181 protein-coding genes, 1 tRNA gene, 1 pseudogene and 2 riboswitches are annotated in these 230,032 nt (G+C 71.8%); of the genes and pseudogenes, 113 read left to right on the plus strand and 70 right to left on the minus strand.

All coding sequences use genetic code 11. The features are described 5' to 3' along the window. Nucleotides 1-186: 186 nt before the first annotated feature. The 4 genes from ACFQSB_RS20280 to ACFQSB_RS20295 all read right to left on the minus strand — a co-directional run bounded on the left by ACFQSB_RS20280 (nucleotide 187) and on the right by ACFQSB_RS20295 (nucleotide 4,272). Entirely contained in the window at nucleotides 187-1,785 is a 1,599-nt protein-coding gene (locus ACFQSB_RS20280) for a SulP family inorganic anion transporter (RefSeq protein WP_380828371.1), read from the minus strand. Next, the gene (locus ACFQSB_RS20285; protein ID WP_354840900.1) at nucleotides 1,782-2,468 is read right to left on the minus strand and encodes a cysteine hydrolase family protein; all 687 of its coding nucleotides are present in this window, start codon (nucleotides 2,466-2,468) and stop codon (nucleotides 1,782-1,784) included. The genes ACFQSB_RS20280 and ACFQSB_RS20285 overlap by 4 nt, the downstream gene beginning before the upstream one ends. Before the next feature lie 309 nt (nucleotides 2,469-2,777). Continuing rightward, entirely contained in the window at nucleotides 2,778-3,425 is a 648-nt protein-coding gene (locus ACFQSB_RS20290) for a GntR family transcriptional regulator (protein WP_354840903.1), read from the minus strand. Between the two features lie 34 nt (nucleotides 3,426-3,459). After that, the gene (locus ACFQSB_RS20295) at nucleotides 3,460-4,272 is read right to left on the minus strand and encodes a D-alanyl-D-alanine carboxypeptidase family protein (protein ID WP_380828373.1); all 813 of its coding nucleotides are present in this window, start codon (nucleotides 4,270-4,272) and stop codon (nucleotides 3,460-3,462) included. A 359-nt stretch (nucleotides 4,273-4,631) separates the two neighbouring features. Between ACFQSB_RS20295 and ACFQSB_RS20300 the strand changes: the two genes are divergently transcribed. Then, nucleotides 4,632-5,180, plus strand: coding sequence for a hypothetical protein (locus ACFQSB_RS20300; protein ID WP_380828375.1), 549 nt, complete (start codon nucleotides 4,632-4,634; stop codon nucleotides 5,178-5,180). A gap of 240 nt (nucleotides 5,181-5,420) precedes the next feature. On the opposite strand, the gene ACFQSB_RS20305 is transcribed toward ACFQSB_RS20300, so the two are convergent. The 3 genes from ACFQSB_RS20305 to ACFQSB_RS20315 all read right to left on the minus strand — a co-directional run bounded on the left by ACFQSB_RS20305 (nucleotide 5,421) and on the right by ACFQSB_RS20315 (nucleotide 11,041). Continuing rightward, nucleotides 5,421-8,795 carry a BTAD domain-containing putative transcriptional regulator gene (locus ACFQSB_RS20305; RefSeq protein WP_380828377.1) on the minus strand — a complete coding sequence of 1,125 codons (3,375 nt, stop codon included), beginning with the start codon at nucleotides 8,793-8,795 and terminating at the stop codon, nucleotides 5,421-5,423. Between the two features lie 208 nt (nucleotides 8,796-9,003). Continuing rightward, a complete protein-coding gene (locus tag ACFQSB_RS20310; protein ID WP_380828378.1) occupies nucleotides 9,004-10,065 on the minus strand; it encodes a lysylphosphatidylglycerol synthase transmembrane domain-containing protein in 1,062 nt (353 codons plus the stop codon). A 112-nt stretch (nucleotides 10,066-10,177) separates the two neighbouring features. Beyond that, a complete protein-coding gene (locus ACFQSB_RS20315) occupies nucleotides 10,178-11,041 on the minus strand; it encodes a PIG-L deacetylase family protein (protein ID WP_380828380.1) in 864 nt (287 codons plus the stop codon). A gap of 172 nt (nucleotides 11,042-11,213) precedes the next feature. On the opposite strand from ACFQSB_RS20315, the gene ACFQSB_RS20320 reads away from it, so the two are divergent. After that, nucleotides 11,214-12,341, plus strand: a complete 1,128-nt coding sequence (locus ACFQSB_RS20320) for a glycosyltransferase family 4 protein (RefSeq protein WP_380828381.1) — start codon at nucleotides 11,214-11,216, stop codon at nucleotides 12,339-12,341. A gap of 629 nt (nucleotides 12,342-12,970) precedes the next feature. On the opposite strand, the gene ACFQSB_RS20325 is transcribed toward ACFQSB_RS20320, so the two are convergent. The 4 genes from ACFQSB_RS20325 to ACFQSB_RS20340 form a co-directional block, all read right to left on the minus strand. After that, nucleotides 12,971-13,102 carry a hypothetical protein gene (locus ACFQSB_RS20325; RefSeq protein WP_354840924.1) on the minus strand — a complete coding sequence of 44 codons (132 nt, stop codon included), beginning with the start codon at nucleotides 13,100-13,102 and terminating at the stop codon, nucleotides 12,971-12,973. Between the two features lie 351 nt (nucleotides 13,103-13,453). Further along, the gene (locus tag ACFQSB_RS20330; protein WP_380828383.1) at nucleotides 13,454-14,695 is read right to left on the minus strand and encodes a hypothetical protein; all 1,242 of its coding nucleotides are present in this window, start codon (nucleotides 14,693-14,695) and stop codon (nucleotides 13,454-13,456) included. A gap of 139 nt (nucleotides 14,696-14,834) precedes the next feature. Continuing rightward, nucleotides 14,835-15,776, minus strand: a complete 942-nt coding sequence (locus ACFQSB_RS20335; RefSeq protein WP_380828384.1) for a nucleoside hydrolase — start codon at nucleotides 15,774-15,776, stop codon at nucleotides 14,835-14,837. Between the two features lie 147 nt (nucleotides 15,777-15,923). After that, on the minus strand, nucleotides 15,924-16,223 hold the full coding sequence (locus ACFQSB_RS20340; RefSeq protein ID WP_354840933.1) for a hypothetical protein: 300 nt from the start codon (nucleotides 16,221-16,223) through the stop codon (nucleotides 15,924-15,926). Between the two features lie 243 nt (nucleotides 16,224-16,466). On the opposite strand from ACFQSB_RS20340, the gene ACFQSB_RS20345 reads away from it, so the two are divergent. From ACFQSB_RS20345 to ACFQSB_RS20365, 5 genes are all read left to right on the plus strand, one after another. Beyond that, entirely contained in the window at nucleotides 16,467-17,963 is a 1,497-nt protein-coding gene (locus tag ACFQSB_RS20345; protein WP_380828386.1) for a helix-turn-helix domain-containing protein, read from the plus strand. Continuing rightward, nucleotides 17,960-18,856: a phosphotransferase enzyme family protein gene (locus ACFQSB_RS20350; protein ID WP_380828387.1), complete on the plus strand. Its 897-nt coding sequence runs from the start codon at nucleotides 17,960-17,962 to the stop codon at nucleotides 18,854-18,856. The genes ACFQSB_RS20345 and ACFQSB_RS20350 overlap by 4 nt, the downstream gene beginning before the upstream one ends. A gap of 262 nt (nucleotides 18,857-19,118) precedes the next feature. Continuing rightward, nucleotides 19,119-19,322, plus strand: coding sequence for a cold-shock protein (locus tag ACFQSB_RS20355; protein WP_248959313.1), 204 nt, complete (start codon nucleotides 19,119-19,121; stop codon nucleotides 19,320-19,322). Nucleotides 19,323-19,441: 119 nt separating this feature from the next. Then, entirely contained in the window at nucleotides 19,442-21,244 is a 1,803-nt protein-coding gene (locus ACFQSB_RS20360) for an alpha-amylase family protein (RefSeq protein WP_380828388.1), read from the plus strand. Nucleotides 21,245-21,434: 190 nt separating this feature from the next. Next, nucleotides 21,435-22,103 carry a DUF998 domain-containing protein gene (locus ACFQSB_RS20365; protein WP_380828390.1) on the plus strand — a complete coding sequence of 223 codons (669 nt, stop codon included), beginning with the start codon at nucleotides 21,435-21,437 and terminating at the stop codon, nucleotides 22,101-22,103. Between the two features lie 25 nt (nucleotides 22,104-22,128). Here the strand turns inward: ACFQSB_RS20365 and ACFQSB_RS20370 are convergent, their stop codons facing one another. After that, nucleotides 22,129-23,115, minus strand: a complete 987-nt coding sequence (locus tag ACFQSB_RS20370) for a malate dehydrogenase (RefSeq protein ID WP_354840949.1) — start codon at nucleotides 23,113-23,115, stop codon at nucleotides 22,129-22,131. Nucleotides 23,116-23,311: 196 nt separating this feature from the next. On the opposite strand from ACFQSB_RS20370, the gene ACFQSB_RS20375 reads away from it, so the two are divergent. Further along, a complete protein-coding gene (locus ACFQSB_RS20375; RefSeq protein ID WP_380828392.1) occupies nucleotides 23,312-24,286 on the plus strand; it encodes a phosphotriesterase family protein in 975 nt (324 codons plus the stop codon). Nucleotides 24,287-24,370: 84 nt separating this feature from the next. Here ACFQSB_RS20375 and ACFQSB_RS20380 read toward each other — a convergent pair whose 3' ends face one another. Then, nucleotides 24,371-26,785, minus strand: a complete 2,415-nt coding sequence (locus ACFQSB_RS20380) for a Tex family protein (RefSeq protein WP_380828393.1) — start codon at nucleotides 26,783-26,785, stop codon at nucleotides 24,371-24,373. Nucleotides 26,786-27,053: 268 nt separating this feature from the next. On the opposite strand from ACFQSB_RS20380, the gene ACFQSB_RS20385 reads away from it, so the two are divergent. Beyond that, complete coding sequence (locus ACFQSB_RS20385; RefSeq protein WP_354840957.1) at nucleotides 27,054-27,257, plus strand: SHOCT domain-containing protein; 204 nt, start codon at nucleotides 27,054-27,056, stop codon at nucleotides 27,255-27,257. On the opposite strand, the gene ACFQSB_RS20390 is transcribed toward ACFQSB_RS20385, so the two are convergent. The 3 genes from ACFQSB_RS20390 to ACFQSB_RS20400 form a co-directional block, all read right to left on the minus strand. Then, a complete protein-coding gene (locus ACFQSB_RS20390; RefSeq protein WP_380828395.1) occupies nucleotides 27,178-32,967 on the minus strand; it encodes a non-ribosomal peptide synthetase/MFS transporter in 5,790 nt (1,929 codons plus the stop codon). The genes ACFQSB_RS20385 and ACFQSB_RS20390 overlap by 80 nt on opposite strands. Nucleotides 32,968-33,150: 183 nt before the next feature. After that, complete coding sequence (locus tag ACFQSB_RS20395; protein WP_380828396.1) at nucleotides 33,151-36,630, minus strand: amino acid adenylation domain-containing protein; 3,480 nt, start codon at nucleotides 36,628-36,630, stop codon at nucleotides 33,151-33,153. Further along, the gene (locus tag ACFQSB_RS20400; protein WP_380828397.1) at nucleotides 36,631-40,089 is read right to left on the minus strand and encodes an amino acid adenylation domain-containing protein; all 3,459 of its coding nucleotides are present in this window, start codon (nucleotides 40,087-40,089) and stop codon (nucleotides 36,631-36,633) included. Between the two features lie 810 nt (nucleotides 40,090-40,899). On the opposite strand from ACFQSB_RS20400, the gene ACFQSB_RS20405 reads away from it, so the two are divergent. From ACFQSB_RS20405 to ACFQSB_RS20420, 4 genes are read left to right on the plus strand one after another with little or no spacing between them, the layout of a single operon-like run. Continuing rightward, on the plus strand, nucleotides 40,900-42,591 hold the full coding sequence (locus ACFQSB_RS20405) for a class I adenylate-forming enzyme family protein (protein ID WP_380828398.1): 1,692 nt from the start codon (nucleotides 40,900-40,902) through the stop codon (nucleotides 42,589-42,591). Further along, the gene (locus tag ACFQSB_RS20410) at nucleotides 42,572-46,018 is read left to right on the plus strand and encodes a non-ribosomal peptide synthetase (protein WP_380828399.1); all 3,447 of its coding nucleotides are present in this window, start codon (nucleotides 42,572-42,574) and stop codon (nucleotides 46,016-46,018) included. Before ACFQSB_RS20405 ends, ACFQSB_RS20410 begins: the two co-directional genes overlap by 20 nt. Beyond that, nucleotides 46,015-46,314, plus strand: a complete 300-nt coding sequence (locus ACFQSB_RS20415; protein ID WP_380828401.1) for an acyl carrier protein — start codon at nucleotides 46,015-46,017, stop codon at nucleotides 46,312-46,314. Before ACFQSB_RS20410 ends, ACFQSB_RS20415 begins: the two co-directional genes overlap by 4 nt. Before the next feature lie 7 nt (nucleotides 46,315-46,321). After that, nucleotides 46,322-47,689, plus strand: a complete 1,368-nt coding sequence (locus ACFQSB_RS20420) for a condensation domain-containing protein (RefSeq protein ID WP_380828403.1) — start codon at nucleotides 46,322-46,324, stop codon at nucleotides 47,687-47,689. 120 nt (nucleotides 47,690-47,809) lie between these two features. Here the strand turns inward: ACFQSB_RS20420 and ACFQSB_RS20425 are convergent, their stop codons facing one another. Then, nucleotides 47,810-49,774 carry a glycosyl hydrolase family 18 protein gene (locus ACFQSB_RS20425; RefSeq protein WP_380828405.1) on the minus strand — a complete coding sequence of 655 codons (1,965 nt, stop codon included), beginning with the start codon at nucleotides 49,772-49,774 and terminating at the stop codon, nucleotides 47,810-47,812. A gap of 746 nt (nucleotides 49,775-50,520) precedes the next feature. Between ACFQSB_RS20425 and ACFQSB_RS20430 the strand changes: the two genes are divergently transcribed. From ACFQSB_RS20430 to fxsT, 5 genes are all read left to right on the plus strand, one after another. Beyond that, nucleotides 50,521-50,685: a hypothetical protein gene (locus ACFQSB_RS20430; protein ID WP_354840980.1), complete on the plus strand. Its 165-nt coding sequence runs from the start codon at nucleotides 50,521-50,523 to the stop codon at nucleotides 50,683-50,685. Between the two features lie 29 nt (nucleotides 50,686-50,714). Next, entirely contained in the window at nucleotides 50,715-53,054 is a 2,340-nt protein-coding gene (locus tag ACFQSB_RS20435; RefSeq protein ID WP_380828406.1) for an FxsB family cyclophane-forming radical SAM/SPASM peptide maturase, read from the plus strand. A gap of 168 nt (nucleotides 53,055-53,222) precedes the next feature. Further along, nucleotides 53,223-53,852, plus strand: a complete 630-nt coding sequence (locus ACFQSB_RS20440) for a TIR-like protein FxsC (RefSeq protein WP_354840985.1) — start codon at nucleotides 53,223-53,225, stop codon at nucleotides 53,850-53,852. Between the two features lie 59 nt (nucleotides 53,853-53,911). Next, nucleotides 53,912-55,177, plus strand: coding sequence for a TIR-like protein FxsC (locus tag ACFQSB_RS20445; RefSeq protein WP_380828408.1), 1,266 nt, complete (start codon nucleotides 53,912-53,914; stop codon nucleotides 55,175-55,177). Beyond that, nucleotides 55,170-59,156 (plus strand): FxSxx-COOH system tetratricopeptide repeat protein, encoded by a 3,987-nt coding sequence (gene fxsT, locus ACFQSB_RS20450; protein ID WP_380828409.1) that lies wholly within the window; start codon nucleotides 55,170-55,172, stop codon nucleotides 59,154-59,156. The genes ACFQSB_RS20445 and fxsT overlap by 8 nt, the downstream gene beginning before the upstream one ends. A gap of 87 nt (nucleotides 59,157-59,243) precedes the next feature. Here fxsT and ACFQSB_RS20455 read toward each other — a convergent pair whose 3' ends face one another. Further along, complete coding sequence (locus ACFQSB_RS20455) at nucleotides 59,244-60,212, minus strand: alpha/beta fold hydrolase (protein WP_380828410.1); 969 nt, start codon at nucleotides 60,210-60,212, stop codon at nucleotides 59,244-59,246. A gap of 504 nt (nucleotides 60,213-60,716) precedes the next feature. Between ACFQSB_RS20455 and ACFQSB_RS20460 the strand changes: the two genes are divergently transcribed. Together ACFQSB_RS20460 and ACFQSB_RS20465 are read left to right on the plus strand one after the other, a co-directional pair. Next, nucleotides 60,717-61,493 (plus strand): maleylpyruvate isomerase family mycothiol-dependent enzyme, encoded by a 777-nt coding sequence (locus ACFQSB_RS20460; protein ID WP_380828411.1) that lies wholly within the window; start codon nucleotides 60,717-60,719, stop codon nucleotides 61,491-61,493. A gap of 186 nt (nucleotides 61,494-61,679) precedes the next feature. Continuing rightward, nucleotides 61,680-62,534 (plus strand): alpha/beta fold hydrolase, encoded by an 855-nt coding sequence (locus ACFQSB_RS20465; RefSeq protein ID WP_380828412.1) that lies wholly within the window; start codon nucleotides 61,680-61,682, stop codon nucleotides 62,532-62,534. Nucleotides 62,535-62,666: 132 nt separating this feature from the next. On the opposite strand, the gene rbsD is transcribed toward ACFQSB_RS20465, so the two are convergent. The 6 genes from rbsD to ACFQSB_RS20495 form a co-directional block, all read right to left on the minus strand. Beyond that, entirely contained in the window at nucleotides 62,667-63,056 is a 390-nt protein-coding gene (rbsD, locus tag ACFQSB_RS20470) for a D-ribose pyranase (RefSeq protein ID WP_354840999.1), read from the minus strand. Beyond that, entirely contained in the window at nucleotides 63,053-64,105 is a 1,053-nt protein-coding gene (locus ACFQSB_RS20475) for a ribokinase (protein WP_380828413.1), read from the minus strand. Before ACFQSB_RS20475 ends, rbsD begins: the two co-directional genes overlap by 4 nt. Before the next feature lie 5 nt (nucleotides 64,106-64,110). Further along, nucleotides 64,111-65,070 (minus strand): D-ribose ABC transporter substrate-binding protein, encoded by a 960-nt coding sequence (locus ACFQSB_RS20480; RefSeq protein WP_380828415.1) that lies wholly within the window; start codon nucleotides 65,068-65,070, stop codon nucleotides 64,111-64,113. 165 nt (nucleotides 65,071-65,235) lie between these two features. After that, on the minus strand, nucleotides 65,236-66,204 hold the full coding sequence (locus ACFQSB_RS20485; RefSeq protein WP_380828417.1) for an ABC transporter permease: 969 nt from the start codon (nucleotides 66,202-66,204) through the stop codon (nucleotides 65,236-65,238). Beyond that, nucleotides 66,188-67,717, minus strand: coding sequence for a sugar ABC transporter ATP-binding protein (locus ACFQSB_RS20490; RefSeq protein ID WP_380828418.1), 1,530 nt, complete (start codon nucleotides 67,715-67,717; stop codon nucleotides 66,188-66,190). The genes ACFQSB_RS20485 and ACFQSB_RS20490 overlap by 17 nt, the downstream gene beginning before the upstream one ends. Continuing rightward, nucleotides 67,714-68,796: a LacI family DNA-binding transcriptional regulator gene (locus ACFQSB_RS20495; protein ID WP_380828420.1), complete on the minus strand. Its 1,083-nt coding sequence runs from the start codon at nucleotides 68,794-68,796 to the stop codon at nucleotides 67,714-67,716. Before ACFQSB_RS20495 ends, ACFQSB_RS20490 begins: the two co-directional genes overlap by 4 nt. A 171-nt stretch (nucleotides 68,797-68,967) precedes the next feature. On the opposite strand from ACFQSB_RS20495, the gene ACFQSB_RS20500 reads away from it, so the two are divergent. Beyond that, entirely contained in the window at nucleotides 68,968-69,165 is a 198-nt protein-coding gene (locus tag ACFQSB_RS20500; protein WP_354919846.1) for a hypothetical protein, read from the plus strand. Nucleotides 69,166-69,188: 23 nt separating this feature from the next. On the opposite strand, the gene ACFQSB_RS20505 is transcribed toward ACFQSB_RS20500, so the two are convergent. From ACFQSB_RS20505 to ACFQSB_RS20555, 11 genes are all read right to left on the minus strand, one after another. Beyond that, on the minus strand, nucleotides 69,189-70,082 hold the full coding sequence (locus ACFQSB_RS20505; RefSeq protein ID WP_380828422.1) for a hypothetical protein: 894 nt from the start codon (nucleotides 70,080-70,082) through the stop codon (nucleotides 69,189-69,191). A 52-nt stretch (nucleotides 70,083-70,134) separates the two neighbouring features. Next, nucleotides 70,135-70,722, minus strand: coding sequence for a hypothetical protein (locus tag ACFQSB_RS20510; protein ID WP_354841022.1), 588 nt, complete (start codon nucleotides 70,720-70,722; stop codon nucleotides 70,135-70,137). Between the two features lie 95 nt (nucleotides 70,723-70,817). Further along, on the minus strand, nucleotides 70,818-72,026 hold the full coding sequence (locus ACFQSB_RS20515) for a hypothetical protein (RefSeq protein WP_380828424.1): 1,209 nt from the start codon (nucleotides 72,024-72,026) through the stop codon (nucleotides 70,818-70,820). After that, on the minus strand, nucleotides 72,016-72,435 hold the full coding sequence (locus tag ACFQSB_RS20520; RefSeq protein WP_380828425.1) for a hypothetical protein: 420 nt from the start codon (nucleotides 72,433-72,435) through the stop codon (nucleotides 72,016-72,018). Before ACFQSB_RS20520 ends, ACFQSB_RS20515 begins: the two co-directional genes overlap by 11 nt. Nucleotides 72,436-72,688: 253 nt before the next feature. Next, nucleotides 72,689-73,900 carry a pectinesterase family protein gene (locus tag ACFQSB_RS20525; protein ID WP_380828426.1) on the minus strand — a complete coding sequence of 404 codons (1,212 nt, stop codon included), beginning with the start codon at nucleotides 73,898-73,900 and terminating at the stop codon, nucleotides 72,689-72,691. 237 nt (nucleotides 73,901-74,137) lie between these two features. Continuing rightward, nucleotides 74,138-74,782, minus strand: coding sequence for a restriction endonuclease (locus ACFQSB_RS20530; RefSeq protein ID WP_380828427.1), 645 nt, complete (start codon nucleotides 74,780-74,782; stop codon nucleotides 74,138-74,140). A 92-nt stretch (nucleotides 74,783-74,874) separates the two neighbouring features. After that, complete coding sequence (locus ACFQSB_RS20535) at nucleotides 74,875-75,627, minus strand: maleylpyruvate isomerase N-terminal domain-containing protein (RefSeq protein WP_380828428.1); 753 nt, start codon at nucleotides 75,625-75,627, stop codon at nucleotides 74,875-74,877. Between the two features lie 194 nt (nucleotides 75,628-75,821). Next, nucleotides 75,822-76,196: an MmcQ/YjbR family DNA-binding protein gene (locus tag ACFQSB_RS20540; RefSeq protein ID WP_380828430.1), complete on the minus strand. Its 375-nt coding sequence runs from the start codon at nucleotides 76,194-76,196 to the stop codon at nucleotides 75,822-75,824. Between the two features lie 169 nt (nucleotides 76,197-76,365). Continuing rightward, the gene (locus ACFQSB_RS20545) at nucleotides 76,366-77,733 is read right to left on the minus strand and encodes a lectin (protein WP_380828431.1); all 1,368 of its coding nucleotides are present in this window, start codon (nucleotides 77,731-77,733) and stop codon (nucleotides 76,366-76,368) included. 551 nt (nucleotides 77,734-78,284) lie between these two features. Beyond that, nucleotides 78,285-78,749 (minus strand): PPOX class F420-dependent oxidoreductase, encoded by a 465-nt coding sequence (locus ACFQSB_RS20550; RefSeq protein WP_380828433.1) that lies wholly within the window; start codon nucleotides 78,747-78,749, stop codon nucleotides 78,285-78,287. Beyond that, on the minus strand, nucleotides 78,746-79,339 hold the full coding sequence (locus tag ACFQSB_RS20555; RefSeq protein WP_380828434.1) for a dihydrofolate reductase family protein: 594 nt from the start codon (nucleotides 79,337-79,339) through the stop codon (nucleotides 78,746-78,748). The genes ACFQSB_RS20550 and ACFQSB_RS20555 overlap by 4 nt, the downstream gene beginning before the upstream one ends. Nucleotides 79,340-79,430: 91 nt before the next feature. Here ACFQSB_RS20555 and ACFQSB_RS20560 point away from each other — a divergent pair, with 91 nt between their 5' ends. The 4 genes from ACFQSB_RS20560 (at nucleotide 79,431) to ACFQSB_RS20575 (ending at nucleotide 83,342) form a co-directional block, all read left to right on the plus strand. Next, the gene (locus tag ACFQSB_RS20560; protein ID WP_380828435.1) at nucleotides 79,431-79,883 is read left to right on the plus strand and encodes a winged helix-turn-helix transcriptional regulator; all 453 of its coding nucleotides are present in this window, start codon (nucleotides 79,431-79,433) and stop codon (nucleotides 79,881-79,883) included. Nucleotides 79,884-80,080: 197 nt separating this feature from the next. After that, nucleotides 80,081-80,674 carry an acyl-CoA-like ligand-binding transcription factor gene (locus ACFQSB_RS20565; protein WP_380828436.1) on the plus strand — a complete coding sequence of 198 codons (594 nt, stop codon included), beginning with the start codon at nucleotides 80,081-80,083 and terminating at the stop codon, nucleotides 80,672-80,674. Then, nucleotides 80,671-81,852: an amidohydrolase family protein gene (locus tag ACFQSB_RS20570; protein ID WP_380828437.1), complete on the plus strand. Its 1,182-nt coding sequence runs from the start codon at nucleotides 80,671-80,673 to the stop codon at nucleotides 81,850-81,852. The genes ACFQSB_RS20565 and ACFQSB_RS20570 overlap by 4 nt, the downstream gene beginning before the upstream one ends. 431 nt (nucleotides 81,853-82,283) lie before the next feature. After that, nucleotides 82,284-83,342, plus strand: coding sequence for a hypothetical protein (locus tag ACFQSB_RS20575; protein WP_380828438.1), 1,059 nt, complete (start codon nucleotides 82,284-82,286; stop codon nucleotides 83,340-83,342). A gap of 671 nt (nucleotides 83,343-84,013) precedes the next feature. Here ACFQSB_RS20575 and ACFQSB_RS20580 read toward each other — a convergent pair. Next, the gene (locus ACFQSB_RS20580) at nucleotides 84,014-85,717 is read right to left on the minus strand and encodes a SpoIIE family protein phosphatase (protein ID WP_380828439.1); all 1,704 of its coding nucleotides are present in this window, start codon (nucleotides 85,715-85,717) and stop codon (nucleotides 84,014-84,016) included. A 501-nt stretch (nucleotides 85,718-86,218) separates the two neighbouring features. On the opposite strand from ACFQSB_RS20580, the gene ACFQSB_RS20585 reads away from it, so the two are divergent. From ACFQSB_RS20585 to ACFQSB_RS20595, 3 genes are all read left to right on the plus strand, one after another. Next, nucleotides 86,219-87,232, plus strand: a complete 1,014-nt coding sequence (locus tag ACFQSB_RS20585) for a methionine ABC transporter ATP-binding protein (RefSeq protein ID WP_380828440.1) — start codon at nucleotides 86,219-86,221, stop codon at nucleotides 87,230-87,232. A gap of 53 nt (nucleotides 87,233-87,285) precedes the next feature. Further along, complete coding sequence (locus tag ACFQSB_RS20590) at nucleotides 87,286-87,885, plus strand: methionine ABC transporter permease (protein ID WP_380828568.1); 600 nt, start codon at nucleotides 87,286-87,288, stop codon at nucleotides 87,883-87,885. Nucleotides 87,886-87,967: 82 nt separating this feature from the next. After that, the gene (locus tag ACFQSB_RS20595) at nucleotides 87,968-88,807 is read left to right on the plus strand and encodes a MetQ/NlpA family ABC transporter substrate-binding protein (protein ID WP_380828441.1); all 840 of its coding nucleotides are present in this window, start codon (nucleotides 87,968-87,970) and stop codon (nucleotides 88,805-88,807) included. 25 nt (nucleotides 88,808-88,832) lie between these two features. Here the strand turns inward: ACFQSB_RS20595 and ACFQSB_RS20600 are convergent, their stop codons facing one another. Further along, nucleotides 88,833-89,477 (minus strand): TetR/AcrR family transcriptional regulator, encoded by a 645-nt coding sequence (locus ACFQSB_RS20600; protein ID WP_380828442.1) that lies wholly within the window; start codon nucleotides 89,475-89,477, stop codon nucleotides 88,833-88,835. 302 nt (nucleotides 89,478-89,779) lie between these two features. Here ACFQSB_RS20600 and paaZ point away from each other — a divergent pair, with 302 nt between their 5' ends. From paaZ to paaE, 6 genes are all read left to right on the plus strand, one after another. Then, on the plus strand, nucleotides 89,780-91,813 hold the full coding sequence (gene paaZ / locus ACFQSB_RS20605; RefSeq protein ID WP_380828443.1) for a phenylacetic acid degradation bifunctional protein PaaZ: 2,034 nt from the start codon (nucleotides 89,780-89,782) through the stop codon (nucleotides 91,811-91,813). 107 nt (nucleotides 91,814-91,920) lie between these two features. Further along, nucleotides 91,921-92,973 carry a 1,2-phenylacetyl-CoA epoxidase subunit PaaA gene (paaA, locus tag ACFQSB_RS20610; RefSeq protein ID WP_380828444.1) on the plus strand — a complete coding sequence of 351 codons (1,053 nt, stop codon included), beginning with the start codon at nucleotides 91,921-91,923 and terminating at the stop codon, nucleotides 92,971-92,973. Beyond that, nucleotides 92,970-93,251 carry a 1,2-phenylacetyl-CoA epoxidase subunit PaaB gene (paaB, locus tag ACFQSB_RS20615; protein ID WP_354841075.1) on the plus strand — a complete coding sequence of 94 codons (282 nt, stop codon included), beginning with the start codon at nucleotides 92,970-92,972 and terminating at the stop codon, nucleotides 93,249-93,251. Before paaA ends, paaB begins: the two co-directional genes overlap by 4 nt. Nucleotides 93,252-93,495: 244 nt before the next feature. Next, on the plus strand, nucleotides 93,496-94,362 hold the full coding sequence (gene paaC / locus ACFQSB_RS20620) for a 1,2-phenylacetyl-CoA epoxidase subunit PaaC (RefSeq protein WP_380828570.1): 867 nt from the start codon (nucleotides 93,496-93,498) through the stop codon (nucleotides 94,360-94,362). Beyond that, nucleotides 94,356-94,892, plus strand: a complete 537-nt coding sequence (gene paaD, locus ACFQSB_RS20625; RefSeq protein ID WP_380828446.1) for a 1,2-phenylacetyl-CoA epoxidase subunit PaaD — start codon at nucleotides 94,356-94,358, stop codon at nucleotides 94,890-94,892. Before paaC ends, paaD begins: the two co-directional genes overlap by 7 nt. 1 nt (nucleotide 94,893) lies before the next feature. Then, on the plus strand, nucleotides 94,894-95,991 hold the full coding sequence (paaE, locus tag ACFQSB_RS20630; RefSeq protein WP_380828448.1) for a 1,2-phenylacetyl-CoA epoxidase subunit PaaE: 1,098 nt from the start codon (nucleotides 94,894-94,896) through the stop codon (nucleotides 95,989-95,991). A 78-nt stretch (nucleotides 95,992-96,069) separates the two neighbouring features. Here the strand turns inward: paaE and ACFQSB_RS20635 are convergent, their stop codons facing one another. Next, the gene (locus tag ACFQSB_RS20635) at nucleotides 96,070-96,804 is read right to left on the minus strand and encodes a histidine phosphatase family protein (RefSeq protein ID WP_380828450.1); all 735 of its coding nucleotides are present in this window, start codon (nucleotides 96,802-96,804) and stop codon (nucleotides 96,070-96,072) included. 77 nt (nucleotides 96,805-96,881) lie between these two features. Beyond that, nucleotides 96,882-96,994, plus strand: a riboswitch (cobalamin riboswitch). A gap of 34 nt (nucleotides 96,995-97,028) precedes the next feature. On the opposite strand from ACFQSB_RS20635, the gene ACFQSB_RS20640 reads away from it, so the two are divergent. The 9 genes and pseudogenes from ACFQSB_RS20640 (at nucleotide 97,029) to ACFQSB_RS20680 (ending at nucleotide 107,300) form a co-directional block, all read left to right on the plus strand. Next, nucleotides 97,029-97,250 carry a CbtB domain-containing protein gene (locus tag ACFQSB_RS20640; protein WP_354841087.1) on the plus strand — a complete coding sequence of 74 codons (222 nt, stop codon included), beginning with the start codon at nucleotides 97,029-97,031 and terminating at the stop codon, nucleotides 97,248-97,250. Nucleotides 97,251-97,269: 19 nt separating this feature from the next. Continuing rightward, on the plus strand, nucleotides 97,270-98,073 hold the full coding sequence (locus tag ACFQSB_RS20645) for a CbtA family protein (protein ID WP_380828452.1): 804 nt from the start codon (nucleotides 97,270-97,272) through the stop codon (nucleotides 98,071-98,073). 71 nt (nucleotides 98,074-98,144) lie between these two features. Continuing rightward, the gene (locus tag ACFQSB_RS20650; protein WP_380828454.1) at nucleotides 98,145-100,553 is read left to right on the plus strand and encodes a VWA domain-containing protein; all 2,409 of its coding nucleotides are present in this window, start codon (nucleotides 98,145-98,147) and stop codon (nucleotides 100,551-100,553) included. 107 nt (nucleotides 100,554-100,660) lie between these two features. Beyond that, a complete protein-coding gene (gene cobO / locus ACFQSB_RS20655) occupies nucleotides 100,661-101,263 on the plus strand; it encodes a cob(I)yrinic acid a,c-diamide adenosyltransferase (RefSeq protein WP_354841096.1) in 603 nt (200 codons plus the stop codon). Next, nucleotides 101,257-102,795 (plus strand): cobyrinate a,c-diamide synthase, encoded by a 1,539-nt coding sequence (locus ACFQSB_RS20660; RefSeq protein WP_380828456.1) that lies wholly within the window; start codon nucleotides 101,257-101,259, stop codon nucleotides 102,793-102,795. Before cobO ends, ACFQSB_RS20660 begins: the two co-directional genes overlap by 7 nt. Continuing rightward, a complete protein-coding gene (gene cbiE, locus ACFQSB_RS20665) occupies nucleotides 102,782-104,026 on the plus strand; it encodes a precorrin-6y C5,15-methyltransferase (decarboxylating) subunit CbiE (RefSeq protein ID WP_380828458.1) in 1,245 nt (414 codons plus the stop codon). The genes ACFQSB_RS20660 and cbiE overlap by 14 nt, the downstream gene beginning before the upstream one ends. 121 nt (nucleotides 104,027-104,147) lie before the next feature. Then, a pseudogene (gene cobM / locus ACFQSB_RS20670) lies at nucleotides 104,148-104,885 on the plus strand (precorrin-4 C(11)-methyltransferase); the annotation flags it as partial. 170 nt (nucleotides 104,886-105,055) lie between these two features. Next, nucleotides 105,056-105,682, plus strand: coding sequence for a precorrin-8X methylmutase (locus tag ACFQSB_RS20675; protein WP_380828460.1), 627 nt, complete (start codon nucleotides 105,056-105,058; stop codon nucleotides 105,680-105,682). Nucleotides 105,683-105,689: 7 nt separating this feature from the next. Next, nucleotides 105,690-107,300 (plus strand): precorrin-2 C(20)-methyltransferase, encoded by a 1,611-nt coding sequence (locus ACFQSB_RS20680; RefSeq protein WP_380828461.1) that lies wholly within the window; start codon nucleotides 105,690-105,692, stop codon nucleotides 107,298-107,300. Nucleotides 107,301-107,430: 130 nt separating this feature from the next. On the opposite strand, the gene ACFQSB_RS20685 is transcribed toward ACFQSB_RS20680, so the two are convergent. Both ACFQSB_RS20685 and ACFQSB_RS20690 read right to left on the minus strand, forming a co-directional pair. After that, a complete protein-coding gene (locus ACFQSB_RS20685; RefSeq protein WP_380828462.1) occupies nucleotides 107,431-108,231 on the minus strand; it encodes a cobalt-precorrin-6A reductase in 801 nt (266 codons plus the stop codon). Nucleotides 108,232-108,288: 57 nt separating this feature from the next. Then, a complete protein-coding gene (locus ACFQSB_RS20690; RefSeq protein WP_380828463.1) occupies nucleotides 108,289-109,122 on the minus strand; it encodes a GNAT family N-acetyltransferase in 834 nt (277 codons plus the stop codon). A 404-nt stretch (nucleotides 109,123-109,526) separates the two neighbouring features. On the opposite strand from ACFQSB_RS20690, the gene ACFQSB_RS20695 reads away from it, so the two are divergent. The 12 genes from ACFQSB_RS20695 to ACFQSB_RS20750 all read left to right on the plus strand — a co-directional run bounded on the left by ACFQSB_RS20695 (nucleotide 109,527) and on the right by ACFQSB_RS20750 (nucleotide 124,649). After that, nucleotides 109,527-112,787, plus strand: a complete 3,261-nt coding sequence (locus ACFQSB_RS20695; protein WP_380828572.1) for a type 2 lanthipeptide synthetase LanM family protein — start codon at nucleotides 109,527-109,529, stop codon at nucleotides 112,785-112,787. Further along, nucleotides 112,777-113,022 (plus strand): hypothetical protein, encoded by a 246-nt coding sequence (locus ACFQSB_RS20700; protein ID WP_380828464.1) that lies wholly within the window; start codon nucleotides 112,777-112,779, stop codon nucleotides 113,020-113,022. The genes ACFQSB_RS20695 and ACFQSB_RS20700 overlap by 11 nt, the downstream gene beginning before the upstream one ends. A gap of 41 nt (nucleotides 113,023-113,063) precedes the next feature. Then, nucleotides 113,064-116,027: a helix-turn-helix transcriptional regulator gene (locus ACFQSB_RS20705; RefSeq protein ID WP_380828465.1), complete on the plus strand. Its 2,964-nt coding sequence runs from the start codon at nucleotides 113,064-113,066 to the stop codon at nucleotides 116,025-116,027. Nucleotides 116,028-116,113: 86 nt separating this feature from the next. Then, nucleotides 116,114-119,434: a type 2 lanthipeptide synthetase LanM family protein gene (locus tag ACFQSB_RS20710; protein WP_380828466.1), complete on the plus strand. Its 3,321-nt coding sequence runs from the start codon at nucleotides 116,114-116,116 to the stop codon at nucleotides 119,432-119,434. Nucleotides 119,435-119,609: 175 nt separating this feature from the next. Then, nucleotides 119,610-121,775, plus strand: a complete 2,166-nt coding sequence (locus ACFQSB_RS20715) for a peptidase domain-containing ABC transporter (RefSeq protein WP_380828467.1) — start codon at nucleotides 119,610-119,612, stop codon at nucleotides 121,773-121,775. 58 nt (nucleotides 121,776-121,833) lie between these two features. Then, on the plus strand, nucleotides 121,834-122,016 hold the full coding sequence (locus tag ACFQSB_RS20720; RefSeq protein WP_380828469.1) for a hypothetical protein: 183 nt from the start codon (nucleotides 121,834-121,836) through the stop codon (nucleotides 122,014-122,016). Nucleotides 122,017-122,110: 94 nt separating this feature from the next. Then, nucleotides 122,111-122,296 carry a hypothetical protein gene (locus ACFQSB_RS20725; RefSeq protein ID WP_354841132.1) on the plus strand — a complete coding sequence of 62 codons (186 nt, stop codon included), beginning with the start codon at nucleotides 122,111-122,113 and terminating at the stop codon, nucleotides 122,294-122,296. A 30-nt stretch (nucleotides 122,297-122,326) separates the two neighbouring features. Then, nucleotides 122,327-122,497, plus strand: a complete 171-nt coding sequence (locus tag ACFQSB_RS20730; RefSeq protein ID WP_354919954.1) for a hypothetical protein — start codon at nucleotides 122,327-122,329, stop codon at nucleotides 122,495-122,497. 24 nt (nucleotides 122,498-122,521) lie between these two features. Beyond that, on the plus strand, nucleotides 122,522-122,704 hold the full coding sequence (locus tag ACFQSB_RS20735) for a hypothetical protein (RefSeq protein ID WP_380828470.1): 183 nt from the start codon (nucleotides 122,522-122,524) through the stop codon (nucleotides 122,702-122,704). A gap of 51 nt (nucleotides 122,705-122,755) precedes the next feature. Continuing rightward, entirely contained in the window at nucleotides 122,756-122,935 is a 180-nt protein-coding gene (locus ACFQSB_RS20740; RefSeq protein ID WP_354919960.1) for a hypothetical protein, read from the plus strand. Between the two features lie 41 nt (nucleotides 122,936-122,976). Continuing rightward, nucleotides 122,977-123,153, plus strand: a complete 177-nt coding sequence (locus ACFQSB_RS20745; protein ID WP_354841143.1) for a hypothetical protein — start codon at nucleotides 122,977-122,979, stop codon at nucleotides 123,151-123,153. Nucleotides 123,154-123,284: 131 nt separating this feature from the next. Then, nucleotides 123,285-124,649 carry a cobalt-precorrin-5B (C(1))-methyltransferase gene (locus ACFQSB_RS20750; RefSeq protein ID WP_380828471.1) on the plus strand — a complete coding sequence of 455 codons (1,365 nt, stop codon included), beginning with the start codon at nucleotides 123,285-123,287 and terminating at the stop codon, nucleotides 124,647-124,649. A gap of 19 nt (nucleotides 124,650-124,668) precedes the next feature. Here ACFQSB_RS20750 and cobG read toward each other — a convergent pair whose 3' ends face one another. Then, the gene (gene cobG / locus ACFQSB_RS20755; protein ID WP_380828472.1) at nucleotides 124,669-126,234 is read right to left on the minus strand and encodes a precorrin-3B synthase; all 1,566 of its coding nucleotides are present in this window, start codon (nucleotides 126,232-126,234) and stop codon (nucleotides 124,669-124,671) included. 86 nt (nucleotides 126,235-126,320) lie between these two features. Beyond that, nucleotides 126,321-126,446: riboswitch (cobalamin riboswitch) on the plus strand. Nucleotides 126,447-126,501: 55 nt separating this feature from the next. Between cobG and cobN the strand changes: the two genes are divergently transcribed. The 3 genes from cobN (at nucleotide 126,502) to ACFQSB_RS20770 (ending at nucleotide 133,012) form a co-directional block, all read left to right on the plus strand. Then, nucleotides 126,502-130,389 carry a cobaltochelatase subunit CobN gene (gene cobN, locus ACFQSB_RS20760; protein ID WP_380828473.1) on the plus strand — a complete coding sequence of 1,296 codons (3,888 nt, stop codon included), beginning with the start codon at nucleotides 126,502-126,504 and terminating at the stop codon, nucleotides 130,387-130,389. A 97-nt stretch (nucleotides 130,390-130,486) separates the two neighbouring features. Next, a complete protein-coding gene (locus ACFQSB_RS20765) occupies nucleotides 130,487-132,319 on the plus strand; it encodes a glycoside hydrolase family 15 protein (RefSeq protein ID WP_380828474.1) in 1,833 nt (610 codons plus the stop codon). A gap of 117 nt (nucleotides 132,320-132,436) precedes the next feature. Beyond that, nucleotides 132,437-133,012 (plus strand): nucleotidyltransferase domain-containing protein, encoded by a 576-nt coding sequence (locus tag ACFQSB_RS20770; protein ID WP_354841159.1) that lies wholly within the window; start codon nucleotides 132,437-132,439, stop codon nucleotides 133,010-133,012. Nucleotides 133,013-133,144: 132 nt separating this feature from the next. Here the strand turns inward: ACFQSB_RS20770 and ACFQSB_RS20775 are convergent, their stop codons facing one another. The 4 genes from ACFQSB_RS20775 to ACFQSB_RS20790 form a co-directional block, all read right to left on the minus strand. Further along, a complete protein-coding gene (locus ACFQSB_RS20775) occupies nucleotides 133,145-134,131 on the minus strand; it encodes a cation diffusion facilitator family transporter (protein ID WP_380828476.1) in 987 nt (328 codons plus the stop codon). Beyond that, a complete protein-coding gene (locus ACFQSB_RS20780) occupies nucleotides 134,124-134,528 on the minus strand; it encodes an ArsR/SmtB family transcription factor (RefSeq protein WP_380828477.1) in 405 nt (134 codons plus the stop codon). Before ACFQSB_RS20780 ends, ACFQSB_RS20775 begins: the two co-directional genes overlap by 8 nt. Before the next feature lie 154 nt (nucleotides 134,529-134,682). Continuing rightward, entirely contained in the window at nucleotides 134,683-135,267 is a 585-nt protein-coding gene (locus tag ACFQSB_RS20785; protein WP_380828478.1) for a carbonic anhydrase, read from the minus strand. Nucleotides 135,268-135,348: 81 nt separating this feature from the next. Then, nucleotides 135,349-135,756, minus strand: coding sequence for a hypothetical protein (locus ACFQSB_RS20790; RefSeq protein ID WP_380828480.1), 408 nt, complete (start codon nucleotides 135,754-135,756; stop codon nucleotides 135,349-135,351). A 238-nt stretch (nucleotides 135,757-135,994) separates the two neighbouring features. Here ACFQSB_RS20790 and ACFQSB_RS20795 point away from each other — a divergent pair, with 238 nt between their 5' ends. Further along, entirely contained in the window at nucleotides 135,995-137,221 is a 1,227-nt protein-coding gene (locus tag ACFQSB_RS20795; RefSeq protein ID WP_380828481.1) for an esterase-like activity of phytase family protein, read from the plus strand. A gap of 156 nt (nucleotides 137,222-137,377) precedes the next feature. Here the strand turns inward: ACFQSB_RS20795 and ACFQSB_RS20800 are convergent, their stop codons facing one another. After that, nucleotides 137,378-137,950, minus strand: coding sequence for a TetR/AcrR family transcriptional regulator (locus ACFQSB_RS20800; protein ID WP_380828482.1), 573 nt, complete (start codon nucleotides 137,948-137,950; stop codon nucleotides 137,378-137,380). Between the two features lie 122 nt (nucleotides 137,951-138,072). Between ACFQSB_RS20800 and ACFQSB_RS20805 the strand changes: the two genes are divergently transcribed. Further along, entirely contained in the window at nucleotides 138,073-138,663 is a 591-nt protein-coding gene (locus tag ACFQSB_RS20805) for a hypothetical protein (RefSeq protein ID WP_380828483.1), read from the plus strand. A 118-nt stretch (nucleotides 138,664-138,781) separates the two neighbouring features. On the opposite strand, the gene ACFQSB_RS20810 is transcribed toward ACFQSB_RS20805, so the two are convergent. Together ACFQSB_RS20810 and ACFQSB_RS20815 are read right to left on the minus strand one after the other, a co-directional pair. After that, nucleotides 138,782-141,079, minus strand: coding sequence for a sialidase family protein (locus ACFQSB_RS20810; protein ID WP_380828485.1), 2,298 nt, complete (start codon nucleotides 141,077-141,079; stop codon nucleotides 138,782-138,784). Nucleotides 141,080-141,306: 227 nt separating this feature from the next. Then, on the minus strand, nucleotides 141,307-142,434 hold the full coding sequence (locus ACFQSB_RS20815) for a lytic polysaccharide monooxygenase (RefSeq protein ID WP_380828487.1): 1,128 nt from the start codon (nucleotides 142,432-142,434) through the stop codon (nucleotides 141,307-141,309). A gap of 428 nt (nucleotides 142,435-142,862) precedes the next feature. Here ACFQSB_RS20815 and ACFQSB_RS20820 point away from each other — a divergent pair, with 428 nt between their 5' ends. Both ACFQSB_RS20820 and asnB read left to right on the plus strand, forming a co-directional pair. Next, a complete protein-coding gene (locus ACFQSB_RS20820; RefSeq protein ID WP_380828488.1) occupies nucleotides 142,863-143,498 on the plus strand; it encodes a nucleoside/nucleotide kinase family protein in 636 nt (211 codons plus the stop codon). A 258-nt stretch (nucleotides 143,499-143,756) separates the two neighbouring features. Further along, nucleotides 143,757-145,613 (plus strand): asparagine synthase (glutamine-hydrolyzing), encoded by a 1,857-nt coding sequence (gene asnB, locus ACFQSB_RS20825; protein ID WP_380828574.1) that lies wholly within the window; start codon nucleotides 143,757-143,759, stop codon nucleotides 145,611-145,613. Between the two features lie 4 nt (nucleotides 145,614-145,617). Here asnB and ACFQSB_RS20830 read toward each other — a convergent pair whose 3' ends face one another. Continuing rightward, the gene (locus ACFQSB_RS20830; protein WP_354920000.1) at nucleotides 145,618-146,070 is read right to left on the minus strand and encodes a Fur family transcriptional regulator; all 453 of its coding nucleotides are present in this window, start codon (nucleotides 146,068-146,070) and stop codon (nucleotides 145,618-145,620) included. A gap of 331 nt (nucleotides 146,071-146,401) precedes the next feature. Here ACFQSB_RS20830 and ACFQSB_RS20835 point away from each other — a divergent pair, with 331 nt between their 5' ends. Next, entirely contained in the window at nucleotides 146,402-146,881 is a 480-nt protein-coding gene (locus tag ACFQSB_RS20835) for a hypothetical protein (protein ID WP_354920003.1), read from the plus strand. Between the two features lie 54 nt (nucleotides 146,882-146,935). Here the strand turns inward: ACFQSB_RS20835 and ACFQSB_RS20840 are convergent, their stop codons facing one another. Continuing rightward, nucleotides 146,936-147,514 (minus strand): DUF6461 domain-containing protein, encoded by a 579-nt coding sequence (locus ACFQSB_RS20840; protein WP_380828489.1) that lies wholly within the window; start codon nucleotides 147,512-147,514, stop codon nucleotides 146,936-146,938. Between the two features lie 196 nt (nucleotides 147,515-147,710). On the opposite strand from ACFQSB_RS20840, the gene lysS reads away from it, so the two are divergent. The 12 genes from lysS (at nucleotide 147,711) to ACFQSB_RS20900 (ending at nucleotide 163,533) form a co-directional block, all read left to right on the plus strand. Further along, a complete protein-coding gene (gene lysS / locus ACFQSB_RS20845; protein WP_380828490.1) occupies nucleotides 147,711-149,429 on the plus strand; it encodes a lysine--tRNA ligase in 1,719 nt (572 codons plus the stop codon). 190 nt (nucleotides 149,430-149,619) lie between these two features. Further along, nucleotides 149,620-150,426, plus strand: coding sequence for an SAM-dependent methyltransferase (locus tag ACFQSB_RS20850; RefSeq protein ID WP_380828492.1), 807 nt, complete (start codon nucleotides 149,620-149,622; stop codon nucleotides 150,424-150,426). A gap of 323 nt (nucleotides 150,427-150,749) precedes the next feature. After that, a complete protein-coding gene (locus tag ACFQSB_RS20855; protein ID WP_380828494.1) occupies nucleotides 150,750-152,534 on the plus strand; it encodes an ABC transporter substrate-binding protein in 1,785 nt (594 codons plus the stop codon). Nucleotides 152,535-152,537: 3 nt separating this feature from the next. Next, on the plus strand, nucleotides 152,538-153,575 hold the full coding sequence (locus ACFQSB_RS20860; RefSeq protein ID WP_354841205.1) for an ABC transporter permease: 1,038 nt from the start codon (nucleotides 152,538-152,540) through the stop codon (nucleotides 153,573-153,575). Next, complete coding sequence (locus ACFQSB_RS20865) at nucleotides 153,572-154,480, plus strand: ABC transporter permease (RefSeq protein WP_380828495.1); 909 nt, start codon at nucleotides 153,572-153,574, stop codon at nucleotides 154,478-154,480. The genes ACFQSB_RS20860 and ACFQSB_RS20865 overlap by 4 nt, the downstream gene beginning before the upstream one ends. A 3-nt stretch (nucleotides 154,481-154,483) precedes the next feature. Continuing rightward, nucleotides 154,484-155,569, plus strand: coding sequence for an ABC transporter ATP-binding protein (locus tag ACFQSB_RS20870; RefSeq protein WP_380828497.1), 1,086 nt, complete (start codon nucleotides 154,484-154,486; stop codon nucleotides 155,567-155,569). Next, nucleotides 155,566-156,573: an ABC transporter ATP-binding protein gene (locus ACFQSB_RS20875; RefSeq protein WP_354920018.1), complete on the plus strand. Its 1,008-nt coding sequence runs from the start codon at nucleotides 155,566-155,568 to the stop codon at nucleotides 156,571-156,573. Before ACFQSB_RS20870 ends, ACFQSB_RS20875 begins: the two co-directional genes overlap by 4 nt. Beyond that, complete coding sequence (locus ACFQSB_RS20880) at nucleotides 156,570-157,601, plus strand: GNAT family N-acetyltransferase (protein ID WP_380828500.1); 1,032 nt, start codon at nucleotides 156,570-156,572, stop codon at nucleotides 157,599-157,601. Before ACFQSB_RS20875 ends, ACFQSB_RS20880 begins: the two co-directional genes overlap by 4 nt. Nucleotides 157,602-157,668: 67 nt before the next feature. Then, entirely contained in the window at nucleotides 157,669-158,577 is a 909-nt protein-coding gene (gene murQ, locus ACFQSB_RS20885; RefSeq protein WP_380828502.1) for an N-acetylmuramic acid 6-phosphate etherase, read from the plus strand. Nucleotides 158,578-158,753: 176 nt separating this feature from the next. Continuing rightward, the gene (locus ACFQSB_RS20890; RefSeq protein ID WP_380828575.1) at nucleotides 158,754-162,317 is read left to right on the plus strand and encodes a protein kinase domain-containing protein; all 3,564 of its coding nucleotides are present in this window, start codon (nucleotides 158,754-158,756) and stop codon (nucleotides 162,315-162,317) included. A gap of 130 nt (nucleotides 162,318-162,447) precedes the next feature. Beyond that, nucleotides 162,448-163,092, plus strand: coding sequence for a GNAT family N-acetyltransferase (locus tag ACFQSB_RS20895; RefSeq protein WP_380828503.1), 645 nt, complete (start codon nucleotides 162,448-162,450; stop codon nucleotides 163,090-163,092). Nucleotides 163,093-163,155: 63 nt separating this feature from the next. Beyond that, complete coding sequence (locus ACFQSB_RS20900; RefSeq protein WP_380828505.1) at nucleotides 163,156-163,533, plus strand: DUF488 domain-containing protein; 378 nt, start codon at nucleotides 163,156-163,158, stop codon at nucleotides 163,531-163,533. A gap of 92 nt (nucleotides 163,534-163,625) precedes the next feature. Here the strand turns inward: ACFQSB_RS20900 and ACFQSB_RS20905 are convergent, their stop codons facing one another. After that, on the minus strand, nucleotides 163,626-164,807 hold the full coding sequence (locus ACFQSB_RS20905) for a zinc-dependent alcohol dehydrogenase (protein WP_380828506.1): 1,182 nt from the start codon (nucleotides 164,805-164,807) through the stop codon (nucleotides 163,626-163,628). A gap of 118 nt (nucleotides 164,808-164,925) precedes the next feature. Next, on the minus strand, nucleotides 164,926-165,375 hold the full coding sequence (locus tag ACFQSB_RS20910) for a DUF4383 domain-containing protein (protein WP_354841228.1): 450 nt from the start codon (nucleotides 165,373-165,375) through the stop codon (nucleotides 164,926-164,928). A gap of 295 nt (nucleotides 165,376-165,670) precedes the next feature. On the opposite strand from ACFQSB_RS20910, the gene ACFQSB_RS20915 reads away from it, so the two are divergent. The 3 genes from ACFQSB_RS20915 to ACFQSB_RS20925 all read left to right on the plus strand — a co-directional run bounded on the left by ACFQSB_RS20915 (nucleotide 165,671) and on the right by ACFQSB_RS20925 (nucleotide 167,934). Then, nucleotides 165,671-166,093, plus strand: a complete 423-nt coding sequence (locus ACFQSB_RS20915) for a DUF2795 domain-containing protein (RefSeq protein ID WP_354841231.1) — start codon at nucleotides 165,671-165,673, stop codon at nucleotides 166,091-166,093. 109 nt (nucleotides 166,094-166,202) lie between these two features. After that, a complete protein-coding gene (locus ACFQSB_RS20920) occupies nucleotides 166,203-166,781 on the plus strand; it encodes a hemerythrin domain-containing protein (RefSeq protein WP_380828508.1) in 579 nt (192 codons plus the stop codon). 88 nt (nucleotides 166,782-166,869) lie between these two features. Continuing rightward, complete coding sequence (locus ACFQSB_RS20925) at nucleotides 166,870-167,934, plus strand: NAD-dependent epimerase/dehydratase family protein (protein WP_354920036.1); 1,065 nt, start codon at nucleotides 166,870-166,872, stop codon at nucleotides 167,932-167,934. A gap of 118 nt (nucleotides 167,935-168,052) precedes the next feature. On the opposite strand, the gene ACFQSB_RS20930 is transcribed toward ACFQSB_RS20925, so the two are convergent. After that, nucleotides 168,053-169,027 carry a YbgA family protein gene (locus ACFQSB_RS20930; protein WP_380828510.1) on the minus strand — a complete coding sequence of 325 codons (975 nt, stop codon included), beginning with the start codon at nucleotides 169,025-169,027 and terminating at the stop codon, nucleotides 168,053-168,055. A gap of 160 nt (nucleotides 169,028-169,187) precedes the next feature. On the opposite strand from ACFQSB_RS20930, the gene ACFQSB_RS20935 reads away from it, so the two are divergent. Further along, complete coding sequence (locus tag ACFQSB_RS20935; protein ID WP_380828511.1) at nucleotides 169,188-169,832, plus strand: FMN-dependent NADH-azoreductase; 645 nt, start codon at nucleotides 169,188-169,190, stop codon at nucleotides 169,830-169,832. Between the two features lie 108 nt (nucleotides 169,833-169,940). Here ACFQSB_RS20935 and ACFQSB_RS20940 read toward each other — a convergent pair whose 3' ends face one another. After that, nucleotides 169,941-170,972 carry an aldo/keto reductase gene (locus ACFQSB_RS20940; protein ID WP_354920046.1) on the minus strand — a complete coding sequence of 344 codons (1,032 nt, stop codon included), beginning with the start codon at nucleotides 170,970-170,972 and terminating at the stop codon, nucleotides 169,941-169,943. 182 nt (nucleotides 170,973-171,154) lie between these two features. Here ACFQSB_RS20940 and ACFQSB_RS20945 point away from each other — a divergent pair, with 182 nt between their 5' ends. The 3 genes from ACFQSB_RS20945 to ACFQSB_RS20955 all read left to right on the plus strand — a co-directional run bounded on the left by ACFQSB_RS20945 (nucleotide 171,155) and on the right by ACFQSB_RS20955 (nucleotide 174,252). Beyond that, nucleotides 171,155-172,018, plus strand: coding sequence for a helix-turn-helix transcriptional regulator (locus tag ACFQSB_RS20945; RefSeq protein WP_380828513.1), 864 nt, complete (start codon nucleotides 171,155-171,157; stop codon nucleotides 172,016-172,018). 43 nt (nucleotides 172,019-172,061) lie between these two features. Beyond that, nucleotides 172,062-172,952, plus strand: a complete 891-nt coding sequence (locus ACFQSB_RS20950) for a hypothetical protein (protein ID WP_380828514.1) — start codon at nucleotides 172,062-172,064, stop codon at nucleotides 172,950-172,952. A gap of 394 nt (nucleotides 172,953-173,346) precedes the next feature. Continuing rightward, nucleotides 173,347-174,252, plus strand: coding sequence for a M23 family metallopeptidase (locus ACFQSB_RS20955; RefSeq protein WP_380828515.1), 906 nt, complete (start codon nucleotides 173,347-173,349; stop codon nucleotides 174,250-174,252). A 156-nt stretch (nucleotides 174,253-174,408) separates the two neighbouring features. Here ACFQSB_RS20955 and ACFQSB_RS20960 read toward each other — a convergent pair whose 3' ends face one another. The 4 genes from ACFQSB_RS20960 to ACFQSB_RS20975 all read right to left on the minus strand — a co-directional run bounded on the left by ACFQSB_RS20960 (nucleotide 174,409) and on the right by ACFQSB_RS20975 (nucleotide 180,189). Beyond that, complete coding sequence (locus ACFQSB_RS20960) at nucleotides 174,409-175,761, minus strand: glycosyltransferase (RefSeq protein WP_380828516.1); 1,353 nt, start codon at nucleotides 175,759-175,761, stop codon at nucleotides 174,409-174,411. Between the two features lie 252 nt (nucleotides 175,762-176,013). Next, on the minus strand, nucleotides 176,014-178,245 hold the full coding sequence (locus tag ACFQSB_RS20965) for a glycoside hydrolase domain-containing protein (RefSeq protein WP_380828576.1): 2,232 nt from the start codon (nucleotides 178,243-178,245) through the stop codon (nucleotides 176,014-176,016). A gap of 91 nt (nucleotides 178,246-178,336) precedes the next feature. Continuing rightward, on the minus strand, nucleotides 178,337-178,636 hold the full coding sequence (locus ACFQSB_RS20970) for an antibiotic biosynthesis monooxygenase (protein WP_380828517.1): 300 nt from the start codon (nucleotides 178,634-178,636) through the stop codon (nucleotides 178,337-178,339). Between the two features lie 74 nt (nucleotides 178,637-178,710). Next, nucleotides 178,711-180,189 (minus strand): MFS transporter, encoded by a 1,479-nt coding sequence (locus tag ACFQSB_RS20975; RefSeq protein WP_380828519.1) that lies wholly within the window; start codon nucleotides 180,187-180,189, stop codon nucleotides 178,711-178,713. 376 nt (nucleotides 180,190-180,565) lie between these two features. Here ACFQSB_RS20975 and ACFQSB_RS20980 point away from each other — a divergent pair, with 376 nt between their 5' ends. Beyond that, on the plus strand, nucleotides 180,566-181,666 hold the full coding sequence (locus ACFQSB_RS20980; protein ID WP_380828578.1) for a sigma-70 family RNA polymerase sigma factor: 1,101 nt from the start codon (nucleotides 180,566-180,568) through the stop codon (nucleotides 181,664-181,666). Here the strand turns inward: ACFQSB_RS20980 and ACFQSB_RS20985 are convergent. Next, nucleotides 181,638-182,579 carry a hypothetical protein gene (locus ACFQSB_RS20985; RefSeq protein WP_380828520.1) on the minus strand — a complete coding sequence of 314 codons (942 nt, stop codon included), beginning with the start codon at nucleotides 182,577-182,579 and terminating at the stop codon, nucleotides 181,638-181,640. The genes ACFQSB_RS20980 and ACFQSB_RS20985 overlap by 29 nt on opposite strands. A 359-nt stretch (nucleotides 182,580-182,938) precedes the next feature. Here ACFQSB_RS20985 and ACFQSB_RS20990 point away from each other — a divergent pair, with 359 nt between their 5' ends. The 3 genes from ACFQSB_RS20990 (at nucleotide 182,939) to ACFQSB_RS21000 (ending at nucleotide 184,400) form a co-directional block, all read left to right on the plus strand. Next, on the plus strand, nucleotides 182,939-183,460 hold the full coding sequence (locus ACFQSB_RS20990; protein WP_354841281.1) for a TrmH family RNA methyltransferase: 522 nt from the start codon (nucleotides 182,939-182,941) through the stop codon (nucleotides 183,458-183,460). A 176-nt stretch (nucleotides 183,461-183,636) separates the two neighbouring features. Next, entirely contained in the window at nucleotides 183,637-184,077 is a 441-nt protein-coding gene (locus ACFQSB_RS20995) for a cupin domain-containing protein (RefSeq protein WP_380828522.1), read from the plus strand. Then, a complete protein-coding gene (locus ACFQSB_RS21000) occupies nucleotides 184,074-184,400 on the plus strand; it encodes a cupin domain-containing protein (protein WP_380828523.1) in 327 nt (108 codons plus the stop codon). Before ACFQSB_RS20995 ends, ACFQSB_RS21000 begins: the two co-directional genes overlap by 4 nt. Before the next feature lie 94 nt (nucleotides 184,401-184,494). Here ACFQSB_RS21000 and ACFQSB_RS21005 read toward each other — a convergent pair whose 3' ends face one another. Further along, nucleotides 184,495-185,229, minus strand: coding sequence for an SDR family oxidoreductase (locus ACFQSB_RS21005; protein WP_380828524.1), 735 nt, complete (start codon nucleotides 185,227-185,229; stop codon nucleotides 184,495-184,497). 420 nt (nucleotides 185,230-185,649) lie between these two features. Between ACFQSB_RS21005 and ACFQSB_RS21010 the strand changes: the two genes are divergently transcribed. The 3 genes from ACFQSB_RS21010 to ACFQSB_RS21020 all read left to right on the plus strand — a co-directional run bounded on the left by ACFQSB_RS21010 (nucleotide 185,650) and on the right by ACFQSB_RS21020 (nucleotide 190,733). After that, entirely contained in the window at nucleotides 185,650-186,135 is a 486-nt protein-coding gene (locus ACFQSB_RS21010; RefSeq protein WP_380828525.1) for a MarR family winged helix-turn-helix transcriptional regulator, read from the plus strand. Nucleotides 186,136-186,213: 78 nt separating this feature from the next. Continuing rightward, nucleotides 186,214-187,542 carry an SWIM zinc finger family protein gene (locus ACFQSB_RS21015; protein WP_380828527.1) on the plus strand — a complete coding sequence of 443 codons (1,329 nt, stop codon included), beginning with the start codon at nucleotides 186,214-186,216 and terminating at the stop codon, nucleotides 187,540-187,542. Then, nucleotides 187,539-190,733 carry a DUF7824 domain-containing protein gene (locus ACFQSB_RS21020; protein WP_380828528.1) on the plus strand — a complete coding sequence of 1,065 codons (3,195 nt, stop codon included), beginning with the start codon at nucleotides 187,539-187,541 and terminating at the stop codon, nucleotides 190,731-190,733. Before ACFQSB_RS21015 ends, ACFQSB_RS21020 begins: the two co-directional genes overlap by 4 nt. Before the next feature lie 75 nt (nucleotides 190,734-190,808). Here ACFQSB_RS21020 and ACFQSB_RS21025 read toward each other — a convergent pair whose 3' ends face one another. Then, entirely contained in the window at nucleotides 190,809-191,234 is a 426-nt protein-coding gene (locus tag ACFQSB_RS21025; RefSeq protein ID WP_380828529.1) for a methyltransferase family protein, read from the minus strand. A gap of 658 nt (nucleotides 191,235-191,892) precedes the next feature. Between ACFQSB_RS21025 and ACFQSB_RS21030 the strand changes: the two genes are divergently transcribed. The 6 genes from ACFQSB_RS21030 (at nucleotide 191,893) to ACFQSB_RS21055 (ending at nucleotide 195,962) form a co-directional block, all read left to right on the plus strand. Beyond that, the gene (locus tag ACFQSB_RS21030; protein WP_380828530.1) at nucleotides 191,893-192,402 is read left to right on the plus strand and encodes a hypothetical protein; all 510 of its coding nucleotides are present in this window, start codon (nucleotides 191,893-191,895) and stop codon (nucleotides 192,400-192,402) included. After that, entirely contained in the window at nucleotides 192,402-193,304 is a 903-nt protein-coding gene (locus ACFQSB_RS21035; RefSeq protein ID WP_380828531.1) for a DUF4097 family beta strand repeat-containing protein, read from the plus strand. The genes ACFQSB_RS21030 and ACFQSB_RS21035 overlap by 1 nt, the downstream gene beginning before the upstream one ends. Before the next feature lie 11 nt (nucleotides 193,305-193,315). Further along, nucleotides 193,316-194,281, plus strand: coding sequence for an ATP-binding cassette domain-containing protein (locus tag ACFQSB_RS21040; RefSeq protein ID WP_380828532.1), 966 nt, complete (start codon nucleotides 193,316-193,318; stop codon nucleotides 194,279-194,281). Nucleotides 194,282-194,286: 5 nt separating this feature from the next. Then, nucleotides 194,287-195,081: an ABC transporter permease gene (locus ACFQSB_RS21045; protein ID WP_380828580.1), complete on the plus strand. Its 795-nt coding sequence runs from the start codon at nucleotides 194,287-194,289 to the stop codon at nucleotides 195,079-195,081. Beyond that, the gene (locus tag ACFQSB_RS21050) at nucleotides 195,078-195,575 is read left to right on the plus strand and encodes a DUF1707 SHOCT-like domain-containing protein (protein WP_380828533.1); all 498 of its coding nucleotides are present in this window, start codon (nucleotides 195,078-195,080) and stop codon (nucleotides 195,573-195,575) included. Before ACFQSB_RS21045 ends, ACFQSB_RS21050 begins: the two co-directional genes overlap by 4 nt. A 249-nt stretch (nucleotides 195,576-195,824) precedes the next feature. Then, nucleotides 195,825-195,962 carry a hypothetical protein gene (locus ACFQSB_RS21055; RefSeq protein WP_380828534.1) on the plus strand — a complete coding sequence of 46 codons (138 nt, stop codon included), beginning with the start codon at nucleotides 195,825-195,827 and terminating at the stop codon, nucleotides 195,960-195,962. Between the two features lie 253 nt (nucleotides 195,963-196,215). Here the strand turns inward: ACFQSB_RS21055 and ACFQSB_RS21060 are convergent, their stop codons facing one another. Then, nucleotides 196,216-199,023, minus strand: coding sequence for an ATP-binding protein (locus ACFQSB_RS21060; protein WP_380828536.1), 2,808 nt, complete (start codon nucleotides 199,021-199,023; stop codon nucleotides 196,216-196,218). Between the two features lie 190 nt (nucleotides 199,024-199,213). Here ACFQSB_RS21060 and ACFQSB_RS21065 point away from each other — a divergent pair, with 190 nt between their 5' ends. Together ACFQSB_RS21065 and ACFQSB_RS21070 are read left to right on the plus strand one after the other, a co-directional pair. Further along, entirely contained in the window at nucleotides 199,214-199,570 is a 357-nt protein-coding gene (locus ACFQSB_RS21065; protein ID WP_380828537.1) for a VOC family protein, read from the plus strand. A gap of 106 nt (nucleotides 199,571-199,676) precedes the next feature. After that, nucleotides 199,677-200,312, plus strand: coding sequence for a VOC family protein (locus ACFQSB_RS21070; protein ID WP_380828539.1), 636 nt, complete (start codon nucleotides 199,677-199,679; stop codon nucleotides 200,310-200,312). Nucleotides 200,313-200,535: 223 nt separating this feature from the next. On the opposite strand, the gene ACFQSB_RS21075 is transcribed toward ACFQSB_RS21070, so the two are convergent. From ACFQSB_RS21075 to ACFQSB_RS21085, 3 genes are all read right to left on the minus strand, one after another. After that, nucleotides 200,536-201,270, minus strand: a complete 735-nt coding sequence (locus ACFQSB_RS21075; RefSeq protein WP_380828540.1) for a ricin-type beta-trefoil lectin domain protein — start codon at nucleotides 201,268-201,270, stop codon at nucleotides 200,536-200,538. Between the two features lie 250 nt (nucleotides 201,271-201,520). Continuing rightward, nucleotides 201,521-202,075, minus strand: coding sequence for a hypothetical protein (locus ACFQSB_RS21080; RefSeq protein WP_380828541.1), 555 nt, complete (start codon nucleotides 202,073-202,075; stop codon nucleotides 201,521-201,523). Between the two features lie 196 nt (nucleotides 202,076-202,271). After that, on the minus strand, nucleotides 202,272-202,649 hold the full coding sequence (locus tag ACFQSB_RS21085; protein WP_380828543.1) for a hypothetical protein: 378 nt from the start codon (nucleotides 202,647-202,649) through the stop codon (nucleotides 202,272-202,274). Nucleotides 202,650-202,757: 108 nt separating this feature from the next. Here ACFQSB_RS21085 and ACFQSB_RS21090 point away from each other — a divergent pair, with 108 nt between their 5' ends. Further along, nucleotides 202,758-205,793 carry an AfsR/SARP family transcriptional regulator gene (locus tag ACFQSB_RS21090; RefSeq protein WP_380828544.1) on the plus strand — a complete coding sequence of 1,012 codons (3,036 nt, stop codon included), beginning with the start codon at nucleotides 202,758-202,760 and terminating at the stop codon, nucleotides 205,791-205,793. A 458-nt stretch (nucleotides 205,794-206,251) separates the two neighbouring features. Here the strand turns inward: ACFQSB_RS21090 and ACFQSB_RS21095 are convergent, their stop codons facing one another. Beyond that, nucleotides 206,252-206,932 (minus strand): DUF4145 domain-containing protein, encoded by a 681-nt coding sequence (locus tag ACFQSB_RS21095; protein ID WP_380828545.1) that lies wholly within the window; start codon nucleotides 206,930-206,932, stop codon nucleotides 206,252-206,254. Between the two features lie 633 nt (nucleotides 206,933-207,565). Between ACFQSB_RS21095 and ACFQSB_RS21100 the strand changes: the two genes are divergently transcribed. Next, on the plus strand, nucleotides 207,566-210,823 hold the full coding sequence (locus ACFQSB_RS21100; protein WP_380828546.1) for a helicase-related protein: 3,258 nt from the start codon (nucleotides 207,566-207,568) through the stop codon (nucleotides 210,821-210,823). Beyond that, nucleotides 210,820-213,579 (plus strand): DNA methyltransferase, encoded by a 2,760-nt coding sequence (locus tag ACFQSB_RS21105; protein WP_380828548.1) that lies wholly within the window; start codon nucleotides 210,820-210,822, stop codon nucleotides 213,577-213,579. Before ACFQSB_RS21100 ends, ACFQSB_RS21105 begins: the two co-directional genes overlap by 4 nt. A gap of 1,215 nt (nucleotides 213,580-214,794) precedes the next feature. Here ACFQSB_RS21105 and ACFQSB_RS21110 read toward each other — a convergent pair. Beyond that, complete coding sequence (locus ACFQSB_RS21110) at nucleotides 214,795-215,736, minus strand: hypothetical protein (RefSeq protein ID WP_380828549.1); 942 nt, start codon at nucleotides 215,734-215,736, stop codon at nucleotides 214,795-214,797. A 124-nt stretch (nucleotides 215,737-215,860) separates the two neighbouring features. Between ACFQSB_RS21110 and ACFQSB_RS21115 the strand changes: the two genes are divergently transcribed. After that, a complete protein-coding gene (locus tag ACFQSB_RS21115; protein ID WP_380828550.1) occupies nucleotides 215,861-218,104 on the plus strand; it encodes an nSTAND3 domain-containing NTPase in 2,244 nt (747 codons plus the stop codon). 158 nt (nucleotides 218,105-218,262) lie between these two features. After that, nucleotides 218,263-218,622 carry a hypothetical protein gene (locus tag ACFQSB_RS21120; protein ID WP_380828551.1) on the plus strand — a complete coding sequence of 120 codons (360 nt, stop codon included), beginning with the start codon at nucleotides 218,263-218,265 and terminating at the stop codon, nucleotides 218,620-218,622. A 154-nt stretch (nucleotides 218,623-218,776) separates the two neighbouring features. On the opposite strand, the gene ACFQSB_RS21125 is transcribed toward ACFQSB_RS21120, so the two are convergent. Continuing rightward, a complete protein-coding gene (locus tag ACFQSB_RS21125) occupies nucleotides 218,777-219,460 on the minus strand; it encodes a hypothetical protein (RefSeq protein ID WP_380828552.1) in 684 nt (227 codons plus the stop codon). A 346-nt stretch (nucleotides 219,461-219,806) separates the two neighbouring features. Here ACFQSB_RS21125 and ACFQSB_RS21130 point away from each other — a divergent pair, with 346 nt between their 5' ends. From ACFQSB_RS21130 to ACFQSB_RS21175, 10 genes are all read left to right on the plus strand, one after another. Then, a complete protein-coding gene (locus ACFQSB_RS21130; RefSeq protein ID WP_380828554.1) occupies nucleotides 219,807-220,103 on the plus strand; it encodes a hypothetical protein in 297 nt (98 codons plus the stop codon). Between the two features lie 262 nt (nucleotides 220,104-220,365). After that, the gene (locus ACFQSB_RS21135) at nucleotides 220,366-221,097 is read left to right on the plus strand and encodes a GntR family transcriptional regulator (RefSeq protein ID WP_380828556.1); all 732 of its coding nucleotides are present in this window, start codon (nucleotides 220,366-220,368) and stop codon (nucleotides 221,095-221,097) included. 112 nt (nucleotides 221,098-221,209) lie between these two features. Continuing rightward, nucleotides 221,210-221,674, plus strand: coding sequence for a plasmid replication, integration and excision activator (locus ACFQSB_RS21140; RefSeq protein WP_380828557.1), 465 nt, complete (start codon nucleotides 221,210-221,212; stop codon nucleotides 221,672-221,674). Then, nucleotides 221,674-221,946: a hypothetical protein gene (locus tag ACFQSB_RS21145; RefSeq protein ID WP_380828559.1), complete on the plus strand. Its 273-nt coding sequence runs from the start codon at nucleotides 221,674-221,676 to the stop codon at nucleotides 221,944-221,946. The genes ACFQSB_RS21140 and ACFQSB_RS21145 overlap by 1 nt, the downstream gene beginning before the upstream one ends. Beyond that, entirely contained in the window at nucleotides 221,943-222,260 is a 318-nt protein-coding gene (locus ACFQSB_RS21150; RefSeq protein WP_380828561.1) for a hypothetical protein, read from the plus strand. The genes ACFQSB_RS21145 and ACFQSB_RS21150 overlap by 4 nt, the downstream gene beginning before the upstream one ends. Before the next feature lie 82 nt (nucleotides 222,261-222,342). Then, nucleotides 222,343-223,770, plus strand: a complete 1,428-nt coding sequence (locus ACFQSB_RS21155; RefSeq protein WP_380828563.1) for an FtsK/SpoIIIE domain-containing protein — start codon at nucleotides 222,343-222,345, stop codon at nucleotides 223,768-223,770. Further along, a complete protein-coding gene (locus ACFQSB_RS21160; RefSeq protein WP_380828564.1) occupies nucleotides 223,767-223,922 on the plus strand; it encodes a hypothetical protein in 156 nt (51 codons plus the stop codon). Before ACFQSB_RS21155 ends, ACFQSB_RS21160 begins: the two co-directional genes overlap by 4 nt. Then, complete coding sequence (locus tag ACFQSB_RS21165) at nucleotides 223,919-225,535, plus strand: replication initiator (protein WP_380828565.1); 1,617 nt, start codon at nucleotides 223,919-223,921, stop codon at nucleotides 225,533-225,535. Before ACFQSB_RS21160 ends, ACFQSB_RS21165 begins: the two co-directional genes overlap by 4 nt. Beyond that, the gene (locus ACFQSB_RS21170) at nucleotides 225,532-225,723 is read left to right on the plus strand and encodes a helix-turn-helix transcriptional regulator (protein WP_347628742.1); all 192 of its coding nucleotides are present in this window, start codon (nucleotides 225,532-225,534) and stop codon (nucleotides 225,721-225,723) included. The genes ACFQSB_RS21165 and ACFQSB_RS21170 overlap by 4 nt, the downstream gene beginning before the upstream one ends. Further along, nucleotides 225,720-227,081 (plus strand): tyrosine-type recombinase/integrase, encoded by a 1,362-nt coding sequence (locus ACFQSB_RS21175; protein WP_380828566.1) that lies wholly within the window; start codon nucleotides 225,720-225,722, stop codon nucleotides 227,079-227,081. Before ACFQSB_RS21170 ends, ACFQSB_RS21175 begins: the two co-directional genes overlap by 4 nt. 207 nt (nucleotides 227,082-227,288) lie before the next feature. Here the strand turns inward: ACFQSB_RS21175 and ACFQSB_RS21180 are convergent. Continuing rightward, nucleotides 227,289-227,362, minus strand: a tRNA-Arg gene (locus ACFQSB_RS21180). Nucleotides 227,363-227,788: 426 nt separating this feature from the next. Between ACFQSB_RS21180 and ACFQSB_RS21185 the strand changes: the two genes are divergently transcribed. Beyond that, complete coding sequence (locus tag ACFQSB_RS21185; protein WP_354841463.1) at nucleotides 227,789-228,007, plus strand: hypothetical protein; 219 nt, start codon at nucleotides 227,789-227,791, stop codon at nucleotides 228,005-228,007. 475 nt (nucleotides 228,008-228,482) lie between these two features. Here ACFQSB_RS21185 and ACFQSB_RS21190 read toward each other — a convergent pair. Then, the coding region (locus ACFQSB_RS21190) for a ricin-type beta-trefoil lectin domain protein (RefSeq protein ID WP_380828567.1) at nucleotides 228,483-230,032 on the minus strand (1,550 nt) is incomplete at its 5' end.

A 230,032-nucleotide genomic window follows, 5' to 3' on the forward strand; every position in this document is an offset into this window, starting at 1 on the left:
TTGCCGTGTCTGCCTGTGGAGGTGACGTCAGACACTCCGGGTCCTCCCGGGTGCAGTCGCCGGTGAAGCAGGAACTCCAGCCCGCGAGGGCCGGAATCCCCGTCCTTCAGGGCGGGGAGTAGTCAACGGATCCCTCTGTCGTGGCACCGCCGCCGGCCGGGTGCCGGCCGGCGGGTCGGCCGGGGGTCATGAGGCCGCGGGCACCTCGGCGGCCACGGGCTCGGCGGCGGGCGAAGCGGTCGCGGCGTCCTCGGCCCCGGCCGGGCGGAGGAAGGCGAAGGCCAGCAGCACCAGCCCGGCGAACAGGTAGCCCAGGGCGATCTGGCCGCCCGCGTTCCACGCGACCCGCTCGCCGTGGATCAGGCCGACGAACGACAGCGCCGCCCCGATGCCCGCGTACGCGGCGGCCCACAGGAACGAGCGGTCGATGATGAACGCAGCGATCGAGCCCAGCACCAGCCCGGCGAGCACCGCCCCGCCGCCGAGCAGGGCCGTGCCCTCGTAGACCGTGCCGCTCTGCGCGATGGCCGCGTACCCGACCTTCTGGGCGCTGGTGCCCGCCGCCGCCAGCGCGTTGTCCATGTAGCCCTGCGCCCAAGCGGCGACGTTCGGGATGATCGCCAGCACGACGGCGACGGCGTGCGCCCGCGGCACGGCCTGGAACGCCTGGGCGCCGATGAGCAGCCCGATGTACAGCAGGATGGGCACGATCGCCGGCGTCGGGAACACCGCGCCGAGCAGCGAGAACATGCCGAGGAAGCAGAAGGCCGCGATCACGACGCCGCTGGCCATGGAGTAGCCGCCGCGGCCGCCGGCCGACTTCCATCCCGGGTGGCCGATGTAGACCGCGGGCGGGAACGGCGAGCCGAGCACCGAGCCGACCACCGCGCCCGCGCCGTCGGCGAGCAGGACCGACCGCAGGTTGTAGGAGTCGCCCGCGGCGGCGGCGCTCTCGACGTTGCTCATGCCCTCGGTGAAGTTGTAGATGCCGAGCGGGATCGCGGTGGCCAGCAGCGGCGACACCTCGCGCAGCCCGTCGAGCAGCCGGCCGAGGTTGAAGGAGGGCAGGCTGACCGCGATGTCGCCGGCGGCCCGGCCGACGTCGGCCGGGTTCATGTACCCGCCGATCCAGGCGATGGCGGTGCCCGCGAGCAGCGCGGCCAGGCCGACCGGGATGCCGCCCGGCAGGCGCAGGTCGGTGAAGAAGCCGACCAGGATGATCACCAGCACGGGGAGCGCGATCCAGGCGGCCTCCCACATCTGCGCGGCGGGACGCATGGCGATGAAGGCGATCGAGATGCCCGCGAGCGTGCCGAGCATGGCCGCCCTGGGCGTGAACCGGCGGATGTAGGGGCCGACGAACGCGCCGATCACCACGATGAGGCCGATGATGAAGCACCACGCCAGCCCGGCGGCCCACGCCGTGAGGGGGTTCTTCGTCGTCAGGTACGTGGGCAGCATGATCACGAAGACGACGATGAACATGTGCGGCACGCTCGGCCCGTACGGCATCGCGCAGACGTCGTCGCGGCCCTCGCGGCGGGCCAGCCGCCGGGCCAGGTAGGTGTAGTAGAGGTTGCCGATCAGGAGCTGGATGCCCATCGCCGGCAGGATGACCCCGAAGACCTGCGCGCCGGGCAGGTGCACGACGCCGAGGCACAGGCCGCTCAGCACCAGCACGTTCACCATGACGTTGAAGCCGAGACCGAAGAAGGCGTTGGTGTCCCCGCCGACCCACCAGGGCAGGCGAGGCGGGGCTGACAGGGGGGTGGTGGTCGTGGTCATCGTGCGCTCCGCGCTTCTAGTGCCTTGAGGTAGTGGCCGGAGGGGGCGACCCACCCGAAGATGCCGCCCTGTGCCGCGATCATGTCGAGTCCGTGGCGCTGGAACTCCGGGAAGTAGGAGCCCACGCAGTCCGACAGCACCAGGCACTCGTAGCCCCGGTCGTTGGCCTCCCTGACCGTGGTGTGCACGCACACCTCGGTCGTGACGCCGGTGACGACCAGGCTGCGGACGTCCATGTCGCGCAGGATCTCGTCCAGCCCGGTGGCGTAGAAGGCGCCTTTCCCGGGCTTGTCGATGACCAGCTCCCCCGCGATCGGGGCGAGCTCGTCGATGATGTCGTGGCCGCGTTCGCCGCGGACCAGGATGCGCCCGTACGGGCCGGGGTCGCCGATGCGCATCGAGGGCGCGCCGCGGCGCAGCTTGGCGGGCGGGCAGTCGGACAGGTCGGGCAGGTGCCCCTCGCGGGTGTGCACCACGGGCACGCCGGCGGACCGGGTGGCGGCGAGTACCTCGCGCAGCGGGGGGATGACGTCCTGGAGCAGGGTCACGTCGTTGCCCAGGCTCTCCCCGAAGCCGCCGGGCTCGACGAAGTCGCGCTGCATGTCGATGACCAGCAGGGCGGTGTGCGCGGGGTCGAAGCCGTAGGGATACGGCTGGGCCTCGACGAGAAGCGGATCGGACACGTTGGCCTCCGTTCCTCCGATTCCTCCCTTGTCGATTGTCGACAGGATTGTGTCGGGGGTTCTTCGGCCCGGTTACGCTTCTGTTAGCCGCTCTGCCCGGGTACGGGTCGCGGCCTTCTCGGGCCGGGGTTCGCCGGCCTTCTGCCGGGGTCTCCTCGAACGCCGGGTCTTCCGAGCGCCGGAGCCCCCTCGAACGCCAGAGTCCCTTCGACGCCTGGACCCCTCGAACGCCCGGACCCCCGAACGCCGGTGACGGGAGCAGCGCCGGGTGGCTGGCCCGGAGTGGGTGGATCTCCGCCGCTTTCCAGGTCAGCCGATGTAGGTTCGGGCTCCGTGCGCGGCGAGGGCCGCGACGACCGTCGCGGGGTCGCCCGAGGCGACCGCCTCGTACAGGCGCCGGTGGCGCACCACCCCCTCCGACGGCGTGCGCTGCTCGGCCTCCCTGCGCAGGTTGGCCGCCATGTACAGCTGCAGCTTGGACACCACCGGCTCGTAGGCCAGCAGCAACTGGCGGTGGCCCGCCAGCGCCACCAGCGCGATGTGGAACCGCCGGTGCGCCTCGTTCTCGGCCAGGGCGTCCCCCGCCTCGACCGCCCCGCGCATGCCTTCGAGCGCCTCGGCCAGCCCCGACAGGTCGTGCGCCCCCGACGGGGGCAGCGCCGTCCACACCGCGTAGCGCTCCAGCACGTCGCGCAGCCCGAACAGCTCGTCGACGTCCTTGCTGGACAGCTCGGCCACCCGGACCCCGCGCCGGGGCAGGTGCTCGACCAGGCCCTGCTGCGCGAGCGAGCGCAGCGCCTCGCGCAGCGGCGCCCTGCTGGTGCCGAAGCGCTGGGTGAGCTGCTCCTCGATCAGTCGCTCGCCCGGGGCCAGCGCCCCGCTGAGTATCTCGTGACGCAGCCGCCGCATCGACAGCTCGACGAGGCTGGGGGAGTCGAGGACCCCGTCAGATTCCACCCGCACACCTCCCGGGGCCCATTGTCCGCGAGCCTCAGACGCCGTTCGCGCTCGCCCCGTCGAGAAGGACCCGGGCGCTGCCGTAGCGGGCGGCGTCGCTCCTGTCGCCGAGGACCGCCCCGACCAGCGTGTGGCCGCCGCGCACCGAGGTGAACAGCAGGCAGTAGCCGGCCGGGCGCGTGTAGCCGGTCTTCAGCCCCTGCGCCTCGTCGGGCAGCAGGCGGTTGGTGTTGCGCCAGACGTGGGCACGGTGCACGGCCGTCTTCCCGGTCGCGTACCGCGCGGTGCGGGCGATGGTGGCGATGACCGGGTCGGCCAGGACGGCGTTGGCCAGCCTCACCTGGTCCTGCGCGGTGGAGCGGTCGCCGCCGGGCTTGGGCAGCCCGTCGGCGTTCTTGTACACGGTGTCGCGCATGCCGAGCGTCTTGGCCGCGCGGTTCATCTTCGCCACGAAGCCTTTCACGCCCGGTCCGTAGCGCCGGGCGAGGGCGTTGGCGGCGTCCGCCCCGGACGGCAGCATCAGCGCGTACAGCAGGTCGCGCACGGTCAGCCGCTCGCCGGCCCGCAGCCCGGCGTGGGTGGCGCCGTTCGCGGCGGCGTGCCTGACGTCGTCCTTGGACACCGTGACGAGGTCGTCCAGCGACGCCGAGCGGCGCACCACGTACGCGGTCATGACCTTGGTCAGGCTGGCCACGGGAACCCGGCGGGTCTGGCGCCTGGCGTATTCGACCGTCCCGGCGGTGACGTCGACCAGGTAGGCCTCCTTCGCCGTGACCGCCGCCGCGCCGGCCCGGCCGCTCGCGGGCAGCGCGGCGCGGGTCGCGCTCGTGGAGGGAGCGGCGGTCATGGCGCTCACGGTTCCTGCGGCCGGGGCGGTCGTGGACATCGTCGCCCCAGCGGCCCTCGCGGGCGCCGTGAGGGCGGCCGGGGGGCGCGGCGCCGGGCCCGCGAGGGCCGGGCCGGCCGGGCCGGCCGTGATCAGGGCCGCTACCAGGATAGGGAGAACCGCCATGCGCATCCCGTTATGATCCCATGCCCACCAATCTGGGCATGCGCATTGACGCGAGATGCCCGGGCGGCGATCGTGGTACTTTCCGCCCGCGCGATCCCGGCCCCCGCACCGGCCCCCGTCGCGACTGCAAGCGGACGGCAAGTAGGAGACAACCAGCCCCGCGTACACCTGAGGGTGAACGAAAGGGGCGGGGCATGAGAGCGGGGCGCAGCATGGAGCCGGTACGCCGTCTGGCGCCGATCATGGCAAGCGGCGTGGCGAGCGTCTTCAAGCTGCTGATCGCGACGCTGGCCTTCTGCGGCGCCTACTTCGGCGTGGCGGCCACCGGCGGGCCCGCCGTCCCGGCGCGGGCCGGCGAAACGGCCGTCGGCGAGCAGGTCAGGACCGTCACCCTGTCCGCCCAGGCCATGCCGGTCGAGATGGGCCGCGCGCCGAGGCCCGGCCTGGTGACGGTCGGCGCCGCGGAGCCCGGCGCGCCCTGCCCGCGCGCCTACCACGCGCAGAGCTTCCTGGCCGCCGGCGCCGGCCGTGCCGCCGCCTACGAGTGGAGCCTGCGGCGCTGGAACCCCGGACGCCACGCGTGGAAGACCGTCAAGGTCTCCGCCGCCGGCCGGGTTCTGGGCGGGCCGCGTACCGTCGAGTGGCGTCCCCGCGTCGCCGGCGCCCCGGGCTGGTACCGCGTCGAGCTCGCGGTGACCGGCGGCCGGACGATCGCCGGCGAGAGGTTCAAGGTCACCTGCTGAGGGCAGGACCCCGGAGCCACGTGCCGGCCGGACCGGCGCGGCCCGGCCGGCACGCGGCAAAGATCGGTATGACCGCTCTGAGAAGCACAACGCCGCGGCCCCCCACGCCGAGAACACGCGGCGTCCCGTGGCGCCGGTGCCGCGGCACCCGCACGCCACGCCCAGAGCACCGCCCGGTGCCCGGGCCGCGCCCGGATCACCGGCCCCGCCCCCTGCCTTCACCGGTGAAGGCAGGGCGGGTCAGACGGTTCCCAGGCCCTTTCGCGCCGCCGTGACCCAGCGGGGGACGCCGACCCGTTCGGCCACCGCCAGCGCCTTCTCATAATGCCTGCGCGCGTCCTCCGGCTGCCCGAGGTGCATGGCGAGGTCGCCGAGCGTCTGCGCGACCGGCCACAGCGCCACGACGCCGGTGCCGGCGCCCGCGATGCGGTCCGACAGCGGGCCGAGGGTCGAGTAGGCGTCCTGCATGCGGTCGCGGTCGCCGAGCAGCATCCCGGCCAGCGCCCGCCACGTCGTCGCCAGCTCGTACAGGAAGTCGGCGCGGACGGGGGGCCGGATGGCCGCGATCGCCCGCGCGTCCTTGGTGTGGCCCGCCGAGGCCAGCGCGACGGCGTAGGCGTCCAGCGTCCACTTTGCGCCGCGCCGGTGCGCCTCCTCCAGGGCCTCGACCATGTCGGCGGCCCTGCCGTCCACCAGGTGCAGGCAGAACGTCGTGATCAGCGGCAGGTCCTGGCGGCCCTCCAGCATGCCGGCGCGCGCCGTGAGCCGGGCGGCGTCGCGGTAGGCGCGCTCGGCGCCGGCGTAGTCGCCGGTGATCATCATGCGCATGCCGGCGTACCAGGCGCCCACCGCCGACGGCGCCGGCAGGTCGTACCGCCTGGCCAGCCGCTCGGCCGAGCTCATCTGCGCGTCGGCCTCGGCGAAGTCGCCGCGCGCCGCCGCGCACTCCATCAGCACCAGGTGGGCCAGCGCCCGCACCGCGATCTGCCCGGACGCGGCGCCGACCTCCAGCAGCTCGCGGCCGATGGCCTCGCGCTCGTCGACCACCGTGATCACGTACGACTGGCGCAGCCGGCCGCTCAGCGCGACGGCGAGCAGCGCCGGGTCGCCGCTCTGCCGGGCCAGCTCCTCGGCCTCCAGCGACGCCTCGTACCCGCGGCCGGTGGCCGAGCCCTCCAGCTCCAGCGCCAGGGTGGCCAGCAGGCTCGCGCGCAGCGACTGCTCGCTCGGCGGCAGCTCGATCAGCGCCCGCTCGGTGACGTCGACGATCTCCCACGCGGTGCGGGTGAGGTCGCGGGCGATGCCCTTGTAGGGGACGGCCACCGACGCGGCGATGCGCGCGGTCAGCTCCAGGTCGCCGAGCGGCAGGGCGGCGTCCATCGCCTCGCGGCGGCGGGCCCGCGCCGCCGTCATGTCGCCGCACAGCGCCAGCGCCTTGATCAGCCGGAGCTGGAGCATCAGCCGCTCCTTGGGCGGCCCGCCCGTGGGGTGGGCGCGGTCGAACGCCGCGATGGCCCGCTCCCACAGCGTCGCGGCCTCCCGGTGGGCGAAGCGCCGCTCGGCCTGCTCGGCGGCCAGGCCCGCGTAGTGGACGGCCTTGGCCGCGGTCTCCACCGTGCCGGCGGCGTCGTAGTGGTGGGCGAGCGCCGCCACGTCCGACCGCGACCGGCTCTCGATGACCGAGGCGACGGCCGCGTGCAGGCGGGACCTGCGCAGCCGCGAGGCGTCGGAGTACAGCGTGTCGCGGACCAGGTCGTGGTCGAACCGCAGCATGCCCGGCCCCGGCTCGGTGACCAGGCCGGCCAGCAGCCCGGCCTCGACGGCGTCGACGACGGCGTCCTCGTCCCCGGAGATGTCGACCAGCACGTCGATGTCCACGTCACGGCCGATCACCGCGGCCTGCAGCAGGATCTGCTGGGCCGTCGCCGGAAGGCGGGCGATGCGGCGGCGCAGCACGTCGCGCACGCCGGAGGGCACCTCGGAGATGACCTCGGCGGCGGTGGCGCGGCCCCCGGTGGACTCGGAGTCCAGCAGCCGGACGGTCTCGCGGACGAAGAACGGGTTGCCGCCGGTGCGTTCGACGATCGTGCCCAGGGCCTCCTCGTCGACCTCGCGGACGCAGGTGGCGCGCACCAGCTCGGCCACGGCCTGCTGGTCGAGCCCTTCCAGGCCGACCCGCACCGGCCCGAGCCGGGCCAGGGCCGCCAGCACGTCGGACTGCTGGTCGTTGAGCTCGCCGTCGCGGCAGGTCACCACGAGCAGCACCCGGCCGGTGGCCAGCAGGCTGGGCAGCGCGCGCAGCATGGCGAGCGTCTGGTCGTCGGCCCAGTGCAGGTCTTCCAGGGTGAGCAGCACGGGCGCCTCGCGGGCGATGCCGGCGATGTAGCCGCCGACCGCGCGGTGCAGCCGGAAGCCGCCGGAGGCCTGGTCGTCCTCGTCGGCGGGGGCGGCGTCGTCCAGCAGCGGCGCGAGCAGCGGGCCGTACTCGCCGGCGCCGCGCACCGCGACCAGCGCGCGCAGGACCTCCACCCACGCCCAGCCCGGCGGGGTGGCGCTGCTGTCGGGGCAGCCTCCCGAGGCGGTGATCCAGCCCTGGCGGGCGAGTTCCTGGCCGAGCTGGCGCACCAGCGTGGTCTTGCCCGCGCCGGGGTCGCCGCCGACCACAGCGGCGGTGAAGCGCCCGGACAGGGCGTGCGGCGCGGCGCCGGTCAGCCGGGCCAGCTCGGCGTCCCGGCCGACGAACGGCTCGGCGGGCAGCGGCGGGACGTCCGCGGCGGGGCTCTCGGCGCGCGGCGGCCAGGTGCCGCCGGGCTCGGCGAAACGCTGCTGCCGCTGCGGGACCGTCAGCTCCAGCCCTGGATCCTGGGACAGGATGTCGGACTCCATCTTGCGCAGCGCGGGGCCCGGGTCGATGCCGAGCTCGTCGGCCAGCATCGTGCGGGCCCGCCGCAGCGCGGCCAGGGCGTCGCCCTGCCTGCCGCAGCGGTACAGGCCCAGGGCCAGCAGCCGCCAGCCCTCCTCGCGCAGCGGATGCTCGCCGGTCAGGGCCTCCAGGTCGGGCACGGTCTCGGCGTGCAGGCCCAGGCGCAGGCCCGCGTCGGCGTGGCGCTCGCGGGCCACCAGCCGCAGCTCGGCCAGCCGGTTGACCTCCGCCTCGGCCCACTGCTGCTCGGCGAAGTCGGAGTAAGGGGTGCCGCGCCACAGGCCGAGCGAGGTCTCAAGGCCCGAGCGCGCCGGCTCGGGATCGTCGTTGTCCAGGTACTTGCCGGCCGAGCGCACCATCGACTCGAAGCGAAGCGCGTCGACCTGGTCGGGCGCGGTGCGAAGCGCGTACCCGGAGGCGACGGTGACCAGCAGGCGGTTGGGGCCGCCGCGCGGGCGGCCGGGCTCAAGGACGCGGCGCAGCCGCGAGATGTAGACCTGCAGCCCCGACTGGGCGCCCTTGGCGGCCTCGTCGCTCCACAGGTCGAACAGCAGTGTGTCGACCGGCACCACCTGGCCGCGCGCGACCAGTAATCGCGCCAGCACGGCGCGTTGCCGAAGCCCGCCGAGGTCGACCTCACCGTCGCCGTCGTCGTACGCCTCGACCGGCCCAAGAACGCGGAACGTCACCATGTCAGCCGCCACGCTATGCGGGCCCGTCGAGCGCGCACAAGCTATTCGTCAAGGCCCGCCTTCCTTCTCTCGCCGCGCCGTCGCGGATGCCTCGGGCGGCCCACGGGTGTGACGAGGCTACAGGACGGGGAACGCACGGCGACAACGACGTGGCAGGGGGTATCGGCCCGCACTTCGGCCCGGTGGCGCCGCGCGTCCGCGCCCGGGTTCAGGCGTGGGACGCGGGCTCGGGCGAGCGGTCGTTACCGGCCGGTCTGCGCCGCAGCAGCGACCACGCGCCGAGCGCGAGGCCGCCCCAGGGGATCTCGATGGTGTAGGTCCAGAAGCCGAACAGGATCGCCGCCGCGGTCGCCGGGCCGGGCTGCTGGCCGAAGGCGATCAGCAGCGCCGCCGTGCCGCCCTCCATGATGCCCGCGCCGCTCGGCGTGACCAGGGCGCTGGTGAGCACCCGGCTGACCGCGAAGACCGCGACGGTCTCGGCCGGTCCGGGGTAGGCGCCGGTGGCCACCGCGCAGGCCGCCATCATCAGGCACTGCATCACCAGGAAGCCCACCATGCCGAGGGAGAGCCCGGGCCAGCGCCGGTGCACGATGCCGGCCGTGTCGGCGCGCAGGCGGTGGACGGCGTCCGCGGCGTAGTGCTCGGCCGGGCGCAGCCTGCGGGGCAGGACGCGCAGCGCGCCGTCGGCGGCGCGGCCGAGCAGGTCGGCGGCCCGCTCCCAGTAGAGGGCGGCGGCCACCACGGCGACCAGCACGAGGATCGACACCGCGCCGCCCCAGGCCGCGCTGGTGACCCGGGGGTCGGGGATGCGTCCGGCGACGAGCAGGGCGATGATGCCGGCGGCCGGCAGGATGAACCGGAACAGGGTGTTCCAGATGCCGGTGACCAGCGTGTAGACCACGACGGGACGGGTGGCGAAGCCCCAGCCCTTGGTCATCCCGAAGGTCAGCGCCACGCCGGCCGCCCCGCCGAACGGCAGCAGGTTGCTGACCGCGCTGCCCGCGGCGTTCAGCGTGAGCGCCTGCAGGTGGGTGAGGCCGGGCAGGCCCGAGGTCATCACGAAGGTGTAGGCGTACAGGCTGAGCAGCCACAGCACGGTCATCAGCAGGATCATCGGCCAGCTCAGGGCGGCGAAGCGCGCCCCGATCTCGCTCCAGCTCACCTGCGCGCCGGTGAGCGCGTGCACGATCTGCGGCAGGAACACCACGAGCAGGACCGCCAGGGCCAGGGAGGCCACCGAGAGGCCGGCCTGCACCCATCTGTTCCTCATCAGTGCTCTCCATGTCCGTTCACGGGCCGCCCGTCGCGGCCCCCGCCGATGCGCGATCCCAGTCTGCCGGGCCGTCGCGGCGCCCATCTCCTCCGCAAGGACGAGATGGCCCCTAGCCCGCCTCCCCGGCGGCCTCCTCCACGGCCCGCGCCGCCGCCCCGGCCTCCGGCAGGTCGTCGAAGGGATGCGTGCGCCGGGTGCCCGGCGGCAGGTCGCGGCGGACGTACCACTCGGTGCCGAAGATCAGGCGGTACAGCGGGCCGGGGATCCGCAGCATGACCGCCAGCGTGCGGTCGCTCCCGCCCCCGCTCGCCTGGCTGGCGTGGGCCGCCATGCTGGCCCGTTTGACCCTGGCGAACCTGCGCACGTTGACCCGGTGGGTGATCACCTCGCCGGGGGAGTAGGCCCGTTCGAAGGAGCGCACGTCGAACTCCGGCGGGAAGCGGTAGAAGCGCTGGGCGAGCCGCAGGCCCCGCAGCAGCGGGTCGCGGTTGACGGTGGCCTCGAGCAGGATCGGGGTGCCGGCGATGCCCGCCGCGCGCTGCCCCACCCGGTACACCTGCACGTGGTCGGGGTGGCCGTACCCGCCGGCCGGGTCGTAGATGGTCAGCAGGTCGGCGCCCTCCTCCCGCAGGACGGCCGCGAGCCGCTGGGCGGCCTCCTCGATGTCGGCGTCGATGAAGGCGTTCTCCGGCCGGTCGTCGCCGACGCCGCCGCCCTCGCCGAGGCCGGAGTCGCCGTAGCCGAGCAGCACCACGCGGGCCACCCCGAGCACGGCGGCCGAGGCGTACAGCTCGGCGGTGCGCGCCTCGGCCAGCTCGTCGCCGTGGGGCAGGTCGGCCAGGCCGCGCTCGCCTGCGGTCGCCACGACGAGGACGACCCGATGGCCCTCGGCCGCCAGCATCGCCATGGTCCCGGCGGTCAGCAGCGCCTCGTCATCGGGATGGGCGTGGAAGAACACCGCGGTACGTGCCACGCCGCCATGATTCCACGGCGCCGCCGCCGCGCTCTCCGCCGCCTCCCACGCGGTGCCTCCAGAAGCCCTCCGCAACGCTTCAAGAACCAGCCGCCCCCGGCTCGCGCCCCCGGCTCGCGCGTTTGATGCCGGTGGCGGCCTCTGCCAGTCTGGCGGGGTGCGGATCCTTCACGTGAGTGACTGCTACCTGCCCCGGCTCGGCGGCATCGAGGTACAGGTGGCCGACCTGGTGCGGTCGCAGGCCGAGGCCGGACACGACGTCGAGGTCGCCACGGCGACCCCGGGCGAGCGCCTGCCCGGCGTCCACCGCATCGTGGCGCCGATGCCCTTCGACCTGCCCGTCCATCCCCGCGGCGGGGTGCACCTGCTGCGCCTGATGGCCGCCCGCCGCCCCGAGGTCGTGCACGTCCACACCGGCGCGGCCTCGCCGTTCGCGTGGATGGGGGTGCGCGCGGCCGTCCGCGCCGGGCTGCCGGTCGTGGTCACCGTGCACAGCATGTGGGACCCGGTGACGCGCACGATGTACCGCGGCCTGGACTCGCTGTTCGGCTGGACGTCGTGGAGCATCGTGGGCACCACGGTCAGCCACGCCGCCGCCCGCCCGATCCGCGCCGTCACCGCCGGGCGGGTCCCGGTCGACGTGGTCTCCAACGGCCTTGACGTCTCCACCTGGCGGCCGGAGGGGGAGGCGCCGCCGAGGGAGGGCGACGAGGTGCACGTCGTGGCGGTGGGCCGGCTGGCTCCGCGCAAGCAGCCGGTGCGCCTGCTCAAGCTGCTGCTGGAGGCCAGGCGGCGGGTGCCGGCGGAGATCCCGATGCGGGCGACCCTCGTGGGCGACGGCCCCGCGCGCGGGTCGATGGAGCGGTTCCTGCGGTCCCACGGCATGCAGGGCTGGGTGTCGCTGCCGGGCCGTTACTCGCGCGAGCGCATTCGCGAGCTGCTGGCCTCGGCGGACGTCTTCGTGGCGCCGGCGCCACGGGAGTCGTTCGGCATCGCGGCCCTGGAGGCGCGGGCGGCCGGCGTGCCGGTGGTCGCGCGGGCGCAGAGCGGCGTGGCCGACTTCGTGCGTCCCGGCAAGGAAGGCCTGCTCGGACGGTCCTTCGACGAGCTGGTCCGCGCGGTGGCGCGCCTCGCACGCGACCGCGAACTGCGCGAGCAGATCGCCCGGCACAACAGAGAGACCGAACTCACGCGCTGCACATGGCCGGCGGTCCTCGAAGGCTTCGAACACTGCTATGCCTCGGCGAAGTCCGCCGTGGAAATGCGCGGGCCGGAAGAATCCGGCGGGAAAAGGTTTTAGCGGGCGTTAGAAGGGAAGAGTGCGGCCGGTAGGGCTGCGGAGGTTTAGAAGGGAAGGACGCGGCCGGAAGGGCTGCGGAGGTCCAGAGGGCTCGGACGGCGCGTGGGCCTCGGCCGGGGTGTGATGAGAATCCGTTTCATGTCCTTCTCCTTCGGTACGGGCTCACACTTCCCTCGTCACTCGTCGGCGGGCAGGTCCGTTGCCTCAGTGGTGACTCCGCGGTCGGGGCGAGGTGCGTGGGACCCGACCTCACCTCCTGTTTACCCGCTATTGGGCTGCCGCAGACGCTTTCGACCCCAGTTTCTCCGATCTTGATGTGCCGCGTAACCCCTAGCTCTCCCCAGCAGGGCCGATTACGGCCCTTTCGCAGGCTCCTGCGAAGACGCATGTTCATGTGGACGTATTCAAATCCTAAAAACGCGATGTTTCCAGCGATTATCGAACGTGTTGCGGGTGCCCGCCCCGCGATGGCCGGTGCGGGCCCGCGTATTCGCCGCCGTGAGCCCTCCGGGACCGTCCGTGAAGGGCGCGGCGTCGGTGAACGGCCGGGGTGATCCGCCCGCGATGGATTCCCCGAAGGCGCCGGTACGGGCGCGACCGCGCGCGGCGGCCGCCGCGGGCTCGGCGGCTCAGTGGACGGCGTTCCACACGGTGATGGCGGTGCGCCATGCGAGCAGGGTCATCTCGAGTCCGAGGCGCAGCCACTCGCGGCGTTCGCGGCCGGCCCACCGGGTGCGGTGCTTCTTTCGCCTGTCGGCCATCTGGCCCCCCTTTCCATGCCGGTCTCCGGGGGCGGGGAGCGGGGCGCGCGCCCTCGTCGCCCGCCGTGTCCGGGCGTCCGCGCGGGTGCCGTGAACTTCTGCCCGGGGACCGGGGGGCTGGTCGGCGGGCCGTTCCGGATGCAACCTGGCCGGGCGCGTCAATAGGCGTTCCGCGTGCGCCCGCAGTGCCGGACGGCGCGAGGCGCTCACCCGGGTGAAGCTGTTCTCCCACGTCAGGCGCACGCGCGGTTATTGACATGATCGTACCCGTCGGTAACGACCTTGAACCTCCCGGCGGGCCCGCCGTTTCCGGGCGTGTCGCGGCGGGGCCGTGCCGCCCCGGGGCCGGGGTCAGCGGTGGCGCAGGATGAAGTCATCCTCCTCGTCGCCGGCGCCGACGCTGCCGACCGCCCACAGGCCGCCGGCGCCCGGGACGCGGGCGATGCCGGTCCTGCGGACGTCGTCGGACTCCTCGTACTGCTGGCCCTCCCGGTGCTCGCGCACCAGCGGGCCGTACGACCGCGACCACCCAGTCCCGTCGAAGTGGAGGAACAGCGCCTGGCCCGAGTGGTCGGCGTCGACGCCGCTGATCCACACATCGCCGGGACCGGAGCCCGTGACGCCGTCGAGCGCGCCGCCCGGCACCGGCACCTCGACGCTCCGCCAGGCGAGGCCGTCCCAGTGCAGGACCAGCGGGGTCCGCGGCGTCCGCGGGCCGCCGCCGGGGGCCGTCACGGCGCCCACCGCCCACACGTCGTCCGGACCGGCCGTCCATACCCCGCGCAGCACCCCGCCGGGGATCGCCGGGGTGCGGGCCCGCTGCCACGACTGGATCGCCGTGCCCGAGACGGCGCTGCCGTGCCAGATCATCGGACCGCCCTGCGCGTCCGGCGCCGCGGCGTCGTTGCCGACCGCCCACACGTGGCCGGTCGTGGCGGTCACGGCCGTGAAGTACCCGTCGGCGCGCAGGGCGTTGCGGAAGCCCCGCCCGGTCCACTCGGTGATCACGCCCTGTGTGGTGTTGCGGCCGGCCAGCCACGCGTGGCCGCCGTGCGCGGCGACGTCGGACAGGACGTACTCCTCGGCCACCCCATAGGGATGCCGCGGCGTCCAGCGCGTGCCGTCCCAATGTGCCGCGTACGGGCTGTCACCGGCGCCGACGACCCACACGTCGCGGGCGCCCGCCGCGCTCACCCCGAGCAGGCGCCCGGCGTCACCGGCCCCCTCCGGCGTCTCGGTCCAGCGCGTGCCGTCCCAGTGCTGCAGGGCGGGGCGGCCCTCGCTGTCCTCGGCGCCGTCCTTGTACCCGACGGCCCAGGCGTCGCGCGGGCCGCTCGCCGCGACGTCGAGCAGCGCGGCGGCGCCGCCGAGGCGGGCGCCGGCGAAGAGCTTCCAGTGCGGAGAAGCGGCCGTCCTGCCCGTGGCGGCGGGGCTCGGGCCGGTCGTCGCGGCCCCGCCGGGGGAGCCGGCGCCCGTGGCGGTGGAGGTGGCCGCGCGCGCGGGCGGCGCGCCGTCCTGGTCGCCGGCGCAGGCGGGCGCGAGTGCCAGGGCCAGGCAGGCCACCGCGAGCGGCCATCGGAGCGTTGTCCCCATGGGACGGCATGCTCGCAGGAAGCCCCCTGGCCACGCCACCGTCGCCACGCGTGCCGCCCGGCGTGGCGTGCCGCTCGGTGCGGCGGCTCCCGCGTGACGGCTCGCGGGGTGGCCGCCCCAGGCCGGGGAACGCGGGCGGTCAGAGGGTGGGGTCGAGCCGGCGGGCGACGTCCTGGTACACCCCGAGCAGCAGATCCCAGAACCGGGGGACGTCCAGGCCGGTGCCCACCAGCGCGTTGGGCACGCGGTCGCCGAGGTCGAAGTGCGTGACGGTCATCCCCGAGGTATACCGGCCGGCCGTCTCCACCTGCACCAGCGCCGGCACCACCTCGACCAGCGTGGGGTCGATCAGGTAGGCGATCGCGCACGCGTCGTGGATGGCCGGCCCTTCCTCGGCGGTGACCATCCCGTAGAACTCCACGCACGGCACCAGCAGGTCGGCGCCGAGCCGGCCCATCGCGCGCATGCGGTCGACGACCTCGCCGACGGCGAGCGCCCGCCGGCTCACGTCCAGCCCGATCATGGTGACCGTCCAGCCGGCGTCGAACACGATGGCCGCGGCCTCGGGGTCGGCGGCGATGTTGAACTCGGCGGCGGGGGAGAAGTTGCCCCGGGTGGAGGAGCCGCCGAGGATGGCGAACTCGCGGGCCCATTCGACGATCCTCGGCTCGCGCAGCAGGGCCAGCGCCACGTTGGTCAGCGGGCCGATCGCGACCAGCGTGACCTCGCCTGGCGCGGCCCGCAGGGTGTCGATGATGAAGTCGGCGGCGTGCCCGTCGTCGGCGGGGAGCATCGCCTCGGGCAGGACGGCTCCGCCGAGTCCGTGCTCGCCGTGGACGGACGCCGCGTTCACCGGGGTGCGCAGCAGGGCGCCGGCGCTGCCGGGGACGACCGGGACGCCGGGGAAGCCGAGGAACTCGCGCAGCCGCAGCGCGTTGCCGGTCGTGTGCCCCAGGTCGACGTTGCCCCCGACCGTGGTGATCCCCAGGATCGAGAGCGCGGGGCTGCCGTGCGCGAGCGTGATCGCCAGGGCGTCGTCGATCCCCGGGTCGCAGTCGATGATGATCTTCTTGGGCGCCACATCTGTAGCTTGGACGACGCACGACAATTCCGGCAAATCTCCGTAGCTCGGCCGGTGGCCGGTCGCCGTCTCCGGGTCCGCGTGCGGACCCGCCGGAACGTGTACGGCTCGCGCGGGGCGTGGTCGCGCGAGCCGTACGGTCTGGGGTCAGCGCCGGATGACGTGAAGGACGCTGGCGATGCGCTCCGCCGCCGTGACGATGTCGGAGGCGTGGCCGATGCGGCCGGCCCACGACAGCCAGAACCACCACTCGCCGTCGGCCGCGTTGGCGGCCAGGACGTCCTCGGTGACGGCCGGGGCCATGGGGTTGATCACGCGCAGGCGCGGATACAGGCCGGTGCGGGCCGTCAGGCGCACCTGGAACGCGTGCGCTTCGAGCTGCGCGGCGAGTCGCTCCAGGTGGTCGAGTGCCTCAGCCGAATGAACGCTCGGTTCTGCGGTTCTCATCTTTGGTCTCCAGCGGGGACATCGGTGACCGGATGGGGACCAGACTGAACCCGGCCGCTCCTACCGGCAATCGGAGCAAATCCACTGATAAGTGGAATACCGTCGATCGGACCGGAGGTTTACGTGGAAACCACGCGGATGCCCAGGCATCAGTCCCATAACGCTGTGGGCTAATAGGTGCCGGCTGGTTAACATCGGGGAAACATCCGTAAGGCCGAACACTCCAGTGGCGGAGGGCGAGAGATGGCCCGTGGAGAACACTCCCCGGCGTGTGCGCGACGCTGGCGCGAGCAGGCCGTGTCCCGCCAGTGGACCCTGTGGCAGACCGCCCAGGCCATCAACGGCTGCTGCGGGGTCAGCCTGCTCAAGGCCCACCGCCTCGCGCGCGGCTGGTCGGCCCGGCAGGCCATCGAAGAGCTCGAACGGCTCTGCGAGGCCCACTCCCTCGGGCTGCCGCGCGCCAGCATCGACCTGCTGAACGCCTGGGAGAACAACCGCGCCCGCCCCCGGCCGCAGACCATCGACCAGATCGCGCGCCTGTACTCCGCCAACGCCGTGCGCCTCGGCCTGGCCGCCGACTACTGCGACGACGGCGAGGGGCCGAACGTCGTGGTCGTCGCCGCCGGCCACACCATCCCGGCCCCCGCGCTCCCCGTCGAGGACGCCGCCCAGCCCCGGCCGCGCCCGGCGGCCGACGACTCAGGCGACGAGGCCGAACGCCGCGCCCTGTTCCACCACGCGCTGCTCAGCTCCGGTCTGCCGCTCAACGGCCGCCTGCTCGCCGAGGTCGAGCGCACCCGCCAGGACGTCGACCGCACGCTCGCCGCCGCCACCGTCAGCGAGGACCAGCTCGACCGGCTCGACGAGCAGGTCCTGCGCTACCGCCGCGAGTACATCAAGAGCGCGCCGCTGCCGATGCTGTACCGCCTGATGCTGGAGATCGCCGACGTCCGCAGGCTGGTCTCGGCCCGGCAGCCCGCCGCCACCCAGCGCCGCCTGCTGAACGCCACCACGATGCTCGCGCTGCTGTCGGCCGACGCGCTCATGAAGCTCGGCGACACCCGTCAGGCCCACGCCTGGTACGGCACCGCGCGGGCCGCCTCCGACGACATGGGCGAGGTCCGGCTGCGCGCGCTCGTGCGCGCCCAGGAGGCCATGCTGCCCTACTACTACGGCGACCTCACCGAGACCGTGCGGCTGGCCCGCGAGGCGCGGATGCTGGCCGGGAGCGCTCCAAGCTCGCCCGCGGCCCTGGGCGCCGCCGCCGAGGCGCGGGCGCTGGCCCGCATGGGCGAGCACCAGGCCGCCCGCGTCGCGCTGGCCGAGGCCGAGCGCATCTTCTCGCGGATGCCCCGCGAGGGCGCCGACCACCTGGCCTTCCGCTTCTCCGAGCGGCGGCTGCAGTTCTACCGCATGGGCACGTTGATCGAGCTCGGCGAGGCCGAGCAGGTGCAAGAGTGGATCTCCCGGTCCGCGAGCCCGTACACCATCGACCCCGCGCTCGTGCTGCTCGACCAGGCGGGCCACGTGGCGCGCGAGGGGGACTACGACCAGGCGTGCCGGCTGGCCGAGCAGGCCCTGACCCAGGTGCCGCCCGAGCACCGCACCTCCATCGTGGTCACCCGGGCCCGCGCCCTGCTGGCGATCATCCCGAGGACCCAGCGCCGCACCCCCGCCGCGCGACATCTCCACGACCTGCTCGCGGAAGCGGGTCCGCAGCTCGCGCTGGAGCGGCCATGAACATGCTGGCGGACGAGGCCGCGGCGATCCTGGGGGAGGTGTGCGAGAGCGTCGGCCTCGACGCCAGGGACGCGCAGCTGCTCCGGGTGCGCAGCAACGCCGTGTTCAAGCTCCGCGACGAGATCGTGGTGCGCATCGCCACCGCGCCGGACGCCATGACACGGCTGCCCGTCGTGCTCGCCGTCGCCCGGTGGCTGGCCGACCAGGGCTTCCCCACGGTGCGCCCGGCCGACGAGCTGTGCGACCAGCCGCTGGTGTACGACGGGCGGGTGGTCACCTTCTGGCATTACGTGCCGGCGAGCGGGCGGCCGACGACCACCCAGCTCGGCGACATCCTGCGCAGCCTCCACCTGCTGCCGGTGCCGCCGTTCCCGCTGAAGCGGCTCGCCGACCCGCTGGCGGAGGTGCGCGAGTCCGTCGAGCACCGCAAGGAGGTGCTGACCCCCTGCCAGCGCGCCTGGCTGCGCGACCGGGTGGCCGAGCTCACCTCGCGCTGGGCCGACCTCGGCACCGAGGGGCCTCCCGTGCTGCTGCACGGCGACGCCTGGATCGACAACCTGCTGCGCTGCCAGGACGGCCACGCCGTTCTGTGCGACTGGGACGGGGTCGCCGTCGGCCCCCGCGAGTGGGACCTCGTGCACACCTACCACGGGCAGCGCCGCTTCGGCCTGACGGCCGCGCAGGTCGACGACTTCGCCGGCGCTTACGGCTTCGACCTGCGCGCCTGGCACGGCTACCCGACCCTCATGGAGGTCAGGGACATGTACGCGGTGGGCATCCACATCCGCAACGCCACCCGCGATCCGTTCTCCCGCAAGGAGCTGCCGCGCCGGCTCGACTCGCTCACCCGCGGTGACGGACAGGCCCGCTGGTACCTCGCCGAGCCGGCGTGAGCCACCTCACGCGGAGTTCATGATTTCTTTGCCCTGGACACGAGTGATGCGTTTGTGATTCCGGGGGCGGGCGGGTACTGTCGGCGATGTTGCAGTCGTAGTTTCCTCGCACGTCTTTTTTGAAAGCGCCCGCGGGAAGTTCCTGGCAGCGGTCGTTCTTGCTTCTTCAGCGGTTTCGTGGATGCAGCAGGGTATGGTCCGCTACGCAGCCCCGTGCCGCCGACCCGGCGGACCGGTGAAGCCCTAACAGGGAGAAGCAGAGTTGTCTGAAGGTACCGTCAAGTGGTTCAACGCCGAAAAGGGCTTTGGCTTCATCGCCCCGGACGACGGTAGTGCCGACGTGTTCGTGCACTACTCGGCGATCACCTCCGGGGGCTACCGCAGCCTGGACGAGAACCAGCGCGTCACCTACGTGACCGTCCAGGGGGCGAAGGGTCCCCAGGCGGAGCAGGTCACCGTCATCTGACGCGACGTCTCCTCCGGGCCCGTACCGCCTCGCGGTGCGGGCCCTCAGATTTCTCCGGGTAAGGCCACCCCGTCTCCGCCGCCCGATACTTTGCCCCTTCTTGGGGTAGAGGCGGCCGGGTGAGACTGACTTATACCTCAGACCTGTGGTGGAAGAACGCGGTCGTCTATTGCCTGGACGTCGAGACCTTCGCCGACGGCAACGGCGACGGCGTCGGCGACTTCCGGGGCGCCGCGCAGCACATCGACCACCTCGAACGGCTCGGTGTGACCTGTATCTGGCTGATGCCGTTCTTCCCGACCCCCGACCGCGACGACGGGTACGACATCACCGACTTCTACAGCGTGGATCCGCGGCTGGGCACGCTGGGGGAGTTCGTCGAGTTCATGCGGGTGGCGCGCGACCGCGGCATCCGGGTGATCGCCGACCTGGTCGTCAACCACACCTCCGACGAGCATCCCTGGTTCAAGGACGCGAGGTCCAGCCGGGACTCCCCCCACCGCGACTGGTACATCTGGTCCGACACCCCCGAGCCGGACGACCCCAAGGGCGTGGTGTTCCCCGACGCCGAGGACTCCCTGTGGCAGTACGACGAGGGCAGCGGCCAGTACTACTACCACCGCTTCTACCGGTTCCAGCCCGACCTCAACGTCGCCAACCCCGAGGTGCGCGACGAGATCGCCCGCATCCTGGGCTTCTGGATGGAGCTCGGCCTGTCGGGGTTCCGCGTCGACGCCGTGCCCTTCCTCGTCGAGGACGTCGGCAAGAAGGAGGAGGCCGACGAGGAGCCCTCCGGCGAGAAGGGCGCCAAGGCGGGCCAGGACGGCGGTGAGACGGGCAAGGCGGTGGACCACAAGGCCAAGGACGCCGGGCTGCCCGACGTGCACGAGTTCCTGCGCGACATGCGGGCGTTCATGAACCGCAGGGACGGCAGCGCCATGCTCCTCGGCGAGGTCAACCTCGAGTATCCCGACCTGCGCAAGTTCTTCGGCAACGACCTCGGCAACGAGGTCACGATGTGCTTCGACTTCATCGGCATGCAGCGCATGTACCTCTCGCTCGCGCGCGGCGACTCCCGCCCGCTCGCCGACGCGCTGCGGCAGCGCCCCGCCCCGCCCAAGGACTGCCAGTGGGCCTCGTTCGTCCGCAACCACGACGAGCTGACGCTGGACAAGCTGAGCGAGGCCGAGCGCAAGGAGGTCTTCGAGGCCTTCGGCCCGGACAAGGACATGCAGCTGTTCGGCCGCGGCCTGCGCCGCCGCCTGCCCTCCATGCTCGGCGGCGACCTGCGCAAGATCAAGATGGTGTACAGCCTGCTGTTCTCGATGCCGGGCACCCCCGTGCTGTTCTACGGCGAGGAGATCGGCATGGCCGAGAACCTCGCGGTCAAGGGCCGCGAGGCGGTGCGGACGCCGATGCAGTGGACGCCGCACGAGAACGGCGGGTTCTCCACCGCCGACCCCGAGAACTTCCGCAACCCGATGGTGCAGGGCGAGTTCGGGCCCGAGCACGTCAACGTGAGCGCCCAGCGGCGCGACCCCGACTCGCTGCTGATGTGGATCACCAAGCTCATCGAGCAGTACCGGGGCTGCCCCGAGCTGGCCTGGGGACGGTACGAGGTGCTGGAGACCGGCGCGCCGGCCGTGCTGGCCCACCGTTCCGACATCGACGGCGAGACGGTCCTCGCCGTGCACAACTTCGCCGACGAGACGGTCTCCTGCGAGCTCACCCTCGACGGCCTCGACGAGGGCAAGGTGCTGACGGACCTGCTCATCGACGGCACCGTCGAGATCGGCCCGGGCGGGCGGGTGTCGCTGGAGCTGGAGCCCTACGGCACCCGCTGGATGCGCGCGTCCGAGCCCGAGCTGGCCCCCGCCGACGCGGGCGACATCGCCGATTCCGAGGCCCGTCAGAAGGCCTGACGCGAGACCCGGGGCCGGGGGACGGGTCAGGGACGCCGCCGCTGGTGGCGGGCGCGAACCCTGAAGCCCGGCCCCGGCCCCGGGCCCGTCCCGCCCCTGGTGGAGTAGGGGTCGGCTCGGGGATGCCCCAGGGCTCGCTCCGGCCGATCTCCGATGCCCGCGCGGCGCGCCGGAGGCGACAGTCAAGGGCATGACGACCTCTCCCTTGACCGCCGGCGGGTTCGCGGCCCTCGCCAACGGCGCCGTCGCGATGACGGCGCTGCACCTGACCGCCGGCCTCGACCCGCTGCACGGCATGATCAGCGAGTACGCCTTCCACCCCCACGGGTGGCTGCTGGGGACCTCGCTGACCTTCTTCGCCCTCGGGGCGGCGATGCTGGCCGTGGAGATGTCCCGGCGCGGGACCGGCCGGGCGACGGTGGCGCTGCTGGGCGTGTGGAGCACGTGCATGCTGATGATCGCCGCGTTCCCCACGGACCGGCCGGGGATGTCGCTGTCGATGTCCGGGGGCATCCACCGCTATGCCGCGTTCACCGCGTTCGTCAGCATGCCCGTGGCGGGCCTGGCCGTCGCGGCGCGCGGCGGCCGGCACGCGGCGGCGTTACGCGGCCTGAGCCTGGCCGCCGCGGGCTTCCTCATCCTGGTCCTGGTGCCGTACGTGGTGCGCATGTTCGGCATGGACCCCGGGGCCGTCCCGGCCGGGCTGACCCAGCGGCTCGTCGTGGTGACCGAGGTCGTCGTCCTGGTGCTGATCGGACTGTCGGCCGCGGTCGGCCGCGACGGCGCCCGGGCCCGCGCCCGGGTGGCGGCGCGCCTCGACGGAGCCGGGCCGCGCGTCCGCCCCGCCGCGGCGGCCTGAACGCCCCGTGAGAGCGCGGACGGGATCAGATGAGGCCGAGCTCCCGCACGGCGTCGCGCTCCTCGCCGAGCTCGCGCACCGAGGCGTCGATGCGCTCGCGGGAGAACGGGTTGACGGGCAGACCCTGGACGATCTCCCAGCGGCCGCCGCGGGAGACGGCGGGGAAGGAGGAGATGAGGCCCTCAGGGACGCCGTAGGAGCCGTCGGAGGGCAGGGCCGCGGAGGTCCAGTCGCCCTCGGCGGTGCCGTTCACCCAGTCGTGCACGTGGTCGATCGCCGCGTTCGCCGCCGAGGCCGCCGAGGACGCGCCCCGCGCCTCGATGATGGCCGCGCCGCGCTTGGCGACCGTGGGGATGAAGGTGTCGCGCAGCCAGCCCTCGTCCACCTGCTCGGCGGCGATCTTGCCGTTGACCTCGGCGTTGTAGAGGTCGGGGTACTGGGTGGCGGAGTGGTTGCCCCAGATCGTCATCTTGGTGATGGCCGTCACCGGGACGTCGAGCTTGGCGGCGAGCTGCGACAGCGCCCGGTTGTGGTCCAGGCGGGTCATCGCGGTGAACCGCTCGGCGGGGACGTCCGGCGCGTGCGAGCGGGCGATCAGCGCGTTGGTGTTGGCCGGGTTGCCGACGACCAGGACGCGGATGTCGTCGGCCGCGTGGTCGTTGATGGCCTTGCCCTGCGGGCCGAAGATGCCGCCGTTGGCCTGGAGCAGGTCGCCGCGCTCCATGCCCGCGGTGCGGGGGCGGGCGCCCACCAGCAGCGCGACGTTGGTCCCCTCGAAGGCGCGGCCGGCGTCGTCGCTGATGTCGATGCCCTGGAGCAGCGGGAAGGCGCAGTCGTCGAGCTCCATGGCGGTGCCCTCGGCGGCCTTGACGGCCTGCGGGATCTCCAGCAGGCTCAGCCGCACCGGCACATCAGGGCCGAGCAGATGACCCGAGGCGATGCGGAACAGCAGCGCATAGCCGATCTGGCCTGCGGCGCCGGTGACGGTGACCTTGACTGGAGCCTGCGTCATGACGTTCCCCTAGGTGGGCTGTTGACGTTTTCCGAACAGCCGAAAGATTATCCGTTCGAACAGGCCCCTCAGGAACGCAGGTCCCCTCCCGGCGCGCGTCCGCGTCCCCGGCGTCCCCGGCGTGTCCGTTGACGCCGGAGGCGCGGCGTCCTACGGTACGGGCACCTCTGCCGCCGGTGTCACCCCTGGAGGTCCCATGCCGGTCGTCGAAACCGTACGCGGTCCGGTGGACGTGGGCGTCCTCGGCCAGACGCTGATGCACGAGCACGTCTTCGTCGTCGACCCCGGCCACCTCGCCGACCAGGGCGAGGACGGCTGGTGGGACGAGGAGTACCGCGTCGCCGACGCCGTGGAGAAGCTGCGGGCCCTGGTCGCCAGGGGCGTCACCACCATCGTGGACCCGACGGTGTGGGGGATCGGCCGGTACATCCCGCGCATCCAGCGGGTCGCCGCCGAGGTGCCCGAGCTGAACATCATCGTGGCCACCGGCCTCTACAGCTACATGGACGTCCCCTTCCACTACGCCCACCGCGGCCCCGGGACGGTGGTCGACATCCCCGAGCCGATGGTCGACGACTTCGTCAAGGACATCACCGAGGGCATCGCCGGCACCGGGGTGAAGGCCGCGTTCCTCAAGTGCGCGATCGACCATTACGGCATGACCGCGGGCGTCGAGCGCATCTGCCGCGCGGTGGCCCGGACCCACGTGCGCACAGGGGTGCCGGTCACCGTCCACACCAACCCCTCCACCCGGTCGGGCCTGGCCGTGGTGGACCTGTTCACCAAGGAGGGCGTCGACCTCACCAAGGTCGTGCTCGGCCACTCCGGCGACAGCAACGACCTGGACCACCTCATGGCCCTGGCCGACACGGGCGCGACGCTGGGAATGGACCGCTTCGGGCTCGACCTGTACAACCCCACCGAGGCGCGGGTGGACACCATCGTGAGCCTGTGCGCCCGCGGTTACGCCGACCGCATGGTGCTCAGCCACGACGCCGCCTGCTTCTACGACTACTTCGGCCACATGTGGGACGCCGTGCCGCAGATCGCGCCGAACTGGAACTACGGCCACATCCACCAGGACGTCCTCCCGGCGCTGCGCGAGAAGGGCGTCACCGACGCCCAGATCGAGCAGATGCTGGTGGACAACCCCCGGCGGTACTTCTCCTGAAGCGGTGACGCTCCCTCGGGAGGCATCTCCTGAGGCGGTGACGCCCCCGGAAGGCCGCGGCCTTCCGGGGGAGACGCGCCCGGCTTACTTCAGGCCCTTGTCCAGGCCGGCCTTGCGCAGGGCTTCGGCCAGGGCGCCGCCCGCCGGGGCGCCGCGGTCCTGCCCGCCACGGCCGCCGCCGCCGCGCCGGCCGTCCCCGCCGCCCCTGCCCTGCCCCTGCCCGCCCCTGCGGTCGCGGCCGCCCGCGCCGCCCTGGCCGTCCTGGCCGCCGCGTCCCTGCGCCTGGCCGCCTCTGCCCTGTCCCTGGGCCGCGTTCTTGCCCGCGGCCTCGTCGTCCAGGCGGAGCGTCAGCGAGATGCGCTTGCGCGGGATGTCCACGTCCAGGACCTTCACCCGGACGATGTCACCCGGCTTGACCACCTCGCGCGGGTCCTTGACGAACGTCCGCGACATCGCCGACACGTGGACCAGGCCGTCCTGGTGCACGCCGACGTCCACGAACGCGCCGAAGGCGGCGACGTTGGTGACGACGCCCTCCAGCAGCATGCCCGGCTCCAGGTCGGAGATCTTCTCCACGCCCTCCTTGAACGTCGCCGCGCGGAAGGCGGGCCGCGGGTCGCGCCCGGGCTTCTCCAGTTCCTTGAGGATGTCGGTGACCGTCGGCAGGCCGAAGGTGTCGTCGGCGAACTGGTCGGGCCGCAGCCTGCGCAGCACCGCGGTGTCGCCGATCAGCGTCCTGATGTCGCCGCTGGTGGCGTCCAGGATGCGCCGCACCACCGGGTAGGACTCCGGGTGGACGCTGGAGGCGTCCAGCGGGTCGTCGCCCCCGGGGATGCGCAGGAAGCCGGCGCACTGCTCGAAGGCCTTGGGCCCGAGCCGGGGCACCTCCTTCAGCGCGCGGCGCGAGCGGAACGGGCCGTTGGCGTCCCGGTGCTGCACGATGCTCCCGGCCAGGCCGGAGCCGATGCCGGACACGCGGGTCAGCAGCGGCGCGGACGCGGTGTTGACGTCCACGCCGACGGCGTTCACGCAGTCTTCCACCACCGCGTCCAGCGAGCGCGAGAGCTTGGTCTCCGACAGGTCGTGCTGGTACTGGCCGACGCCGATGGACTTGGGGTCGATCTTGACCAGTTCGGCGAGCGGGTCCTGCAACCGGCGGGCGATGGAGACGGCGCCGCGCAGCGACACGTCCAGCCCGGGAAGCTCCTGGGAGGCGTAGGCGGAGGCGGAGTAGACCGAGGCCCCGGCCTCCGACACGACGATCTTGGTGACCTTCAGGTCGGGATGCCGCTTGATCAGGTCGCCGGCGAGCTTGTCGGTCTCGCGGGAGGCCGTGCCGTTGCCGATGGCGATCAGCTCGACGTGGTGCTCGCGGGCGAGCCGCTCGAGGACGGCGATCGACTCGTCCCAGCGGCGGCGCGGCTCGTGCGGGTAGATCGTCTCGGTGGCGACCACCTTGCCGGTGGCGTCCACGACGGCGACCTTCACGCCGGTGCGCAGGCCGGGGTCCAGGCCCATGGTCGGGCGGGTGCCGGCGGGCGCGGCGAGCAGCAGGTCGCGCAGGTTGGTGGCGAAGACGCGGACGGCCTCCTCCTCGGCCGCCTGCCACAGGCGCATGCGCAGGTCGATGCCCAGGTGCACCAGCACGCGCGTGCGCCAGGCCCAGCGGACGGTGTCCATCAGCCACCGGTCGGCCGGCCTGCCGCGGTCGGCGACGCCGAAGTGGCGGGCGATGCGCGTCTCGTAGCCGCTCGGGCCGTCCTCGGCGGGCGCCTCCTCGGGCTCCAGCGTGAGGCCGAGCATCTCTTCCTTCTCGCCGCGGAACATGGCCAGCACGCGGTGGGAGGGCAGCTTGGTGAACGGCTCGGCGAAGTCGAAGTAGTCGGAGAACTTGGCGCCGGCCTCCTGCTTGTCCTCCCTGACCCGGGAGACCAGGCGGCCCTGCGACCACATCTGCTCGCGCAGCGCGCCGATCAGGTCGGCGTCCTCGGCGAACCGCTCGACCAGGATGGCCCGCGCGCCCTCCAGCGCGGCGGCGGCGTCCGCGACGCCCTTCTCGGCGTCCACGAACGCCGCGGCGGCGGTCTGCGGGTCGCGGGAGGGGTCGCCGAGCAGTTCCTCCGCCAGTGGCTCCAGCCCCGCCTCACGGGCGATCATCGCCTTGGTGCGCCGCTTGGGCTTGTAGGGCAGGTAGATGTCCTCGAGGCGCGCCTTGGAGTCGGCCGCCATGATCTGAGCCTCGAGGGCGTCGTCGAGCTTGCCCTGGGAGCGGACGGACTCGAGGATCGCGGTGCGCCGCTCCTCCAGTTCGCGCAGGTAGCGCAACCGCTCTTCGAGCGCGCGCAGCTGCGCGTCGTCGAGCATCTCGGTCGCCTCTTTGCGGTAGCGGGCGATGAACGGCACGGTGGCGCCGCCGTCGAGCAGGTCGACCGCCGCCTGCACCTGCCGTTCGCGCACGCCGAGCTCTTCGGCGATCTTCTGATGGATGGAGATCGTCACGATCCTGGTCCGCCTTCGCTTCTGAGGTCCGGGGAAGATTGTGCATGCTCGCCACCCCGATTGTCGCGCCGTCACGCCCTGCCCGGGTGGCCGGCCGCGCGTACGGGCGCCCGAGACCGGTCGGCCTGCGGGACGTTACCGCAGGCCCCCGGACCTGCGAGACTTGGAGCGCGGCACCCGGGCACCGCGGCGTCCCCCCGGCCCGGCGCCGTGCGCAGCGCCGCGGCGAGCCCGCGGTTCGGGCAAGCCGCAGGAACCGGAGGTCGGCGTGAAAACCCTTCTACTGCTCGTCGGACTGATCATCATCGTCAGCTGTGTGCTGATGCTGGCCCGCACCTACGTGGCCGACCGCGCGCGGCAGATCCCCGCCGCCGACCACCCCAAGGAGATCCTCAAGCGGCGCTACGCGGCGGGCGAGATCGACGAGGAGGAGTATCTGCGTCGGATGTCGGGTCTGTCGCAGGACTGGTAGCGCCCGCGCCGCGCCGGCGCAGCGCCTCGTAGCCCACCAGGTCGTCGGGCGCGGCGTCGGGGACCTCGGCGTCGAACCGGGCCAGGGTCCTCACCCGCGACGCCCCGGCGACCAGAGCGGCCATGGCGAGGGCGAAGACGATGTACATCAGTCCGACGCCGCGGCCCTCGCCCACCCCGATCACGGCGCCCACGCTCCCCGCGAGCGGCCCGCCGGGGGCGAGCAGCGGGTCGAACACCTGGCTCCCGTACGGCGCGACCAGCCCGAACCCGATCGGCAGCGTGGACCAGGCGATGAGGGTGTTGAGCGCGAACACCCGCCCGTGGAACCGCTGTGGCACCTTGACCTGCACGATCGTGGCGTAGATGCCGTTGACGACGGTCAGCGACAGGGCCATGCCGAACGCCCCGGCGGCGATGGTCAGCAGGTCCGGCCGCAGGCCGGTGACCAGGCAGAACGCCGCGAGCGCGAGCGTGCACGCCATCATGCCGGCAAGGCGCCGCCGCCGGGGGCCGCCCCAGACGGTCATGGCGAACCCGCCGGCCAGCACGCCGGCCCCGGAGACGAACGCGATATTGCCCGCGTCGGTCAGCGTGCCGAACGACAGCACCAGCGGCGAGATCAGCAGGAACAGCGGGGACAGGAAGATGTTGAGCGCGGCGAAGAACAACAGCATGGCCCTGATCGAAGGGGTGCCCCAGCTGTACCGGAACCCGTTGGCGATCTCCGCCAGGACGGGTTCCTTGCGCTGCCAGGCCATGCTCGCGGGGAACCGGGTGAACAGCAGGACGACGACGGCGAAGGCGTAGCCGGCGATGTCGATGACCACGATGCCGCCGAGGCCGATCGAGGCCATCAGCCCCACCGCGACCAGCGGGACGACCAACTGCGTCACGCCGTTGGCCATCTGCGCGACCCCGTTGGCATGGCCGAGATAGTGCTTGGGCACCAGCTGCGGGATGGAGGACCCGTACGCCAGTCGCTGGAACTGCAGCGCGACCGACAGGGCCACGATCAGCACGTAGATGTGCCAGGTCGCGAGGTTGCCGGTCCACAGCAGGACGCCGAGCAGCGTCTGGACGCCGCCGGCCGCGATGTCGCCCGCCAGCATGACCCGCCGCCGGTCCGACCGGTCGACGATCGCGCCGGCAAGGGGGGCGACGAGCATGCCCGGCACCAGGCCGAGCACCGCGAACAGCGCGAAACGCACCAGCGAGCCGGTCTGCAGGTAGACCCAGATGGGGATGGCGAACTCGGTGAGCGCCGAGCCGGTCATCGACACCATCTGGCTCGCGGCCACGGTGACGAAGCGCTTCATGCTCGGCCGCGGGCCGCTCGCCGTCACCGGCCGTGCGGAGCGCGAGACGTCGTGCAGCCACCAGCCGGCCTCCCCGGCCTCGCCGGGCCCGCGCGGCTCTCGCCCCGAGGGCCGCGCGGCGTCCAGGGTCCGGTGGACGCCGGTGACGATGTCGGCCAGCTCCTGCGCCCGGTATTTCAGGAAGAAGTGCCCGGCCTCGGCCAGCACCACGACCGCCGAGGTGTCGGCGACGAAATGCCACTCGCGGAAACGTTCCTGGTAGTACTCGGTGCTCGGGTCGCGCTCGCCCGCGATGGTGACGATGGGCGCGCGCAGCCGGTCGACGCCCTCGGCGAGCAGGCGCGTGTAGTGCGCCTCGGCCTCCTCCGAGTCCGCGCGCATGTTGCGGATGATGTGCCTGACCTGCCGCGGGTCCAGGTCGCCGAGCTCCAGGCCCCAGGAGATGAGCCAGTTGGTGTACTCCTGGTCCGAGCGCAGGAACTCCATCCGGGCGATCTTCGACAGGGCCTCCATCACGCGGTTGTCCGGCCGGGCGAAGGGGAACATCGCACCGATGTGGACGACCTCCAGCTCGCGTCCCGCGGCCTCCAGCCGCCGCGCGACCTCCACGGTCAGCGCCGACCCGACGCCGCAGTGACCGTAGAGCGCGAGCGGCCCGTCGACCTTCGCGAGGATCTCGGCCACGCAGGCCGAGGCCAGGTCCTCGAAGGGCAGCCGCTCCTCCTCGACGCCGAGATCGTGACCGGGGATGGCGACCGAGAACAGCCGGTGCCCCTCCGGCAGCGCGTCGGCCAAGGGCTGGTAGACCACCGCGCTCCCCCCGCCGTAGGGGACGCACACGTGCGACAGCACGCGCCGCTCGGCCGGGACGGGCCGCGTCAGCTCGTACAGCAGCCCGCGCGGGCCGCGCTCCGCGGCCGGGGTGTCCACCAGCGCGGCCAGCTCGCGCACCGTCGGGTTCTGGAACAGGTCCATCACCGAGACCCCCGCGCCGTGCGCCGCGCGCATCCCGGCGATCACCTGGGTGGCCAGCAGCGAATGACCGCCGAGGTCGAAGAAGTCGTCGTCGACGCCGATGCGCTCGACGCCGAGCACGGCGCGCCAGACGGCCGCGATCGACTCCTGGGTGCCGGTCTCGGGCGGCGCGAACGCCGTGGACTCCTCCCGCAGGAGCGCCGGGGCCGGCAGCGCCCTGCGGTCGAGCTTGCCGTTCGGCGACAGCGGCAGCGCCTCCAGCCGCACCAGCGCCGAGGGCACCATGTAGTCGGGCACGCGGAGCTTGAGCGCGGCGCGCAGCGGCGCCGTCTCGGCCTCGCCGACCAGGTAGGCGACGATGCGCTTGTCGCCGGGCCGGTCCTCGCGCACGACGACGGCGGCGTCGCTCACCCCCGGCTGCTCGCGCAGCACCGCCTCGATCTCGCCGGGCTCGATGCGCAGGCCGCGCACCTTGACCTGGGCGTCCAACCGGCCGAGGAAGTCGATCGTCCCGTCCGGGCGCCAGCGGGCCAGGTCGCCCGTCCGGTAGAGCCGCGCGCCCGGTGACCCGAACGGGTCGGGGACGAAGCGCTCCGCCGTCAACGACGGCCGGTCGTGGTAGCCGAGCGCCACCCCCACACCGCCGATGTGCAGCTCACCGGGCACCCCGACCGGCACCGGCTCCATCCCGGCGTCCAGCACGTACAGGCGGATGTTCTGGATCGGCGCGCCGATCGGGACGCGGGCCAGGCCGCCCAGCGCCGCCGGCTCGCAGGCCCACGCCGACACGTCGACGGCGGCCTCGGTGGGACCGTAGAGATTGTGCAGCTCGGCGGGCAGCGCCGCCCGGCACCTGAGCGCCAGGTCCGGCGGGAGCTCCTCGCCGCTGCAGATGATCGTCCGCAGCGACGTGCAGGCCCGCGCGCCGTCCTCGGCGAGGAACACGGCGAGCATCGAGGGGACGAAGTGCAGAGTGGTGACGCGCTCCGCGCGGATCAGCTCCGCCAGGTAGGCGGCGTCCTTGTGGCCGCCCGGCCGTGCCAGCACCAGACGCGCCCCGGCGAGCAGCGGCCAGAAGAACTCCCACACCGACACATCGAAGCTCGCGGGCGTCTTCTGCAGGACGGTGTCGCCCTCGCCGAGCGCGAAGCGCTTCCGCATCCAGTCGAGCCGGTTGACGATGCCCCGGTGCGCGTTGGGCACTCCCTTCGGGCGCCCGGTGGAACCCGAGGTGTAGATCATGTACGCCACATCCCCGGGGTCCCCGGGGTCCGCACGGGGTGTTCCGGTGACGTCGCCGGCGGGCGCGGGTTCGGTGTGGTCGCCGGGAGGCCATTCCGCGGGGTCGTCGAGCGGCAGCGCGCGGGCGCCGCTCGGCGCCTCGGGGAGCGTCCCGCGAAGGCGCCGCTGGGTGAGGACGATCTGGGCGCCCGAGTCGGCGAGCATGAACGCCAGCCGGTCGGCCGGGTAGTCCGGGTCCAGCGGGACGTAGGCGGCGCCCGACTTCAGCACGCCGAGCAGCCCCGCGACCAGTTCGAGGGAGCGTTCGGCGCACACCGCCACCGGCGTCCCCGGCCCCGCCCCGAGCGAGCGCAGCCGCCGGGCGATCCGATCGGCCCACGCGCCGAGTTCGGCGTAGGTCAGCGAGGCGCCCTCGAAGGTGACGGCGATGCGGTCCGGCGTCCGGGCGATCTGCTCCTCGACCAGCCCGTGCAGGGTCGCGCCGGCGGGGAAGGGAGCGTCGGTGGCGTTGAAGCCGAGGGTCACCTGGGCGCGCTCGTCCTCGCCGAGGACGCCGATCTCCGACAGGCGCGCGCCGGGGCGGACGGCCACCGCACGCAGGAACATGGTCAGATGCGCCGCCATCCTGGCGACGGTGTCCGGCGCGAACAGGCCGGTGTTGTAGGTCAGCAGCAGGCCGAGGCCGCCGGTGTCCTCGCCCGCGTACAGCTCCAGGTCGTACCGGGTCGAGATCGCCTCCACAGGGAAGGGCGCGACGGCTGGCCCCTCGATCGGTCCGCCGGCCGGCCCCTCGATCGGTCCGCCGGTCGGTCCGCCGGCCGGACGTGCCTGGCCGCCGTAGTTCTGCATGGCGAAGATGGTCTGGAACAGCGGCGGCCGTGACACGTCGCGCGGCAGGTTCAGCTCCTGCACCAGCCGCTCGAACGGCAGGTCCTGGTGGGCGTAGGCGTCCAGGGCGGAATCCCTGGTGCGCGCCAGCAACGCGGTGAACGCCGGATCGCCCGACAGGTCCGCCCGCATGGTCAGCATGTTGACGAAGCAGCCCACCATGCCCTCCAGTTCGGGCCTGGACCTCCCGGCCACCGGCGAGCCCACCGCGAAGTCGTCCTGCCCGGCGTACCGCCCGAGCAGCGCCTGCCAGGCCGACAGCACCACCATGTGCAGTGTCGCGCCGTGGCGGGAGGCCAGGTCGCGCAGCGCCTGCGCCTCCTCGGCGGCGAGCCGGAAACCGTGCGACGCCCCGGTGAAGGTCTGCCGGTGCGGGCGGGGATGGTCGGTGACCAGATCGAGGGGCGGGAGCCCGGCCAGCCGCTCCCGCCAGTAGGCCAGGTCGCCGTCCCCGGCCTGGCTCCGCCGCTGCCACACCGCGAAGTCGCCGTAGTCGAGCGACGGACGCTCGACGGGAGCGGGTTCCACGGGGGAGAACCCGATGGGGGAGTGCTCGGCGGGAGGAGCACGCACCACTTCGGGTCCGGCGGCCGCGGGTCCGGTGGGGGCGGGCTGGGCGGGGGTGGGGTCGCCGTGGGCGCGGGCCGCGTAGCGGGCGAGGATCTCCGAGGTCAGCAGGTCGCAGGACCAGCCGTCGCAGGCGATGTGGTGCACGGCCAGCGCCAAGACGTGGTCATCGGCGTCCAGCCGGATCAGCAGGGCCCGTAACAGGGGGCCGGTGGCCAGGTCGAACGGCCGGGCGGCCAGCTCCTGGACCATCAGCCGGGCCTCCTGCTCGGAACCGGCCTCGGCACGGGCGAGCCGCACGCCGGCGGACTCCTCGACCACGGCGGCCGGCCGGCCGTCGTCCCCGGCGGGGAAGCGGGTCCTCAGCGCCTCGTGCCGGTCGGCGACCTGGCCGACCGCCGTCGAGAGCGCCTCGGCGTCGACCGCGCCGCCCAGCCGCAGCGTGAGGACGATCGTGTAGGCGGCGGCCTCCGGCACGAGCTGGTCCATGAACCACAGCCGCTCCTGCGCGTACGAGAGCGGAGGGGCGGCACCGGCGGGCCGGGCCGGGATGAGGTCACGGGCCTGCGACCCCGGACGCCGCCGCAACCGCTGGGCGAGCAGCGCCTGCTTGGCCGCGCTGAGCGTGGCGGGGGGCGTCCCGCCCGGCTGAACCGCGGTCCCTTCCGAAACGCCGGGGGGACTCTGCCCTCTCTGGACTCCTGTCACTGGCTCGGCCATCGGATGTCCGGGGCGCGGTCCCCGGCTCGCGCCGAGGGGGAGCCGGCCCCGCCCTCCCTTCGCTTCGCGGGTGCGCCCGGAGATGCCGGACGGGATGTCGCCGGACGGAGTATCGCCGGACGGGGTGTCGCCGGACGGGGTGTCAAGGTCGGCATGTCAGGGTCGGCACGTCGGGTCGGCACGTCATGGCCGGGGCTCCGCCGGAGCGTCCTGGGCGGCGGACAGCAGCCGCTCGGTCTCCTCGTCGCTCAGCCCGCTGATCTCCGCGATCAGGAGCTCCTCGAGCACGGCCGCCAGCGCGGCGGCCGTGGGGTGCGCGAACAGCTCCTTGATCGGGACGTCGAGCTCGGCGATCGACCGGATCCTCGACATCACCCGGACGGCGTGCAGCGAGTGGCCGCCGATGGCGAAGAAGTCGTCCCCCGCGCCGACCTCGCCCAGGCCGAGGACCTCCGCCCAGATGGCGGTGACGAGATGCTCCGCGTCGGTCCGAGGCGGGACGAACGCGACGGCCGGGTCCCGCTGGAAGCGCGGCGCGGGCAGCGCCCGCGCGTCGACCTTCCCGCCCGGCGTCAGCGGCAGCCGGTCCAGCGGGACGACCACGCCCGGCACCAGGTGGCCGGGCAGGGCCCGCGCCGCGTGGGCGCGCACCTCGTCGGGCGCGGCGGAGCCGACGACGTAGGCGACCAGGGTGTCGTCCCTGGCGACCACCGCCGCCTGCGAGACGCCCGGGTGCAGGAGCAGCCGCGCCTCGACCTCGCCCGGCTCCACCCGGTGCCCGCGGACCTTCACCTGGTCGTCCAGGCGGCCGAGGAACTCAAGGGTCCCGTCGCGCCGCCACCGCGCCCGGTCACCGGTGCGGTACAGCCGGGCGCCCGGAGGCCCGTACGGATCGGGGACGAACCGGGCCGTCGTGAGCTCTGGGAGCCCGAGGTACCCGTCGGCCAGGCCGTCGCCACCGACGCACAGCTCCCCGGGCACCCCTGTGGGGACCAGGGAGAGATCGTCGGCCAGGACGTGGACCCGGGTGCCGCTGAGGGGCCGCCCGATCGGCGGGCGGTGGTCGCCGTCCCGCAGTTCGGCCCAGGTCGCGATGATCGTCGCCTCGGTCGGCCCGTAGGTGTTGACCAGCCGGACGGCGTCCCCGAACCGCGACAGCCACGCGCCGACGGCGGGCGCCGCCACCTGCTCGCCGCCGAGGATCACCAGCCGCAGCCGCGACGGCCAGCGGATCTCCTCCAGCACCTCGACGAGCCGGTGCCAGTACGACGTGGGCAGGTCCAGCACGCTGATCTCCGGGTCGCGCGCCAGCACGTCGGGCAGCGACTCGGGGCCGTCGGGCAGCAGGACGAGAGTCGCACCGGTCGCGAGCGCCGGCCACACCTCCTCCGCGTGGGTGTCGAAGCCGAGCGAGGAGAACTGCACCACCCGGTCGCCGGGGCCGAGCCCGTACGCCCTGGTCATCCACCCGACCCGGACGTCCAGCGCGCGATGCCCGACGGCCACTCCCTTCGGAACCCCGGTCGACCCGGAGGTGTAAAGCACGTAGGCCGTGCCGGCGTCCACCGGAGCGCCATGTCCGTCACGAGCGCCGTGCCCATCGAGAGCGCTGCGTCCGTTACGAGCGCCGTGTCCGTCGGGAGCGTTGTGCCCGGCCGGAGTGGCGTGTCCGCCGGGGTTCGAGGCGGCGTGTCCATCGGGAACGCCCTGCCGGTGCGGGGACTCGGGAGCCTCGCGCCGGGTCACTCCGTCCGGGGTGACCACATGGCGCACTCCCGCGCCGGACGCCATCAGCTCAAGCCGCTCTCCCGGGTAGGCCGGGTCCAGCGGCACGTACGCCGCCCCGGCCGTCCACACGGCCACGAGCGCGATGATCGCGTCCACGGAACGGGGCATGTTCACCCCGACGAGGTCTCCGGGCCGCACGCCGGCCTCGCGCAGTCGCGCCGCCAGCGCGTTCGCCCGGCCCACCAGTTCGCCGTAGGAGACCACGGTCGCGCCGCACACGAGGGCCGCCGCCCGCGGCCACAGGCGGGCGGCCCGGGCCACGGCCGCGAGCACGCCTTCGGAGGCTTCCACCGCGCCACCGGTCTCAGGCGGTCCCCCGGAACCGTCGTGGTCAGCCGGCTCCCCATGGGGGATGTGAGCGTCCGGTCCCTGGAAGCGGTCGTCGGCACCTGGTTCCCCCTGGTGGACGCCGGCACCTGGTTCCCCATGGTCGACGTGGACGTCCGGTCCCTGGACGTGGTCGTCGGCACCCGGTCCCGCAGAGCCGTCGTCGGACCAGGGCGCTGCCGGGTCGTCGTCGCGGCACCGTTCGGCGGGGCCGCCGTCGGACCAGGCGAGCAGCCGTTCCCGCTCTCCGGGAGCCAGCAGCGGCAGCCGCATGACCGGCTCCCCCGGGGCGTCGGCGATCCGCTCCAGCAGCACCATCCAGCGGTCGGCGAGCAGTTCCACGGTCTCGGTGTCCAGCACCTGGGCGTTGTGACCGAACACCGAGACGTCGCCGAGCTGGTCGAGCAGGAGGTCGAACTTCGCCTGCCGGAACCCCGGGTCCACCGCCTCCACCTCGACGCCGGTGAGCGCGCCGGCGGCGGCGACCGGGTCACCGGCGCTCTGCAACGTGAACAGCGTCTGGAACAGCGTCATGCCGGGCTCCCGGCCGTTCCGCGCGCCCGCCGCGAGCTGTTCCAGGGGCACCGGACGGTGCTCGTAGGCGGCCAGCACGCTCTCACGGGTCCGCGCCAGCACCTCGCGGAACGTGGGATCGCCGGAAAGGTCGCCGCGCAGCACGAGCGTGTCGCTGAAGTAGCCCACCAGAGGCTCCAGCTCGACCCGGTCGCGCCCGGCGACGGGCGAGCCCACGCACACGCCGGACTGCCCGCTGTGCCGGCACAGCAGCACCTGGTAGGCGGCGAGCAGCACCATGAACAGCGTGCACCGCTCCTCGCGCGCCAGCGCGGCCAGCCGGTCGAGCAGGCCGGGCGCGGCGCGGCGGACGACGAAGCCCCCGGCGGACGAGCGCGAGTCCGGACGGGGCCGGTCCAGGGGCAGCGCGAGGACGGGCGCGTCCGCCAGCCGGTCACGCCAGTACGTCAGAAGGTCCGGCGACATTCCGGCGTTCCGCTCCGCGCGAGCGTGGTCGGCGTAGGTGAGCGGCAACGGCGGCAGCGCTGCGGGCTCCCCTCGCACGAACGCGTTGTAGAGCAGGGCCAGCTCGGACATCAGCACGTCGAGAGACCAGCCGTCCCCGGCGATGTGGTGCAGGACCACACTCAGCACGTGGTCGTCGGGGGAGACGCGAAGCAGACCGGCCCGCAGGGGCGCGTCCACGGTCAGGTCGAAGGGCGCGTTCGTCCGCTCGGCCACGAGCGCGGCCAGACGTCCTTCCCCCGGTCCCGCCTCGACCGTCTCAAGGACCGGCGACGGCGGGTGGACGCTCTGGACGGGCCCCGTCTCCGTCACGGGGAAGCGGGTCCTCAGGGGCTCGTGCCTGCGCGCCAGCTCGTCGAAGGCCCTGGACAGCGAGGCGACGTCCAGCGGGCCGCGCAGGCGCAGGGCGAGGAACATGTTGTAGGAGGCGTCGCCGGGGTCCAGGCGGTTAAGGAACCACAGCCGCTCCTGCCCGAAGGTGAGCGGAGCCGCTCGCCGCGCGTCGGTCATCTAGGTCCCCCGGGAGCTGATCGCCGCCACCACGCCGGCGATCGTCGGTGTGTCGTAGAAGACCCGCAACGGCAGGTCCACGTCGAGCCGCCGGCGGACGCGTGCCGCCAGGCGGGTGATCGTCAGCGAGTGGCCGCCCAGGTCGAACAGGTTCTCGTCCGGGCCCGCGCCGTCCAGGCGCAGCACGTCGCACCAGATGTCGTGGACCGCCCGGCTGACCGGATCGTCCCCGAGCGCGCGTTCGGGCGTCCGCGCCGCCGCCGGACGGGCCTCGGGCAGCGCCGACCGGTCGACCTTGCCGTTGGGGGTCAGCGGCAGCGCGTCCAGCCACACCACCAGGTTCGGCACCATGCCCGCCGGCAGCGTCCGCGCGCAGTGCTCCCGTACCTCCTCGCCCCGCACCTCCTCGCGCGGCACCTGCTCGCGCCGCGCCTCCTCGGCCTGTGGCTCTCCGGCTCGCGGCTGCTCGGCCCCGGCGTCCTCGGGATGTGCGTCGTCGGGGCCGGCCGGGGCGGCGACGAGGTAGGCCACGAGCGTGTCGTCGCGCACGGTGACCGCGGCCTGCCCGATCCGCGGGTGGCGCAGCAGGCAGGCCTCGACCTCCGCCGGCTCGACCCGGTGCCCGCGCACCTTCATCTGGTCGTCGAACCTGCCGAGGAACACCAGCGTCCCGTCCGCGCGCCACCGCACCCGGTCTCCGGTGCGGTAGAGCCTGGCGCCGGGGGGCCCGAACGGGTCGGGCACGAAGCGCTCCGCCGTCAGCGACGGCCTGCCGAGGTATCCGTGGGCGAGCCCCGCCCCGCCGATCAGCAGCTCGCCGGGCACGCCGGGCGGCACGAGGTTCATGGCCGCGTCGACGACGTACACGGTGGTGTTGGCGATGGGCCGCCCGATGCCGACCTCGCCGGGGGACGGCGGCACCTCCCAGGCGGTCGACCAGATCGTCGTCTCGGTCGGGCCGTACACGTTGACCAGCCGCGCGACCTTCGATCGCAGCTCCTCGGCCAGCGGGCCCGGCAGCGCTTCGCCTCCGGTGAGGGCGGTCACCGCCGCGCCGTCGAAGTCGCCGCCCGCGAGCACCAGGCGCCAGCCCGACGGCGTCGCCTGGACGTGCGTCACCCGTGCGGGACGCGCGGGAGAGGCGCCGGGCGGGCCCTCGCCCGTCAGGCCGCCGATGCCGGCGGCTCCCTCGACCACCGCCACCCGGCCGCCGGTGACCAGCGGCAGGTAGAGCTCCAGCGCCGAGATGTCGAACGCCATCGACGTCGCCGCGCTCCACACCTGGCCCGGACGCGCGTCCAGCAGCGAGCGCATCCCCCACAGGAAGTTCGTCAGCGCGCGGTGGGGAACCGCGACCCCCTTGGGCGACCCCGTCGACCCGGAGGTGTACATGACATAGGCCAGGTCGTCGGGACCGGGGACGTCATGGCCCGCGTCCACCCGGCCGCCGCGCCCGCCGTCGTCGGCCCGTTCGTCGTCGCCACCCGCCCGGACCAGGACGGAGGTGAACCCGCCGTGGGGCAGCCGCTCCTCGAGCTCCTCGCCGGTGACCACCACCGTCGCCCCGCAGTCGGCCAGCACGTAGGCCACGCGGGCCGGAGGGAAGGCCGGGTCCAGCGGGACGTAGGCGGCGCCCGCCTTCATCACGGCGAGCAGGGCGACGACCATCTCGGCCGACCGGTCCAGGTGCACGCCGACGAGCGATCCCCGGGCCGCCCCGGCGGCGCGCAGGCGCTCGGCGAGCCGGTCGGAACGGGAGGCCAGCGCGGCGTAGGTCAGGGCCCGCGTGGCGTCGCTCACCGCGACGGCGCGCGGGGTGTCGCGGGCCCGGGCGGCGAACAGTTCGGGCACGGTGGCGCCGGGCACCGGGGTGGCCGTGGCGTTCCAGGTCCGCAGGACCCGCTCATACTCATCGGCGGGCATGACCGCGAGCCGCGACACCCGCTCGGCCGGATCCGCCGCGACCGACCTCAGCACCGTCTTGTAGCGGCGGGCCAGCCCGGCGATGGTCGCGGCGTCGAACAGGTCGGTGTTGTAGGTGAAGGCGAGGAACAGCCCATCGGCGTCACGGGTGAGGTCCAGCGACAGGTCCGTCTTGGTGTACCGGAAGCCCGGGGGGAAGGACTCGACCCGCAGATCGGGCAGGCTGAGCCGTCCATGATCGGCGTCGGCCTGGTTCTGCTGGATGAACATCGTCTGGAACAGCGGGGTGCGGCCGAGGTCGCGCGGGACCCGCAGTTCCAGCAGCAGCCGCTCGAACGGCACGGCCTGGTGGGTGAGGGCGCCGAGCGTGTCCTTGCGCACCCGGCGGAGCAGGTCGGAGAAGGGCGGGTCTCCGTCGAGGTCGGCGCGCAGGACCAGGGTGCTGGAGAAGAACCCGATGGCGGGCTCCAGGTCGGTTTCGCCGCGCCCGGCCACCGAGGAGCCGACGGCGAAGCCGGTCTGCCCGGTGTGGCGGGACAGCAGCACCTGGTAGGCCGCGAGCAGCGTCATGAACGGCGTGCACCGATGCTTGCGGGCGACCTGCTCGACGGCCTCGGCGACCTCCAGGGGGACGCGCGTCACATGGACGGCGCCGCAGGTGGTCCGCTCGGCCGGCCGGGGCCGGTCGGCGGGCGGTTCCAGGGGCGGAACGCCGGCCAGCCGCTCCTTCCAGTACGCCAGGTCGCCCGCCCCGTCGTCGTCCTGGACGGCGCGCACATACTCGGCGTACTGCCGGGGCAGCGGCGGCAGCGGCGAGGGCTCACCCCGGCGGAACGCCGCGTACAGCGTGGACAGCTCGCGGTACAGCACGTTCAGCGACCAGCCGTCGGCGACGATGTGGTGCACGACGAGGCACAGCACGTGTTCCTCGGCGGACAGGCGAAGCAGCGAGACCCGCAGCGGCGGCGCCTGGGCGAGGTCGAACGGCCGGTTGGTCCGCTCGGCCACCAGGTCGAGCGCCCGCCCCTCCCGGTCGTCGCCGGGGAGCGCCGACAGGTCCAGGTGCTCGACGGGAACCGGCGCCGGCGCCAGAACCTGCTGGACGGGGCGCTCCTCGCCGCGGAAGCGGGTGCGGAGGGTCCCGTGGCGGGAGACGATCTCGTCCAGGGCCCGGCCGAGGGCATCGATGTCGAGGGCACCGCGCAGGCGCTCGGTGACGAAGATGTTGAAGGACGCGTCGGCGGGGTCGAACCGCTGGAGGAACCACAGCCGTTCCTGCCCCGCGGACAACGGCGCCTCGTCCACCACCCGCCGACCGTCGTCCACCACCCGCGGACCGTCGTCCACCACCCGCGGGCCGTCGTACGGCGCGGACCGGCCGTCGTCGGTCGCGGGCCGGGCGGGGTCGTCGCCGGGCTGGGACGGTTCCTCGGTGAGCGGCGGCCGGTAGGCGAGCCGGCGCGCGAGCAGGGACCGGTGCCGCGATGACAGAGAGGCGCCCTCGCCGGAGTCGGCGGGCTTCGATGGTGAGGCCACGGTGAGCTCGTCTTTCAGCGGTCCGGTTTCCTCATCGGTGGGAGGCGGCCCGCGGTGCAGCGGATATGTCGCCTCGGAGGCATTGTGCGCGAGAAAACGCACTTACGCGGTATCGAACAATGAGCCGTACGCTATGAACGCGAAATGGGAATTGTCAATACTCGCCCGATCTTCTCGAACGGTCGCCGGCCCAGTGCGCTCCGTCGCCGTCGCCGGTCGTCGGTTGCCGTCCCGGTCGGTCGTTCGCGTCCGCCGCCCGACGTCCGTGACCGTGGTCGTATCGCCTCGTCAACCCCTGGAACCAAGGACTGCGCGCTCGCGGACCCTTGACACGGCTGCGGCCACAGCGCAATATGGGAGCGCTCCCAAGGGGGGCTGTCCGCCAGCCGAAAAGGCGGCGAAACGGGGAGTGAACGCCTGCTTCATCAGGGGCCGGGCGCTCGGAGTTCATGAATCACATGCTCCACCACAGGGGAAGACGGTCGTTCTCCGATTGAGGTCCGCGCCGGCCCGGGTGACGCCGCAATTTCGCACGCGCGCATTACTCGGAGGTGCATTGTGCGTGCCGCACAACCGGATTCGGACGCCCCGCGACCGGATTCCGCGGCTCCGCGACCGGATTCCGGCGTTCTGCGACCGGACTCGGACGCCCTAGGTCCGGTCCACGGCCGGCACCGACCCGCCGAACCTCCCACGCCGGCAGAGCCGGGAGACCCCGCCACGCACGCGCCTCCGACGCCGACGCCCGCCAAGCGTGCTGGGCGCGCCGGGCGTGCGAGGACCGCGCCTGTCCTCCCCGTCGTCTCGACCGTGCCGGGGCTGCTGGCCGCCCGCGCCGCGGCCGAACCCGCGGGCGTCGCGCTGACCGTCCACGACGTCGGGTCGCTCACCTTCGCGGAGTGGGACCGCCGCTCGGACGAGGCGGCGCTGGGCCTGCTCCGCCGCGGGCTGCGGCACGGAGACCGGGTCGGCCTCGTCTTCGGCGAGAACGAGTGGATCGACTACGCCATCGCCTACTGCGCCGCGCAGAAGGCAGGGGGTGTCGCGGTGCCGCTGGCGGCCGCCCTGCCGCCCGGCGAGCTGCACCGGCTGCTCGCGCACAGCTCGGCGGCGGCCGTCGTCCACGGCGCGGGACGGACTCCGCCACAGGCGGACCTGTGGACGGTGACCCTTTCCGACCTCAGCCCCGGCGCGGACGGCGCCTCCAGTGCGGACGGCGACTCTGGTGGGGACGGCCGCGCCGATGCCCACGGCCTGGACGGGGTGTCGGTCCGGCCAGGGGACGCCGCGCAGATCCTCTACACCTCCGGCACGACGGGGGAGCCGAAAGCGGTCGTGGCGAGTCACGCCAACCTGACCTTCGGCTGCTCGCGCGACCCGCGCCGCCGCCCGCTCGCCCACTCCCGGTACTTCCTGCACGCCTTTCCGATCGGCACGAACGCGGGGCAGACGATGCTGATCAACGCGCTGGACGCCCGTCCGGGCGCGTTGACCCTGCCGCGTTTCACGGCCGCCCGGTTCGCCCGGCTCATCGAGACCTACCGGGTCGGGACCGTCTTCCTCGTCCCCTCCATGGCGATCGAGCTGCTCAACTCCGGCGTGACAGATAAGTACGACATGTCGAGCGTGCTGCTGCTCGGGTCCACCGCGGCGGCCCTGGCACCCTCCGTCGCCACGGCGCTCACGACGGCCTTTCCCCGGGCGACCATCGTGAATTACTACACCTCCACCGAGGCCGCCCCGGCCCAGACGACCATGGTCTTCGACCCCGCGCGGCCGGACTCGGTGGGCCGTCCCGCGTCCGGCGGGACCCTCATGATCTCCGACGGCGAGGGCCCCGTCCCGCCGGGGACGCCCGGTGAGGTCTGGCTGCGCTCGCCGACCGATCCACGCAGCTACGACCGGGACGGCGACGCCGCCGGGAGGGTGTTCCGCGACGGGTGGGTGCGCATGGGCGACATCGGCCATCTCGACCAGGACGGCTATCTGTACCTGCTCGACCGCGAGAGCGACATCATCAAGTCGGGCGCGTTCAAGATCTCGACCCTGCGCATCGAGGCGGCGCTCCACGAGCATCCGGCCGTCGCCGAGGCGGCCGTGTTCGGCGTGCCGCACCCCGTCATGGGCTCCGCCGTCGCGGCCGCCGTCGTCCCCCGCGCCGAGCCGGCCTCGACCCCCGCGACCGTCCAGGATTCCGCGACCGTCCAGGACTCCGAGCCCGCCTCGGATGCCGCGGCCACTGCGGACCTGACGGGCGAATCGGGCGCCGGAGATGTCCGGGACTCCGCGATGGTCCAGGCGGCGGGGGTGGTCCAGGGGGCCGGGGTGTCCACCGCCGAGTTGCGGGCCTTCCTCGCCGATCGGCTCGCTGGACACGAACTGCCGGCCCGATGGCTGGTCCTCCCCTCCCTGCCCAAGAACGCCGCGGGAAAGGTACTCAAACGCGAACTGCGGACGCTCCTCGCTACCCCGGAAGGCGACCATGCCGCGCACTCCTGTTGACACCCATCCGCCCGCCTCGTTCGCCCAGCACGGCATCTGGATCACCGAGCGGACCGGCGCGGCCGGGGACGTTTACCGCATGCCGCTGGTCGTCACGTTCGGAGGCGGCCTGGACGTCGAGGCGATGCGCGGGGCGTGCCAGGCGGTCCTCGCCCGGCACCCGGTGCTCGCGACCGTTCCGGTCGAACGGGACGGCGAGGTCCGCCTGGTCCCCGCGGACGTCCCGCCGTCCGTCGACCTCCATGACCTCTCCGCCGAGGCCGGAGGGGACCCGGACGCCGCCGTGCGGGCGCACGTCGAGCGGGCCTTCGACCTGGACCGGGGCCCGCTGGCGGACTTCGCCGTCCTCACGCTGAGCCCGGTGCGCCACGTGCTCGTCTTCACCGCGCACCACCTGGTCTTCGATGGGATGTCCAAGGACGTCCTGGTACGGGACCTCGCCGCCTGTTATCGGGAGCGCGTCACCGGCGCCCCGGCCGGCCTGCCCGTCCTCACCGGCTCCTACGCCCGGTATGTGGAGGAGGAGCGCGAGGAGGTCGCCGCGAGCCGGGACGAGGCCGCCGCGTTCTGGCGGTCCCGGTGGAGCGACCCCCGCGAGCCCATCCTCCCCGGCCCCGCCCGGGCCGTGCGGGCGGCCGAACCCGGCGAGACGATCGAGGTCGTGCTCGGCGACATCGCCCGCGCCGCCACGGCGCTCGGCGTGACCGACTTCGAGTTCCTGCTCGCCGCCCTGCACGCCCTGCTGCGCCGCTACGGCAACGAGCAGGTCGTCGTCGCGGTCGACATGTCCACCCGGACGGCCGGCACCCGCGACCTGGTCGGCCTGTTCGTCAACGAACTGCCGGTCGTGACCCGTCCCGCGCTCGACATGACCTTCGCCGACTTCGCCGGCGCCGTCCGCGATGAACTGCGGCAGGTGTACCGGTTCCGCCGCGTGCCGCTCACCCAGGCCGTCGGCGGCATCGCGCCGCGCGCCGCGCTCGCGCCCGTCTCCCTCAGCTACCGCGAACGCGACCCCGACCCGGTCTTTCCCGGGCTCGACGTCGCCGTCGAATGGACGGTGTTCAGCGGGGCGGCCCGCAACACCCTGCACATCCAGGCGGTCGGCTCCTCCGCCGGGCTCACCCTCGGCCTGCAGTTCAGCCCGGACGCCGTCGCCCCGCGCACGGTCCAGGCGCTGGCCGGGCATCTGCGCACCGTGATCGAGAGCCTCGCGGACCGGCCCGACCTGCGCGTGGGCGACCTTCCGGTGCTGACCCCGCAGGAACGGGAGGACTTGGAGGGGTGGAACGCCACCCGCAGGACCTTCCCCGGCCTCACCGTGACCGAGCTGTTCGAGCGGCGCGCCCGGGCGGCCCCGGACGCCGTGGCGGTCGTGTCCGGCGACCGTGAGGTGACCTACGCCGAGCTGGACGAGGCGGCCGGACGGCTGGCGGGAGCGCTGCGGGAACGCGGTATGGGCCCGGGCGAGGTCGTCGCCCTCCACCTGGAGCGATCGCCGGAGATGGTCGCCGGCGTGCTGGCCGTCCTGAAGGCGGGCGCCGCCTATCTGCCGCTGGATCCGGCCTACCCCGCCGAGCGGCTCGCCTTCGTCCTGAGGGACGCGCGGGTCTCCCTGGTCCTGGCCCCGGAGCGGCTCGGCGGCCCGCCCTGCGTCACCGGCGCCCCGGATCTGTCCGGCGTCATCGGCCCGCCGAACGAGCATGACACCCCGAACACGCCGAACGGGGAGAACGCGCCGAACGGGCGGTACACGTCGAACACGCCGAACGGACATGACACGCCGAACGGGCGGTACACGTCGATCACATCGGACCCGTCCGAGACCTCGGCCGGCGATCCTCCCCAGCCGCTCGGTGACACCGGGGCGCCCATGCCGGTGCCGGTGCTGGAGCTCGGAGAACTGGCCTCCTGGCCCGGCGCGGCCGGCCCCGTGAACCTGGCGTCCCCGGCCTCCGGCGACCTCGCGTACGTCATCTACACCTCCGGATCCACCGGCCGGCCCAAGGGCGTCGAGGTGGAACACCGCTCGCTGACCAACCTCCTGCTCGCCATGCGCGACGAGCTCGGAGCAGGTGACGGAGACGTGTGGCTCGGGCTGACCACCCTGGCGTTCGACATCTCGGCGCTGGAACTGCTGCTCCCGCTGATCACCGGGAGCCGGGTCGTCGTCGTGCCCGAGGCGAGCACCAGGGACGGCGCCGCGCTGCGACGGCTGATCGAGGCCGAGTCCGTCACCCACGCGCAGGCGACGCCGTCGAGCTGGCGGCTGCTGCTGGACGCGGGGTTCGACGCGCCGGGCCTGGTCGCGCTGAGCGGGGGCGAGCCGCTGCCGTTGCCGCTGGCACGGGAGCTGCGCGACCGGGTGGGCCGTCTGGTCAACGTCTACGGCCCGACGGAGACCACGGTGTGGTCGTCCATCGCGGAGATCCCGCAGGCGCCGGCCGAGGTCACCATCGGCGGCCCGCTCGCCAACACCACGATCCGCCTGCTGGACGAGCGCCTGGCGCAGGTTCCCGTCGGGGTCCCGGGCGAGATCTGCATCGGCGGGGACGGGGTCGCCCGCGGGTACCGGGACCGTCCCGAGCTGACGGCCGCACGCTTCCCGCAGGACCCTCACGGCCCGCCGGAAGCGCGGCTGTACCGCACGGGCGACCTCGGCAGGAGACGGCCGGACGGGCTGATCGATTTCCTGGGCAGGGCGGATTCGCAGGTCAAGATCCGCGGTCACCGCGTCGAGCTGGGCGAGATCGAGGCCAGGCTGCTGGAGCACCCGCTCGTCGCCGAGGCCGCCGTGGTCCTGCGGGAGGACGAGCAGCGCCTGGTCGCCTACGTCGTCCCGAAGACGGCCCCGTCGGCCCCGTCCAACGCGTCGGACGCGTCGACCGCGTCGGACACGTCGACTCCGTCAGACCAGTCGGCTCCGTCGGCTCCGTCGGCTCTGTCAGACGCGTCGGTCCCGCCGGCTCCCTCGGACCCGGAGACGGCGTCGGACCCGGACACGGCGTCGGGCCCGGAGATGAGCGCCCGGTTGCGCGAGCACCTGGCACGGGTGCTGCCGGGCGTCATGGTGCCGGGCGTCTTCGTCGAGCTGGAGCGCCTGCCGCTGACTCCGGCGCGCAAGCTCGACCGTGCCGCCCTGCCCGACCCGCCGTCGCGTACCGCCCCGCAGTCCCCGCCGCCGGTCGGGACCGATCCCTTGGTGGCCGAGGTCACCCGCATCTGGGAGGAGGTGCTGCGGTTCGACGGCATCCAGCCCGACGAGGACCTCTTCGAGCTCGGTGGCCACTCGCTGACCGTCACCCAGATCGCGAGCCGCATCCGCAAGCACCTCGGGGTGGACGTCGACCTGGACGTCTTCTTCGACACCCCTACCATCGACGGCGTGGTACACGCGATCAGATCGTCCGGACAGGAGATGACATGACCGACTTCGATGACACGCCGGCGGCCCTGGACACCGCGACGGTGCGCAGGCGCGTCGCCGACATGGTGGTGACGGCCTCGGACGGCGAGATCGCCGCCGAGGAGGTGCTGCGGCCGGGCGTCTCGTTCACCGCGGCCGGGGTGACGTCGCTGACCACCCTGCGCCTGATCGACGCGATCGAGGAAGAGTTCGGGGTGGAGGTCGAGCTGGGCCGCGACGTGAGCTTCCTCGACGGCCTGGACTCTTTGGTGGCCCACATCCTCGACGCTGTGTCCTCATCGGCCGCCCACCGGTGAGCGGCCGATGAGGACGCGGCTGGAGTTCCGCGGGGAGCGGTCCGAGACGGCGCCGCTCGCCTGGGGGCAGCGGTCGATATGGCTGGCGATGTGCCGGACCATGCCGAGCGACCACTACTTCAACTTCGGCCGCGTCGTCACGATCGCACCGCACCCGCAGCGGGTGGTGCTGGAGGCGCTCGCGGCGCTGGTCGCCCGGCACGAGTCCCTCCGCACTCGGCTGCGCGAGGCCGACGGCGACGTCCACCAGGCGGTGGAGCGCTCGGGGGTCCTGGAGGTCGAGGTCGTGGAGTGTCCGGCCGCGGACCTCAGGCGCACGGCGGAGGACATGCTGGAGCGTCTGGCCGCGCCCGTCTTCGACTACCACGCCGAGTGGCCCGTGCGCATCGGCCTGGTGACGTGCGACGGCGACGTCCGGTCCGTCGTGATCGTGTTCTGCCATCTGGCCGCGGACGGGCACGGCGCTGACGTCGCCGTGCGCGACCTGCGGCTGCTGCTGCGCCGGGGCGCCCTCCCCGGGCCGCCGCCGCGTCAGCCGCTGGATCTGGCCCGCGAGCAGTCGTCGCCCGCCGGCCTGCGCGTCTCCTCCTCGGCGCTGGCCTTCTGGGAGCGGGAGTACCGCCGCATCGCGCCCTCGATGTTCGGCGCCCCGGCCGGCCCGCCCCGGCGGCCCCGGTTCTGGCGGGCGGCGATGACGTCCCCGGCCATGGGCACCGCCGTGCAGGTGATCTCCGGCCGGTACCGGGTGAGCCAGACGACGGTGCTCCTCGCCGGCGCCGCCGCGATGGTGGGGGAGGTGACGGGACATCGCACCTGCGCCATGCTCCCCGTGGTGAACAACCGCTTCCACGTGCGCGACCGTGAGGTGGTCACGCCGCTCGCACAGGACGGCCTGTTCGTCCTCGACCTCACCGACGAGACCTTCGAGAGCCTGCTGCGCTCGGCGTGGGCGTCGTCCCTGCGCGCCTACAAGCACACGAGGTTCGACCCGCTGGAGCTCCGCCGGGTGGTCGACGCCGTGAGCGCCGAGCGTGGCGAGACCGTTCATCCCTACTGCTGCTTCAACGACCAGCGGCTGGTGGAGCCGCCGCGGATCGTCGCCGCCGAGCACGACGAGGCGGCCGTCCGGGCCTCCCTCGACGAGACGAGGGTGACCTGGCCGGTCAAGCTGGACCAGCTGAACTGCAGGTTCTGCCTGCACGTGACCGACGAGCCCGCCGGCCTCGGGATCTCGCTCACCGCCGACACCGCCTATCTCCCGCCGGAGGCGATGGAAGGCTACCTGCGCGGACTGGAGCGCCTGCTCCTCGCGGCCGCCTACCGCGAGGTGCGCCTGGCCGAGCTCCCACGCCTGGTCGGCACGGCATCCGCCTGACCACACACGGCGGCGCGCCGCCACCTGTTCCCAGGTGACGGCGCGCCGGTCGTCTCGTCCTCGCCCTTGTCCTCGTTCTCGTCTTGTTCCCGTCCTTGTTCTCGCGACCTGATGCCGGGCTCAGCCCAGCCCGTTCCGCATCGCCGTGATCAGCTCGCCGCTGGTCGTGTCCCCGCTGAGCTCCCAGAAGAAGGAGCCGCCGAGACCCTGGTTCTTGGAGTAGCTCATCTTCCCCGAGATCGTGCTGGGGGTGTCGTAGCTCCACCACTGGTTGCCGCAGAACGCGTAGGCGGTGCCGGCCACGGTGCCGGTCGCCGGGCACCGGGTCTTGAGCACCTTGTAGTCCTCGATGCCGGCCTCGTAGGTGGCGGGCGCCGCGCCGGAGGCGCTGCCGCCGGGGGCGCTCTGCGTGACCCCGGTCCAGCCCCGGCCGTAGAAGCCGATGCCGAGCAGCAGCTTGCTCGCCGGGACGCCCTTGCTCTTGAGCTTCTGGATGGCCGCGTCGGAGTAGAAGCCGGGGGTCGGGATGCCGCTGTAGGAGGTCAGCGGCGAGTGCGGGGCGGTCGGGCCGTTGGCCGCGAAGGCCCCGAAGTAGTCGTAGGTCATGACGTTGTACCAGTCGATGTACTGCGAGGCGCCGCCGTAGTCGGCCGCGTCGATCTTGCCGCCGGAGGTGCCGTCGGCCGTGATCGCGGCGGTGACCAGGTAGCTGGACCCGAAGCGGGAGCGCAGCGCCGACATCAGGTTCCTGAACGCCGCCGCGCCGCTGCCGTCACAGCTCAGGCCGCACGCGTTCGGGTACTCCCAGTCGATGTCGATGCCGTCGAACACGTCGGCCCAGCGCGGGTCCTCGACCAGGTTGTAGCAGGAGTTGGCGAACGCGGCCGGGTTGGCCGCCGCCTGCCCGAACCCGCCCGACCAGGTCCAGCCGCCGAAGGACCACAGCACCTTCAGGCCGGGATGCTTGGCCTTGAGCTTGCGGAGCTGGTTGAAGCTGCCGCGCAGCGCGCCCGCGTCCCAGGTGTCGGCCACCCCGTCGACGCTCTCGGCGGCGGTGTAGGCGCGGTCGTAGTCGGCGTAGGAGTCGCCGATGGCGCACTGGCCGTTGGTGACGTTGCCGAAGGCGTAGTTGATGTGGGTGAGCTTGGCGGCCGACCCGCTGGTCTCGATGTTCTTGACGTGGTAGTTGCGCTGGTAGACGCCCCACTCGGCGAAGTAGCCGAGCAGTTTGTTCCCGCCGCCGCCCCCGCCGGGCTGGGTGGTGGCGCTGACCTGGTTGCTCGCGGCCGACAGGTTGCCCGCGGCGTCGCGTGCCTTGACGGTGTAGGTGTAGGCCGTGGAGGCCGAAAGACCGGAGTCGGTGTAGCTCGTCCCGGTCGCGGTGGTGACCAGCGTGCCGCCGCGGTACACGTTGTAGCCGGTGACGCCGACGTTGTCGGTGGAGGCGTTCCAGGCGAGGGAGACGCTGGAGGAGGTGGTGCCGGTGGACCGCAGGCTGCCGGGCGTGCTCGGCGGGGTGGTGTCGCCGCCGCCGGTCGCCGTGGTGACGTTGAGCGTGTTGCTCGCGCTTGACACGTTGCCCGCGGCGTCGCGCGCCTTGACGGTGTAGGCGTAGGCCGTGCCGGCCGACAGACCTGTGTCGGTGTAGCTCGTGCCGGTGACGGTGGTGACCAGCGTCGAGCCGCGGTAGACGTTGTAGCCGGTGACGCCGACGTTGTCGGTGGAGGCGTTCCAGGCGAGGGAGACGCTGGAGGAGGTGGTCGCCGTGGACCGCAGACCGGCGGGCGCGCTGGGCGCCGTGGTGTCGCCGCCTCCGCCGGTGACCGGCGTCCACAGAGCCGGCACGTTCGGCGGCTCCCAGCCGACCAGCGACGTGTGGCTCTGGACGCACCGGTAGTCGACGCCGTTGTAGCTGACCACGGTGCCCACGGTGTAGGCCGTGTTCGGGGCCCACGCGGCGGCCATGGCGGCGCGGCTCGCGACCGCGACCGTGGCGGAGGCGCTCGGCCCGAACGCGACCGCCGTCCCGAGCGGCAGGAGCATTGCCCCCGTCGCGAGCAGGACCTTGGCGAACTTGTATCTCATTTGTGCTCCACGTCCATCGGGCGGATGCGAATTGGGGGGTCGATGAGGACGTATGTACGGCGGGCGGCGCGCGGCACCCGGCCGGAAACCCGGCGGGAGGCACGCGGCACGGGGGGCCGGGAACCCGGCGGGCGGCCGCGCGGGCGGCTTCGCCCGGCATTCACTGAGGGCGGCGGTACGGGGCGAACTGGCGGAGGACCGGCGGAGACCGCGGCATGGCGGCAACCTCCCCACCTCGTCATCACAACGAAACTGTTAGGAAGCTTTCCTTTTAATTAGCAGCGAACCTACCCGCCCTTGACTCCGCCGTCAATGTCCTGTCACCCCGGATTCCCCGGCCGTCCACCCCGGAGCGCCCCCGCGCGACCGCCCGCCCGGCGGTGGGGATCGCTATGGCGCCGGGCGCGCCCGGCGGGAGCCGGCGGCCGGCTATCGCCTCCCCGTTTCGCCGTGACCGGTAGCCGGAGAAAAGGTCGGAAACAAACGCGCCTGACCGGCCCCGGGGGACTGTGTACAGAAAGTAAGATCCCGCTTTCCGGGGTGCAAAAACGAAACCAGGGTAGTAATGTCAAAACGAAGCCGGTCGGAAGTCCCATGATCGGCCGATTGGGGCGCACATGCGGGAGTCCGGCACCGCATCATCCCAGCGCCCACGGCGCGAGAGCGCCGCCGCCGGCCAAGGTTGGTCCATCGATCCGAAGCTCGCTCGCGAATAATTCCAGCCCCCCAAGCAGAACGGTAAAGGCATGCGGAACTCTGGAGACGGCACGATGCTTCCCTCGGTCGAAGATCTGTCCGTCCTGCCACTCACCCAATTGCTAGAGACGGCGCAGTACAAGGATCTCTTTGACACGGTTCCTCCGAAGGCCGGCGTGAAAGTTTCCGTGGCGGCCTTCAACTCCTCGATCTGAGGAGGCCGGCGGCTTCAAGGGACAACCCGGTGCCGTTCCGACAGTTCGTGCTCAAGGTCGCGAGCCGGTGCGACCTCGCGTGTGACCACTGCTACGTGTACGAGCACGCCGACCAGAGCTGGCGCCGCCGTCCGAAGGTCATCGAGCCGGACACGCTGACGGCGGCGGCCGACCGCATCGCCGAGCACGCCCGGGCGCACCGCCTTCCCGCCGTGCACGTGGTGTTGCACGGCGGGGAGCCCTTGCTGGCGGGACACGACCTGCTCGAACAGGCCATCGTGGGGCTGCGCGGTGCCCTGGAGGGGGTGTGCGGACTCGACCTGCGCGTCCACACCAACGGCGTGACGCTCGACGCCCGCTTCTGCCGCCTGTTCGCGGCCCATGGCGTGCGGGTGGGCGTCTCCCTGGACGGTGACCGTCCGGCCAACGATCTGCACCGGCGCTACGCCGATGGCCGGGGGAGCTACGACAGGGTCATCAGAGGGATCGACCTGCTGCGCAGGACCTACCCCGGCATCTACGCCGGGCTGCTGTGCACCATCGACGTGCGGAACGACCCGGTCGCCGTCTACGAGGCGCTGATCGCCCTCGACCCGCCGGTGGTCGACTTCCTCCTGCCGCACGCGACGTGGGACCACCCTCCACCTCGCCCCCGTAGTGAGACCGAGTACGCCGACTGGCTCATCGCGATCTTCGACCGGTGGGTGAAGGACGGCCGCCCGGTCGGCGTGCGGATGTTCGACTCCATCATCCGCACCGGCCGCGGGCAGGGGAGCCTGACCGAGGCGTTCGGCCTGGACGAATGCGACCTGGCGGTCATCGAGACCGACGGCCGGTACGAGCAGGTCGACTCCCTCAAGACCGCCTACGACGGCGCCCCCGCGACCGGATGCGATGTCTTCACCCACACGCTCGACCAGCTCGCCGCGTCGCCGAGCATGGCCGGCCGCCGCGCCGGTCTGGAAGGACTGGGCGAGACCTGCCAGAGCTGCCCGGTGGTCACGAGCTGCGGCGGAGGGCTGTACGCCCACCGGTACCGAGCGGGCGCCGGGTTCCTCAACCCCAGCGTGTACTGCCCTGACCTGCTCAGGCTCGTCACGCACATCCACGAGCACGACGACCGGGCGCGAGGTGCTCCCCCGCCGCCGCGCGGCAGCGCGCCCGCCGTCTCCGCCGCGGCGTTGCCGATCCCCCAGGATGAGCTCGACGCTCTCGGGAGCGGTTACGGCGGAGGTGAGGTGATCGCCCGGCTGGAGAGCGGGCAGAGGTTCATCCGCCGCATGCTGGTGACCGGAGTGGGCGAGACGGGCCTGCCCGGCGTTCCGGGGGCGTGGGACCTGCTCCTGGCCCTCGACCACGATCATCGGGACGCGCTGCAGCGGGTCCTCGACCATCCGTACGTGCGGGTGTGGGCCGAGCGGTGCCGCGAGAGCGCCGCGCACGCCGCGCCCGAGCCGGGCTACCTGGCGAACCTCGTCCTCGCGGCGGCCGTCCGCGCCGGGGTCGTGGCGCGGCTCACCGTTCCGGTGACGGGCGGGCTGCTGCATCTGCCCACGCTGGGCGGCCTGGTGACGGGGCGCGTCGCCGAGGCGCGGGTCGAGACCGGTCCCGGCGGGTTCGCCGTGACCGCCGGCCGCCGCCGCTGGGAGGTCCGGCTGGACGATCGGGCGGGCGGCGACTGGCTGCCGGTCCGCCGGCTCGCCGCGGAGGGACTCTCGGTGGTCCTGGAGGACGCCGACCCCCACCGGGACTGTTACGAGACGCCGGTCTCGCCGCGGTTGCCGCGGGAGCGGGCGGAGGAATGGCAGGAGATGTTCGCGCGGGCGTGGGCCCTCATCCTCGCCGACCACGCCGCCTACGCCCCCGCCCTGGCCGCGGGGCTGCGGGTGATGACGCCGCTCGCCTCGGCAGGGCCGGACGCCGATGCGAGCGCCACCGCCAGGTACGCCGGTGGCGCGATCGGCGTCGCCCTTCCCGGCGACCCGGCCACGCTGGCATTGCTGATGATGCACGAGTTCCAGCACGTCAAACTGGGCGCCGTGATGGACCTGCTGGGGCTGTACAAGCTCCACCTGTACCACCAGAGCGACACCAGGCTGTACGAAGCGCCCTGGCGCGCGGACAGGCGTCCGCTGGAGGGGCTGCTCCAGGGCACCTACGCGCACGTGGCGGTCGCCGACTTCTGGCGGGTGCGGCGGCACGGCGGCGCGGAGGTCGACACCCGCGCCGCGGAGATCCGGTATCGGCGCTGGCGTTCCGGCACCCTCGCCGCGTGCGGCACGCTGATCGACAGCGGGTCGCTCACCCCGCTCGGCGAACGGTTCGTCGGGAAAATACGGGCTACGGTCGAATCATGGTCTGATGACTGATTTTCGCGATCTTCTGTGTGCTTCATCTGAAACAGATGCCGTGTAGCGCTTGACCATTCATGGGCGGTCGCGTTGCATTACCTTTATCGTGGTAAGTGTTCGAACACTTCCGCGTCCGGCTTCCTCTGGGTGGGGAGGAGCAACCGCGAGGTCGGGAGACGGAACCTCATGGCAGACGGATCGTTCTCCGGCGATGGACTGGGCGGGCCGTTTTTCTTCTTGTCCTACCGCCATATCGGGCCGACCGACAGCGGGGAGCAAGATGGCCATGTCGTCGAGTTCTACAGAGATCTGTGCCGCCACATCATGCAGTTGACCGACCATCCGGACGGGGTGCCGGCCGGATTCATCGACCGCACGATACTCGGTGGCAACCGCTGGAACGCCGACATCATGCATGCCCTCGCGACCTGCAAGGTCTTCGTGCCGCTGTACCAGCCCAAATATTTCACCAGCGAATTCTGCGGCAAGGAGTGGGACGCCTTCGCCCGCCGCGTCGAGTTGCACCGGAACGAACGGTACTACCCCTTCACCGCGATCCTTCCCGTGCTGTGGGCTCCGGTCGACATGAACCACCTCCCGAAGGTCGCCAGTGAGCTTCAGGTGCGCCACCCCGAGCCGGGAGGAGACTGCCTCTACCGGCTGGCGATCATGAAGGACTTCCACAAGGGGTATGTCAGCGCGACCTTCGAAATAGCGACCGCGATCGTCGACGTCGCGACGAGCACGCGTCTGGCGCCGTGCGACCCCGCGGTTTTCACCAACCTGAGGAACGTCTTCGATGAGGCGCAGTGCTGAGCGGGACGCGGTACGCGGCCGCCCCTATTCCCGTCATCGCGCGGGCGAGGTGATGTGACATGTCCATTCTGACGCCCGGCGACATCGATCATCGCGTTCCCTACTTCTTTCTCAGCTACGAGCCGACGCCGAAATACGGGCCCGAGGACACCGGAGACCCGGACGAGTGGGTCAGGGCGTTCTTCGAGAGGCTCTCGCGGGTGGTCGCCGAATCGACGGCGCTCGGGGACTCCGACGTGGTGGGCTACATGGACGACGAGCGGCCACGGGCCGGCTGGTCGCCGCGCACCGCCGCGGCGCTGCGGTCGTGCCGCGTCTTCGTCCCGCTCTACGCGCCGCGCTACTTCGTCAGCGAGCGCTGCGGGCGCGAGTGGGCGGTCTTCGCGCGCCGGGTGAGGCGGTCGGTCAGCGAGTCGGAGCAGATCAAGGCGATCGTCCCCGCTCTGTGGGTGCCGACGCCGCCGCCGAAGGTGCCGGCCGCGACCGAGGAGGTCAAGTTCGACGCGGCGGCGATGGGCGAGACCTACCAGCGGCTCGGCCTCTACGGCATGATGCGCACCGATCTGAGCCAGGCCTACGAGGCGTCGGTGGCCGAACTGGCCCAGCGCATCGTCGACGCGGCCGAGTCCTCTCGCGTGCTGCCGGGCGAGGAGATGAGCTACCAGGCGGTGCACAACGCCTTCACCGGCTATCCCCGCCGGAAACTGCAGATCGTGCTGGCCCCGGCCCAGAGGGCCCCCGCCAGGAGCGGCGCCTACTACGGGGGTGAGGACGCCGAGTGGAATCCGTACTATCCGCAGAGCACGACCTCTCTGGCGGACTACGCGACCGATCTGGTGCGCAACCTGGAGTACGCCCCTGAGGTCCTCATTCTGCGCGACAGCGCCGAAGAGGTGCTCGGGTCCCAGCCGCCCTCGGCGCCCGCGGTGCTCATCATCGATCCGTGGGCGGGCGACGATCCCGAACTGCTCCGGCAACTCAGGCGGCTGGACGATCTGGACAAGCCGTGGATCGACATCATCGTCCCCTGGAACCGCGACGACGATCAGACGTATCGGCTCGAAGGCGAGCTGGCGCGGAAATTGGAGGAGGTTCTGCGCCGCAGGCTCGTGGAAGGGCGAATGAGCTCTAGGATTTCGGCACGGGATACATCGACCATCGAAGAGTTCGGCCGCACTCTGCGCGCCGTTGTGCACCGCGTGGGAAATCAGTATCTCAAGCATACGACGGCTCATCCTCCCACCGGGCCGCAGGCCTCGCGCCTGAGACTGCGGGGACCGGATGGCGCAGAGAATCGGATAAACCGTGAGGATCGAGATGCGTGACCACCAAGAAGGTCAGATCATCACCTTCTACTCGTACAAGGGTGGAACGGGACGCACGATGGCGTTGGCCAACACCGCGTGGATCCTCGCGAGCAACGGCCATAAGGTGCTGGCCATCGACTGGGACCTGGAGTCGCCGGGGCTGCACAAGTTCTTCCATCCATTCCTGACCGCGGGCATCAGCGATACGCCGGGTGTCGTCGAAATGCTGCAGGAATACGCGTGGGCGGCCGTTCTGGACGAGCCGCGGCCCGACGACTGGTATGAGCAGTACGCGCAGGTCCATCCGTATGTGACCCCGTTGAAGTGGAACGGATTCCCTGCCCCCGGCCGGTTGGACTTCATGTCCGCGGGCAGGCAGAACCGCGAGTACTCGTCGTTGATCGCCTCGTTCGACTGGGACAATTTCTGGGACCAACTCGGCGGCGGCCTGTTCTTCGACGCACTGCGGTCCAGTGTCAAACGCGATTACGACTTCGTGCTGATCGACAGCCGCACCGGACTGAGCGACATCGCCGACATCTGCACGATGCACCTGCCCGACCGGCTCGTCGACTGCTTCACCCTCAGCGACCAGGGCATCGAGGGCGCGGCCAACGTCGCCCGTGACGTCAGCCAGGCGAGCACCGGCCGCAGCATGCAGATCTTCCCCGTTCCCATGCGGGTCGAAGAAAGCGCCGAGAAGGAGAAGCTCGACGCGGGACGGGCCTACGCCCGCAGTAAGTTCGACCGCTTCCTCACCGGCCCCGGCAGGGCCGAGCCCGACCGCTACTGGGCCTCCGTCGAGATCCCCTACCGGCCCTTCTACGCCTTCGAGGAGATCCTCGCGGCGTTCGTGGACGTCCCCAACACGGCTCGCTCGATGCTCAAGGCCTACGAGAGCCTCACCGAGGTCGTCACCGGCATCGAGCTCAGCAACGCGCCCATCGACGAAAAGCAGCGGCTCCGCTATCGCGACCTGTTCACCCGTGTCCGGCCGGTCGCACCGGGGGACGTGATCCTCAGCTACGTCCCCGAGGACCGCATCTGGGCGGAATGGCTGCAGTCTCTGCTCGTCCGCGCCGACTTCCGGGTCCACATGCACTGCGAGACCCTCGACGAGCCCTCCGACGGCAGGCCCGAGCGGGGCGGCGTCGACCACTTCATCGCCGTGCTCTCTCCCGCCTACGTCCGCTCGCCCCGGGTACGCGAGCTGTGGCCGGGCCTGTCGGCCGGTGCCGGCTCCGCCGGGCGCCCGGTCGTGGTGCCGGTGCGGGTCGCCGACATGCGCGCGGCCTACCCCTTCAGCGACCCGCCGGCCGTCGACCTCGTCCGCATCGACGAGGACCAGGCCACCATGGCGGTCATGCGGGCGCTCGGCCAGTCGCCGCGCGACGTGCAGAGCCTGTCGGCGACGGCCTCCTCCGGCGCGCGGTTCCCCCGCACCCAGCCGGTGATCAGCAACCTGCCCACCCGCAACACCGCCTTCACCGGCCGCGGCACCCTGTTGGAAAGGCTGCGCGACCAGCTCATCGGCGGCAACAACACCGCCGCGGTCGTGCCGCAGGCGCTGCACGGCCTGGGCGGCATCGGCAAGAGCCAGGTGGCGTTGGAGTACGCCCACCGCTTCACCGCCGACTACGACGTGCTTTGGTATGTTCCCTCCGCTCAGGCGGCCCTGGCCATTCCCGCGCTCGTCGACCTGGCGGAGCACCTCGGCATCCCGGTCGGCGACAACGTCGAGGATGTTCTGCAGAGCCTGCGGCGCAAGCTGCAGCGCGACACCCAGATCCGCTGGCTGCTGCTGTTCGACAACGCGCACGAGCCGGCCGACATCGAGAACCTTCTGCCCGGCGGGCACGGCCACGTCATCATCACCTCCCGAGGGCAGGAGTGGTCACAGCTCGCCACCCCGCTCGAGGTCGACGTCTTCACCCGTGAGGAGAGCGTGCAGCACCTGGTGCAGCGGGTCGGTGCGCTGAGCCGTGAGGACGCCGACATGGTGGCGGACGCTCTCGGCGACCTGCCCCTCGCCATCGAGCAGGCCGCCGCCTGGCTCTCAGAGACGGGCATGGCCCCGGGCGACTACGTCGACCAGCTCAAGACCAAGATGTCGCAGGTCCTGTCGCTCAACAAGCCGGCCAACTACCCGACCCCGGTCGCGGCGGCCTGGGAAGTGTCCTTCACCGAGCTGCAGCAGCGCTCGCCCGCCGGCACCCGGCTGCTCCAGCTCTGCGCCTTCTTCGCGCCGGAGGCCATCTCCATCGACATGCTCTACAGCGACGAGGCCAGGCGCGCGCTGGTGCCCTACGACCCGGCGCTGCGCGAGAAGCTCGTCATGGGACGGGTCATCAAGGAGATCAGCCGCTTCGGGCTGGCCCGGCTCGACCAGGCCATCAAGTCCGTGGTCGTCCACCGGCTCGTGCAGGGCATGGTCCGCCACCGGATGTCGGAGGACGAGCAGGTCACGGCCGCGCGCGAGGTGCACGCCATCCTCGTGCGCGCCCGGCCGTGGGACAGCGACGTGGACGACCAGAGCAAGTGGCAGGAGTACGACAAGATCTGGCCGCACCTCGATCCGTCGAAGGCCATCGAGTGGGGCAGGGAGCCGATCCGCGACCTGCTGATCGAGCGGGTGCGCTACCTGTGGCGGCGCGGCCAGTTCGAGGACGCCATCGCCCTGGGCGAGGAACTGGAGTCGGCGTGGCTCGCGCGCTACCCCCTCGTCCGCGAGCGGCTCACGGGCGACCCCGACCCCGCTCCCGACGATCAGGAACTGGAGACGATCGAGCGGCAGATCCTGCACCTGCGGTTCCAGGTGGCCAACGTCCTGCGATCGCAGGGCCTCTACACCGAGGCACGGCGCACCGACGACGAAGTGCTCACCCGGCAGCGGGTCTTCTTCGGCGCCAACGCCGAGAACCATCCTCACACGCTGATGACGGCAGGAGGGCTGGCCGCCGACCTGCGCGCACTCGGGGAGTACGCCGACGCGCTGCGGATGGCCACCGACACCTTCGACCGGCTGAAGGAGAACTTCGGCGACGACCACCCGCGCACCCTGGCCGCGGCCAACAACCTGGCGGTGTCGCTGCGCCTGGTGGGCAGGTTCGCCGACGCCCGGGACGTGGACGACGACACCTACCAGCGCCGCATCCTCGTCCTGGGCGCGCAGCACCCCTACACGTTGTTCTCCGGCGCCAACCTCGGGGGCGACCTGCGGGACGCCGGGGAGTACACCAAGTCGGTGCAGATGCTGCGGCAGATGTACGAGCAGCACCGCACGCTGCTCGGCGAGGACTACCCCGACACGCTGCGCACCGCCAAGAGCCTCGGCGTCTCGCTGCGGAAGGCCGGCTTCTACTCCGAGGCGTTCCAGCTCACCGAGCAGACCAGCAAGCTGTTCGAGCGGGTGTACGGCGTGGAGAGCCCCGACACGCTGGTCTGCCGAATCAACCTGGCCTCCGACCTCGCCGCGCTGGGTGAGAAGAGCCAGGCCCGCGACATCGTGAGCAAGGTGCGCGACGCGTTCGCGGGAATGCTGGGACCCGAGCATCCCTACACGCTGATCGCGGCCAACAACCTGTCGATCTACGTCCGCGAGGCCGAGTCGCCCGAGAAGGCCGCGGGCATGGCCGCCGACACCTTCCGCTTCATGGAGGTCATGCTCGGCGACAACCACCCGTACACCCTGTACAGCGCCGTCAACTACGCCAACTGCCTGACCGACCTCGGAAACCTCGGTGAAGCGCTGCGCCTGGAGCGCGCGACGCTCCATGCGCTGCGCGACACGCTCGGACCGACGCACCCCGACACCCTGGCCTGCTCGGCCAACCTCGCCAAGACGTTGTCCTACGCCGACCACGACTCCGAGGCGCGGTCGTTGCGGGAGGAGACGCTGAACTCCTTCCGCGCCGTGCTCGGCGAAACCCACCAGTTGCTGGAGTTCCTGGAAGGCGACCGCCGGATGACCCTGGACCTGGAGGCGCTCCCCGTCTGACCACGCGCCCCCGTACGCCGCACGCCCAGGCCGTTCGACGGCCTGGGTCCGGCCGTGCCGAACCCGTGGGTCAGGCGGCGCTCGCGCTCATCCGCAGTAAGCCGGCCGGGCGAAGGACGACGCCCCGGCCGTGAGCCAGGTGAGAAGGCTGGGCAGGGCGTAAATGGCCGAGAAATGACCGACGCCCGGCTGGATGAGCGGTTCGGCGCCGCGTATCTTCTCGGCGAGCCATCCGGTGTGACTCACGGGGGAGAAGATGTCATCCGCGCCGTGCCACAGCCGGACGGGGGCCGATATGAGCGCCAGGTCGAACCCCCACGGGTTGCGGAATGCCACGGCGTCGTCCACCCAGCCGCCGAAAGAGCTCTTCAACGCGATTTCATAACCCTGGGTCAGCGATTTACGGACGACCGCATTCATGACGATACGCCGATCGGACTGCGGAAGTTCATGAAAGAACCCGCGGATCAGGGAGGTCGGTTTCTCGCGGATATCCTGGGCTCTCGGCTCGAGGAATTCGGTGAAATACCGGGTGCCCTGCGACGCGGCCTCGTACTCCTTGATATTGGAGGGCGCCATGTCGTCGTACCACCGGCGGCCCATGCCGTCGGGGCCCTCGTCGGGCGGCGCCAGCGTCACCAGGGTCGCCGCCTTGGTGACCCTCTCACGCAGGAGCGCCGCGCACGCCAGTGCGTGCGGCCCGCCGCCCGATCGGCCGACGACCGCGAAGCGCTCGATGCCGAGCCGGTCGGCGATGGTGCGCACCTGGTCGGCGCCGTCGCTCACCGCGCGTTTCTCGCGCCTGGTGGAACGGCCGTAACCAGGGCGGTCGTAACAGATGAGCCTGATCCGGTGACGGAAGAGGAAGGATGTCTTCGGCAGTGGCCCCACGCGGCATCCGGGAGTGCCGTGGAAGAAGAAGACGGGAGTGCCATAGGGGTCGCCCCACTCGGTGACGGCGAGCCGGCCGTCTCGCCCGTAGGGGATGCTCCTTGTGGGCACGCCATCTTGCAGCCTCACGTCACGCGTCGGCGGCACATCGTGCTCGGTCAGCACATCTCTCCCCATCCAAGAGCGTCGTCGAGCCGAGGGATACCCGCGGCCGGTGGGGTTCACCGAGACGCGGATGCCTCCCCGGCGCAATCATGGCCGAAAATACACGTGCCATGACACGATGCGTGCACAGGCGTGACGTAGGAGTGCACCCCGCCGGGCCTGCCCGGTTGAGCCGACGCCTTGAGATGTTCCAACGTCGGCCTTGCCGAACCGCACAGCGAAGGTCCCTCAACCTTACGCGACGTAGGTACGGGTTACCATAGCGCGCTTCGGGTCACGGGTCCCCTAAAAGCATTCGTTCCAGCCCTCTGGTTGCCATTCTGTGCGCCTATGGGCGTCTTCGCGCCAGGACTCTCTGCGGTTGTTGTGGAGGTTTCATCGCCATTTGCCATTACTGTGACACATGTCCGACGGATGATCTGGTGTCCGAAGCGTCACCATGTAATGCCGCCGGGGCGGGTTTCCCTCTCGGTGTGGGGACGGTGCGGGGTTACGCTCACGGGCATGACTGTGGGAGATGGCTGGTCGCACGAGAGGTACTGCTCGGCGGTCGAGGCGGAGGTGGCGCGGCTCGCGGAGGTCGTGGAGGGGGCCGTCCTCGCGGTGGAGGTGCCCACCTGTCCGGGGTGGACGGTGGGGAAGCTGGTCAGGCACGTTGGGATCATCCATCGCTGGGCGGAGCACATCGTCCGTGAGCGGACCCGGACGCCGGTCACGTCGCGGGAGGTGCCGGTGAAGCTGCCGGAGGACGACGCGGAGTACTCCTCCTGGCTGGCAGAGGGCGGCGAAACCCTGGTGACGACGTTGCGGGCGGCGGGGGGCGAGGTCCCGGTGTGGTCGTGGGGAGGCGAGACGAACTCGGTGTTCTGGGCGCGGCGGATGCTGCACGAGTCCACGGTGCACCGGGCGGACGCCGAGATCACGCTCGGGCGCGAGCCGGACATCGCCGTGCCGGTCGCGGTGGACGGGGCCGAGGAACTCCTGGACAATCTGCGGGTCGCCCCGTGGCTCGCCGAGGGCCTCGCCGAGCCGGCGGGAAGCGGAGAGCGGCTGCACTTCCATGCCACGGACGCCGGCGAGGCGGGGGAGTGGACGGTGACGCTGGTGCCCGGCGGCTTCACCTGGGAGCGGGGCCACGGCAAGGGCGACGTCGCCGTGCGCGGGACCGCCGGTGATCTCCTTCTCCTCCTCTACGGCCGCCGCGACCCGGCCGAGCACCGCTACGAGATCTTCGGCGACCGCCCTCTCCTCGACCGCTGGCTGACCAAGACCGCCTTCTGACCCGGTGGGAGAAGGTCACGGCGGTGGCGGCGCCTGGTTGCGGTGGGGAGCGGCGTCCTTCTGCCGCCATGAGGCTGGGAGGCAGTGCACTTGTTCGAGAGCGGTGCTCTTGACGGTGATGGGTGGTCTCGTGTTGACTGGTCCTACGGGAGAGCGGTGCTCTCGTCAAGCGGGAGGAGAGCGGCGATGGGGACCAGGTTTCTGGAGACGGCCGGCGGGCGGGTCGCCTACGACGTGACGGGACCCGAGGACGGGCGGCCGGTGATCCTGGTGCACGGGATGGGGGACACGCGGGCGACCTTCCGGTTCCTGGGGCCGCGTCTGGTGCGAGCCGGGTACCGGGTGGCGGCGATGGACGTGCGCGGGTATGGGGAGTCGAGCGCCGACTGGCCGAGCTACGACGTCGTGCCGATCGGAGAGGATGTGCTGGCCCTCGCCCGCGTACTCGGCGGTCCGGCCATCGTGGTCGGGCACTCCATCGGGTGCGCCTCGGCGGTGTGGGCGGCCGCGCGGGAGCCCGGGCTGGTCGCCGAGCTGGTGCTGATCGGCTCGTTCTCCGGGGACACGCCGATCAAGTCGTGGATGAGGCTCGCCTCGCGGGCGGTGGGCCGCAGTCCGTATCTGTGGAGCATGTTCCTGCGCTCGTCCTACCCGACCGCGCGGCCCGCCGACTTCGACGACCACCTGCGCGCGATCAGGACCAACCTGCGCGAGCCGGGACGGGCGGCGGCGCTGCGCGCCCAGATCGAGGTGTCCCTGGCGGGGGTGGTGACCGGCTATCCGGAGGTGCGCTGTCCGGCGCTGGTGGTCATGGGCGCCAAGGACCGCGACTTCGCCGACCCGGCGGCCGAGGCGCGGTCGATCGCCGCCAAGCTGGGCGGTCCGGCTGCGCTTCTGCTGGTCGAGGGCGCCGGACACTACCCGCACGCCGAGATGCCCGAGGCGACCGCGAAGGGCATCCTCGCCGCCCTTGACCATGGCCCTTCCGCCGGCCGCTTCGGTGGCGGGTCGGCCATGGGGTGTGCTGAGGTTACTGCGTGAGGCGTCCTTGCTGCTCTTGACCATGGTCTTCCCGGGGCCACTTCGTTGACGGGCCGGTAACCAGGGTGCTGAGGCGGTCGCGAGGTGAAGTGACAGGCTGCTGGGGGGCGTCCCTGGAAGGGGGCCGACCGGTCAGAAGGCGACGCCGCAGCGGAGGATGACGTTGGCGTAGGGGTGGGCCTCGCCGGTGCGGACGATGAGCTTGCAGGCGCCGGTCAGGTGTTTGAGCCGCTCGTGCGGCACATGTGACAGGCGGGGGAGCCGTTCGGCCAGCAGGGCGGCGCAGCCGGGGTTGGCCGAGCGCACCTCCTGGGCGGCGATGGCGCTCTCGACCACGATCTCGGCCAGGATGCCGTCCAGCACGTCGGCGAACGAGGGGATCCCTGGCAGGAACGCCAGGTCCACGACCTGCGCGCCGGACGGCAGCGGCATGCCGCTGTCGCAGATCAGCACCTCGTCGGTGTGCCCGAGCCGGGCGATGGCCCCGGCGAGGGCGGCGTTGAGGATGCCCGTGCGTTTCATGGCCCTTCGACCTCCTCCAAGGTCGGAAACGAACTCTGGGCCCCCGCCGCGCGCACCGTCGCCGCGCCGACCCGCACCGCGAACGCCGCGGCGGCGGCGACGCTGTCACCGCGCGCCAGCCGCCAGGCCAGCGCGCCGGTGAACGCGTCCCCGGCGCCCGTGGTGTCCACCACCTCGACCCGCGGGCTGGGGATCGCGGTGATCCCCGAGGCGTCGGCGACGAGGGCGCCGTCCGCGCCCAGGGTGATCACCACCGACCGGGGGCCGAGGGCGAGCAGCGCCTCGGCCTGGACGTGCGGCCGCGCCGCCACGCCGAGCACCATCGCGGCCTCGTGCTCGTTCACGACGAGCGGATCGCACCGGGCCAGCAACTCGTCCGGCACAGGAGCGGGCGGCGAGAGGTTGAAGACCACGCGGCGCGCCGCCCGCGCCGCCGCGAGGACCGTGGGCAGGGGCGTCTCCAATTGGAGGGAGACGACCGGGGCCGAACGGAGCAGGTCGCCGGACTCCGCCACGTCCTGCTCGCTCAGCCGTGCGTTCGCGCCGGGGGAGACGATGATGCTGTTGTCGCCCTCCGGCCCGACCGAGATCATCGCCACCCCGGTCGGCGCGGCCGTCGGCCGCAGGTGGCGGAGGTCCACCTCGTCGCGTTCGAGGGCCTCGCGGAGCAGCCCGCCGTAGGCGTCGTCGCCGACCCGGCCGAGCATCGACACGCGCCCGCCGAGCCGGGCGGCGGCCACGGCCTGGTTGGCGCCCTTGCCGCCGGGATAGGTGGCCAGGTCCGAGCCGAGGACGGTCTCGCCGGGGCGGGGACGCCGGTCGACGCGCACCACCAGGTCCATGTTGACCGACCCCACGACCACGACATCGTACGGCCACGCCGCGCCACCACCGCCCGGCCCGGCGCCGGTGGTCGCGACGGGCTCGTCCGGCTCGGTGCTGGTGGTCGTGGCGGGTCCGTCGGGTCGCGGCCACGGTGTGCCCCCGTTGGCATGGGGGGCGCCGGGGCCGTCCGGGGGGCGGTCGTTGATCACTTCATCGGTGGCCATGACGGTCAGGAGGCCGAGAACTCGGAGAGGTTGTCCTTGGTGGCGATCTTCACCGGCACGTCGAGGGTGGACGGCAGCTTCTCGCCGCCGGCGGCCTTGACGGCGTTCTGGACCGCCTGCTGACCGAGCAACGCCGGCTGCTGGGCGACGCTGGCGGCCAGGGTGCCGTCCTGGATCGCCTTGAGACCGTCGGGGGTGCCGTCGAAGCCGACGACCTTGACCTGCTTGCCGGCCTTGGCGCCGAGGGCCTTGATGGCGCCGAGGGCCATCTCGTCGTTCTCGGCGAAGACGCCGGTGATGTCCGGGTGGGACTGGAGCAGGTTGGTCATGACGTCCAGGCCCTTGGTCCGGTCGAAGTCGGCCGGCTGCTGGGCGACGACCTGGATGCCGGCGTAGGCCTTGACGCCGTCGGTGAAGCCCTGCCCGCGGTCGCGTGCGGCCGAGGTGCCCGCGACGCCCTGCAGGACGACGACCTTGCCCTTCTCACCCAGTTGCCCGGCCAGCTCCTTGGCCGCGAGCTTGCCCCCGGCCACATTATCGGAGGCGACCGTCTGGGCGACCTGGGCGTTGTTGACGCCGCGGTCGACGGCGAGGATCGGGATGCTGGAACGTTCCGCCAGCTTGACGGCGGGCGCGGCGGCGTCGGAGTCCACCGGGTTGAGGATGATCGCCTTCATGCTCTGGCTGGTGAAGTTCTGCACCTGGTTGACCTGCTGCGAGGCGTCGTTCTGCGCGTCGGTGACGGTCAGGGTGGCGCCGAGCTTCTTGGCCTCGGCCTCGGCTCCGTCGCGCAACTGCACGAAGTAGGGGTTGTTGAGCGTGGAGATCGACATCCCGATCTTCACGCCTGAGCCGCCTGAGCCGCCGGACCCCCCGGAGGAGGCGCCTCCGGAGGAGCCGGAGCCGCAGGCGGCGAGCCCGAGGGTGAGCGCCGCACCGGCCAGGACAAGGGCGGGGATTCGCATGATGGTCTACCTCGTTGGTGTCGCGGTGGTTCGGAAGGTCGGGGACAGAGGGCATGGACGGTCTGGGCGGGCGGTGCGGCCGCCCGGCCGCCGCCGCGGGCGTATGGCGGGGCGGCGACGGTGGCGAGGCGCCAGGGCGGTGACGGTGGCGCGGTGCCGGGGCGTTCAGCCGGAGCCGCGGCGGCGGAGGGTGTCGACCAGCACCGCCAGCGCGATCACCACGCCGATGACGACCTGCTGCCAGAAGGCCGAGACCGACAGCAGGTTCAGGCCGTTGCGCAGCACGGCCAGGATCAGCGCGCCGACGAGGGTGCCGAGCGCCCGGCCCTTGCCGCCGGACAGGCTCGCCCCGCCGATGACGACGGCGGCGATGGCGTCCAGCTCGTAGCCCGACGCCGCCTGCGGCTGCGCGGAGGCCAGGCGGCTGGCCAGGACGATGCCGGCGATCGCGGCGAACGCCCCGGACAGGGCGTAGGTGATCAGCTTCTGCCGGTCCACCTTGATGCCGGACAGCCGGGCCGCCTCCTCGTTGCCGCCGATGGCGTACATCGCGCGCCCGGCGTACGTGCGGTTCAGCACCACCGCCGTGACCACGCCCATGAGGGCCATGACCAGCACCGGGACCGGCAGGTACCCGCCGAGCGTGTCGCCGAGACGGGAGACGGCGTCGGGCATCGCGATCGGGCTGCCCTGCGAGACGACCAGCGCCAGGCCCCGGGCCACGCCCAGCATGGCCAGCGTGGCGATGAACGGGGGCAGCCGGCCGTAGGCGATCAGCGCGGCGTTGACCAGCCCGCAGGCCAGGCCGACGACCAGCGCGACCACCGCCGCCACCGGCCAGGGAAGCCCGGCGGAGGTGGCCGTCCAGGCCAGCGTGATCGCCGACAGCGCCGCCACCGCGCCGACGGACAGGTCGATGCCGCCGGTGATGATGACGAACGTCGCGCCGAACGCCAGGATCGCGGTGACCGCCGCCTGCACGCCCACGTTGAGCAGGTTCGTCACGGTCAGGAAGTCGCCGGACATCAGCGACAGCGCGACCGCGAGCACGACCAGCGCGACGACCGGGCCGTTCTCGGCGAGCAGCCCGCGCAGCGCGGGGCGCCGGGTGAGCACGTCAGTGGACACGAGCATCCTCCACCTCGGTGACGGCCAGGGCCATCACCGAGTCCTGTGTCGCCTCGGCCGCGTCGAGCTCGCCGACGAGCCTGCCTTTGGCCATGACCAGCACGCGGTCGCTCATCCCGAGGATCTCCGGCAGGTCGCTGGAGATCATGAGGACCGCGTGCCCGGAGGCGGTGAGCGAATTGATCAACTGGTAGATCTCGACCTTGGCTCCGACGTCGATGCCGCGCGTCGGCTCGTCCAGGATGAGCACGCGGGCGTCGGCGAGCAGCCACTTGCCGATCACGATCTTCTGCTGGTTGCCGCCCGAGAGCGTGCGGACCTCCTGGCCGAGATGGCTCATCCGCACGCCGAGCCGCGCCGCGACCTGGCCGGCCGCGGCCCGCTGCCCGGAGCGGTCGACGAACCCGCCGCGGGTCGCGCGGCGGAGGGTGACCAGGCCCAGGTTCTCCGCGACGTCCGCGCCGAGGACCAGCCCCTGGCCTTTGCGGTCCTCGGGGACCAGGCCGAGCCCGGCCTCCATCGCGGCGTGCACGTCGCCGCGGGGGAGCGGGCGGCCGTCCATCAGCACCTCGCCCGAGTCGTAGCGGTCGGCGCCGAACACGGCCCGCGCCACCTCGGTGCGGCCGGCGCCGACCAGGCCCGCCAGGCCCACGACCTCCCCCGCCCGCACCTCGAAGGAGACGTCGGTGAAGGCGCCGGCCCTGGTCAGGCCGCTGATCCGTAGGAGGGGCGGGCCGGCGTCGGCGGCCTGCCTCGGGTACTGCTGGTCGATGGGCCGGCCCACCATGAGCCGGACCAGCTCCTCCTGCGGCGTCGTCGCCGGCACCTCGCCGACCGAGCGCCCGTCCCGCAGCACGGTCACCCGGTCGCCGACCTGCGCGATCTCCTCAAGGTGGTGGGTGATGAACACCACCGCCACCCCCTGGTCGCGCAGTTGACGGACGATGGTGAACAGTCGCTGGACCTCGGTGGTCGTCAGCACGGCGGTCGGCTCGTCCATGATCAGGACGCGGGCGTCCAGCGCCAGCGCCTTGGCGATCTCGACCATCTGCATGCGGGCGATGCCCAGGTCGGCGACCTTCGTGCGCGGGTCGACCTCGACGCCGACCCGCGCCAGCAGCCCGCGGGCCTGCTCGTGCATCCGCCGGGTGTCGACCAGGCCGAACCGGCGTGGCGGCCGTCCGAGGGCGAGGTTCTCTCCGACGGTGAGCTGGGGGACGAGGTTGAACTCCTGGTAGATGGTGGCGATTCCGAGCCGCCGGGCGTCGGCCGCCGAACGGATCTCGACCGGCGCGCCGTCCACCAGGATGCGGCCGGAGTCGGGGTGGTAGGCCCCGGAGAGCATCTTGATCAGCGTGCTCTTGCCGGCGCCGTTCTCGCCCAGCAGGACGTGCACCTCTCCCGCGCGCAGCACGAGGTCGACACCGTCCAGGGCCACCACGCCCGGGAACCGCTTGCCCAGGCCCTCGACCCGCAGGACCTCCCGCGCGGCCGTGCGGTCCGCCCCCCGCTCGCTCATGCCGTTCCCCTTCCGACGACCGCGTCCGATGTGCCTGCGAGCCCGTCTGGTGTGTCCGCGTGCCCGTCCGGGGGACGTGCGTGCGGTCGGGCTTCGCCGCAGGACTCGCGGACGACGAGGTGGGCGGGGAGCACCACCGAGTCGGCGCGCCTTCCTCCCAGGATGTCCAGCAGCACGCGCACCGCGCCGCGGCCCAGCTCCGCCGTCGGCTGGCTGATCGCGGTGACCGGCGGGTCGGTGTGACTGAACCACGGCACGTCGTCGAACGACGCCAGCCCGATGTCGCCGGGTATCCGAAGCCCCCGCTTCCGGATCTCGTCCAGCGCACCGAGTGCCATGAGGTTGTCGCCCAGGAAGATGACCTCGGGCGGCTCGGGAAGGTCCAGCAACGCGGCGGTGAGCGCCTGCCCGCTGCCGGCCCGGAAGTCGCCGACCCGGACGTACTCCGGGGGCACCTCCAGCCCGGTCTCGGCCGCCGCCATGAGGAACGCCCTTGTCCGCTCACGGCCGGTGGACAGCGTGCCGGGCCCCGAGATGAACGCGACCCGCCGGTGGCCGAGGGCGCGCAGGTGGCCGGCCAGCCGTCTGATCGCCTCGGTCCCGTCCGCGCGCACCGAGGGGACGTCCAGGCCGGGAAGGGTCCGGTCCAGGAAGACCAGCGGCCGCCCGCCGCGCGCGACCTCCTCGATGAGCGGCGTGACCTCGGCGGTCGGGCAGATGAGCAGCCCGTCCACCCGCTGCTCCAGCAGGGTGCGCACGTAGTGGTCCTGCTGGTCGGCCCGCTCGTCGGCGTTGCCGATGACCACGGTGTATCCGGCCTCCCGCGCCCCGTCCTCGACGGCCCGCGCCAGTTCGGTGAAGAACGGGTTGAGGATGTCGCCGATGATCAGCCCGAGCGTCCGGGTCGCCTCGGTGCGCAGGGAGCGCGCCACGGCGTTCGGCACGTAGTTCAGGGCCGTCATCGCGGCGTACACCCGGCTCCTGGTCTCCTCGGTGACGGACGGGCTGTCGTTCAGCACGCGGGAGACCGTGGCGACGGAGACGCCGGCCTGCGCGGCGACATCCTTGATCCGGGCCATCGGTCCTCCATGTAATCGATTTCATGAGGGTATGTAATCGATTACATGGCTGTAAACCGGACATCTCGTGACCTGTGTCACATCATGCGACCCCGGAAACGGGTGAAAGGTCCGCATTGCGGCTCCGGGTGGCCGCCGGTGACAATGGATCCGGCACCGAGGAGGTCACCGATGGGCCAGGACGACGACGCGCCCGCGGAGCGCTTCACCGACGAGGAGTACGCCTTCCTGCGCTTCGTCAGGTTCGGGCAGCTGCCCGAGCGGATCCTGCCGAGCCAGATGGTGGAAGAGATCAAGACCGACCTCCCGCAGGACGTCCCGGAGCGTGCCTTCGACGCCCGCAAATGGGGCGAGGCCGGCGGCCTCTGACCCGGCTCTCCTCCCGACGGGGGTCAGCTCTCGCGGGTGTCGATGACGCGCTTCCAGCCGGGGCCGAGGGCGGCGGCGTAGGCGGCGCGCTCGTGGACGAGCCCCGACCAGCTCTCGGGCCGTTCGGCCACCGCCAGGCAGTCGCTACCGTGCAGGCCCCACACCTCGGCCTCCAGCCAGCACAGCCGCCGGTACTTGCCCGGCGCGGTCACCTGGGAGCCGAAGTCCCATCCCACCGCCGAGACCGCCTTGCCGGAGAACTGCCGCGCGGCCCGTTCGACGTACGCGCGCCGGGTGACCGTCTCAGGGTGCAGGAAGGACAGGTCGAAGCCGTTCAGGCCGAGGCCGAAGGCGGCCAGTCCGAACAGGAACGTCGGACGCACGCCCCTGGCCGCGCAGTACGCGGCGATCCGCCACGCCCCGCGCAGCGCCCCGGCGTAGGACAGGACGTACAGCCGCTTCAGCGCGTGCGTCTCCAGGTAGCGGCCGACGGCGGCGATGACGGTGGCCCCGGAGGCGACGGTGTCGGCGATCAGCAGCGTGTCGGCGGGCGCCTCGATCTGCGCGTAGGGCACCTCGACGTGCGCCGACGCGCCGGACACGGCCACACGCGAGGTGGCGACCAGGTTCAGCGGCAGATTGTGCCCGCTCTGCCGCAGGACCGCGTCCCCGAGCTGGTACACCAGCCCCTTGCTCAGGATCACCAGCTCGGCCGTCCTGGCCGGGTCGTACTCGTCGGCGAGGTGGCCGGCGAAGTGACGGCTGGACGCCAGGCAGGCGCGCCGGAAGCCGGCCCCGATGAGGTTGCGGTCGAAGAGCATGCGTTCGAGCGCCTCGTTGCGCACGACGTAGAGCCGGGAGCCGTGCGTCCCGGTCTCGATCAGTTCCGCGGTGCTGCCTTCGGTGTCGAGCACCATGGGGCCTCCTTCGGGTCGTCCAGGATCCGGGCCGGCCCTCAGGTGGTGCCGGTCATCCCGGGGTTCGGTCGAGCAGCCGCAGCGCCTCCAGCATCGGGACGTCCCCGTGGAGGACGTTGTGGCGGTATTCGCTGATCGCCCCGCCGAGCCAGCCGGGCACGTCGCCCGTCGCGGGCACGCCACCGGCCTCCACCAGCGCCGCGAGGGCCTCGCCGGCGCGCAGGAAGTCCTCGACGACGGCCGCCGACAGCGCGGCGACGTGCGGATGGACGTAGTCCCGGACGGTCGCTCCCCGATATTCGAGCAGGTCGGCCCGGTACTTGGAGTTCGGCGGGGCGACGGTGACGACGGGCGTGCCGAAGGCCGCCGCGGCGGCCATCTCGACGCCGATGCCCAGGCCCCGCCTCTCGCGCGCGTCCACCACGACCGCTGTCGCGATCATGACCTGGTACATGTCACGGCCGAACTGCCCGAGGGTGTTGCCCGGGTCGGTGATCGGGTCGTCGGGGTTGAGGAAGACGACCTCGTGCGGCGCGGCTCCCTTGGCGACCTCCATCCTCTCCGTGTCGGACCACGTGAGCTTCCCGCGGTCGCGAGAACCCTTGGTGATCGAACCGGAGCAGTACACCGAGACCTTCACTGGTGCTTTCCCTCGCCCTGATCGCACCGCCCGCGGCGCTCACCCGCCCCGGACGCCCGGCCCGCGGCCGGTCCGGCGCGGGATACCGGGAGCGGTCAGCCGGGCGTGCGGGCCATCCGGTCCACCACGGCCGCCACGTTGGACAGCGCGTCCCCACAGGTGACGGCGGGACCGAAGCGCCGCGACCTCCCGGCGCCGATGACCGCGAGCCTGAAGGCGTCCGCCGAGCCGTTCCCGAACAGCATCGAGGTCATCATGCCGAACTCAGGGCTGGATCTCAGAAGAACGAGCTCCTTCCAGGTCGCCGTGCGGTGCACGAAGTGATCCACGCGCAGCCATCGGAGCGCGAGATCGAGGCGGCGGGAGGACAGCACCCGCCCTTTCATCTCCTCCTCCGTCTCGCCGAGCCGGCACGAGAGCGGCCCGATCGGCAGGTCCATGAGAACGGCGGTGTCCAGGTCGCGGACATAGCAGCGCAGGTAGGCGGCCGACAGGAACAGCGCCAGCAGGCTCCCGGCGTCCCCCGGCACCGGCGCGGGCAGCGTCCTGGCGACGAAGCGGGCGACGAACGCCTGCCCCTCCAGCCGGTCGGGCGACTTCGCCAGGATGTTCGCGACCCTGCCGTGCGGGCGACGCCATGCGCGCGCCATCGCGTGCACGACGCCGGTCAGGTCGCCTCCGGGGGCCAGCGCCCGCACCCACAGCTCGGCGATGCCGGCGGCCGTCGGTCCGCCGAAGCGCGGGTACCACATGGGCTCCGGCGCCGAACGCAGCCGGGGCGGCGGCGCCGAGTACGGGTTGCGCTCGTCGTGGCGGTACTCGCGGGCCTTGAGGTCGCGGTAGGCGGTCAGCTCTGGCGTGGGCGAGGTGTGCCGGACCAGTCCTTCGCGGACCAGCGGCGCCATCCGCTCCAGGAACACCGCGAACCATGGCAGTTCGAACATGTACGAGGAGGGGAAGATGAGGTAGGCGTCGGTCAGCAGGACGGCCAGGCGTGTCGTGCGCAGTGCCTGTTCGAGGATGCGCCCGGTGTCGTGCCCGGTGGCGTCCCGGCCCTGGCAGGCCAGGATCTCCGGGTTGACGTAGTGCATGAACAGCGACCGTTCCCGCCGATAGGCACCCCTTTCTTCCCCTTCGCGGCCGTCGCGCGCGGCGCGCCCGGGGGCACGGGAGACCCCCGGCCGCGCCGGCGCGAGGGCCCCGGACGGCCCCGGCGGTTCGCGCACGACGGTCACGTGCAGGTCGCGTCCGGCCGTGTACGCGTCGCGCCGGGCCGCCACCCGCTGGACGCGGTCACCGTTCATCGTCGTCCGCGCCCGGGGGCACGTTCTGGTCGCGGCCGGCGGTGTAGGCGTCCCGCCCGGCGGTGATCCGCTGCACCACGGTGAAGGAGTCGCGCCCGGCGAGGTGCAGGTCGCGCACGAGCTCCTGGACCTCGGGGGCGGCCTCCCCGTGCTCGGCCAGGAAGTCCGCGAGCAGGCCCGCCCAGCGGCGGCCCTCCTCTTCGGCGACCGGCGCGAGGACCACGGGGGACTCCCGCAAACGCCGTTCGCTGCTCTCGAGCTCGCGCGCCAGGTCGGGGGCGCGGGCGGCGGCGTGGTGGCCGAAGATCTTCCCCAGGCGCGCCTTGGTCGCCTCCCAGGTGTCACGGGTCATGGCCTGGACCAGAGCCGCTCCCGCGGCGGCGGCGAGGCCGGCCAGGGCGGGATCCATCGCTTGAACTCCTCTGCGTGCGACGCGTTCCCCACTGGACGGCTGATGCCAGGCCAGTATGCAGCTCCCCGCGGAGTTTTTCCACGCATCGTGGCATTTCGCATGAATGTTTACTGAGTAAGGAACCGACAATCATGTCAACGACGAGTTATGGACATCGGTCGGCCCTGGCGAAGGCGGCGGGAGTGCGTTCGTGGGCGGCGCCGAACCCCAGGTGGGGACCCGTTCCGCTGGGTCGCCGGGCCGTCGGACGCTATATCTCGATCGACGGGCGCCAATCGCCGAGGTGGGTGCGGACGGTCCGTTCGGTGGCCTGCGCGGGCGTCAGCTGGGGCCGGTTCTCCGGGACGGGAATCGCGGCGCCAGGGCCGAAATTGCGATATTCGGCGAATCGCGCGTCCTGCCAGTGATAGCCGGAGCTCATGTCCACGTAGGGGGTGGCCGGATCGATGCCGGGCCCGATCCGGGTCTCGCGGACGGTCAGCATCGGAACGGCGGTCGGGTCGCCGCCGGGCCGCCAGGGGCGGGCCAGGCCGTAGGAGGCGTCGGGGACCGCGCCGTTGATCGCGCACCTGGCCGCGAGGAACCCGTGCGGATTCGCCGCGGCCGTGCTGGGCGCGAAGACGTACCCGTAGGGCCGGAACGTCACCTCCCGGGGCAGGATCTCCAGCGCGCACCGGTCGAAGACGGCGGTGGCCCGGCCGAAGACGAAGTCGACGTCGCCCTCGATGTGGCAGTGGCGGTAGTACTGCCGGGCGAAGGCGGCCAGGCCGACGGTGTCGGCGTACAGGGTGTCCTGGTGGCCGAGGAAGCGGCACCCGTCGAACACCGACCGGTCGCCCATGACCTTCGCCGCCACCGCCTGCGTCGCCGTGACCTCCGGGTGGTCGGCGCGCAGCCAGTCGTTGGCGAAGGTGAGGCGCAGCGCCGTGAACCCGTCGGCCTGGACCGTGGTCGTGGCGCTCCCGCTGGTGCCGTAGGTGCCTCCGTCCGGCTTGGGGGTGCCGGAGGCGTTGCCGTACACGATCGTGACGTCGCGGGGGTCGCCGGTGGCGCCGACGAAGGCGAGGCCGGTCTTGGCCCGGGCCACCGTCACCGTCTCCCGGTAGGTCCCCGCGGCGATGACCAGAGTCCAGCCGCGCTCGGGGCCGTCCGGGGTCGCGTCGACGGCGGCCTGGACGGTGGTGTGGTCGCCCCGCCCCTGCGCGTCCACGTACAGGGTGCGCTCGTGCAGCCGGTGGGCCGGGGAGCCATGGCGCCCGAACGGACGGGTGCGCGCGCCCGAGGCGGCCGCGTCGTTCGTGGCCGAGCCCTGAGTGGCCGGGTCCTGGACGTCGGGGGCCTCGGTGTCGGGGTCGGATGCGCCGGCGAGGGCGGCCGCCGGGGCGAGCAGGACGCCGGTGGCGACGGCCATGCCGCGGGCCAGCACCTGACGCCGCGCGAAGGACCCTGGGGATGACGACATGGCCTCTCCTCGTACACACATGTGAACGGCTTCCATGTATGAGAACATCTGAAAGCTAAAGAGCCACCATGGCCCTGTCAATACCGGCGCAGACCCCGGGGAAGCCAACGCCGTGACCACCTGGCCCACCACCGACCTGTTCCCTGCCTACTCCCTCTGACGGCCGTGCCGGCTGACGGCGGTTCATGCTTGGTGCGGGCCGGCGCGGGCCGGCGCGGGCCGGCGCGGGCCGGCGCCTCAGACGCTGAGGCGGTGGTGGGTCAGGAGGGCGGGGAGAGGAGTGCCCAGCGCCCATTCGGCCAGGTCGCCGCGGTCGACCATGGCCAGGGCCGCGGCCTGGCCCTCGCGGAGGGCGGGCGGGGTGAACCCGCTGGAGGTGACCAGGACGCCGGTGTGACCGGCGAAGGTGTGGGCGAGAGCGCCGAGGAACTCGCGGACGTGCGGAGCGCCGAGATTGCCGGTCCAGCGTTTGCACTGCACGGCGAACGGGCGGCCGTCCGGGGCGGTGGCCAGGATGTCCACCCCGCCGTCCCCGGCCTTGCCCACCACGCGGACCTTGCGGAAGCCGTCGCGCCGCAGCAGCTCGGCCACCAGGTGCTCGAACCGCTCGCCGCTCATGCGGTCGATGGCCTCCAGGCGGGCGTTGGCCTGGAGGTAGTGGTCGCGATGGCGGCGCGCTCGGCGGGCCGCCAGGAAGGCCACCCCCAGCAGGACGGCCCCGGCGGCGAGGGTGGCGATCAGCAGCCCCGGCCATGACGCCCGCACGAACTTCACCGTCGCGTTGACCAGGGGGACCGCCGCCACCAGCCCCGCGACCGCCCACATGATGCCCTCACCGCCGGAGCCGCGCCCTCCGCGCCGGACGGGCCGTCGTCGCGCCATCGGGAACCTCCTCGAAGTCAGGTGGTCTCACCGACGAGTGTGAACGCCGCCACCGACAATTTCGGGGCCCGCTCAACGGCGTGGAGGGGCGGTCATTGGGTGGCGGCGGTGCGCAGGGCCTGGAACTGGGCCAGCAGTGCCCGGTCGCCGGACAGGCGGACGGCGTCGCCGCCGCCGCGGTTCCACAGCCACAGCAGCAGCGGCTCGGCCTCGCCGCTCACCAGGGCGTCGCCGTCGAAGCCGGTGGCGGCGTCCCGCACTTCCACCTCGCCCGGGACGGCCCGCAGGGTCCACGCGTGGTGGCCGGTGGCGACCGACAGCGGCCGGGAGTCGGGCGCGTCGAGCAGCGTGCCGAACTCGTCCTTCCAGCGGGTGCTCCCGTACCCCACGAAGAGCTTCAGCACCTCGTCCACTCCGTCGAAGGCCAGGTCACCGGCGATGGGGGAGAGGCCGCCCCCGGCGGCGAGCTCGGCGTCGACGCGGTGGATGACGGTCTCCTGGGTCATGCGGCGGATCCAGAACCCGACCGTCTGGTCGGGCTCGTGCCAGGTGGCCGCCGGGTCGGCGGGGGTGTGCTCCGCGAAGATGGTGGTCAGCCGCTCGTAGTACCGGTCGAGCGCGGTTACCGGGTCCGCGGGGATGGTCTCGGGCCAGTCGTCGGGGAACGCGCCGAGCCGGATGCACTCGACCTTGTGCAGATAGACCTTGGCGACATGCTCCACCAGATCGGCCACGGTCCAGTCGGGGCAGGACGGCACGGAGGCCGTGGGGTCGGTGGCGACGACGGCGGCACGCAGGAGCGAGAAGTTCTCCGCGAGATGCTGGAGAAGGCGGGAGGATTCCATGCCCCCATCGAACCAGCCCACCCGACTTCCGCGCTCACCCATTTCCCCCGCCCCTCCCGACTCGGCGGATCAGAGAGGCCCTTCCTGCCCACTCGTGGGTCAGGGAGGACCTGCCTCCCGGTCGGTGGGTCAGAGAGGTTCCTTCCCTTCCCGGTCGGTGGGTCAAGGAGGTTCCTTCCCCTTCCGGTGGTGGGTCAGGGACGTGCCTGCCGTTCGTCGTGGGCGCGGACGAGGAACTTGGGGACGACCATGCGCCAGGCGTCGGTGACCAGCTCGCGCATCTCGTCGTGGCCGAGGGCCGACAGCCGGGCGCGGACCCATTGGTAGCGCTCGTCGGACGGCAGGGGCATGAGGAACTTCTCCGGCTCGGAGGCGACCAGGGCGGCGCGCTCCTCCTTCGGGAACCCGAACCCCATCAGCGTCTCGTCGGGGGAGATCGAGGCGTAGACGATGCCCCGCACCCGGAACTTCACGTGGTCGCGGACCAGCGCCTCCTCGGTGCGGGCGAGCGACATCGCCACCCGCCGCACGTCCTCGACCGTGATCGTCCGCTCGTCTTCAGTGGTCACGGTCGGCACGGTAACCGCCCCCACCGACATTCCGCCGGGGCGCCCAGAACTGCCGGTCGATGACCCGCGGGGATCCGGGCCGAACGCCTGGCGGTCAGCGGAAAAAAGACCTCGCCGGGCCGATCGGCCGGCCCGGCGAGGGTGGTGCCCGAGGATCTCCGTGCTGGGATCAGGTACGGGTCCAGCGCTGGTTGGCGCCGCCGTTGCAGTCCCAGATGGCGAGCTTGGTGCCGTTTGCGGTTGCGTTGTTCGGCACGTCCAGGCACCTGTTGGCGCCGACGGCGGTGATGGTGCCGTCGGAGTTGAACCGCCACTTCTGGTTGTTCTGCCCGTTGCAGTCCCAGATGATCACGGTGGAGCCGTTGGCCGTGCCGCCGCCGTTCACGTCCAGGCACTTGTTGCCGTACACCCGCAGCTCACTCGCGCTGGTCGTGGTCCACTGCTGGTTCGCCTGCCCGTTGCAGTCGGAGATCTGCGCCTGCGCGCCGTTGGCCTGCGAGCCGCCGGTCACGTCCACGCACCGGCCCGATCCGACGCCACGGATGGCGCCCGCGCCACCTGCGGTGGGAGTGGGGGTCGGGGTCGGGGAGACCGTGGGCGAGGGAGAGGGCGACGGGCCGCCGGACTGGAACTGCGTGAAGAACTTCCACACCTCTGCCGGGGTCCAGCTCCTCCAGCCGCCGCAGGTGCACCCGTCGATCGGACCCGGGTCGTGGCCTCCGTCGAACGCCGCCCAGGCGACCGGATACCCGGCCCGGCACCCGGAGTAGTACGTGACGACGTGCGTCAAGCTGCCCTGCGCCGGCTCGGGCGGGTTCTGCGCGGCGCAGCCGTTGTTCCGGACGAAGGTGTCACGCAGCGACCGTCCCGTGGCGATGGACAGCGTGCCGTCGCGGAGTCCGTGGACACCTATGTACGCGACGGGCTGGGTGCCGCCGCTGCACCCGCTGAGCTGTCCGCCGGAGTAGACCGCGACCGCGCGGAAGACCGTCGGCCGGGCGCAGGCGAGCGCGTACGTCATCGAGCCGCCGTAGCTGAACCCCGCGGAGAAGACCTGCGAGGTGTCGACGCACAGGCCGGCCTCGATCTGGTTCAGCATGTTGTCGACGAAGGTCACGTCCTGGCCGCCGGAGTTGCCCCAGCCGTTGCCGATGCCCTGTGGCGCGACGAAGATCGTGCTGTTGTTCGCGGCGTCCGCCAGTCGCCTCAGGCCGTAGTACGACCAGTTGTACCCGTCGGTTCCGCCGGAGTCGACGTCGTTGGCCGTGCCGCCCACCCAGTGGAACCCGAAGATCAACCGGTATTGGCGGTTGTTGTCGTAGGAGGGCGGGACCCGCAGGATGTAGCTGCGGTTCTGGCCGCCGCTGCTGATCGTGTGCGAACCGCTCGCCAGCGTGGGCGCCTTGCCGCATCCGCTGGTCGGCGCGGCCGCGGCCGACGCGCTCTCGCGGATGCTGCTGAGCGCCGCCTGACCCGTGGCCAGGACCAGGAGTGCCGCGACGGCGACCGCCCCGAAGATGGATCTGTGCCTCAACATGGGGCGGTCCCCTCTGCGAGGGACGGGGGAGAGAAAATCATCATTTCTCCTTGATCGGGGGGTGAGACATCGGCCGGCAGGCATGGTCGGCCGTTGATCCGGCACCTTCCGGGTGAACGCGGCGGCGCCGGCTCCCGGCGGAAGGGGATGCGTCCCGGGGGCGCTCACCGCGGCCGGACCGCGTTTCGAGGGTCGAGCGTCCGGAGCGAGTCGAACCGTTTCGCATTCTCTCTTCGCGCTGGTGTGAGGTGCCGCACAGCGGAGCACATCCGACGGTGACGGGACCTGTCAACGACGCCCCGTCTCGTCGCCGTGCGCTCGTCACTTGTCTCTTGCCTTGACCAGGTAAGACGTATGACCACATTTGACACATGTACTGAAATTTTCACCGGAACGGTTCGCGCGTTCGATGACGTGGCGCCAGGCCATTTTCCGCCTGCCCTGGCCGGGCACGGGCGCTGCCGGCATGGGCGCTCGAATCAGATCGGTTCGTCGTCGGACGGGCACCTGCTCGGCCGGTGCCAGGCGGGGACGGAGATGGGGCGCCGTGGTCAGGTCGTCCGGGCCGGCGCGGGCTCGATGACCGCGACGACGCGCTCCTCGTCTCGCGGGTACGGCCGCCCGATGTACTTGTCGGCCAGCCGGTCGGTGATCGTCCAGGCCGCGTCGCCCTCCAGCCACTCGACGACGCGGCCGCGGATGATGACCGGCCGGAACGGGTCGTCCGGCGGCGTCAGGGAGAGCGCGACCCGCGGGTCGCGGCGCAGGTTCCGGGCCTTGCGGGAGCCCGGGCCGGTCATGATCACGACGTGGTCGCCGTGCGTGCCGACCCAGAGGGGGACGGAGTGGGGCGCGCCGTCGGGCAGGACGCTGGCGAGGTGGGCGATGGAGGTGCCGTCGAGCACGCGGCGCACTTCGGGGTCGAGCATCGTGGTCATCTCCTGGCGGGGGTCATGGGCGGGCTTCCGGCCGTGGTCGTCGGTGCGCGAGGCGAGGTCGCCGGTGGCGGGGGTCATCGCTCGATCGCGTAGTGCAGGTGGGTGACCCCGGGCGCCGGGACGGCTTCGATGAGGCGGAGCCGCACGTGCTCGGGCAGCGCCTGGAAGAAGGGCCGGCCGCCGCCGAGCAGGACCGGCACCTGGTGGAGGACCACCTCGTCGACGAGCCCCGCCTTCAACGCCGCGGTCACGACCCCGCCGCCCATGAGGAAGACGTCCCGGCCGCCGGCGGCCTCGCGGGCCGCGGCGACCGCGTCCTCGATGCCGGTCGTGACCAGGGTCTGCCGCTCGGTCATCTCCGGCGCCGGCCGGTGGCTGAGGATGAACGGCCGGGCCGTCGGGTGGGGGCCGCCGCCTCCGAAGTGGTCGGAGTCCTCGTAGGTGTTGCGGCCCGCCACGAGCGCGCCCACGCGCCCGGCGAGGGCGTCGAACAGCCGCGCGCTGGGCCCGCTCAGCTTGAACCCGTCGAACACCTGGCTTCGGGTATCGCCGTCGAAGTACCAGTCGAAGAGCATCGTCCCGTCGCCCAGGCCGCGCCCCGCGCCCGGCTCGCGACCGGTGATGTACCCGTCGACCGACACCGCGTGGGCGCTGATGACCTTGCTCATCCGCGTGATCCTTCCCGGAGTTCCTTGAAGAGACTCCACGACCATAGCAAGCGACGTTCCCTAAGGGAACCCTGATTGCTATGCTGATTCCATGCAGCGCACGGACTTCAGTAGAATGGCGTGCTCGATCGCGCGCACGCTCGACGTCATCGGAGAGCCCTGGTCGCCGCTGGTGCTGCGTGACATCTGGGTCGGCCTGACCCGGTTCGAGCAGCTCCAGGCCGACCTCGGAATCTCACGCAAGGTCCTCACCGAGCGGCTGAACCACCTGGTCGAGCATGGAGTGATCGAGCGCCGTCCCTACGACCGGCGACCCCGCTACGAGTACGTCCTGACCCAGAAGGGCACCGAGCTGGTGGACCTGCTCATGGTCATGACCGGCTGGGGAGACAAATGGCTCGCCGGCGAGGCCGGCCCGCCGGTGCTCTACCGCCACCACGCGTGCGGCGAGGTCAGCGCGGTCGACCTGCGCTGCACCCACTGCGGCGAACCGATGCACGCCCCCGACGTCGACCCCCTCCCAGGCCCCGGCTCGGCAGTGTGACGTCATCCCATTACCCGGTCGAGCGCTCTATCTGGCCGCCGGCCCCGTTGCTCGGGGACGCTTGAGGCGGCGCGGGGCGCCTTCGGCGGCGGGGACGTCAGGGCAGGGTGCGGGTGAGGAAGACGGCGCACCCGTCCGCTTGAATCTTCCCATTGGGCAATATTGCCCAGCGGGAAAGTCGTGCCTATCGTAGGGGCATGCGAACACGGCAGACGGCCGGGACCGGCCTGCGGGCGCGCAAGAAGCTGACGACCCGGCAAGCGCTCGCGCGGGCCGCCTTGCAACTGGCGGTCGAGCGAGGACCCGGCAACGTCCGGCGGGAGGACATCGCCGCGGCGGTGGATGTGTCCCTGCGAACGTTCAACAACTACTTCTCCGGCAAGGAGGACGCGATCGTCTGGCTCGCGGTCGAGCGTGCCGCCGGCATCGGCGCCAGGTTGCGCGACCGGCCGGCGGAGGAGCCACTCGGCGAGGCGCTCATCGCGGCCTTCGCCGAGCAGCACACCCAGGCGGCGCCGAGCCGGGAATGGATCGCCCAGATCCGGGTCATCGTCTCCGAACCCGAGTTGCGCGGCGCCTATCTCAAGGCACTGGCCGAGATCGAAAGCGTGCTGGCCGAGGCGATCGCCGAGCGCATCGGCGCCGACGTCCGTCACGATCTGCACCCTCGGGTGGTCGCGGCCGCCGCTTGCGCGGCCGAGCGCGCGGCCATCGGTTACTGGCTGGAGTCCGATGCGGCCGTCCCGCTGGCCGAGGTGGTCCGTGAGGCGATCGGTCAGGTGGCCCGGTGAAGATCGATAACGTGCGGGTGTTCGACGGTGAACGCGTGCTGCCGCACCAGGACGTCGAGGTCCACAACGGCGTCATCACCCGGGTGAGCCGGGCGGTCGCCGCATCGGCCGAAGCCGACGGGCGGGGCCGTACCCTGCTGCCCGGCCTGTTCGACGCGCACGTGCATCTGGCCCCGCAGCCAGAGGAGGCGCTGCGCCATCTTGTCCGAATGGGCGTCACCACGGTGATGGACATGTTCAGTGGCGGCGAGCCGCTGGCTCGCATGCGGCACTTGCGCCGGGCCGATCCGCCGCAGATGGCCGCCCTGCGCCTCGCCGGCACCGGCGCCACCGCGCCGGGGAGCATGCTGGAGAAACTGGCCGGGCAGCCGTTGCCGGCCGTGGACGGTCCGGCCGCCGCGGACGCATGGGTGCGGACCCGTCTGCATGAGGGTGCCGACCACATCAAGATCATTTATGACGAGCGTGAAGGCGGCCCGCTCGAACTGGCCACGGTGCGCGCGCTGGTCCACGCCGCGCACACCCACGGCGTGCTCGCGGTCGCGCACGCCACCACCGAGCAGCGCGCGCGGGAAGCCATCGCCGCGGGCGTCGACGGGCTGGCGCACCTGTTCATCGGCGACGCCGTCGAGCCGGACTTCGGTCGTTTCGCCGCCGATCACGGCGTCTTCGTGGTGCCGACGCTCACCGTCCTGCGCGGCATGTGCGGCTACCGCCCGCACCAGGACCTGGAGGCCGACCCGCGGCTGATCGACCAGGTCCGCCGCGGCAGACCGCGGATCCCGGTCAGACCGCCCGATCCAGGCCGAAACCACCTGTTCACCGCCGCCACCCAAGCGTTGCGACAACTGGCGGCCGCCGGCGTCCCCGTGCTCGCCGGCACCGACACCGGCCTGCCGACCGCCACGCTGGGCGTGTTCGGATACGGCGCGACCCTGCACGGAGAGCTGGAACTGCTCGTCCACGCCGGCCTGAGTCCGACCCAGGCACTGGTCGCCGCCACCTCGGCACCGGCCCAGGCCTTCCGGCTCACCGACCGCGGCTGCATCCGGCCCGGCATGCGGGCCGACCTGGTACTGGTCGAGGGCGACCCGACCACCGACATCCGCGACACCCGCAACCTCATCGCGGTCTGGAAACACGGGACTCATGTGGAGTTGGCCGAACCGGGCCACTGAAGGTCCACTGTCGATGTGCTGTTCGCGGCTCTCGACGAGGCCGTCGGTGTAGAGGGCCAGGGTGCTGCCGGGGGGCATCGGCACCTAGATCGGCCGCGGTCTCATCTGGGCAGGACGGGACGGGAACCTTGGGCTGCTGCCAAATCTCGTGGCCGACGGCGGTGCCGAGATGCTGGAACGGCTCGCTCATCGGGCCGCTCAACTCCGCGTGATGTCGTCGTGGCCGGCTTTCGGGACGCGTCCGTCCGACTGCCCCCTTGTCTCTCCCGGGTGCTTGATCAAAGTTCGCTTCTCCGATGGAGAGGAGCAGACCGTGATCATCGCTGCCGTTGACCTTCCCGGTTACGTGCGGTTCTCGCCGTATCAAGATGCGGGCAGGGCGGCCGCGGTCTCCCGCGTCGGTCAAGGATGGCGATTGACGAACGGACGGGGTGCGGTGCAAATCGTGGCGATCTGCGACTGATCAGTCCGCGGCCCACCGTCTAATCGGCGACCCGCCGCCCGGGCTGCCGGAACCGCTGCTCGCGTCGTGGCAGGAGCGGCAGGCATGCCGGGACGCGACGGAGGTCGAGCGCTTCGCCGAGATCGGCCTGCGGTTGGCCGAGGAATGCCGCCTGAGCCAGGAGGAGGCCGCCAAGCGCCTCGCCGACCACGACGACCGGTGGAGCGAGCCGGCGGCGGCGGTGGCGGCATGGTGCATGGGAGCGCGCGAGGCGGCGGCCGCCGGGGCGCGACTGCCGATGGTCAAGGCCGCCGACGCCTGGCTGCACGAGGCGCACGACGGGCTTCGCGCCGAACGCATGGCCGCCCAGATGCAGGACGCCCGGCGCTACTGGACGATCATGCGTCGGCAGAGCAACGTGAGCCTCGGAGAGATCCGGCTCGCCGGCAACCGCACACAGCGGAAGGTCGAGTTGGACGTGACGGTGGACGAGGTCTCCGGTGCCGCGCTCGGTGTGATGAGCCAGGGGAACTGCACGCGCTTGCCGGAGGCCGTACGCCGGTTGCGCATCCGGGTGACGATCATGGAGGTGTGCCGGAAGGAACGTTCCATGGTGCGGGTGAAGACGTGCGATGACCCTGTGGAGAGCGCGCTCAAGGACGCCCGTGCCGTGCTCGCCGACACCAGGCTTCCTCCTGGTGTCGCCGCTGCCGTACTGCCCGGGCTGCGCCGTGTCGCGCTGGAGAGCGCCTTCGTCGAGGTCGCCCGGCGGCGGCTGCTGACCGACGACGCCGACCACGACGACGTCGAGCGGCGCATCTCCGAGGCGCGCAGGACCTCCGTCATCGCCGCCCTGGCGCTCGGCGTCGAACCAAGCGAGGTGATGGGCCGGCTGTGTCGCGACTTCGGTCCCGGGGTGTTCCGTGCCTGTAACAGCGGCGCGCATGAGGAAGGAGACTTCCGCGCGGCGCTGCGCGGCACCGGCAGGAACCCGGACCCGATCGAGTACGTGACCAACCTGGCCAGGCGCGTCCGGGAGGTGGGGTGAGATGCCCGCCACCTGCGCACACCTGCTCGTCGACGCCGATGCGGTGCTCCGTTCGCCGAGCGGGGACCGTGGTCACGGACGACGGCGTTCCTGCTCCGGAAGGCCCTGGAGTCCTGCCTGCGGGACTTCTGGGGCCGCACCCTGCCCGGCATGGAACGATGCCGGATGCGGACGCAGATGCTCTGCCTTACGGAGTTCGCCGACGAGGCTACCGCGCGGCGCGTCTCGAGCGCGTGGGGCGCTCTCAGCGCCGCCTGCCATTACCACGGCTACGAGCTGGGCCCGACCGTCGACGAGCTACGGGCTCTTCACAAGGAAGTGCGAGCCCTTGTGGACGGCCTTGATGGTGCGAGGAGCCCTGCGTAGCTGGGGTGCTCTCGGTAGGTGGGATCTGGCGCCGCGTACGGGGCCGATCGGTCGACGAAGCCGATGTACCGCCGTTGTCGCTGCGCCGCGACGAACGGCGTAGGTCATGTTCGACGAAGGCCGGAGGCCGACAGGTTCTCCCTTCTGGTCGGTCGTGACCGGGGGTTGTGGGTGGGCGCGGCATTGATCACCGGCGGCATGGGCAACGGGTGGGTCCACCTCCTCGGCACAACACACCAACGACGTCCTCGGCCCCCGCCTGGTGGGGCGGGCGCACGAGATGGCGGATGGGCGCGCGGCCGGGGTCAGGAGGTGGTGCGGGTGAGGAGGAGGGCGACGTCGTCGTACTGGCGGGGGAGGGCGGCGATGATGGATTCGCAGGTGGACTCGAGGGTGGGGCCGGGGGAGGCGAGGGCGCGCCGGAGGGTGGCGATGCCGGTGTCGATGTCCTGCTCGCGGCTCTCGACCAGGCCGTCGGTGTAGAGGGCCAGGGTGCTGCCGGGCGGCATCGGCACCTGGGTGGTGGTGAAGGCGCGGGCGAAGGCGGGGTCGCCGAGGCCGAGCGCCAGCCCCGCCGGGAGGTCGAGCACGGAGGCCGTGCCGTCGGGGCTCACCAGGATGGGCGGCGGGTGCCCGGCGCAGGCGAGCGAGCAGGTGTGGGTGGCGAGGTCGACGATGGCGTACAGGCACGTCGCGCACTGGATGGCATCCATGTCCTCGGCCATGTGGTCCAGCCGGCGCAGCACCGCGTCCGGGGGCTGGTCGGTGCCGGCGAGGGCGCGGACGGCGGCGCGCAACTGCCCCATCGCGCCGGCGGCCACGGCGCCGTGCCCCATGGCGTCTCCGACGACCAGGGCGATGCGGGTGTCCGACAACGGGATGACGTCGTACCAGTCGCCGCCCGCCCGCATGGCGCTCGCCGGGAGGTAGCGGTGGGCGACCTCCAGGCCGGGCGGTGCGGTGAGCGTGCGCGGCGCGAGGTTGTCCTGCAGGGCCTGCGCGGTGCGCCGCTCGCGGGTGTAGAGCCGGGCGTTGTCGATGGAGATGGCCGCCCGGACGGCGAGGTCTTCGGCAAGGGCCTTGTCGTGCTCGTCGAAGCGGCTGCGGTCGGGGAAGCGTGACAGGGCGATGAAGCCGAGCACCATGCCCCGGGCGGTCAGCGGCACGGTGAGGAAGGAGGACATCTCGAGGTAGCGCAGGGCGGGTTCGCCGAGGACGCCGATGATGCGGTCGAGGTAGTCGATCTCCAGGTCGGCCGCCGAGGAGAACACCGGCGCGTTCGCCGTCATACACCGGGAGGCCGGATGGCGGGCGCTGTAGCCGACGACCTCGTCGACGGGGAAGGCGGCGTGCCACTTGACCTCGTCGGTCTGGCGGGCCCCGAGCTTGAGGGCCAGGCGGCGGACGCGCATCGACCCGTCGGGGGCGCGCTCGGGGTGTTCCTCGTCTCTGAGCAGGCCCTCGATGACGTAGAGGGTGGCGGTGTCGGCGACGCGCGGCACGGCGAACGCCGTGAAATCCTCGGCAGCCTGCCGGGGGTCGAGGGTGGCGCTCATGTGGGTGCTCAGCTCGTCGAGAAGGGCGAGGCGCTCGCGGGCCGAGGCGTCGGCGCCGTCGTGCAGGGGCGGGGAGGCGTCCACGGCGGTGACCATGACCGCGCCCCAGGGACCGGGATGGGCCAGCGGCTCCCAGGTGAACACGACGTCGTGGACGCGGCCGTCGGCGCATTCGGCGGACAGCACGTCGCACCAGCGCACGCCCGACGCGACCTGCCGCAGCGCCCGATGGACGGTCTCGCGGCGGGTGCCGCGCAACAGCAGGTCGCAGATGTCGTGGCCCATGGCCGCTTCGGGCGGGCGCCCGAACAGGCGCACCGCCCCTCCGCCCCACTGAGTGACGCGCCCGTCGGCGTCGAGCAGTATGGCGGCGCAGCCGGCCAGGTGCCGCACGCTCGGGCGCGGCCGGCGGACCTCGTCCGCAGGTGCCTCTGTTCTCGTTGCAGGCGCCATCGGACCCCCTGGGAAACGAATGGGACATCGTGCCCGGCGCCGCGAGGAGGTGCGTCGACTCCTCCCCGTGCGGGTCTGCGGCTACCGTGAGTAAATTAGCACCTACCCTTGGTTTCCTTTCGCGAGAACTCCTCAAGCGATGGTCTGTGGCCTCGCTGGGACGACAGCGCGACAGCACGGCGCGGTCATCGTGGAACCAGCTCTGGACCGGGTGATCGTCCGCTGTGTGACCTGGTGATCAGCCATGAAGCGACGGTTGACGGCGGGTGAGGTCGCATGTCCGGTGGGCCGAGTGGCCGGTATCACACCGCGCCACGGGAATTGTGTTACCGCGTAGGAGGGTTGGGCCCACCGTGACGCTTGCCCTGCCTTTGACCTGGCCCATGCCGGAGGCCGACGGTTCCATGCGCGCGCGTCGCTGTTCGGGCTGAAGCGGCAGCCCCGCCCCCCGTCCCTTTTCTCCTGGTAACAACCATCTTCTATTCAGGATATAACCTACCTGTGATACATGTTTCTGGCCTGCGCAAGGTCTACGGCAACGGCGTCGTCGCCCTCGACGGGGTCGATCTCGACGTCCGCGAGGGTGAGATCTTCGGCGTGCTCGGACAGAGCGGGGCCGGGAAGAGCACCTTGCTGCGGTGTGTCAACCTGCTCGAACGCCCGACCGCCGGCACCGTCACGGTCGCCGGCCAGGAGCTGACCGCGCTCGGCCGCGCCGAGCTGCGCCGCGCCAGGCAGGGCATCGGCATGATCCACCAGCACTTCGCCCTGCTGTCGTCCCGCACGGTGGCGGCGAACGTCGCCTTCCCGCTGGAGGTCGCCGGCCTGCCCCGGGCGCGGCGCGGGGCCCGCGTGCGTGAACTGCTCGAACTCGTCGGGCTGGAGGGCAAGGCGTCCGCCTACCCCGCGCAGCTCTCCGGCGGGCAGAAGCAGCGCGTCGGCATCGCCCGCGCGCTCGCCGCCGGGCCGAAGGTGCTGCTGTCGGACGAGGCCACCAGCGCGCTCGACCCCGGCACCACGCAGTCCATCCTCGCCCTGCTCAAGCGCCTCAACGCCGAGCTGGGGCTGACGATCCTGCTGATCACCCACGAGATGCACGTCATCAAGGGCGCCTGCGACTCGGTGGCGATCATGCGTGACGGCCGCGTCGCCGAGGCGGGCACGCTCGCCGACCTCGTCGCGCGTCCAGGGTCGCTGCTCACCCGCGAGATCTTCCCGCTGCCCGAGCCGGCGCCGCCGGGCACCGTCACCCTCACCTTCGCCGGTTCGGCGGACGAGCCGGTGATGTCGAGCCTGGTACGCGGGTTCGACGTGGACGTCAACGTCCTGGGCGGCTCGCTGGAGGACCTCGGCGGGCGGCCGGTAGGGCGCCTTCGCGTCCGCATGGACGGCGGCGACCACGCCGGCGCCCTCACCTACCTGCGTGAACGCGGCGTCATCGTCGAACAGGCGCCGCCGGGGGCCGAGGGGACCGTGCCGGTCCAGGCCCGGACGATCACGGAGGAGGCCCGGTGAACGGCGACGAACTGCTGCCCGCGCTGACGCAGGCGACGGGCGAGACGGTCCAGATGGTGTTCTGGTCCGCGCTGCTGACCCTGGTGCTCGGCCTGCCGCTGGGGGTCTTCCTCGTCACCACCGACCGCGGCGGCCTCACCCCCGCCCCCGCCGTGAAGGCCGTCCTCGGCGGGATCGTCAACGTCGGGCGTTCGCTGCCGTTCATCGTGCTGATGGTCGCGATCCTGCCGTTCACGCGCCTGGTCACCGGCACCACGATCGGGACGGTCGCCGCCATCGTGCCGCTCACGCTCGGAGCCGTGCCCTTCTACGCCCGGCTGGTCGAGACCGCCCTGCGCGGCGTCGAACGCGAGGTCGTCGAGGCCGCTCAGGCGATGGGCGCCGGCCGCGCACGCGTGGTCGGCCGCGTCATGCTGCCCGAGGCGCTGCCAGGGCTGGTCGCCGGGCTCACCGTGACCGTCGTGGCGCTGATCGGCTACTCGGCGATGGCCGGGGCCATCGGCGGCGGAGGGCTCGGCGACCTGGCCATCAGGTACGGCTACCAGCGCTTCGACACCGCCGTGATGGTCGTCACGGTCGTGCTGCTCGTGGTGGTCGTGCAGGTCGTCCAGAGCCTCGGCGACCTTCTGGCCCGCCGGCTGTCCCACCGATGAGACCTCCCGCCGCCGCGGACGAGCCCGTCGCCCGTCCGCAGGCCGCAGGACCAACCCGCAGTTGAGCGCAAGGAGATATCAGATGCGTAAGTTGATCGGCGCCGTGGCGGCGGCCGCGCTCGCGTTGACGCTGGCGGCGTGCGGCGCGTCCGGAGAGGCCGCGCCATCCGGAGGTTCGCCGGCCGCCGGCGACGGTGTGCTGAAGGTGGGCGTCAGCCCGGTGCCGCACGCCGAGATCCTGAAGTTCGTCAAGGACAAGCTGGCGCCCGCCGCCGGGCTGAAGCTGGACATCGTGGAGTTCACCGACTACGTGCAGCCGAACGTGCAGTTGCAGGAGGGACGACTGGACGCCAACTACTTCCAGCACCGGCCCTACCTGGCGGACTTCCTGAAGTCCAAGGGCGGCGCCGAGCTGACCTTCGTCCAGGCCGTCCACCTGGAGCCGCTCGGCCTGTACTCGCGCAAGGTCAAGAGCGCCGGCGAGCTGGCCTCCGGCGCGACCATCGCCGTGCCGAACGACGCCACCAACCTCGGGCGCTCGCTCAAGCTGCTGGAGGACAACGGCCTGATCAAGCTCAAGCCGGGCGCCGGCACCGCGGCCACCGAGCGGGACGTGGCGGACAATCCCAAGAACCTGCAGTTCAAGCCGCTGGAGGCCGCTCAGCTGCCGCGCTCGCTCGAGGACGTCGACGCTGCGTTGATCAACGGCAACTACGCGCTGGAGGCGAAGCTCAAGCCGGCCTCCGACGCGCTGGTGCTGGAGAAGGCCGAGAACAACCCCTACGCCAACGGCCTGGTCGTCCTCAAGGGCCACGAGAACGACCCGCGGGTCAAGAAGCTGGCCGGACTCCTGGCGGGCCCGGAGGTCGAGAAGTTCATCGAGGACACCTACCAGGGCTCGGTGATCTCGGCCACCACCTGACCGACCCCTGGTCCCCTCTGGTCGGTCAGGCGTCCTCTCGCCGGGAGGGAGCCGGTTGCGGGGCCGGAGGGTGGCGGAGGCCGGTGAAGGCGATCTTGCAGACGGCGTCGGCCAGGGCGTCGGCGCCCATGCCGCCGCGCGGCCTGTACCACTCGGTGAGGGAGTTCACCAGACCGAACAGCAGGCGGCTCACCACCGCCGGGTCCACGTCGGACCGGACGTCGCCCTCCGCGCCGGCCTGCCGCACCAGCTCGCCGACCATGTGGTCGAACTCGCGGCGGCGGGCCAGCGCCCGGCGCTCGACCTTGGTGTTGCCGCGCACCCGCAGCAGCAGCGTGACGAACGGGAGGCGCTCGACCAGCACGTGCACGCTGCGGCGCACGAGGTGCTCCAGCCTGTCGATCGCGCGGCCCTCCAGGGCGGCGGTCTCCCGCGCGGCCTCCGACAGCCCGTCGAGGGCGCGGTCGACGGCCAGGCGGAGCAGCTCGTCCTTGCCCGACACGTGGTGGTAGATCGCCGACTTGGTGATGCCGAGCCTGCGGGACAGGTCCTCCATGCTGGTGGCCTCGTAGCCGCGCTCGTTGAACACCTTGACCGCGACGGCCAGCAGCGACTCCAGGTCGTAGCCGGGACGTCCCCGGCGGGGCGGGGTGACCGGGGCGGTGGTCATCGACGGTCCCGGCGGGGCGAGGTGACCGGGGTGGTGGTCATCGACGGTCCCGGTGTGATCGCGTGGCGCGGGTGGTGGTCATCGACGGCCCCCGTAGGACGGCGCGACGTGGGCGGTGGTCATCGGGGGAAGTATCGCAGAAGGCCCGCCTCGGCCCCCATGCCGCGAGGGGTGTCGCGAGGCTCGGGGAGTGGGTAGGAGGCAGAGGGCGGCCGTGCCTCGCGGCTCCCCGCGCCCGGCCGGCGCGGGGTTACCATCCTGGCGAACGGCCCGCATGGTGTTCCTCGATGGGGAGGTCGGCTATGGCCCCGCTCAGCAGCTATGTCACCGGTTCCTGGCACGTCCCGCGCGACGAGGGGGCCCCGCTGCACGACGCGGTCACCGGGGAGGAGGTCGCCACCATCTCCTCGGCGGGCGTCGACTTCCGCGCCGCGCTGGAGTACGGGCGCCGCACGGGCGGCCCCGCCCTGCGCGAGCTGACCTTCCACCAGCGCGCCGCGCTGCTCAAGGCGCTGGCCTCCCACCTACGCGAACATCGGGAGGAGCTGTACGCGCTTTCGCTGCGCACCGGCGCGACGCTGAACGACTCCCGCTTCGACGTGGACGGCGGCATCGGCGCGCTGTTCTCCTACTCCAGCAAGGGCCGCCGCGAGCTGCCGAATGCCACCGTCCATCTGGACGGCGGCGTGGAGCCGCTGAGCAAGGGCGGCTCGTTCGTGGGACAGCACGTCTACACGCCACTCCACGGGGTGGCCGTGCAGATCAACGCCTTCAACTTCCCCGTCTGGGGCCCGCTGGAGAAGCTCGCGCCCGCCTTCGTGGCCGGCGTGCCGTCGCTGGTCAAGCCGGCCGGGCAGACCGCCTACGTCACCGCGCGGCTGGTGGAGCTGATCATCGCCGCCGGCATCCTGCCCGAAGGCGCGCTGCAACTGGTGTGCGGCAGCGCGGGCGACCTGTTCGAGCACCTCACCGAGCAGGACGTGGTCGCCTTCACCGGCTCGGCCTCGACCGCCCAGAAACTGCGCACCCACCCGGTGGTCGCCGCCCGTTCCGTGCGCTTCAACGCCGAGGCCGACTCGCTGAACTGCTCGATCCTCGGCCCGGACGCCGCGCCCGGAGGCGCCGAGTTCGACCTGTTCGTCGAGCAGCTCGTGACCGAGATGACCGTCAAGGCCGGGCAGAAGTGCACGGCCATCCGGCGCGCGTTCGTCCCGGCCGGGCTGATCGACGCGGTGGCCGAGGCCGCCGCCGCCCGGCTGGCGAAGGTCACGGTCGGCCACCCGGCCGACCCGTCGGTGCGCATGGGCGCCCTCGCGGGCCTCGGCCAGCGCGACGAGGTGCGCCGCGCGCTCAAGGCCCTGATCCCCGCCGGCTCGGTGGTGTACGGCGACCCCGAGCGGGTGGAGGTCGTCGGCGCGGACGCCGAGCGCGGGGCGTTCGTCTCGCCGCTGCTGCTGCGCGTGGACGACGCCGGCCGTCCCGAGCCCCACGAGGTGGAGGCGTTCGGGCCGGTCAGCACGCTCATGCCCTACACCTCGGCCGCGCGGGCCGTCGAGCTGGCCGCGCGGGGCCAGGGCAGCCTGGTCGGCTCGGTGGTGACCGGCGACCGCGACTTCGCCCGCGAGGTGGTGCTCGGCACGGCTCCCTGGCACGGACGCCTGCTCGTGCTGGACGCCGAGGCGGCCAAGGAGTCCACCGGGCACGGGTCGCCGCTGCCGGTGCTGGTCCACGGCGGCCCCGGGCGGGCCGGCGGCGGCGAGGAGATGGGCGGCGTCCGCGGGGTGCTGCACCACATGAACCGCACCGCCGTCCAGGCGAGCCCGTCCATGCTCGGCGCGATCACCGGCCGCTGGGTGCCCGGCGGCGAGCGCGCGGTGACCGGCGTCCACCCGTTCCGCAAGCACCTGGAGGAGCTCAGGCCCGGGGACACGGTCGTCGCGGGGCCGCGCCGCGTGGACCTGGCCGACATCGACCACTTCGCCGCGTTCACCGGCGACACCTTCTACGCCCACATGGACGAGAAGGCCGCCAGGGCCAACCCGTTCTTCGACGGCAGGGTCGCCCACGGGTACCTGATCGTCTCGCTGGCCGCGGGGCTGTTCGTCGACCCCGACCCCGGGCCGGTGCTGGCCAACTACGGGCTGGAGAACCTGCGTTTCCTCACCCCGGTGTACCCCGGCGACGAGCTGACGGTGACGCTGACCGCCAAGCAGATCGACCCGCGCGAGGGCGCCGGGTACGGCGAGGTGCGCTGGGACGCCGATGTGACCAAGCAGGACGGCTCGTCGGTGGCCAAGTATGACGTGCTCACGCTGGTCGCCCGGCGCGAGGGCTGACCGGCGGCCGGCGCGGCCGTGCCCGTCCGGAGGCGCGGCCTTGCGCGGGACGGGCCGCTGAGCGAGACTGATAACTGACCGAATGTTCGGTAAAGGGGTGACGGCGGATGGCTGACCTCCAACGGCATTTCGACCGGACGATCGAGCAGGACCGGCGCGTCGAGCCGCGCGACTGGATGCCCGACGGCTACCGCGCGACGATGGTCCGGCAGATCGCCCAGCACGCCCACTCGGAGATCATCGGCATGCAGCCCGAGGGCGAGTGGATCACCCGCGCGCCGACGCTGCGGCGCAAGGCCATCCTGCTCGCCAAGGTGCAGGACGAGGCCGGGCACGGGCTCTACCTGTACTCCGCCGCCGAGACGCTCGGCGCCGACCGCTCCGAGCTGACCGCGATGCTCATCGAGGGGCGGCAGAAGTACTCCTCGATCTTCAACTACCCGACGCTGGGCTACGCCGACGTCGGGGTGATCGGCTGGCTGGTCGACGGCGCGGCCATCTGCAACCAGGTGCCGCTTTGCCGCAGCTCGTACGGCCCCTACGCGCGGGCCATGATCCGCATCTGCAAGGAGGAGTCGTTCCACCAGAGGCAGGGGTACGAGCTGCTGCTCACCATGATGAAGGGCACCCCCGCCCAGCGCGACATGGTGCAGGACGCGGTGAACCGCTGGTGGTGGCCGTCCCTGATGATGTTCGGCCCGCCGGACGACGCCTCGCCCAACACCGCGCGGTCCATGGCCTGGAAGATCAAGCGGCACACCAACGACGAGCTGCGCCAGAGGTTCGTCGACATGACCGTGCCCCAGGCCGAGGTGCTCGGCGTCACCCTGCCCGACCCCGAGCTGCGGTGGAACCCCGAGCGCGGCCACCACGACTTCGGTCCGGTCGACTGGTCGGAGCTCAAGCGGGTGATCAGCGGCGACGGGCCCTGCAACGCGCGGCGCGTCGCCGTACGCCGCTCCGCGCACGAGGACGGCGCCTGGGTCCGCGAGGCCGCCGTCGCCCACGCCCGCAAGACCGCACGCCGCACCGCCCCGGACGCCGAGACCACGAGCGCGGACGCCGGGGCGACGGTCATGGACGTCGGGACGACGAACGCGGACGCCGGGGCGACGAGCGCGGACGCCGGGACGGCCGCGGGGGCGGAGGCGAGGGCATGAGCGACTGGCCGCTGTACGAGGTGTTCGTGCGCAGCAAGCGGGGGCTCAACCACGTCCACGTCGGCTCGCTGCACGCCGCCGACGACGAGACGGCGCTGCGCCACGCCCGCGACCTCTACACCCGCCGCAACGAGGGCGTGAGCATCTGGGTCGTCCGGTCCGACCACATCGCCGCCACCAGCCCCGACGAGAAGGACCCGTTCTTCGCGCCGAGCGGCGACAAGGTCTACCGGCATCCGACCTTCTATACCCTGCCCGACGACGTCCCGCACATGTGAGGCCACGATGTCCTCCGAAGCCTCCGCCACGCCCGACCCTTGTGGATCCGCCACGCCGGACCCCCGTGAACCCTCCGCGCCCGACGTCCGCGTCCCGTCTGCGCCCGACGTCCGCGTCCCGTCCGCGCCCGACGTCCGCGTCCCGTCCGCGTCCGACGTGCGCGCCCCGTCGTCGGCGGACGTCCGCGCTCCGTCGTCGGCCGGCGTTCACGAGCCGTTTCCGGGCGATCCTCGCGAGCCGTCTCTGGCCGACGCCTATGAGGCGATCAACGACGCGGACGACCCCCGCTGGGCGTACGGGACCGGGTTCGCCGACCCGCTGGCCGGTGTGGACACCCGGCTGCCCGGCGGTGTGGACGCCCGCGACCTGTCGGCCTACTGCCTGATGCTCGGCGACGACGCGCTGGTCATGTCGCACCGGCTCCAGGAGTGGTGCACGCACGCCCCCGAGCTGGAGGAGGAGGTGGCGCTGGCCAACATCGCGCTGGACCTCCTCGGGCAGGCCCGCCTGCTGCTGTCCCGCGCGGGCGCCGCCGACGGCTCCGGACGCGACGAGGACGCGCTGGCCTTCCTGCGCGGCCCGGAGGAGTTCCGCAACGTCCGGCTCGCCGAGGCGGAGAACGGCGACTTCGGGCAGGAGATGGCCCGGCTGCTGGTCTTCGCGACCTGGCGGCTGGCGCTGCTCGACCGGCTCGCGAGCTCCCGCGACCCGGTGCTGGCCGCGGTCGCCGCCAAGGGCGTGAAGGAGGTCGCCTACCACCGCGACTACGCCGCCGGCTGGGTGGTCAGGCTCGGCGACGGCACGCCGTACTCCCGCGAGCGCGTCACCGAGGGGCTCGCGGCCGTGTGGCCGGACGTGGCGGAGCTGTTCGTCCCGCACGAGGTCGAAGCCCGGCTCGCGCGGGCGGGCGCCGGCGTCGACCCCGCCACCCTCCGCGAGGAGTTCGACGACGTCATCGGCCAGGTCCTCACGGCCGCCACCCTCACCCGGCCCTCCACCACGGTCGCAGGCTCCGGGCTGGGGCGCGGCGGAGATCACACTCCGGCCCTGACCCGCCTGCTCGACGAACTGCAGAGCGTCGCCCGCGCCCACCAGGGGGCGACATGGTGAGCCCGCGAGCCAGGTCGGGGGCGCCGGGACGGGAAGCGTCGAGCGCGTGGGAGGTCGCGCGGGCCGTTCTGGACCCGGAGCTGCCCATGCTCACTCTGGACGACCTCGGCATCCTGCGCGGCGTGGAGGAGACCGGTGACGGAAGCGTCGTCGTCACCGTCACCCCCACCTACAGCGGCTGCCCGGCGATGGCGGCCATCAGGGCCGACCTGTCCGCCGCTCTGCGCGCCGCCGGATACGCCGATGTCGAGGTGCGCACCGTCCTCACCCCGGCCTGGACCACCGACTGGATCACCGAGGAGGGCAGGCGCAGGCTCGCCGACGCGGGCGTCGCGCCGCCCGGCCAGGCCCCTGCGCGGCGGAGCGGGCCGGTGCCGCTGACTCTCGGCCCGGTCCGGCGGAGCGTCGGCTGCCCGCGCTGCGGGTCCGGCGACACCGAGGAGGTGTCCCGGTTCGGGTCCACCGCCTGCAAGGACCTGTGGCGGTGCCGCGCGTGCCGGGAGCCCTTCGAGCACGTCAAGGAGCTGTGACGTGCCCGGCACCGGAGCGGCCGGAGACGGCGGGCGGCGGCGCAGGGGGCGGTTCGCCGCTTTGCGGGTGGCACGGGTGGATCGCTTGTGCGAGGACGCCGCCGCGATCACCTTCGACGTGCCCGGCGAACTGGCGGAGGAGTTCGCCTTCCTCCCCGGCCAGTCGCTCACGCTGCGCGCGTTCGTGGACGGCCGCGAGGAGCGGCGTTCGTACTCCATCTGCGCGCCGGCGGGCGGCCCGCTGCGCATAGGGGTCAGGGAGATCCCCGACGGGCTGTTCTCCACCCGGCTGGTGCGCCGCCTGAGGCCGGGGGAACAGGTGGAGGTGCTGCCGCCCACCGGGGGCTTCACCGCCGACCTGTCCCGCCCGGCGGACCACGTGTTCGTCGCCGCCGGTTCCGGGATCACCCCCGTGCTGTCGATCGCGTCGTCCGTGCTGACGGTGCCCGGGTCGTCGGTGACGCTGTTCTACGGGAACCGCACGACGCGAACGGTGATGTTCGGGGAGGAACTGGCCGATCTGAAGGACTCCGCGCCCGCCCGCGTCCAGGTCGTGCACGTCCTGTCCAGGGAGCCCAGAGAGCCCGAGGTGTTCACCGGCCGCCTGGACCGTCCGAAGCTCCGCCTGCTGCTCCCCGCCCTGACCGACGTGCCGGCCGTCGCCGACTGGTGGCTCTGCGGCCCGTACGGGCTGGTCAAGGACGCCAAGGCGGTGCTCGCCGAGCTGGGCGTCGCTTCGGAGCGCGTCCACCACGAGCTGTTCTACGTGGACGAGCCGCCGCCACCGCCGGCCCGCCGGGTCGCGGGGGTCTCCGAGGAGGCGGTCGCCAAGGTGACGGTCGTCCTGGACGGCCGGGCCACGTCCATGCCGCTGCCGCCGGGCCTCACCGTGCTGGAGGGGGCGCAGCGCGTCCGGCCCGACCTGCCGTTCGCCTGCAAGGGAGGGGTGTGCGGCACCTGCCGCGCCAAGGTGACCGACGGGACGGTGGAGATGCGCCGCAACTTCGCCCTCGAACCCGCCGAGGTGGCGGCAGGCTACGTGCTGACCTGCCAGTCCATCCCCCTGTCCCCCGACGTCACCGTCGACTTCGACGCCTGAGCCCGCGCGGCGCCGGGGATTTCCACGGATCGCGGGGTGGGCTGGGGCGGCCGTTCGGGCGGGGGGCGGTGCGGTCCGTCAGGCCGGGCGGGGGAGGCGGAGGCGCCAGCGGCCGGCGTGGGAGGTGAGGCGGACGCTGGTGAGCGGCTCGGCGTCGATGCGCCAGAACGTGTCAGGGGGCGCGCCGAGCACGTGCACGAGGGCGGCCCTGATCACGTCCGGATGGGTGACCGCGATGATCCTCCCGCCGGCACCATCACTGCCACCGCCACCGCCACCGCCACTGCCACCGTCACCGTCGCCGCCGCCCTCGCCGTGCGCCGTGCGCAGCCAGGCGGCGACGCGCTCGATCAGGGCGAGCACCGATTCCCCGTCGTGCGGGGCGGCGGCGGGGTCGGTCAGCCAGGCCACCAGTTCCTCGGGCTCCCGGGCCTGGATCTCGGCCAGCGTCCGCCCCGCCCACCGGCCGGCGTCACGGTCGCGCAGCCCGTGGTCGACCACGGCGGTCAGGCCGAGCCCGGCCGCCGTCTGCCGGCACCGCACCGCCGGGCCGCACAGCACGGCGTCCCGCCGGCGTGCCGCAGGGCCGCGCAGGGGAGCGGTCGTGCCCGGGACGGCTCGGGTGGTCGTGCCTGGGGCGATCCCGGCGGCGTCGCTCGGGCTGGGGAGGGCGCCGGTCCGGGTGAGGAGGGGGACGGCGCGGGCTACTTCTCGTCGTCCGCGGGCGTTGAGTTCCTCGTCGTCGAGGGGGAACGCGGCTCGCTGGAGCGAGTCCGTGAAACCATGACAAATCAGAATAAGTCGGGCTGACACTGCATCCTCTCTGTGGCAGAAGAGGGGCGATTGTCGCTCTTCGCCCCATTGACGGGACCATGGTTCACGCGTAGCGTCCAACCGACATTGTTGACGGTGTGGGGAAGCCAGCGAGACTCTGGCACGGCCGCGCCACTGTGACCGGTCCCTCCGGGCCGGGAGTCAGACCCTCCGTCGTCACCGCCACCCCGCATGGGACGCGTGATCCCGAGGAGGCACGACAAATGGCTCAGGCCGTTTCGCATTCCCCGTCCGCTCCGCTGAGCATCCCCGTTCGCATTCCCCTCCGGGAGTTGCTGCCGTGGGCCGTCTTCGCCGGAGTGCTCGCCCTCGCCCTGCTGTACTTCGTCGGCGCGGAGCAGGGGGCCACCTCCCTGATCTCCGGCAACACCGTCCACGAGTTCGTGCACGACGGTCGTCACCTGCTCGGCTTCCCCTGCCACTGACACGGGAACCGGCAACGGCATGGTGAAGAACCTGCTGGTCCGCGGCATGCTCGCGGGCCTCGTCGCCGCCGCCCTCGCCCTGGTGTTCGCCTGGATCTTCGGCGAGCCCCAGGTGGGGGCCGCGGTCGCCCTGGAGGGGCACGCCCACGCGGGTCAGGCCGGCCACGCGCTCGCGCCGGCCGCCGGAGCCCTCCCCGCGCCGGACCTCGCTCCGCACGCGCACGCCGATGCGGCCGGGGACACCGACCACGGAGAACCGTTCAGCCGGGCCGTCCAGTCGACCGTGGGCCTGGCCACGGCGGTCGGCGTCTACGGACTGGCCGTCGGAGGCGTCTTCGCGCTCGTGTTCGCCTTCGCCTACGGACGGCTCGGGGCGTTCACGCCCAGGGTCACGGCCGGTCTGCTGGCCGCGGCCGGGTTCGTCGCGGTCGAGCTGGTCCCGTTCCTGAAGTACCCGGCGAACCCGCCGGCCGTCGGCGATCCCGCCACCATCGGGGGGCGTACCGCGCTGTACTTCGTGTTCGTCCTGATCGCCGTGCTCCTCGCGGTCGCGGCGGTGTCGCTGGGCCGGAGGCTGGCCCCCCGCTTCGGGAACGGCGACGCGACGGTGCTGGCCGTGGTCGCCTTCCTGGTCGCGGTCACCGCCGCCGGACTGCTGATGCCCGGGGTCGAGGAGGTGCCCGCGGACTTTCCCGCAGTGTTGCTGTGGAGGTTCCGGCTGGCGTCCGTCGGCATTCAGGCCGTCCTGTGGAGCGGCCTCGGGCTCGCGTTCGGCCTGCTCGCCGACCGGGTGCTCGCTCCGCGCCGCGCGCCCGCGCTGTAGCCGACGAGAACGACAAGCGCCGACCCGAGCCGGCGGCCCGCTGGGGCGCGCCGCCGAAAGGACACCGACACATGCCGGACCGGCCCATGACGGCCGAGGGACTCCTCCACTACCCGTTCACCGCGGTCGTGGGGCACGAGGACCTCAAGCTGGCCCTGATCCTCAACGCGGTGTCCCCGCGCACGGGCGGCGTGCTCATCCGCGGGGAGAAGGGGACGGCCAAGTCCACGATCGTGCGGGCCCTGGCGGCGCTGCTGCCCCCGGTCGCGGTCGTCGCCGGATGCCGCTTCTCCTGCGACCCGGCCGCTCCCGACCCCGGCTGCCCCGACGGGCCGCACGACACCGACCGGCCGCACGACACCGAAGGAGTGCATGACACCGAAGGGCGGCGCGACGACGGGGGGCACGACGACGAAGGGCCGCGCGCCAACGGCCGGGGCGACGACGACGGGGGGCACGACGACGACGGGCGGCGCGACGACGAAGGGACGTCGGACGCCGAAGGGCCGGGCGCGCTCGTGCGGGCCGCCCGGCTCGCGGAGCTGCCGGTCGGGGCCTCCGAGGACCGGCTCGTCGGATCGCTGGACCTCGAGCGCGCGCTGACCGAAGGGGTGAAGGCCTTCGACCCGGGCCTGCTCGCGACGGCGCACCGGGGCGTCCTGTACGTCGACGAGGTCAACCTGCTGCACGACCACCTCGTGGACCTGCTGCTGGACGCCGCGGCGCTCGGCACCTGCTACGTCGAGCGCGACACCGTGTCGGTCCGGCACGCGGCCCGGTTCATCCTGGTCGGCACCATGAACCCGGAGGAGGGGGAACTGCGTCCCCAGCTTCTCGACCGGTTCGGACTGACCGTCGAGGTCGTGGCCTCCCGGGACCCGGCCGAGCGGGCCGAGGTGGTGCGCCGGCGGCTGGCGTACGAGGAGGACCCCGAGGGCTTCGCCGCACGATGGCGGGAGGCGGAGCGGGCGCTCGCCGCTCGCGTCGCCGAGGCCCGCGACCGCCTGGGGCGGGTCACGCTCACCGATGCCGCCCTGCGGAGGATCGCCACCGTCTGCGCCGGCCTGGAAGTGGACGGGATGCGCGCCGACCTGATCACCGCCCACGCCGCCGTGGCGCACGCGGCCTGGCGGGGGGACACCCGGGTCACCGAGCAGGACATCCGGCAGGCCGCGCGGCTCGCCCTGCCGCACCGCCGCCGGCGCGACCCGTTCGACGCTCCCGGCCTGGACGAGGCCGAACTCGACGACCTGCTCCGCCGCGCGGCGGCCGACGACGCGGACCCCGACCCGAATCCGGACCCGGACCGCGATCCCGACCCGGGCTCCGCGTTCGATCCCGACTCCGACCCGGACCTCGACCCCGATCCCGGCGCCCGCCTGGATGGCGGTTCCGGTCCCGATCCTGCCGCCCGTCCGGACGGCGACCACGGCCCGGATCCCGGCGCCGGACCGGCTCACCGTGCCGATCCCCGCCAGGACGGCTACGGCGCCGACCACGCGTCCCGTCCCGACCAGGGATCGGAGTTCGACCGGGAGACCGCCTCCGCCCTCGATGACTCGGGGCGGCAGGACGTCGGTACCGGAATGGCCGGTACGGGGTCCGCCTCCGAGCACCCGGAGGGGCAGGAGGCGTCCGGGCGGTCCGGACGCGGCGCGACCGGAGAGCGGCGGACGACGCCGGCGGGTGAGCCGTACCGGGTACGGGCGCTGACCGTGCCGGGCCTCGGTACGGGCGCACCCGGACGCCGGTCCCGCGCCCGCACCTCGCAAGGACGCGTCACCGGGTCGCGCGCGCCGTCCGGCCGGCTCGGCACGCCGCACCTGACGGCGACCCTCCGCGCAGCGGCGCCCTACCAGCGGGAACGCGGCAGGACCGGGCCGGGGCTGGTCGTGCGGCCCGCCGACCTGCGCGAGGTGGTGCGCGAGGGGCGCGAGGGCAATCTCGTGCTGTTCGTCGTGGACGCGAGCGGCTCGATGGCCGCCCGCCGCCGTATGGGCGCGGTCAAGGGAGCCGTGCTCAGCCTGCTGCTGGACGCCTACCAGCGCCGCGACAAGGTCGGCCTGGTCACCTTCCGCGGCGCCGGAGCCGAGCTCGTGCTGCCCCCGACCTCGTCGGTGGAGGCCGGGGCGGCCCGCCTGCGCGATCTGCCGACCGGGGGCCGCACCCCGCTCGCCGCGGGGCTGCGCCGGGCCGCCGGAGTGGTGCGCGCCGAACGGCTGCGCGACCCCTCGCGCCGGCCGCTGCTGGTGGTCGTCACCGACGGCCGGGCCACCAGCGGCACGGACGCCGACGTGCGGCGGTCCGCGGCGCTGCTCAAGGGCGTCGCCGCCGTGGTGGTGGACTGCGAGACCGGCCCGGTGCGGCTGGGGCTCGCCGTGCGCCTCGCGGGGCTGCTCGGCGGCGAGGCCGTACGGCTGGAGGACCTCGCGGCCGGAGGGCTGCGCGATCTGGTCCGTGAACGACGCAGGGCCGCCTGACATGCGGCGCAGGGCAAGCGGCGGGCGGGCGGAGAACACCCGCTCCGTGGCCGCGACGACCGTGGCCGCGACGACCGTGGCCGCGACGACCGGAAAGGTGGCATGAGGTGCCTCAGGGGAAGCCGGAGCGCGTGCCGGACGACGGTCTGACCACGCGGCAGCGCCGCGCCCGGCCGCTCGTGCTCCTCCACACCGGCCCCGGCAAGGGGAAGTCCACGGCCGCCTTCGGGCTGGCACTGCGGGCATGGAACCAGGGCTGGCCGATCGGCGTGTTCCAGTTCGTCAAGTCCGCCAAGTGGCGCGTCGGGGAGGAGCGCGCCCTGACGGTGCTCGGCGCCTCCGGCGAGGGCGGCACGGTGGCGTGGCACAAGATGGGCGACGGCTGGTCCTGGGTCAGGAAGCCCGGAGCCGAGGAGGACCACGCCGCCGACGCCCGCGAGGGTTGGGAGCAGATCAAACGGGATCTCGCCGCCGAGACCTACCGGCTGTACGTGCTGGACGAGTTCACCTACCCGCTCACGTGGGGCTGGATCGACGCCGAGGACGTCGCCGCCGCGCTCGCCGCGCGGCCGGGCACGCAGCACGTCGTGATCACCGGCAGGAACGCCCACCCGCGCCTGGTGGAGATCGCCGACCTGGTCACCGAGATGGGCAAGGTCCGGCACCCGATGGACGCGGGACAGAAGGGCCAGAAGGGCATCGAATGGTGACCGCGCTCCCGCGTCTGGTGATCGGGGCTCCGTCCTCGGGCGCGGGCAAGACCACGGTGGCGACCGGGCTGATGGCGGCGTTCACCGCCAAGGGCCTGGTGGTCTCCCCGCACAAGGTCGGACCTGACTACATCGACCCCGGCTACCACGCCCTCGCGGCGGGGCGGCCCGGGCGGAACCTGGACCCGTGGCTGGTGGGGGAGGACCTGATCGCCCCTCTGCTGCTCCACGGGGCCGCCGGGGCGGACATCGCCGTCATCGAAGGCGTGATGGGCTTGTTCGACGGCTCCGCCACCCCGGGCGCCGGCCCTGCCACTCCCGGCGCCGGCACGGCCACCGCCACGGGTACGGGTGTGGGCACGGCCACAGGTGTGGGAACTGGCGCAGGCGCAGGCATGGGCGCGGGCATGGGCATGGGCGCGGGCACGGATCTTACGACCGGCGTGGGCGGTGGGACGGGCGCTGTGGCCGTGGCCGGCGCGGACACGGACCTGGCGTCGACGGCGCATGTCGCCCGGCTGCTGGACGCGCCGGTCGTGCTGGTGGTGGACGTGTCCGGGCAGGGCAGGTCCGTCGCGGCGCTGGTCCACGGCTTCATGTCCTACGACACGCGGGTGCGGGTCGGCGGGGTGGTACTCAACCGGGTCGGCTCCCCGCGCCACGAGCGGATCTGCCGGGACGCGCTCGCCGAGACCGGCGTGGAGGTGTTCGGGGCCATCCCGCGCACCGGCGTGGTGGCGACGCCCGCGCGGCACCTCGGCCTGATCCCCCCGGCCGAACGGGCCGGCGCCGCCACCGAGGCCGTGGCCGCGATGGGCGAACTGGTCGCCGCCACCTGCGACCTCGCCGCGCTGGTCCGCCTCGCCCACACCGCGCCCCGGCTCACCGCCTCCCCATGGAACCCCCACGAAGTCATGCGCGGCCAGGACGGGGCGCCGGCCCCGGAGGTGGTGGTCGCGGTGGCCGGGGGGAAGGCGTTCACGTTCGGGTACGCCGAGCAGGCGGAGCTGGTCCAGGCGGCGGGCGGCATCGTCGTCCCCTTCGACCCGTTGCGTGACGAGCGCCTGCCGGCGGGCACGCGGGCGGCGCTGATGCCCGGCGGCTTCCCCGAGGTGTACGCGGCGGAGCTGTCGGCCAACGAGCCGCTCCGGCGCGCGATCTCCGCGTTCGCCGGGCCCATCGTCGCCGAGTGCGCGGGCCTGCTCTACCTGTGCCGCGAACTGGACGGGCGTCCCATGTGCGGGCTGGTGGACGCGACCGCCGCGATGACCGACCGGCTGACGCTCGGCTATCGCGCCGCCGTGGCCGTGCGGGACTCGGTGGTGACCCGCGAGGGCGAACGCTACCGGGGGCACGAGTTCCACCGCACACGGATCACCCCCGCCGCCGGCGCGGCGCGCGAGCCCCTGTTCCGGTGGCGGGGCGGCGCCGACGGGTACGGCGGTCCCCGGCTGGCGGCCTCCTACCTGCACCTGCACTGGGCCGGCACTCCGTACCTGGCCGCGAGGCTGGTGGCCGGTGCCCGCCGCTAGCGTGCCGCCGGTCGTCGTGGTGGGCGTCGGCGCCGACGGCTGGGACGGGCTGTCATCCGCCGCACGGGCCGAGGTGGCCGCCGCCGAAGTGCTCGTCGGCAGCGTCCGGCAGCTCGCGCTCGTCCCGGACACCGGCGCCGAGCGCGTCGCCTGGCCCTCCCCGATGCTGCCCGCCGTTCCCGGGGTCCTGTCCCGGCACGCCGGCCGGAAGGTGTGCGTGCTGGCCAGCGGCGATCCGATGTTCCACGGGGTCGGCACGACGCTCGTCCGGCTGCTCGGCGCCGGCCGGGTGCGCGTGCTGCCGCATCCCTCGTCGGTCTCGCTGGCCTGCGCCCGGATGGGCTGGCCGGTCGAGGACACCGGCGTCGTCAGCCTCGTCGGCCGGCCGGTGGAGTCACTGAACCGCTCTTTGTGGCCGGGCGGGCGCGTGCTGGTGCTCAGCGCGGACGGGGCGACCCCGCGCCTGGTCGCGCGCCTGCTCCGCGACCGCGGATACGGCGCGACCGTGATGACCGTCCTCGAACGGCTCGGCGGTCCCGCGGAGCGCACCCTCACCGGCACGGCGATCGAGGCAGCCGGCGCGGGCGGGTGGTGCGCCGTCGTGGACGCGCTGAACGTCGTCGCCCTGGAGGTGCGAGCCGATCCGGGCACGGCCCCGCCGGTGCCCCTCTCCCCGGTCGCCGGCCTGCCGGACGAGGCGTACGAGCACGACGGGCAGCTCACCAAGCGGGAGGTCCGGGCGGTGACGCTGGCGCTGCTCGCCCCGCTGCCGGGTCGGCTGCTCTGGGACGTGGGCGCGGGCGCGGGGAGCGTGGCGATCGAGTGGAGCCGCGCCGCCCCAGGCTGCGAGGCCGTCGCGGTGGAGGCCCGGGCCGACCGTGCCGAGCGCATCGCGCGCAACGCCGCGTCGCTGGGCGTGCCCGGCCTGCGGATCGTCACCGGTACGGCGCCGGCTGCCCTGGCAGGGCTCGACCCGCCGGACGCGGTGTTCGTCGGCGGCGGCGCGACCGTCCCGGGCATGGTCGAGACGTGCTGGGCCGCGCTGCGTCCCGGTGGGCGGATCGTGGTCACCGCGGTGACCGTCGAGTCGGAGGCGGTGGTGGCGTCCTGGCACGCGAAGACGGGCGGCGAGCTGACGCGCATCGCCGTCCAGCGCGCCGGGGGGCTCGGCGGATTCACCGCCTGGCGGCCCGCCCTCCCGGTCACCCTGTGGACGGCCGTCCGCCCATGACCGCGCGAAGGGGCGCGGCCGCGGGTGGGGATCCACGGGCGACGGCCGGAGGCCGGGCGAGGAAGAGCGCGAAGACCACACAGACGTCCGGCTCCGGCCGGGAAGGAAAGGAAACGACGGCGTGACGGTGCATTTCATCGGAGCCGGGCCCGGTGCGGCCGACCTCATCACCGTGCGCGGGCGCGACCTGATCGCCGCCTCACCGGTGTGCCTGTACGCCGGTTCCCTGGTGCCCAAGGAGCTCCTCGCGTACGCGCCCACCGGGGCCCGGCTGGTCGACACGGCCCGGCTCACGCTGGACGACATCGTGGCCGAGATGCTGAGCGCCCACGCGGCGGGACTGGACGTCGCGAGGTTGCAGTCGGGCGATCCGTCGATCTACAGCGCGATGGCCGAGCAGATGCGCCGCCTGGACGCCGCGGGGGTGCCGTACGACGTGACCCCCGGCGTCCCCGCGTTCGCCGCCGCCGCCGCTTCGCTCAGGCGCGAGCTGACGGTGCCCGGCGTCGGGCAGACGGTCGTGCTGACCCGCACGTCCGCCCGCGCGACCCCGATGCCCGAGGGGGAGGATCTGGCCACCTTGGGGCGCAGCCGCGCCACGATGGTGCTGCACCTCGCCGTCCAGCGGATCGCCGCCGTGGTGGAGGAGCTGATCCCCGCCTACGGCGCCGCCTGCCCGGTGGCCGTGGTCGCCCGGGCGAGCCGCGACGACGAGCTCGTCCTGCGGGGCACCCTGGCCGACATCGCCGCGAAGGTGACCGGAGCGGGGGTCGTCCGCACCGCCGTGATCGTCGTGGGTGGCGTCCTGACCGCCTCCGAGTTCCCCGACAGTCACCTGTACTCCGCCGGCCGCGACCGCGGCCCGGAGCACGGCGACGCCGACCGGCACGCTGACGGCGCCCCGTCCGACGGCCGAAGCGAGAGCAGGGACGAAAAAGGAAACAGCGCCCCATACGCGCACGTAAACGGGAAGGGCAGCTTGGACGGGGATGGGAACGGCGGTCCGGACGCGGACGGTGGGGGCCGGTCGTGATCGAGTATGTGCGGGACGGGGCCGAGATCTACCGGCGGTCGTTCGCGACGATCCGGGCGGAGGCCCGCCTGGCCGGACTGCCCGGGGACGTCGCCCGCGTGGCCGTCCGCATGATCCACGCCTGCGGAATGGTCGATCTGGTCGACGACCTGGCCTGGTCCCCGGGCGTCGTGGCCCGCGCCAGGACGGCCCTGCTCGCCGGGGCGCCGGTGCTGTGCGACGCCGCCATGGTGGCCTCCGGGGTGACCCGCCGGCGCCTGCCCGCCGGCAACGAGGTGATCTGCACGCTCGGCGACGCCCGGGTGCCTGAACTGGCCGTTCGGCTCGGCACCACGCGCAGTGCCGCGGCGCTGGAGCTGTGGCGCGACCGGCTCGACGGCGCCGTGGTGGCCGTCGGCAACGCTCCGACGGCGCTGTTCCGGCTGCTCGAACTGGTGCGGGAGGGGGCGGGCCGGCCCGCCGCCGTGCTCGGCGTCCCCGTCGGGTTCATCGGCGCGGCCGAGTCCAAACAGGCCCTGACGGAGTACGACGGCGACCTCGCGTACCTGGTCGTGCACGGCCGCAGGGGTGGAAGCGCGATGGCGGCGGCCGCCGTCAACGCGATCGCGAGCGAGGAAGAGTGAACTGCGCATGAACGACTCCGGCCCATCGCGGGACGCCGCACCGGCGGCACCCGGGCGCCTGTGGGGGGTGGGGCTCGGCCCCGGCGACCCCGAGCTGGTGACGGTGAAGGCCGCCCGGCTGGTGCGCGAGGCCGACGTGGTCGCCTACCACAGCGCGCGCCACGGCCGCAGCATCGCCCGCGGCGTCGCCGAGCCGTACCTGCGCGGCGACCAGGTCGAGGAACCGCTGATCTACCCGGTCACCACCGAGACCACCGACCACCCCGGCGGCTACCGGGGCGCCATCGACGACTTCTACGCCGTCTGCGCCGAACGGCTGGCCGCGCACCTCGACGCGGGACGCGACGTCGTCGTCCTGTGCGAGGGCGACCCCCTCTTCTACGGGTCCTACATGCACCTGCACAAGCGGCTGGCCCACCGTTACCCCACCGAGGTGGTCCCCGGCGTGACGTCGATGAGCGGGGCGGCGGCGGCGCTCGGCCGTCCGCTGGTCGAGGGTGAGGAGGCCCTGACCGTCCTGCCGGGCACCCTGCCGCCGGACGTCCTCGCCGAGCGGCTCGCCGCCACCGGGTCGGCCGCGATCCTCAAGCTCGGGCGCACCTTCCCCGCCGTGCGTGAGGCGCTCGACCGGGCCGGGCGGCTGGGCGAGGCCTGGTACGTCGAGCGGGCCAGCACCGACCGGCAGCGGATCGCTCCGCTCGCCGAGGTGGATCCGGCCGAGGTGCCCTACTTCTCCATCGCCGTCATCCCCAGCCGCGCCGGCGCCTCCCTCACCCGGACCACCGAACCGGGCGACACCGTGAGCCCGGGCACCGGCGCCCATGCTGGCGCCGCCGGAGCGTCCGCGCCGGAGGCGGCCCATGGGAAGGCGGTTCGCGGAGAGGTGATCGTGGTCGGGCTGGGGCCGGGGGGACGGTCGTGGCTGACGCCGGAGGCGCAGGACGCGCTGGCCACCGCGGACGACCTGGTCGGCTACGGCCCCTACCTGGACCGCGTCCCGCCGAACCCGCGCCAACGCCGTCACCCCACCGACAACCGTGCCGAGGCCGAACGCGCCGCGCACGCCCTGGAGATGGCGCGGTCGGGCGCCCGGGTCGCGGTGGTGTCCTCCGGCGACCCCGGCGTGTTCGCCATGGCGAGCGCGGTGCTGGAGGTGGCGTGCGAACCGCGGTTCGCGGGGGTGCGGGTGCGCGTGGTCCCCGGGCTGACGGCCGCGCAGGCGGTCGCCGCCAGGGCCGGCGCGCCGCTCGGGCACGACTACTGCGTGCTCTCGCTGTCCGACCGGCTCAAGCCGTGGGAGGTGATCGCCGGGCGCGTCACCGCCGCGGCGCGCGCCGATCTGGTGCTGGCGATCTACAACCCGGCCTCGCGCAGCCGCACCTGGCAGGTGGGCGCGGCCCGCGACCTGCTGCTGGAGCACCGCGCGCCCGACACCCCCGTGGTGGTCGGGCGGGACGTCGGCGGGCCCGGCGAGAGCCTGCGCGTCACCACGCTGGCCAAACTGGACCCGGCCGACGTCGACATGCGCTGCCTGCTGGTGGTCGGCTCCTCCACCACCCGGATCGCCGAGCGGGACGGCCGCCCGGTGGTGTTCACCCCACGCCGCTACCCCGCCTGAGCCGGGAAGCCGGAGCCGGAGCGGACAGCCGGGCGGGTGCGGTCCGGTCCGGGTCACTTCTCGGTGTCACCCGGCCTGAGCTCCTGAGCCGGCGGCGGGGAGGAGGGCGAGCGTCGTCGTCGCGGGGTGGTCAGTGTCCGGTTTCACCCGGACCGGGATCGGGGAGGTCGTCGAGCCAGGTCATGGCCTCTTCCACGGTCCCGGCGACCTGCGTGTCAGTGGCCGGGAGGGGCAGGGGAGGGCGCCGCACCACGACGACGGGCAGTCGCAGTTCGCGGGCGGCCGCGAGCTTGGCCGTGGTCATGGTCCCCCCGCTGTCCTTGGTGACCAGGACCTCGACGCGGTGGGCGCGCATCAGGGAGAGCTCGCCGTCCAGGCTGTAGGGGCCGCGGTCGAGCAGGAGGTGATGGCGGCGGGGGAGCGGCGGCTCGGGCGGGTCCACGGTGCGGATGAGGAACCACAGCTCGTCCAGGCCCGCGAAGGCCGGCAACCCCTGCCGGCCCGAGGTGAGGAAGACGCGCCCGCCGAGGGCCGGCAGCGTCCCGGCCGCCTCTTCCAGCGACGCCACCCAGTGCCAGTCGTCCCCCGGGCCCTCGACCCATCCCGGACGCCGGAGCACCAGCAGCGGCACGCCCGCCGCCGCGCACGCCTGAACGGCCGAGGCGGTGATCCGGGCGGCGAACGGGTGTGTGGCGTCCACCACGGCGCCGATCCGCCGCTCGCGCAGCCAGGCGGCCATGCGCTCGGGTCCGCCGAACCCGCCGACCCGCACCTCGCCCTCGGGCAGCTTGGGATCGCTCACCCGTCCGGCCAGGGACGACACCACCCGCGTCCCCGGCCTGCCGGCCAGTTCGGCCGCCAGCCCCCGCGCCTCCCCGGTCCCGCCCAGGACCAGCACCGTCCGCCCCACGTGCCCGCGCCCACCGTCCACCGGCCGTCCCCTCCCTCACCCGAAGACCATTGTCGGCCCCGCGACAGGACGTTGACGTCATGCTTCTTCGGGGGCGTCCTGCTGCCAGATCCAGTTCCGCCGGTGATAGACCGGCCGCAGCCCGGCGCGCAGCATGTTGTTCAGGGAGGGGTTGCTCTCGCCCTCTCCAGGACGTCCGGCTTCGGCGATCAGCCATCGGCAGCCGGCGGCCGCGGCCTGCTCGGCGCGGGCCGCCATCAGGGCCGACTGCGCTCCCCGGCCGCGGTACTCCGGCAGCGTCGCCCCGGCGTTGAGCGCGCCGGCGTCGCCGTGCAGGTAGAGGTTCGCGCCCGCGACGACGCGGTCGCCGTCCCACACCGCGAACGGCCGGAAGCGCGGGTGCCCGACGGTGGCCGTCATCATCCGCACCAGCCCTTGGTCGAGCATGCCGAACACCGACAGCACCACCGTGGCCCATTCTTCCGCGTCCTGCGGGCCGACCGGCCCGACCCGCAGTTCTGTGCTTCCGGGGACGAAGGCGTCGACCGGTCCGCACACCTTGACGATCTCGCCTCCCGGGCGCAGGCCGTGCCGGGCGCGGATGTCCTCCCAGTCCGGCGGCAGCACGGACGGAGCGATCTGCAGCACCGCGCGGCCGGCGCCCTCGCCGCGGTAGAAGTCCAGCACGCGGCCGATGAGCTCGTCGGTGACCGGCTCCTCGAAGCCGAATCCGAGCGCCTTGCTCCAGTATCCTGACCGATCGCCGCGCATCGACAGCACGACGCCGCCCCCGATGCGGGCCGTCGCGACGTGTAGCGTCGCGCTCGCGTCCGCCGGCGTGCCCACCTCGTACTGGTACATGAACTCCGCCTCGGCGGCTTCCAGCACGGCGGCCGGCGGTGTGTTCGACATGATCTTTCCTTGCTGCTGACATAGGTGCCGACATGGGTGCTGACATTGCAGAAGGACACGAGATCGTGCCCCGATGACGCTGATAATCACAAAACGCATCGATCATGCGCTTTTGTTCAGATCTGTGGAGAAGTACCGCTTGGATGCCGCGGCGGCCCGGCGGATGCATTCGCCCAATCCAGGCCGGTAAGGAAACGAGGGCCCGCTTCGGCCGCGCGCACCCCGGCGGGCACCGTGCGGGATGGCGGGCACCGTGCGGGACGGCGGGGCATCTGACACGCACCGTGCCAGGGGGCGCGAGCGGTGCGGGACCGGGGGCGCAGGAGGCGGAACGCAGAATATGGGGGCTTCGCCCCCATGTCGGGTGCCGGGCGGGGAAGCGATACTCGGGCGCTGTGACCCCTATGAGCCCGTCCGTCGCCGCGCCGCCCCGGACCCGCACCGTGGTTCACGGGCAGACGCCTCCCGCTCTCTCGGCCCCCTCGGCTCCGGAGGCCGTCGCCCGCGTGCCGGGCGGCTCCACCGGGCCGGCCGCGAGCCTGTCCGACGCCGTACAGCCGCTCGTCCGCCGCGCGGCGGACCGGCTGGTGGCCGGCGGATCGCGCATCGAGGGCATCAAGGGCATCGAGGGCATCAAGGGCGGCCGAAGCGCTGATGGCGCCGATGGCGCGGGACTCGTCCTCGCCTCGATCCGCGAACGGTTCGCGGCCGACCTGACGGCCGCGCTGACGCGCATCGCGGCCCGCGTCCTGGTGTACGAGCTGAACGAGCGGCGGGCCGGGGGGCGGCTGGCGGGAGGCACACCGGCCGAGCGGTTCGCTGGCTTCGTGCGCCAGGTGGGCACCGGAGACGGGCTGGCGGCACTGCTGAAGGACTACCCCGTGCTGGCCCGCCTGCTGGACCAGGCCGCCGACCAGGCGGTGGAGACCGGGCTGGAACTGCTGACCCGCTTCACCGGGGACGGCGCGCACCTGCGGGAACTCCTGGGAGGCGATCCGGGCGGCCTGGTGGAGTTCTCCGCGGCGGGCGACGGCCATGTCGGCGGTCGCGCGGTCGCCCTGGTGACGCTGGCCGGCGGAGCGAAGGTCGTCTACCGTCCGCGGCCGGTCGAGGCGCACGTCTGTTTCGGCGAGGTGGCCGGCTGGCTCAACGAACGCGTGCCCGGCCTCGGCCTGCGCACGCCGCGGGTGGCGCGCCGGGACGGCTACGGCTGGACCGAGTTCGTGCCCGCCGAGCCGTGCGCCGACGCCGCCGAGGTCGAGCGGTTCTACGTGCGGGCCGGCGCGCTGCTGGCCCTGCTGTACGCGCTGAACGCCGTGGACGTCCACTACGAGAACCTCATCGCCTGCGGAGGGCAGCCGGTGCTGGTCGACGTCGAGACGCTGTTCCATCCGGCGCTGCCGGTGGAGGCGTCCGCCGACCCGGCGCTGCACGCGCTGCGGGACTCGGTGCAGCGCACCGCCCTGCTGCCGAAGCTGATGGTCGGTGAGCTCGGCGCCCTGGACATCTCCGGGCTGGGCGGCGACAAGGACGAGGTGTACCCCTTCCTGGCCCCCCAGTGGGAGGAGGCCGGGACCGACACCATGCGGCTGGTGCGCGGCGTCGCCCGATTCGCCGGGGCGGCCAACCGTCCCCGTCTGGACGGGGTGGACGCCGACCCGGCCGACCACGTGCCGAGCCTGCTCGCCGGATTCCGGCGGGCCTACGACGCCATCGCGGCCGGGCGCGAGGAACTGCTTCGCGGGCCGCTGTCGCGGTTCGGCCGGGCCCAGGTGCGTGTGCTGCTGCGGCCGACGCGGTTCTACGGCGAACTGATGATCGAGTCGACCCACCCCGACGTGGTCAGGACGGCCGCCGACAGGGACGAGGTGTTCGGCCTGCTGGAGGCCGTGTCCGCCGGCGACCCGGCGCGGACGGCGGCGGTGCCGTCCGAGCGGGCCGACCTGTGGGCGGGGGACATCCCCTACTTCAGCGCGGTCCCGGGCTCGCCGGAGATCCGCGACAGCCGGGGCGAACCGTTGTCGTGGCGGCCGGCGGAGTGCGGGCTGGACACCGTGGCCGCCAAGCTCTCCCGGCTCGGCACGGCCGACCGGGAGAACCAGGAATGGCTCATTCAGGCCTCGATGGCGGCCCGGTCGGCCGCCGGACCACGCGAGCCGGCGGACGGGACGACGGGCGGACCGCCGGAGCCGGGGGACGAGGCGTCCACCACACGGCGAGCACCGGAGGACGGCACGACTCACGGGCGAAGAGTGCCCGAGGAGGGCATGGCTCACGGGCGGCGAGCGTCCGAGGAGGGCATGGCTCAGGGGCGGCGAGCGTCCGAGGAGGGCATGGCTCACGGGCGGCCGGGGCCGGGGAGCCGGGGGGCCGGTGGGCGGCACGTGCCGGGGGAGTCGCCGGGGGCGCCGTCCCAGGCGATGGTGCCCCATCCTGAGGCGCTCGTCGCCGCGGCGCGCGGCATCGCGGACCGCCTGTGCGCGACCGCCCACCGCGACGGCGGCACGGTGAACTGGCTCGGCCTGGAGCCCGTCGAAGACGGCCGCTGGATGGTCATGCCGCTGGGCGGCGGGCTGGCCGGCGGTTACCTCGGCGTCGCGCTGTTCCTGGCCGAGGCGAGCCGCGCGACCGGGATCTCCCGCTACATGGACGTCGCCCGGATGGCGGTGCGTCCCATCCCGCGGCTGCTGGAGCAGATCGGTGCGAACCCGGAGCTGCTCCGGGCGGTGGGGTGCGGCGGTTTCGGCGGGCTCGGCGGCATCGCGTTCGGCCTGTCACAGCTCGGCCTCCTGCTCGGAGACTCGGAGGTGACGAGCTGGGTCGCGCCCGCGGTGGAGGCCGCGGGTGCGGCGGTCACCGACGAGGCGCCGCTGGACGTCCACGACGGCCTGGCGGGATGCCTGGCCGCGATGCTCGCCGTCCGGCAGACCACCGGTTCGGAGGTGGCCGGCCGCGTGGCGGCGGCGTGCGCCGAGCGCCTGACCTCGGCGGCGCCCTCGGCGGACCTGCCGCCGGGGTTCGCCTTCGGCGCCGCCGGCGTCGGATGGGCGCTGGCCAGGTACGGGCGCGGCGATGCGGGGGGCAAGATGGGGGCTCGCCTGCTCGCGGACGCCCGGGCACGGGCGCCCGAAGAGAACACCTGGTGCCACGGCGGGGCGGGTGTGCGCCTCGCCCTGGCGGACACCGCCGACACCCCGGACATCCCGGCGGATGCCGCGGAGGCCGCGCCCACCACGCTCACCATGGTCACCGCGGACGCCGCTCTCGCGGGCGGCTCCCCATCCCCCATGAACGCGGGGGTCTCGCCGGGCGGGCACACAGGCGCCGGCGTCCCGGCGGGCAGCCCCTCAAGGTCGGCCGGGATGACGCTGGGCGGCCATGGTCTGTGCCATGGCGAGACGGGGCGGTTGGAGACGTTGAGTGCGCCGGCGCGGCGGGGAGACGCTTCGGCGCGGCGTGAGCTGCGCCGGGACGCCGGCAGGTTGCTGGCCTCGCTGGACACTCATGGAGCGCGGTGCGGCACTCCCCGCCACGCTCCGACCCCGGGCCTGCTCGACGGCCTGGCCGGCATCGGCCATGGACTGCTCAGGCTGGCCCTTCCGGAGACAACGACGTCGGTGCTGCTGCTGCGGCCCGCTGATGAAGGAGAGATCCGTGGAAAGTGACAACCGTGAGACCGCCGGGGGGCCGGCCGCGACCTGGCAGGAGCGGGTGGGCCGTCCGGCCGGCTCGATCATGATCAGGCTGGCCGGGGTCTCCCCGGTGACCCGTGCTCTGGTGCTGGCCGGGCTGACGGCGGGGACGACGCTCGTGCTGGGCTCGCCCGACACCGCGGCGGGCGTCGTGCTGGCCGCCGGCGGGGACGACACCGTCCTCCCGGTCACCGTCAGCACCTGCTAAAAGCCCATATTTCGTGACATGGCGGCAGATAATCTGTCGTCATGTCATTCACCTCCCCCATTCTGGTCGGGCGTGAGCGCGAAATCGAAGAACTCGACCGGCGCCTGTCCGCCGCCCGTCAAGGGCGCGGCGGCGCGGTCTTTCTGCTCGGCGACCCCGGGATAGGCAAGTCCCGCCTATCCGCCGACTGCGCGTATCGCGCATTCGACACCGGAATGACAGTGTTACGGGGACGCGGCGGCAACGTCAGCGCGGACATCCCGTTCAAACCGTTATGCGAGGCGCTGCTCTCCTACAGCAGGACCAACCCCCCGCCCGACGACCCCGCGCTGGCGCCTTACCTGCCGGCGCTGACCCGGCTGGTCCCGGAGTGGCGGCGGGCGGGGATCGCCGGCCACCTGGAGTCGGTGGTGGTCCTGGCCGAGGCCATCCTGCGCCTGCTGGCGGTGATCGGGCGGGACGGCGGCTGCCTGCTCATCCTGGAGGACCTGCACGAGGCGGACGCCGACACGCTCGCCGTCGTGGAGTACCTGGCCGACAACCTCGCCGAGACGCCCGCCCTCCTGCTGGCCAACCTGCGCAGCCACGCGGGACCCGCCCGCGCCGTCGCGGAGTCGTGCCACCTGCGGCGCACCGCGGGCCTCATCGACCTGGCGCCGCTGCCGCCCGACCAGCTCGCACGCCTGACGGCCGCCTGCCTGGACGTCTCGCCGGAGGACCTGCCCCGCCAGTTGGTCGGCCGTTTGGAACGTGACACCGCGGGCGTCCCGTTCATCGTCGAGGAACTGCTCGCCGCCATGGCCGGCGTCGGCGCCCTGGAGCGCGACGGCCGGCGCTGGCGGCTGAACGGCGACCCCGCGATCGACGTGCCGACCACGCTGGTCCGTAGCATCACGCTGCGCGCCGCGCACCTGGGCCCCTCGGCCCGGGATCTGCTGCACACGGCGGCGATCTTCGGCTCCCGCTTCCCGGTCCCGGTGATCCAGGAGGCCGCCGGCCTGGACGACCGCGAGGTCATGGCCTTCCTGCGGTCGGCGACCGACGCGCGGCTCATCACACCGGACGACTCCGCCAGCGACTGGTACGCCTTCCGCCACGCGCTGATGGCCGAGGCCCTGCTGTCCGCGCTGATCCCGGCCGAGCGCAAGCTGATCGCGCGCGGCGCGGCCGACGCGCTGGAGCGCCTGCACCCCGGGCTGCCCGGGGAGTGGTGCCAGATGGCGGCCACCCTGCGCCTGAGCGCGGGGGACGCGCTCGGCGCGGCCGGTATGCTGGCCGACGCCGGTCGCCGCCTGCTGGGCGACGGCGCCGCCGACCTCGCCGTCACGCTGCTGGACCGCGCCTACGGCATGCTCGGCTCCGCCCCCGCCGACCTGCGGGCGAGCGCCATCCAGGGGTTGCTGCACGCGCTGACCGAGAGCGGGGAGGCCGACCGCGCCTACGCGCTCGCCAAGGACCTGCCGATCACCGGCGACCTGGCGATGACCATCCCGCACGAGATCGACCTGCGCACCAAGCTGGCGTGGGTGGCCGCCGAGATCGGCCAGACCGCCGACGGCCTCGCGCACGTCGCCGCGGTCCGAAGGCTCCTCGACATCGGCCCCGACGAGGCCAGGGCCGCCGCCATCGACGTGATCGAGGCCCAGCTCATCGTCCCCGACCACGGCGTGCTGCAGCAGAGCCCCCAGCGGATGGCCGCCGCGGAGACCCTCGTGCGGCGGGCGGCCGAGGTCGCTGAGCGCGTCCCGCTCCCCGAGGTGGCCTGCCAGGCGTGGGAGCGGATGGCGCTGTTCTCCCGCGTCCGCGGGTTCGACGAGCCCGACCGGTGCCTGACCCGGGTGCTGACCATCGCCGACGCCCACGGGCTGAGGCTGTGGAAGCTGCGGGCGATGGTGCGCCTGGCCGCCAACCACGCCCTGCGCACCGGCGAACGGGACCGGCTGGAGGAGGTCGGCAGGGCGGCGGAGCGGGCCGGCGCGATCAGCCTGGTCCACACCGCCCAGGCATCCCTGGTGATGATGGCGGTCCTGCGCGGCGAGTACGGCGAGGCCCACGAGCTGGCCGTGCCGTGCGTCGAGACGACCATCCGCCTCGGCCACACCGCCTACACCCAGTACCTTCTGCTCGCCCAGGCCACGCTCGCCGCCCACCAGGCCAAGCGCGCGGACATGGAGCTGGCGCTGGAGCGGTTCCGCCGGTGGGGAGGGGAGAACAGCCTGCACATGCCGGTCGTCCACGGCCTGTGCCAGGCCACGTGCGCCCTGCTGGAGGAGGACCGCGACCTGTGCGCCGAGATGCTGGCCAAGGCGCGGGACTGGGAGGAGCGTAACCCCACCGTCTACTACCTGACCGGCAGGTACGGCATCGGCGTGCTCATGGAGGTGCTGGCCGGGCGGGCGGGCCGCGCCGAATGGCGGGCCGCGGACGCCACCTCGGCCGCCGAGCTGGCCTGGAACCGGCACTTCCTCCACCTGGCCGACGCGGTGCTGCTGGGCCGCGACGGCGACGCGGAGGGCGCGCTCGCCGCGTTCGCGGCGGCCGCGGAGAACGGCCGGCCGTTCCCGCTCGCCCGGCACCTCGGGCTGCGGCTGGTCGCCGAGGCCGCCTTGGCCGACGGCTGGGGAGAGCCGCTGGTCTGGCTGCGCACCGCCGAGGAGTACTTCCACCAGGCCGGCATCCCCGCCGTCACCGGGGCCTGCCGGGCCATGTTGCGCCAGGCGGGGGCCGCGGTGTCGCAGCGTCGCACCGGACGCGAGCAGGTGCCGAGCCGGCTGCGCGGCCAGGGCGTCAGCGTGCGGGAGTACCAGGTGCTGACCCTGCTCGCCGAACGGCGCGGCAACGTCGACATCGGCAAGCGGCTGTTCATCTCACCCCGGACGGTGGAGAAGCACGTCGCGAGCCTGCTGCACAAGACGGGCCTGCCCGACCGCGCCGCCCTGTACGAGCACGCCGCCGAGCTGATGCGCCGAGCCGACGCGGCCGACGCCCCCATGACGCCCCCGTGAGCCCCCACCGCGCCCCCACGGGGCCCCGGGAATTTGGGGGCGCCGCCCGCATGTGACGCGCGCCGCGGATCGGCACAGTGCTTGTCATGAGCGGACACGGAAAGACGTCGCGGGCGGCGCCCGCCGGGCTCGGCCCGGCGTGGTGGGCGGACGGCCTGACGCTGGCGGAGCGGCTGGACCAGGCCGGCGGGCACCTCCCCGCCGGCCGGCCACCGGAGACGACGGGGGAGACCGCGCGCTGGCGGCTGCGGGAGTGGCGCGACGCCCACGGGCCGCTGGACGACGGACGGTTCGAGCGGCGGCTGGCCGCGGCCGGGCTGAGCGTCGAGGAACTGGCCGCGCTGCTCGACGAGGAACCCGCCGCGCTGGCCGGCCGCGCCGGCCGTCCCGCGTGGGCCGGGCACGCCGCCGAGGCGGTCGCCGCCGCGGGCACGGCGCCGGCCGGGGAGGGGTTCACGGCGGTCGTGGCGCCGTTCGCCGAGGGCGCGCTGCGGCACTTGGCCGGCGCGCTGGCCGAATGCGGACCGGCCGTCGAAGCCGAGGCGCTGCTGGCGGGCTGGGGCGGGGAGCTGCGGCAGCGGCTGGCCGCGCTGGCGGCGCGGACGCTGGTCCTGGAGCTCAACGTCATGCGCGTCGCCCGGCGGCTGTCGGGTGAGACGCCCGAGGAGCGGTTCGCCGGGTTCGTCCGGCACTTCCGGCGGCCCGAGGCGCTGGCGGCGCTGTGCGAGGAGTACCCGGTGCTGGCCAGGCTGCTGGCCGAGACCGCCGACCGGTTCGCCGCCACCCGCGGCGAGATGCTCGCACGCTTCGCGGCCGACCGCGACGAGATCGTCCGCACGCTGCTGGGCGGGGCCGACCCCGGCCCGCTGACCACGGCCGCCGCCGGCGGTGACACCCACCAGGGCGGCCGGTCGGTGAGCGTCCTGGGCTTCGACGGCGGCGCGCGGGTGGTGTACAAGCCGCGCCCGCAGGCCGTCCACCGCCACTTCAACGACGCGCTGGGCCGGCTCAACGAACGCGTCCCCGGCCTCGGCCTCACCCGCCTGGCGGTGCTGGACCGCGGCGCGTACGGCTGGGTGGAGTTCGCACCGCACCTGCCGTGCCGCGACCAGGAGGAGGTCGGCCGCTACTACCACCGGCTCGGCGCGCTGCTCGCGCTGCTGCACGCGCTGGACGGCGCCGACTTCCACTGCGAGAACCTGATCGCCTGCGGGGACCAGCCCGTGCTGGTCGACCTGGAGGCGCTGCTGCACCCCGTGGTGCCGGGCGCGGGATTCGACGGCCTGATGGCGGACCCGGCGGCGCGGGCACTGGAGGCCTCGGTGAGCCGCAGCGGCCTGCTCCCGGACCTGATGCTCGGCGAGAACGGCGTGATCGACCTGTCCGGGATGGGCGGCGACAAGGACGCCACCATGCCCGTCAAGAGCCCCGCGTGGACGGGCCAGGGCACCGACGAGATGCGGCTGGTCCGCGACCACGCGACCTTCCCGGGAGTGAGCAACCGCCCGCGCGTCGGCGACGACGAGGCCGACCCCGCCGACCACGTCGAGGACATCCTGGACGGGTTCGGGCGGGCCTACGAGGCCATCGTCGCGGACGCCGCCGGCCTGACCGGGCTGTTGGCCGTCTTCGCCGACGACGAGGTGCGGGTCGTCCCGCGCGCCACCCGGACCTACGGCAAGCTGATGATGGAGTCCACCCACCCGGACGTGCTGCGTCACGGCCTCGACCGTGACCGCGTCCTGGACCACCTCTGGGCGCTGTCCGGCGGCGACCCGCTCCGCGAGCGGATGACCGAGTACGAGACCGCGGACCTCTGGGCCGGCGACATCCCGATCTTCACGACCCGGCCCGGCGGCCGCGACCTGTGGACCTCCGGCGGCGTCCGGCTCCGCGGCGTGCTGCCCGAGTCCGGCCTGAGCCGCGCCGTCCACAAGATCCAGGGCATGGGCGAGGCCGACCGGCGCCGTCAGGAATGGGTGATCCGCGCGTCGATGGCCTCCCGCGACCGCACCGGCCTGGCCGGCGTCGTCACCGGCGTCGTCACCGGCGTCGTCACCGGCGCCGCGTCCGCGGCACCCGCCGGCGGTGGTCCAGCGGACCGGGACCGGCTGGTCGCCGCCGCCCAGGACATCGCCGACCTGATCGACCGGCACGCCTGCGCCGACGACGGCCGGGTCAACTGGCTCGGGCTGGACCTGGTGGAGGACAAGTACTGGATGCCCCGGCCGCTGTCCTTCGAGCTGTACGGGGGCTACACGGGGGTGGCGCTGTTCCTGGCGCAGTGCGCCGCCGTCACCGGCCGGGAGCGGTACGCCGGCCTGGCCCGCCGCGCGGTCGTCCCCCTCGCCCGGCTCGCGCAGGACCCGCCGGAACAGGGCGTCATGGGCGCGTTCACCGGGCTGGGCGGCGTGGCGTACGCGTTGCTGCACCTGGCCGGCCTGCTCGGCGAGCCCGGCCTGGCGGGACCGGTGGAGGACCTGGTGGAGGCGTGCGCCAAGGCGGCCGGCCACGACGAGGTCCTGGACGTCATCGGCGGTGCCGCCGGCACCCTGGCGACGATGCTCGCGATCCACCGGGCCACCGGATCGGACGCGGCCTGGCGGACGGCGGAGGCGTGCGCCGAGCGCCTGCTCACCACCGCGATCCCCATCGGAGCGGGCATGGCCTGGCGGACGCCCATGTGCGGCGACCTGCCGCTGACCGGCTTCTCGCACGGCGCGGCCGGCATCGGCTGGGCGCTGTGCCGCTACGCCGAGGCGGGCGGCGACCCGCGCGCCCGCGAGATGGCCCTGGCCGCCTTCGCCTACGAGAGCGAGCACTACCGGCCGGACCTGCGGGGCTGGCCCGACTTCCGCACGGGGCAGGGCCCCGGCGACACCCTCCACGCCTGGTGCCACGGCGCCCCCGGCATCGGCCTGTCCCGGACGTCCGCCCTGACCCCGGCCGCCCGGGCGTTCTCCGACCTGACCTCCACCGACCTGACCTCCACCGACCTGACGACCGCCGGCCGGGTGTCCGCGGACCTCCCGTCCGCCGGCCGGGTGTCCGCCGATCCGACGTACGTCGATCAGGTGCGGGCCGACCTCGGCCTCGCGCTGGCCGCCGAGGCGGCGCACGGGCCCATGGCCAACCACAGCCTCTGCCACGGCGAGCTGGGCAACCTCGAACTGCTGATCCGGACCCGCGACCGGCCGGAGGTGGCCGGCCTGCTGACGGCCCGCACGGCTCGCGTGCTCGACGACCTCGAGCGCCACGGCCCGCGCTGCGGCGCGCCCGGTCCGCACACGCCCGGCCTGATGAACGGGCTGGCCGGCATCGGGCACGGGCTGCTCCGGCTCGCCCTGCCCGACCAGATCCCCTCCGTGCTCCTGTTCGAGGCCCCCGCCGGAAAGGACCAGCGATGACCAGGTCGCCGTACGAGGCGCCCCGCCGGGAGCGGGCGCCGATGGCCGTGGCGCCCTTCGGGGTGACGCGCCGAAAGGGACCGGTCATGACCAGGCCGCTGTACGAGGTCCCTCCCTGGGAGCGGTCGCCGATGGCCGGGGCGCCGTGCGGATCGCCGGTCGGGAGGGATCGCTGATGGCCAGGGTTCCGCTGCGGCACCAGCTCACCTCGACCGAATGCGCCGCGGCCTGCCTCGCCATGATCGCCAGCTTCCACGGCCGCGACACCAGGGTCGCCGAATGCCGTGAACTGCTCGGCATCGGCCGCGACGGGGTGTCGGCCGCCCACCTGATCGCCGCCGCCCCCCGCATGGGCCTGCACGCGCGGACCGAGCGGGTGGCGCACCTGGACGGCACCGACGAGCCGGTCATCGCCTACCTCGCCGACCACCACTTCGTCGTCGTCGAACGGGTCACCGCGCGGCGCGTCCGCGTCGCCGACCCCGGAGCCGGCCGCCTCTGGCAGAGCAGGGAGGACTTCGACCGGCGCTACGGCGGCGTGCTGGTCCGCGTGACGCCGGGACCGGACTTCACGCGGCGGCGCACGCCCATGCGCGAGTGGCTCATGCTGCGCTACCTGCGCGACTTCGTGGCGCTGCCCGGCAGCCGCGGCCTGCTCGGCGTCGTGCTGGCCTGCGCGGTCGTGCTCAAGACGCTCGCGCTGGTGCTGCCGATCGCCACCCAGCAGGTCGTCGACACCTTCGTCCCCGACCGGCGGGCCGACATCCTGCCCGTGTTCGCCATCGTGGTGGCCGGCACCACGGTCCTGGCCGGCGCCATGACCCTGCTGCGCGAGCTGGTGGTGCTCGGCCTGCGCGTCCGGGCCGAGGCGACGCTCGGGCGGCGGCTGATCCGCCACATGCTGCGGCTGCCGCTGTCGTTCTTCATCCAGCGCCGCAGGGGCGACCTGCTCGCCCGGCTCGGCAGCGTCTCCACCACGCGCGAGACCGTCACCCAGCGGCTGCTGACGATGGTGCTGGACGCCGCGCTGCTCACCGGCTACCTGATCGGCCTGGCCGTGCTCGCCCCCGGATACGTGCCGGTCGTCGTCGTGCTGGGCGGCGTCCACGTGCTGCTGGTGGTGCGGCTCTCCCCGCGGACGGCGGCGGTCTACCAGCGCGAGCTGTCGGCCAAGGCCGAGGAGCAGAGCTATCTCACCGAGACGCTGGAGGCCGTGATCCCGGTCAAGGCCAACGGGGTGGAGGAGCGGGCCGAGCAGCACTGGGCCGGCCTGTTCGACCGGTACCGCGCGGCCCTGGCCGTGCGCGGCCGGATCACCGCCGGCCTGGAGGCCCTGCACCAGGCCCTCACCACCGCGGCCCCCCTGCTCCTGCTACTGACCGGGCTGGCGCTGGTCCTGAACGGGTCCATGACCATCGGCACGGCGCTCGCCGCCAGTACGGTGGCGCTCGCGGTGCTGGCCCCGATCCAGGGGCTGGCCGGCGCCGGCCAGAGCTATCCGATGCTGCGCAGCCAGATCGAGCGGGTGTACGACATCGTCGACGCCGACGAGGAGCCCAGCGGTCAGGTGCGCCTTGCGCCGGACGCCCCGAGCGGCGTCGAGGTCGAGGGGCTGGTCTTCCACTACCAGTCCGACGGCCCGCCGGTCCTGTCCGGCCTCGCCTTCGCCGTCCAGCCCGGCGACAAGCTCGGCATCGTCGGCCGCACGGGGTCGGGCAAGAGCACCATCGCTTTGCTGGTCCTCGGCCTGCTGCGCCCCACCGCGGGCACGGTGCGCCACGGCGGGCACGACCTGTCCGACCTGGACGTCCACGACCTGCGATCACGCTGCGGCGCCGTCCTGCAGGACCTCAACCTCTTCAACGGCTCGATCAGGGAGAACCTCACTCTGGGCCGGGAGGACGCCACCGAGGCGGAGGTGGTGCGCGCCGCCCGCATCGCCGGACTGCACGACGACGTGGTCGCCATGCCCATGGGATACGGCACGCTCGTCGGCGAGGCCGGAGCCGCGCTGTCGGCCGGGCAGCGGCAGCGGGTCGCCCTGGCCCGCGCCCTGGTCCACAAGCCTCGTCTGCTCATCCTCGACGAGGCCACCAGCCACCTCGACCCCGAGACCGAACGCCGCGTCGACGCGGCGCTGTCCGGGCTCGAGGTCACGCGGATCGTCATCTCGCACCGCCTGAGCGCGATCCGCGACGCCCACCAGATCCTCGTGCTCGACCGCGGCCGCGTCGTCGAGCGCGGCCGGCACGAGGAACTCATCGCACGAGAGGGGACCTACCGGGAGCTGTTCGCACTGGACGCCGAGCCCCGTCCGCGGGTCGAGGCCCTGAACGCGTGAAGCGCGCCGGATGGCCCCGGCGCGCCCGTACACACACCAACGAACTGGAGAGTACGTCATGTCCGACAACGAGCTGATCCGTCAGTGGAAGAACCCGCAGGCCCGCATCGCCGGCCTCGACCACCCGGCCGGGGAGATCGCCCTCACCGAGGAGCAGGTGGTCGGCGGCCGGCCGCCGGTGACCGAGTGGATCGCCTCCCTGGGCTGCTGCCCCACCGGTCTGTGGTGCGGCGGGATCTGAGCCGCCCCCGGGCCCGCGGCACCGCGGGCCCGTCCCGCCGGCACCGTCCGGCGCGGTCCCCCCTCCACCGAAATCTGAACGAAGGAGTCACACCATGTCCGACAACGAGCTGATCCGTCAGTGGAAGAACCCGCAGGCCCGCGTCGCCGGCCTCGTCCACCCCGCTGGGGAGATCGCCCTGGACGACACCCGCGTGGTCGGCGGCCGGCCGCCCAGGACCGAGTACGCCTTCTCCCTCGGCTGCTGCCCCACCGACGCGTTCTGCGCCGGCGGCTTCTGATCGCCACGACGTAGCCGAAGGAGTCATGAGATGTCCGACAACGAGCTGATCCGTCAGTGGAAGAACCCGCAGGCCCGTACCGGTGACCTGGTCCACCCCGCGGGTGAGATCAGCCTGGACGAGCTGGTCGGTGGCATGCCGCCCGCGACGGAGGCGATCGCCTCCTGGGGCTGCTGCCCCACCGGCGTCTACTGCGGCTGACCCGAGTACCGAAGGAGTCGCGCGATGTCGTCCGACGACGAACTGATCCGTCAGTGGAAGGACCCCCGGGTCCGCACCAGGGGGGTCGCGCACCCGGCCGGTGAGATCGACGTCGACGAGGGCCTCGCGCACGTCGTCGGCGGCATGCCGCAGGAGACCTGGCCGCCGGTGATCTCCCACAAATGCTGCACCGTGGACCTCTGCTAGCAGGCCCACACCCCGTTCATCCCCACCGATTCATCGACAAGGAGTTCCCTCATGTCCGACAACGAGCTGATCCGTCAGTGGAAGAACCCGCAGGCCCGCGTCGCCGGCCTCGACCACCCGGCCGGCGAGATCGCCCTGCAGGAGGAGGTGGTCGGCGGGATGCCTCCGCAGACCGAGTTCTTCATCAGCATCGGCTGCTGCGCCACCCGCACTCTCTCCTGCCCCGTGTAGGCGTCACCGCATCTCGGCCTCGTCATTGAAGGAGTTATGAAATGTCCGACAACGAGCTGATCCGTCAGTGGAAGAACCCGCAGGCCCGCGTCGCCGGCCTCGACCACCCGGCCGGCGAGATCACGCTGGACGAGCGGATCGTCGGCGGCCGGGAACCCGCCACCGAGGGCGCGTTCACCTGGGGCTGCTGCAAGCCGACCTGGGGCTTCTGCATCTGACCCGACCCTGTGCCGATCCCGCCCGGTCCGCTCACCGGGCGGGATCCGGCATGTGCCCTGGCGAACCGGGAGAAGCCGGCCCGGCTGGCCCTGCGCGGCGAGCCCGCTCGCGGGATGTGCATTCTTGACCCATGAGCACTGGGTTGCGGTACGGGTGGACGACCGGCGCGTGCGCGACGGCGGCGGTCACCGCCGCCTACACCGCACTGCTCACCGGGACGTTCCCCGACCCGGTGGAGATCGTCCTGCCCCGAGGGCAGCGCCCGTCGTTCGCGCTGGCCACCGAGGAACTCATCCCCGCTCACGTGACACCCCCGCAGAACGGACATCCCCCGCAGCACGGCGAGGCGGCCAGACGGGACGGGCCCGCCGCCCCTGGGGAGACGGCGGGGCGACGTGGGACCGCCGGCCTTGAGGAGACGGCGGGGCGACGTGGGCCCGTCGCCCCTGGGGAGGCGGCGGGGCGACGTGGGACCGCCGGCCTTGAGGAGACGGCGGGGCGACGTGGGACCGCCGCCCCTGGGGAGGCGACGGGGCGACAGGGGACGGCGGAGCCTCGACGGACCGCGGGGGGTCAGGATGCCCCGCCGTATCGGGAGGCCAGGGCCGGGGTGGTCAAGGACGCGGGGGACGACCCGGACGTCACGCACGGCGCGCTGATCCGCGCCGCCGTGCGGCGAGGCGCCCCCGGAACCGGGGTCACCTTCCGCGCGGGGCCGGGCGTCGGCACCGTGACCAAGCCGGGCCTTCCGCTGGAGGTGGGCGAGCCCGCCATCAATCCGGTGCCCCGGGAGATGATGCGCGCCCACGTGGCCCGCGTCGCCGCCGCGCACGGAGCCGCCGGCGACGTGGTCGTCGAGATCTCCGTGGACGGCGGCGAGGAGCTTGCGCGCCGCACCTGGAACCCCCGGCTCGGCATCCTCGGCGGCCTGTCCATCCTCGGCACCACGGGCGTCGTGGTGCCCTACTCGTGCTCGGCGTGGATCGACAGCATCCGGCGCGGCGTGGACGTCGCCCGCGCCGCCGGGCACCGCCACGTGGCGGCGTGCACCGGCAGCACCTCCGAGCGGGTCGCCGCCGAGCTGTACGGGCTGCCGGAGGACGCGCTGCTCGACATGGGCGACTTCGCGGGCGCCGTCCTGAAGTACCTGCGCCGCCACCCCGTTCCCCGGCTCACCGTGGCCGGGGGCGTCGGCAAGCTGTCCAAGCTCGCCGACGGGCATCTCGACCTGCACTCGGGCCGCTCGCAGGTCAGCACCGAGGCGCTGGCGGCGATGGTGCTCGGCGCGGGCGGCGACGAGGCGCTGGCGGCCCGGGTGCGGGACGCCAACACCGCCCTCCAGGCCCTCACCCTCTGCCGGGAGGCGGGGGTGCCCCTCGGCGACCTGATCGCCGCCCGCGCCCGCGCCACCGCCCTGGACGTCCTGCGCGGCGCCCCGGTGGAGGTCGACGTCATCGTCATCGACAGAGCCGGCACCATCGTCGGCCGCACCTAGGCGTCACCTCTGTCACGTGCTATCGATGGTCGCCGGTGCGTGCTCCGGCGACCGCGGTGGCCGTGGCCGGGAGGGCGGTGTGGTGTTCGGAGGTGCCTGGGGACTCGACGTGGTAGCCGTCGGGGGTGGCGGTCACCAGGACGGCCGGGCCGGCGGGGCGTCCGCAGTGGCGCTCGCATCCCGCCCAGTGCACGGGGAGCGGCCGGTGTCCGGTCAGGGCCGGTCCGGTGGCGGGGTGCGAGTGCGAGGTGGCCCGGGTCGCGTCGGACCGGACGTCGGCGAGCGATTTGGCGCAGCCCGGCAGGCCCGTGCAGGCCGTGACTCCGGCCCATGGGGATGCCGCGTCGGTCACCAGCCCGGCGGTGGCCAGGCGGGATGTCCACGCCGCGGCCTCGGCAGGCGCGATGCCGGGGATCACGAGGGTGCGCCACGGGGTCAGCCGGACCTCCGCGCTTCCCGCGTCGGCCGCCTCGGCCACCGCGTGCGCCTGGGCGGCGGTGAGCCGGCCCAGCGCGGCCAGGACGACCAGCGCCACCCGCCCGTCCGCCATGGCGACGATCCCGGGAGATTTCCCGGTGTCCGTACGCCCGGCCGTATCCGTCGTCGCGGCGTCCGGGCCGGTGCGGATGGTGGGGAAGACCTGGGGAGTGCCGGTGGTGAGGCGGGCGGTGATCGCGGCGGGGCCGTCGGTGAGTTCGGCGACGCGCCATGCGCCGGTGCCCTGGGCGGTCCGCTCGGCCAGGAACGCCTCGGCGGCGGCGATCATCACGGGCACCGCGTCGGCGAGGCGGAACCGCAGCCCGGTGTCCTGCCCGGCGAGCAGCAGCACGCATCCGGCCATGCCCGCCCCCTGCCCCGGGTCCCAAGCCTCTATGGACCCGCCCGGACCGGGTTCGTTCCCGGCCCCTGTGTAGCCGGTGACGGGGGAGGGCCGGGTGGGGAGGAGGGTGAGGTCGGCGTGGAGGGGGAGCAGGTCGCGGCGGCCGTCGTCGAGGGCGAACAGGAAACGGCCCGGCAGCTCCGCGAGGGCGGGCCGGGCGAGCACGGCGCCGTCCAGCGCGCGGACGAGGGGGATGACATCGGCGAGGCCCCGCCCGTCGAGGCCGGACAGCGGGCCGGCGAGGATGTTGCGCACCCGCTCGTGGGTGGCCGAGGGCAGCAGCCCGGCGGCGGCCATCCGGTCCGCGAACGCCTGGCCGTCCGCCTCGCCGAGCCCGCGCACCTGCACGTTCGCGCGCGAGGTCAGCTCGATCACGCCCGATCCCCACGTGGTGGCGGCGTCCGCGATGACGCGCAGCCGGTCGGGGGTGAGCAGGCCGCCCGGCGTCCGGAGGCGGGCGACCGCGCCGTCCGCCGCCGTGTGCGTCTGCAGGGCCCCGGGGCAGGCGTCCGGCCGCGACCGGGCCGGGGAACCGGCGCCGTCGGCCGGGCGCGACGGGGAACCGGCCCCGTCGGCCGGGCGCGACGGGGGACCGGCGGTGTCGATCGACCGGGCCGGGGAACCGGCGCCGCCGGGAGGAGCCTGGCCGGGCGGGCGGGTTGTTTCGTTCGCGCTCGCGGGGGTGGAGAAGTCGGCGGCGGCCACGGTGAGGATGGTAACCCCGGCTGATCGCAATAACGACATCTCGCAATAAGTCGGACGACATGATCTGATGGAGGGCGACGGTACTGGAGGAAGCCGGTGTGAGTCCGGCGCGGTCCCGCCACTGTCACCGGGGAGTCAACCCCACCAAGGCCACGGTCCGGCAACGGGCGGGAAGGCCGGGGTGATGCGTCGATCCGGAAGCCAGGAGACTCCAGGCCGCCGTGTGGACCCACGACCCGGGGCGCGGACCCCGAGTGAGGATGTGCCGTGCGCCATCTCCCCTTGCTCCTGCTGTCGACCTCCGACACCGACCTGCTCAGCGCCCGCGCGTGCGGCCTGCCGTACCGGCTCGGCAACCCCGCCCGGCTCACCGCCGCCGGCCTCCCCGAGCTGCTGGACGGCGTGGAACTGGTCGTCGTCCGCCTGCTCGGCGGGCGGCGGGTCTGGCAGGAGGGCCTGGACGCCCTGCTCGCCGGCCCCCGCCCGGTGGTGGTGCTCGGCGGCGAGCAGGCCCCCGACGCCGAGCTGATGGAGCTGTCCACCGTCCCCGGAGGAGTGTGCGCCGAGGCGCACGCCTACCTCGCGCACGGCGGCCCGGCGAACCTGGCAGAGCTGCACCGCTTCCTGTCCGACACCGTGCTGCTCACCGGCCACGGCTTCGCCCCGCCCGAGGCCACCCCCGCCTGGGGCGTCCTGGAACGCCCGGAGTCCGAACCTCCGGTGGGGCAGGACGCCGGCACGGGCGGGGAGGTGACGGCCGATCTCCCCGTCGAGGGGAGGCGGGAGGCGGCCGGTATCCCGGCCACGAACGAGGACCAGAGCGCCCCGGTCACGATCGCGGACGGACCGACCGGTGCCCGGCCGGTGGTGGGGGTGTTGTACTACCGCGCCCACCACGTCGCGGGGAACACCGGGTTCGTGCACGTGCTGTGCGACGCCATCGAGGACGCCGGAGGCCGCCCGCTGCCCGTCTACTGCGCCTCGCTGCGCACGGCGGAGCCGGAACTGCTCCAGGTGCTCGGCGAGGTGGACGCGCTGGTCGTCACCGTGCTCGCCGCCGGAGGGACGCGCCCGGCGACCGCCTCGGCCGGCGGGGACGACGAGGCGTGGGACGTGGGCGCGCTGGCCGGGCTCGACGTGCCGATCCTGCAGGGCCTGTGCCTGACGAGCGACCGGCGGGCGTGGGAGGAGAGCGACGAGGGCCTTTCCCCGCTGGACGCGGCCTCCCAGGTGGCCATCCCCGAGTTCGACGGCCGGATCATCACCGTCCCGTTCTCCTTCAAGGAGGTCGACCAGGACGGGCTGACGGTCTACGTGGCCGACCCCGAGCGCGCCGCCCGCGTCGCCGGGATCGCCGTGCGGCACGCCGTCCTGCGGCACGTGCCCCGCGAGGAGCGGCGGATCGTCGTGATGCTGTCGGCCTACCCGACCAAGCACGCCCGGGTCGGCAACGCGGTCGGCCTGGACACCCCGGCCAGCGTCGTGCGCCTCCTGGCCGCTCTGCGCGCGGACGGGTACGACATCGGCCCCGACGGCGAGGACGGACTTCCCGGCGTGGCCGACCTGGACGGCGACGCGCTGATCCACGCGCTGATCGCCGCCGGCGGCCAGGACCAGGACTGGCTCACCGAGGAGCAGCTCGCCGGCAACCCGGTGCGGATCTCCGCCGCCCGCTACCGCGCCTGGTACGCGACGCTCCCCGGGGACCTGCGCGCCCGCGTCGAGCGGCACTGGGGCCCGGCGCCCGGCGAGCTGTTCGTCGACCGCTCCCGCGACCCCGGCGGGGAGATCGTGCTGGCGGCGCTTCGCGCGGGCAACGTCGTGGTGATGGTCCAGCCGCCGCGCGGGTTCGGCGAGAACCCGATCGCGATCTACCACGACCCGGACCTGCCGCCGAGCCACCACTACCTGGCCGCCTACCGCTGGCTGCGGGACGAGGAGGGCTTCGGCGCGCACGCCGTCGTGCACGTCGGCAAGCACGGCAACCTGGAGTGGCTGCCCGGCAAGTCGGCCGGAATGTCGGCCTCCTGCGGCCCGGACGCCGCGCTCGGCGACCTGCCGCTGATCTACCCGTTCCTGGTGAACGACCCCGGGGAGGGCACCCAGGCCAAGCGCCGCGCCCACGCCACCCTGGTGGACCACCTGGTGCCGCCGATGGCGCGGGCCGACACCTACGGCGACATGGCCCGGCTGGAGCAGCTGCTGGACGAACACGCCTCGATCGCGGCCATGGACCCGGCCAAGCTGCCCGCGGTCCGCGCGCAGATCTGGACGCTCATCCAGGCCGCCCGGCTGGACCACGACCTCGGCGTCGCCGACCGGCCGCACGACGCCGAGTTCGACGACTTCCTGCTGCACGTGGACGGCTGGCTGTGCGAGGTCAAGGACGTGCAGATCCGCGACGGCCTGCACGTGCTGGGCCAGGCACCCAGGGGACGGGCCCGGGTGGACCTGGTGCTGGCGATGCTGCGCGCCCGGCAGATGTGGGCGGGCGACCAGGCGCTGCCGGGCCTGCGCGAGGCGCTTGGCCTGGCCGAGGACGGCACCGCCGGGCGCACGGACACCGACGAGGCCGAGGAGATCGCCGCCGCGCTCGTCGAGGGCATGGAGGCCCGCGACTGGGACCCGGCCGCCGTCCCGGAGGTCTGCGCCGCCGTCTTCGCCGCCCGCCCGGCGCCCGCGACGACCGCCGGCACGGCGGACGGGGCGGCCGACGTCCCCCAGGACTCCCGAGCCGAACCGCCGGCGCTGCCGGAGGACGCCGGAGGAGCGGAGGCCGGGCAGGTGGCGGTGCCGCCGATGGTGGCGTCGATCCTGGGGTTCGCGGCCACGGAGATCGTGCCGCGGCTGGACAGGACGGGGGACGAGATCGGCGCCGTCCTGCACGCCCTGGACGGCGGGTACGTCCCGGCCGGGCCGAGCGGCTCACCGCTGCGCGGGCTGGTCAACGTGCTGCCGACCGGCCGGAACTTCTACTCGGTGGACCCCAAGGCGGTGCCGAGCCGCCTGGCCTGGGAGACCGGCCAGGCGATGGCCGCCTCGCTGCTGGCCCGCTACCGGGCCGACACCGGCGACTGGCCCCGCTCGGTGGGCCTGTCGATCTGGGGCACCAGCGCCATGCGGACGGCCGGGGACGACGTGGCCGAGGTGCTCGCCCTGCTGGGCGTCCGCCCGGTGTGGGACGAGGCGTCCCGCCGGGTCACCGGCCTCGCGCCGATCGCGCCCGACGAGCTGGGACGGCCCCGCGTGGACGTCACCGTCCGCATCAGCGGCTTCTTCCGCGACGCCTTCCCGCACGTCGTGGTCATGCTGGACGACGCGGTGCGGCTGGTCGCCGCGCTGGAGGAGCCGGAGGAGGTGAACTACGTCCGGGCGCACGCCCAGGCCGACCTCGCCGCGCACGGGGACGAGCGGCGGGCCACCATGCGCGTGTTCGGCTCGCGGCCGGGCGCCTACGGGGCGGGGCTGCTGCCGCTGATCGACAGCCGCGACTGGCGCGACGACGCCGACCTCGCGGAGGTGTACGCGGTGTGGGGCGGCTTCGCCTACGGCAGGGATCTGGACGGCACGCCCGCCCGGGCCGACATGGAGGCCGCCTACCGGCGCATCGCCGTGGCGGCCAAGAACGTCGACACCCGCGAGCACGACATCGCCGACTCCGACGACTACTTCCAGTACCACGGCGGCATGGTCGCCACCGTGCGGGCCCTGACCGGCCGCGCCCCCGCGGCCTACATCGGCGACAGCACGCGGCCTGACGCGGTGCGCACCCGCAGCCTGGCGGAGGAGACGGCGCGCGTCTTCCGCGCCCGGGTGGTGAACCCGCGCTGGGTGGAGGCCATGCGGCGCCACGGCTACAAGGGCGCGTTCGAGCTGGCCGCGACCGTGGACTACCTGTTCGGCTACGACGCGACGACCGGCGTGGTGGCCGACTGGATGTACGACACGCTGGCCGCGACGTACGTGCTGGACCCGGAGAACCGGCGTTTCCTCGCCGAGTCCAACCCCTGGGCGCTGCACGGCATGGCCGAACGCCTGCTGGAGGCCGCGAGCCGCGACATGTGGGCCCGCCCCGACCCCGCGGTGCTGAACGCCCTGCAGGAGATCTACCTGAAGGTGGAGGGCGACATCGAGGCCGGCGCGGAGGACGGCTGATCGCTCGCCTCGCCCCGATGCGGGTATGGGCCTAGAAGCGAGGCCACCGAGGAGGGCCAGAAGCGGGGCCACCGGGGAGGGGCGGTGTGAGGCGACCATGACGAGGACACCCATCGCCGGATACGCGCTGCTGTCGGACCGGCACTCGGCCGCGCTGGTCGGCACGGGCGGATCGGTGGACTGGCTGTGCCTGCCCCGGTTCGACAGCCCGTCGCTGTTCGCGGCGATGCTCGACGAACGGGCGGGGTCGTGGTCGATCCGCCCGGCCGGCCCGTACGCGGTGACGCGCCGTTACCTGCCGCAGACCATGGTGCTGGAGACGACGTTCGAGACCGCCACCGGCGTCCTGGTGCTCACCGACGCGCTCCTGGTCGGCGAGGACCCCGACGTCCACCGGCTCGGCGCCGACGCCCCGCACGTGCTGGCCCGGTGCGCCACGTGCGCGCGCGGGTCGGTCGAGCTGGAGGCCCGCTGCGTGCCGAGGCCGGAGTACGGGCTGGTCATGCCGCTGCTGACGGCCGTGCCCGGCGGTGTGCGCGCCCGGGGCGGGCCCGACCAGGTCGCGCTGTCCACGCCGATCCCGTACTCGGTCATGGCCGAGGAGGCCGCCGGCGCGGCGACGCTGGAGGAGGGCACGACGCTGCGCTTCGCCCTGCACTGGAGCATGGCGTCGGAGCCGCCGCCCGACCTGTGGGACGACCAGCGCATCGCCGCGGGCATGGAGACCACCGTTGCCCGCTGGCGGGAGTGGTCGCGGGCCCACCAGGCCTACGAGGGGCCGTACCGCGAGCTGGTCGCGCACTCCGGCAGGGTGCTGTACGCGCTGTCCTACCAGCCCACCGGCGCGGTGGTGGCGGCGCCGACCACCTCGCTGCCGGAGGCGCCCGGCGGGGAGCGCAACTGGGACTACCGCTACTCGTGGGTGCGGGACGCGAGCTTCACGATGAACGCGCTGTGGGTCGCGGCCTGCCCGGACGAGGCCGACCAGTTCCTCGCCTGCATGACGACCGCCGCCGCGACCTACGAGCCGGCGCGGGCGTTGCAGATCGTCTTCGGCGTCGGCTGCGAGCACGACCTGTCCGAGCGGGAGTTGCCGCATCTGAGCGGGTGGCGCGGCAGCCGGCCGGTCCGGGTGGGCAACGACGCGTGGCGGCAGCAGCAGGTCGACGTCTACGGGGAACTGCTGGACGCCGTCCATTGCGTGTCCAGCCAGCTCGGGGACTTCGACCGGCCGGTGCGCGCGTTCCTGACCGCGCTCGCCGACGCGGCGATCGCGCAGTGGCGCGAGCCCGACCACGGCATCTGGGAGATCCGGGGCGAGCGCCGGCACTACCTGCATTCCAAGGCGATGTGCTGGGTCGCCGTCGACCGCGCCATCAGGCTGGCCGGGCGCCTCGGGGCCCGGCACCGCGTCGGCGAGTGGCGGGCGGCGGCCGAGGAGATCAGGGACACCATCCTGCGCGAGGGGTGGAGCCGGAAGGCCGGCGCCTACACCCAGGCGTTCGGCTCCGCCGACCTGGACGCCTCGGTGCTGATGCTGCCGATCATCGGGCTGGTGCCGGCGGACCATCCGCGGATGCTCGCCACCATCGACGCCATCGCCGAGCGGCTGGTCGACGAGCACGGGCTGGTCTACCGCTATCTGATGGACGACGGGCTGCCGGGGGAGGAGGGGGCGTTCCTGCTGTGCACGTTCTGGCTGGCGCAGGCCCAGGCGCTGGCCGGACGGCACGAGGAGGCGCGGGCCGTCTTCGAGCGGGCGGGGACCTACATCAACGATGTCGGGCTGATGGCCGAGGAGGTCTGCCCGCGCACCGGGGAGTTCCTCGGCAACTTTCCTCAGGCCTTCAGTCACATCGGACTGATCAACGCCGCTTGGGCGCTGTCCCAGACCGAGCACGGCGGCCGCTTCGAGCCTGCCTGCCGATAGGGGCCCCTGAGTTCGCGAAGACTCCTCCGGTGACGCTCCGCGCACGCGAAGATGACGGGCATGATGCGCCGGGAGACGCCGTGGGGCACATGGGACCCCGCGCCGTTGTCTGAAGTCGTGAACCTCTTCTCCGCCGCGGACGGCCGCTGGTGGATCGCCGGAGGCTACGCCATAGAACTCGCCGTGGGATACGGCTTCCGCGAGCACGGGGACATCGACGTCCTGCTGCTCCGCGACGACCAGCTCGCCGCCCAGCGGATCCTGCCCACCTGGGAGTGGTGGTGCGCCGACCCCCCGGGAGTGCTGCGCCCCTGGAAGCGGGAGGAGATCCTTCCCTCGACGGTGCACGACATCTGGTGCCGTCCCGGGGCCGACGCGCCATGGCGCATCCAGGTCATGCTGGACGAGTCGGATGGCCCCGAGTGGGTGTCGCGGCGCGACTCCCGGGTGCGCCGCCCCGTGGAGCGGCTGGGGCTGGTGTCGCCGCGGGGCGTCCCCTACCTGCGCCCGGAGATCCAGCTGTTCTACAAGGCCAAACGCCCCCGCGCCAAGGACGAGCAGGACTTCGAGGAGGTCCTGCCGAAGCTGGGCGGCGACGAGCGGCGTTGGCTGGCCCGCACCATCGGCCTGGTGTACGGCGACCACCCGTGGCCTGACCGCCTGCTCGACGGAGAGCCCCGGAACGGCGGCTGACCGCGGGACGGCGGGACGGCGGGGCGGCCGGGCGGCCGGGCGGAGGGCGGACCGGGCGGCCGAGCGGACCGAGGGCAGGGCGGCTGACCGGCGGAGGGCGGGCGGCCGACCGGCCGGTCGAGGGCGTCCAGGTCAGGAGCCGGAGGGGTCGCCCCGGTGGGCGGGGCCGTGCGGGTCGGCGCAGTGCGCCTCGGCCTGGCCGATGGTCAGAAGCTCGGGCGTCGCGTGGTCGACCTGCAGGGTGGTGTGGCCGATGTCGTACTCGTCGCGGACCAGGCGCTCGGCGGCCACCCGCACGGCGTGACAGTCGGCGCCCGGGGCCACCAGGATGTGCGCCGACAGCGCCGCGTACCCGGAGGTGACCTCCCAGATGTGCAGGTCGTGCACCTCCACGACGTGCTCCAGCGCGGCGGTCTTCCTGCCGATCTCCGCCGGGTTCATCCCGGCGGGGGCCGCCTCCATGAAGACCCTGCCGGAGTCGCGGACCAGCCCCCAGCCGGCCTTGAGCATCAGGCCGGCCACCACGAGCGCGGCGAGCGCGTCGGCGCGGTTCCAGCCGGTCAGCCAGATCACCAGTCCGGCGATCGTGGTGGCGACGAACGCGTAGAGGTCGCTGAGGATGTGCTGGAAGGCGCCCTCGACGTTCAGGCTCGTCCGGTTCGCCTTGCTGAGCAGCCACGTCGCGGCGAGGTTGACGGCGATGCCGGCCACGCCGGTGGCGACGACGAAAGCCCCGTGCACGACCGGCGGCGCGATGAGCCGGCCGACGCCCTCGTAGATGAAGTAGGCGCTCAGCAGCAGCAGCGTGATGCCGTTGATCTGGGCTGAGATGATCTCGGCGCGCTTGAGCCCGTAGGTGAACCCGCCCTGCGGGGGACGCTGGGCGATGCGCATGGCCACCAGGGCGAACACGATGGCGATGGCGTCGGTCAGCATGTGCCCGGCGTCCGACACCAGGGCCAGCGAGCGGGCGAGGAAGCCGATGACCACCTCGACGGCCATGAACCCGACGATCAGCGCGAGCGCCCCGGTGAGGTAGCGGCGGTCGGCCTCGGCGGCGACCGCGCCGTGCCCGTGGCCGTGCCCGTGACCATGGCCGTGCCCGGCGCGCTCACCCATCGCCCAGCCCTCCTCCGGTGTGCCCGGCGTGGGCGATCGCCAGGTCGAACAGCATGCGCACGTGGGAGTCGGCGAGCTGGTAGTAGGCCATGCGCCCCGACCTGCGCACCTTGACCACCCGCCGCATCCGCAGCAACCGCAGGGCGTGCGAGGCCCCGGACATGCTCTGGCCGGTGGCGGCGGCCAGGTCGCACACGCACATCTCGCCCCCCTCCAGCAGCGCCGCCACCATGCGAAGCCGCCCCGGGTCGGCGAGCAGGCCGAACACCTGGGCCAGGTCCTCGACGGTCTCCTCGGAGGGCAGGGACCGGCGCACCGCGGAGACCCGTTCGGCGTCGACCATCGGCACCGAGCAGCCGTGGGGGTCGATCACGGCGACACTTGAACGATCCTTCATACATTGAAGTGTAGGAAGCGGGACCGGTCGCTGTCGACACCCGGGACCTGGCCGGTGGGCGGCGGAGGCCGCGATCGGACGGACTCCCGCCCACCGGCCCGTCATGGACGTGCCCGGCCGGAACCGGTCACGGGGCGCCTGGTGGCGCGGGGGCTCAAAGGGGGGTGAAGGCGCCGGTGTCGGGCCGGTAGTTCGACACCACGCCGGTCTGGACCTCGTAGAACCAGCCGTGCAGGCGCAGACGCCCGGCGGCCACCCGCCGGGCCACCCGGGGGTAGCGGCGCAGCTTGTCGAGCTGGGCGATCAGGTGGGCCCGCGCGGCGTCCTCGTCGGCGAGCACGGGGGCGTCCCGCCAGCGGTGGGTCTGCAGCAGCCACCACCGCGTGGTCGGCGCCGACCGCAGCGTCCAGGAACGCACCCGGCCCTGGACGGCGCCGCAGCGGGTGTGCCCGCACACGATGACGTCCTGGACGCCGAGGATGGTCACGGCGTACTCGATGGTGGCGGCCTCGGCCGTGAGCCGGCCCAGACGGTAGGGCGGGATGACGTTGCCCGCCGTGCGCAGCTCGAACAGCTCGCCGGGGCGGGCGCCGGTGATCAGGGACGGGATGACCTGCGCGTCGGAGCAGGTGACGAACATGGCCTGCGGCGAGACCCCGTCGCCCGGGCCGGCCGCCTGTTCTCGGCCGCCGCTGACCTTCTGGTGGAACGTGCGGGCATGGTCGATCAACGATTGCATGGGTGTGACTCCTTCGTGCTGATGAGGGCATGGAGCGTCGGCCGGGCGCGCGGCGCGCGGCCCGGTAGCGGCGACCGGTGATCAGCAACGGAAGACGGGCAGCCGCGGCCCCGAGGGCCGCGTCCATCGCAGGGCGGAGGCTCCCGCCGCGGGAGCGCCCGCCCGAAACGCCGTCTCGGTGACGGCCTTCGGTCGCTGCGAGGGATGCCCGCCGTGACGGGACGGCGGGAGGGGAGGCTTGACCCAGCCGGCGGCGCAGGGGTTCTCCCACGGTCTGGGACACCCGTCGTGGTCGGCGTCCTCGGGGCCCGGCATGGGCGCGGCCTCGGCCCGCGTCTCAACGACCGGCGCCACGACCGGGGTCCCGGTGATCGCGGGCAGGGCGGGCGGGCTCTCGTGGGAGCCGACGCCGGTGACGAGCAGGATGACGGCGGCCGTGGCAAGGAAGAGGTGAACGGCCGCCCGCACCGCCGATCGTCGCTCCGTCAACGCATCGCCCCACTACCTGTAGCATGCAGTCGATTACCGATAGTAGTCGAGGTGTGCTGTCCAGTACATGGGGAGTTTGGCAAAGGTGCTGGTCACGCCATGGAGATGGGAGATCTATGACGCGCGGCGCCTCCACCGCCGGGGTTCGCGCCCCGGCGCCGCCCCGCTCACGGCCTGGGCACCCGCGGGTCATCCGGTGTTGTGCCCCGATTAATCGGGCATCCCTAACGTGACGGCCATGAGAAAAACCATGATCGGGTTGGGCGCCGTCGCGGTGGCGCTGAGCCTTTCCGCCCCCGCCCTCGCCGACGGGCACGACGGCCACGGCGGCCACCAGTCCCACGACGGCGGGTACGGCCGGGCGACGCTCACCGGATGGGCCTCCCTTCCCGCGCAGACCTACGTGCCGGGCAGCGAGCCGTCGGGCGCCCAGCTCGGCACCGATCCGATCAACGGCGTCACCCCGCCGTTCCCGGGCCAGCCCGTGCAGGGCTTCAGCGGCGTCGTCCGCCGCCGCGACGGCAGCTATGACGTGCTGTCCGACAACGGCTACGGCAACAAGGCCAACAGCGGCGACTTCCTGCTGCGCATCCAGCGCGTCAAGCCCGACCTGCGCTCCGGCGTGGTCACGGCCGTGGGCGGGGTGGACCTGAGCGACCCGTTCAAGCGCGTGCCCTTCCCGCTGACCCGCGCCGACCGCAGGCTCACCGGCGCCGACTTCGACGTCGAGTCGATCGTCCGCCGTCCCGACGGCACCTACTGGATCGGCGACGAGTTCGGCCCGTGGCTGCTGCACTTCTCGGCCACCGGCGCGCTGCTGGACAAGCCGGTCGCGCTGCCCGGCGTCCAGGCGCCCGAGAACCCCTACCTCAACGGCGGCACGCCGAACCTGGGCAGCAGCAAGGGCTTCGAGGGCATGGCGAGCGGGCTCGACGGCCGCCACCTGTACCCGATGCTGGAGGGCACCGTCGCCGGCGACCCCGCGGGCACCCTGCGCATCAACGAGTTCGACCTGCGCGACCGCGCCTACACCGGCCGCCGCTGGACCTACAAGCTCGAGGCGCCGGGCAACTCCATCGGCGACATGGTCTCGGTGGACCGCGACCGGTTCCTGATCATCGAGCGCGACAACGAGCAGGGCGACGCGGCCAAGCTCAAGCGCGTCTACCTGGCCGACACGCGCGACCGCGACAAGGACGGCGCCGTGGACAAGACGCAGGTGGCCGACCTGCTGGACCTGGCCGACCCCAAGGGCCTGGGCGGCTTCGGCCCGACGTTCAGGTTCCCGTTCCAGACGATCGAGGACGTCGTGATCCTTGACGACTCGACGATCGCCCTGCTGAACGACAACAACTTCCCCTTCTCCGCGGGCCGCACCCCGGGCAGGCCGGACAACGACGAGTTCATCACCGTGCGGCTGTCGCGTCCCCTGGACGCCGACCCGCGCGCCTACCGCCGCTACTGATCCGGCGCCGGCCGGCACCACCCGGCCGGCATCGCCGGACTCCGCCACCCCGTCGCGTGCCGACACGGGCAGGTGGCACGCCGCGCCCCGGCGACCGGACGGTCGCCGGGGCGCGGCGGCTTCGTCAGGCCACCGGCACGGTCGAAGGCGGCGGCCTCAGCTCGGGGTCAGGTGGCCGGCGCCGATGACGGCCCGGCTGCCGCGCAGGAACGAGGCGGCGACGGTCGCCGGCCGGTCGAGGTATCCGGCGACCATGGCGCCGTCGCGGATCAGCATCAGGTCGTCGGCGACCTCGCCGGAATTGCCGATGCCGAGCGGGGCGATGAGCTGCTCGAAGGTCGTCTTGTTCCACTGGCGATGCGCCTCGACGGCCTTGCGGACCCGGCTCTCGGGATCGGGGTACTCGGCCGCGGCGTTGATGAAGGGACAGCCGCGGAAGCCGGGTGCGCAGGCGATGACCCCGACCGCCTCGGAGATCACCCGCAGGGTGGCGTCGACATCGCCGTCACCCTGCTTGATCGCCGCGCCGATGCCGTCCCGCTCGAGCGTGGCGCGGCGTTCGAGGTAGGCGAGGACGAGGTCGTCCTTGCTCTTGAAGTGGCGGTAGAAGGTGACCTTCGTCGTGCCGGCGAGGTCGATGACCTTGTCGACGCTCACCGCACGCAGCCCCTGCGCGTAGAACAGCTCGGTCGCCGCCTCAAGGACGCGCTCACGCATGGGGCTGCTCATGCTCGAGATCATACGCGTCCCTCCTGTTCACCCCTTGCGCCCGACTTCCTCGCGAGGCTACTGTCAGCCTTGGTAGAGTTACTAGTCATTCTACCTACACCATCGCCGAGAAGAGGCAGACAATGACCACCGTCGCTGATCTGAACGCCGGTCGCACCGCCGTGGCGTTGCGGAACCTGTACCTGGTGCGCTTCGCGTTCGCCGTCATCTGGGCGGTCCTGCTGTTCCTGACCGGGGCCACTCCCGGCCCGGTGCGCGTGGCACTGCTCGTGATCTACCCGCTGTTCGACGTCGCGGCGGCCGTCGTCGACCTGCGCTCCTCGCGGACCGCGCGCCCCGCCGCGGCCCTGTACGTCAACCTGGCCCTCAGCCTGCTCGCCGCCATCGGCCTGGCCGCCACGGCCGCCTCGGGCGTGCCCGCGGCGCTGCGCGTCTGGGGCGCCTGGGCGATCACCGCCGGAATCGTGCAGCTCATCGTGGCCGTCAGCCGCCGCCGGCTCGGCGGCCAATGGGCGATGATCTTCAGCGGAGGGCTCTCCGCGGTCGCCGGGACGGCGTTCGTCCTCCAGGCCGGCACGCCGGCCGCATCGCTGACCAACCTCGCCGGGTACGCGACCGTCGGCGGCGTCTTCTTCCTCATCTCCGCCCTGCGTCTGCGGCGCCCCGCGAAGAGCACCCGCGTCCCGGCCACCGCCGAGACCGCCGGTCGCTGACCGCGGTGTTCCCCGAACGGCGTGGCTGGGACGCTCAGGCCGGAGCGGTGTTCCCCGAACGGCGTGGCCGGGACGCTCAGGCCGGAGCGGTGTTCCCCGCACGACGCGGCCGGGGCGCTCAGGCGGGCGGAGTGGCGGTGACGCGGGTCCACTCGACGCGGGCCGCCGCGGCGTTGCCGCCCGCCGTGCCGGTCACCCAGTGCGCCACCTGCGAGCTCTCCCGGCTGTCCTGCACGACCCAGGTCGCCCCGGTGTCGGCGCCGTCGCGCCACAGCCGCGCCATCCCCGCGCTGTCCACCGTCACCCGCCACGTGGAGGGGGCCGCCGCGGTGGCCGAGGAGTAGACCTTCTCCCACACCGCCGACCCCTTGCGCATCGTCCACACCCCGCTCTTCTGGACGGCCAGCATCAGCCGGCGCTGCCCGTTGGCGACCTTGGCGCCCAGGCTGACGCCGTCGCCGGTGGCCGGGTTCAGGGCGCTGTCGTCCTCCACCCGCCCGCGGAACTCCAGGGTGAAGTCGCAGCCGCGCGTCACGTCCAGGCCGAGCGAGGCGCTGGAGGCCCGGCGGGAGGAGCTGCGGAGCAGCAGGTCCCCTCCCGACAGCAGGGCCGTGCCGCCCGCCCCGTCGAGCGTCCAGTCGCCGAAGGCGTCCCAGGTGCTGCCGGCGACGTCGTCGACCACCTCCAGCAGGTCCACCACGGCCTCGGCGGGGGCGGCGACCGTTCCCGAGCACCACAGCGCCACCTGCGGCGCCTCGCCGGAGGCGGCGACGACCCACGAGGCCCCGGTCTCGGCGCCGTCGAGCATGAGCGTCGCGGCGCCGTGCGCGCCGACGGCCACCCGCCACACATGGGCGGTCGCCGTGTCGCCGGGCGCGGGGTGCACCCGGGTCCACCCGCCCCTGCCCTGGACGAAGGAGTACACGCCGTCCGGCTGGAGCGCCAGCATGAGCCGCATGGTGCCGGTGGCGACCTTCAGCGCCAGGCCGGCGCCCGCCCCGGTGCCCGGATCCAGCCGGGAGTGGGCGGCCACCCTGGCCCTGAGGGTGACGACGAACCCGCCGGACGGGCCGTTGCGCTGGGTGACCCCGGAGAAGCCGGGCGGGCTCCCCGGGGTGGCGTCGGTGAGGCGCAGCCGGCCCGAGGCGTCGACCTCCACCGTGCCGTCGCCGGCCGTCACCGTCCACGCCGACAGATCGCCCCACCCGCCGCCTACCCCGGTGAACGACCGGGAGAGGTCCAGTTCGGCGACCTTGATGGCGATCTGGTTGTGCTCCCAGACCACGAAGAACCGGCCGGGGGCGTACTCGTCGGCGCTCGCGTACACGTCCCAGCCGCGGGCCGCGCCCTCGGTCAGCCGCGCGCCGTCGGCGAACAGCCGGCCCGGACCCCACGGCGCGCCCGGCCGCTTGACCTTGTAGCACAGGACCTCGCGGTACTGGTCGGGCTTGCTCGCGCCCGAGCCGGTGAACGGCCCGGCGAGGGTGTTGTAGATCGTCAGATACCGCCCGCCGGAGTCCCTGGTGAACAGGCCCTTGACGTAGTAGTTCGGCAGCGCCGGGTCCAGTCGCATGGCCGACCAGGTCAGGCCGCCGTCGGTGCTGGCCGCCGTCGCGGCGTGGGCGGCGTGGGTGCGGTAGTAGGCGTCGCGGGCGGCGGCGGAGGCGCCCCCGGTGAGGTCCAGGGTGCGGGCCACCAGCACCAGCGTGCCGGGGTCGTCCTGCGAGACGGCGAGCTGCGGTTCCTCGATCGACACGCCGGGCGGGTTGGCGGCCAGGGCTCCGGGCGTCCAGGTGGACAGGTCGGACGAGCGGAGCACCCCCGCCTTGGTGGTGCCGCCGGAGGCCTGCCAGTAGGGGAGCAGCCAGACCCCTTCGTGCTTCAGCGGCTTGCCCGCGACGACCACGCCCCTGCTGTTGGCCGGGACGTTCACGGTGACCGGGAAGTCGGTCCAGGTGCGCCCGGCGTCGGTGCTGCGCCTGGCCACCATCGCCACCGGGAAGCCGTCCACCTCGCCCGCGCCGTCGCGGTCGGCGGAGACGGTGATCCGGCCGAGGAAGGCGTACAGCGTGCCGCCGTCGTTCAGGAAGATCACGTAGTGGTAGCGGTGCGTCGCGGTCGCCGCGGCCAGCGTGCGGGTCGTCCAGGTGGCGCCTGCGTCGGCGGAGGTGGCGCACATGATCGACCCCTGGTCGGTCGGCGCGGGGTCGCGGTCGTCGCGCGCCCCGGCACGCCAGCCCACCACCAGCCGGCGCGCGTCGAGCGCGGCGATGTCCGGCACGCGGTTGCCCTCGTGCGCCAGCTCTCCCCGCGCGTCCAGCTCGACCGTGCGGTAGACGGTCACGGGGGTGCCGACGGCGGCTCCGACGACGTCCGCCTGCGGCCAGGTGCGGACGCGGTCCGGGGTGGGGCTCATGGTCGAAGCGAACACGAGCGGGGCCCGCGCGCGCAGCCGATCCTCCGTCCCTTCACCCGGTGTTCATCCCGGGCGCCGCGGCGGCCCGGCGGCTCGCCTACGCCTCGCCGCCCGGACAGGGGAGCCTGTACGGCGAATGGGCGGCGCCGCGCCGCCGGCCTTCCGGCCGGTGCGCGCCGCCGCCCAGGGCAGTCGCCGTTACCCTCGATCGCCGCCGAGGTGTCCGGTCAGGTGCTGCTGCAGGTCAGCGTCGGGCTGCCCGGCGAGCCTTGCGCCACGTATCCGAAGGTCGTGGACGCGTTGGATCCGAGGCTGCCGTTGTAGTTGGCGTTCTTCACCGTGATGTTCGACCCGCTCACGGTGTAGGTGCCGCTCCAGAGGCTGTTGATGGTCGTGCCGCTCTGCAGCGCCCAGTTGACCGTCCAGCTGTTGATCGCGCTGGAGCCGGAGTTGCGCACCGTCACCTCGGCCTGGTAGCCGCCGTTCCAGGTGCTGGTGGTCTTGAAGGTCGCGGCGCAGCCGCCGGACCCGCCGCTCGGCGTCGGGGTCGGCGTCGGGGTCGGGGTCGGCGTCGGGGTGGGCCTCGGCGTGCCGGTCGGGGTGGGCGTCGGGGTCGGGGTCGGGGTCGGGTCGCCGCCGCTACCCTCGCCGACGCCGGTCACCTGGCCGTTGCCGCCGTCGAAGACGACGTCGGAGCAGTTGTAGAAGGTCTCCTGGCTGTCGGACCGCTGCCACACCGAGTAGATGATGTGCCGGCCGCTCTTGCCGGACGGGAGCGTCGCGTTCCAGTAGTAGTAGGAGTCGGCGTTACCCGGGCTGCCGACGCTCGGCGGGTCCTGGGCGGTGTAGAACGGGGTGCTCTCCAGGTCGCTCCAGGCGAGCGCGCGGGTGGGGCTCCAGCTGTCCTTGGTGATGTAGGTGCGGAACGACCCGGGGTGCGCGGCCCACTTGTTGTACCGGAACTGGATGTTCGCCCCGGAGGTCAGGTGGGTCACCGGCCAGTCGTTGCGGGCCAGGTCGAAGCCGCTGAAGTTGTACACGACGGCGCCGCCGCTGCACAGCTTGCCGTCCGGGATGAAGCCGGAGGTGCGGCCGCCGCCGTCCGAGCGCAGCACGGCGAACCAGTTGTAGATCGAGTTGGTGCCGCTCTGGGCGATCGCGGCGGCGCAGGCGGGGTTGTGCGGGGTGACGGCGCCGGTGGTGCCGACGCTGTCCTTCCAGCAGAGGTAGGTGCGGCTGCCGGGGATCATCATCGCGCCGTGGGCCGATGCAGACCCGGGCAGCAATGCGACCAACATGAGGGTCGCGATCGCGGCGGCGGCGCCGGCGATCGAGATCTTACGTCGCTTTCTCATGAAACACCTTTCGAGGGGTTACGACGTAGGTCCTCGGCGCAGCCGGGACGTCCATCGCGGCAGCGCGTCCGGCACGCTCGAGCAGGCACGGACGCTATGCACGTCAAGGAGTCACCAAGGACCTGGTGAAGTAACCGGTCGTCGCCGTGGGGCGAACAGCCGTCGACTGCCGACCAGCATGCGAAAGCGCTTACGCGTCAAGAACTGTAGGTCGCGGGCGCCGCGCTGGGAAACGCCCGAAAGTATCGGCCGGACCCCTACCTGGTGATCACCTGTCCTGTCGCAGGTGGCGGCCATGACCGCGTGGGCGGGCGGCGGGCGGCCCGATGAAACACGATGAAACTTTCGCCTACTTCCGCGCGCCGGCCGCGGACCGGCCCGGCCGTCGCGGGGTCAGGTCGCGGCCCGGCGTCGGCGAGGATGAGGGGATGGACGTACGCCCCATCTCACCCTCGGCTCTGGTGGAGGAGCTCGCCGACCGCATCGCCGGCGCCCCCAGGTCCTCCTGGGTGCGCGTGGCCCTGGACGGCGCCCCGGCGGCGCGGCCGGGCGAGCTGGCCGACGCGCTGGCCGGCCCGCTGCGCCTGCGCGGACGCGAGGTCCTGCGGGTCCCGGCCGGCGGCTTCCTGCGCCCGGCCTCGCTCCGCTACGAGTACGGCCGCACCGACCCCGACGCCTTCTACGACGGCTGGCTGGACTACGGGGCGCTGTCGCGCGAGGTGCTCGCCCCCCTGGACCCGGGCGGGCCGGGGAAGGTGTTGCCCAGCCTGTGGGACGCCGCCACCGACCGCGCCACGCGCGCCCCGTACGTGACCCTGCCGCCGGGCGCGGTGGTGCTCATGGACGGCGGCCTGCTGCTCGGCCGCTGGCTGCCGTTCGAGTTCACCGTGCACCTGTGGCTGTCGCCCGGCGCGCTCGCCCGCCGCACCGCCGAGGAGTGGCGGTGGACCCTTCCCGCCTACGCCCGGTACGAGGAGGAGGTCGCGCCGCGCGAGACCGCCGATGTCGTGGTCCGCGTGGACGACCCCCGCCACCCGGCGATCATCGCCGCCCTCGGCGCCTGATCACCGGCCATCAGGTCGGCGGGACCGCGCGAGAGGCGACCTCGCTCCTGTGGCCGCGGACGCCATGGGGTGTGCGTCGGAGGAGCGTGTCCGCGCGCCACGGAGCGCGTCAGCGGTAGGGGGGCGGGGCACACCCACCTTACGAGGGCATATGTGCCGGCCAGCGGCCGTTGACCTGGGAGAAATGCCGTTCTCTGCTGGGGGGCAGGCGGGCGGTGTTACCCGATTCTGCTTCCGGTGAGACGTGGGGGCGTCGAGATGTGTGGAATCTGCGGATGGGTGGACTTCGAGGGTGACCTTCGGGAGTCACGCGACACGCTCAGGGACATGACCGAGACGATGGCCTGCCGCGGGCCCGACGACGAGGGGATGTGGATCTCCGAGCACGGGGCCCTGGGGCACCGGCGGCTGGCGATCATCGACCTCGCGGGAGGCCGCCAGCCCATGGTCGCGGACGAGGACGGCGAGGTGCTCGCCGCGCTCACCTACAGCGGGGAGGTCTACAACTTCCAGGAGCTGCGCGCCGAGCTCGCCGCCCGGGGCCACCGGTTCCGCACGCGCAGCGACACCGAGGTGGTGCTGCGCGCCTACCTCGAATGGGGCGAGGACCTCGCCGAACGCCTGAACGGCATGTACGCCTTCGGCATCTGGGACGCCCGCCGCGAAGAGCTCGTCCTCGTGCGCGACCGCCTCGGCATCAAGCCGCTCTACTACTACCCGACGCCGACGGGCGTGCTGTTCGGCTCCGAACCCAAGGCGATCCTCGCCAACCCCGTGCTGGCGGACCGCGCGGTGGACGCCGACGGCCTTCGTGAGCTGCTGGTGTTCGTCAAGACCCCCGAGTGCGGCATCTTCCGGGGCATGCACGAGGTGCGCCCCGGCGGCATCGTCAGGGTCGGCAGGGAGGGGATCACCAAGCGCCGGTACTGGCAGCTCTCGTCCCACGAGCACCCCGACGACCTGCCCACCACCATCCGCACCGTCCGCGGCCTGCTGGACGACATCATCCAGCGCCAGCTGATCTCGGACGTGCCGCTGTGCACCCTGCTGTCCGGCGGCCTGGACTCCAGCGCGGTCACCGCCCTGGCAGGGGAGGCCCTGCGACGGCACGGTGAGGGCAAGCTCCGTTCGTTCGCCGTCGACTTCACCGGCTACACCGAGCACTTCAGTCCCGACGCGATGCGCGACACCCCCGACGCCCCCTTCGTCCATGACCTCGTCCGGCACCTGGAGCACCTGGGCGTCGAGCACAACGACATCGTGCTGGACTCGGCCGACCTGATGAACCCGGCGGTCCGCGCCTCGGTGCTGCGGGCGCGCGACCTGCCGACCGGGGTCGGCGACATGGACACCTCGCTGTACCTGCTGTTCCGTGCCGTGCGGGCGCACTCGACGGTCGCGCTGTCGGGAGAGTCGGCCGACGAGGTCTTCGGCGGGTACCGGTGGTTCCACGACCCCGCCGCCGTCAACGCCGGCACCTTCCCCTGGCTGGCCGCCGGCACCCGCCTGGTGGCCCTGGACCAGGTGCTGGCCCCCGACCTGCTGCGCCTGCTGGACGTCCCCGGCTACCGCGACGAGCGCTACCGGCAGGCCCTGGACGAGGTGCCGCGCCTGCCGGGCGAGAGCGGCATGGAGGCCCGCATGCGCGAGGTGAGCTATCTGCACCTCACCCGGTTCGTGCAGATGCTCCTCGACCGCAAGGACCGCATGAGCATGGCCGTGGGCCTGGAGGTGCGGGTGCCGTTCTGCGACCACCGCCTGGTGGAGTACGTGTTCAACGCGCCCTGGTCGATGAAGACCTTCGACGGGCGGGAGAAGAGCCTGCTGCGCGCCGCCGCCGCCGACGTGCTCCCGGAGTCGGTGCTGGCCCGCAGGAAGAGCCCCTACCCCTCCACGCAGGACCCCGCCTACGAGAAGGCGCTCAGGGACGAGACCGCCCGGCTGCTCGACAGCGCCGAGTTCCCGGCCGCGTCCATGATCGACGTCCCCAAGGTGCGGGAGATGATCGACCTGCCGCAGGAGACGGTCAGCCGCCACGACGTGCGCGCCGCGCTGGAGGGCCTGCTCCAGTTCAACGCCTGGCTGGACCGCTACCGGGTGCGGGTCGTCCTGTAGGCCGTCAGCTCTTCGCGGAGGCGCAGGGCGGGCACACGCCGAAGATCTCGACGGTGTGGTCGACGTCGACGAACCCGGCCTCGGCCGCGACGCGCTCGGCCCACCGCTCGACGTCCCTGCCCTCCACCTCGACGCTGCGCCCGCACGCACGGCAGGTGACGTGGTGATGGTGCCCGCCGGTGGCGCAGCGGCGGTACAGCGTCTCGCCGCTCTCGTCGCGGATGGCGTCGACCGCCTCGTCCTGGCTGAGCACCTGCAGGTGGCGGTAGACCGTGGTCAGGCCGACGCGTTCCCCGCGGCGGCGCAGCTCGGCGTGGATCTCCTGGGCGCTGTGGAACCCCGACAGCGTGCCGAGCACGGCCATCAGCGCCTCGGCCTGCCGGGTGCCCCGGACGCGCGTGCCCCGGGACGGGGGCCGGTCGAGATGCGAGGACGGCTCGGCCGATCGCGACGTCATGCTGGACCCTCCCCGTCTCGGCGTCCCCCGCGCACGGCCGCCTTCCCGTCACCACGAAGACTAGCAACCGGCACGCCCGCCGCCCGCCTCATGCGCCACCCGCGTCCGCCGCCCGCCCACGCGGCGGCTGCCTCGGGCCTTCCACCCCCGCCGCCCGCCCATACGGCGCTTGGTTCGTGCGCCACCCGCGTCCGCCGCTCGGCTCATGCGCGGCGCCCGCGTTGGGCGCGCATAATTGCCTGGCCCGCTGATTGCCCGCCCGTGCGGCCGGCAGGCCCCGACGCAGGGGGCCGTGGCCGGACGCCGGGCCCCGACGAAGGAGCCCACGAGCGTGTCCTGGCGTCACCTGCCCAAGCCCGCGCGTGCCGTCGCCGAGGCGGCCGAGGGGGCGGTGGAGGCCGCCCGCGCCCGGGACCTGCCGGCCTTCGAGCGCGCCGCCGCGGCGCTGGCCGCGCTGGACTCCGAGCACGTCGCCCTGGTGCTCGGCACCGTGACGCGGACGCTGCTGGAAGACCTGCACCCGGGCGGGCTCACCGCCGACGACGTGCGGGCGCTGGTCGGGCGCTGCGCGCGGGAGGCGGCGGGGTGGTTCCCCGCCGTGGACGCCGATGTCCTGGTGATGCTGGTGGCCGGCGCCCTGGGCGTCCACCAGCCGCAGGCGGAGGCGTTCCCGCTGGACGGGGAGGTCGTCGCGCGGCACGCCACGCTGCTGGTCACCGATCTGCTCGCGGTGTCCGGCCATCCGCTCGGCGCATGCCTGGAGGCCGCGTTCGCCGACATCGCCCTGGTCCAGATCGCGGACACGCCATAGGCGGGAGGCTCAGTACGGCAGGGCTCGGTAGGGGCGGCCGAGGTCCGGGCGGGCTCAGTAGAGGTGCGCGGCCGAGCCGGCGAACGCGGGGCGGCGCAGGTGCTCGCGGGTGACCCGCACCCCGGTGGCGCGTTCGGCCAGGGCCATCACGGTGAGGATGGGGTCGTAGTCGTCATCGTCGAGCGCGGCGTCGGCCTCCTCATCCTTGGTGGGCATGCCCAGGTCGAGCATCTGGGGGAGCAGGCGGTCGGGGTCGTCGCCCCAGCGCGCGTCTGAGCCGTCGGGCTCGAAGCCGGTGACCAGACGGCCGTCGGCGGCGAAGACGAACTGCTGGTCGGCGTTGACGTTGAGGAACACCGCGGCCATGACCGTGCCGGCGGACAGCCGGCGGACCACCTCGGCCAGCGTCCCGGCGAAGCCGTTGTACTCCAGCAGGGCGGTGCCGCCGATGGCGGGGCAGGCGGCGATCGGGAAGTCGGACATCTCTTCGAGATCCATCCCAGGGAGAGGGGTGACGCCGATGCGGCGTAACGCCTCCTCGGGGTCGACGTCCTTCACCAGGGTCAGGCAGAAGGGCCACCCCTCGTACTCCTCGTCGAACCAGGCATAGTCGGCCGCCGTCGCACCGTTCATCGGGGGGTCCTCTCTCCAGTGCCGTTCCAGGAACATGATCTTGCCAGCGGGCACCGACAGAATCGGGGTTCTCCACAGACTTGGACGGACTGGGACCGGGTTTTCCACAGACCCGGAGTGACTGGCACGGGGTGCCGCGTGCGTCCGGGACAATGGAGGCGTCAGGCTTTCACGGAAGGAAGTACCGATCGTGGCTATGAGCGCTGAGGCCGACTGGGTCTCACGGTTCGCGGACGAGGTCATCGCCGAGGCTGAGCGTCGCGCGCCCGGCAAAGCGATCGTCTGCGCGTCCGGCCTCAGCCCTTCGGGCCCCATCCACCTGGGCAACCTGCGCGAGGTCATGACGCCCCACCTGGTCGCCGACGAGATCCGCCGCCGCGGCCACGAGGCCGTCCACATCATCTCCTGGGACGACTACGACCGCTTCCGCAAGGTGCCCGCGGGCATCGACTCCTCCTGGTCGGAGCACATCGGCAAGCCGCTGACCTCGGTGCCCGCGCCGCCCGGCAGCGAGCACCCCAACTGGGCCGAGCACTTCAAGGCGCAGATGATCGCCGCGCTGGCCGAGCTCGGCGTGGAGTACCGCGGCATCAGCCAGACCGCGCAGTACACCTCGGGCGTCTACCGCGAGCAGATCCTGCTGGCGATGCGCGAGCGCGCCCGCATCGACGCGATCCTCGACCGCCACCGCACCAAGGGCAAGACCGCCAAGGCCCCCAAGCAGCAGGGCTCCCTGGACGAGGCCGACGCCGCGGCGGCGGAGGCCGCGGCCGAAGGCTCGGGCGCCGCCTCCGAGGACGACGGCTCGGCCGCGGGCGGCTACTTCCCCTACAAGCCCTACTGCTCGGTCTGCGAACGCGACACCACCACGGTCACCGCCTACGACGACGCCACCACCGAGCTGACCTACACCTGCGCGTGCGGCCACACCGAGACGGTGCTGCTGTCGGAGCACAACCAGGGCAAGCTGGTCTGGAAGGTCGACTGGCCGATGCGCTGGGCCTTCGAAGGGGTGATCTTCGAGCCGTCGGGCGTCGACCACCAGTCGCCCGGCTCGTCGTGGACGGTGGGCGCCCCCATCGTCAAGGAGGTCTTCGGCGCCGAGCGCCCGATCGGGCCGATGTACGCCTTCGTCGGCATCAGCGGCATGGCCAAGATGAGCAGCTCCAAGGGCGCCGTGCCCACCCCGTCGGACGCCCTGGAGATCATGGAGGCGCCGCTGCTGCGCTGGCTGTACGCCCGGCGCAAGCCGAACCAGTCGTTCAAGGTCGCCTTCGACCAGGAGATCCAGCGGCTCTACGACGAATGGGACGCCCTCGAGCGCAAGATCGACGACGGCACGGCGCTGCCCGCCGACGTCGCCGCCTACACCCGGGCGGTCGGCACCGCCTCCGGCGCGCTGCCCGAGACCCCGCGCCCGCTGCCCTACCGCACGCTGGCCTCGATCGTCGACATCACCACCGGGCACGACGAGCAGACGCTGCGCATCCTGCGCGATCTCGACCCCGGCCACCCGATCACCTCGCTGGAGGAGGCCCGGCCGCGGCTCGACCGCGCGGCGCGGTGGGTCACCACGCAGGTCCCGGCCGAGCAGCGCACCCGCGTCCGCGACGAGCCCGACACCGCCCTGCTGGCCTCGCTGAGCGAGCGCGACCGCGAGTCGCTGCGGTTGATGCTCGACGGCCTTGCCGAGCAGTGGTCGCTCGACGGGCTCACCACGCTGGTGTACGGCGTGCCGAAGGTTCAGGCCGGGCTGGCGCCGGACGCCAAGCCGACCCCCGAGCTGAAGGTCGCCCAGCGCGAGTTCTTCGCCCTGCTCTACACCCTGCTGGTCGGCCGGGACACCGGCCCGCGCCTGCCCACGCTGCTGCTCGCCGTGGGGGCCGACCGCGTCCGCAAGCTGCTGGGAGGCTGACCGCCGGCCACCTGCCCCGTCCCCGCCCGCCACGATCGGCGTCCGGCCGCCTGACCTCGTCACCGCCGGTCGGTGTTCTGATCGCTGAAGGGCGCCTGTTCTGGTCGTCGACGGCCGCCGTTCCGCCTGGGACGGCGGGCCCGAGATCGCCTACCATCCTGATCAGGACGAGTGAGCGGCAAGGAGCGGTGTGAGCGATATCAAGGCGCCAACGGGGGTCGATCCGTCGATCCCCAGCGTCGCGCGGATCTACGACTACTACCTTGGCGGCAAGGACAACTTCGCCTCCGACCGCGCGGCCGCCGAGAAGATCATCGAGCTTCTGCCCAACGTGCGCGACGTCGCCAGGGAGAACCGCGAGTTCCTGGTCCGCACGGTGACGCATCTCACCCGCCAGGGCGTGCGCCAGTTCCTCGACATCGGCGCGGGCCTGCCGACGCAGCGCAACGTGCACCAGGTCGCGCAGGAGCTCGCGCCCGAGTCGCGGGTGGTGTACGTCGACAACGACCCCATCGTGATGGCCCACGCCCGGGCGCTGCTCGCCGAGAACGACCGCGTGATCGCCGTCGGCGCCGACATGCGCGACACCAAGGCGCTCCTCGACCGCCTGGAGATCGTCGAGCATCTCGACTTCTCCCGGCCGGTGGCGATCCTGATGCTCGGCGTCCTGCACTTCATCCCGGACGACGACGAGGCCATGAAGATCGTCACGGTGCTGCGGTCGGCGCTCGTGCCGGGCGGTCATCTGGTCATCTCGCACGGTTCGGTGGGCGAGGTCGACGAGGACAAGGCCCGCGAGGGGCAGCGGGTGTTCAGCCGCACCGCCGCGCCCGGCGTCACCTCCCGCTCGCCCGAGCAGGTGCGAGCCTTCTTCGACGGCCTGGAGCTGACCGAGCCCGGAGTGGTGCCGCTGCGCGAGTGGCGGCCGGAGCAGGAGCCGGTGCTCGCGCTTCCGGGGGAGGCAGGGGCGGTCGGCGGCGTGGGCCGCGTGCGCTGACCCCCGGCAGGAAGCGACCCCGGCGGAAAGCGGCACAGGCACAAGCGGCACAGGCGGGAAGCGGCACAGGCACAGGGACGCATGGAGCACGCGGCGACGTAGAGAGTGTCATAGGGACGTACAGAGGGACACAGGGACGTAGGGAGGGCCCCGGCGTGACGCCGGGGCCCTCTCGCATGCCATGGGGTGCCCTAGCGGAAGTATCCGCAGGTAGAAGGGGGGTTAAAAAGAAACTTCATGCTAACCTGCATGGAGGAAAAAAATCGACCACCCTGCCCTCGAGCCCGTATGTTCCTGGCAATCGGGCCCCTGGAGACCACTACATGAAGCGACTCGCAGCGATCGCCGCCGTCGCGGCCCTCGCCGCCGTCACCGCCTGCGGCACTACGGAGACGGCCGGCACGGCCGGGGCGGGCGGTATCTACACCACGATCGACGGTGCCAAGCAGATCGACGCCACCGCGCCGATCAATCCCTTCAACCCGCAGGGGAGCACGTTCGTCGGGTACGACGCCATGTCGCTGGCCTGGCCGAAGAACAGCCTGACCGATCCCAACCAGTTCTATCCGGGCATCGCCCGCAGCTGGACCGCCACGCCCGACCAGGGCGAGGTCGTGGTTCACCTGCAGCCGCAGGCCCGCTGGTCGGACGGCAAGCCCGTCACCAGCGAGGACATCCGCACCTCGATCGGCCTGGCCTACACCCAGGGCGGCAGCGCCTACACCGTCAACGCCGGCGCGGCGGGCGCGGCGGCCGACATCACGATCGTCGACGCCAAGACCGTCAAGGTCACCCAGGGGGCCAACCGCAGCAACGTGTTCCTGCGCAACGTCCTTTCCACGGTGGTCGTCCCCGCGCACGTCTACGGCAAGCTGCTCCCCGCCGGCTTCTGGACGACCCTCCAGGCCGCCAGGGGAACCGGACCGGCCGCCGACAAGGCCAAGGCCGCGATCACCGGGCTGTCGCAGAAGGTCATCACCTTCGCCCCGCCCGAGGACGTCTCCGCCGGGCCGTTCGTCCTGGAAAGGGTCAACCCCGGCGCGGCGCTGCTGAAGAAGAACCCGTACTTCTACGACGCGGCCCGCATCGCGCCCGACAAGGTCAAGGTGCTCAACTACACCGGCAACGAGCAGATCTGGAACTACCTGGTCACCGGCACGCTGGACAGCGCGCCGTTCACCGCCGTGCCCGCCGCGGTCATGCGCAAGATCAAGCAGACCCCGGGCAACGCGATCCGCAAGGGTTACTCCCCGGTGGCGGCGTCGATGGCGTTCAACCAGGCGCGCAAGCCCTACGACAACGTGCACGTGCGCCGCGCGCTCGCCTACCTCGTCGACCGCGCCCAGGTCACCAAGATCGCCTCACCGGAGGCGGGGACGCCGTCGCTCACCACCACCGGCATCCACGGCGACTCGGCCAAGGCGTGGCTCGGCGACCGGCTCGCCGCGCTGGACCCCTACAAGGTGGACCCGGCCAAGGCCGACGCCGAGCTGAAGGCCGCCGGCATGGTCAAGAAGGGCGGGGTGTGGGCGATGCCGGACGGCAGCCCGTGGAAGGTGGAGGTCCACGTGCCCGCGTCGTTCTCCGACTGGGTCGCCGCCGCGAAGTCGATCACCAGTCAGCTCAACGACCACGGCATCGAGGCGAGCGTCACCACTTCGGCGGACTACATCCTCTACCTCGACGAGCTGGCCTCGGGCAAGTTCGACATCGGCTTCTGGCTGATGGCGCTCGGGCCCTCGCCGTACAACATCTACCAGCGCCTCTACGGCTCGGCCAACGGCTGGTCGCTGCTCGCCGGGCGGCTGACGCACTCTGCGCCGGGCAAGGACGGAAACTGGATGGGGGGCCCCGAGACGATCGGCGGGGTGAACCCCGGCGAGCTCACCAACCGGCTCAACCTGGCCGCCCCGGACGAACAGAAGCGCATCGTCGCCACGCTGGCCACGCTGACCAACCAGCAGCTGCCGGTGATCCAGATCTACGACTACGTCAACACCCAGTTCATCAACACCGACCGCTACACCGGCTGGCCGCCGGCCGGGAGCGAGGCGCTGCGCCTGCCCGCGGGAGTGTGGATGCAACTCGGGATGATCAAGAAGAAGTAGCCTATGACGACTCTCACGACCCGGCGGACTCCCCGGGTGAACGCAGTGACACGACGGCTCACCGGGCACGTCGTCCGCGGCCTCGTCATGATCTGGGTGGTCACCACCATCAGCTTCGTGATCATCCGCAACATCCCCGGCAACCCGGTGCTCGGCCAGTACGAGACGCTGATCGAGAAGGGCATGTCGCCCGACCAGGCCGAGCGGGCCACCGCCGCCCTGTACGGGTTCCTGCCCACGGGCAGCCTCTGGGAGCAGTACACCGGATACATGAAGGCGCTGCTGCACCTGGACCTCGGCCAGTCGATCAGCACGCCCGGCACCGAGGTGACGACCCTGCTCACCTCGGCCGCCAAGTGGACCATCCTGCCGGTGCTCGGCGGCACGCTGCTGAGCTTCCTGCTCGGCGTCACGCTCGGGGTGTACGCGGGCATCAAGCGGTCGGGCAAGCTCGGCGACCTGCTGTCGATCTCGGGCTCGCTGCTGCACGGCGTGCCGCAGTACGTCATCGGCCTGCTCATGCTGGCCATCTTCACGACACTGTGGCCGATCCTGCCCGCGGGCGGCCCGGTCGACGTCGAGTTCGTCCCCGGGCTCAACGCCGGCTACCTGGCCTCGCTGGTCCAGCACGCCACGCTGCCGGTGCTGACCTACGCCCTGGCCAGCTACGGCGGCTGGGTGCTGGCGATGAAGTCCAGCGTGGCGACCGTGCTCGGCGACGACTTCATCCTCGCCGCCGAACTGCGCGGCCTCACCCGGGGCGTGCTGTTCCGCTACATCGCCCGCAACGCGATTCTGCCGTTGTTCACGATCCTCGCGCTGTCGCTCGGCATGCTGTTCGGCGGCGCCATCTTCATCGAGCGGATCTTCAACTATCCGGGGCTCGGGCTGCTGCTGGTCAACAGCATCGGCGCCCGCGACTACGCGCTCATGGGAGGAACGTTCCTGGTGACCACGGTGGCCATCATCGTCGCCAACATCGCGGCCGACCTGCTGTACACCGTGATCGACCCGCGGGTGCGGACGGGAGGCGCGGCATGAGCGTGACGGTTCCCCAGACGGCGCTCGGCGACACCCGGGCGGCCCTGCGGCGCAACTTCTGGCGGGGCGTCGCGCGCGTGCTGCGCCGCAAGCCCAGCCGCCTGGCCGGCGTGGTGATCGTCGCCATGTTCCTGCTCATGGCGGCGTTCGGGCCGATGCTGTACCCGGCGCACCTGCCGCGCGACGACAACGCCCTCTACGCCCCTCCCAGCTTCGCCCACCCGTTCGGCACCGACTTCGAGGGCACCGACGTGCTCGCGCTGGTGGTCACCGGCGCCCGGTACGTCATCCTCACCGGCCTGGTCACGGCGGTCATCACCGTCGCGGCCGGCACGGTGCTCGGCCTGCTCGCCGGGTTCCACCGGGGACGGTGGGACACCGTGCTCATGCGGATCACCGACCTGCAGCTCACCATCCCCGGCCTGCCGCTGCTGCTGGTGCTGTCGACGGTCTGGAAGTTCCAGGGGCCGCTGGAGATGGGCCTGGTGCTCGGCCTGCTGGGCTGGGGCGGCATCGCCCGCGCCGTGCGCTCGCAGACGCTGTCCCTGCGCGAACGGGGGTTCATCGAGGCGGCCCGGGGGCTCGGGCTGTCCACCGCCCACATCATCGGGCGCGAGCTGCTGCCCAGCATGGCGCCCTACATCGCGATGAACATGCTCATCGCCGTCACCGGCGCCATCTACGCCCAGGTCGGCCTGTTCTTCCTCGGCGTGCTGCCCTTCGACTCCAACAACTGGGGTGTGATGCTCAACCTGGCCGTCTTCGGCGGCGGGGCGCTGACCAGCACCGCCGCGCTGCCGTACCTGCTGGCGCCGCTGCTGGCGATCCTGCTGCTCACGCTCGGCATCGTGCTCATCGTCGACGCGATGGACGAGATCTTCAACCCGCGCTTGCGTGAGGAGTAACCGGTGACCACCATCTCCCACGGGGTCGGGGAGTCTCCCCGCCCCGAGTCCTCCGCCGTTCCCGGCCTGCTCGTGGGCACCGCCGCGGCGACGACGCCCGGGGTGCGGGTCCGCGACCTCACCGTGGTCTACCGGACGCCGCTCGGGGAGCTGCCAGCCCTCGGCGGCGTCAGCCTCACGATCGAGCCCGGCACCATCACCGGCATCGTGGGGGAGTCCGGCTCCGGCAAGTCCACGCTGGCGCTCTCGCTGCTCAACGCCGTCCAGCCGCCCGGCCGCATCGCCGGCGGCAGCGTGGAGATCGACGGGCTCGGCGACGTCGTGGACCTGGCGGGCGACCGGCTGCGCCGGGCACGCGGCCGGCACCTCGGGTACGTGTTCCAGGCCGCCCAGAACTCCCTGAACCCGCTCAAGACGATCGGCAAGCAGCTACTGGACCTCGGCCGTTCGCACGACGTGGACGACCTTCCCGCCCTCGTGCGGGACGCCAAGAGCCTGCTGGAGCGGATGGGCCTGGACGGCGCCCGCGTGCTGGACTCCCACCAGCACGAGCTGTCCGGCGGCATGCGCCAGCGGGTGGGGATCATGCTCGCGCTGGTGCTCAACGCCCGGCTGGTCATCCTCGACGAGCCCACCACCGCGCTCGACATGATCACCCAGGCGACCATCCTGCGCATCGTCCGCGAGATCCACCAGGAGCGCGGGCTGACCACGCTGATGGTCACCCACGACATGGGCGTGGCCGCCGAGGTCACCGACCGGCTCGCCGTCATGTACGGCGGGCGGGTGGTCGAGCACGGCCCGACCATGGAGGTGCTCGGCTCGCCCCGCCACCCCTACACCCGCGGGCTGATCCAGGCGATCCCCCGCCTGTCGGGCGACATCACCCAGTCGCGCGCGCTGCCCGGACGCCCGCCCACGCTCGGCACCGTGCCCAAGCGGGGATGCGTCTTCCAGGAGCGCTGCCCGCTCCGCATGGAGGTCTGCGAGACCGTGGAACCGCCGTCCGTCATCGAGAACGGCAGGACCGTCGCCTGTCACGCCGCCGAGGCTGCCAGGCCCGCCGAACGCCGGAAGGAGCACGCGTGATCACCGGGACCGGCATCACCAGGACCTACAAGCAGCGCGGCGACGTCCTCGGCGCTCGCGAGGTCAAGGCGCTGCGCGGCATCGACTTCACCGTCCCCAAGGGCGGCGCGGTGTCGTTCATCGGCGAGTCCGGATGCGGCAAGACCACTCTCGGCCGCATCGTCGCCGGGCTGGAGACCTACGACTCCGGCGAGATCGTCATCGACGGCACGCCGATGACGCCGCTCAGCCCGCGCCGCCGCCGGCCGTACTTCCGGCGCATCCAGCTCATCCACCAGGACCCCTACTCCGCGCTCAACCCGACCCGCACGATCCACCAGACCCTGCGGGCGCCGCTCGCGCTGCGCGCCTCGCAGACCGGCCGCCCCTCGTCCTGGATCGACGCCCGCGCGGAGGAACTGCTCGCGCTGGTGGGCATCGACCCGGGCTACGTGCTCGGCCGCTACCCCCACCAGCTCTCGGGCGGCATGCGCCAGCGCGTCGTCATCGCCCGCGCGCTCACCGTGGACCCCGAGATGCTGGTCGCCGACGAGTCGGTCTCCATGATCGACGTGTCGATGCGGCTGAGCATCCTCGCCCTGCTCAAGGACCTGCGCGAGCGGCTCGGGGTGAGCCTGCTGTTCATCACCCACGACATCGCCACCGCCCGGTACATCGGCGGCCAGGGGGAGCTGTACGTGCTCTACCGGGGGCAGGTGGTGGAGCGCGGGCTCACCGAGACCGTCATCACCGGGCCCGTCCACCCCTACACCCAGGCGCTGCTGTCGGCGATCCCCGTGCTGCACGGGCTGGAGCGGCCCGGGCGCGAGCGCGTCGTGCCGACCGAGGCGCTGAACGAGCGCCACGCCGACGAGGGGTGCCTGTTCGCTCCCCGATGCCCGTTCCGCACCGAGCGGTGCGAGAAGGAACGGCCGATCCTGGCCGGCTGCGTGGAGAGCACGCACGAGCACGCCTGCTTCCACCCGCAGCGCCGCGAGGTCATCCCCGTGGAGGCCGTGGCGTGAGCGGCGTCCCCGAGAGCCCCGGCCCCCCGAACGACCCCGGTAACGACCCCGGGAACGGCGCTGTGCCCGGCTCCCAGGTCGCGGGTCTGGCGGGCGACTTCGAGGGCGCCGAGCTCGCGAACGGCCTGCACGGGGCCGGGCCCGCGCACGGGCCCGCGGGTGTCCGTCCCGTGCTGCCGGCCGAGCTGGCGATCGCCGGCGAGGTGGCCCGCGAGGCGCTCGTCTTCGACGCCGAGGACGCGCCGCTGATCGTGTCCCGGCTGGCCGCGCCGCCCGAGGGCCGCGAGTGGACGGCGCTCACCCTGCCGTGCCTGGACGGGGTCGTGTTCGCCTCGTTGTCGGCCACCGAGGGGGTCGGGCACGTGGACCTGCTGGCCGTGCGGCCCGCGGCGCGGGGACGCGGGCTCGGCAGGACTCTGCTGCGCGCCGCCGAGGAGTGGCTGCGGGAGCGCGGCGTGCGGGAGGTCCGGCTGGCCGGCAACCCGCCCTGCTACGCCTGGCCGGGCATCGACGTGCGCTACACCCCGGCGGTCTGCCTGGCCGAGAGTCTGGGTTACGAGCGCCACCGCACCGCCTGGAACATGACCGCCGACCTGGCGCCGTTCGCGCCCGGCGCCACACAGGACCAGGAGGCCGGGCGGCTCGCGGCGGCCGGGGTCGCGGTGCGCACGGCCGCGCCGGGGGAGCGGGGCGAGGTGGCCGCGTTCGTCCGGCGGCACTGGAACGACGCCTGGGCCTGGGAGGTCGAGCAGGCGACCGGCTGCCACTACGCCGTCCGCGACGGCGAGATCCTCGGCTTCGCCGCCTGGGGCGCCCGGCCCGGGTGGTTCGGCCCGATGGGCACCGACGAGGCGGCCCGCGGGCTCGGCGTCGGCCGCGTCCTGCTGCGGCGCTGCCTGGCAGAACAGGCGGCCGCCGGCCTGCGCACCACCCAGATCGGCTGGGTGGGCCCGGTCCGCTTCTACGCCAGGGCCGTCGGCGCGCGCGTGGAGCGGGTGTTCTGGCTCTACCGCCGCCACCTCGACTGAACCCGCCGCGCCCGGGCCGCGGCCCGGCGAGCATCAGCACGACCCCCGGAAGATGAGGAGAGCCACGATGCGACCATTCGCCCCGCCGGCCACGACGGAGCAGATAGATCCGCGCTACCGCCAGATCGACCGCCTGCCGACCGACGAGATCGCGCGGCTGATGAACGCGGCCGACTCCACGGTGCCGGCGGCGGTGGCCAGGGCGGTGCCGCAGATCTCCGCCGCGATCGACGGCATCGTCGCCCGCATGCGCGGCGGCGGGCGGCTGCTGTACGTGGGCGCGGGGACCTCGGGGCGGCTCGCGGTGCTGGACGCCTCGGAGTGCCCGCCGACGTTCGGCACCGACCCCGGGACGGTGCGCGGGATCATCGCCGGCGGGACGCCCGCGCTGACCCGGTCGGTCGAGGGGGCCGAGGACGACGCGGAGGCGGGCGCCGCCGCCATGCGCGAGCACGGCGTCGGTCCGGCGGACGCGGTGGTGGGCCTGTCCGCCAGCGGGCGCGCGCCGTTCGTCGTCGCCGCCGTCGCGCAGGCCCGCCGGCTGGGCGCGCTGACGGCGGGGCTGTCGTGCAACGCCGGCACGCCGCTGTCGGAGGCGGCCGACCACGCGATCGAGGTCATCGTCGGCCCCGAGGTGGTCGCCGGCTCGACGCGCCTGAAGGCCGGCACGGCGCAGAAGCTCGTGCTCAATATGATCTCGACCATTTCCATGATCAAGTGCGGCCGGACCTTCGGGAACTACATGGTCGAGGTGTCGGCGAGCAACACCAAGCTCGTCGCGCGGGCGGCGCGCATCGTCGCCGAGATCACCGGCGCTGACATCGCCGTGGCCCGCGGGGCTCTGGAGGAGGCCGGGCACCAGGTCAAGACCGCCGTCGTCATGGTGCGCCGCGGCCTGGCCGCCGACGAGGCCCGCCTGCTGCTGGCCGCCTACGACGACCGCCTCGACCTCGCCCTCGACACCCACCCGACCTGACCCGCGCATTCTTCCCCGGCGAGTGGTTCAAGGATGGGCACCGTCCGACCGGCCGCGCGTCTGGTACCGCCACCGGCCCGGCAGGGCGGGCCGGCACGGACCTGGTGACCCGCAACTTCCGGCCTGCGCCCGGCATCTAACCTGATGGATGTGTTCGATCTTGCGGGGTGACCGGAATGGTGGTGGCGTCGGCGCTGTCGGCGGGGGATCCGCCGCGGCTGGGGGACTACTGGCTGGCCGGGCGCCTCGGTGCCGGTGGCCAGGGCGTGGTGTACGAGGCCTACGACGCCGAAGGCGTCCGGGTGGCGATCAAAGTGCTGCACGCCGACACGGCCGCCGACCCCGACCTGCGCTCACGGTTCGGCAGGGAGGCCACCGCGGCGCGACGGGTCGCCTCGTTCTGCACCGCCCGCGTGCTCGCCGTCGACCTCGACGCCCCCAAGCCGTACATCGTCAGTGAGTACATCCCGGGCCCCAGCCTGCGCAAGGCCGTCTCCGGCGGCCGGCGCTTCGCCGGAGACGACCTGTACCGGCTCGCCACCGCCGTGGCGACCGCGCTGACCGCCATCCACGACGCCGGCGTCGTCCACCGCGACCTCAAGCCAGACAACGTCCTGCTCGGCCCGGACGGGCCCCGCGTGATCGACTTCGGCATCGCGCGCACCCTTGAGATGTCGCTCACCGCCACCGGCCTGGTCACCGGCACCCCCACCTACATGGCTCCCGAGGTCTTCACCGGGCAACGCGCCGGCGCGTCCGCCGACGTCTTCTCCTGGGGCGCCATCGTGGTGTACGCCGCGAACGGCGACGACCCGTTCAGGGCGGAAAGTCTCGGCGCGGTCATGCACCGGGTGCTGGCCACCGATCCCGACCTCGCCGGCCTTCCCGACCGGCTGCGCCCGCTGGTCGCCGCCGCGCTGTCGAAGGATCCGCCGGCCCGCCCCAGCGCACGCGAGCTGTTGCTCGGCCTGCTCACCGGATTCAACGGCAGCCAGGCTGAACTCCTCACCGTGGCCGGCGCGGAAGCGGGAATGCTCGGGCATGGCACGACCACCGATCCCGCGCTCGGCACCCTCGCGGAGGAGGCCTACGGGTTCCTCGACTCCGCCGAGCGCGGCCTGGTCCCCGACGTGTTCCTCAGGATGGTCGGCATCGGCGACGCCGGCCAGGTCACCATGCGGGTCCTGTCGCGGAGCGAACTCTTCCACGGGCGCACCGAGCCGGAGGCGGTGGCGCTGCGCCGCGTCCTGGACGTCTTCTCCTATCTGGTCACCACCCGGGACGACGACATGAGGCTGTCCCGCCCCGCGCTCGTCCAGGCGTGGCCGCGGCTTCGCTCCTGGGTCGGCGACGAGCGCGAGGGCCTGCCCGCGCACGAGGCGATCAACTCCGCGGCACGGCACTGGAACGACCACGGACGCCGCGAGGCCGACGTCCTGCAGGGCAGCCGCCTGGAGGCCGCGCTGCGCTGGGCCGCCACCGGGCGGCGCCACCTCACCCTCGGCGGCCTCGAACGCGACTTCCTCGACGCCTGCAACGCCGCCGTCCGCGGCCGTGTCCGGCGCCGCCGCTTGCTCACCGCCGCCCTGGCCATCCTGCTCGTCCTCGCCCTGGCCGGCGGCGCGATCGCCGCACAGCAGGCCAGGACCGTCACCGCGCAACGCGAGATGCTCGCCGCCCGGCTGGCCGAGGCGACGGCCGGCAAGGTCGCCACCGAGGCCGACGCCATGCGGACCACCGACCCGGTGCGCGCCATGCTGCTCAGCGTCGCCGCCTGGCGGCTCGCCGCCCTGCCCGGCACCAAGACCACCCTGCGCAACGCGTGGGCGCAACGCGAACGCACCGCCTTCACCGACCCCGACACCGGAGGCGACACCGTGCGGCAGCTCACCCTCGACGGGCGCAGGCTCTTCAGCGTCTCCCCACGGGGCGTCCGCGTCTACGACCCGCGCACCGGCCGCCGTATCGGCGGATGGGACGACGTGAAGATCGACGGCCGGCCCTTTCGCGGCGCGGCCCTCAGCCCTGACGGCCGCCGGCTGGCCATCGTGGCCGGCGGCACCGTCCAGGTGTGGGACACCGTCCACCAGCGCCCCACTGCCCGGCACGAACTCGTCGCGCAGCAGAACTTCCACGACGTCTCCTTCGGCCTGAGCGACCGGTGGCTGACCGTCCGCGAAGGTCAGGGCGCCGAGCTGTGGGACACGCGCACCGGCGCCACCGTCGGCGGCGAAGGATTGTCCGCGCTGGTCGTGGACACGGCCTTCACCCCCGCCGGTGACCTGGCCGCCGTCACGCTCATCTCCGACCCCTACAGCTTCGGCCTCCTGCGGCTGCCGGGCGGCGAGCCCGTCGCGCGATGGCACGACGCCGACGGCTGCGTGGGGAAGACCGCGGCGGCGGTCGCGTTCAGCCCCGACGGGCACACCCTCGCCTGCGGCACCGCCTCGGGGATCACCTTCGTCGATGTCCGCACCGGCAGATCCCTGCCGTCCCAGCCCTCCGTGGGCTGGGACTCGACCGATGGCCGGATGTGGTTCAGCCCCGACGGCCGGCTGCTGGTGGCCGGCGGCGACAAGGACGTCCGGCTCATCCGGGTCGCCGACGGCCGGAAACTGCTGACGTACGAGGGGACCGTCGAGGGGGTCGGCTTCGACGGTCCCACCCTGCGCTTCCTCACTGGGGGCATGGTGCTGGGCGTCGACGTGGCCGAACTCCTCACCCCCGCCCGCCTCCCCGGCCCGGCGCCGGAGGCGGCGCTGTACAGCCCGGACGGCCGCCTGCTGGTCACCCAGGCTGACGGCGCGCGGTCACTGGTGCTCCGCGACCCCACCGGCCGTCCGGCCGGGCAACCGATCCGCCTGACCGGCGTGTACGACGTGACGCTGCCCGCCGATCCGGTGTTCAGCGCCGATGGGCGGACGTTCGCCTTCGTCGGAGACGGCGACGGCCGGACCGTACGCCTGTGGGACACCGAGCGGCGGGCACAGATCACCCGGGTCACGGTGCCGGAGGATTGGTATCCGCAGTCCCTGGCCCTGAGCCCCGACGGGTCACTCCTGGCCATCGGCGCGAACACGTCCACCGGCGACGACGAGCAGACCCGCGGGCGGCTGCTGATCTGGGACGTCCGCGATGGCCGCTGGGGCAGGTCCATCGACCTGGACAACGAGGTCAGCGTCGTCTTCCGTCCGGGCGGCACGACGGTCGCCCAGGCCCTGGGCCTTTCCAACCGGTTGCTCGACGTGGCCACCGGCCAGGAGACCGGCCCTGCGCTCGGCCCCGCCCGCGTCCAGGACCCGCTGGTCACCCTGGCCTTCAGCCCTGACGGGAACACCCTGGCCGTGGAGTCCTCCGGCGGCCTGAGCTTCTGGGACGTCCGCACGGGCGCACGGCGCGGCCTCACACGCAAGGGCCTGTCACCCACCGGCCTCGTCTTCTCGCCCCGAGGGGACATCCTCGCCTCCGTCGGCGAGGAGATCCAGCTCGTGGACGTCGCGACCACCCGCGACCTCGGCGGCCCGCTCCGTGCCGAGGACGCGTCGTTCGTCTCGGCCGCTTTCGGCTCGGGCGGCACCGTACTGCACACCATCGACGACTCCGGCATCATGCACCACATCCCCGTCGATCCCACTCGGGTGGCCGCCACCGTCTGCGCCCGGGCCGGCCGCACGCTCACCCCCGCCGAATGGCACACCTACTTCCCCGGCGTCGAGCCCTACCACGACCCCTGCCGCTGACCCCCGCCTCGCCCCGCCCGCTCAGACGGCCTCGCCGGCCTCCTCCGGGGCCACGTGCCCGACACCGGCCGCCCGGGTCTCGATGGCCCGCCGCGGGGCGGCCCGGAGTGGGTGGGCATAATCGACGGACATGTCTCCCCGCATCGACCTGACCTGGCCCACCGTCCCCGACGATGACCTGCTCGAACAGACGCACCGCGTGATCCACGCGGTGGTGGCGGCCGGGGGAGCGGTCGGTTACGTCACCCCGCCCGGCAGGGCGGACACCGATCCGTTCGTCCGGGAGATCCTCGCCGACGCCGCGCATGGCCGGGCGGCCCTGGCCCTGGCCCGGGTGGACGGCGTGGTCCAGGCGATGGGCCTGTGGAAGCGCGCCTCCGCGCAGGTCTTCGCGCACTCCGGCGAGATCGGCAAGGTCATGGCGCACCCGGCGGCGCGCGGCCTCGGCCTCGGCCGCCTGGTCCTCGCCGGCCTGGTCGACAGCGCGCGCGCCGCAGGGCTGGAGACCCTGACCCTCGGGGCGCGCGGCAACAACCACGGGGCCATCGAGCTGTACGAGGAGATGGGCTTTCGCGAGTGGGGACGGCTGCCGAACGTCATCGAGGTCGGCATGGAGCGCTTCGACGAGGTCCGGATGTACCTCGACCTGGGCACCCGCGATCCCCGGGTCGTGCTGCGCGGTTCGCCTCCCGGCGGCGCGGGCTCCTCACCGCGGCGGCGGCTGCGCGCCGGCGGCCGGGGTGAGGGCCACAGAAACGGGCATATCTCCCAGTGACCCGCGGCCGGCCCGGACGTCCCTCCGGGCACCCGGCCGAGCTCCGGCGATGGGAGGGCGCGGATGCCGGTACAGGTGCGCCGCGTCTACGACGCCCCGGACCCCGAGGACGGCGCCCGCCTGCTGGTGGACCGCCTGTGGCCGCGCGGCGTGGCCAAGGAGGCGGCCCACGTGGACGAGTGGCTCAAGGACGTGGCGCCGTCCGGCGAGCTGCGCACGTGGTACGGCCACGATCCCGAGAAGTTCGAGGCCTTCCGCGACCGCTACCTCACCGAGCTGGACGACCCGGCCCGCCGCCGCGCCCTGGACCGCATCGCGGAGCTGGCGCGGGAAGGCCCGGTGACCCTGCTGACCGCCACCCGGGACGCCGGGCGCAGCCACGCCGCCGTCCTGGCCGGCCTGCTCGGCGAGGCCAGGAGCGGCGCGAAGGCGCCCAGGTGAGGGACGGGTGGCTCAACGGGTACACCCCGTCCCTCACGTCGGGCGGCCACAGGCCGTCAGGTGTGCTGGGCACCTGACGGCCTCGGGGACCGTCAGGGGGTGAGCAGGACCTTCACGGCGCCGTCCCGCTTCTTCTGGAAGATCTCGTACCCGTGCGGGGCCTGGTCCAGCGGCAGGCGGTGGGTGGCCAGGTCCATGACGCCCAGCGGGTCGGTGTCGTCGCTCACCAGCGGCAGCACGTCGTCGATCCAGCGCCTGACGTGGGCCTGTCCCATGCGCAGGGTCACGCCCTTGTCGAACAGGCGCAGCATCGGCATCGGGTCGGCCATGCCTCCGTAGACGCCGGAGATCGAGATGGTCCCGCCGCGCCGCACGGTCTCGATGGCCTGGTTCAGCGCGGCCAGCCGGTCGACGCCCGCGTTGCGCATGAACGGGGCGGCCACCGCGTCGGGCAGCAGCCCGGTGGCACTCTGGGCCAGCTTGGCCAGGGGCGAGCCGTGCGCCTCCATGCCGACCGCGTCGATCACCGAGTCGGTGCCCCGCCCGCCGGTCAGCTCGCGGACCGCCTCGGGGACGTCGTCGCACTCGCGCGCGTCGATGACCTCGACGCCGTGGCGGCGGGCCATCGCCAGGCGCTCGGGCACGCCGTCCACCGCGATCACCCGGTGCCCGAGGTGCCGGGCCACGCGCGCGGACATCTGCCCGATCGGCCCGAGGCCGAACACCGTGACGCTGCCCCCTTCAGGGATGTCCGCCCAGGCCACGGCCTGCCAGGCCGTGGGCAGCACGTCCGACAGATAGACGAACCGCTCGTCGGGCGGGCCCTGCGGCACCTTGATCGGGCCGAACTGCGCCTGCGGCACGCGGAGGTACTCGGCCTGCCCGCCGGGCACCTGGCCGTACAGCTTGGTGTAGCCGAACAGCGCGGCGCCGGTGCCGTGCTCGCGCACCTGCGTCGTCTCACACTGCGCGTACAGCTTCATGCCGCACATGTGGCAGTGGCCGCAGGAGATGTTGAAGGGGATGACCACCCGGTCGCCGGGGGCGATGTGGGTCACCTCGGCGCCGACCTCCTGGACGATGCCCATGGGCTCATGACCGAGGATGTCGCCCTCGGTCATGAACGGGCCCATGATCTCGTACAGGTGCAGGTCGGAGCCGCAGATGCCGGTGGAGGTCACCTTGATGACCGCGTCGGTCGGTTCCTTGATCGCCGGGTCGGGGACCTCCTCGACCCGTACGTCGCGCTTGCCGTGCCAGGTGACGGCTTTCATGGTCTGCTTCCTCCACCCCGATGGTCCCAGTTGCTGTCGGTTCCGTCATGGCCGCCCGTGGCGGCCGTTCCGCCGCCGGCCGTTCCGCGAGAGCCGTCCGCGATGCCCGCCGGGGCCGTCACAACCGGCCGGCGGTGACCGACCGGCGGCCGAGCGCGAAGCCCAGCGCGATCATGCCGAGGCCGAGGAGCAGGTGCAGCCAGTTGTCGGCGCCGTTGACCGGGACGAAGTTGGCCGCGGTGTCGTGGCCGACGAGCATGCCGTACACCCACAGCAGCAGGTAGATCGCGCCGCCGCCGATGAGGAAGGCGCGCGCGCCCTGCCACGTGCGGGCCAGGACGATGCCGGCGACGCCGAACAGCAGGTGCACGATGTTGTGCAGGATCGACACCTCGAAGACGCCGAGGAGCATCGCGTCCGAGTGATGGCCGGCGAACTGCAGGTCGTCCAGGTTCGTGGTGACACCGGGGATGAAGCCCAGCACGCCGACGACGAGGAACACCACTCCCACCACGAGCGAGGCCGTCTGCAGCGGCGTGCGCGCGGTTCGCGTGTGGATCGCGTTCATGGGCCCTCCAGTCGCAATACACGGGCGTGGTCGCCCAGACCCCCGCTACCCCTGTCCGCCGCGCCTATACAAGGTCGTTCACCTGACGCCGACTTCGGCGGTCGCGGAGCCCGCGAATATCCTGCAAAAGGGCCTTTTATTTTTTTGCGAATTCTTTTCCCGGTGCCGGGTCGCCCGGCCGCCAAGCCTCTTCCGTCGAGGTCAGGGCACATGCGGCGGGCGCCGGGCCGGGAAAGGGTGGTTCGCGCGCGCGCGACGGGGTACATGCCGCGGTCCACATCGAAAGGACACGTCAATGAACCTGGAACGCGGCAGCGACAAGCACGGTCCGCGCCTCGATGAGGAGATCAAGCACGAGACCGCCGGCCTCACGCGAGGGGGCGTCACCGGGCACGCCGAGGAATGGCGGGAGCCCGAGCCGGTGAGCGACGCCGAGGACGACCTGCGCCCGCAGGGGTACGCGCCCGGCCACGAGCCCGGGGTCGCGCCCGGGATGACGCAGAACGACGTCGACCAGCGCAGCAACCTCGCCCGATGGCTCGTCGAGGTCCACTACCCGGCCGGCCGCGACGAGATCCTCGCCCACGCGGAGGGGAACCCGGCGGTGCCAGACGCGGTGGTGCGGGCGCTGCGCGACCTGCCCGACGGCTCCTTCCGCAACATCGCGGACATGGCCGAGGCGCTGGGGCTGGGACGGGAGCGCCGCTCCGGCGACTAGGGGGGCGCCCGTCCACCCGCGTTCTCCATGGCCACGGCGGTTTCCCGTCGCCCGCACCGGGTAACCGCCGACGATATCGGCAGACTTTGGTGCAGTGCGAGGAGGAAGCATGATGAAGCACGGCGGTGACGCGATCACCGTCCTCACCATGGACCATCGGGAGGTGGAGGAGACCTTCGCGGAGCTGGAGCGCCTGCGCGGCACGGGGCAGGACGACCGCCGCAGGGAGCTGACCGAGAAGGTGATCATCGAGCTGGTCGGGCACTCGGTCGCCGAGGAGGCGTACCTGTACCCGGCCGCCCGCGCGTTCATCCCGGACGGCGACCGGCTGGCCGACCGCGAGATCGCCGAGCACGCCCAGGCCGAGCGCCTGATGAAGCAGCTGGAGAAGGCCCTTGACGACGGGGTCACCGCCCCGGCCTTCGAGGGTCTGCTCGACGACCTGATGGCCACCATCAGGGAGCACATCAAGGACGAGGAGGCGCACCTGTTCCCCGAGCTGGTGCGGTACGCCGACGCGGAGGAACTGGCCGCCCTGGGCAAGAAGATCACGATGATGAAGAAGCTCGCCCCCACCCGGCCGCATCCCGCCGCGCCGGACCGGCCGCCGGCCAACAAGCTGCTGGCTCCCGGCGCCGGCCTGGTGGACCGCATCCACGATCTGGTCACCGGTCGGGGCAAGACCTGACCCAACCGGGTCAAATGCCTGTCCCAACCGAGTCAAATGATCGCGTCTGCCCGCGTTTCGGCCGGTATGGCGGGGGCAGCAGCGTTCTATGAGAGTCATCGTGGTGGGCGCGACCGGCAACGTCGGAACGAGCGTGATCTCCGCGCTCGAGTCCGATCCCGACGTCACCTCGATCGTCGGGGTCGCCCGGCGGCTGCCCGCCCGCCGCCCCGGCGCGGGCGTGCCGGGCAGGACCCAGTGGCGCTCGGCCGACATCACCACGAGCGACCTCACCGGCCTGTTCGCCCGCGCCGACGCCGTGGTCAACCTCGCCTGGCTGTTCCAGCCGACCCGCGACCCGGTCACGACGTGGCGGGCGAACGTCCTGGGAGGCATGCGACTCTTCCGCGCCGTGGCCGAGGCGGGGGTGCAGATCCTGGTGCACGCCTCCTCGGTCGGCGCGTACTCGCCGGGGCCCAAGGACGGCGCGGTGGACGAGAGCTGGCCGACCCACGGATGGCCGGGCGCCGCCTACTCCCGGGAGAAGGCCTACCTGGAGCGGGTCCTCGACGTGTTCGAGAACGACCACCCGAGCATCCGCGTCGTGCGGATGCGCCCGGGGTTCATCTTCAAGCGGGGAGCGGCCGCCGAGCAGCGCCGTCTGTTCGCCGGCCCCTTCCTGCCCGGCCGGCTGCTGCGCGCGGGCCGCATCCCGTTCGTGCCGGACATCCCGGGCCTGCGCGTGCAGGCGCTGCACTCCCTGGACGTGGGGCGGGCCTACCGGCTGGCCGTGACCCGCTCGGTCGTCGGCGCGTTCAACCTCGCCGCCGAGCCGGTGCTGGACGCCGCCGCTCTCGCCGGGCTGCTCGGCGCGCGCCTGGTGCCGATCTCGCCGATGATGGCGCGGACCGCGGTCGCGGCGGCCTGGCATCTGCGCCTGATCCCCGCCTCTCCCGGGCTGATGGAGATGGCGCTGCGCATCCCGGTCATGGACACCACGCGGGCGCGCACCGTCCTCGGCTGGCGGCCGGAACACACCGCGATCGAGGCGGTCGGCGAGCTGCTGGAGGGCCTGCGCACCGGGGCGGGCATGCCGACCCCCGTGCTGGACGCCCACGCCGGCGGCCCCGCCCGGGTCGGCGAACTCGCGACCGGCGTCGGCCGACGTCCCTGACGCCCTCCGGAGGGGCTCCGCCGTCGCCGACGGCACGCTCGGCGGCTCGCAGCGGCGACCGGCCGCATTCCTGACGGTGACCGGCCGCCCGCTTCCTGAGGGGGCGCGTGGGGGCCGGTCAGCGGGGGACGTGGTTGCGCAGCCCCAGTTCGTCCGGGTAGAGCGAGAAGTAGGTCTGCTCGGCCAGGTACGCCATGCCCGTGCCCTTGACGTGGTGGCGCAGCAAGGCGAGCGGCACGCTGAGGGCGACCTGGTGCGCCCGGTAGGCGTCGATCACCTCCACCAGGTCGGCGCGCCGCGCCCCGTCCAGGTCGTCGCTCACCATGCCGAGGCAGTGCTGCAGCACGTTGACGTTGCGGCCGACGCTCGCCCGGGTGGCCAGGGCCACGCGGAAGGCCCGGCCGTAGGCGGAGGCGAGCCGTTCCGGCGCGTTGGTGCCCGCCTCGGCGACCAGCCGGCCCATCCGGCGGTACTCCGCCGGGTCGTGCGCGAGGATCTGCATCTTGTGCCGGGAGTGGAACGCCACCAGGTCACCCGCCCGCCACTGGCCCTCCAGCAGCGCCCGCAGGCGGGCGTGGGCGAAGATCCGTTCCACGAACGCCTCGCGCAGCACGTCGTCGTGCAGCCGGCCCTCGTCCTCCACCGGCAGCAGCGGATGCGCCGCGATCATCGCCTCCGCGTACAGCCCCCGCCCGCGCCGTCCCGAGCCGTGCACGGGGACGCCGTGCAGGCCGCAGGTCGGGCTCTTGGCCTTGAAGACGTAGCCGTCCACCCGCAGCGCCGCCGCGCGCGCCTTGGCCAGCGCGGACATCGGCTCGGTGAGGTCCCTGCGCGAGGCGCGGGTCATCAGGCGCGTACCGCCGGGCGCCGCCTCCAGGCGGAGCGTCTCGCGGGGGGCGCCCAGGCCGATCTCGATCTCCGGGCAGATCGGTATCCAGTCGACCCAGGGGGCCAGGGCGCCGGACACGAAGCGGTCGCGGCTGTGGCCGCCGTTGAACCGCACGGGCTCCCCGAGCAGGCAGCTCGACACCGCGATCCGCGGCCGTGGCCGCCGCTCGGCGTTCACCGGAGGATTTGCGTTGTCTGTTGGCATTGGTCCGTTCGATCCTTTGGCGAGTGCCGCGTCCCTTACTGTCCCTTCGGCAGCGCTCCCCTCTGCGGATGCGTCCGACACATGTGGACGAGGTGTCCACATGTGGATAGGCTGGGCCCACTAACTGGACATGGTGTCCGGTTGGAGGGGACGGATCGTCATGAGCCATCTGCTGCACCTGGACGCCAGTGCCCGGAACATCTCGGTCTCCCGAGACCTCTCCCGGGCGTTCGCCGAGGTCTGGCGCGCGGCCCACCCGGAGGGCCGCTACACCTACCGCGACCTGGCGGCCGACCCCGTCCCGCACATCGGGCAGCCGTGGACCGAGCTGTGCGACTACGTGCTGGCACACGGGATCACCGACATCGCCCGCTACCGGGAGGCCGTGCGCACCCCCGCCCAGCAGGAGGCGTGGGCGACCCTCGCCCCGCTGCTGGGAGAGCTGACCGCCGCCGACGTGGTGCTGATCGGGACGCCGATGTACAACTTCTCCATCCCCTCGGCGCTCAAGGCCTGGCTCGACCAGGTGACCTTCCCCAAGATGTCGCTGGCCGGCCGCCGGTTCGTGGTCACCGGCGCCCGTGGCGGCGCGTACGGGCCGGGCACTCCGCGCGAGCCGTTCGACCACCAGGAGCGCTACCTGCGCGACTTCTTCGCGGGCCACTTCGGCGTCGAGGACGTCACCTTCGTCCACGCCGAGCTGACCAACGCGCGGGTCGACCCGGGCCTGGCGCACCTGCGCGAGCGGCAGGCCGCCTCCCTGGCCGCGGCCCGCTCACGCGTCCTCGCCGAGGCGGAGCGCTGACCGGCCGGGCGGACCGCCGGCCCTCCGGTGCGCCCTCCGCGGTCCCCGCCGCCGGGGACGCAGGGTCGGCCGCGACGGGGGTGGCCACCCGCGCCGGGACCGAACGGTTCACGGCCGCCGGCGCAGCGCCTTGTCCGCCAGGGCCGGCGGCACGTAGTAGCTGTCCGCCCGGTTGAGGTCGGTGCCCGGCGGCACGATCTCGTCGATCCGGTCCAGCACGTCCTCGGTCAGCACCGTGTCCGCGCCGGCCAGCAGGTCGTCGAGCTGCTCCATGGTGCGCGGGCCGATGATCACCGAGGTGATCGCCGGGTGGGCCAGGACGAACCCGACCGCCATGTGCGCCAGCGACAGGCCGGCCCCCGCCGCGAGCTTCGACAGCTCGCCGACGGCCTGGAGCTTGGCCGCGTTCCCGGGCAGCGAAGGGTCGAACTTGTGCCGTTCGACGGCCGCGCGGCCGGTGCTCGCCAGGTCGATGTCCGCGGCCTGGGTGTAGCGGCCGGACAGCCAGCCCGCCGACAGCGGACCCCAGCTCAGCACGCCCATCCCGTACTTCTGCGCCGTCGGCAGCACCGCCGCCTCCACGCCGCGCGCCAGGATCGAGTACGGCGGCTGCTCGGTGCGGAAGCGGACGTGGCCGCGCCGCTCGGAGACCCACTGCGCCTCCACGATCTGCTCCGCCGGGAAGGTGGAGCTGCCCACGGCCAGCACCTTGCCCGCCCGCACCAGGTCGGTGAGCGCGGAGAGGGTCTCGTCGATGTCGGTGGCCGGGTCGGGCCGGTGGATCTGGTAGAGGTCGATGTGGTCGGTGCCCAGCCGGCGCAGGCTGTTCTCGACCTCACGGACGAGCCAGCGCCTGGAGTTCCCGCCGTGGTTGGCGTCCGGGCCCATCGAGCCGTGGGCCTTGGTCGCCAGGACGACGTCGTCGCGGCGTCCCTTGAGCGCCTTGCCGACGATCTCCTCCGACTCTCCCTGCGAGTAGATGTCGGCGGTGTCGACGAAGTTGACGCCGGCGTCGAGGGCGCGGTGGATGATGCGCACGCAGTCGTCGACGTCCTTGTTGGCGAGGGCGCCGAACATCATCGCGCCGAGTGCGTACCGGCTGACCGAGATGCCGGTCCCACCGAGGGTGCTGCGCTTCACGAGGTACCGCCTCCTGCGGATCGTTGCTGTTGACACGTCGTCTCGTGCCCACATCCTTCGCGGACACGTCGTTCCGCGGATACGGAGTCCAGTCTCCGTTTCGCGCGGGGACGGCACCAGGTCAGGCGCAACCTGGGTCCGGCAGAACCCCCCAGGGACCCGGCCGCCGCATAATGACTGGCATGGGGCATGCCGAGGACGAGATCACTCCATTTCTGAAGGCACGACGGGCCGCGCTGGACGCCGCGTCCCTGGGGCTGCCCGACGGCCTCGCACGGCGGCGGGTGCGCGGACTGCGCCGCGAGGATGTCGCACGGCTCGCCGGGGTGAGCGTCGACTACTACACGCGCATCGAACAGGGGCGGGCGCACGCCGTCTCCGACGCGGTGGTCGACGCGATCGCGCGGGCGCTGCGGCTGACCCCCGACGAGCACGCCTTCCTGCGCAACATCTCCCACGGCCGACGGGGCGCCCACACCGAGGTCTGCGACGCCGGCGCCGGCCCACGCCCGCGCGTACGGCCGCAGCTCCTGGAACTGCTGGAGGCCATGGGGGACACCGTCCCCGCCGTCGTCTACGGCCCCGGCACCGACCTGCTGGCCTGGAACACGATCATCGGCCGCATCTGGTTCGACCTCGACGCGCTCCCGGAGGCGGAGCTCAACGGCGCCCGGCTGATGTTCCTGCACCCCGACGCCAAGGCGCTGCATCCCGACTGGGAGGCGGAGGCGGAGGAGACCGTCGCGAGCCTGCGGGCGCAGATCGGCCGCCGCGAGGACGAGGCCCGGGTGCAGCGGGTGGTCTGCGACCTGCGGGAACAGAGCGAGGAGTTCCGGCACTACTGGGACGTCCAGGCGGTCAGGGAACGAACCCAGGGCATCAAGCGCATCCTCCACCCGCAGGTGGGCGAACTGGTGCTGACCTACGAGGCGTTCTCCCTGCCGACCGACCCCGGCCAGCGCCTGTGCACCTACACGGCCCCCAAAGGCTCCCCCACAGCGGCCAAACTCCGCACCCTCACCGAACCCGCCACCGCGACCGCCTGACCGCCCTCACCGCCGGGCGGAGCATTCCCGGAACTCGACCCGCGTGCTCGACGTTGATCGACCGACCATTTCCCCTCGACATGGCGAGGACGACTTGACCACGTCACGATTAGTCCGCACGGCGACCGCGATAGTGGCGGTCGCCGCATGTGCCGCCTCCGGATGCAGTCTGACCCGTAATGAGCTGGTCCCGGCCGACTCGCAGCCGATTCCGCAAAGGGCGTCCGACGAACCCGACGACGCCGATGACGCCGATGACGTCGATGACAAGGTCGAGGGCTTCATAGAGGTCTGCGTCACCAGGAAGACGCGGACGCGGGTCAACTACCGGGGGTGTGACGACGCGCGGCCCGCGGTCACCTGGTACTACCTCCCGCTGAGCGCCAAGGTGCCGGCCGTAGGCTCGACGGCGAAACGCGGTACGTTCAAGCGGCCGAAAGCCGATCTCTACCGGGCGCCCGCCAAGGGAGGCCTCGGCACGAAGGTGATGATCGCCGACGTGGAGGACCGCGTCGAGATATGCGTGCTCAGAAGCAGCCGCATCCGGTTCTCCGAGATCAGATGCGATGACGGCGAGAAGGGCTACGGCTGGTACTACATCCGCATCGACGGCCACGTCCCGCCGGTGGGCAAGAAGGCCGAGGACGGTTCCTTCCGCAAGCCGTACGGCGACACCTACCGCGCCCGCAGAAAGGGCGGGGACGCGGCCAAGGCCGCGATCGACTACGAGGACCCGGATGCCGTCGAGACCGACGACGGCGAAGAAGAGGAGGAGAACTGCACCTACACGATCAACGGGCAGTGCGTCGCCACCAACAAGTGCACCGCGATGATCAACAATGTCTGCGCCGACGGCGACGGTTCCGGATCATCCACCACCGAAAGCTGCCACAGCGTCTACATGCACAAACGATGGATCCGCCGCTGCAGCTGACGATCGATCGCCGTGGGTGATCGTCGCATGCCGTGTGGAACCCGGGCCGGACCAGGCGGCGATCTTCGAGGCTCTCCGGTCGCCTCTGCTCTCGCCCCGGCCGCTCGTCGCTCGTGGGCGGGGGATTCACTGTCCGGTCGCCCGCGGTGGTGGGCGTCAGAAAAATTTTCAGAATTTTGGATCTTGATGAAGGGAACTTTCAGGGTTATGTTCATGATCGTCCCGTCCTTCTCTACAGGCGGTGAGATGTCGAGACGTTTCCCTGACGGCGGCCTTCTCCGTGCGCCGAGGTCGAGCTCGGTGTCGCCGGCGTAGTCCCGCCGCACGCTCATCGACATCAGGGAACCGGGCGTCGCACCGTGACCCCCCGTTGCACCTGTTCAGAGAGGTGAGCATGCCCACTCCCGGCGGTCCGATCCGGCCCACGACCCTCAGATCCGCGCTCACTGCCTTACTGGTCACCTGCGTGGCGGCGCTGCTGCCCCAGGCGGCCTCGGCACAGAGCTCAAGCGTCCTGGCCCTGTCCCACAAGAGCCCGTTCAACTGCGGGAAGACCTTCTACGCCAACAACTGGTCCCCCGGTCACAGCCCCTCGGGCGCCATCGACTGGCAGGACTACGGCGGCGACGACATCAACGGCGAGACGGTACGCGCTACCGCCGCGGGCACCGCGTACTTCAACGACGCCGGGAGCACGAGCTACGGCAAGTGGGTCGAGGTCCGGCACAGCGACGGCACCAGCACCCGCTACGCCCACCTGTCGAGCATGGTGAAGGCGGCCGGCGGCTCCATGAGCGTCGGCCAGGGCACGACGATCGGGACCGTCGGCTCGACGGGCGGCTCCACGGCTCCGCACCTGCACTACGAGCAGCGGACCTCCGGCGGCGTGGTGGACACCAGCCCCACCGTCGAGGGCGTGACCGTGTCCCTGGGCCAGAAGAAGGCCATCACCAGCACCAACACCTGCGGCGGTAGCAGCAACCCCTACACCCCCGAGGAGGTCTGCGGCAGCGGCTACGCGGTCATCGACTCGGCCGCCCTCACCGGTGGCCGCGCCTACCTGCTCTACAACTCGGGCAACCGTTACAACTGCGTCGTGACGCTGAAGACCACGAACCTCGGCACGGCGTCGGCGGTGTCGGCCTTCCTGGAGCCGCAGGGCGAGAGCCGGACCACCGACTCGGGCAGCTACGGCTACTACGCGGGCCCCGTCAGACGGGACGCGGCGGCGCAGTGCGTCAGGTGGGGCGGCTCGGTCGGCAGCAGCTCCTACACCAGCCCCTTCGAACACTGCGGCTGACCCGGCCGCGATCGCATCCGCGGCCCGGCCGGTGAGAAGCCTGGACGGCGCCACTTCACCGACCGGTCCTCCCGGCACGGCACGACGCCGAAGGCCGCCACCCGTCACGGGAGGCGGCCTTCGGCCTCGCCGCGCCGGAGGCCCCCGGTGGGCCGGTCAGGAAACGCCGACGACGGGCGCCTCCCGCGGAGGAAGGGCCTGCCGGCCGGGCAGGCCCTCCTGGCCGGGCTCGACGCTCTTGCCGGCCGGGGTGTTCACGTGCCGGGGGAGCAGGGCGTCGAAGACCGCGGCGCGGTCGAAGCGCATCGCCCGGGCGCGGGCGCGATGCTCCAGGTCCTGCCGCTCGGCGGTGGACATGTCCAGCACCACCCGGTCCACCGTCGCGGCCAGGCCGGCGACGTCCCCGGCTTCGACGATGACGGCGGTGTCGCCCACCGCCTCCGACGTCCCGCCCGTCAGGGTGGTGACGATCGGCCCGCCACCGGCCAGCATCTTCTCGGCCAGCGCGATGCCGAACGTCTCGACGAAGTCGGGCTCGGGCTTGGTGGGCAGGACGTAGGCGGCGCAGCCGCGCATGAGCAGCGGCTTCTCGTTGTCGTCGACATCGGTGAGGAAGACCACCCGCTCGTCCTGCCGGGCCATCTCCCGCACCTGCTCCAGCGCCGGTCCCGTCCCGGCGACCACCAGTTTCACCCGCGACCGGCAGCGCATCTTCCCGTAGGCGTCCAGCAGGTCGTGGATCCCCTTGGCCGCGGTCACCCGGGACAGGAACAGGATGTACCCGTCGCGCTCCAGGCCGCGGCGCGCGAGCGCGGCGTCCACCTGCGCCGGATCCGGGTCGAGGAAGGCGGCGGAGTCGATCGGCGGGTAGCTGACCGTCACGCGGCGCCGGCACTGTTCGGCGAACGTGGTGCCGCAGTGGGCGTCCACCTGCTCGGCCGAGGCGATGATCTCCTCGCGGGTGTACTCGGAGACCGCGACGACCTCGTCGCCCGACAGGAACGTGGTGAACAGCACGGTCGCCGCGCCGAACCGGCCTTCCCGCAGACACGACCGGATCACGTTGGTCACGTCCGACCCGACCGCCTTGGCGATGGTGTGCACGTCCGGCGCGAACCCGGCCGCCCGCGCGGCGGCGACCGCGTCCATCACCACCGTGGTGTGCGGGACGAGGTACATCGACAGGCAGGTCGTGGGAACGGGCTCGGCGAGCAGTTCGACCAGGCGGCCGGTGAGGCCGGCCTGGTGGCGGCCGTCCGGCACCCGGTAGTCCCCGACCGGCTCCGGCCGTTCCACGGTGATGCCGGGGCTGTAGGGCAGCAACCGGTCCAGCGGCTTGAGCGGCAGCCCGGCCGCCTGCAGCGCCGGAATCGGCCAGGTCAGCAGCCGTACGTCGTCGAAGCCGCGGGTCAGCGCCACCTCGGCGAGATTGCGGGCCTCGCCGGAGTGCCCGCAGATGACCGGGTCGGCCCTGACCACGATGACGAGACGGCGACGGGGATGGGTCATCATGCTTCCTCTGGTGTCTCGGGACGATCGGAACAGAACGGCCTGCAGATCGGAACAGAACGGCTGGCAGATCGGGACGGGACGGGCCGGCGGATCGTCAGGGGGGCGGGACCGCGGATCGGGACGGGATGGAACGACGGAACAACTACGGGCAATCGGGCGGATCGGCTGGGAACGAACGGGCGGTGCAGCTGGGGACGGCGGGCGTATCGGCTGGGGGCGGCGGGGGATCAGCCGGGCGAGGGCGGCCGATCAGAGCGGGACTCCGGGCGGATCGGACAGCGACGGCGGGCGGATCCTGCGCCCCCACGCCGACGGCTCCGGGCCCAGCCGCAGGTGCAACCGGCCGCCGCGGTGCACGGTGGCGGCGCTCAGGTGCGTCGCGTGCAGCGGTTCACCGTTGAGGGTGGCCGACTGGACGTACTGCGCCGGCGGCTCACGATCGACGCCGTCGACGCCGATCGGCGTCTCGCGGTGCCCGCTGGTCTCGATGACGAACTCCCCGCCGCCGGCCCGGAGAACGGCCCGGGGGAACGCGGGCGCGTTGACCAGGAACAGGTTCTGCCCGGCGATCGGGAACAGCCCGAGCGACGCCCACACGTACCACGAGCTGAGGCCGCCGGAGTCGTCGTTGCCCGGCAGCCCGCCGGGGCCGGTGCCGAACTGCCAGGTCAGCGCCGCGTGCACCACCTCGGAGGTGCGGTCGGGCCGGCCCGCGTAGTGGTAGGCCCACGGGGCCTCCATGTCGGGCTCGTTGTTCAACCCCTCGAACCGGTTCAGGGCGTATCCGGCCGCCATCTCGGCCGCCCGAGGGCGGCGGCCGGGCTGCGTCACGGGGGCGGCGTCGAAGCCGAAGAACCTGTCCAGCTTGCCGGCGAAGGCCGCGTCACCGCCGGCCAGGGCGATGCGCGCGGCCATGTCGTGCAGCAGCCGGAAGGAGTAGTTCCACTTGCCGCCCTCGTAGAACTCCGAGTCGCGCAGCAGGCCGGTGCTGGAGTCGAAGGCGTTGGACCACTGGCGCCCGCGGTCCTCCAGGTCCTCGGCCAGACGCCGGTCGTTCAGCGCCCGGGCGACCTGCGCCGTGCAGTGGTGGGCGTAGGCCAGGTCCAGGGTGTGGGTGATCGGGTGCACCACCCCGTGCTCGAAGAAGTCCTCGCCGTACAGGCGGCGCAGGTCGTCGACCATGTGCACCAGCGCCCAGTTCCAGTCCAGGCCCGTGCGGCCCAGAGCGTGGGCGTCCGCCAGCGCGGTGTGCGCGAGCGCGCTGGCCTGGCGGAAGAACCGGTCGGCGCCGCGGGCCATCCGGTACCCGATCGGGAAGTTGCCCTCCTCCTCGCACACCCGGATCAGCGACTCCAGCAGGTCCATGGCCCGGTCCGGCGCGATCACCGCGAGCAGCGGCAGCTGCGTCTTGTAGATGTCCCACATGGTGCACACGTCGAACGCGTACGGCCCAGGAGTCGGCCAGAACGGGCTCTCGTCGTCGGCGAAGCACGGCTTGATCAGCGAATGGTAGAGCGCCGTCCCGAACACGGTGCGGCGCGCCGGCGTGCCCCCCTCGACCTGGACCCGGTCGAGGTGATCGCCCCAGCGGCCCCGAGTGCGCGAACGCACCTCGTCGAACGCCGGCCGCCCGTGCCCGCACTCGCGCTCCAGGTTCTCCCGCGCCTGGTCGCATCCGCGCAGCGAGAACCCCAGCCGCACCTCGATGGTCTGCCCCGCGGCGGCCGGGCCCATGAAGAGCATGCCGAAGGGCCGCAGCGTGGTGTGCCGGATGCTGTCGAAGTCCAGGCGGGTGCCGCCGTCGATGAGCCGCCGGTCGTACCACAGCATCTGCCGCCAGCCCGGACTGTCCACCTCCAGGTGCACCGACAGCGGGACGCCCTCCATCACGACCGTGCCCTGCGCCCGGCCGTGGCCGATGCTCTCGACCTGCGCCCGCAAGGGCACGGTGCGGCCCAGCTCGATGGCCAGGCCGCCGCAGGACAGGTCGACCACGACGCGGGCGCTGCGGTGCTCGGGGAAGGTGTACCGGTGCACGGCCACCTTGGCCCCCACGGTGAGCTCGCAGCGGACCCCGGTGTCCAGGGTGGCCGCGTAGTACCCGGCCTCCGCCACCTCCTCGCGCAGCCCCCACGCCTCGCCGAGCGCGTCCAGCGGCTGCACCATCGGCGTGACCCGGACGTAGTTGTAGTACTTGCGGATCGCCCCGGTGCCCGACTGCTGGAAGTGGGTGAACCCGGACGCCTCCAGCCGTTCGAACATCTCCTCGGGCACGCCCTCGGTGTTCTTCGCGTAGCGCCCGTAGCCGGTCGGATACGCGCCGGAGTAGGCGCAGGCCGACACCATGCCGAGCGGCGAGGTGGCCCCCGGGTGGGTGTTGCCCACCTGCGGTTTCGGCCACCACCAAGTAGCGGCCAGACCGTGCCCTCGAGGCAGGTCGGTCGCCGCGGTGCCGATGAAGGGGTCGATGTCGTCGAGGATGGCCGGACTCTATCCGGCCAGCCCCCACCTGCGGGTTTCGCGGAGATGAACTGCTTGTTCCAGACGTGTCAACCTGATCGCGGCGGCGCGCTCAGAAGCGGTACGACCCCACGATGGCCGCCTCGCTCCGTGCGAGGGTGCCGGGAACCACGCGCTCGCCGATGCCTCGCTGGAATGCCTTGAACGCGGCGGAGTCCGCCAGCGGCTCGCGGTCGTCCTCACCGACCACGATGTGGACGAAGCTCACGCCGTCGCCGAGCCGGAACGCGGCGTAGCGCAGCCCGCCCGGATCGTCGTGCGCGAGCTCGGACATGACGTCCTCCACCAGCCGCTGGTTCTCGTCCGCGGATTCGGGACGGGTCTCGTACCGTACGATCACTACCTTGCTCATCGTTCCTCCTGTTTGCTGGAGATGGATTTTCGCTTCGCTTGGACCTGTCGGCGCCATGACGGCGCCTGGGCCGCCTATCCGGTGGCGTCGAGCCGCGTCGCGCGGCGCACGGTGCGGGCGAGGGCGATCCCGCCGATGACGCCGGCGAGGCTCAGCACCGCCATCCACCCCGCCGCCGTGGACATCGCGTGCGCCGACACGTGCTCCCGCAACGGCGGAAGCGACGGTAACGGCGTGGCCTGGGAGAGGTAGACGGCGCCGAACACGGCGACGCCGACGACCTGCCCGAGTTGCATCGTGGTCGTGAGCAGGCCACTCGCGTCCGCCGCCCTGGCGGGCGGCACGTGGACCAGTGCCTGGGAGAGCAGCGGGCTGAGGGTCAGGCCCATCCCGGCCCCGCAGACGACCAGAGCCGTCCACATCAGCGGGCCGCCCTGGGTACCGTCCTGGAGTCCGGCGGCGATACCCAGGTAGGCGAGAGCGGAGATCACCATGCCGGCCGGCGGCAGTAGGTGGTGGACGCGTGCGGGCAGCCTCCGCCAGAAGAAGCCGGCCACCCCGAACACCCCCGCGAGCGGGGCGAAGGTCAGCCCGGCACGCAGCGCGCCGTCGCCCAGCCCTTGCTGCAGGTGCAGCGCGAGGGTGAACATCAGCCCGCCGTAGGCGACCTGCATGCAGATCAGAGTGCCGATCCCCGACGCCGTCCCCGGGGCCCGCAGCACCGCCAGGTCGAGCAACGGGTCGCCCCCGCGGGCCGCGACACCCCGTTCGACCAGGACGAAGACCCCGGCCAGCACGATCCCGGCGGCGACGCACCCGAACGTCCAGGCCGGCCGGCCGGTTTCGTGTCCGAGCACCAGCGGCAGCACGACCAGGACCACCGCCGGCACCGCGACGGCCAGGCCGGCGAAGTCGAGCCGCCGGGTACCGCGCGGCTCGTCCGCCGGCACCAGCCGGGGGACCAGCGCCACCAGCAAGATTCCCAGGGGCACGTTGACCAGGAAGACCGGCCGCCACGAGGCGCCCGCCAGGTTCGCCTCGACCAGCACGCCGCCCAGGACCAGCCCCGCCAGCGCCCCCACCGACAGGACGACCCCGTAGGCCGACAGCGCCTTGGCACGCGCCGCGCCCTGGAACCGCGTCTGGATGACGCTCATGATCTGTGGCACCATCACCGCCGCTCCGGCCCCCTGTACGGAACGGGCGATGACCAGCGTCGCGCCGTCCGGCGCGATACCGCAGACCAGCGAGGCCAGGGTGAACACGATGGCGCCGAGCAGATACATCCGCCGCCGGCCATGGAGATCACCGAGCCGGGCTCCGGTGATCAGCAGCATCGCGTACGCGACCGTGTACCCGCCGGCCACCAGTTGCAGGGACGCTCCGGAGGCGTGCAGGTCCGCCCCGATCGACGGCAGTGCCACGTTGACGATGGTGACGTCGAGCAGGCCCATGAACTGACCGAGCAACAGCACGGCCAGCATCAGCCAGAGCCGCCCTCCCCGCCGGTCCGCCGAGCCTGCCGGCCTGGTCCTGACGTCCGGACTGACCATGTCGGTTCCTTTCGGCACCTTCGCCGCCCGGGAAGGGGAGCGTCGATGCGATAGCGCTGAGCCGTGCCGCGTGGAGGTCGTCCAGCACGACGCCTCTCCGGACCACGGCGACATCCCGGCCGCGCGCGACCTGGGACGATCGTGCGCGGTCACCGGTACAGATCCGGCCGGCCACCGGAACTCATCGGCCGGCCACCGGAACTCATCGGCCGGCCACGGGAGATCCGGATCCTCAGGTACGCGGTGGTGCCGCGGGCCGGTCCCGCCTGGACGCGCCACGGCGGCGACCGATGATTTCCGGCCCCTGCCGGGATCTGTACCGGTGGAGGGTGACGCGGGTGCGACACACTTGTCCGACGACGGTTGGGAGAAGACGATGGACCGCGAGGAGCCGATGACCTCGGGTGGCGAGGACTTCGCCCGTCTCACCGACCCGTTCCGTCACGAACTGCTGGCCTACTGCTATCGCATGCTCGGTTCGGTGCACGATGCCGAGGACCTCGTGCAGGAGACCCTGCTCCGTGCGTGGCGCTCCTACTCCGGTTTCCAGGGCCGGGCGTCGCTGCGTACCTGGCTGTACCGGATCGCGACCAACGTGTGCCTGAGAGCGCTCGAGAACCGCGGCCGGCGACCGCTCCCGTCCGGCCTGAACGGCCCGGCCGGGGATCCGGACACGCCTGTGGCCGTCGCGTCGTCCGAAGTGGCGTGGTTGCAGCCGATGCCCGACGTGCTGTTCGTCAGCGCGGCACCCGACCCCGCCTCGGTCGTCGCCTCCCGCGCGGGGATGCGCCTGGCCCTGATCGCCGCCCTGCAGTACCTCCCCGCCAGGCAACGCGCCGTGCTGATCCTGCGCGACGTGCTGGGGTGGCGGGCGTCCGAGGTCGCCGAGCTGTTCGAGGTCTCGGTCGCGACGGTCAACAGCCTGCTGCAACGCGCCCGGGTACGCCTCGAAGAGGACACGCCGGGCGAGGACGAGCTCTTCGAGCCGACCGACCCCGGCCGGCGCGCGCTGCTCGACCGGTACGCCACCGCGTTCCAGAACGCCGACATCGCCGAGCTCATGCGACTCCTCACGGCCGACGCGGTGTTCGAGATGCCCCCGATCCCCACCTGGTTCGCCGGCCGCCGGACGATCGGGAGCTTCCTCGCCACCCGGGTACCCGCGACGCCCGAGGACCTCCGCATGGTCCCGGCCGCCGCCAACGGGCAGCCGGCGCTCGCCACCTACCGGCGCCACGATGACGGACTGCACCACGCGCACTCGATCCAGGTCTTCACCCTCGCCGAGGCACACATCGCCCGAGTGACCTCTTTTCATGACCTGACCCTGTTCGCGACGTTCGGCCTGCCCGGCGCCTTGCCCGAAGCGGGTCCTGCCGCGCCGACCGTGGCCGGGAACCGGACGAGCGGGGCTGGGAACCGGACGAGCGGCCCGGTGCGGCCGTGCGTCATCGCTTCGTCAGAGCGCCGACGCTGAGCAGGAAGTCTCCGCCGTTCTCGTCGGCTCCGGCCATGACCGACGCCTGGCGCCGGCCGTCGCTCGCGATCGCCCAGAAGGTGAGTTGGACGGTTCCCCGCGCGGTCCGGCAGGTCTGGACGGCCGGGTCGAGCTCGGCGGTGTTGCCGCGTGCGGTCAGCGTCCAGTCGCACCCGTCGGCGGTGCGGGCCGTCACGGTGCTCCTTCGGCCGCTCGTGAACGTGACGAGCCCCTGCTGCGGCGTCTGCACGGATCGCACCTGGCCGTCGGGGTCGGTGTAGCGCGTGGTGAGCACGTTCACGCGCGACCGCGGGTCGGACGCGTCGTACTGCCAGGATCCCGGGAAGACCTTCCGCGCCTGCGCCCACGCGTGGCCTGCGACCTTGGTGCGGCTGCCCTGGTCGAGGCGGAACTCGTAGTCGCCGGTCGGCTGGTGGCTGACGGCCACGATGCTCTCCCGCTCCCGCTCCCGGTCCCCGGACAGGGAGACCGACCACTTGGTGATGGTGTACGCCGAGCCGATGACGTGGTTGAAGCAGTACTGGGACGGGGAGTCGAGCTCCAGCGAGGTGGGGAGCACCGCGAACGTCCACGTGCACCCCTGGTCGGTGTGGCCCGTGATCCTGCCGCCGGCCGCCTTGGAGAACACGATGGTCCCGATCTGCGGAACCTGGATCGACGGGCCCGGACGGCAGCTCGTGCTCGTGTCCGGGCAGCTGATGACCGCGATGTTCCGCATGCTCTCGCGTACGGGCTGGTCGTAGTTCCACGTTCCCAGGTACTCGCGCCCGCTCCACGCCTGCGCCTGTGTCTGTGCCTGTGCCGGCCCGGGTGCCGCCACGCCGATCGCGGTCCATGTCGCCAAGCCCAGGGCCATCAGCGGTGCCAGGGCGGTGAAACGCCTGATGAGCATGATTTCCTCCTCTGTGTTCGAGGCTGCTGTGTTCGGGGCTGCTGTGTTCGGGGCTGCCCAGGAACCTACGGCCGGCCGGTGATGTGCTTCGTCGCCCCTGCGTCCCCTTCGGAGCTACTCCCGGCGTCGTAGATCCGCCGATCCTCATCCCCGTGACGTACGCACCCGCCGAGCCTGGCCCGCCGTCACCCGGGGTCATCCGCCGATCCTCATCCCGCGACGTACGCACCTGCCGTCGCCCGGGGCCATCCGCTACTTTGGGAGGCGGACCGATTCGTCGATGGCCCGGGCGTGCCGCTGAAAGCGCCCATCGTGATGTGCCTTCATCTCCTCCGCGCCGGAGCGCCTCGCACCCTGCGGTGAGCGGGCGCGCCGTACGGGTCCGCACCCGTGAAGACCTGCGAACCGAGCGGCGGCGACGCCCGCCGCGCTGCCTGGGACACCTGACGGCCGCGCCCCTCTGGCCGCTGCACGGGGTCAATCTCGGGACCCTGCTCCGCACGTGCGACGCCGTCGGCGCCTGCCTGGCCGTACCGCGCCTGCCATGGGTGCCCGAGGCGCTCCGCCGCGGGAACACGCTGCGCCACCCCGCCTGCGTGCACTGGGTGGGCGACCCGCTGGACTGGCTCGCCCGGCAGCGGTCGGCCGGAACCCGAGTGCTCGGTGTCGAACTGGCCGAAGACGCGATACGGCTGGCGGACCTGCCCATGTCACGTCAGCCGACCATCGCGCTCCTCGGCCACGAGAGCGACGGCATCCCGCCCGAGGCGCTCGACCTGCTCGACCAGGTGGTGGAGATCCCGATGATCGGCACCGGAGCCAGCCTCAACGTCGCGGTCGCCGCCTCCCTCGTCCTGTACAAACTGGCCGGCTTCGCCTGACACGCCCCGATCGGTTCGCCTGATCGTCGGCGCCAGGTCGTCAGCGTCGAATCTCGTGGACCCGTTGAAGGGAGAAGGCGGGCTGACCAGGGGTTTTGTCACATATCGCGGGGCTGTCCGGTCTGAGCTGGTGCACGGCCGGAAGGAGCCGGCCACCGTCACGCGAAGGAAGCCTGATGAGCACCGATCACGCCCACGCCCACCACCTCGAGAACCCCGACAAGAGCGGGCCGCCGCCGAAGATCGACGTGGTCGCCACCGTGCCGGGGGCGCCGCCCGCGCCGGAGGGGGCCGAGGCGATGACGATCCTGGTCACGTTGCCGCCGAACAGCCCCGGCGCGCCGCCGCACCGGCACTCCGGGCCCGCCTTCGGATACGTGGTCAAGGGAGCCATCAACTTCGAGCTCGAAGGCGAGCCCGTGCGGGTCGTCCCGGCGGGCGAGGCGTTCTGGGAGCCCGGCGGGGACGTGATCCACTACCAGGACGGCAACCACCTGGCCGAGGAGGAGTCGGCGTTCGTGGTGACGATGTTCTGCGCGCCCGGGCAGCCGATGCTGACCGTGGTCGAGCCGGAGGAACTGGAAGCCCGGCGCGACCGCCGCGCGCCGCGGCCATGACGAAGATCTCGCTCAACGCGGTCGTCCGCGACCTGCTCACCCACGCCCGTGCGGCCGGCAGCGGTCGCGACGCCACCACCGTCCACGGCGGGCACGACCGTTCGCTGCGGCAGACCGTCATCGCACTGCGGCAGGGCGAACACATCCACGAGCACGAGCATCCCGGCGAGGTCACCGTGCACGTGCTGTACGGATGGGCGCGGCTCGTCGCCGGGCCCGACTCCTGGGACGGGCAGCCGGGCGACCTGCTCGTCATGCCCCGACGCCGCCACCGCGTGGAGGCCGTACAGGACTGCGCACTCCTGTTCACCGCCGCACGCTGAACCCGGCGTCAAAGGCGGGAACCGGCCTCGGTTCCCGCCTCGGTGTTCCCGAGCGGCCAGGCCCTCGGCGGCGGCGGTGTGAGGCAGAGGATGGTCAGCGCGCGAGCCACTCCCGGTAGGTGGTCGTGGCGATCACGGCGCCGTCCTTGGCGAGGAGGGCGTCGCCACGCGCGGCGGCGTACATGCCGGCGCTGTCATCGATGACGACGGCGCGGCGGTCGCCGCGGGCGGCGAGAGCGAGCCTGCCCAGCTCGTCGAGCGGGAGAACCTCCGGACCGGCGATGTCCCGGGTGCCGCGCAACGGTGCGTTCACGCTGACGTCGGCCACGACCCGGGCGACGTCGTCCGCGGCGATGGGCTGCATGAGCGTGGCGGGCAGGCGGACGGTGTGCTCGTCGGAGGTCCAGGACATCACCGTGTCGATGAACTCGAAGAACTGCGTGGCACGCACGATCGAGTACGGCACGGGGCCCGCCTTCACCATGTCCTCCTCCAGCACTTTCGCCCGGTAGTAGACCAGATCGGGCACCAGGTCGACGCCCACGATCGACAGGATGACCGCGTGCCCGACACCGGCCGCCTCGGCGGCCTCCAGCAGGTTGCCCATGGTCGTCTCGAAGAAGGCGGGGGAGGCGTCGCCGAAGGTCCGCGGCTTGGTCAGGTTGACCACGACGTCAACGCCGCTCAACGCCTCCGGCAGGCCCTGCCCGCTGAGCAGGTCCACCCCGCTGGACCTCGCGTGCGACACCGCCTCGTGCCCGTCCGCGTTCAGCATCTTGACCACCCGGGCCCCGATGAGGCCGGTCCCCCCGATGACAGCGATCTTCATTTCCCCCGGCCTTCCTCTGGCTCTCAAACTTCTCGTACCCAACTGCCCACGCCGGCCCGCGTACGCGCTCGAACCCGAAGTGCTCCTGTTACCCGATGACCCTCGTCGGATCCGCGTACGCGATCGTCCGCGAAGTGCTCCTGGTAGCCGACGCCCCCACGTCCGACCCGCGTACGCGCTCGGACGTGCAGGGTCGTCCCGTCCGCGGAACCGGACGTGCAGTGCCGTCTCGCCCGCGGAACCGGACGTGCAGTGCCGTCTCGCCCGCGGAACCGGACGTGCAGTGCCGTCTCGCCCGCGGAACCGGACGTGCAGTGCCGTCTCGTCCCCCCAACCGGACGATCACGCGGTCGGTAACGGTTTCGAGCTAGTATCAATCGATACCGTATTGAACGAACAGATACCAGGTAGTGTTCTCCCATGGCCGCCGACAAGCCCCACGGTCCCACCGCCCCGCGTGCCACCGGCCGTCCTGGGGACGCCTCGCCGTTCGCCCTCGGCCTGCTGCTGCGCCGGGCGCACTGGCGCGCCGCCGCGGCGGCCACGGAGGCGCTCCGGCCGCTCGGCATCGAGCTGCGGCATTTCGCCGTCCTGCTGGTGCTGGTCGACCACGGGCCCACCCCGCAGAGGGACCTGGTGACGGCGACAGGCTCGGACAAGGCGGGCATCATGCGCGTGGTGGACGACCTGGAGCAAAGGGGACTGGCCGTACGCAAAACCGTGCCGGGGGACCGGCGGGTACGAGCCGTCGAGATCACCCCCCAAGGCCTCGAACTCTTCGACGCGGCCCACGTGGCGGCGCAGTCCCTGACCGAACGCCTGGTCGCCGAACTGACCCCCGAAGAGGCCGACCAACTCAAGCACCTGCTCACCCGCGTCGCCTACCCCACCGACGATCAGACTTAAGCGGCTCCGAGGTGCTCGCCGCCCACCCGACTCGGCACGCACCGCGGTTTGTCGGTGGGGGGATCTACTGTCCCGGCCATGACCTCAGCGACGCAGGCGTACACCTACGCCGCGCCTTCCTCCCTTGTCGACGGTCGTCTCGGGTTGGCGACCTCCGGTGGGCGTGCCCTGTCCGGCCCTGCCGTGGCGCCCCGGTTCTTCAGCGGCGTGGTGACCCAGGCGGCGCCCGCCGCGGCGGGCCTGCTCGGCGTCGCCGATGTGGCGCTGGCCCGCTACCACCAGCCCCAGGCGCGGCCCGGCTGGGTGCGGGACCCGGTGGTGACGTGCGATGGAGACCGGTTGCGGTTGGAGTCCTTCTCGGCCTGCGGCGGGGTGTACGCCCGGCTCGATCTGCTGAACGGCGCGCTCGACGGCGAGGTGCTCGACCGGGGCACCACCAACGTCGACGTGAACGCGCCGCTCCGCGAGGCGCTGGCGCGCATCGGCGCGCGCGACCCGTTGCACCTGGGGGTGGGCCTCGACGAGCTGGTCGTGACCACGATGGACGGCGCGGTGGTGGAGAAGAAGGTCCCGCTGCCCGAACGCTGGTTGCGCGGGTTCGCCGAGGTGCAGGTCATCGCCTCGGGCATGGACCAGCGCGGTGCGCTGACCGGCATGGCGGCGGTGCGGTTCCTGCGCGGGCTGCCCAAGAAGGGCACGGTGTGGGTGGCGCAGGCGGGGCGTGAGCTGAAGGTGTCCGACCGTCAGATGCCGGGCTCGGTCCAGCTCGCCGGCCCCAACCGGCTCGGCACCCTCCTGCCGTTGCTGCGCTTCGCGAAGTCCCTGCGGGTGTACGGCCCGGCCGACGCCGCCTCCAGCGCCTGGGAGCTGGAGCTTCCCGGCATGCGCTACACCCTCACCCTCTCGCCCGAGCGCTGGCGCGGCTTCTCCGGCGAGGGCGCGGTGCTCGACGACCTGGCCACCGGCGAGGCCGAGAACGACGCCGACGTGGTCGGCATGCTGCTGAACTTCGAGCCCGAAGTCGAGATCGGCCTGCTGGCCGCCCGGGCGGGCATCCCCGCCGACCGGGTGCGGGCCGCGCTGACGCGGCTCGGCGCCGCCGGCCGGGTCGGCTACGACTTGGCCGAGGCCGCCCACTTCCACCGTGAGCTGCCCTACGACAAGGACAACGTGATCCTGCTCAACCCGCGGCTGGCCAAGGCGCGCAAGCTCGTCGATGCGGGCGCCGTTCGCCTCGAAGGCGAGTCGGCCACCGTCCACACCTCGGGCGGCGCGCGCCGGGTCTCGCTGGCCGACGGCTCCTGCACCTGCGAGTGGTGGTGGGACCATCGCGGCTCCCGCGGGCCGTGCAAACACGTGCTGGCCGCCCGCATCGTCGCCCGCGCCGCCGTGGAGGTCTCCCGATGACCCTCTGGACGGAGATCCGCGAGCTGGTCACGCGCAACCAGGTCACCCGCCTGGCCGACCGTCTGGTCACGCTCAGCGAGGAGGAACGCGCGGAGCTGGGCGGGCGGTTGCCCGGCCTGGTCAAGGAGCTGCGCAGCGCCCGCACCGAGCAGGTGCGCGCCGAGCATCCCGACGACTTCGAGGAGATGGCCTCCTGGGAGGTCGGCGACCTGCTCGACGAACTGGCCGGCGCGCTGCTGCTGACCGGTGTCGGCGTCATCACCGGCCCGGCGGCCGCGGTGACGTGGATGACGAGCCGCGACGTCAACCGCCGCTGGGCCGAGGAGATCGACGTGGCCCAGGTGTGCAGGGTGGCGGCGAGCCGCCCCCTGGAGTGGCGCCGCGACGTCGCGGTGCGGCTGGCCCAGCGGGTGCGCCGTCCCGCCGACCGCATCGCGCCGCCGGCCGTGGCGCTGCTGCGTGCCTCCGGCGCCGTGCCGCCCGACCACGACCCGCTGGTGGCCGCCTGGCTGGCCGCGCCGAGCGTGGCCGGTGACCCGCTCACCCCCGTGCTGCTGCCTCGTGTCTTCGCCGCCGACGGCGCGGGCCGCGCCCTTCGTGACGAGCGGCTGGAGCCCCGGCCGACCGGCTGGCTGGCCGCCGCCGTCCGCGAGCTGCCCAGAGATCAGGCGCTCGACGGCTGCGTGAGCCGTTTCCTGCGCGGCGGCGAGGCGCAGGACCTGCGGTTCTTCGTCCGGCTGCACACGCTCCTCGAGCCCACGCCGGCGGAGTCCGCTTCCCGTCTGCGCGACTATCTGCGGCTGTTGCCGTCGGCTCCGGGCACGGTGGCCGAGCTGGCCGCCGGGCAGGTGCGCGGGGCGATGCCGCTCGACCACGCCGACCTGGTCGAGGCGGTCGACGCGCTCACCTTCCGGGAGGAGGCCAAGCTCGCCGCCACGGGCCTGCGCTGGCTCGACCAGGCGATCAAGGCCACGCCCGGGACGGCCGGCGACTTCGTGACCGCGCTGACCACGGCGTACGCGCACAAGTCCTTCGACGTGCGCAACCGCGCGGCCGAGCTGACCCTGAAATACGCCGGCCTGCTCACCGGCCACGCCGAGACCATCCTCGACGGCGCCCGCCACCTGCCCGCCCACCTGGGCGCGAAGCTGGCCGAGCGGTTCGGCGGGGAGACCCCGGTCGAGGAAGCGCCGGCACGGAAGGAGTTCCCGCCGCTGCCCGAGCTTCCGGAGATGCGGCGGTTCCCCGAGCCATCGATCAACCCCAACTACCACGAGCGCTGGGTCGGCCAGGAACGCTGGCTGGCGGCCTTCGTCGCCGGCATCGCCGACGACCGGGCGGAGCTGCGGCGCAGGCTCAGGCCCCGCGTCGATCACGACCACGGCCGCTGGCGGTCCAGGCAGGTGCGCGTCAACCCCGCCGACTGGCAGTCGGCGCTGTCCGCCGAGCTCGTCACCCCCGGCAGCGTGCCGGAGCCACCGCCGATCGCGCCGGAGAAGTTCTGGGACGACGCCAACCACTCCGTGCGCGTGCGCGCCCTCACCCGTGGCGAGGAGCCCGACCCCGAGCCGTCGCCCCAGCGGGTCATGATCGGCGGCTTCTACCGGCGTGGCCGCTACCTCGACGACGACGCCCCGCTGCGCGCGTTCTCCATCACCTGGACGAGCGACGACGGCCCCGACGCGGCGATGGCCCACGAAGGTGACCGGCAGATCCCGTTCACCGGGGGCCGCATTCACCTGAACGACGCCCCCACCGACGCCGAGCAACCGCGATACCACGGCCCCGAGGGATGGATGCGCGGACTGCCGGATGGCCCCCATCCGGTGCGGACGAGGCCCGGCATCCTGTACGACGACTCCGTGGAAGCCATGCCGTCCTTCATCCTCGACGGCGCCTACGAGCGTATGGCCGAGCTCGGCGTGGACCCCGAGCGGATCGCGGCGATGCGGGCGGGGGAGCAGGCGCCTCCGCCGAAGCCGGGCGAGCCGCTCGTGCAGGTGACCGTCGTCTTCGTCCCGCCCCGGCTGCGTTCCTACATGCCCAGGGAACTGCCCGAGCGCGACGAGTGGGGGCGGCGCAACCACCTGCCCCACTCCAATCGCGTCTCTCCGCCCCACGAGTTCCTGCTGCACCGCTACGCCGAACTCGCCGAGGCCCTCCGCGACGGCACGCTCCCGCCGGTGCTGCTGGCCACCCCGACCTGGATGAGCGGCCACCTCGACCCCGACGTGCTGGTCGACCGGCTGGAGACCTGCGCCGCCGCCGGCGTGGAGCCACTCCTGGCCGACCTGGCGCAGGCACTGCTGCGGTTGCCCCGAGGCTCCCACCCGGCCGCGGCCGACCGGGCCGCCAAGGTCGACTCGGACGCGGCACGCTCGGCCGCCCGCTGGCTCGCCGGCGACGGCATGGCCGATCCCGAGTGCGGCCACGTGTGGCGCCACATGGTCGGCGCGTCCATGGTCGACTTCGGCGACGGCGAACCGGACCACTTCACCGAGGTGCGACTGCAGCCCGTGCTACGGGTGACGACCCCGACCGGGCACCGGTTGATCGACGAGGTGCTGCTGCGCCAGCCGTTCGACTGGAGGGTCGACGAGTCCAGCGGCACGCTCGCAGCATGGCCCGCCATGCTGCCCTCGCACCGGGAAGTCGTGGCCGTCAACTTCCTGCCCTTCCTGCTGCGTGACCACTGGGGCATGTGGACGACTCCGGCGGAGCTCAGCGGCCTGGAGATCGCCCAGGGCCCGCTGGGCGAGTCCACGGCGGTGATCCTCGCCTTCCTCCTGGCCGGCGGCGTCCCCGGAATGATCCCGCTCATCCTCGGCATGGCCGCAAGAGGCGACCTCCCCGCCGAGGCGATCGGCCGCCAACTCGCCCTGGTGCTACGCCGCACCTGGCGCGAGACCCGCCCCGCCATCGCGGCCCTGACCGAACTGGCCGAAGCCGGTGGCCACCACGAGGTATGGCGCATCCTGCGCGCCCTGCTCCCCGAGATGCTGCCGGGCAAGGGGCAGCGCATCACCGTCACCCACACCGACCTCGTCGCCTTCGCCACCGACGTGGCCCACTGGACCAACGCCCACGGCGAAATCCCGATAATCGCCGACTTCGCGAAGAGCCGCCGAACAATCCGCTTCATCCATGAATGCAAACGCCTCCACACCCACCTCACCCGCCCCACCCCATGACCCCCGCCGGGACCAGGACGCTCATACTCGCCCACGACACCGAATCGCCGAAGGACCCCGGGTCGTGAGGGCCGGTCACCCGCTGGACGTCCTGGCCCATGGGCGCAGCCGGGGCCACCAGCCGGGTACGGCCGCGCGGTACTCCTCGTACTCAGTGCCGAAGCTCCTGCGCAGGGTCGGCTCCTCGTACACCCGCACGAAGCAGAAGACCGCGACGAACGCGATGGCGGCGTACCAGAGCAGCTCGGACCGGGCGAGCAGGAGTCCCTGGCCGACGATGGCCGCGAGCACTCCCACGTACATCGGGTTGCGGACATACCGGTACAGCCCGCCGACCACCAGGTGCTCGGGAGGCGCGACGGGCGCGGGCGTCCCGAACCCCTCGGTCACGAAGCGGACGAAGGCGTCGACCAGCACGGCGCCCCCCGCCAGGACGAGCACCACCCCGACCACCCGGAGCGGGACGGCGGCCCACGAGAGTCCGTCGGGCAGATCCGCCATCCGCCAGCGAGTGACCCACCATGGTCCGAACCCAGCCACACCGCCGGGCGCCACGGCAAAGAACACCGCACTCCCGACGGCCGCAGGCGTCCTGCGCATGTCCCACCACGCCCCTTCACAGATAACTCATCGGATGATGAAATAATTACCCCGAGCTTAACCCGCGGACGACCGGCGGGCGAGGGGTGAGCCCTCTTTTGGAGGGACGGCGACAGCGAGATGGGCATCACCGGTCCAGGGCGCCGGCCGGTTCTTCGGGTCGGCTGAGAGCGACGAGATGACCCCCGGGCAGGGGCTCGAGAGTGACCATCCGAGATGTCACCCTGTCGAGCCACAGCCGCCGGCTGAAGTCGCCGCGTTCGGCTCGCTTGTGACTCGCCGCCTTCTGGAGCCATGCGGTGAAGGGCCCGTGTCGGGGTGAAGATCGATGCCGTCGCCCGTAGGTCGAAGCGACTGAAAGGGGCGGACCGAGCCACTTCGCGTGCCGTGTCAGCCGGGTTCCGGCTCCGAAGCGTCCGCGAAAGGAGCAGGACGTGCGGGTGACTTCGCCGATTGTCCGCGCCGCCACCAGGCAAAATACAATCTGACACCTAGGTGGCGTCATCAGGATGACCTTTACTCGCTTGTGATGACGCCATTATGGTGTCATAGTGACGTCATGGACCTTGCGCCGTATGTCGATCATCTTCGCCGGGAGCTCGCGGTCGCCGCGGGCGCGGGTGGCGAGGAAGCGCGCGCGCTGGCGGAGCGGCTCGCCGCGGCGCTGGAGTCGGCCGCACGGCTCGCGCTGCTCGAAGCCCTGTCGGCCGCCGCCGATGAGATCACCCAGGACCTCGCGCCGGGCTCGGTCGAGGTGCGCCTGCGCGGTCGTGACCCTGCCTTCGTCGTGACGCCACCCCCGACCACCCAGATGGACGAGGACGAACGGCCAGCCGCGCCGCCGCCCCCTCCGGAGGTCGACGAAGGCGGCACGTCCCGTATCTCGCTGCGTGTCCCCGAGCAGTTGAAGCCGCGTATTGACGAGGCGGCCGCCCGCGACGGGCTGTCGGTCAACGCCTGGCTGGTCCGGGCGATCTCCACCGCGCTCGACCCCGGCGACGCCCGCCGGAGCGGAGCCCGGCGTCCGCCTCAGCAGTCCGGCAACCGTTACAGCGGATGGGTGCGCTGATGTCCAGGCCAATCCACGACCAGGGAAGCGGAATGCCGACCTTCGACACCCCCGAACCGATCTCCGCCATCTTCGAGATGCCACACGGCACCATCCGGGTCGAGGCGGGCGCCCGAGCCGACACCGTCGTCGAGATCCGCCCGACCGACGAGCACAACGACGCCGACGTGAGGACCGCCGAGCGCACCGAGGTCGAGTACGCCGACGGCAGGCTCGTGGTGCGCGGCGAGAGCGAGCAGCGCCCCGGCTCGGGGCTCGCGTCCTGGGCGCGTTCGCTGATGCTCGGCACGGGCTCGGTGGAGGTGGAGGTCAGCCTGCCGACGGGTTCCCGCGTGGACGCCACGGCGGCGGGGAGCCTGCGCTGCCGGGGTCCGCTCGGTGAGGTGGCGTGCACCACGTCCGACGGCGCCATCCGGGTCGAGCAGGCTCGCGCGCTGCGGCTGAAGAGCACCTATGGCGACATCTCGGTCACCGCCGCATCCGGCCACGCCGAGGTGATCACGACGCATGGCGACATCATCATCGGCCGCATCGACGGTACCGCGGCCGTCAGGACCGCCCACGGCAGCGTCCGCATCCGCGAGGTGACCGGAGAACTGCGGTTGAACAGCGGGCACGGCGACCTCACCGTGGACCGCGCCCTGGCCGGCGTCACCGCCAAGACCGCGTACGCCGGCCTGCAGATCGGCGAGGTGACCCGCGGTTCGGTCGTCCTGGAGACCAACGGCGGCGGGCTGGACCTCGGCGTCGCCGAAGGCACCGCCGCCTGGCTGGACGTGAGCTCCAAGTACGGCACCGTGGACGTCTCCCTCGACCCCAGCGACGCCCCCAGTGGAACAGACCGGACCGTCGAGGTGCGGGCCCACACCACCTACGGCGACATTCTCGTCCACCGTTCCTGAGGAGATCTCCGATGACAGACGCGATCGTGGCCGAGGGCCTGGTCAAGAAGTACGGCGCCGTCACCGCCCTCGACGGCATGGAGCTGCGCGTCCCGGAGGGGACGGTGCTGGGGTTGCTCGGCCCGAATGGCGCCGGCAAGACCACCACCGTGCGCATCCTCACCACGCTGCTCGTCCCGGACGCGGGGCACGCCAGCGTCGCCGGGTTCGACGTCGTCCGCGACGCCGGCCGGCTACGCGCCCGCATCGGCGCCTCCGGCCAGTACGCCGCCGTGGACGACCACCTCACCGGCGCCGAGAACCTGGAGATGGTCGGCCGCCTCTACCACCTCGGCGCAAAGCGCAGCCGGGAGCGCGCCCGCGAGCTGCTGGAGCGCTTCGACCTCACCGACGCGGCCGACCGTCCCGTGCAGGGCTACTCGGGCGGCATGCGGCGCCGGCTCGACCTGGCCGGTGCGCTGGTCGCCGACCCGCCCGTGCTGTTCCTGGACGAGCCCACCACCGGCCTGGACCCGCGGGCCCGCATCGGCCTGTGGGAGGTCATCGGCGAGCTCGTCGCGGCGGGTTCGACCGTGCTACTGACCACCCAGTACCTGGAGGAGGCCGACCGGCTCGCCGACCGCATCGCCGTGGTCGACGGCGGGCGGGTGATCGCGCTCGGCACCGCCGACGAGCTGAAGGGCCAGGTCGGCGGCGACCGCATCGAGCTGTCGGTCGCCACGGCGGCGGGCCTTGCGACCGCTGCGCGGACGCTGGCGCCGCTGGCGGCCGGTGACCTGCGGGTCGACGACGCCGCGCTGCGGGTGACCATCCCGGTGTCCGACGGCCCCGCCACGCTGACCAGCGCCCTCGGCCGGCTGGCGGCCGAGCGGATCACCGTGCGTGACGTCGGCCTGCGCCGGCCGACCCTGGACGACGTGTTCCTCACCCTCACCGGACACCAGGCCGGCCACAACACCAAGGAGACCAGCCGTTGAACGCCATGCAGCTGGCCGTCGCCGACGGCCTGACGATCGCCAAGCGCAATGCCCTGAAGATCCGCAGAGCGCCCGACCTGCTGGGCGGCGTGGTCATGCTCCCGATCGTGTTCGTGCTGCTGTTCACCTATGTCTTCGGCAGCATGATCAGCTTGCCTGGCATGTCGTACGGCGAGTACATGCTGCCGGGCATTTTCGTGCTGACCATCGTCAGCAGCGCGCAGATCACCGGCTACACGCTCACCCAGGACCTGCGGAAGGGCATCTTCGACCGGTTCCGCACGCTGCCGATGTCGCCCTCGGCGGTGCTGACCGGCCAGACCATCAGCGACATCATCATGAACCTGACCAGCGTCGTCACCATGTCGCTCGTCGGCCTGCTCGTCGGCTGGCGCATCCGCACCTCGCCCCTGGAGGCGCTGCTCGGGTTCGCGATGCTGCTGCTGTTCGCCTACGCGTTCTCCTGGGTGACGGCGACCGTGGCGCTGGCGCTGCGCACGCCCGAAGTGTTCAACAACATCGTGACCCTCGTGTCGTTCCCGCTGGTGTTCCTGTCCAACGCGTTCGCCGACAGCAGCCGCCTGCCCGGCCCGCTCGGGGCGATCGCCGAATGGAATCCGGTGTCCACGCTGGTCCAGGCCGCGCGCGAGCTGTTCGGCAACACCAGCCCGGCCATGCCCGCGCCGAGCGCCTGGCCGCTGCGGCACGCGGTGCCGGTATCGCTGCTGTGGTCGGTCGTGCTCCTGGTCGTGTTCGTGCCGCTGGCCACCCGGCTGTACAAGAAGGCCGTGAGCCGGTGAACGAGGCCGATCGGGATCGGGCGGTGGAGCTGGTCCAGCAGGCCTACGCGGAGGGCCGGCTCGGCTCCACCGAGCTGGAGTCGCGGCTCGAACGGGCGCTCACCGCCACCTGCGCGGACGAACTGCGGCCGATCGTCGCCGACCTGCCGGACGAGACCGTGCGGCTGTGGTCCCTCGGCGGGCGCCTCACCCGGACGGGCGCCTGGCCGGTCCCACGCCGGCTGCGGGTCGAGTCCGAGTACGGCAGGGTGCGCCTCGACCTGTCCCGCGCCCACATCCCGCACCGGCGTGTCGACATCGAACTCCGCTTGACCTACGGCCACGCCACGATCATCGTGCCTCCGGGCGCCGGCGCGGACATCGACGGAGTACACGCCGCCTGGGGCCGCGTGACCTGCAGGACCCCGGCCCGCCCACGCCTGGGCGGCCTCGACGTCCACGTCACCGGCAATCTCCCCTATGGCCGCCTGACCATCCGCGCCTCACGTAAGTGACAGAGCGGATCTCGCTGGGACCGCCATGTCGCTCAGGGACGCACGTTCGCAGGGCGCCGGCCGAAGAGGCCGTGGTTCACGTGGCGGTGCTGCAGTACGGTCTCGGCTGGAGCGCTGAGCTCGATTCATGCCGCCGCAGGCCGCATACTGGCACAAATGAGACGCAACCCAGCCGCGGTCCGGCGAGTCCTGCCTGGAAGTCCCTTCAACGTTCCTGTGCCCCCTGCGCCGCCTCTTGAGTGTTTCGTCGTGCAGGACCTGGTGAGCCACGATCGGTACGGCCTCGGCCGGGTCGTCGGCGTCGACGACGATGTCGCCGTTGTCGTCGACTTCGGGGCGAAGACGTATCGCATCAACGCTCCCTACGCCAAGCTCGTCAAGCTCTGAACCCTTCCATCGGTTCCGCGGGGCGGTGCGTGTTCCGCTCGGTCACACCACGACAGGGACGCGGTCATCCCTGAAGGTCTTGACTCGGATATAGGTCTTGACCGAGATGGCCGCCGTGATCGCGCGTCCGGAGACCGCCGGCCATCGCCCCCGCACAGAAGGTCTTCGCCACCGCCTCCCTCTCAGCCGGCTTGGCGCCCGGCCCCATGCGGCCGCCTGGTCGGGGACCTGAGGTCAGGTAGCGGCCGAGGCGTCACAGGACCAGGGGGGAGAGGCCGAGGGCGGACAGGGCGGTGGCGCCGCGGGGGGCGCCGGCGAGGAGCAGGGTTCGGGCGGACTGGTAGCGGCAGCCGGCGGTGTCGAAGGCGTCCGCCGTGGCGAGCAACCGTTCCTGATCATGGTCGAGCAGCGCCTGGGCCCGTTCCACCAGGGCTTCGGCGACCGGGTTGCCGGCCACGACGGTCCGGGCCTCGGCTACGCGGTCGCGGGCGTCGGGGCTGCCGGCGAGTACGGCGGCCTCGGTGCGCAGCGCGACGTACCAGTGGTGCCAGATCCAGGTGACCCACTTCCACACCTGCCTGGGCTCGGGGGCCGTCCGCTCCAGCGCCTCCGCCGCCTGCCCGCGGTGCAGCAGGAGTATCGCGTCGAAGACCGCCCCGTATCCGTAGGTGTGCTCGGGCGGGGTGTCGAGTTCGTCCAGGACGTCCAGCCATTCGCGCCGCGCGTCCCCGTCGTCGCGCAGGCCGTGGATCATCGCGACGGCGGCCACCGCCGGACGGAGGAGCGTCCGCGAGGGGCTGCCGGCCCGCCGCCACGCGTCGAGGAACCGGACGCTGCCGGTGAGCACCTCCTCGACGTCGCCCGCGAGCGCGTCGACCATCAGCAGGCGGCACGTGGCGCGGTGACCGACCTCCGCCAGCGACGGATGGTCGGCGAGTTGGCGTGCCCAGCGGCGGGCGGGCGGCACGTCGCCCGCGCCGAGGGCCGCCTCGGTGGCGATCGCCAGCGCGTCGATCAGCTCGTGGGTGCCGGCCGGAGAGATCGGCAGGGGTGACAGGAGCGTGATGCGGCGCCGGGCCGTGGCCGCGGTGGCGAAGGTGTCGCCGGCCCAGCTCTGCGCGCCGGTGAGCGCGTCGAGTGCGGCCGACTCGGCGAGCGGGTCGCCGGTCCTGCGAGCGAGCTCGACCGCGTGCTCGGCGCGCGCGATCGTCTCGGGTACGGCGTTGCCGGGCGGTCCCTGGGCGGCGCCGAACGCGTCGGTGAGCACCGCGGCCTCGGCCAGTGCCACCGCGGCCCGCGCGGCCGGATCGTCGCCGGCCGCCTCCTGCGCCTCGGTGAGTAGCGCGAGCGCCTCCGCGTGCGACGGAAGCCGGACGAACATGGTCGAGAACCGGAACGCGATGGTGGCGGCGCTCGCCAGGTCGGCGGCGGCGCCGGCGGTGTCGCCTGCCGCGCGGGCGGCGTCGGCGGCTGCGCGGCGCAATCGGTACATGTCATCGCCGATCGTCCGGCAGCCGGCCACCGCCGCGGCCTGCCGGAGCATCGAGGCGCCGGCGGCGGGGTCGGTCGCGAGCGCGGCCGCCTGCTCGTAGCGCCGCTGGGACTCACCGGTCAGGTTACGGGTGAAGGTCAGCTCCGCCAGGTGCCGGGCGAGCTCATAGGCGTCCGCGCGTTGCTCCGTCCGGTCGGCCGCCCATGCCAGGGCCGCGCGGAGGTCGTCGGCGACCAGGTCGAACCGGGCCCGCCAGTCCTGCCCGGTCACCGCGAGGTCGGCGGCCTTGGCCAGGCACCAGCCCAGGTGCCGTGACCGGGCGTCGGCCAGTTCGCCGGCCTCGTCGAGCCGCTCGGTGCCGTACTGGCGGATGGTCTCCAGCGCGCGGTACTCCGTCCCGCCCGGCGACGCGGTCACCGTCAGCAGGCTCTGTTCGGAGAGCCGGGCCAGCCCGTCGGCGACGATGCCTTCCTGGCCCCCGGCCACCTCCGCGGCCGCGGAGGCGGTGAACGGCGCCACGAACACCGACACCCGGCGCAGCAGCGCCCGGTCGTCCGGCTCCAGCAGGGCGTGGCTCCAGTCCAGCGCCGCTCGTACCGATCGGTGCCGTTCATCGGCGCGGGAGCCGCCGGTGAGCATCCGCAGCGGGTGGGACAGGGCGGCGGTGATGCCGTCCAGTCCGAGGGTGGGACAGCGGGCGGCGGCCAGCTCGATCGCCAGCGCCATCCCGTCCAGCCGCTCACAGATCGCGGCGATCTGGTCGCGCGGGGAGGGACCCAGCGGGCGGCCGGCCGCCGCCGCCCGCTCCAGGAACAACGCGACCGCGTCCGACTCGCCGTCAGCGGGCAGCGACAGCGGCGGGACCGGATACACCCGTTCGAACGGCACCATCAGTCGGGTCCGGCTGGTCGCCAGCACCGTCACCCGGGGGCACGCCGCCAGCAGCCCCTCGAGGAACAGCGCGACGCCGTCCACGACCTGCTCGCAGTTGTCCAGGACCAGCAGCGCGTGCCGGTCGGCCAGCGCGGCGACCACGGACGCGGTCATGTCGCGGCCGGGCTGCTCGCCGAGGCCGAGCGCCCCGGCGACCGCGGTCGCGATCATGCCCGCGTCGGTGACCGGGACCAGGTCGACGAACCACACCCCGTCGGAGTACGCGCCGGCCGCCTCGGCGGCCACCGCCGACGCGAGCCTTGTCTTGCCCACTCCGCCGGGACCGAGGGCGGTGACCTGGCGGCACGTCGTGACCAGCTCGATGAGCTCGGCGCGCTCGCGCACGCGTCCGATGAACGAGGTCAGCGGGGCGGGCAGCACCGGCGCCGGACGCGACGGTCCAGCGCCTTCCAGCCTGGTGTCTTCCAGCCCGGCGCCCACCGGCCTGGCGCCCACCGGCTCGGGCGCGCGCCGGGCCAGCGCCCGCCGATCGGGCGCCTCCAGCTTGCGCAGCAGCGAGGAGACGTGGCTCTCCACGGTACGCACCGAGATGCAGAGCCGGGCCGCGATCTCGGCGTTGGTCAGATGGGCCCCGACGAGCTCCAGCACCTCGGACTCCCGAGGCGATATCTCCACTTCCGCCACCACCGTCCCAGTCTGCCGCATTCCCTCCGTGTCATATCCGTGGCGTCGATCCGTGGCGTCGATCCGTGGTGCGATTCCGTGGCCACCACGGATGTGGGCCGGCGGGGCCGCGAGAGAGGCTGTGACCACGCGAACAACGCGACCCACGCGAACAGCGTGACCACGACCACAGGAGCTGACCATGACCGACTCTTCCATCCCGACGATCAAGACCGTGCTGCACCCCGTGTCCGACCTGGCCAAGGCCAAGGCGGTGTACGCCGCACTGCTCGGCATCCCGCCGCAGGCCGACTCGCCCTACTACGTCGGCTTCGAGGCCGGGGGCCAGCACATCGGACTGGTGCCGGGCGGCGGCCCTCAGGGCATGACCTCGCCGGTGGCCTACTGGCACGTACCCGACATCGAGGCGAAGCTGGCCGAGCTGACCGCCGCCGGGGCCACCGTGAAGGAGGCCGCGCACGACGTCGGCGGAGGCCGCCTGGTGGCCACCGTCACCGACCTCGACGGCAACGTCCTCGGCCTTCTTCAGGACCAGTGAGCACGCCCTTCCGCTTTTCCATGGCCGGTCGGCCGCAGAACCGACTTTCCCGCCCTTCTGTGGCCGCCGGCCGCACGACCGACCCATCTCGCGAAAAGGACCTGTCATGACCTCCTTCGAATCCGTCACCCTGGAAGTCTCCGACCCCACGACCGCGGACGCCTTCTACCAGGCCGTCGGCCTGGGCTCCTACGTGGACGTACGCGCCGCCTCCGACGCGCCGACGACGGGCTTCCGCGGGTTCGCGCTGTCCCTCGTGACCTCCCAGCCGGGTAACGTCGACGCCCTCATCGCCGCCGCCCTCGACGCCGGCGCCACGACGCTGAAGCCGGCCACGAAGAGCTTCTGGGGCTACGGCGGCATCGTGCGTGCCCCGGACGGGACCATCTGCAAGATCGCGTGCTCGGCCAAGAAGGACACCGGCCCCGCCGCCCGGCAGATCGACCAGGTCGCGCTCCTGCTCGGCGTTGCGGACGTCAAGGCGAGCAAGCGGTTCTACGTCGAGCGCGGCCTGGCCGTGGCCAGGAGCTTCGGCGGCAAGTACGTGGAGTTCGACACCCCGACGTCGTCCGTCACGCTGGCGCTCTACCCGCGCCGCGCCCTCGCCAAGGACACCGGCGTCCTCCAGGAGGGCACGGGATCCCACGGCATCGTGCTCGCCGGCGCCGCCGGCCCCTTCACCGACCCCGACGGCTTCACCTGGCACGCACGATCAGACGACCGGACCCACATCGTCCAGTGACCACCCACTCTTCGTCGGTGCCAGGCGAAGAGCACCCTGCGGTTCCCGCCCAGCCACCCGAGTATTCATATGTACGGGATAGAAGATCGCGTGTACATGCCTGCCGTGTTCGCACGACGGAGCGCGCCCTCGCCGGGACGATGCGAGCCGCGTGAGTGGCTTCGTCGGTGAGGGCGCGCTGCGGTTGAGCGCTGTTGCTATCGCGGAAGAGGAGGTCGGCCGGCTACCAGTTGATGCGCTGGCTCGGCCCCCCGGTGCAGGGGACCGATATGACGGGTGTTCCGTTGGCGTAGCTGCTCACGTCCACACACGCCCCACTTGAGCTGACGGTTTCGCTGCTGAAATAGCGGAACTGGGACGCGAAGTTGCATGAGATGAGGAAAAGGTGACCGTCGTCTCCGAGACACTTTCCACTGGCGACATTGCGGATGGCGCCGCCAAGGTCCCACCGGAACCGCTGGCTCGGCTGGCCGGCGCAATCCCACAGGATGACCGGCGTGTAGTCCGCATAGGAGGACACGTCCCAGCACTTGTCTCCGGCGACATGACGGAAGTTCCAACTGAACTGCTGGCTGGGCTGCCCCAGGCAGTCCGCGAGAATCAATTGCGTTCCCGCGGCGTAGCTACGCACATCGAGACAGCGGGCACCGGCGGTGCTGCGGAGCACGCCATCCCACCACTCCCAGCGTTGGCTGGCCCGGCCGTGGCAATCCCACAAGACGGCCGGCGTGCCTGCGGCGTAGCTGCTGACGTCGAGGCATCGGTTGCCGGCGATGGACCTGATCGTGCCATCGGTCGCGCGACGCAATTGCTGGCTCTCCCGGCCGTGACAGTCCCACAGGACAACGGGCGTCCCGTTCGCGTAGGAGCTCACATCCAGGCATCGGCCGCCGATCACGCTGTAGATGGCTTTGGGTGAGATCGTCGCCGCATGAGCAGCGGAGATTGGCGCGGTCACCGAGAGAAGAGCGGCAACAGCCACTACAACTCGCAGAAGACGCCTTTTCCACATCATCCCTTCCCCTTTCGTGGTAGACGCAAGTGTTGTCGGAATGTAGGTGGTAGACGCATCGGGTGCCCCGCGGCCTTCCGAGTGGCACCCGAACGTAAGGGAATCCGGTATGGCGGGAAGCGGGCATAGGAATGGGCATCCCGAAAACCTGTGACGCTACGCCGTTGAAGGTCCTGGAAAACCGAGCCGGCATGGGTCAGGGTCGGTGGAAGACGAGGACGGTGATGTTCTCCTGGCCGCCGTTGTCGTCCCGCTTGGGGTCGTTGACCTGGAATCGGAGGCGACCACTCGACGAGCCCCGGTAGGTGTAGCAAGGGCTGTTGGATCCGACAGGCCGCCACGCGGTCGTGCTGATCTCCCCGTCGTCGAGCCGGATCGGCCGCTTCGTGACCTGCGAGAACGCCTTCACCATCAGCACGTACGGTGCGAGCGTCGGCGCCGGCCAGCCGGGCCCGGCGATCTGACCCTCGTCGCCGTCCGGGTCCTTCGTGGTGCCCCACCAGTTGATGCGCAGGATGGAGAAGTCGTCGGTGCGCGCGGAGAAGACGTCGCCTGGGACGAGCGTGCCGACGCTCACCCCCCGGGAGTCCTCCCCGTCGAGGGTGGCGTGCAGGACGCGGTCGGGGGAGTCCCCGCCGTCGCAGTGGTCGAACGGGGTGCGGACGGTCGCGCTCGCCGGCACCGTGGCGAACCCGGTCGCCAAGGGCAGCGCGAGGGCTGCTGCGGCGGCGAGAAGTCGGCGTGCTTTCATGGTGATCTCCTTGTCTGCCAGAGAGAAGTGGATAAGTGGTACGACCGGGACTCCGGTACGACCGCATGCCGAAACAGGTCCAAGCGAGTCGATCGGCGCATCACGCCTCACTCGCCGACCGCTGCTGACGACGGCATCGTCGCGCGGGGACACGCAGTGGACCGAGACGTCGACCGGGTTGGACGCCGTTGTCGTACTAGACGGCCACGCTGATCCGCCGGACGCTCTGGTGGACGGCCGCAGTGATCCGCCGGACGATCCAGTGGCTCTGCAGCGCCATGCACCGACTGCCGCCATCCAGCGTGAAGTCGACCCGGTGCCACCGGTAGGCGCGGTTGGCCGTGCAGAGCCGCCGGCGTAGCGTGACCGGCGCCCGCCCCACGTCGACCGAGAGCGGGAACCGGAACGTCACGCGCCGTCCGGTCCTGTCCATCGCGTGGCCACTGACGCAGCGGCCGGCGAATGAGCTGCGGTCGGCGCTGAGCCACAGCCGGCTGATCGGACTCGAGTCGGCCGTCGCCGTCGTCGGCGCCGGTACGGCAGGCAGGAGCACGCTCGCTAAGACGGCTGCCACCATCTTCGTCCTTCGTCGTTTTCATGGTCCCCCTTACGGAGCGAGGTGATACGACGATGAGTGAGAGGCAGGCGAAAAACCTTGAGCAATCCTTGAATGGGAGAACGCGTGGAGTTCAGGCTGCTCGGCTGGGTCGGACTGGAGGACGGCGGCCGCAAGGTCGACACCGGGCACAGCCGGCAGCGCTGCGTTCTGGCCGCGCTGCTGATCGACGCTCGTGAGCCGGTGATGACCGCCGAACTGGTGTCCCGCGTGTGGGGCGGCGATCCGCCCGACTCGGCGCTCAACGTGCTCTACGGCTACGTCACCCGGTTGCGCAAGGTCCTCGCACCCTCCGGGGTCCGGCTCCTGCGCCGCGGCGGCGGCTACCTCATCGACGTCGACCCCGCCCTCGTCGACGCGCTGCGCTTCAAGCGCTTACAGGCCACGGACCCCGCCGCGGCGCTGGAGGCATGGCGGGGCAAGCCGCTACCCGGCATCGAGAGCGAGTGGGCGGATCAGGTCCGTGCCGATCTGATCGCGCTCCACCTGTCGGCGCAGGTCCGGCTCGCCGAGGAGGAGACGGCCCATGGCCGTCACACCGCCGCCGTGGACAGGCTGAACGGCGTGCTCGCCGAGCATCCGCTTGAGGAGCGCGTCGTGGCGGTGCTGATGACCGCGCTGTTCCGCGCCGGGAACACGCCGCAGGCCCTGGACTGCTACCTGACCTTCCGCCGGCGTCTGTCCGACGAGCTGGGTATCGAGCCAGGATCGCGGCTGCGCCTGCTCCACCAGCGCATACTCGAAGGTGACAGCGCCCTGGACCGGCAGGAGGCCGCGCCCGTTCCGGCCGGCCTGCCGTACGACGTGCCGGGATTCGTCGGGCGTGCCACGGAGTTGGCGGAGATGAACCGGGTGCTGGGCGGCCGGACGCCGCTGGTGATCTCCGCGATCGAGGGCATGGCGGGCGTCGGCAAGTCGGCGCTCGCCGTGCGCTGGGCGCACCGGGTGCGCGAGCGCTTTCCCGATGGCAGCCTCTACGCCGACCTCGGCGGCCATGCGCCGACCGGTCCCGCGGACCCGGCGCGCGTGCTCGGCGACTTCCTCGCCGCACTCGGCACCGCGCCGGCCCGCATCCCCGGCGGGCTCGAGGCCCGCTCGGCGCTCTTCCGCGCCCTGCTCGACCAGCGCAGGATTCTCGTCGTCCTCGACAACGCCCGTTCCGAGCAGCAGGTGAGGCCGCTGCTCCCGACGGCGGACGGCTGCGCCACGGTGATCACCAGCCGCGTGCCGCTCCATGGCCTGGTCGTCCGCGAGCGCGCACAACGCATCGTCATCGGCACGCTCACCCCGGCCGAGGCCGAGTCACTGCTGCGCACCTTCGTCCGGTACGGCGACGCCACGTCGTTACGAGAGCTGGCGCGGCTGTGCGCCCACCTGCCGGTGGCGCTGTGCGTCGCGGGTGAGAAGGCAGGGCGCGGCGACCGCCCCCTGCCCGAACTGGTGGCCGAGCTCCGGACGGCGAGCAACAGGCTGGACCTGCTCGAGGTGGCGGGCGATCCGCTCAGCAGCGTGCGGGCCGTGTTCTCCTGGTCCTACCGCACGCTGCCAGAGCCGGTGGCCTCGATGTTCCGGCGACTGGGCGCGCACCCGGGTCCCGACATCGAGCCCGGCGCCGCGGCGGTACTGGCAGGCTGCTCGACCGGCGAGGCCGCCGACCTGCTCGGAGCTCTCGCCGAGGCGCGGCTGATCGAGCCATACCGGCCCGGCCGGTGGCGCATGCACGACCTCCTGCGCGCCTACTCCGTCGAGTGCGGCGGTGAACAGGACGAGGCCGTGGCGCGGCTGCTCGACCATTACCTCGACCGCCTGTCCTCCGCCATCGGTCTCGCCCTGCCAGGAGAGGTCGTCATCCGGCCCGACGCCGAACCGTTCCCCGGCCCGGCGCAGGCGCAGGCTTGGATGGAGGCCGAGCGCTCCAACCTGGTGGCAGCCGCCGACATGGCGCTCACCCGTTCACCCGCGCTCGGCAGGGACCTCGGCCGGATGCTGGTGCGGCACCTCGACATGGCCGGCCAGCAGGAGGAGGCCCGGCGTCTCTACCGCAGCGCGGCAGATGCCGCGCGCGCCGCGGGAGACCTGATGGGAGAAGCATCGGCGCTCACCGCGCTCAGCGTGGCGCTGATCCGCAATGGCGAACTGGACGAGGCGCACGACGGCTTGCGCCGTGCCGTGGAGCTCTGGGAAACCCTGGATGATCCACGCAGCCAGGGGAGCGCGCTGGGCAACATCGCGTTGGTCCAGGTGCACCGGGGGCAGTACGCAGCCGCGCGGGCGGATCTCGAGCGCGCGGCCGCCCTGTTCGAGCGCAGCGGCCACCTGTCCGGCCAGGCCAACGTGCTCAACCACATCGGTGAGATCCACTGGCGCACCGGCGCCTACCGGCTCGCCGTCCCACTGCACGAGAGGGCGATGGAGATCACCGCCGAGATCGGAGACCGGGCGGGCGTGGCGGTCTCCTGCGGCGACATCGGCAACGCCCTGTTCCGGCTCGGCGAGTACAGCGAAGCCCTGGAACACCTGGAAGCCTCCCGGGAGCTGGCCAGGTCGATCTCCTACGTCTACGCCGAGCTGACCTCCATGGTCAACATCGGCCGGGTGCGTGCCGCGACCGGCGACCTCCAGGCGGCCTACGACCTCTACCAGGAGGTGCTCACCGCGCTACGCGAGGCCGAGGACCGTGACATGGAGGCGGAGACGCTCGACTGTCTCGGCGAGATCCACCTGGCGTGGGGGGAACACGAGCGCGCACTCGACCACCATCGACGCGCCCTGGAGCTGTTCCGCGCGTCCGGCAGCCACACGTTCGAGGCCAGCGCACTCAACGGGCTGGGCGAGGTACAGCGCGCCCTCGGACATCCGAAGGAGGCGGCTGCCCGGCATCAGGAGGCCCTGGAGCTCACGCAGGCCATGGGCGACCGATTCCAACAGGCCCGCGCCCTAGCCGGCCTGGCCCGACTCCGAGCCGACCAGGGCCTACCGGCAAAGGAGTGGCAGGAGGCCCTGCGGCTCATGAACGACATGGAACTCCCCGAAGCGACCCAGCTACGAAGGCAGCTGAACGCCCCTCTTCACAGTGGGAAGGAAGGACAGCAGCCCATATGAGCCGTTGGGACAACTGCACGCACCAATCCCTGGTACAAGAGGACCGTCGGATTAGAAGTGGAACGCCGACCACCACACCCATGCCCCTCCTGACCTGCACCGCAGCCCTTCGACAACCGCTCGGCCGTCGGCCCCATCCCGCGCATATCCCGCAATGGCGCCCAGTCCCGTCACCCAGTGGGCCGGGCCGAGGAACGAGGCCCGGACCTCCGATCGCCCCCAACCCCGCACGACGACCAACCACCGCATGGCGATCGTCAGGCCGGTGGACGAGGGGCCGGTCATAGTGCGTACCAAACCGCATCGGCGGCTCGGTCATCGACGGTGCCCCCAGGTGCTGAGGTCGGTTCAGCTTGATATATGGTCGTACGCCCGAAGACCTCAGGCTGACAAGGCGGAATGATCAGGCCCCACATCAGCCCCTGACTGACCTTCCGTGACCAGCACGTCCTTGATGATCACCCTGGAGCCGGAGTGCCCCCGCCGGAGGCGTCTTGCCGTGCCTCGTCGCGACGCTTCTTGAATTGGTTGAACCTTCCGGTGAAGACGTACAGGTAATCCATGAGTGCTTCGGCTAGATCGAGCGCGTCTTGTGCATCCTGGCGAGCCACAGGACGCCCTGTGAAGTGTGCAGCATCGTTGCCGAGGACGCGTAGCTCCTGAGCCCATTCGAGCAATCGCCCCTCGATCAGTCCTTGGCGTGCCATCTCTTCGAGTCCGCCGACTAGGTTTCTGGCCTGCACGTTGTGATCAGCGCAGACACCTTCGAGAGCGCGTCTGACCATTACGACGGTTGCTGTGTAGGCATTGGCGTTGAAGCAAAGCTGTGCCTCCTGGTGCTCTCGCCGAAGCTCCGAGGGGATCGCCAGCGACCTCTCCTGACCTCGCTGATCCGAGAACGGCCAGATCACGCTAGCTCTGGTTGATCGAACGACTTCTACTTCCTGGTAGTCGTCCCAGATGACTTCTTGGAAGAGGGCTACGGGTGCGAAGCAGTTGTTGCATGTGGCGACGGCGAGACGGATCTTCCTCTCATCGTGGAGTCCGGTTGCACCGCTGATGAAGGCTGCTTGCTCTTCGGCGGCCTGGTCCTCCGCGCATGCCCAGCATCTGATCTCGTAGGTGAATGGCGAAGTCACGGTGACACGGTATCGATAGGCGTTTGGTGGAAGATAGCGGTTTGCGTGACAGCGCGGCCCAAGTCGCCGGCGGCCGGGACCGGCCCCCAGGCCGCATGCCCGGCCGCCGAGCGGACGCCGGGCCGCGAGGCGGCGCGCAGCGCCGCCCTTGATCACCTATAAGCGCAACTCGGCAAGGCAAGCCTGCGTCCAACACTGGCGAGCAGGGGAACGCGGGCGGATCTGCCGTGTTTCAGGGTCAGGCTTGAGCGGAGGATCCGGTCTGCTCGGCGTGGGTCGATGTCCTCCGCCGTCTTGGTAGTCGATACGGACGGTGCCAACCGGCGTTATCAACCAGGCGTAGAGAGGCCACGCCCTCAATCAGCACAAGGACGGTGACGAGGATGTGGCCTACGTCGTGCTCAACCCATAGGAAGCAGCACCATGCGCTGGTGATGTCAGCCCACCGCTCATATCAACCGTCACTTCCCCGGCCTAACAGCATGGCGCCACGCGTCGCGTTAACGGTTCAGCTGATGGATGCCGGCTGGTTGACCGAATTGTCCGAATCTGCTGCGGCGCTTCCGTACCGTGCCCATTCCGATACGCGGGAGACACTATGCCAGCCGAGAGGTCGTCGGCCAGGATGGGCGCGTGACCAGGATTTTTGACAACATCAAGGATAAGTTGGGCGAGCACCTGCAAGTGACCCTGCAGGAGTTCGAGCGCATGGACGTAGCAGTCGGATACTTCAACCTTCGTGGCTGGCGGATCTTCGACCAGATCGTCCGTGAGAAAACAACAGGTGATGGGCCGACCGTCCGGATCCTGATCGGTATGGTCACAGCCGGCCCGCAGGATGAGACGCTTGAGCACTTGCAAGCCGCGGTCGATGGCGCTGGGCGCCCCGAAGCCGACGCTACGGTGGCGCGGGATCGTAAAGCACAGTTCCTGGACCAGCTGCGGACCCAGTTGATGCGTGGGCTTCCCTCAGCCAGTGACAGAGCGACGCTGCAATCACTGCGTAGCTTCCTTGCCGATAACAATGTGGCGATCAGGGTCTTTACCCGGCGCCCGCTACACGGCAAGACGTACATCTTCCACCGGGTGGACTCGAACAACCCGATCATCGGCTTCGTGGGCTCATCCAACCTCACCGCCCCCGGGCTGACGCACAACCTCGAGCTGAACGTTGATGTCGTCGACAGCACGGCGGCCGCAAACCTCGCCGAGTGGTTCGAGAACCGATGGGACGACAAGTTCAGTCGCCCGGTCACCGCCGACATCCTCGCCCTGCTCGATGAGTCGTGGGCCACAGCGGAGCCACGGCGGCCCTACGAGGTCTTCCTGAAGGTCTGCTACGACCTCTCCCGCGACGTTCGTGAAGGGCTGGCCGAGTACTCCATTCCGCCGGAGATCGGCTCACGTCTGCTTGACTACCAAACGACGGCGGTGCGAACACTGGCCCGGCGAATCATGACCCGCGGGGGGACCATGCTCGGCGACGTCGTCGGCCTGGGCAAGACCCTCACTGCAATCGCGGTGGCGCTGATGCTTCGCGACGAGCACGGCTATATGCCATTGGTGGTGTGCCCCAAGAACCTCGTGTCTATGTGGGAGGAGCACCTCGAAGCATACGAATTGCACGGACGAGTGGTCGCCTACAGCATGGCCCACGCCATCCTGCCCGAACTACGGCGTTACGGGTTCGTCATCGTGGACGAGTCACACACCCTCCGCAACGACACCCGACGCGACTACAAGGCCGTCCAAGACTACATACATGCCAACGAGTCCAAGACCCTGCTGCTTACCGCGACACCGTATAACATCCGCTTCCTGGACGTCGCGAACCAACTCGGGTTGTACATAGACGAGGACGAGGACCTCGGCATCACGCCCACGAAGGCGCTAGCGCAGGACCCGAGATTGGCGGACAAGGTTGACGGCAAGATCACTACGCTGGCTGCCTTCCGCAGGTCCGAGGATCCGGACGATTGGAAGCGGCTCATGAGCGAGCACTTGGTGCGCCGCACCCGGTCGTTCATCAGGAGCAGCTATGCGAAGACCGACGATGACGGGCTTGAGTACCTCGAGTTCTCTGATGGTAGGCGGTTCCGATTCCCAGCCCGCGAACCGCGCCCAATCTCCCACTCGTTCGGCCAGAACGATCCGGCGTCTATCATGGCCGACGACGATACCCTGAGAACCTTGACCGCCTTGAGCTTGCCTCGCTACCAGATGGGCAAGTACCTAATCAAAAACCCCGAACTGAACGACGATGAGCGCCTCTTCGTGGAGAACCTTAACCGTGGCCGTGGCCAGGTCGCTGGCTTCGTGCGCACCACGTTCTACAAGCGCCTGTCGTCGTGCGGGTACTCCTTCACGCTGTCGCTGCGCCGACACATCGCTCGCAACGAACTGTTCACTTATGCGATCGACCAAGGGCTCCCCATTCCCACTGGCACGATCGTTGATACCAACCTCGTCGACGATGACGATCCCACAGCATCCGAGCTGGACACCGCCGAGCGGCTTGGTGATGACCCGGCTCGACGGTACGAGGCACTGTCGTCCGCGGCCCCCAACAGCGTGACATGGGTCCGGCCAAGCATGTTCACAGCGGCCCTGCGTGCGGACCTCGACCGGGACACCGCCGCACTGAGGGGACTGCTGGTCTCCTACGGGGGCTGGTCTGCTGATGTGGACTCCAAGCTCGCGGCGCTGCTCAAATTGATTCAGAAGACTCATCCGGACGAGAAGATCCTGGTCTTCACCGAGTATAAAGACACCGCCACATACGTGGGCGCCGAACTGAAGGCCGCAGGCGTCAGCGCAGTTGGCGTGGTGACAGGCGACAGCGACAATCCCACCGCTCTCGCCCACCGCTTCGCACCAGCCTCCAACACCCTTCCAGGGCATGAGGTCCATAGCACCGCCGACGAACTTCGGATCCTGATTGCAACTGATGTCCTCAGCGAGGGCCAGAACCTTCAAGATGCGTACATCGTCGTTAATTACGACCTGCCCTGGGCGATCATCCGACTGATCCAAAGGGCCGGTCGTGTCGACCGCATCGGGCAACAGTCCGATCAAGTATTCATCTACTCGTTCTTCCATGAGTCAGTTGACGCGGTGATCTCGCTGCGCCAGCGGATTGCAGCGAGGCTTAGCGCAAATGCGGAGGCTTTCGGCTCTGACGAGCAGTTCTTCGGCACGGATGGTGAGGTGAAGGCCATCACGGACCTGTACAACGGCACCCTCGACGACCTCGACGCTGCTGAGGAGGTGGATGCGTCCAGTCTCGCTTACCAATACTGGCGCGCAGCCGAGCAATTGGATCCGGCATACGCCGAACGTGTGGCAGCCTTACCGGACATGATTGACGCTACACGTCGGCGTCGGGTCACCGACATGGACGATGGCGTGCTCTGTTACGTGCGTACTGAAGCCGGCATCGATGGTTTCGCGTTCGCAAACCCTGATGGGGAGCCTCGACTGCTCACCGGACACGAGGTGCTGCGTGCGTTCGAGTCGACGCCCGACGAGCCTGGCCTGGAGATTCGCCCAGACCACGAGGACCTTGTCAAGGAACTCGTCCGCGGAGTCCTGGCCACACCCCACGTTGCCGCGGGGCGCCTGCGCGGCGTCAGGCGAACCCTATGGCGACGTCTCGGAGAGACCCTGCAGACACATGACTTGGACACCACGGTCGCGCTCGACGCGCTCTATCAGCACCCCCTCACCGCAGAAGCGGACCGGAGGCTACGCAGAGCGGTCAGGAACGGGGTCAGCGACGAAGACCTCGCCTCGCGCATCGCCTCGCTGCATCGCGACAACCAGCTCGTCATCCAATCGCGAACCGACAATGACTCGGTGCGCATCGTTAGCACTATGGGAGTTCGTCCATGAGCACAACGCGTCTCCTCGACCTCGTTGATGCGCGTGACTTTCGCACGTTGTTCATCGACGAGCTCGGCTGGAACAATCCTGACCAACCCGACCGAACCTTCTCTATTGAAGAACAAAGCCACACACTGACCCAGATCGCGGGTTACAAGGGCATGCGAATCTGGTACTGCCCCGACCTGCCGACTCGCAAAACGCAGCGGTCTCTGGATGAACTCATCGGCCGGGACAACCATGAGCGTCTAGTCATCTTCGCGAACGAGTCCCGTCAAGAATGGCGCTGGCCCCGCAGAGCGCAAACCGGCGGCGTCAACGCCAAGCTACTCGCGCATCAGCATGTCGTCGGCGATAGCGACGCGCACTTGGCCGGACAGCTCGAGGCTATCGCGATCGACTTCGAAGAAGATCTTCCCCTAGTCGAACTGCTCAACCGGATGCGCCAAGCCTTCGACTCTGAAGCCGAAGCAGCTTCCGTCCAAGCGGCGCGCCTCATGGGCACCCTGTACGCCGAGCTTGACCAGTCGAAGGTGCCCCCCCACGACGCTACCCTGCTCTTGGCACGGCTCCTGTTCCTACTCTTCGGCGATGACACAGGCATGTGGGGAAAGAAGCCCGATCTTTTCCATCGCTACCTCCTCAATCACACCAGTGACGTCACGCTGAACACTGACATGGAGGAGCTCTTCAGAACACTTGACACCCCGGACGCTAAACGCAAGCTCCCATCGGGCAGCTCCTTGACACCTTTTCCCTACGTTAACGGCGGACTCTACGCCGACCCCTTGCCGGTCCCACCCTTAGCGCCAAGGTTCCGTGAAGCCTTGCTGAGCGCCTGCGAGTTCGACTGGGCGATTATCTCACCAGCCGTCTTTGGCTCCATGTTCCAAACCGTGAAGGACAAGGACGCGCGCCGACACGGCGGGGAACACTACACCACCGAAGAGAACATTTTCAAGACCATCGGCCCTCTCTTCCTCGACGAGTACCAGGGCAGGCTTGAAAACGCCTGGGACAACAAGGCAGAGCTCACCAAACTCCACAATGATCTCGGCCGACTACGGTTTTTCGACCCGGCATGCGGCTGTGGAAACTTCCTCATCGTGGCCTACCGCGAACTGCGCGCCCTCGAACTGGAACTACTCAAGCGACGCAGACACCTCGACCAAATTAGCCCATCCCAGGCGGCTGGCGTCAAGCGGTCCCAGATGAGCCTCGATGTCACGGGAGAGATCAAGGTCACTCTGGACCACTTCTACGGCATTGAGATCGAGGAATGGCCAGCCCGCATCGCCGAGACCGCTATGCTCCTCGTCGACCAGCTAGCCAACCAGCGAATGGAGCAGGACTTCGGCCTGGCTCCTGACCGGTTGCCAATTGCCATTGCACCGACCATCCTCCACGGTAATGCTCTGCGTACCAATTGGGAAACAGTATGCCCTCCGGGCCCTGATGTGATCGTGTTCGGCAACCCGCCCTTCAGTGGACGAGGGGATAGGACCGCTGCACAAACTGCTGACCAAAAGTTCATTTGGGGCAAGCAGTACAACATCAATCTGGATTACGTCACGTGCTGGTACCTGAAGACGGTACGCTACTACGGCAACATCGCTAGTAGATGGGCCTTCGTGTCCACCAGTTCCGTGTGTCAGGGGGAGCCAGTCGCCACACTGTGGCGTCCTATCCTCGACGCCGGCTGGCGATGCCGGTTCGCTCACCGGTCGCTGCAGTGGGACTCGGAAGCGCCCGGGAAGGCTGCCGTACATGTGTCCATCGTCGGTTTTGATAAGGCGAAATCCTCACCGAAACCAACCTTGTGGACGTACCCCGCAGGTGGCCACGGTAATGGGACAGCGCACCTCGTCGCGCGCATCAATCCCTACCTCGTCGAGGGGCAAAACTTGCTCGTTGTTAAACATGTCAAGCCGTTGTCGCCGCAGCTGCCCGAGGCGGCGTTCGGGAGCATGCCGAACGACGGGGGAAACCTGCTCGTGGAGGTGGATGACTACCCAGAAGTAGCGGCCGACCCAGTTGCGGCCAAGTATCTTCGACGGTTCATCCAGGCCAAGGAGTTGCTTCACAACAGGCAGCGATGGTGCTTGTGGATGGTGGACCTCGACCCGGCTGATGTCGACCGCAGCGACATCTTGCGTACGCGGATAGAAGCCGTTCGCAAGCACCGAGCCAACAGCAAGAGCCCCACGACCAGTGCAAGGATGCATCCGCCGCACCTGTTTGGACAGATAGCTCAGCCCGACACGTCGTATCTTGGCATCCCGCGACACGTAAGCGAACATCGCCGTTTCTACGCGGCGACGCGATACGAAGCGGACACCATCTGCGGCGACGCAAACTTCCTTATCCCCGATCCCGACGGGTTCGCTTTGGGGGTAATCTCATCCACAATGTTCATGATTTGGCAGAAGACCATCGGCGGACGCCTCAAGTCAGACCTGCGATTTTCGAAGACGTTCACCTACAACACCTTCCCTCTCCCTAGCTTGACGGCGGACCAGAGGGTACTGGTTATTGAGGGCGGGGCACGCATCGTCGCTGCACGCGAGGCTCATCTTGGATCCTCCTTAGCAACCCTGTATGACCCATATTCCATGCCGAATGACCTCGTTGAGGCACATCGGGACCTCGACAAGGTCATTGACATGATCTTTAACATCACGAAATCGGACGACGCAGGAAGGCAGAGGACGCTGTTTCGGAAGTACGCCCAGCTCACAGGGCAAGGTGTCCTCCCTGAGGTCTAGTCGCTAGCATTCTCAGTCCGGGCATCAGCCCGTATCAGGCTGTTTATCCGAGAGGATGAAAGAGGTGGCCCTCTGTGCCCCGGAGAACGACATTGTCCTAACGAGCGAGTGTCATTCCCCGGGGTGGCGGGCTGTCGCCTTCCGGCGGCGCGGTTTCTACCTCCCTCGCTCGCGACCATCCTTGGAGCAACATAACGAGGCATCCTGCAAGTATTCGCAGGCGTTCGCCCGTCCAGCCTTCCTCGCCTGTGACCTGCGGATGGCATGACACTCTTGATAGTTGTCGCGAACTTCCACCGCTCGTTATTCATGACGCACGTAGCGGTAGGAGCACATCATTAGATGGCGACCCGAAGCTACGCCGTTCCATGCCAGCTTGTTGGATAGTCCTGTACTTGTCAGAACCCGTCGTATGTCAATCGATAAGCTCCGGACGACGGCTCACCAGTGCACGCTGAGCCGTCACCAAGCACTCGCGTAACTCCTTTGGCCAAAAGCCTCACCTGGATAGCGGTGACGGATGACGCTGTCTAGATCTCCGGCGCGGTTAACCAGGTCAGCTAGGGACTTGCGCCGCATCTCGAATGCGGCGAGGCCTTGGTCTACGGCGGCGTCAAGGTTGCCTTTCTTAGCGTGGATGATGCCGAAGTTTATGTGGGCGTCGGCTACGCGCATGGGGCGTTGCTGGGGCCGTCGGGACGGGTGTGGATCTAATTGGTTTCGAGGGCGTGTTCTTCGGCGCGGTCGTTGTCTTCGAGCCAGGTGTAGGCGGTGGCGGCTCAGAAGAGCCATTTGGCGTGGTCGAAGACGAAGTAATGGTCGGGAATGCCGAGGATGGGGAGCTTGGCGAGAGTGTCGGTGCCCCTTGTTGGGCTTTGTCGGCTTCATGGCGGTCCCCGACGCGCGCCAAACCCGCGGCCTCTTGCAGGATGAGTTGGACCATGGCGCTGGTTCGGCCGGCGACGGTTTGTCCAATGCGCACTGCGGTGACGACGTCTTCGTAGCGGCCTTCGACCAGGGCGAACCATACGGATATCTGGTAGGCCAGTCCGGCACCACCGGCTGGGGCGGCTTCGGCACCAGCACGAGCACTTGGGGGAGTGCCCGATGAACAGCTCCTGTTTGAAACTCTCAACGATCCGCCGTCTCGCGCCCGAGCTGCTGGTCACCGCGCGCACCCAGCGGCATAACCTCAGGCTTTGAACCTCTCTAGTTCTAGTGACGCTTCCTCACCGGCTCATCAGGAGTGTGGATCACGATGCGCCATCCGTTCGTCGATGACCCTTCGATCCGTACCTGGTCAATCGCACGAGGAGGGCCAGAAATCGTGATGTCACCTGCGAGGATCTTTGAGGTCACCTCACGGCTCGTGTCGATGACAGCGACAGGACGAGACGCTCGATCCATGAGGGAGAGCACTTCACTCTGGACATCTTCATCAAGTTCGGGCACTAGATGGCCCAGTGCCTCCAGCACCTCGGCTGGAGCCCCCCGCTCGACGCGATGGAGCACAGGAGCAACCTTCCCGGGAAGGTCATCAGCACAGTCTGCGAGGGCATCAAACAGAACGCCAGTACCCACGCTTGGCCTGCTGAAAACTTGGATGCCGAACGCCTGAGGAAAGTACCCGGCCTGGTTGGTAAGGCGATCACCGCACAACACTTGACCATCAGGCAGACCTGCGGCAACCAAGGCGCCTTTCTGCAGGTCACCGGGCTTGTCTAGCACGTTCGTTATAGCCGACAGCTTCACTTCGCCGGACTCTAACTCCTCAAGCGTAGCCCCATTAGGAGCCACCACCTGAAGCTTCAGGACACCGGCGATGCGCTGAGTTGCCGCCTCCGCTCGGAGGCACAACAGCAACCCAGCTGACGTTCTACCGTTCATGCGCTCTACTAGTCGCTTTGTAAGCAAATCGACGGATTTGAGGAAGTCTTCATCGTCCCCTAAGTACAGATGCCGAAATAGCACCTGTGCCTCCAAGTCCATGAAAACGCCGGGAGGAGGCGCGTCAGGCTTCGCCGCCATCCTCCACAGGGAGGCGATGTGATCATTTAGGAACTTCTCGACTTCACTTTCTACAGCTTGTAGCTGCGGCCGTCGAGTCGCAGCCCCTGGCGCCACCCTCGCGTAGGTCATGTGAGTGATGTCGAACATGGCAGTCCCTCCACTGTGTGCGCCTAACATTATCCACGACTTTGCCAGTAGATAGCACAGACAGGCTGACGCCAGAGAGGTCCACTCGTGTCACAGGGGTGTATCGCCACAAACCAGGACAATTGTGTCTGATTACGATTTCCGCTCGCTGTCTCCGACTGACTTTGAGTACTTCGTTTGTGATCTACTCAACACTGTGCTTGGCCTGCGCCTGCACTCCTATCCCCCTGGGCGTGATCAAGGGATCGACCTTCGACAGGTCGACGCCGGCGATAGGATCACGGTCGCTCAGTGCAAGCACTACGCAGGTTCGCCATGGTCGACTTTCCGTCGAGCCGCCCTGAAGGAGGCAGACAAGCCTGGCGCGGCGAGCGCCGATCGATACATCCTTGCGACCTCGTTCCCCCTTACGCCCCCGAATCATGCCGAGATTGTCAAGGAACTCCGCAAGCTCGGGCTTGCAGTGGACCACGACGACGTCTGGGGCCCGCGGGCGCTCAACGATGCCCTTGGCCTCCATGCCGAAGTCGAACGCCGGCACATCAAGCTCTGGCTCTCCTCCAGCACAGTATTGGAGGATTTCATCCACAGCCGCCGGTGGCGGCGCACGGAAGCCATTTTAGAAGATATTCTCGATCGGGTCAGGCTATGGGTGGAACCTCCAGCCTACGCGGAAGCACTTCACACCCTTGAGGAAGAGGGCATCTGTATCGTGGCGGGGCCTCCGGGGGCCGGGAAGACCTTTCTCGCTGAGATGATCGCGTTAGCGGCAGCACGTGATAAATGGGAGGTAGTCCATGTGGCCAGCGCACTTGAGGCCTGGGATCTTTTGCGGAAGGATGATACTCCCCGGCTTTTCTACTACGACGACTTCCTGGGGCAGGCCGAACTCAAGCCAACCGCTTCAGACGAGGGGCCTCACCTGGAATCCTTCATTGATCGCGTCCGAAAGCTGAGGCGACACAAGCGTCTGATTATAACCAGCCGAGAACAAGTGCTTCGGCAGGCCTCACTTTCCAATAGTGAATCACTCGCCAGGATCGCGGGCGCGCCGATGCCTCACATGATCGCTTTGTCAACATACGATCTTCAAACCAGGGCTCATATCCTGTTTAATCACCTATACTTTTCGGATATTTCGGACCATGAGCGCCGCCACCTTTCAATAGATAATCGGCTAATCAATCTCGTCCAACATCCCTCGTATAACCCACGCGTGGTTGAGGCCATCACAGGAAGGGTTCGATCGACAACAACAGGCCTCGAACTTTTGACGCAGCTCGGCGAAGCCTTGGACAACCCTGCCGCGGTTTTTAAGGTTAGCTTTAGAGCACTTAGTGAGTCCGCCAAAGAGGTATTGCTAACCATGGCAACGCTCCCGGCGCGGCCAATCCCTCTTGATTATCTACGGAAACTTAGTGGCCAGCCAATTACCTCTTTGACGTGGAAGGGAACATGGCAATCCCTTGAACCGGCTTGGGTGAACTTAACCGGTCAGGGTGCGGCAAAGTCCTTGGTGTTTGCGAACCCGGGATGCCGCGACTATGTGTTGAGCCTACTTGACGATGTCGACATGGCAAGCGAGCGAGTCAACCGCATTATGCACTTGAGCCAACTAGTCTTTCTGACTCAGGCTGCAGGCCTATTGCCGGGCCCTCTCCGATCTCAACATAGAGCCAATCGGGCCGAACTCGCTCACGTCCTGAGAAGCCGCAGCAAGGAGATCGCAAGCTTGATCGGGGACTTCGTTGCAAGTGAGCTATCTCCCAGCACCTCACAGACAGCGACCCTGGTGGTGCTCCGCGAGGCAGCCGCCCTCGTCGCGGTGTACGGCACGGCAGAAACATCTGCATGGCTCTGGGATCGGCTCTCGGTTATCGAGCGGCACGGGAAGAGTCTTCCAACTGTCGACGGGCTTGCCCTTGCAGCCCAGCTATGCGCAGTGCCTGCGGAGACATCTGACGCTCGCGACACCATGGTGAGGATTCTTGTCAGGAAATCGGTCGAAAACATCTCAACCTTGCGGGATTTGGACGCATATGAGGCGCTTCCTTCAAATCTGCAGGCCAGCGACATCCATGAGGTTGCGCAGAATAGGGCTATCTCTGTAATCACATCCGAATTGGACAATCTTCTTGGCTCGTCCATCGATGGGGATACAATGCGGGATACAGGGTTTGATCTGAAAGAACGTGCCGCTTGGTACGGGCACGAGGTAGAAATCGACGTCCTGCTCGACCGCGTCGATGACCTTATGTATACGGAAGAAAGCGACCCGATTGATTGGCCGGAAGCCGTGACTCCTCGCCTCGAATTTAAGCATGAAAGTGAAGCAATCAGGACGATCTTCAGGGGATTAGTGAATTGAGTGCGGCTACGACTATAGGCTGGATGCAGCGGGTTTATCGCGTGTCCAATACGGACACCCCCTTAGTCGAGAAGCTCCGGACGGAGGTTCGACAGTGCACGCCGCGCTCTCACGAATCGCTCGTGGAACTCTCTGGCTAGGTCTTCGCGCCGGTAACGGTGGCGGAGAACTCGATCAAGGTCTCCTGCACGATTGACGAGGTCAGTGAGGGACTTGCGTTCGATGTCGAAGGCGGCCAGGCCCTGCTCGACGGCGGCGTCCAGGTCGCCTCGGCGGGCGTGGATGATGCCGAGGTCTATGTGGGCGTCGGCTACGCGCATGGGGGCGTTGCTGGTGCCGTCGGGGCGGGTGTGGATCTGGATGGTTTCGAGGGCGTGTTCTTCGGCGCGGTCGTTGTCTTCGAGCCAGGTGTAGGCGGTGGCGGCGTAGAAGAGCCATTTGGCGTGGTCGAAGACGAAGTGGTGGTCGGGGTTGGTGGGGATGGGGAGTTTGGCGAGGGGTGTCGGCTCCTCGAGTGAGGGCTTTGTCGGCTTCGCGGCGGTCGCCGATGCGGGCCAGGCCGCGGGCTTCTTGCAGGGTGAGTTGGACCATGGCGCTGGTGTGGCCGGCGACGGCTTGCCCCATGCGAGCGGCGGTGACGACGTCTTCGTAGCGGCCCTCCACAAGGGCGAATCAGGCTGACATCTCGTAGGCCCAGGCCATGAGTTCGCCGTGGCCGACTTGGCGGCCCATCTCGTAGGCGGTGCGGCGGGCGGTTTCGGCTTCTTCGCGTTCGCCGAGGTCGTAGTGGACGCAGCCGAGCAGGGCGGTGAGCCAGCCGGTGATGACCAGGAGTTCGCGGTGCTGGTCGAGGGTGATGCGGCCGGACAGCAGCCGGCTGATCTGGGCCAGGCGTTTCTGTGTGCGGTCGCGCAGGGTCGCGGCGGGAACGACGGGGTAGGCGCGGCAGAGTAGGTCGACGGCTTCGGCGAGTGCTTCCAGGGTGCCGTTGCCGACGTCGGATGCCTGGAGTTGCTGGGCGAGTTCCATGGTGCCGTACAGGTCGGCTTCGGCTCTCAGGGCGTCTACCGGTGTGATGGTCACCGCTTCGATGATCTGAACTTGACCGCGGCGGTTCGGGCGGAAGCCGAGGTCTTCGACGGGTAGTCCGGTGAGTTGGGTGAGGGCGAGCCGGTAGGCGGTTTGGGGCCAGGAGACTTCGCCGGCTTCCCAGCGGCGGATGCGTTCCTCGTCGCAGGTCAGGCGGTCGGTGATCCCAATAGGCGTGCGGTTGACCTTGTCGGCCATTTCGGCGCGAGTCAGGCGGTGCTCGTTGCGCCAGGCTCTGAGCTGCACGTTTGGAATGTTGTCGGGCATTTGGTGCCTTCCTCCCGGCTGGGGGCTCAAGAGGGGGACTGTTGGGGGGCCGTTCGGGGGTCCTGTTGTCGCTTGTTTGCCGGTGGACTTGTCATCAAGCAACCACGGTACGTCACGCGGCCTCCCGCCACAGGGAACGTCGGAGCAACGAGGAGATGGCGACGGTGACCCGGCCACACGAGTCCAGCGACAACACGATCCCGTGTCCCTCTTGCCGGGGACGTGGGACCAAGCTGCGCAGCTCCCGTCGTGCCCTCCTGCTCGGCGAGAGCGGCGATGACGAGAGGTACGGAGAACAGGGATGTCTGGACTGCCTCGCAAGCGGCCGGGTCGAAAGGAACGCGAGATGAATCCCGTGATGCGCGCCGCTGCGGAACGGCTGCTCCAGGAGCAGCAACAGCAAGAGCACGAGGCCAGGCTGCTGGAGCAGTTGCGCAATGCGCTGCTGGCACTGAACGTGCGGGCCGAGCTGCGGGACAACGGCACTGCGCTGATGATCCCGCGTCCCCGGGTGGGGTTGCCGGTGTGGGTGTTCGTCGGGTTCGGCGGCGCCTACTTCTCCTGGCAGTCGGCCGAGAAGCGTCACCCGGTCGCCGACATGGAGGGCGCCGCCAACGTGCTGGCCGAGTACGCCGGCCGCTAGAAGACCGGCGCGGCGGGGCTGGGTCCCCGGGGCAAGGATGGGCTTGCTCGCGGGAGCGTCACCCCTGTCTCGTCGCGCCTTCCAGCTCCCGGCAGGCACAGAGCACGACGCACCGGCTCACCCCCCACCTTGCGTCCTTCCCCCGCGCTGCGCCTGCCGGGAGTCTGCGTTTCCGCCGCCTGTCCCAAGCTCGTGACAGGGACGGAAAGCCAAGTTAGGCTCTAACTTGGTAAAACAACCTGTCGGGTGATGGACGGTCGTAATGTCGCTAGAGTCCGTGCCGCCGAAGTACGCACAACTTGTGCAAGCCCTGCAACGACGCATCGAGTCCGGGGACTACCCGCCCGGCTCCATGCTGCCCAGCGAGAACCAGCTCATCAACGAGTTCGGTGTCTCCCGTCCCACCGTGGTCGCCGCGCTGCGGGTCCTGCGGGAGCAAGGGTGGGTGGAATCCCAGCAGGGCAAGGGGCGCTTCGTGCGCGGTCGTCCCGCCGTCACCGGAGCCGAGCAGCCCCGTCCCGGGCAGGCGTATCTAACCGCCCCGGAAGCCGCCTCGCCCGGTGAGGTGGTGCAAGCCGGAGCCGTGACCGTGCCCAACCGCATCGCCGCCCTGCTCGACCTTCCCTCCAAGAACAAGGCCTTCCTGCGTCGCCGTCTGATCGGGAAGGACGGTGAGCCGACCGAGGTCGTGTCCGTGTGGGTGCCGCTGGATCTGGCGGAGGGCACCGCGCTGACGCAGAGTGAACCGCTGGACCAAGGGCTTCGTGAGCATCTGCATTCCCGCAAGGGGGTGCGGTTCGACCATGTGGTGGAGCAGATCGTCGCCCGGATGCCGGCGGCCGAGGAGGCCAAGCAGCTCGGCATGCCGAAGGGGGCGCCGCTGCTGGTGGTGTACGGGGCGGTACGGGACGCTGCAGGGAAGGCGCTGGCCGCGGTCGAGGTGCTGCTTCCCGCGGATCGGCATGAGTTGCAGGACGTGTATCCGATCGGTTAGCCGAGTGTCACCACGCGAGCCCGCTTAGGTACTTGACCTACCAAGTGGGCTCGCTTATTCTCGAAGCACTTGATAGGTCGAGTGCCTGTCAGTCAACAGAAGGAGTTGCCTTATGGCTCTGCAAGGTCCCATCCCCGTCACCTTCGACATGGTCTTCCCGCACGGCTGCTACGTCGTCGGGGAGGTCGAGGCGGTCAAGGACTTCGACGCCTCCACCGGCGGCCGGTTCGTCCAGTCCCGCGACAAGAACAGCGGAGAGCTGATCTGGCAGGTCGCCGTCATGGACGCCGACCCCACCGTCAAGCCCGCACAGAAGACCGTCGCGGTCAAGATCCTGGCCCCGGTCCAGCCCGTCCCGCCAGCGCCCATGCCGGGGCTGCCGTTCACCCCGGTCGAGTTCGACCACATCACCGTCACCCCCTACGTCAACGGCAACGGCCGCCTGGCCTACTCGATCAAGGCCCGTGAAATGCGCGCGCCCCACACCGGCCCCGCCCTCCCGGCCACCCCGCCGCCCACCTCCACCAGTTCCACCTCCACCAAGCACGCCAACGCCTCCGGAAAGGACGCCGCCTGATGGCACGCCGCAGGACTGCCCGCATCAGCACGATCATGCTCAACACCGGCAGCGGTGCCCGAGCGATCAACCACCCCTACCCGGCCCGCACTCCGGTTCTGTCCCTGGACTTCGGCGCCCTGTCGGTCCTGGTCACCACCTCCACCGGGGACGAGGTCACCGCTTCGGACCTGGAGTTCGCCCGCCAGCTCGCCCACCAGGCCCACCAGTTCGCCACCTCCGTGGAGCGCTGCTACCACGGCCTGCCCAACGGACGCGGGGTGGCAGCGTGAGCGACAACCAGCGTGAGCCGTACACCCACCTACGGGCGTCCATCGACGACGGGACCACCCGCCTGGACCTGTCGTTCTACACCCCCGAGCTGGCCGTCACGGTCTTCTGCGTCGACCAGCAGCGGGCTTGCCTGGACATCTCCAGCCGCGAGGGCCAGGTGAGCATCTCCAGCACCGGCGGCGGCTCGGTCACCGAAGCCGACATCGGCCTGGCCCGTGAGCTCGCCCATGCGGCGGCGCGCTACCTGTCGGAGTGCGAGCGCCTGTACGCCAGGCGCCACATGGACCTCGGCTTCACCCGAGCCGAGGCCTGACATGCGGCGGGGCCGCTGGAACTGCTACTTCCGGCGGCCCCTGATCTCCCTGGACACAACATCAAGAGAGGGCTCCAGCCTAATGTTCAAGAAGCTTCCCGGCGATGAGACGGCGCGCTTGGTCTCCACCACGCCGGACACCGCCGTCGTCTTCCGCCCGGCCGTCGTCCAGACCCCGGCCGTCCTGACCGTCGCCATCGCCGTCTGGCGCATGCTCACCGGTGCGCTCGGCCTGGTCTGGCGGCACCCGATCGCGCTCACCATCACCGCAGGCCTCGGCGTCATCTGGACCCGATACGGCTACCTGCACGTCCTCACGCTCGCGGGCCTGGCTATCGCGACTGGCGTCTCGTGGGCACTGGTCGACCGGCCCTCGTTCCTGCGGCTGGTCGGCTGGCCCCTGCTGGCCTGGTGGCGTTTGGTCACGGTCTACCGGCGTCACTGGCAGCCGGTGATGATCGTCTCCGGGCTGGGACGGTATCTGCGGGGGCGCGACTGCCTTCCTCGGCTGCTCGCCGTCACCTGCACGCCGTGGGCGGACCTGGTCACGGTGAAGATGCTGTCGGGGCAGGCCGTCACCGACTGGACCGACCGCACCGAGCATCTCGCCCATGGGTTCGGTGCCACCTCCTGCCGGATCACCGTCCAGCGCTCCGGCCGACTCCAACTCACCTTCCCGCGCAGCGACCCACTCGCCATCCCGCTCCCGGCCATCCCCATACCTGAGACAGCTTCGGCTGGGCCGGTACAGGTTGGCATTCAGGAGAACGGCCATCCGTGGCTGCTCAAGCTGCACGGCACTCACGTCCTGGTCGCCGGAGCCACCGGGGCCGGCAAGGGCTCGGTGATCTGGTCGGTGATCCGTGGCCTGCTGCCCGCCGTCCGCGTCGGGCTGGTGCAGGTGTGGGCGCTGGACCCCAAGCTCATGGAGCTGTCCTACGGCCGCGCCATCTTCGGCGACCGCTACGCCGCCGACCCGGACGCTTGTGCCGATCTGCTGGATGCGGCGGTCAAGGTCATGCAGGAGAGGGCGGGCCGGTTCGCCGGCGTCCAGCGCAACCACACGCCCACCGTAGAGGACCCGTTTGTCCTGGTGGTCGTCGACGAGGTCGCCTTCCTGACCGCCTACCAGCCCGACAAGCACCTTCGCCAGCGCGTCACCGCTGCTCTCGCCACCTTGACGACCCAAGGGCGCGCGGTCGGTGTCGGCGTGTTGGCCGCGCTGCAGGACCCGCGCAAGGAGGTCATGAACATCCGCAACCTGTTCCCCGACAAGATCGCCCTGCGGCTGGACGAGTCCGAGCAGGTGGACATGGTCCTCGGCGACGGAGCCCGGGACAGGGGAGCACTCGCCGACCTCATTTCACCCCGCCCGGAAGCCGGGGCCGGCATCGGGTACGTGCGCCTGGAGGCCAGCCCTGACCCGGTCCGGGTGCGGGCAGCGTACGTCTCTGACGCCGACATCCGGGCGATGGCCGCCGAGTTCGCCCCGGTGGGTGAGGCCGTATGACGCTGACTCACTTCCTCGACGGCCTGCGTTGCGAGGTGTGCCGCTGTCTCAATGTCCTGTGGCTGGACCCGGCGTGCGGGCTGGTCGCGTGCCAGGAGTGCGGACAGACCGCCGTGACGCTTCCGGCCGAGGACGGCGGTGGTGATCGATGACCAATGCGAACGACCGGTCGCTGCCTCGGGCGGTGCGGATGGCGATGCCGCTGGCGCGGGATGTCGTCGAGCAGATCGCCAAGCAGTACGGCGTGTGCATCCGTCCCGTCGCGCTCCAACGGCTGGACATCGCGACCGGCAAGTCGGAGATCATCGATGTTCCCTGCGGCGCGACGCTGGAGTCCAAGTGCCCCTCCTGCGCGAAGCGCAACAGGCAGCTTCGGATGGCGCAGTGCCGAGAGGGATGGCACCTGGAAGCCGAGCCGATCAACACCCCGGACGAGGCGGACGACTATCAGCGCTGCCTGGTCGAAGTTCGGGCCGACGCTCAGGTGTGGCGGGATCAGGCCGAGGCCGCTGGCGAGTCCACCGAAGAGTTGGACGCCGCGATCATCGAGCTGGACGAGGAGATCAACGATGCCGGGATGCGTGGCAACGTCCTCGGCCGGACGACGGGCAAGCGGTGCCGGTCGACCAAGCGGCGCCAGGATACCCCGGACCTGCCCAGGCGCAAGATGAGTGCCTCGACCCTCGGCCGGGTGTTCCATGCGACGGACGGCAAGATCTTCCGTCCGTCGATGTTCCTGACCCTCACCCTGCCGTCGTACGGGCGCATCGAGGACGGCGTCCCCATCGACCCGAGCACCTATGACTACGTCCGAGCGGCTCGGGATGCGCTGCACTTCTCCAAGCTGGTGGATCGGTTCGTGCAGAACCTGCGCCGGGTGGCCGGCTTCGATGTGCAGTACTTCGCCGCCGTGGAACCGCAGAAGCGGCTTGCCCCGCATCTGCACATGGCCGTCCGCGGGACGCTGCCGCGTGCGGAGATCAAGCAGATCGCTGCGGCGACCTACCACCAGGTCTGGTGGCCTTCAGTCGATGAGGTGAAGTACGAGGGCTATCACCTGCCCGTCTGGTCCGATGGCGTCGGCTACCTCGACCCGGCCACGGGAGAAGTCCTGCCGACCTGGGATGAGGCGCTCGACATGCTCGACGCTCACGAGGGGGCGGAACCGCTGCACGTGGTGCGCTTCGGCAGGCAGGTCGATGTCCAAGGCGTGCTCGCCGGGACCAAGGATGCCGACCAGTGCATCCGGTACCTGTCCAAGTACCTCACCAAGTCCATCGGCGACACCCTCGACCCGGACAACCAGGCTCAGCGGCTCCACGCCGAACGGCTGGCGGATGCGCTGCGGTTCGAGCCGTGCTCGCCAACCTGCCCGAACTGGCTGCGGTTCGGGGTGCAGCCCAAGAGCGCGAAGGCAGGCATGGCTCCGGGCCGGTGCCGGGGCAAGGCGCACAAACCGGAGCACCTGGGCTACGCGGGTCGGCGGGTCCTGGTGTCGCGGAAGTGGTCGAACAAGACGCTGACCGAGCACAAGCAGGACCGGCGTACCTGGGTTCTGGATGCCCTCGGCGTCGCAGACGAGCCGGTCGACCCGCACCGCTATGTCTGGCGTCCCGTCCCGCATGGCGATGCCAACGTGCCACCCCTGGCCCTACGGCTGCTGCGGTCGGTTCATGAGCGGCAGCGGTGGCGCAACCACATGAACCAGCTGCAGGCGCAAGGAGACGGACAGGATCTTTCGGCAACTGAAGGGAAAGCTGCATGAGCAAGCGTGACGAGCTGATGACCGTTCCCGACATCCTCACCGAGCTGGGCGGGGTCTCCCTCCGCACCTTCTACCGCTGGCGGGAGATTGGAAAGGCGCCCAAAGGCTTCAAGCTGCCCAACGGCGAGATCCGGGTCTACCGGAGCGACTTCGAGGCCTGGCTGGAGACGCTGCGGGAAGCCGCATGACGACCAGCTATGACGTCAAGTTCTGGGACATCCGCCGGAACAAGTCGAGCAAGACGGCGTCGTACGAGGTGCGCTGGAAGGTCGGCGGCAGGGAGAAGTCCAAGACTCTTCGCACCAAGGCCCTGGCCGAGAACTTCCTGTCCGACCTGCGGCAGGCGGCTCGGCGCGGAGAGGCTTTCGACGTCGAGCGCGGGCTGCCCGAGTCGCTGGTCAAGGCCAAGACCGCGCGGACCTGGCTGGAGTTCGCCCAGGCGTATGTACTGGCCAAGTGGCCGCACTCTGCGGCCAAGTCGCGCGAGGGCATCACCGACACGATGACCGGCGTCACGCTCGCCTTGCTGCGAGACCGGCCGGGTAAGCCCGAGCTTCGGGTCTTGCGGTCGGTACTGCGGGGGCATGTCTTCCTGCCCGATGGCCGGCGGGGGAGTCTGGACCCGGAGCACGCCGTAGCGCTGCGCTGGCTCCCCAGTGCTTCGCTGCCCATGGTCGAGCTGAAAGAGGCCAAGACCGTGCGGGCCGTGCTAGAGGCCCTGTCGGTCACCCTCGACGGGACGCGGGCCGCTGACTCCACCTTCCGGCGTAAGCGGGCGGTGTTCCATCATGCGTTGGAGTACGCCGTCGAACTCGGGGATCTTTCGGCAAATCCGCTGGACCGGGTGAACTGGAAGCCCGCCAAGGTCTCGGGAGAGGTGGACCGGCGGGTCGTGGTCAACCCGGCGCAGGCTCGGGAACTCCTCGTGGCCGTCACGTATGTCGGACGGTCGCGCGGGGCGATGCTCGCCGGGATGTTCGCCTGCATGTACTTCGCCGGCCTTCGACCTGCGGAGGCGGCGGGGCTCCGGGAGAAGGACTGTCATCTTCCGGCAACTGGGTGGGGCCTACTGACCTTGGAGGAGACGCGGCCAGAGAGCGGGCGACGGTTCTCCGACTCGGGGAGCACCCATGATGTCCGCGGGCTCAAGCAGCGTCGGCGCAAGGCCATCCGGGATGTGCCGATCCCGCCGGAGCTGGTGCGCATTCTTCGCGAGCACGTTGAGCTGCACGGCACCGCGGCTGACGGCCGGCTCTTCCGGACCGCGACTGGCGGCGTCTTCTCCACGACGGCGTACGCCAAGGTCTGGAAGGAGGCACGGACGTATGCGCTGATACCTGATCAGGTCGCGTCGCCCCTGGCCGGCAGGCCGTACGACCTGCGCCATGCGGCCGTCTCGCTCTGGCTCAACGCCGGCGTCCCAGCACCGGACGTGGCCGAACGGGCTGGGCACAGCGTGGACGTGCTGCTCCGTGTCTACGCGAAGTGCGTCGACGGGCAGCGGGAGATCGCGAACCAGCGAATAGCCGAGGCGCTGTCGGCGTGAGGACGATCTACCATCGGAGGGTTGCGGTCATCCCGTGGCCCTCTGTTTTTATGCCTCTGACCTGGGAAAACGTCGCTGCATCCATCCCGTGTATATCCCGTGAGGGGTGGCTGGGAGCTGCTTTGGGTGGCATCCGGCTGCGGGTGGGGGCGGTCGGCGATCAACGTAAAAGACCAGGTCAGCGGGTGGGTGACCTGGTCTGGGAGGCGCGCCCTGCAGGATTCGAACCTGCGACCGTCGGATTAGAAGTCCGATGCTCTGTCCAGCTGAGCTAAGGGCGCTCTCGGATAATTGTGCATGATCTGCGGAGCGCCCGCGTACCGCTTGGTCGGTGGCGTGCCCTCCCGGGTGTGCTTCGCAATGGATTGTATGGGCTGGTGGGCGGCGGGGTTGGTGATCAGGCGTAACAGGCCGCGTACGGCAGGTGTTCTCGAAGTGTAGGCATGGGTGGGGACGCGGCGGTGGGTGCTGTGACGGGTTATGGGCGAGGGTAGGGCCGCACCGGTCGTCCGTGGGTGCTGGTGGATGTTGTTTGGCACCGTCGCTTCCGGGGGGTGGGGTGTTGAGTGTTGTCTGCCGTCGTCGCTTCGGGCGTGGTGCTGGCCGGCGGGGACGGGTGTGGCTGGGGCTGGGGGAGGGGTGATCTTTGGGGTTATCGTGGCGTTCGTGCGTGGTGGCGGGAGAGTGTGGATTGCGGCGGTGGTGTCGTGAACACGGCGTGGGTGGTGTGGGGTGGGCTGGTCCTCGGGTCGTTCGCCGTGCTGGAGACGATCGCGCTCCTGAACCACCGCGAGGGGGACACGCTGTCGGAACGGCTCCGTGAGTGGCTGGGCATCTACCCGGTCAAGCATTGGCGTCTCGCCGCCAGCGCGGCCCTGCTGGGGTTTCTGGTCTGGTTCGGCTGGCACATCGTCTTCCAGCAGTAGGTGTCGGGGTTGAGTCCCCGCTGCTCGGACGTGCGCCATGCGCCGCATCAGGGCGCCTCATGCCCGCATCGCTCCCTGGGCCATGTCCGCATCGCTCCCTGGACAAGGGTGCGCCGGATCGGCTTCTGGCGTGGTGCGGGCCCTGCCGCGCCTTCGGGCCATCTTCGAGTGATCGCCCCCGGGTGGGAGATTCCGATGGAAGGGCGACGTGCGGCTCGGGTGGCCATTGATCACGTGGAAGGGTCCTGCCGGTGGACCGCTGTGACGGTGCGGTCCACCGGCGGGGTGGGGCGTTTTGGGGTTGGACCGCCGGCAGGGTGGGTGGGGTGTTCCCGGTTGGACCACCACCAGGGGTGGGGCGTTCGGGGGTCGGACCCCCGGCGGGGTTGGGGTCTTCGAGGTTGGACCGCCGGGGATGAGGTGTTCGGGAGTTGGACCCCCGGCGGAGGTGGGGCGTCGGGGTGGGCGTTCGGGGTTAGAAGTTCTTGGTGCGGACGGACCAGGGGGACTTGTTGGCCAGTTCGGACAGGATGTACGAGCGGGCCGTGGCGTTGCCGTTGAGGGTCATGTCGAGGAAGTGGACCACCGCGGTCATGCCGTCGGTCCGCTGGGAGCCGGTGATGAAGCCGGTGTGGCCGGCCTGCGGGTGCTCGGCGAGTACGGCGGGCACCTGGACCAGGTCGTAGTTGGCCCGGGTGTTGTCGTAGGCGATGTCGGAGGACCCGCCGTCCATGAACAGCACCGGGCTGTGCAGCTTGTTGAGCTCCGAGCGGGAGTAGCCGAAGGAGCCGTCGGCGAACAGGCCGCTGTCGAGGGAGATGACGCTCTTGACCCGCGAGTCGGCGCCGGCGACCAGCGCTTCGAGTCCGCCGCAGGAGTGGCCGGCGGTGGCGACCTTGGACAGGTCGAGGCGCTGGTAGAGCGCTGAGCCGCTGCGGGAGTTCTCCTGCTGTGCCCAGCTGATCGCGTCGGTGAGCAGCGACGGGATCGGGTTTCCGCTCGCCACGCCGTTCGAGGAGCCGTCGACCGACGCGGTGTCCACGACGACGAAGCCGTGGGCCGCGATGAAGGTGAGTATCTGGACCACTTCGCTGCCGTCGGTGTGCGCGCAGGCGCCGTTGCCGAAGGCCAGGACGGGCAGGGTGCCCTGCACGGACGCCGGGTTGGACGGCCGGTACACGGTGTAGCGGTTGGTGCCGTAGGCGCCTTCACGGGTCACCGAGTAGTTGTTCTCGATGGCCGGACGGCCCGGCGAGGTGGGGGTGGGGGTCGGCGTGGGGGTCACGGTCGGCGTCACCGTCGGGGTGGGAGTGGGGGTGGGGGAGCTGGTGCCGCCGCTCCAGGTCCACTTCTGGTTGTTGCCGCCGTGGCAGGTGTAGAGCTGGATGGTGGTGCCGTTGGCGGTGCCCTGTCCGGTGGCGTCCAGGCACAGGCCGGACTGTACGCCGGTGATGGAGCCGTCGGAGTTGTAGCGCCACTGCTGGTTGGTGCCGCCGTGGCAGGAGTAGATCTGGATCTTGGCGCCGTTGCCGCTGCCGCCGGCGTCCAGGCACTTGTTGCCGTAGACCCGGATCTCACCGGCCGAGGTGGAGGACCAGGTCTGGTTGGTCTGGTTGTTGCAGTCCCACAGCTGGACGCCGGTGCCGTCGGTGGTGGAGGCGTTGGGCACGTCCACGCATCGGCCGGATGCGACACCCTTGATCGGACCGCTCCCGCCGCCACCGGGACCAGTGGGAGTGGGGGTCGGGGTGGGGGTCACCGTCGGCGTCACCGTGGGAGTGGGGGTCGGCGTCGGGGTGGGGTTGGGAGTGGCCGAGTTGAGGGCGTTGAGGACCGAGGTGTAGGCCTGCTTCTTGTTGCCGTTGCTGTCGAACAGCAGGGGGCTGGTGTTGGCGCCGAGCCAGGAGTCGCTGTCGCGTACGCCCCAGACGGTGATGCCGACGCAGCGGGACACCGCAAGGCAGTCGTTGGCCACCGACTGGTAGGTCTGCGCGGAGCCGCCCTGGATGTCCAGTTCGGTGATCG

Origin of the sequence: Sphaerisporangium rhizosphaerae (assembly GCF_042665155.1) — a bacterium.
Classification (GTDB): Bacteria; Actinomycetota; Actinomycetes; order Streptosporangiales; family Streptosporangiaceae; genus Sphaerisporangium; species Sphaerisporangium rhizosphaerae.

Excerpts from the sequence above, each read along its gene's own strand:
- ACFQSB_RS20280 (WP_380828371.1), bottom strand. The coding sequence starts at position 1,785 with ATGACCACGACCACCACCCCCCTGTCAGCCCCGCCTCGCCTGCCCTGG.
- ACFQSB_RS20295 (WP_380828373.1), bottom strand. The coding sequence starts at position 4,272 with ATGACCGCCGCTCCCTCCACGAGCGCGACCCGCGCCGCGCTGCCCGCG.
- ACFQSB_RS20300 (WP_380828375.1), top strand. The coding sequence starts at position 4,632 with ATGAGAGCGGGGCGCAGCATGGAGCCGGTACGCCGTCTGGCGCCGATC.
- ACFQSB_RS20305 (WP_380828377.1), bottom strand. The coding sequence starts at position 8,795 with ATGGTGACGTTCCGCGTTCTTGGGCCGGTCGAGGCGTACGACGACGGC.
- ACFQSB_RS20310 (WP_380828378.1), bottom strand. The coding sequence starts at position 10,065 with ATGAGGAACAGATGGGTGCAGGCCGGCCTCTCGGTGGCCTCCCTGGCC.
- ACFQSB_RS20325 (WP_354840924.1), bottom strand. The coding sequence starts at position 13,102 with ATGGCCGACAGGCGAAAGAAGCACCGCACCCGGTGGGCCGGCCGCGAA.
- ACFQSB_RS20330 (WP_380828383.1), bottom strand. The coding sequence starts at position 14,695 with ATGGGGACAACGCTCCGATGGCCGCTCGCGGTGGCCTGCCTGGCCCTG.
- ACFQSB_RS20340 (WP_354840933.1), bottom strand. The coding sequence starts at position 16,223 with ATGAGAACCGCAGAACCGAGCGTTCATTCGGCTGAGGCACTCGACCAC.
- ACFQSB_RS20345 (WP_380828386.1), top strand. The coding sequence starts at position 16,467 with ATGGCCCGTGGAGAACACTCCCCGGCGTGTGCGCGACGCTGGCGCGAG.
- ACFQSB_RS20350 (WP_380828387.1), top strand. The coding sequence starts at position 17,960 with ATGAACATGCTGGCGGACGAGGCCGCGGCGATCCTGGGGGAGGTGTGC.
- ACFQSB_RS20365 (WP_380828390.1), top strand. The coding sequence starts at position 21,435 with ATGACGACCTCTCCCTTGACCGCCGGCGGGTTCGCGGCCCTCGCCAAC.
- ACFQSB_RS20370 (WP_354840949.1), bottom strand. The coding sequence starts at position 23,115 with ATGACGCAGGCTCCAGTCAAGGTCACCGTCACCGGCGCCGCAGGCCAG.
- ACFQSB_RS20375 (WP_380828392.1), top strand. The coding sequence starts at position 23,312 with ATGCCGGTCGTCGAAACCGTACGCGGTCCGGTGGACGTGGGCGTCCTC.
- ACFQSB_RS20390 (WP_380828395.1), bottom strand. The coding sequence starts at position 32,967 with ATGGCCGAGCCAGTGACAGGAGTCCAGAGAGGGCAGAGTCCCCCCGGC.
- ACFQSB_RS20395 (WP_380828396.1), bottom strand. The coding sequence starts at position 36,630 with ATGACCGACGCGCGGCGAGCGGCTCCGCTCACCTTCGGGCAGGAGCGG.
- ACFQSB_RS20410 (WP_380828399.1), top strand. The coding sequence starts at position 42,572 with ATGCCGCGCACTCCTGTTGACACCCATCCGCCCGCCTCGTTCGCCCAG.
- ACFQSB_RS20415 (WP_380828401.1), top strand. The coding sequence starts at position 46,015 with ATGACCGACTTCGATGACACGCCGGCGGCCCTGGACACCGCGACGGTG.
- ACFQSB_RS20420 (WP_380828403.1), top strand. The coding sequence starts at position 46,322 with ATGAGGACGCGGCTGGAGTTCCGCGGGGAGCGGTCCGAGACGGCGCCG.
- ACFQSB_RS20425 (WP_380828405.1), bottom strand. The coding sequence starts at position 49,774 with ATGAGATACAAGTTCGCCAAGGTCCTGCTCGCGACGGGGGCAATGCTC.
- ACFQSB_RS20430 (WP_354840980.1), top strand. The coding sequence starts at position 50,521 with ATGCGGAACTCTGGAGACGGCACGATGCTTCCCTCGGTCGAAGATCTG.
- ACFQSB_RS20440 (WP_354840985.1), top strand. The coding sequence starts at position 53,223 with ATGGCAGACGGATCGTTCTCCGGCGATGGACTGGGCGGGCCGTTTTTC.
- ACFQSB_RS20445 (WP_380828408.1), top strand. The coding sequence starts at position 53,912 with ATGTCCATTCTGACGCCCGGCGACATCGATCATCGCGTTCCCTACTTC.
- fxsT (WP_380828409.1), top strand. The coding sequence starts at position 55,170 with ATGCGTGACCACCAAGAAGGTCAGATCATCACCTTCTACTCGTACAAG.
- ACFQSB_RS20460 (WP_380828411.1), top strand. The coding sequence starts at position 60,717 with ATGACTGTGGGAGATGGCTGGTCGCACGAGAGGTACTGCTCGGCGGTC.
- ACFQSB_RS20465 (WP_380828412.1), top strand. The coding sequence starts at position 61,680 with ATGGGGACCAGGTTTCTGGAGACGGCCGGCGGGCGGGTCGCCTACGAC.
- rbsD (WP_354840999.1), bottom strand. The coding sequence starts at position 63,056 with ATGAAACGCACGGGCATCCTCAACGCCGCCCTCGCCGGGGCCATCGCC.
- ACFQSB_RS20475 (WP_380828413.1), bottom strand. The coding sequence starts at position 64,105 with ATGGCCACCGATGAAGTGATCAACGACCGCCCCCCGGACGGCCCCGGC.
- ACFQSB_RS20480 (WP_380828415.1), bottom strand. The coding sequence starts at position 65,070 with ATGCGAATCCCCGCCCTTGTCCTGGCCGGTGCGGCGCTCACCCTCGGG.
- ACFQSB_RS20485 (WP_380828417.1), bottom strand. The coding sequence starts at position 66,204 with ATGCTCGTGTCCACTGACGTGCTCACCCGGCGCCCCGCGCTGCGCGGG.
- ACFQSB_RS20490 (WP_380828418.1), bottom strand. The coding sequence starts at position 67,717 with ATGAGCGAGCGGGGGGCGGACCGCACGGCCGCGCGGGAGGTCCTGCGG.
- ACFQSB_RS20495 (WP_380828420.1), bottom strand. The coding sequence starts at position 68,796 with ATGGCCCGGATCAAGGATGTCGCCGCGCAGGCCGGCGTCTCCGTCGCC.
- ACFQSB_RS20500 (WP_354919846.1), top strand. The coding sequence starts at position 68,968 with ATGGGCCAGGACGACGACGCGCCCGCGGAGCGCTTCACCGACGAGGAG.
- ACFQSB_RS20505 (WP_380828422.1), bottom strand. The coding sequence starts at position 70,082 with ATGGTGCTCGACACCGAAGGCAGCACCGCGGAACTGATCGAGACCGGG.
- ACFQSB_RS20515 (WP_380828424.1), bottom strand. The coding sequence starts at position 72,026 with ATGAACGGTGACCGCGTCCAGCGGGTGGCGGCCCGGCGCGACGCGTAC.
- ACFQSB_RS20520 (WP_380828425.1), bottom strand. The coding sequence starts at position 72,435 with ATGGATCCCGCCCTGGCCGGCCTCGCCGCCGCCGCGGGAGCGGCTCTG.
- ACFQSB_RS20525 (WP_380828426.1), bottom strand. The coding sequence starts at position 73,900 with ATGTCGTCATCCCCAGGGTCCTTCGCGCGGCGTCAGGTGCTGGCCCGC.
- ACFQSB_RS20530 (WP_380828427.1), bottom strand. The coding sequence starts at position 74,782 with ATGGCGCGACGACGGCCCGTCCGGCGCGGAGGGCGCGGCTCCGGCGGT.
- ACFQSB_RS20535 (WP_380828428.1), bottom strand. The coding sequence starts at position 75,627 with ATGGAATCCTCCCGCCTTCTCCAGCATCTCGCGGAGAACTTCTCGCTC.
- ACFQSB_RS20545 (WP_380828431.1), bottom strand. The coding sequence starts at position 77,733 with ATGTTGAGGCACAGATCCATCTTCGGGGCGGTCGCCGTCGCGGCACTC.
- ACFQSB_RS20550 (WP_380828433.1), bottom strand. The coding sequence starts at position 78,749 with ATGACCCCCGCCACCGGCGACCTCGCCTCGCGCACCGACGACCACGGC.
- ACFQSB_RS20555 (WP_380828434.1), bottom strand. The coding sequence starts at position 79,339 with ATGAGCAAGGTCATCAGCGCCCACGCGGTGTCGGTCGACGGGTACATC.
- ACFQSB_RS20560 (WP_380828435.1), top strand. The coding sequence starts at position 79,431 with ATGCAGCGCACGGACTTCAGTAGAATGGCGTGCTCGATCGCGCGCACG.
- ACFQSB_RS20565 (WP_380828436.1), top strand. The coding sequence starts at position 80,081 with ATGCGAACACGGCAGACGGCCGGGACCGGCCTGCGGGCGCGCAAGAAG.
- ACFQSB_RS20580 (WP_380828439.1), bottom strand. The coding sequence starts at position 85,717 with ATGGCGCCTGCAACGAGAACAGAGGCACCTGCGGACGAGGTCCGCCGG.
- ACFQSB_RS20590 (WP_380828568.1), top strand. The coding sequence starts at position 87,286 with ATGGTGTTCTGGTCCGCGCTGCTGACCCTGGTGCTCGGCCTGCCGCTG.
- ACFQSB_RS20595 (WP_380828441.1), top strand. The coding sequence starts at position 87,968 with ATGCGTAAGTTGATCGGCGCCGTGGCGGCGGCCGCGCTCGCGTTGACG.
- ACFQSB_RS20600 (WP_380828442.1), bottom strand. The coding sequence starts at position 89,477 with ATGACCACCGCCCCGGTCACCCCGCCCCGCCGGGGACGTCCCGGCTAC.
- paaZ (WP_380828443.1), top strand. The coding sequence starts at position 89,780 with ATGGCCCCGCTCAGCAGCTATGTCACCGGTTCCTGGCACGTCCCGCGC.
- paaA (WP_380828444.1), top strand. The coding sequence starts at position 91,921 with ATGGCTGACCTCCAACGGCATTTCGACCGGACGATCGAGCAGGACCGG.
- paaB (WP_354841075.1), top strand. The coding sequence starts at position 92,970 with ATGAGCGACTGGCCGCTGTACGAGGTGTTCGTGCGCAGCAAGCGGGGG.
- paaD (WP_380828446.1), top strand. The coding sequence starts at position 94,356 with ATGGTGAGCCCGCGAGCCAGGTCGGGGGCGCCGGGACGGGAAGCGTCG.
- ACFQSB_RS20640 (WP_354841087.1), top strand. The coding sequence starts at position 97,029 with ATGGCTCAGGCCGTTTCGCATTCCCCGTCCGCTCCGCTGAGCATCCCC.
- ACFQSB_RS20645 (WP_380828452.1), top strand. The coding sequence starts at position 97,270 with ATGGTGAAGAACCTGCTGGTCCGCGGCATGCTCGCGGGCCTCGTCGCC.
- ACFQSB_RS20650 (WP_380828454.1), top strand. The coding sequence starts at position 98,145 with ATGCCGGACCGGCCCATGACGGCCGAGGGACTCCTCCACTACCCGTTC.
- ACFQSB_RS20660 (WP_380828456.1), top strand. The coding sequence starts at position 101,257 with ATGGTGACCGCGCTCCCGCGTCTGGTGATCGGGGCTCCGTCCTCGGGC.
- ACFQSB_RS20680 (WP_380828461.1), top strand. The coding sequence starts at position 105,690 with ATGAACGACTCCGGCCCATCGCGGGACGCCGCACCGGCGGCACCCGGG.
- ACFQSB_RS20690 (WP_380828463.1), bottom strand. The coding sequence starts at position 109,122 with ATGTCGAACACACCGCCGGCCGCCGTGCTGGAAGCCGCCGAGGCGGAG.
- ACFQSB_RS20695 (WP_380828572.1), top strand. The coding sequence starts at position 109,527 with ATGAGCCCGTCCGTCGCCGCGCCGCCCCGGACCCGCACCGTGGTTCAC.
- ACFQSB_RS20705 (WP_380828465.1), top strand. The coding sequence starts at position 113,064 with ATGTCATTCACCTCCCCCATTCTGGTCGGGCGTGAGCGCGAAATCGAA.
- ACFQSB_RS20710 (WP_380828466.1), top strand. The coding sequence starts at position 116,114 with ATGAGCGGACACGGAAAGACGTCGCGGGCGGCGCCCGCCGGGCTCGGC.
- ACFQSB_RS20715 (WP_380828467.1), top strand. The coding sequence starts at position 119,610 with ATGGCCAGGGTTCCGCTGCGGCACCAGCTCACCTCGACCGAATGCGCC.
- ACFQSB_RS20720 (WP_380828469.1), top strand. The coding sequence starts at position 121,834 with ATGTCCGACAACGAGCTGATCCGTCAGTGGAAGAACCCGCAGGCCCGC.
- ACFQSB_RS20725 (WP_354841132.1), top strand. The coding sequence starts at position 122,111 with ATGTCCGACAACGAGCTGATCCGTCAGTGGAAGAACCCGCAGGCCCGC.
- ACFQSB_RS20730 (WP_354919954.1), top strand. The coding sequence starts at position 122,327 with ATGTCCGACAACGAGCTGATCCGTCAGTGGAAGAACCCGCAGGCCCGT.
- ACFQSB_RS20735 (WP_380828470.1), top strand. The coding sequence starts at position 122,522 with ATGTCGTCCGACGACGAACTGATCCGTCAGTGGAAGGACCCCCGGGTC.
- ACFQSB_RS20740 (WP_354919960.1), top strand. The coding sequence starts at position 122,756 with ATGTCCGACAACGAGCTGATCCGTCAGTGGAAGAACCCGCAGGCCCGC.
- ACFQSB_RS20745 (WP_354841143.1), top strand. The coding sequence starts at position 122,977 with ATGTCCGACAACGAGCTGATCCGTCAGTGGAAGAACCCGCAGGCCCGC.
- ACFQSB_RS20750 (WP_380828471.1), top strand. The coding sequence starts at position 123,285 with ATGAGCACTGGGTTGCGGTACGGGTGGACGACCGGCGCGTGCGCGACG.
- ACFQSB_RS20765 (WP_380828474.1), top strand. The coding sequence starts at position 130,487 with ATGACGAGGACACCCATCGCCGGATACGCGCTGCTGTCGGACCGGCAC.
- ACFQSB_RS20775 (WP_380828476.1), bottom strand. The coding sequence starts at position 134,131 with ATGGGTGAGCGCGCCGGGCACGGCCATGGTCACGGGCACGGCCACGGG.
- ACFQSB_RS20780 (WP_380828477.1), bottom strand. The coding sequence starts at position 134,528 with ATGAAGGATCGTTCAAGTGTCGCCGTGATCGACCCCCACGGCTGCTCG.
- ACFQSB_RS20785 (WP_380828478.1), bottom strand. The coding sequence starts at position 135,267 with ATGCAATCGTTGATCGACCATGCCCGCACGTTCCACCAGAAGGTCAGC.
- ACFQSB_RS20795 (WP_380828481.1), top strand. The coding sequence starts at position 135,995 with ATGAGAAAAACCATGATCGGGTTGGGCGCCGTCGCGGTGGCGCTGAGC.
- ACFQSB_RS20800 (WP_380828482.1), bottom strand. The coding sequence starts at position 137,950 with ATGAGCAGCCCCATGCGTGAGCGCGTCCTTGAGGCGGCGACCGAGCTG.
- ACFQSB_RS20805 (WP_380828483.1), top strand. The coding sequence starts at position 138,073 with ATGACCACCGTCGCTGATCTGAACGCCGGTCGCACCGCCGTGGCGTTG.
- ACFQSB_RS20810 (WP_380828485.1), bottom strand. The coding sequence starts at position 141,079 with ATGAGCCCCACCCCGGACCGCGTCCGCACCTGGCCGCAGGCGGACGTC.
- ACFQSB_RS20815 (WP_380828487.1), bottom strand. The coding sequence starts at position 142,434 with ATGAGAAAGCGACGTAAGATCTCGATCGCCGGCGCCGCCGCCGCGATC.
- ACFQSB_RS20820 (WP_380828488.1), top strand. The coding sequence starts at position 142,863 with ATGGACGTACGCCCCATCTCACCCTCGGCTCTGGTGGAGGAGCTCGCC.
- asnB (WP_380828574.1), top strand. The coding sequence starts at position 143,757 with ATGTGTGGAATCTGCGGATGGGTGGACTTCGAGGGTGACCTTCGGGAG.
- ACFQSB_RS20830 (WP_354920000.1), bottom strand. The coding sequence starts at position 146,070 with ATGACGTCGCGATCGGCCGAGCCGTCCTCGCATCTCGACCGGCCCCCG.
- ACFQSB_RS20840 (WP_380828489.1), bottom strand. The coding sequence starts at position 147,514 with ATGAACGGTGCGACGGCGGCCGACTATGCCTGGTTCGACGAGGAGTAC.
- lysS (WP_380828490.1), top strand. The coding sequence starts at position 147,711 with ATGAGCGCTGAGGCCGACTGGGTCTCACGGTTCGCGGACGAGGTCATC.
- ACFQSB_RS20855 (WP_380828494.1), top strand. The coding sequence starts at position 150,750 with ATGAAGCGACTCGCAGCGATCGCCGCCGTCGCGGCCCTCGCCGCCGTC.
- ACFQSB_RS20860 (WP_354841205.1), top strand. The coding sequence starts at position 152,538 with ATGACGACTCTCACGACCCGGCGGACTCCCCGGGTGAACGCAGTGACA.
- ACFQSB_RS20865 (WP_380828495.1), top strand. The coding sequence starts at position 153,572 with ATGAGCGTGACGGTTCCCCAGACGGCGCTCGGCGACACCCGGGCGGCC.
- murQ (WP_380828502.1), top strand. The coding sequence starts at position 157,669 with ATGCGACCATTCGCCCCGCCGGCCACGACGGAGCAGATAGATCCGCGC.
- ACFQSB_RS20890 (WP_380828575.1), top strand. The coding sequence starts at position 158,754 with ATGGTGGTGGCGTCGGCGCTGTCGGCGGGGGATCCGCCGCGGCTGGGG.
- ACFQSB_RS20895 (WP_380828503.1), top strand. The coding sequence starts at position 162,448 with ATGTCTCCCCGCATCGACCTGACCTGGCCCACCGTCCCCGACGATGAC.
- ACFQSB_RS20900 (WP_380828505.1), top strand. The coding sequence starts at position 163,156 with ATGCCGGTACAGGTGCGCCGCGTCTACGACGCCCCGGACCCCGAGGAC.
- ACFQSB_RS20905 (WP_380828506.1), bottom strand. The coding sequence starts at position 164,807 with ATGAAAGCCGTCACCTGGCACGGCAAGCGCGACGTACGGGTCGAGGAG.
- ACFQSB_RS20910 (WP_354841228.1), bottom strand. The coding sequence starts at position 165,375 with ATGAACGCGATCCACACGCGAACCGCGCGCACGCCGCTGCAGACGGCC.
- ACFQSB_RS20915 (WP_354841231.1), top strand. The coding sequence starts at position 165,671 with ATGAACCTGGAACGCGGCAGCGACAAGCACGGTCCGCGCCTCGATGAG.
- ACFQSB_RS20920 (WP_380828508.1), top strand. The coding sequence starts at position 166,203 with ATGATGAAGCACGGCGGTGACGCGATCACCGTCCTCACCATGGACCAT.
- ACFQSB_RS20925 (WP_354920036.1), top strand. The coding sequence starts at position 166,870 with ATGAGAGTCATCGTGGTGGGCGCGACCGGCAACGTCGGAACGAGCGTG.
- ACFQSB_RS20930 (WP_380828510.1), bottom strand. The coding sequence starts at position 169,027 with ATGCCAACAGACAACGCAAATCCTCCGGTGAACGCCGAGCGGCGGCCA.
- ACFQSB_RS20935 (WP_380828511.1), top strand. The coding sequence starts at position 169,188 with ATGAGCCATCTGCTGCACCTGGACGCCAGTGCCCGGAACATCTCGGTC.
- ACFQSB_RS20945 (WP_380828513.1), top strand. The coding sequence starts at position 171,155 with ATGGGGCATGCCGAGGACGAGATCACTCCATTTCTGAAGGCACGACGG.
- ACFQSB_RS20955 (WP_380828515.1), top strand. The coding sequence starts at position 173,347 with ATGCCCACTCCCGGCGGTCCGATCCGGCCCACGACCCTCAGATCCGCG.
- ACFQSB_RS20960 (WP_380828516.1), bottom strand. The coding sequence starts at position 175,761 with ATGACCCATCCCCGTCGCCGTCTCGTCATCGTGGTCAGGGCCGACCCG.
- ACFQSB_RS20970 (WP_380828517.1), bottom strand. The coding sequence starts at position 178,636 with ATGAGCAAGGTAGTGATCGTACGGTACGAGACCCGTCCCGAATCCGCG.
- ACFQSB_RS20975 (WP_380828519.1), bottom strand. The coding sequence starts at position 180,189 with ATGGTCAGTCCGGACGTCAGGACCAGGCCGGCAGGCTCGGCGGACCGG.
- ACFQSB_RS20980 (WP_380828578.1), top strand. The coding sequence starts at position 180,566 with ATGGACCGCGAGGAGCCGATGACCTCGGGTGGCGAGGACTTCGCCCGT.
- ACFQSB_RS20985 (WP_380828520.1), bottom strand. The coding sequence starts at position 182,579 with ATGCTCATCAGGCGTTTCACCGCCCTGGCACCGCTGATGGCCCTGGGC.
- ACFQSB_RS20995 (WP_380828522.1), top strand. The coding sequence starts at position 183,637 with ATGAGCACCGATCACGCCCACGCCCACCACCTCGAGAACCCCGACAAG.
- ACFQSB_RS21000 (WP_380828523.1), top strand. The coding sequence starts at position 184,074 with ATGACGAAGATCTCGCTCAACGCGGTCGTCCGCGACCTGCTCACCCAC.
- ACFQSB_RS21005 (WP_380828524.1), bottom strand. The coding sequence starts at position 185,229 with ATGAAGATCGCTGTCATCGGGGGGACCGGCCTCATCGGGGCCCGGGTG.
- ACFQSB_RS21010 (WP_380828525.1), top strand. The coding sequence starts at position 185,650 with ATGGCCGCCGACAAGCCCCACGGTCCCACCGCCCCGCGTGCCACCGGC.
- ACFQSB_RS21015 (WP_380828527.1), top strand. The coding sequence starts at position 186,214 with ATGACCTCAGCGACGCAGGCGTACACCTACGCCGCGCCTTCCTCCCTT.
- ACFQSB_RS21020 (WP_380828528.1), top strand. The coding sequence starts at position 187,539 with ATGACCCTCTGGACGGAGATCCGCGAGCTGGTCACGCGCAACCAGGTC.
- ACFQSB_RS21025 (WP_380828529.1), bottom strand. The coding sequence starts at position 191,234 with ATGGCGGATCTGCCCGACGGACTCTCGTGGGCCGCCGTCCCGCTCCGG.
- ACFQSB_RS21030 (WP_380828530.1), top strand. The coding sequence starts at position 191,893 with ATGGACCTTGCGCCGTATGTCGATCATCTTCGCCGGGAGCTCGCGGTC.
- ACFQSB_RS21035 (WP_380828531.1), top strand. The coding sequence starts at position 192,402 with ATGTCCAGGCCAATCCACGACCAGGGAAGCGGAATGCCGACCTTCGAC.
- ACFQSB_RS21040 (WP_380828532.1), top strand. The coding sequence starts at position 193,316 with ATGACAGACGCGATCGTGGCCGAGGGCCTGGTCAAGAAGTACGGCGCC.
- ACFQSB_RS21045 (WP_380828580.1), top strand. The coding sequence starts at position 194,287 with ATGCAGCTGGCCGTCGCCGACGGCCTGACGATCGCCAAGCGCAATGCC.
- ACFQSB_RS21065 (WP_380828537.1), top strand. The coding sequence starts at position 199,214 with ATGACCGACTCTTCCATCCCGACGATCAAGACCGTGCTGCACCCCGTG.
- ACFQSB_RS21070 (WP_380828539.1), top strand. The coding sequence starts at position 199,677 with ATGACCTCCTTCGAATCCGTCACCCTGGAAGTCTCCGACCCCACGACC.
- ACFQSB_RS21080 (WP_380828541.1), bottom strand. The coding sequence starts at position 202,075 with ATGAAAGCACGCCGACTTCTCGCCGCCGCAGCAGCCCTCGCGCTGCCC.
- ACFQSB_RS21105 (WP_380828548.1), top strand. The coding sequence starts at position 210,820 with ATGAGCACAACGCGTCTCCTCGACCTCGTTGATGCGCGTGACTTTCGC.
- ACFQSB_RS21110 (WP_380828549.1), bottom strand. The coding sequence starts at position 215,736 with ATGTTCGACATCACTCACATGACCTACGCGAGGGTGGCGCCAGGGGCT.
- ACFQSB_RS21125 (WP_380828552.1), bottom strand. The coding sequence starts at position 219,460 with ATGCCCGACAACATTCCAAACGTGCAGCTCAGAGCCTGGCGCAACGAG.
- ACFQSB_RS21130 (WP_380828554.1), top strand. The coding sequence starts at position 219,807 with ATGAATCCCGTGATGCGCGCCGCTGCGGAACGGCTGCTCCAGGAGCAG.
- ACFQSB_RS21135 (WP_380828556.1), top strand. The coding sequence starts at position 220,366 with ATGTCGCTAGAGTCCGTGCCGCCGAAGTACGCACAACTTGTGCAAGCC.
- ACFQSB_RS21140 (WP_380828557.1), top strand. The coding sequence starts at position 221,210 with ATGGCTCTGCAAGGTCCCATCCCCGTCACCTTCGACATGGTCTTCCCG.
- ACFQSB_RS21145 (WP_380828559.1), top strand. The coding sequence starts at position 221,674 with ATGGCACGCCGCAGGACTGCCCGCATCAGCACGATCATGCTCAACACC.
- ACFQSB_RS21155 (WP_380828563.1), top strand. The coding sequence starts at position 222,343 with ATGTTCAAGAAGCTTCCCGGCGATGAGACGGCGCGCTTGGTCTCCACC.
- ACFQSB_RS21160 (WP_380828564.1), top strand. The coding sequence starts at position 223,767 with ATGACGCTGACTCACTTCCTCGACGGCCTGCGTTGCGAGGTGTGCCGC.
- ACFQSB_RS21165 (WP_380828565.1), top strand. The coding sequence starts at position 223,919 with ATGACCAATGCGAACGACCGGTCGCTGCCTCGGGCGGTGCGGATGGCG.
- ACFQSB_RS21170 (WP_347628742.1), top strand. The coding sequence starts at position 225,532 with ATGAGCAAGCGTGACGAGCTGATGACCGTTCCCGACATCCTCACCGAG.
- ACFQSB_RS21175 (WP_380828566.1), top strand. The coding sequence starts at position 225,720 with ATGACGACCAGCTATGACGTCAAGTTCTGGGACATCCGCCGGAACAAG.